Annotated in this window: 234 protein-coding genes, 1 tRNA gene, 1 pseudogene and 1 riboswitch; of the genes and pseudogenes, 105 read left to right on the top strand and 131 right to left on the bottom strand. The window is 68.8% G+C overall.

All coding sequences use genetic code 11. The features are described 5' to 3' along the window. The coding region (locus tag ACK4JY_RS02430; RefSeq protein WP_409602619.1) for a hypothetical protein at window positions 1–185 on the top strand (185 nt) is incomplete at its 5' end. 87 nt (window positions 186–272) lie between these two features. Here ACK4JY_RS02430 and ACK4JY_RS02435 read toward each other — a convergent pair. Both ACK4JY_RS02435 and cysE read right to left on the bottom strand, forming a co-directional pair. Then, complete coding sequence (locus ACK4JY_RS02435) at window positions 273–485, bottom strand: DUF3126 family protein (protein WP_055832479.1); 213 nt, start codon at window positions 483–485, stop codon at window positions 273–275. Window positions 486–688: 203 nt separating this feature from the next. Next, complete coding sequence (gene cysE, locus ACK4JY_RS02440; RefSeq protein WP_409602620.1) at window positions 689–1,510, bottom strand: serine O-acetyltransferase; 822 nt, start codon at window positions 1,508–1,510, stop codon at window positions 689–691. A 195-nt stretch (window positions 1,511–1,705) separates the two neighbouring features. On the opposite strand from cysE, the gene ACK4JY_RS02445 reads away from it, so the two are divergent. After that, on the top strand, window positions 1,706–2,308 hold the full coding sequence (locus tag ACK4JY_RS02445; RefSeq protein ID WP_409602621.1) for a nitroreductase: 603 nt from the start codon (window positions 1,706–1,708) through the stop codon (window positions 2,306–2,308). 142 nt (window positions 2,309–2,450) lie between these two features. Here the strand turns inward: ACK4JY_RS02445 and hutI are convergent, their stop codons facing one another. Beyond that, the gene (gene hutI / locus ACK4JY_RS02450) at window positions 2,451–3,665 is read right to left on the bottom strand and encodes an imidazolonepropionase (protein ID WP_409602887.1); all 1,215 of its coding nucleotides are present in this window, start codon (window positions 3,663–3,665) and stop codon (window positions 2,451–2,453) included. Then, complete coding sequence (locus tag ACK4JY_RS02455; RefSeq protein ID WP_409602622.1) at window positions 3,665–4,552, bottom strand: agmatinase family protein; 888 nt, start codon at window positions 4,550–4,552, stop codon at window positions 3,665–3,667. Before ACK4JY_RS02455 ends, hutI begins: the two co-directional genes overlap by 1 nt. A 174-nt stretch (window positions 4,553–4,726) precedes the next feature. Between ACK4JY_RS02455 and hutU the strand changes: the two genes are divergently transcribed. From hutU to hutH, 3 genes are read left to right on the top strand one after another with little or no spacing between them, the layout of a single operon-like run. After that, window positions 4,727–6,397, top strand: coding sequence for a urocanate hydratase (gene hutU, locus ACK4JY_RS02460; RefSeq protein WP_409602623.1), 1,671 nt, complete (start codon window positions 4,727–4,729; stop codon window positions 6,395–6,397). 50 nt (window positions 6,398–6,447) lie between these two features. Then, window positions 6,448–7,299 (top strand): bile acid:sodium symporter family protein, encoded by an 852-nt coding sequence (locus ACK4JY_RS02465; RefSeq protein ID WP_409602624.1) that lies wholly within the window; start codon window positions 6,448–6,450, stop codon window positions 7,297–7,299. 58 nt (window positions 7,300–7,357) lie between these two features. Then, window positions 7,358–8,890: a histidine ammonia-lyase gene (gene hutH, locus ACK4JY_RS02470; protein WP_409602625.1), complete on the top strand. Its 1,533-nt coding sequence runs from the start codon at window positions 7,358–7,360 to the stop codon at window positions 8,888–8,890. On the opposite strand, the gene fni is transcribed toward hutH, so the two are convergent. Continuing rightward, window positions 8,845–9,909 (bottom strand): type 2 isopentenyl-diphosphate Delta-isomerase, encoded by a 1,065-nt coding sequence (gene fni, locus ACK4JY_RS02475; protein ID WP_409602626.1) that lies wholly within the window; start codon window positions 9,907–9,909, stop codon window positions 8,845–8,847. The genes hutH and fni overlap by 46 nt on opposite strands. Window positions 9,910–9,940: 31 nt before the next feature. Beyond that, on the bottom strand, window positions 9,941–11,773 hold the full coding sequence (locus tag ACK4JY_RS02480) for a PPC domain-containing protein (RefSeq protein ID WP_409602627.1): 1,833 nt from the start codon (window positions 11,771–11,773) through the stop codon (window positions 9,941–9,943). Between the two features lie 97 nt (window positions 11,774–11,870). Here ACK4JY_RS02480 and folD point away from each other — a divergent pair, with 97 nt between their 5' ends. From folD to ACK4JY_RS02505, 5 genes are all read left to right on the top strand, one after another. After that, the gene (gene folD, locus ACK4JY_RS02485; protein ID WP_409602628.1) at window positions 11,871–12,794 is read left to right on the top strand and encodes a bifunctional methylenetetrahydrofolate dehydrogenase/methenyltetrahydrofolate cyclohydrolase FolD; all 924 of its coding nucleotides are present in this window, start codon (window positions 11,871–11,873) and stop codon (window positions 12,792–12,794) included. A 61-nt stretch (window positions 12,795–12,855) separates the two neighbouring features. Further along, on the top strand, window positions 12,856–13,527 hold the full coding sequence (locus ACK4JY_RS02490; RefSeq protein ID WP_409602629.1) for a LemA family protein: 672 nt from the start codon (window positions 12,856–12,858) through the stop codon (window positions 13,525–13,527). Then, window positions 13,524–14,339 (top strand): TPM domain-containing protein, encoded by an 816-nt coding sequence (locus ACK4JY_RS02495; RefSeq protein ID WP_409602630.1) that lies wholly within the window; start codon window positions 13,524–13,526, stop codon window positions 14,337–14,339. Before ACK4JY_RS02490 ends, ACK4JY_RS02495 begins: the two co-directional genes overlap by 4 nt. After that, window positions 14,339–15,025 carry a TPM domain-containing protein gene (locus tag ACK4JY_RS02500; protein ID WP_409602631.1) on the top strand — a complete coding sequence of 229 codons (687 nt, stop codon included), beginning with the start codon at window positions 14,339–14,341 and terminating at the stop codon, window positions 15,023–15,025. Before ACK4JY_RS02495 ends, ACK4JY_RS02500 begins: the two co-directional genes overlap by 1 nt. A gap of 94 nt (window positions 15,026–15,119) precedes the next feature. Then, window positions 15,120–15,854, top strand: coding sequence for an endonuclease/exonuclease/phosphatase family protein (locus ACK4JY_RS02505; RefSeq protein WP_409602632.1), 735 nt, complete (start codon window positions 15,120–15,122; stop codon window positions 15,852–15,854). Here the strand turns inward: ACK4JY_RS02505 and ACK4JY_RS02510 are convergent. Then, on the bottom strand, window positions 15,844–17,310 hold the full coding sequence (locus ACK4JY_RS02510) for a phospholipase D-like domain-containing protein (protein WP_409602633.1): 1,467 nt from the start codon (window positions 17,308–17,310) through the stop codon (window positions 15,844–15,846). The two genes, ACK4JY_RS02505 and ACK4JY_RS02510, sit on opposite strands and share 11 nt — an antisense overlap. Window positions 17,311–17,498: 188 nt before the next feature. Here ACK4JY_RS02510 and ACK4JY_RS02515 point away from each other — a divergent pair, with 188 nt between their 5' ends. Then, window positions 17,499–17,684, top strand: coding sequence for a hypothetical protein (locus ACK4JY_RS02515; RefSeq protein WP_409602634.1), 186 nt, complete (start codon window positions 17,499–17,501; stop codon window positions 17,682–17,684). Window positions 17,685–17,798: 114 nt separating this feature from the next. Then, window positions 17,799–20,408, top strand: a complete 2,610-nt coding sequence (locus ACK4JY_RS02520) for a tipN (RefSeq protein WP_409602635.1) — start codon at window positions 17,799–17,801, stop codon at window positions 20,406–20,408. Here the strand turns inward: ACK4JY_RS02520 and ACK4JY_RS02525 are convergent. Continuing rightward, a complete protein-coding gene (locus ACK4JY_RS02525; protein WP_409602636.1) occupies window positions 20,371–21,564 on the bottom strand; it encodes an MFS transporter in 1,194 nt (397 codons plus the stop codon). The two genes, ACK4JY_RS02520 and ACK4JY_RS02525, sit on opposite strands and share 38 nt — an antisense overlap. Window positions 21,565–21,612: 48 nt before the next feature. On the opposite strand from ACK4JY_RS02525, the gene ACK4JY_RS02530 reads away from it, so the two are divergent. Both ACK4JY_RS02530 and pip read left to right on the top strand, forming a co-directional pair. Next, window positions 21,613–21,984: a DUF423 domain-containing protein gene (locus ACK4JY_RS02530; RefSeq protein WP_409602637.1), complete on the top strand. Its 372-nt coding sequence runs from the start codon at window positions 21,613–21,615 to the stop codon at window positions 21,982–21,984. Window positions 21,985–22,005: 21 nt separating this feature from the next. Continuing rightward, window positions 22,006–22,980 carry a prolyl aminopeptidase gene (gene pip / locus ACK4JY_RS02535; RefSeq protein WP_409602638.1) on the top strand — a complete coding sequence of 325 codons (975 nt, stop codon included), beginning with the start codon at window positions 22,006–22,008 and terminating at the stop codon, window positions 22,978–22,980. A gap of 87 nt (window positions 22,981–23,067) precedes the next feature. Here pip and ACK4JY_RS02540 read toward each other — a convergent pair whose 3' ends face one another. The 7 genes from ACK4JY_RS02540 to ACK4JY_RS02570 form a co-directional block, all read right to left on the bottom strand. After that, complete coding sequence (locus ACK4JY_RS02540; RefSeq protein ID WP_409602639.1) at window positions 23,068–23,526, bottom strand: DUF6173 family protein; 459 nt, start codon at window positions 23,524–23,526, stop codon at window positions 23,068–23,070. Between the two features lie 29 nt (window positions 23,527–23,555). Beyond that, entirely contained in the window at window positions 23,556–24,713 is a 1,158-nt protein-coding gene (gene rodA / locus ACK4JY_RS02545; protein ID WP_409602640.1) for a rod shape-determining protein RodA, read from the bottom strand. Continuing rightward, window positions 24,710–26,740, bottom strand: coding sequence for a penicillin-binding protein 2 (mrdA, locus tag ACK4JY_RS02550; protein ID WP_409602641.1), 2,031 nt, complete (start codon window positions 26,738–26,740; stop codon window positions 24,710–24,712). Before mrdA ends, rodA begins: the two co-directional genes overlap by 4 nt. Next, window positions 26,737–27,255: a hypothetical protein gene (locus tag ACK4JY_RS02555; protein ID WP_409602642.1), complete on the bottom strand. Its 519-nt coding sequence runs from the start codon at window positions 27,253–27,255 to the stop codon at window positions 26,737–26,739. Before ACK4JY_RS02555 ends, mrdA begins: the two co-directional genes overlap by 4 nt. After that, window positions 27,252–28,241, bottom strand: a complete 990-nt coding sequence (gene mreC / locus ACK4JY_RS02560) for a rod shape-determining protein MreC (RefSeq protein WP_409602643.1) — start codon at window positions 28,239–28,241, stop codon at window positions 27,252–27,254. The genes ACK4JY_RS02555 and mreC overlap by 4 nt, the downstream gene beginning before the upstream one ends. A gap of 138 nt (window positions 28,242–28,379) precedes the next feature. Beyond that, the gene (locus tag ACK4JY_RS02565) at window positions 28,380–29,420 is read right to left on the bottom strand and encodes a rod shape-determining protein (RefSeq protein ID WP_168048822.1); all 1,041 of its coding nucleotides are present in this window, start codon (window positions 29,418–29,420) and stop codon (window positions 28,380–28,382) included. Between the two features lie 223 nt (window positions 29,421–29,643). Beyond that, window positions 29,644–30,375, bottom strand: coding sequence for a TVP38/TMEM64 family protein (locus tag ACK4JY_RS02570; protein ID WP_409602644.1), 732 nt, complete (start codon window positions 30,373–30,375; stop codon window positions 29,644–29,646). Window positions 30,376–30,489: 114 nt separating this feature from the next. Here ACK4JY_RS02570 and ACK4JY_RS02575 point away from each other — a divergent pair, with 114 nt between their 5' ends. Next, window positions 30,490–30,909: a DUF2177 family protein gene (locus ACK4JY_RS02575; protein ID WP_409602645.1), complete on the top strand. Its 420-nt coding sequence runs from the start codon at window positions 30,490–30,492 to the stop codon at window positions 30,907–30,909. Here the strand turns inward: ACK4JY_RS02575 and ACK4JY_RS02580 are convergent. The 3 genes from ACK4JY_RS02580 to ACK4JY_RS02590 are packed head-to-tail and all read right to left on the bottom strand — an operon-like array spanning window position 30,906 to window position 32,898. Then, window positions 30,906–31,709 (bottom strand): DUF1295 domain-containing protein, encoded by an 804-nt coding sequence (locus ACK4JY_RS02580; RefSeq protein WP_409602646.1) that lies wholly within the window; start codon window positions 31,707–31,709, stop codon window positions 30,906–30,908. The two genes, ACK4JY_RS02575 and ACK4JY_RS02580, sit on opposite strands and share 4 nt — an antisense overlap. Further along, window positions 31,706–32,341: a ChrR family anti-sigma-E factor gene (locus ACK4JY_RS02585; RefSeq protein ID WP_409602647.1), complete on the bottom strand. Its 636-nt coding sequence runs from the start codon at window positions 32,339–32,341 to the stop codon at window positions 31,706–31,708. The genes ACK4JY_RS02580 and ACK4JY_RS02585 overlap by 4 nt, the downstream gene beginning before the upstream one ends. Further along, window positions 32,338–32,898 (bottom strand): sigma-70 family RNA polymerase sigma factor, encoded by a 561-nt coding sequence (locus ACK4JY_RS02590; protein ID WP_409602648.1) that lies wholly within the window; start codon window positions 32,896–32,898, stop codon window positions 32,338–32,340. Before ACK4JY_RS02590 ends, ACK4JY_RS02585 begins: the two co-directional genes overlap by 4 nt. A 148-nt stretch (window positions 32,899–33,046) precedes the next feature. Between ACK4JY_RS02590 and ACK4JY_RS02595 the strand changes: the two genes are divergently transcribed. The 5 genes from ACK4JY_RS02595 to ACK4JY_RS02615 all read left to right on the top strand — a co-directional run bounded on the left by ACK4JY_RS02595 (window position 33,047) and on the right by ACK4JY_RS02615 (window position 38,379). After that, window positions 33,047–34,393: an NAD(P)/FAD-dependent oxidoreductase gene (locus ACK4JY_RS02595; protein ID WP_409602649.1), complete on the top strand. Its 1,347-nt coding sequence runs from the start codon at window positions 33,047–33,049 to the stop codon at window positions 34,391–34,393. Further along, window positions 34,390–35,160 (top strand): DUF1365 domain-containing protein, encoded by a 771-nt coding sequence (locus ACK4JY_RS02600; RefSeq protein WP_409602650.1) that lies wholly within the window; start codon window positions 34,390–34,392, stop codon window positions 35,158–35,160. Before ACK4JY_RS02595 ends, ACK4JY_RS02600 begins: the two co-directional genes overlap by 4 nt. Window positions 35,161–35,241: 81 nt before the next feature. Next, a complete protein-coding gene (locus tag ACK4JY_RS02605; protein WP_409602651.1) occupies window positions 35,242–35,934 on the top strand; it encodes a DUF305 domain-containing protein in 693 nt (230 codons plus the stop codon). Window positions 35,935–35,963: 29 nt separating this feature from the next. Further along, window positions 35,964–37,799, top strand: coding sequence for an LVIVD repeat-containing protein (locus ACK4JY_RS02610; RefSeq protein ID WP_409602652.1), 1,836 nt, complete (start codon window positions 35,964–35,966; stop codon window positions 37,797–37,799). A gap of 10 nt (window positions 37,800–37,809) precedes the next feature. Further along, window positions 37,810–38,379 carry a hypothetical protein gene (locus ACK4JY_RS02615; RefSeq protein WP_409602653.1) on the top strand — a complete coding sequence of 190 codons (570 nt, stop codon included), beginning with the start codon at window positions 37,810–37,812 and terminating at the stop codon, window positions 38,377–38,379. Here the strand turns inward: ACK4JY_RS02615 and ACK4JY_RS02620 are convergent. Beyond that, a complete protein-coding gene (locus ACK4JY_RS02620; protein WP_409602654.1) occupies window positions 38,358–39,452 on the bottom strand; it encodes a transcriptional regulator in 1,095 nt (364 codons plus the stop codon). The genes ACK4JY_RS02615 and ACK4JY_RS02620 overlap by 22 nt on opposite strands. A gap of 156 nt (window positions 39,453–39,608) precedes the next feature. On the opposite strand from ACK4JY_RS02620, the gene ACK4JY_RS02625 reads away from it, so the two are divergent. From ACK4JY_RS02625 to ACK4JY_RS02635, 3 genes are all read left to right on the top strand, one after another. Beyond that, window positions 39,609–40,814 carry a pyridoxal phosphate-dependent aminotransferase gene (locus tag ACK4JY_RS02625; RefSeq protein ID WP_409602655.1) on the top strand — a complete coding sequence of 402 codons (1,206 nt, stop codon included), beginning with the start codon at window positions 39,609–39,611 and terminating at the stop codon, window positions 40,812–40,814. Window positions 40,815–40,916: 102 nt separating this feature from the next. After that, window positions 40,917–41,312, top strand: a complete 396-nt coding sequence (locus ACK4JY_RS02630) for a hypothetical protein (protein WP_409602656.1) — start codon at window positions 40,917–40,919, stop codon at window positions 41,310–41,312. Continuing rightward, the gene (locus ACK4JY_RS02635) at window positions 41,309–41,722 is read left to right on the top strand and encodes a type II toxin-antitoxin system VapC family toxin (RefSeq protein WP_409602657.1); all 414 of its coding nucleotides are present in this window, start codon (window positions 41,309–41,311) and stop codon (window positions 41,720–41,722) included. The genes ACK4JY_RS02630 and ACK4JY_RS02635 overlap by 4 nt, the downstream gene beginning before the upstream one ends. A 4-nt stretch (window positions 41,723–41,726) precedes the next feature. Here ACK4JY_RS02635 and ACK4JY_RS02640 read toward each other — a convergent pair whose 3' ends face one another. Beyond that, window positions 41,727–42,743: a polyprenyl synthetase family protein gene (locus tag ACK4JY_RS02640; RefSeq protein WP_409602658.1), complete on the bottom strand. Its 1,017-nt coding sequence runs from the start codon at window positions 42,741–42,743 to the stop codon at window positions 41,727–41,729. Between the two features lie 115 nt (window positions 42,744–42,858). Between ACK4JY_RS02640 and ACK4JY_RS02645 the strand changes: the two genes are divergently transcribed. Beyond that, complete coding sequence (locus ACK4JY_RS02645) at window positions 42,859–43,617, top strand: tRNA1(Val) (adenine(37)-N6)-methyltransferase (protein WP_409602659.1); 759 nt, start codon at window positions 42,859–42,861, stop codon at window positions 43,615–43,617. Between the two features lie 12 nt (window positions 43,618–43,629). Here ACK4JY_RS02645 and ACK4JY_RS02650 read toward each other — a convergent pair whose 3' ends face one another. Next, on the bottom strand, window positions 43,630–44,691 hold the full coding sequence (locus ACK4JY_RS02650) for an SDR family oxidoreductase (RefSeq protein ID WP_409602660.1): 1,062 nt from the start codon (window positions 44,689–44,691) through the stop codon (window positions 43,630–43,632). A gap of 147 nt (window positions 44,692–44,838) precedes the next feature. Here ACK4JY_RS02650 and ACK4JY_RS02655 point away from each other — a divergent pair, with 147 nt between their 5' ends. Continuing rightward, complete coding sequence (locus ACK4JY_RS02655) at window positions 44,839–45,450, top strand: TIGR02466 family protein (protein WP_409602661.1); 612 nt, start codon at window positions 44,839–44,841, stop codon at window positions 45,448–45,450. On the opposite strand, the gene ACK4JY_RS02660 is transcribed toward ACK4JY_RS02655, so the two are convergent. Beyond that, window positions 45,437–46,042, bottom strand: coding sequence for a TetR/AcrR family transcriptional regulator (locus ACK4JY_RS02660; protein ID WP_409602662.1), 606 nt, complete (start codon window positions 46,040–46,042; stop codon window positions 45,437–45,439). The genes ACK4JY_RS02655 and ACK4JY_RS02660 overlap by 14 nt on opposite strands. A 109-nt stretch (window positions 46,043–46,151) precedes the next feature. On the opposite strand from ACK4JY_RS02660, the gene ACK4JY_RS02665 reads away from it, so the two are divergent. From ACK4JY_RS02665 to ACK4JY_RS02685, 5 genes are all read left to right on the top strand, one after another. After that, entirely contained in the window at window positions 46,152–46,901 is a 750-nt protein-coding gene (locus ACK4JY_RS02665; RefSeq protein ID WP_409602663.1) for an SDR family oxidoreductase, read from the top strand. A gap of 116 nt (window positions 46,902–47,017) precedes the next feature. After that, window positions 47,018–48,685 carry an energy-dependent translational throttle protein EttA gene (gene ettA / locus ACK4JY_RS02670; protein ID WP_409602664.1) on the top strand — a complete coding sequence of 556 codons (1,668 nt, stop codon included), beginning with the start codon at window positions 47,018–47,020 and terminating at the stop codon, window positions 48,683–48,685. 24 nt (window positions 48,686–48,709) lie between these two features. Continuing rightward, window positions 48,710–48,943: a DUF433 domain-containing protein gene (locus tag ACK4JY_RS02675; RefSeq protein ID WP_409602665.1), complete on the top strand. Its 234-nt coding sequence runs from the start codon at window positions 48,710–48,712 to the stop codon at window positions 48,941–48,943. After that, complete coding sequence (locus tag ACK4JY_RS02680; RefSeq protein WP_409602666.1) at window positions 48,940–49,272, top strand: DUF5615 family PIN-like protein; 333 nt, start codon at window positions 48,940–48,942, stop codon at window positions 49,270–49,272. The genes ACK4JY_RS02675 and ACK4JY_RS02680 overlap by 4 nt, the downstream gene beginning before the upstream one ends. Continuing rightward, the gene (locus tag ACK4JY_RS02685; protein WP_409602667.1) at window positions 49,269–50,195 is read left to right on the top strand and encodes a 2-hydroxyacid dehydrogenase; all 927 of its coding nucleotides are present in this window, start codon (window positions 49,269–49,271) and stop codon (window positions 50,193–50,195) included. Before ACK4JY_RS02680 ends, ACK4JY_RS02685 begins: the two co-directional genes overlap by 4 nt. A gap of 1 nt (window position 50,196) precedes the next feature. On the opposite strand, the gene ACK4JY_RS02690 is transcribed toward ACK4JY_RS02685, so the two are convergent. Then, window positions 50,197–50,676, bottom strand: coding sequence for an EF-hand domain-containing protein (locus ACK4JY_RS02690; RefSeq protein ID WP_409602668.1), 480 nt, complete (start codon window positions 50,674–50,676; stop codon window positions 50,197–50,199). A 107-nt stretch (window positions 50,677–50,783) separates the two neighbouring features. On the opposite strand from ACK4JY_RS02690, the gene ACK4JY_RS02695 reads away from it, so the two are divergent. The 4 genes from ACK4JY_RS02695 to metH all read left to right on the top strand — a co-directional run bounded on the left by ACK4JY_RS02695 (window position 50,784) and on the right by metH (window position 56,764). After that, complete coding sequence (locus tag ACK4JY_RS02695; RefSeq protein ID WP_409602669.1) at window positions 50,784–51,746, top strand: ArsR/SmtB family transcription factor; 963 nt, start codon at window positions 50,784–50,786, stop codon at window positions 51,744–51,746. Continuing rightward, on the top strand, window positions 51,743–52,699 hold the full coding sequence (gene metF / locus ACK4JY_RS02700) for a methylenetetrahydrofolate reductase [NAD(P)H] (protein WP_409602670.1): 957 nt from the start codon (window positions 51,743–51,745) through the stop codon (window positions 52,697–52,699). Before ACK4JY_RS02695 ends, metF begins: the two co-directional genes overlap by 4 nt. Then, the gene (locus ACK4JY_RS02705; protein ID WP_409602671.1) at window positions 52,696–53,775 is read left to right on the top strand and encodes a homocysteine S-methyltransferase family protein; all 1,080 of its coding nucleotides are present in this window, start codon (window positions 52,696–52,698) and stop codon (window positions 53,773–53,775) included. The genes metF and ACK4JY_RS02705 overlap by 4 nt, the downstream gene beginning before the upstream one ends. 322 nt (window positions 53,776–54,097) lie before the next feature. After that, entirely contained in the window at window positions 54,098–56,764 is a 2,667-nt protein-coding gene (metH, locus tag ACK4JY_RS02710; RefSeq protein ID WP_409602672.1) for a methionine synthase, read from the top strand. A gap of 129 nt (window positions 56,765–56,893) precedes the next feature. Here metH and ACK4JY_RS02715 read toward each other — a convergent pair whose 3' ends face one another. Further along, window positions 56,894–57,436, bottom strand: a complete 543-nt coding sequence (locus tag ACK4JY_RS02715; RefSeq protein WP_409602673.1) for a hypothetical protein — start codon at window positions 57,434–57,436, stop codon at window positions 56,894–56,896. 142 nt (window positions 57,437–57,578) lie between these two features. Next, on the bottom strand, window positions 57,579–60,707 hold the full coding sequence (locus ACK4JY_RS02720) for a carboxypeptidase regulatory-like domain-containing protein (RefSeq protein ID WP_409602674.1): 3,129 nt from the start codon (window positions 60,705–60,707) through the stop codon (window positions 57,579–57,581). Between the two features lie 540 nt (window positions 60,708–61,247). Here ACK4JY_RS02720 and ACK4JY_RS02725 point away from each other — a divergent pair. Further along, window positions 61,248–62,150 (top strand): MBL fold metallo-hydrolase, encoded by a 903-nt coding sequence (locus ACK4JY_RS02725; protein ID WP_409602675.1) that lies wholly within the window; start codon window positions 61,248–61,250, stop codon window positions 62,148–62,150. Window positions 62,151–62,153: 3 nt separating this feature from the next. Here the strand turns inward: ACK4JY_RS02725 and ACK4JY_RS02730 are convergent, their stop codons facing one another. Continuing rightward, the gene (locus ACK4JY_RS02730) at window positions 62,154–62,846 is read right to left on the bottom strand and encodes a DUF1499 domain-containing protein (RefSeq protein WP_409602676.1); all 693 of its coding nucleotides are present in this window, start codon (window positions 62,844–62,846) and stop codon (window positions 62,154–62,156) included. Between the two features lie 4 nt (window positions 62,847–62,850). Next, window positions 62,851–64,482, bottom strand: coding sequence for a long-chain-fatty-acid--CoA ligase (locus ACK4JY_RS02735; protein ID WP_409602677.1), 1,632 nt, complete (start codon window positions 64,480–64,482; stop codon window positions 62,851–62,853). A 130-nt stretch (window positions 64,483–64,612) separates the two neighbouring features. Between ACK4JY_RS02735 and ACK4JY_RS02740 the strand changes: the two genes are divergently transcribed. Together ACK4JY_RS02740 and udk are read left to right on the top strand one after the other, a co-directional pair. Then, a complete protein-coding gene (locus ACK4JY_RS02740; RefSeq protein WP_409602678.1) occupies window positions 64,613–65,020 on the top strand; it encodes a hypothetical protein in 408 nt (135 codons plus the stop codon). 32 nt (window positions 65,021–65,052) lie between these two features. Next, window positions 65,053–65,700 (top strand): uridine kinase, encoded by a 648-nt coding sequence (gene udk / locus ACK4JY_RS02745; RefSeq protein ID WP_409602679.1) that lies wholly within the window; start codon window positions 65,053–65,055, stop codon window positions 65,698–65,700. On the opposite strand, the gene pdxH is transcribed toward udk, so the two are convergent. Continuing rightward, entirely contained in the window at window positions 65,701–66,375 is a 675-nt protein-coding gene (gene pdxH / locus ACK4JY_RS02750; protein WP_409602680.1) for a pyridoxamine 5'-phosphate oxidase, read from the bottom strand. Between the two features lie 86 nt (window positions 66,376–66,461). Here pdxH and ACK4JY_RS02755 point away from each other — a divergent pair, with 86 nt between their 5' ends. From ACK4JY_RS02755 to ACK4JY_RS02780, 6 genes are all read left to right on the top strand, one after another. Continuing rightward, on the top strand, window positions 66,462–67,187 hold the full coding sequence (locus ACK4JY_RS02755; protein ID WP_409602681.1) for a DnaJ C-terminal domain-containing protein: 726 nt from the start codon (window positions 66,462–66,464) through the stop codon (window positions 67,185–67,187). A 9-nt stretch (window positions 67,188–67,196) separates the two neighbouring features. Further along, window positions 67,197–68,282, top strand: coding sequence for a chorismate synthase (gene aroC / locus ACK4JY_RS02760; RefSeq protein ID WP_409602682.1), 1,086 nt, complete (start codon window positions 67,197–67,199; stop codon window positions 68,280–68,282). An 85-nt stretch (window positions 68,283–68,367) separates the two neighbouring features. Beyond that, window positions 68,368–68,562: a BrnT family toxin gene (locus ACK4JY_RS02765; protein ID WP_409602889.1), complete on the top strand. Its 195-nt coding sequence runs from the start codon at window positions 68,368–68,370 to the stop codon at window positions 68,560–68,562. Further along, on the top strand, window positions 68,552–68,812 hold the full coding sequence (locus ACK4JY_RS02770; protein WP_409602683.1) for a BrnA antitoxin family protein: 261 nt from the start codon (window positions 68,552–68,554) through the stop codon (window positions 68,810–68,812). The genes ACK4JY_RS02765 and ACK4JY_RS02770 overlap by 11 nt, the downstream gene beginning before the upstream one ends. A gap of 83 nt (window positions 68,813–68,895) precedes the next feature. Then, a complete protein-coding gene (locus ACK4JY_RS02775; RefSeq protein WP_409602684.1) occupies window positions 68,896–69,591 on the top strand; it encodes a pirin family protein in 696 nt (231 codons plus the stop codon). A gap of 62 nt (window positions 69,592–69,653) precedes the next feature. Next, the gene (locus ACK4JY_RS02780; RefSeq protein ID WP_409602685.1) at window positions 69,654–70,028 is read left to right on the top strand and encodes a VOC family protein; all 375 of its coding nucleotides are present in this window, start codon (window positions 69,654–69,656) and stop codon (window positions 70,026–70,028) included. A 56-nt stretch (window positions 70,029–70,084) separates the two neighbouring features. Here ACK4JY_RS02780 and lon read toward each other — a convergent pair whose 3' ends face one another. Together lon and clpX are read right to left on the bottom strand one after the other, a co-directional pair. Continuing rightward, window positions 70,085–72,481 carry an endopeptidase La gene (gene lon, locus ACK4JY_RS02785; protein ID WP_409602686.1) on the bottom strand — a complete coding sequence of 799 codons (2,397 nt, stop codon included), beginning with the start codon at window positions 72,479–72,481 and terminating at the stop codon, window positions 70,085–70,087. 356 nt (window positions 72,482–72,837) lie between these two features. After that, the gene (gene clpX, locus ACK4JY_RS02790) at window positions 72,838–74,112 is read right to left on the bottom strand and encodes an ATP-dependent Clp protease ATP-binding subunit ClpX (protein WP_409602687.1); all 1,275 of its coding nucleotides are present in this window, start codon (window positions 74,110–74,112) and stop codon (window positions 72,838–72,840) included. A 189-nt stretch (window positions 74,113–74,301) separates the two neighbouring features. Here clpX and ACK4JY_RS02795 point away from each other — a divergent pair, with 189 nt between their 5' ends. Beyond that, complete coding sequence (locus ACK4JY_RS02795; protein ID WP_409602688.1) at window positions 74,302–74,949, top strand: HAD-IB family hydrolase; 648 nt, start codon at window positions 74,302–74,304, stop codon at window positions 74,947–74,949. Window positions 74,950–74,952: 3 nt separating this feature from the next. Here the strand turns inward: ACK4JY_RS02795 and ACK4JY_RS02800 are convergent, their stop codons facing one another. From ACK4JY_RS02800 to tig, 6 genes are all read right to left on the bottom strand, one after another. Next, a complete protein-coding gene (locus tag ACK4JY_RS02800; RefSeq protein WP_409602689.1) occupies window positions 74,953–75,273 on the bottom strand; it encodes a hypothetical protein in 321 nt (106 codons plus the stop codon). A 73-nt stretch (window positions 75,274–75,346) separates the two neighbouring features. Beyond that, the gene (locus tag ACK4JY_RS02805) at window positions 75,347–75,988 is read right to left on the bottom strand and encodes an ATP-dependent Clp protease proteolytic subunit (protein WP_409602690.1); all 642 of its coding nucleotides are present in this window, start codon (window positions 75,986–75,988) and stop codon (window positions 75,347–75,349) included. Between the two features lie 113 nt (window positions 75,989–76,101). Further along, window positions 76,102–76,398 (bottom strand): hypothetical protein, encoded by a 297-nt coding sequence (locus tag ACK4JY_RS02810; RefSeq protein ID WP_409602691.1) that lies wholly within the window; start codon window positions 76,396–76,398, stop codon window positions 76,102–76,104. Between the two features lie 179 nt (window positions 76,399–76,577). Next, entirely contained in the window at window positions 76,578–77,105 is a 528-nt protein-coding gene (locus ACK4JY_RS02815) for a hypothetical protein (protein WP_409602692.1), read from the bottom strand. Between the two features lie 82 nt (window positions 77,106–77,187). Then, the gene (locus ACK4JY_RS02820; RefSeq protein ID WP_409602693.1) at window positions 77,188–78,138 is read right to left on the bottom strand and encodes a hypothetical protein; all 951 of its coding nucleotides are present in this window, start codon (window positions 78,136–78,138) and stop codon (window positions 77,188–77,190) included. Between the two features lie 74 nt (window positions 78,139–78,212). Further along, window positions 78,213–79,556 carry a trigger factor gene (gene tig / locus ACK4JY_RS02825; RefSeq protein ID WP_409602694.1) on the bottom strand — a complete coding sequence of 448 codons (1,344 nt, stop codon included), beginning with the start codon at window positions 79,554–79,556 and terminating at the stop codon, window positions 78,213–78,215. Between the two features lie 190 nt (window positions 79,557–79,746). Between tig and ACK4JY_RS02830 the strand changes: the two genes are divergently transcribed. Further along, the gene (locus ACK4JY_RS02830; protein ID WP_409602695.1) at window positions 79,747–80,445 is read left to right on the top strand and encodes an MBL fold metallo-hydrolase; all 699 of its coding nucleotides are present in this window, start codon (window positions 79,747–79,749) and stop codon (window positions 80,443–80,445) included. 4 nt (window positions 80,446–80,449) lie between these two features. Here ACK4JY_RS02830 and ACK4JY_RS02835 read toward each other — a convergent pair whose 3' ends face one another. After that, complete coding sequence (locus tag ACK4JY_RS02835; protein ID WP_409602696.1) at window positions 80,450–80,767, bottom strand: hypothetical protein; 318 nt, start codon at window positions 80,765–80,767, stop codon at window positions 80,450–80,452. Between the two features lie 125 nt (window positions 80,768–80,892). On the opposite strand from ACK4JY_RS02835, the gene ACK4JY_RS02840 reads away from it, so the two are divergent. Together ACK4JY_RS02840 and ACK4JY_RS02845 are read left to right on the top strand one after the other, a co-directional pair. Continuing rightward, window positions 80,893–81,051 (top strand): hypothetical protein, encoded by a 159-nt coding sequence (locus ACK4JY_RS02840; RefSeq protein ID WP_409602697.1) that lies wholly within the window; start codon window positions 80,893–80,895, stop codon window positions 81,049–81,051. Between the two features lie 114 nt (window positions 81,052–81,165). Then, window positions 81,166–81,393, top strand: a complete 228-nt coding sequence (locus ACK4JY_RS02845) for a general stress protein (RefSeq protein WP_409602698.1) — start codon at window positions 81,166–81,168, stop codon at window positions 81,391–81,393. Window positions 81,394–81,450: 57 nt separating this feature from the next. On the opposite strand, the gene egtB is transcribed toward ACK4JY_RS02845, so the two are convergent. Next, a complete protein-coding gene (gene egtB, locus ACK4JY_RS02850; protein ID WP_409602699.1) occupies window positions 81,451–83,607 on the bottom strand; it encodes an ergothioneine biosynthesis protein EgtB in 2,157 nt (718 codons plus the stop codon). A gap of 167 nt (window positions 83,608–83,774) precedes the next feature. Here egtB and ACK4JY_RS02855 point away from each other — a divergent pair, with 167 nt between their 5' ends. Then, window positions 83,775–84,338 (top strand): sigma-70 family RNA polymerase sigma factor, encoded by a 564-nt coding sequence (locus tag ACK4JY_RS02855; RefSeq protein WP_409602700.1) that lies wholly within the window; start codon window positions 83,775–83,777, stop codon window positions 84,336–84,338. A 13-nt stretch (window positions 84,339–84,351) separates the two neighbouring features. Here ACK4JY_RS02855 and ACK4JY_RS02860 read toward each other — a convergent pair whose 3' ends face one another. The 3 genes from ACK4JY_RS02860 to ACK4JY_RS02870 form a co-directional block, all read right to left on the bottom strand. Beyond that, window positions 84,352–84,534 carry a hypothetical protein gene (locus ACK4JY_RS02860; RefSeq protein WP_409602701.1) on the bottom strand — a complete coding sequence of 61 codons (183 nt, stop codon included), beginning with the start codon at window positions 84,532–84,534 and terminating at the stop codon, window positions 84,352–84,354. Between the two features lie 71 nt (window positions 84,535–84,605). Further along, window positions 84,606–85,619, bottom strand: a complete 1,014-nt coding sequence (locus ACK4JY_RS02865) for a threonine aldolase family protein (RefSeq protein WP_409602702.1) — start codon at window positions 85,617–85,619, stop codon at window positions 84,606–84,608. 3 nt (window positions 85,620–85,622) lie between these two features. Further along, window positions 85,623–86,564: a mechanosensitive ion channel family protein gene (locus ACK4JY_RS02870; protein WP_409602703.1), complete on the bottom strand. Its 942-nt coding sequence runs from the start codon at window positions 86,562–86,564 to the stop codon at window positions 85,623–85,625. Window positions 86,565–86,699: 135 nt separating this feature from the next. Here ACK4JY_RS02870 and ACK4JY_RS02875 point away from each other — a divergent pair, with 135 nt between their 5' ends. After that, on the top strand, window positions 86,700–87,320 hold the full coding sequence (locus tag ACK4JY_RS02875) for a hypothetical protein (protein ID WP_409602704.1): 621 nt from the start codon (window positions 86,700–86,702) through the stop codon (window positions 87,318–87,320). On the opposite strand, the gene ACK4JY_RS02880 is transcribed toward ACK4JY_RS02875, so the two are convergent. From ACK4JY_RS02880 to ACK4JY_RS02895, 4 genes are all read right to left on the bottom strand, one after another. Next, the gene (locus ACK4JY_RS02880) at window positions 87,305–89,011 is read right to left on the bottom strand and encodes a cisplatin damage response ATP-dependent DNA ligase (RefSeq protein WP_409602705.1); all 1,707 of its coding nucleotides are present in this window, start codon (window positions 89,009–89,011) and stop codon (window positions 87,305–87,307) included. The genes ACK4JY_RS02875 and ACK4JY_RS02880 overlap by 16 nt on opposite strands. A gap of 114 nt (window positions 89,012–89,125) precedes the next feature. Beyond that, window positions 89,126–89,632, bottom strand: a complete 507-nt coding sequence (locus tag ACK4JY_RS02885; RefSeq protein WP_409602706.1) for an RcnB family protein — start codon at window positions 89,630–89,632, stop codon at window positions 89,126–89,128. A 134-nt stretch (window positions 89,633–89,766) separates the two neighbouring features. Next, the gene (locus ACK4JY_RS02890; RefSeq protein ID WP_409602707.1) at window positions 89,767–91,584 is read right to left on the bottom strand and encodes an ATP-binding protein; all 1,818 of its coding nucleotides are present in this window, start codon (window positions 91,582–91,584) and stop codon (window positions 89,767–89,769) included. A gap of 103 nt (window positions 91,585–91,687) precedes the next feature. Beyond that, window positions 91,688–91,990 (bottom strand): BolA family protein, encoded by a 303-nt coding sequence (locus ACK4JY_RS02895; protein WP_409602708.1) that lies wholly within the window; start codon window positions 91,988–91,990, stop codon window positions 91,688–91,690. Window positions 91,991–92,035: 45 nt separating this feature from the next. Between ACK4JY_RS02895 and ACK4JY_RS02900 the strand changes: the two genes are divergently transcribed. Together ACK4JY_RS02900 and ACK4JY_RS02905 are read left to right on the top strand one after the other, a co-directional pair. After that, entirely contained in the window at window positions 92,036–92,707 is a 672-nt protein-coding gene (locus ACK4JY_RS02900; protein ID WP_409602709.1) for a J domain-containing protein, read from the top strand. Between the two features lie 50 nt (window positions 92,708–92,757). Next, window positions 92,758–93,186, top strand: a complete 429-nt coding sequence (locus tag ACK4JY_RS02905) for an organic hydroperoxide resistance protein (RefSeq protein WP_409602710.1) — start codon at window positions 92,758–92,760, stop codon at window positions 93,184–93,186. Here ACK4JY_RS02905 and ACK4JY_RS02910 read toward each other — a convergent pair. The 4 genes from ACK4JY_RS02910 to ACK4JY_RS02925 are packed head-to-tail and all read right to left on the bottom strand — an operon-like array spanning window position 93,183 to window position 96,865. Next, on the bottom strand, window positions 93,183–94,310 hold the full coding sequence (locus ACK4JY_RS02910) for an ABC transporter permease (protein WP_409602711.1): 1,128 nt from the start codon (window positions 94,308–94,310) through the stop codon (window positions 93,183–93,185). The genes ACK4JY_RS02905 and ACK4JY_RS02910 overlap by 4 nt on opposite strands. Before the next feature lies 1 nt (window position 94,311). Continuing rightward, window positions 94,312–95,256 (bottom strand): ABC transporter ATP-binding protein, encoded by a 945-nt coding sequence (locus ACK4JY_RS02915; RefSeq protein ID WP_409602712.1) that lies wholly within the window; start codon window positions 95,254–95,256, stop codon window positions 94,312–94,314. Further along, window positions 95,253–96,242 (bottom strand): HlyD family secretion protein, encoded by a 990-nt coding sequence (locus ACK4JY_RS02920; protein ID WP_409602713.1) that lies wholly within the window; start codon window positions 96,240–96,242, stop codon window positions 95,253–95,255. The genes ACK4JY_RS02915 and ACK4JY_RS02920 overlap by 4 nt, the downstream gene beginning before the upstream one ends. Next, complete coding sequence (locus ACK4JY_RS02925; RefSeq protein ID WP_409602714.1) at window positions 96,239–96,865, bottom strand: TetR/AcrR family transcriptional regulator; 627 nt, start codon at window positions 96,863–96,865, stop codon at window positions 96,239–96,241. The genes ACK4JY_RS02920 and ACK4JY_RS02925 overlap by 4 nt, the downstream gene beginning before the upstream one ends. Before the next feature lie 124 nt (window positions 96,866–96,989). Here ACK4JY_RS02925 and cobS point away from each other — a divergent pair, with 124 nt between their 5' ends. Further along, a complete protein-coding gene (cobS, locus tag ACK4JY_RS02930; protein ID WP_409602715.1) occupies window positions 96,990–97,994 on the top strand; it encodes a cobaltochelatase subunit CobS in 1,005 nt (334 codons plus the stop codon). 30 nt (window positions 97,995–98,024) lie between these two features. Here cobS and ACK4JY_RS02935 read toward each other — a convergent pair whose 3' ends face one another. Continuing rightward, window positions 98,025–98,600, bottom strand: coding sequence for a DUF2239 family protein (locus ACK4JY_RS02935; protein WP_409602716.1), 576 nt, complete (start codon window positions 98,598–98,600; stop codon window positions 98,025–98,027). A gap of 366 nt (window positions 98,601–98,966) precedes the next feature. On the opposite strand from ACK4JY_RS02935, the gene ACK4JY_RS02940 reads away from it, so the two are divergent. After that, window positions 98,967–99,272, top strand: coding sequence for a CsbD family protein (locus tag ACK4JY_RS02940; RefSeq protein ID WP_409602717.1), 306 nt, complete (start codon window positions 98,967–98,969; stop codon window positions 99,270–99,272). Window positions 99,273–99,286: 14 nt separating this feature from the next. Here the strand turns inward: ACK4JY_RS02940 and ACK4JY_RS02945 are convergent, their stop codons facing one another. Then, a complete protein-coding gene (locus ACK4JY_RS02945) occupies window positions 99,287–99,967 on the bottom strand; it encodes a TorF family putative porin (protein ID WP_409602718.1) in 681 nt (226 codons plus the stop codon). Window positions 99,968–100,120: 153 nt separating this feature from the next. Here ACK4JY_RS02945 and ACK4JY_RS02950 point away from each other — a divergent pair, with 153 nt between their 5' ends. After that, window positions 100,121–101,725, top strand: a complete 1,605-nt coding sequence (locus tag ACK4JY_RS02950) for an ATP-binding protein (RefSeq protein ID WP_409602719.1) — start codon at window positions 100,121–100,123, stop codon at window positions 101,723–101,725. 68 nt (window positions 101,726–101,793) lie between these two features. On the opposite strand, the gene clpA is transcribed toward ACK4JY_RS02950, so the two are convergent. The 3 genes from clpA to ACK4JY_RS02965 all read right to left on the bottom strand — a co-directional run bounded on the left by clpA (window position 101,794) and on the right by ACK4JY_RS02965 (window position 105,103). Next, window positions 101,794–104,103 (bottom strand): ATP-dependent Clp protease ATP-binding subunit ClpA, encoded by a 2,310-nt coding sequence (clpA, locus tag ACK4JY_RS02955; protein ID WP_409602720.1) that lies wholly within the window; start codon window positions 104,101–104,103, stop codon window positions 101,794–101,796. Between the two features lie 13 nt (window positions 104,104–104,116). Beyond that, window positions 104,117–104,449, bottom strand: coding sequence for an ATP-dependent Clp protease adapter ClpS (clpS, locus tag ACK4JY_RS02960; protein WP_409602721.1), 333 nt, complete (start codon window positions 104,447–104,449; stop codon window positions 104,117–104,119). 156 nt (window positions 104,450–104,605) lie between these two features. Continuing rightward, window positions 104,606–105,103, bottom strand: coding sequence for a phasin family protein (locus ACK4JY_RS02965; protein ID WP_409602722.1), 498 nt, complete (start codon window positions 105,101–105,103; stop codon window positions 104,606–104,608). Window positions 105,104–105,390: 287 nt separating this feature from the next. Between ACK4JY_RS02965 and ACK4JY_RS02970 the strand changes: the two genes are divergently transcribed. From ACK4JY_RS02970 to ACK4JY_RS03000, 7 genes are all read left to right on the top strand, one after another. Further along, window positions 105,391–106,782, top strand: coding sequence for a serine hydrolase (locus ACK4JY_RS02970; RefSeq protein ID WP_409602723.1), 1,392 nt, complete (start codon window positions 105,391–105,393; stop codon window positions 106,780–106,782). 185 nt (window positions 106,783–106,967) lie between these two features. Then, on the top strand, window positions 106,968–107,357 hold the full coding sequence (gene rpsF / locus ACK4JY_RS02975) for a 30S ribosomal protein S6 (RefSeq protein WP_055828937.1): 390 nt from the start codon (window positions 106,968–106,970) through the stop codon (window positions 107,355–107,357). 12 nt (window positions 107,358–107,369) lie between these two features. Next, on the top strand, window positions 107,370–107,645 hold the full coding sequence (rpsR, locus tag ACK4JY_RS02980) for a 30S ribosomal protein S18 (protein ID WP_168048961.1): 276 nt from the start codon (window positions 107,370–107,372) through the stop codon (window positions 107,643–107,645). Between the two features lies 1 nt (window position 107,646). Then, on the top strand, window positions 107,647–108,231 hold the full coding sequence (rplI, locus tag ACK4JY_RS02985) for a 50S ribosomal protein L9 (protein ID WP_409602724.1): 585 nt from the start codon (window positions 107,647–107,649) through the stop codon (window positions 108,229–108,231). A gap of 109 nt (window positions 108,232–108,340) precedes the next feature. Next, window positions 108,341–108,451, top strand: a riboswitch (SAM riboswitch). Window positions 108,452–108,731: 280 nt separating this feature from the next. Then, window positions 108,732–111,191: a TonB-dependent receptor plug domain-containing protein gene (locus ACK4JY_RS02990; protein WP_409602725.1), complete on the top strand. Its 2,460-nt coding sequence runs from the start codon at window positions 108,732–108,734 to the stop codon at window positions 111,189–111,191. A gap of 95 nt (window positions 111,192–111,286) precedes the next feature. Then, the gene (locus ACK4JY_RS02995) at window positions 111,287–111,667 is read left to right on the top strand and encodes a hypothetical protein (protein ID WP_409602726.1); all 381 of its coding nucleotides are present in this window, start codon (window positions 111,287–111,289) and stop codon (window positions 111,665–111,667) included. 111 nt (window positions 111,668–111,778) lie between these two features. Next, the gene (locus tag ACK4JY_RS03000; protein ID WP_409602891.1) at window positions 111,779–113,269 is read left to right on the top strand and encodes a replicative DNA helicase; all 1,491 of its coding nucleotides are present in this window, start codon (window positions 111,779–111,781) and stop codon (window positions 113,267–113,269) included. Between the two features lie 4 nt (window positions 113,270–113,273). Here ACK4JY_RS03000 and ACK4JY_RS03005 read toward each other — a convergent pair whose 3' ends face one another. The 6 genes from ACK4JY_RS03005 to ACK4JY_RS03030 form a co-directional block, all read right to left on the bottom strand. After that, window positions 113,274–114,098, bottom strand: coding sequence for a carbohydrate ABC transporter permease (locus ACK4JY_RS03005; protein ID WP_409602727.1), 825 nt, complete (start codon window positions 114,096–114,098; stop codon window positions 113,274–113,276). Beyond that, a complete protein-coding gene (locus tag ACK4JY_RS03010; RefSeq protein ID WP_409602728.1) occupies window positions 114,095–115,054 on the bottom strand; it encodes a carbohydrate ABC transporter permease in 960 nt (319 codons plus the stop codon). The genes ACK4JY_RS03005 and ACK4JY_RS03010 overlap by 4 nt, the downstream gene beginning before the upstream one ends. Next, entirely contained in the window at window positions 115,051–116,322 is a 1,272-nt protein-coding gene (locus ACK4JY_RS03015) for a sugar ABC transporter substrate-binding protein (protein WP_409602729.1), read from the bottom strand. Before ACK4JY_RS03015 ends, ACK4JY_RS03010 begins: the two co-directional genes overlap by 4 nt. Beyond that, a complete protein-coding gene (locus tag ACK4JY_RS03020) occupies window positions 116,319–117,761 on the bottom strand; it encodes a glucoamylase family protein (protein ID WP_409602730.1) in 1,443 nt (480 codons plus the stop codon). Before ACK4JY_RS03020 ends, ACK4JY_RS03015 begins: the two co-directional genes overlap by 4 nt. Window positions 117,762–117,853: 92 nt before the next feature. Beyond that, the gene (locus ACK4JY_RS03025) at window positions 117,854–120,814 is read right to left on the bottom strand and encodes a TonB-dependent receptor domain-containing protein (protein ID WP_409602731.1); all 2,961 of its coding nucleotides are present in this window, start codon (window positions 120,812–120,814) and stop codon (window positions 117,854–117,856) included. Then, complete coding sequence (locus ACK4JY_RS03030) at window positions 120,811–121,887, bottom strand: LacI family DNA-binding transcriptional regulator (RefSeq protein ID WP_409602732.1); 1,077 nt, start codon at window positions 121,885–121,887, stop codon at window positions 120,811–120,813. The genes ACK4JY_RS03025 and ACK4JY_RS03030 overlap by 4 nt, the downstream gene beginning before the upstream one ends. 258 nt (window positions 121,888–122,145) lie before the next feature. Between ACK4JY_RS03030 and ACK4JY_RS03035 the strand changes: the two genes are divergently transcribed. Continuing rightward, on the top strand, window positions 122,146–123,516 hold the full coding sequence (locus ACK4JY_RS03035) for a GH1 family beta-glucosidase (protein WP_409602733.1): 1,371 nt from the start codon (window positions 122,146–122,148) through the stop codon (window positions 123,514–123,516). Window positions 123,517–123,520: 4 nt separating this feature from the next. Here ACK4JY_RS03035 and ACK4JY_RS03040 read toward each other — a convergent pair whose 3' ends face one another. Next, window positions 123,521–125,053 (bottom strand): carboxylesterase/lipase family protein, encoded by a 1,533-nt coding sequence (locus ACK4JY_RS03040; protein ID WP_409602734.1) that lies wholly within the window; start codon window positions 125,051–125,053, stop codon window positions 123,521–123,523. Between the two features lie 120 nt (window positions 125,054–125,173). Here ACK4JY_RS03040 and ACK4JY_RS03045 point away from each other — a divergent pair, with 120 nt between their 5' ends. Beyond that, complete coding sequence (locus ACK4JY_RS03045) at window positions 125,174–126,691, top strand: sensor histidine kinase (protein WP_409602735.1); 1,518 nt, start codon at window positions 125,174–125,176, stop codon at window positions 126,689–126,691. Next, on the top strand, window positions 126,688–127,065 hold the full coding sequence (locus tag ACK4JY_RS03050; protein ID WP_409602736.1) for a response regulator: 378 nt from the start codon (window positions 126,688–126,690) through the stop codon (window positions 127,063–127,065). The genes ACK4JY_RS03045 and ACK4JY_RS03050 overlap by 4 nt, the downstream gene beginning before the upstream one ends. A gap of 124 nt (window positions 127,066–127,189) precedes the next feature. Here the strand turns inward: ACK4JY_RS03050 and ACK4JY_RS03055 are convergent, their stop codons facing one another. Both ACK4JY_RS03055 and ACK4JY_RS03060 read right to left on the bottom strand, forming a co-directional pair. Continuing rightward, the gene (locus ACK4JY_RS03055) at window positions 127,190–128,773 is read right to left on the bottom strand and encodes a phytoene desaturase family protein (protein WP_409602737.1); all 1,584 of its coding nucleotides are present in this window, start codon (window positions 128,771–128,773) and stop codon (window positions 127,190–127,192) included. A gap of 161 nt (window positions 128,774–128,934) precedes the next feature. After that, on the bottom strand, window positions 128,935–129,789 hold the full coding sequence (locus tag ACK4JY_RS03060; RefSeq protein ID WP_409602738.1) for a DUF817 domain-containing protein: 855 nt from the start codon (window positions 129,787–129,789) through the stop codon (window positions 128,935–128,937). Window positions 129,790–129,957: 168 nt separating this feature from the next. On the opposite strand from ACK4JY_RS03060, the gene ACK4JY_RS03065 reads away from it, so the two are divergent. The 3 genes from ACK4JY_RS03065 to ACK4JY_RS03075 are packed head-to-tail and all read left to right on the top strand — an operon-like array spanning window position 129,958 to window position 133,396. Further along, window positions 129,958–132,108, top strand: a complete 2,151-nt coding sequence (locus tag ACK4JY_RS03065; protein ID WP_409602739.1) for a TonB-dependent receptor — start codon at window positions 129,958–129,960, stop codon at window positions 132,106–132,108. Then, window positions 132,018–133,202 carry a PepSY-associated TM helix domain-containing protein gene (locus tag ACK4JY_RS03070; protein WP_409602893.1) on the top strand — a complete coding sequence of 395 codons (1,185 nt, stop codon included), beginning with the start codon at window positions 132,018–132,020 and terminating at the stop codon, window positions 133,200–133,202. Before ACK4JY_RS03065 ends, ACK4JY_RS03070 begins: the two co-directional genes overlap by 91 nt. Next, complete coding sequence (locus ACK4JY_RS03075; RefSeq protein ID WP_409602740.1) at window positions 133,172–133,396, top strand: hypothetical protein; 225 nt, start codon at window positions 133,172–133,174, stop codon at window positions 133,394–133,396. The genes ACK4JY_RS03070 and ACK4JY_RS03075 overlap by 31 nt, the downstream gene beginning before the upstream one ends. Here the strand turns inward: ACK4JY_RS03075 and ACK4JY_RS03080 are convergent. Further along, complete coding sequence (locus ACK4JY_RS03080) at window positions 133,393–134,289, bottom strand: AraC family transcriptional regulator N-terminal domain-containing protein (RefSeq protein ID WP_409602741.1); 897 nt, start codon at window positions 134,287–134,289, stop codon at window positions 133,393–133,395. The genes ACK4JY_RS03075 and ACK4JY_RS03080 overlap by 4 nt on opposite strands. A gap of 153 nt (window positions 134,290–134,442) precedes the next feature. On the opposite strand from ACK4JY_RS03080, the gene ACK4JY_RS03085 reads away from it, so the two are divergent. Then, window positions 134,443–135,330, top strand: a complete 888-nt coding sequence (locus ACK4JY_RS03085) for an oxidoreductase (RefSeq protein ID WP_409602742.1) — start codon at window positions 134,443–134,445, stop codon at window positions 135,328–135,330. A gap of 6 nt (window positions 135,331–135,336) precedes the next feature. Here ACK4JY_RS03085 and ACK4JY_RS03090 read toward each other — a convergent pair whose 3' ends face one another. Genes ACK4JY_RS03090 through ACK4JY_RS03100 form a run of 3 tightly spaced genes read right to left on the bottom strand, consistent with a single transcriptional unit; the run spans window position 135,337 to window position 137,713 of the window. Further along, window positions 135,337–136,500, bottom strand: a complete 1,164-nt coding sequence (locus ACK4JY_RS03090) for a glutathionylspermidine synthase family protein (RefSeq protein WP_409602743.1) — start codon at window positions 136,498–136,500, stop codon at window positions 135,337–135,339. A 6-nt stretch (window positions 136,501–136,506) separates the two neighbouring features. Next, the gene (locus tag ACK4JY_RS03095) at window positions 136,507–137,250 is read right to left on the bottom strand and encodes a PspA/IM30 family protein (RefSeq protein ID WP_409602744.1); all 744 of its coding nucleotides are present in this window, start codon (window positions 137,248–137,250) and stop codon (window positions 136,507–136,509) included. Window positions 137,251–137,266: 16 nt separating this feature from the next. Next, a complete protein-coding gene (locus tag ACK4JY_RS03100; RefSeq protein WP_409602745.1) occupies window positions 137,267–137,713 on the bottom strand; it encodes a YjfI family protein in 447 nt (148 codons plus the stop codon). 312 nt (window positions 137,714–138,025) lie between these two features. Here ACK4JY_RS03100 and ACK4JY_RS03105 point away from each other — a divergent pair, with 312 nt between their 5' ends. Genes ACK4JY_RS03105 through ACK4JY_RS03120 form a run of 4 tightly spaced genes read left to right on the top strand, consistent with a single transcriptional unit; the run spans window position 138,026 to window position 140,792 of the window. Continuing rightward, the gene (locus tag ACK4JY_RS03105; protein ID WP_409602746.1) at window positions 138,026–139,069 is read left to right on the top strand and encodes a potassium channel family protein; all 1,044 of its coding nucleotides are present in this window, start codon (window positions 138,026–138,028) and stop codon (window positions 139,067–139,069) included. Between the two features lie 5 nt (window positions 139,070–139,074). Further along, the gene (locus ACK4JY_RS03110; protein ID WP_409602747.1) at window positions 139,075–139,722 is read left to right on the top strand and encodes a YjfK family protein; all 648 of its coding nucleotides are present in this window, start codon (window positions 139,075–139,077) and stop codon (window positions 139,720–139,722) included. Window positions 139,723–139,744: 22 nt separating this feature from the next. Further along, window positions 139,745–140,158, top strand: coding sequence for a DUF350 domain-containing protein (locus ACK4JY_RS03115; protein WP_409602748.1), 414 nt, complete (start codon window positions 139,745–139,747; stop codon window positions 140,156–140,158). Window positions 140,159–140,162: 4 nt separating this feature from the next. Next, entirely contained in the window at window positions 140,163–140,792 is a 630-nt protein-coding gene (locus ACK4JY_RS03120; RefSeq protein ID WP_409602749.1) for a DUF1190 domain-containing protein, read from the top strand. Between the two features lie 10 nt (window positions 140,793–140,802). Here the strand turns inward: ACK4JY_RS03120 and queF are convergent, their stop codons facing one another. Further along, window positions 140,803–141,264, bottom strand: a complete 462-nt coding sequence (queF, locus tag ACK4JY_RS03125; RefSeq protein ID WP_409602750.1) for a preQ(1) synthase — start codon at window positions 141,262–141,264, stop codon at window positions 140,803–140,805. Between the two features lie 217 nt (window positions 141,265–141,481). Here queF and ACK4JY_RS03130 point away from each other — a divergent pair, with 217 nt between their 5' ends. The 8 genes from ACK4JY_RS03130 (at window position 141,482) to ACK4JY_RS03165 (ending at window position 146,020) form a co-directional block, all read left to right on the top strand. Continuing rightward, window positions 141,482–142,408 carry an NAD(P)H-dependent flavin oxidoreductase gene (locus ACK4JY_RS03130; protein ID WP_409602751.1) on the top strand — a complete coding sequence of 309 codons (927 nt, stop codon included), beginning with the start codon at window positions 141,482–141,484 and terminating at the stop codon, window positions 142,406–142,408. 47 nt (window positions 142,409–142,455) lie between these two features. Beyond that, window positions 142,456–143,157, top strand: coding sequence for a TorF family putative porin (locus ACK4JY_RS03135; RefSeq protein ID WP_409602752.1), 702 nt, complete (start codon window positions 142,456–142,458; stop codon window positions 143,155–143,157). Between the two features lie 38 nt (window positions 143,158–143,195). Then, entirely contained in the window at window positions 143,196–143,426 is a 231-nt protein-coding gene (locus ACK4JY_RS03140) for a hypothetical protein (RefSeq protein WP_409602753.1), read from the top strand. Between the two features lie 171 nt (window positions 143,427–143,597). After that, window positions 143,598–143,810: a cold-shock protein gene (locus tag ACK4JY_RS03145; protein ID WP_168049003.1), complete on the top strand. Its 213-nt coding sequence runs from the start codon at window positions 143,598–143,600 to the stop codon at window positions 143,808–143,810. Window positions 143,811–144,016: 206 nt separating this feature from the next. Next, window positions 144,017–144,628, top strand: a complete 612-nt coding sequence (locus ACK4JY_RS03150; RefSeq protein WP_409602754.1) for a fasciclin domain-containing protein — start codon at window positions 144,017–144,019, stop codon at window positions 144,626–144,628. A 222-nt stretch (window positions 144,629–144,850) separates the two neighbouring features. Next, entirely contained in the window at window positions 144,851–145,063 is a 213-nt protein-coding gene (locus tag ACK4JY_RS03155; protein ID WP_168049007.1) for a cold-shock protein, read from the top strand. A gap of 100 nt (window positions 145,064–145,163) precedes the next feature. Further along, entirely contained in the window at window positions 145,164–145,424 is a 261-nt protein-coding gene (locus ACK4JY_RS03160; protein ID WP_409602755.1) for a hypothetical protein, read from the top strand. Window positions 145,425–145,498: 74 nt separating this feature from the next. Beyond that, window positions 145,499–146,020 (top strand): hypothetical protein, encoded by a 522-nt coding sequence (locus ACK4JY_RS03165; protein ID WP_409602756.1) that lies wholly within the window; start codon window positions 145,499–145,501, stop codon window positions 146,018–146,020. Here the strand turns inward: ACK4JY_RS03165 and ACK4JY_RS03170 are convergent, their stop codons facing one another. Genes ACK4JY_RS03170 through ACK4JY_RS03180 form a run of 3 tightly spaced genes read right to left on the bottom strand, consistent with a single transcriptional unit; the run spans window position 146,021 to window position 149,347 of the window. Then, the gene (locus ACK4JY_RS03170) at window positions 146,021–147,187 is read right to left on the bottom strand and encodes a cystathionine gamma-synthase (protein ID WP_409602757.1); all 1,167 of its coding nucleotides are present in this window, start codon (window positions 147,185–147,187) and stop codon (window positions 146,021–146,023) included. Window positions 147,188–147,189: 2 nt separating this feature from the next. Beyond that, the gene (locus ACK4JY_RS03175) at window positions 147,190–147,942 is read right to left on the bottom strand and encodes a dienelactone hydrolase family protein (RefSeq protein ID WP_409602758.1); all 753 of its coding nucleotides are present in this window, start codon (window positions 147,940–147,942) and stop codon (window positions 147,190–147,192) included. A gap of 1 nt (window position 147,943) precedes the next feature. After that, entirely contained in the window at window positions 147,944–149,347 is a 1,404-nt protein-coding gene (locus tag ACK4JY_RS03180; protein ID WP_409602759.1) for a pyridoxal-phosphate dependent enzyme, read from the bottom strand. A 123-nt stretch (window positions 149,348–149,470) separates the two neighbouring features. On the opposite strand from ACK4JY_RS03180, the gene ACK4JY_RS03185 reads away from it, so the two are divergent. The 5 genes from ACK4JY_RS03185 (at window position 149,471) to ACK4JY_RS03205 (ending at window position 153,537) form a co-directional block, all read left to right on the top strand. After that, complete coding sequence (locus ACK4JY_RS03185) at window positions 149,471–149,914, top strand: DUF1622 domain-containing protein (RefSeq protein ID WP_409602760.1); 444 nt, start codon at window positions 149,471–149,473, stop codon at window positions 149,912–149,914. A 71-nt stretch (window positions 149,915–149,985) separates the two neighbouring features. Beyond that, on the top strand, window positions 149,986–152,325 hold the full coding sequence (gene rnr / locus ACK4JY_RS03190) for a ribonuclease R (protein ID WP_409602761.1): 2,340 nt from the start codon (window positions 149,986–149,988) through the stop codon (window positions 152,323–152,325). Next, window positions 152,322–153,029, top strand: a complete 708-nt coding sequence (locus tag ACK4JY_RS03195; protein ID WP_409602762.1) for an NUDIX hydrolase — start codon at window positions 152,322–152,324, stop codon at window positions 153,027–153,029. The genes rnr and ACK4JY_RS03195 overlap by 4 nt, the downstream gene beginning before the upstream one ends. Before the next feature lie 90 nt (window positions 153,030–153,119). After that, the gene (gene rpmG, locus ACK4JY_RS03200) at window positions 153,120–153,287 is read left to right on the top strand and encodes a 50S ribosomal protein L33 (protein ID WP_003164451.1); all 168 of its coding nucleotides are present in this window, start codon (window positions 153,120–153,122) and stop codon (window positions 153,285–153,287) included. Window positions 153,288–153,366: 79 nt separating this feature from the next. Beyond that, complete coding sequence (locus ACK4JY_RS03205; RefSeq protein WP_409602763.1) at window positions 153,367–153,537, top strand: hypothetical protein; 171 nt, start codon at window positions 153,367–153,369, stop codon at window positions 153,535–153,537. A 4-nt stretch (window positions 153,538–153,541) separates the two neighbouring features. Here ACK4JY_RS03205 and ACK4JY_RS03210 read toward each other — a convergent pair whose 3' ends face one another. Both ACK4JY_RS03210 and ACK4JY_RS03215 read right to left on the bottom strand, forming a co-directional pair. Beyond that, window positions 153,542–154,906 (bottom strand): PleD family two-component system response regulator, encoded by a 1,365-nt coding sequence (locus tag ACK4JY_RS03210; RefSeq protein ID WP_409602764.1) that lies wholly within the window; start codon window positions 154,904–154,906, stop codon window positions 153,542–153,544. After that, window positions 154,903–155,289 carry a response regulator gene (locus ACK4JY_RS03215; protein ID WP_409602894.1) on the bottom strand — a complete coding sequence of 129 codons (387 nt, stop codon included), beginning with the start codon at window positions 155,287–155,289 and terminating at the stop codon, window positions 154,903–154,905. Before ACK4JY_RS03215 ends, ACK4JY_RS03210 begins: the two co-directional genes overlap by 4 nt. Window positions 155,290–155,619: 330 nt before the next feature. Here ACK4JY_RS03215 and ACK4JY_RS03220 point away from each other — a divergent pair, with 330 nt between their 5' ends. From ACK4JY_RS03220 to ACK4JY_RS03230, 3 genes are all read left to right on the top strand, one after another. After that, on the top strand, window positions 155,620–156,867 hold the full coding sequence (locus ACK4JY_RS03220) for a DNA polymerase IV (RefSeq protein WP_409602765.1): 1,248 nt from the start codon (window positions 155,620–155,622) through the stop codon (window positions 156,865–156,867). A gap of 756 nt (window positions 156,868–157,623) precedes the next feature. Then, on the top strand, window positions 157,624–158,082 hold the full coding sequence (locus tag ACK4JY_RS03225) for a RidA family protein (RefSeq protein ID WP_409602766.1): 459 nt from the start codon (window positions 157,624–157,626) through the stop codon (window positions 158,080–158,082). Between the two features lie 174 nt (window positions 158,083–158,256). Beyond that, a complete protein-coding gene (locus tag ACK4JY_RS03230) occupies window positions 158,257–159,414 on the top strand; it encodes a GNAT family N-acetyltransferase (protein WP_409602768.1) in 1,158 nt (385 codons plus the stop codon). Between the two features lies 1 nt (window position 159,415). Here the strand turns inward: ACK4JY_RS03230 and ACK4JY_RS03235 are convergent, their stop codons facing one another. Then, window positions 159,416–159,766: a phage holin family protein gene (locus ACK4JY_RS03235; protein ID WP_409602769.1), complete on the bottom strand. Its 351-nt coding sequence runs from the start codon at window positions 159,764–159,766 to the stop codon at window positions 159,416–159,418. A gap of 102 nt (window positions 159,767–159,868) precedes the next feature. On the opposite strand from ACK4JY_RS03235, the gene ACK4JY_RS03240 reads away from it, so the two are divergent. Both ACK4JY_RS03240 and ACK4JY_RS03245 read left to right on the top strand, forming a co-directional pair. Next, window positions 159,869–160,306 carry an HIT family protein gene (locus ACK4JY_RS03240; RefSeq protein WP_409602771.1) on the top strand — a complete coding sequence of 146 codons (438 nt, stop codon included), beginning with the start codon at window positions 159,869–159,871 and terminating at the stop codon, window positions 160,304–160,306. 44 nt (window positions 160,307–160,350) lie between these two features. Next, window positions 160,351–160,426 (top strand) — tRNA-Thr (locus ACK4JY_RS03245). An 8-nt stretch (window positions 160,427–160,434) separates the two neighbouring features. Here the strand turns inward: ACK4JY_RS03245 and ACK4JY_RS03250 are convergent. Together ACK4JY_RS03250 and ACK4JY_RS03255 are read right to left on the bottom strand one after the other, a co-directional pair. After that, window positions 160,435–162,306 carry a ferrous iron transporter B gene (locus ACK4JY_RS03250; RefSeq protein WP_409602773.1) on the bottom strand — a complete coding sequence of 624 codons (1,872 nt, stop codon included), beginning with the start codon at window positions 162,304–162,306 and terminating at the stop codon, window positions 160,435–160,437. Next, window positions 162,306–162,614: a ferrous iron transport protein A gene (locus ACK4JY_RS03255; protein WP_409602775.1), complete on the bottom strand. Its 309-nt coding sequence runs from the start codon at window positions 162,612–162,614 to the stop codon at window positions 162,306–162,308. The genes ACK4JY_RS03250 and ACK4JY_RS03255 overlap by 1 nt, the downstream gene beginning before the upstream one ends. 144 nt (window positions 162,615–162,758) lie before the next feature. Between ACK4JY_RS03255 and ACK4JY_RS03260 the strand changes: the two genes are divergently transcribed. Then, on the top strand, window positions 162,759–163,241 hold the full coding sequence (locus tag ACK4JY_RS03260; protein WP_409602777.1) for a c-type cytochrome: 483 nt from the start codon (window positions 162,759–162,761) through the stop codon (window positions 163,239–163,241). A 1-nt stretch (window position 163,242) separates the two neighbouring features. On the opposite strand, the gene ACK4JY_RS03265 is transcribed toward ACK4JY_RS03260, so the two are convergent. The 4 genes from ACK4JY_RS03265 to ACK4JY_RS03280 form a co-directional block, all read right to left on the bottom strand. After that, the gene (locus ACK4JY_RS03265) at window positions 163,243–166,431 is read right to left on the bottom strand and encodes an efflux RND transporter permease subunit (RefSeq protein WP_409602896.1); all 3,189 of its coding nucleotides are present in this window, start codon (window positions 166,429–166,431) and stop codon (window positions 163,243–163,245) included. Continuing rightward, window positions 166,431–167,546 (bottom strand): efflux RND transporter periplasmic adaptor subunit, encoded by a 1,116-nt coding sequence (locus ACK4JY_RS03270; protein ID WP_409602779.1) that lies wholly within the window; start codon window positions 167,544–167,546, stop codon window positions 166,431–166,433. The genes ACK4JY_RS03265 and ACK4JY_RS03270 overlap by 1 nt, the downstream gene beginning before the upstream one ends. Window positions 167,547–167,665: 119 nt before the next feature. Further along, the gene (locus ACK4JY_RS03275; protein WP_409602781.1) at window positions 167,666–168,442 is read right to left on the bottom strand and encodes a hypothetical protein; all 777 of its coding nucleotides are present in this window, start codon (window positions 168,440–168,442) and stop codon (window positions 167,666–167,668) included. Beyond that, entirely contained in the window at window positions 168,439–169,203 is a 765-nt protein-coding gene (locus tag ACK4JY_RS03280; protein WP_409602782.1) for a class II aldolase/adducin family protein, read from the bottom strand. Before ACK4JY_RS03280 ends, ACK4JY_RS03275 begins: the two co-directional genes overlap by 4 nt. Window positions 169,204–169,347: 144 nt before the next feature. Between ACK4JY_RS03280 and ACK4JY_RS03285 the strand changes: the two genes are divergently transcribed. The 3 genes from ACK4JY_RS03285 to ACK4JY_RS03295 all read left to right on the top strand — a co-directional run bounded on the left by ACK4JY_RS03285 (window position 169,348) and on the right by ACK4JY_RS03295 (window position 171,818). Then, on the top strand, window positions 169,348–170,457 hold the full coding sequence (locus ACK4JY_RS03285; protein ID WP_409602784.1) for a DUF2336 domain-containing protein: 1,110 nt from the start codon (window positions 169,348–169,350) through the stop codon (window positions 170,455–170,457). A gap of 46 nt (window positions 170,458–170,503) precedes the next feature. Beyond that, window positions 170,504–171,277: an NAD kinase gene (locus ACK4JY_RS03290; RefSeq protein ID WP_409602786.1), complete on the top strand. Its 774-nt coding sequence runs from the start codon at window positions 170,504–170,506 to the stop codon at window positions 171,275–171,277. A gap of 64 nt (window positions 171,278–171,341) precedes the next feature. Further along, window positions 171,342–171,818, top strand: coding sequence for an Hpt domain-containing protein (locus ACK4JY_RS03295; RefSeq protein ID WP_409602787.1), 477 nt, complete (start codon window positions 171,342–171,344; stop codon window positions 171,816–171,818). Between the two features lie 57 nt (window positions 171,819–171,875). Here the strand turns inward: ACK4JY_RS03295 and ACK4JY_RS03300 are convergent, their stop codons facing one another. Both ACK4JY_RS03300 and ACK4JY_RS03305 read right to left on the bottom strand, forming a co-directional pair. Continuing rightward, entirely contained in the window at window positions 171,876–173,018 is a 1,143-nt protein-coding gene (locus ACK4JY_RS03300) for a DUF2336 domain-containing protein (protein ID WP_409602789.1), read from the bottom strand. Between the two features lie 82 nt (window positions 173,019–173,100). Further along, window positions 173,101–173,898, bottom strand: coding sequence for a transglycosylase SLT domain-containing protein (locus tag ACK4JY_RS03305; RefSeq protein WP_409602898.1), 798 nt, complete (start codon window positions 173,896–173,898; stop codon window positions 173,101–173,103). Between the two features lie 191 nt (window positions 173,899–174,089). Here ACK4JY_RS03305 and ACK4JY_RS03310 point away from each other — a divergent pair, with 191 nt between their 5' ends. Next, on the top strand, window positions 174,090–174,818 hold the full coding sequence (locus tag ACK4JY_RS03310; RefSeq protein ID WP_409602791.1) for a TonB family protein: 729 nt from the start codon (window positions 174,090–174,092) through the stop codon (window positions 174,816–174,818). On the opposite strand, the gene ACK4JY_RS03315 is transcribed toward ACK4JY_RS03310, so the two are convergent. Both ACK4JY_RS03315 and ACK4JY_RS03320 read right to left on the bottom strand, forming a co-directional pair. Next, window positions 174,799–175,821 carry an NAD(P)/FAD-dependent oxidoreductase gene (locus ACK4JY_RS03315; protein WP_409602793.1) on the bottom strand — a complete coding sequence of 341 codons (1,023 nt, stop codon included), beginning with the start codon at window positions 175,819–175,821 and terminating at the stop codon, window positions 174,799–174,801. The two genes, ACK4JY_RS03310 and ACK4JY_RS03315, sit on opposite strands and share 20 nt — an antisense overlap. A 39-nt stretch (window positions 175,822–175,860) precedes the next feature. Further along, complete coding sequence (locus ACK4JY_RS03320; protein WP_409602794.1) at window positions 175,861–177,708, bottom strand: phosphoenolpyruvate carboxykinase (GTP); 1,848 nt, start codon at window positions 177,706–177,708, stop codon at window positions 175,861–175,863. Window positions 177,709–177,915: 207 nt separating this feature from the next. Here ACK4JY_RS03320 and ACK4JY_RS03325 point away from each other — a divergent pair, with 207 nt between their 5' ends. Both ACK4JY_RS03325 and ACK4JY_RS03330 read left to right on the top strand, forming a co-directional pair. Beyond that, entirely contained in the window at window positions 177,916–178,551 is a 636-nt protein-coding gene (locus ACK4JY_RS03325; protein WP_409602796.1) for a DUF938 domain-containing protein, read from the top strand. Beyond that, the gene (locus ACK4JY_RS03330) at window positions 178,548–179,321 is read left to right on the top strand and encodes a pseudouridine synthase (protein WP_409602798.1); all 774 of its coding nucleotides are present in this window, start codon (window positions 178,548–178,550) and stop codon (window positions 179,319–179,321) included. Before ACK4JY_RS03325 ends, ACK4JY_RS03330 begins: the two co-directional genes overlap by 4 nt. A gap of 162 nt (window positions 179,322–179,483) precedes the next feature. On the opposite strand, the gene ACK4JY_RS03335 is transcribed toward ACK4JY_RS03330, so the two are convergent. Continuing rightward, window positions 179,484–180,008: a dihydrofolate reductase family protein gene (locus ACK4JY_RS03335; protein WP_409602799.1), complete on the bottom strand. Its 525-nt coding sequence runs from the start codon at window positions 180,006–180,008 to the stop codon at window positions 179,484–179,486. 41 nt (window positions 180,009–180,049) lie between these two features. Next, window positions 180,050–180,700: a glutathione S-transferase family protein gene (locus tag ACK4JY_RS03340; RefSeq protein WP_409602801.1), complete on the bottom strand. Its 651-nt coding sequence runs from the start codon at window positions 180,698–180,700 to the stop codon at window positions 180,050–180,052. A gap of 50 nt (window positions 180,701–180,750) precedes the next feature. Here ACK4JY_RS03340 and ACK4JY_RS03345 point away from each other — a divergent pair, with 50 nt between their 5' ends. Beyond that, window positions 180,751–181,185, top strand: a complete 435-nt coding sequence (locus ACK4JY_RS03345) for a MarR family winged helix-turn-helix transcriptional regulator (protein ID WP_409602803.1) — start codon at window positions 180,751–180,753, stop codon at window positions 181,183–181,185. Between the two features lie 215 nt (window positions 181,186–181,400). Here ACK4JY_RS03345 and ACK4JY_RS03350 read toward each other — a convergent pair whose 3' ends face one another. Then, window positions 181,401–182,156 (bottom strand): MauE/DoxX family redox-associated membrane protein, encoded by a 756-nt coding sequence (locus tag ACK4JY_RS03350; protein ID WP_409602805.1) that lies wholly within the window; start codon window positions 182,154–182,156, stop codon window positions 181,401–181,403. A gap of 70 nt (window positions 182,157–182,226) precedes the next feature. Between ACK4JY_RS03350 and ACK4JY_RS03355 the strand changes: the two genes are divergently transcribed. After that, window positions 182,227–182,643: a MerR family transcriptional regulator gene (locus tag ACK4JY_RS03355; RefSeq protein WP_409602807.1), complete on the top strand. Its 417-nt coding sequence runs from the start codon at window positions 182,227–182,229 to the stop codon at window positions 182,641–182,643. A gap of 45 nt (window positions 182,644–182,688) precedes the next feature. Here the strand turns inward: ACK4JY_RS03355 and ACK4JY_RS03360 are convergent, their stop codons facing one another. The 8 genes from ACK4JY_RS03360 to ACK4JY_RS03395 form a co-directional block, all read right to left on the bottom strand. Continuing rightward, the gene (locus ACK4JY_RS03360) at window positions 182,689–183,201 is read right to left on the bottom strand and encodes a hypothetical protein (RefSeq protein ID WP_409602809.1); all 513 of its coding nucleotides are present in this window, start codon (window positions 183,199–183,201) and stop codon (window positions 182,689–182,691) included. A 180-nt stretch (window positions 183,202–183,381) separates the two neighbouring features. Continuing rightward, window positions 183,382–184,170 (bottom strand): hypothetical protein, encoded by a 789-nt coding sequence (locus ACK4JY_RS03365; RefSeq protein ID WP_409602811.1) that lies wholly within the window; start codon window positions 184,168–184,170, stop codon window positions 183,382–183,384. Between the two features lie 80 nt (window positions 184,171–184,250). Further along, complete coding sequence (locus ACK4JY_RS03370) at window positions 184,251–184,403, bottom strand: hypothetical protein (RefSeq protein ID WP_409602813.1); 153 nt, start codon at window positions 184,401–184,403, stop codon at window positions 184,251–184,253. A gap of 174 nt (window positions 184,404–184,577) precedes the next feature. Further along, window positions 184,578–185,390 (bottom strand): hypothetical protein, encoded by an 813-nt coding sequence (locus ACK4JY_RS03375; RefSeq protein ID WP_409602815.1) that lies wholly within the window; start codon window positions 185,388–185,390, stop codon window positions 184,578–184,580. 23 nt (window positions 185,391–185,413) lie between these two features. Next, window positions 185,414–186,946, bottom strand: coding sequence for an acyl-CoA carboxylase subunit beta (locus tag ACK4JY_RS03380; protein WP_409602817.1), 1,533 nt, complete (start codon window positions 186,944–186,946; stop codon window positions 185,414–185,416). Window positions 186,947–187,001: 55 nt separating this feature from the next. Beyond that, the gene (locus ACK4JY_RS03385; protein WP_409602819.1) at window positions 187,002–187,328 is read right to left on the bottom strand and encodes a winged helix-turn-helix domain-containing protein; all 327 of its coding nucleotides are present in this window, start codon (window positions 187,326–187,328) and stop codon (window positions 187,002–187,004) included. Next, the gene (locus tag ACK4JY_RS03390) at window positions 187,325–187,771 is read right to left on the bottom strand and encodes a hypothetical protein (protein ID WP_409602821.1); all 447 of its coding nucleotides are present in this window, start codon (window positions 187,769–187,771) and stop codon (window positions 187,325–187,327) included. The genes ACK4JY_RS03385 and ACK4JY_RS03390 overlap by 4 nt, the downstream gene beginning before the upstream one ends. Before the next feature lie 76 nt (window positions 187,772–187,847). Next, complete coding sequence (locus ACK4JY_RS03395; protein WP_409602823.1) at window positions 187,848–188,291, bottom strand: MarR family winged helix-turn-helix transcriptional regulator; 444 nt, start codon at window positions 188,289–188,291, stop codon at window positions 187,848–187,850. Window positions 188,292–188,343: 52 nt separating this feature from the next. Between ACK4JY_RS03395 and ACK4JY_RS03400 the strand changes: the two genes are divergently transcribed. After that, the gene (locus ACK4JY_RS03400) at window positions 188,344–188,919 is read left to right on the top strand and encodes a DUF998 domain-containing protein (RefSeq protein WP_409602825.1); all 576 of its coding nucleotides are present in this window, start codon (window positions 188,344–188,346) and stop codon (window positions 188,917–188,919) included. Here the strand turns inward: ACK4JY_RS03400 and ACK4JY_RS03405 are convergent. After that, window positions 188,903–189,664 (bottom strand): ATP12 family chaperone protein, encoded by a 762-nt coding sequence (locus ACK4JY_RS03405; protein WP_409602827.1) that lies wholly within the window; start codon window positions 189,662–189,664, stop codon window positions 188,903–188,905. The two genes, ACK4JY_RS03400 and ACK4JY_RS03405, sit on opposite strands and share 17 nt — an antisense overlap. A gap of 176 nt (window positions 189,665–189,840) precedes the next feature. Between ACK4JY_RS03405 and ACK4JY_RS03410 the strand changes: the two genes are divergently transcribed. Then, window positions 189,841–190,218, top strand: coding sequence for a YidH family protein (locus ACK4JY_RS03410; protein WP_409602829.1), 378 nt, complete (start codon window positions 189,841–189,843; stop codon window positions 190,216–190,218). A 17-nt stretch (window positions 190,219–190,235) separates the two neighbouring features. On the opposite strand, the gene ACK4JY_RS03415 is transcribed toward ACK4JY_RS03410, so the two are convergent. Genes ACK4JY_RS03415 through crcB form a run of 3 tightly spaced genes read right to left on the bottom strand, consistent with a single transcriptional unit; the run spans window position 190,236 to window position 192,333 of the window. Beyond that, complete coding sequence (locus ACK4JY_RS03415) at window positions 190,236–190,910, bottom strand: HAD-IA family hydrolase (protein ID WP_409602831.1); 675 nt, start codon at window positions 190,908–190,910, stop codon at window positions 190,236–190,238. Beyond that, the gene (locus ACK4JY_RS03420; protein WP_409602833.1) at window positions 190,907–191,941 is read right to left on the bottom strand and encodes an RluA family pseudouridine synthase; all 1,035 of its coding nucleotides are present in this window, start codon (window positions 191,939–191,941) and stop codon (window positions 190,907–190,909) included. The genes ACK4JY_RS03415 and ACK4JY_RS03420 overlap by 4 nt, the downstream gene beginning before the upstream one ends. Continuing rightward, complete coding sequence (crcB, locus tag ACK4JY_RS03425; RefSeq protein WP_409602835.1) at window positions 191,938–192,333, bottom strand: fluoride efflux transporter CrcB; 396 nt, start codon at window positions 192,331–192,333, stop codon at window positions 191,938–191,940. The genes ACK4JY_RS03420 and crcB overlap by 4 nt, the downstream gene beginning before the upstream one ends. Before the next feature lie 220 nt (window positions 192,334–192,553). Here crcB and ACK4JY_RS03430 point away from each other — a divergent pair, with 220 nt between their 5' ends. Further along, window positions 192,554–193,795 (top strand): hypothetical protein, encoded by a 1,242-nt coding sequence (locus ACK4JY_RS03430; RefSeq protein ID WP_409602837.1) that lies wholly within the window; start codon window positions 192,554–192,556, stop codon window positions 193,793–193,795. A 3-nt stretch (window positions 193,796–193,798) separates the two neighbouring features. On the opposite strand, the gene ACK4JY_RS03435 is transcribed toward ACK4JY_RS03430, so the two are convergent. From ACK4JY_RS03435 to ACK4JY_RS03455, 5 genes are all read right to left on the bottom strand, one after another. After that, window positions 193,799–194,308 carry a CC0125/CC1285 family lipoprotein gene (locus ACK4JY_RS03435; RefSeq protein WP_409602839.1) on the bottom strand — a complete coding sequence of 170 codons (510 nt, stop codon included), beginning with the start codon at window positions 194,306–194,308 and terminating at the stop codon, window positions 193,799–193,801. Window positions 194,309–194,345: 37 nt separating this feature from the next. Next, complete coding sequence (locus ACK4JY_RS03440; protein WP_409602841.1) at window positions 194,346–195,089, bottom strand: RluA family pseudouridine synthase; 744 nt, start codon at window positions 195,087–195,089, stop codon at window positions 194,346–194,348. Then, the gene (locus ACK4JY_RS03445; RefSeq protein WP_409602843.1) at window positions 195,089–195,829 is read right to left on the bottom strand and encodes a DUF72 domain-containing protein; all 741 of its coding nucleotides are present in this window, start codon (window positions 195,827–195,829) and stop codon (window positions 195,089–195,091) included. Before ACK4JY_RS03445 ends, ACK4JY_RS03440 begins: the two co-directional genes overlap by 1 nt. A 34-nt stretch (window positions 195,830–195,863) precedes the next feature. Further along, window positions 195,864–196,124 (bottom strand): hypothetical protein, encoded by a 261-nt coding sequence (locus ACK4JY_RS03450; RefSeq protein ID WP_409602845.1) that lies wholly within the window; start codon window positions 196,122–196,124, stop codon window positions 195,864–195,866. A 175-nt stretch (window positions 196,125–196,299) separates the two neighbouring features. Next, window positions 196,300–197,616, bottom strand: coding sequence for a replication-associated recombination protein A (locus tag ACK4JY_RS03455; RefSeq protein ID WP_409602847.1), 1,317 nt, complete (start codon window positions 197,614–197,616; stop codon window positions 196,300–196,302). 72 nt (window positions 197,617–197,688) lie between these two features. Between ACK4JY_RS03455 and ACK4JY_RS03460 the strand changes: the two genes are divergently transcribed. Beyond that, entirely contained in the window at window positions 197,689–198,111 is a 423-nt protein-coding gene (locus ACK4JY_RS03460) for a VOC family protein (RefSeq protein WP_409602849.1), read from the top strand. A gap of 12 nt (window positions 198,112–198,123) precedes the next feature. Here ACK4JY_RS03460 and ACK4JY_RS03465 read toward each other — a convergent pair whose 3' ends face one another. Beyond that, the gene (locus tag ACK4JY_RS03465; RefSeq protein WP_409602900.1) at window positions 198,124–199,497 is read right to left on the bottom strand and encodes a trypsin-like peptidase domain-containing protein; all 1,374 of its coding nucleotides are present in this window, start codon (window positions 199,495–199,497) and stop codon (window positions 198,124–198,126) included. A 186-nt stretch (window positions 199,498–199,683) separates the two neighbouring features. On the opposite strand from ACK4JY_RS03465, the gene ACK4JY_RS03470 reads away from it, so the two are divergent. Both ACK4JY_RS03470 and ACK4JY_RS03475 read left to right on the top strand, forming a co-directional pair. Then, window positions 199,684–200,610: an ABC transporter ATP-binding protein gene (locus ACK4JY_RS03470; protein ID WP_409602851.1), complete on the top strand. Its 927-nt coding sequence runs from the start codon at window positions 199,684–199,686 to the stop codon at window positions 200,608–200,610. Continuing rightward, entirely contained in the window at window positions 200,600–201,460 is an 861-nt protein-coding gene (locus ACK4JY_RS03475; RefSeq protein WP_409602853.1) for a hypothetical protein, read from the top strand. Before ACK4JY_RS03470 ends, ACK4JY_RS03475 begins: the two co-directional genes overlap by 11 nt. On the opposite strand, the gene ACK4JY_RS03480 is transcribed toward ACK4JY_RS03475, so the two are convergent. The 26 genes and pseudogenes from ACK4JY_RS03480 to rpsS all read right to left on the bottom strand — a co-directional run bounded on the left by ACK4JY_RS03480 (window position 201,432) and on the right by rpsS (window position 215,765). After that, on the bottom strand, window positions 201,432–202,349 hold the full coding sequence (locus ACK4JY_RS03480) for a LysR substrate-binding domain-containing protein (RefSeq protein ID WP_409602855.1): 918 nt from the start codon (window positions 202,347–202,349) through the stop codon (window positions 201,432–201,434). The two genes, ACK4JY_RS03475 and ACK4JY_RS03480, sit on opposite strands and share 29 nt — an antisense overlap. Before the next feature lie 185 nt (window positions 202,350–202,534). Further along, window positions 202,535–203,008: a GNAT family N-acetyltransferase gene (locus ACK4JY_RS03485; protein WP_409602857.1), complete on the bottom strand. Its 474-nt coding sequence runs from the start codon at window positions 203,006–203,008 to the stop codon at window positions 202,535–202,537. Window positions 203,009–203,022: 14 nt separating this feature from the next. Then, window positions 203,023–203,391: a DUF4180 domain-containing protein gene (locus ACK4JY_RS03490; RefSeq protein WP_409602859.1), complete on the bottom strand. Its 369-nt coding sequence runs from the start codon at window positions 203,389–203,391 to the stop codon at window positions 203,023–203,025. Between the two features lie 71 nt (window positions 203,392–203,462). Beyond that, the gene (gene rplQ, locus ACK4JY_RS03495; protein WP_300292383.1) at window positions 203,463–203,882 is read right to left on the bottom strand and encodes a 50S ribosomal protein L17; all 420 of its coding nucleotides are present in this window, start codon (window positions 203,880–203,882) and stop codon (window positions 203,463–203,465) included. A gap of 102 nt (window positions 203,883–203,984) precedes the next feature. After that, the gene (locus ACK4JY_RS03500) at window positions 203,985–205,004 is read right to left on the bottom strand and encodes a DNA-directed RNA polymerase subunit alpha (RefSeq protein ID WP_409602861.1); all 1,020 of its coding nucleotides are present in this window, start codon (window positions 205,002–205,004) and stop codon (window positions 203,985–203,987) included. An 86-nt stretch (window positions 205,005–205,090) separates the two neighbouring features. Beyond that, window positions 205,091–205,480, bottom strand: coding sequence for a 30S ribosomal protein S11 (rpsK, locus tag ACK4JY_RS03505; protein WP_122468702.1), 390 nt, complete (start codon window positions 205,478–205,480; stop codon window positions 205,091–205,093). Window positions 205,481–205,489: 9 nt separating this feature from the next. Then, entirely contained in the window at window positions 205,490–205,858 is a 369-nt protein-coding gene (gene rpsM / locus ACK4JY_RS03510) for a 30S ribosomal protein S13 (RefSeq protein ID WP_292096020.1), read from the bottom strand. Between the two features lie 138 nt (window positions 205,859–205,996). Continuing rightward, entirely contained in the window at window positions 205,997–206,725 is a 729-nt protein-coding gene (locus ACK4JY_RS03515; protein ID WP_409602864.1) for an energy transducer TonB, read from the bottom strand. 59 nt (window positions 206,726–206,784) lie between these two features. Next, a complete protein-coding gene (locus tag ACK4JY_RS03520) occupies window positions 206,785–207,348 on the bottom strand; it encodes an adenylate kinase (protein ID WP_409602866.1) in 564 nt (187 codons plus the stop codon). A gap of 61 nt (window positions 207,349–207,409) precedes the next feature. After that, window positions 207,410–208,801 carry a preprotein translocase subunit SecY gene (secY, locus tag ACK4JY_RS03525; RefSeq protein WP_409602868.1) on the bottom strand — a complete coding sequence of 464 codons (1,392 nt, stop codon included), beginning with the start codon at window positions 208,799–208,801 and terminating at the stop codon, window positions 207,410–207,412. A 263-nt stretch (window positions 208,802–209,064) separates the two neighbouring features. After that, window positions 209,065–209,505 (bottom strand): annotated as a pseudogene (rplO, locus tag ACK4JY_RS03530) (50S ribosomal protein L15); the annotation flags it as partial. A gap of 223 nt (window positions 209,506–209,728) precedes the next feature. Next, on the bottom strand, window positions 209,729–209,926 hold the full coding sequence (gene rpmD, locus ACK4JY_RS03535; RefSeq protein ID WP_056615260.1) for a 50S ribosomal protein L30: 198 nt from the start codon (window positions 209,924–209,926) through the stop codon (window positions 209,729–209,731). 2 nt (window positions 209,927–209,928) lie between these two features. After that, window positions 209,929–210,546 (bottom strand): 30S ribosomal protein S5, encoded by a 618-nt coding sequence (rpsE, locus tag ACK4JY_RS03540; protein ID WP_409602870.1) that lies wholly within the window; start codon window positions 210,544–210,546, stop codon window positions 209,929–209,931. 12 nt (window positions 210,547–210,558) lie between these two features. Beyond that, window positions 210,559–210,921, bottom strand: a complete 363-nt coding sequence (rplR, locus tag ACK4JY_RS03545) for a 50S ribosomal protein L18 (protein WP_409602872.1) — start codon at window positions 210,919–210,921, stop codon at window positions 210,559–210,561. Between the two features lie 3 nt (window positions 210,922–210,924). Beyond that, entirely contained in the window at window positions 210,925–211,458 is a 534-nt protein-coding gene (gene rplF / locus ACK4JY_RS03550; protein WP_409602874.1) for a 50S ribosomal protein L6, read from the bottom strand. Between the two features lies 1 nt (window position 211,459). Next, the gene (gene rpsH, locus ACK4JY_RS03555; protein WP_168049145.1) at window positions 211,460–211,858 is read right to left on the bottom strand and encodes a 30S ribosomal protein S8; all 399 of its coding nucleotides are present in this window, start codon (window positions 211,856–211,858) and stop codon (window positions 211,460–211,462) included. Between the two features lie 14 nt (window positions 211,859–211,872). Then, window positions 211,873–212,178: a 30S ribosomal protein S14 gene (gene rpsN / locus ACK4JY_RS03560; RefSeq protein ID WP_168049147.1), complete on the bottom strand. Its 306-nt coding sequence runs from the start codon at window positions 212,176–212,178 to the stop codon at window positions 211,873–211,875. Between the two features lie 20 nt (window positions 212,179–212,198). Next, entirely contained in the window at window positions 212,199–212,756 is a 558-nt protein-coding gene (rplE, locus tag ACK4JY_RS03565; protein WP_409602877.1) for a 50S ribosomal protein L5, read from the bottom strand. Next, window positions 212,756–213,064 carry a 50S ribosomal protein L24 gene (gene rplX / locus ACK4JY_RS03570; RefSeq protein ID WP_409602879.1) on the bottom strand — a complete coding sequence of 103 codons (309 nt, stop codon included), beginning with the start codon at window positions 213,062–213,064 and terminating at the stop codon, window positions 212,756–212,758. Before rplX ends, rplE begins: the two co-directional genes overlap by 1 nt. A gap of 2 nt (window positions 213,065–213,066) precedes the next feature. Next, on the bottom strand, window positions 213,067–213,435 hold the full coding sequence (gene rplN / locus ACK4JY_RS03575; protein WP_055832151.1) for a 50S ribosomal protein L14: 369 nt from the start codon (window positions 213,433–213,435) through the stop codon (window positions 213,067–213,069). Window positions 213,436–213,453: 18 nt separating this feature from the next. Then, the gene (rpsQ, locus tag ACK4JY_RS03580) at window positions 213,454–213,696 is read right to left on the bottom strand and encodes a 30S ribosomal protein S17 (RefSeq protein ID WP_409602881.1); all 243 of its coding nucleotides are present in this window, start codon (window positions 213,694–213,696) and stop codon (window positions 213,454–213,456) included. A 10-nt stretch (window positions 213,697–213,706) separates the two neighbouring features. Continuing rightward, window positions 213,707–213,904 carry a 50S ribosomal protein L29 gene (rpmC, locus tag ACK4JY_RS03585; RefSeq protein ID WP_055832148.1) on the bottom strand — a complete coding sequence of 66 codons (198 nt, stop codon included), beginning with the start codon at window positions 213,902–213,904 and terminating at the stop codon, window positions 213,707–213,709. Beyond that, window positions 213,901–214,344, bottom strand: a complete 444-nt coding sequence (gene rplP, locus ACK4JY_RS03590; protein WP_324811736.1) for a 50S ribosomal protein L16 — start codon at window positions 214,342–214,344, stop codon at window positions 213,901–213,903. Before rplP ends, rpmC begins: the two co-directional genes overlap by 4 nt. A gap of 3 nt (window positions 214,345–214,347) precedes the next feature. Then, entirely contained in the window at window positions 214,348–215,103 is a 756-nt protein-coding gene (gene rpsC / locus ACK4JY_RS03595; RefSeq protein WP_409602884.1) for a 30S ribosomal protein S3, read from the bottom strand. Beyond that, entirely contained in the window at window positions 215,103–215,483 is a 381-nt protein-coding gene (rplV, locus tag ACK4JY_RS03600) for a 50S ribosomal protein L22 (RefSeq protein ID WP_056450358.1), read from the bottom strand. The genes rpsC and rplV overlap by 1 nt, the downstream gene beginning before the upstream one ends. A 3-nt stretch (window positions 215,484–215,486) precedes the next feature. Next, window positions 215,487–215,765 carry a 30S ribosomal protein S19 gene (gene rpsS / locus ACK4JY_RS03605; RefSeq protein ID WP_183251169.1) on the bottom strand — a complete coding sequence of 93 codons (279 nt, stop codon included), beginning with the start codon at window positions 215,763–215,765 and terminating at the stop codon, window positions 215,487–215,489. Window positions 215,766–215,788 lie beyond the last annotated feature (23 nt).

Genomic DNA, 215,788 nt, shown 5'->3' on the forward strand with positions numbered 1-215,788 from the left:
CTGCGAAGGCCGCCCCGGCGCCCGCTCCGAAACCCGCCGCCGCGGCGCCGAAGCCCGCGGCCGCTGCTCCGGCGCCCGCCCCGGCTCCGGCTCCGGCCGCCGCCCCGAAGGCCGCCGCCAAGCCGGCCGAGAAGAAGGGCTTCCTGACCGGACTGCTCGACGCGATCTTCGGCAAGACCAACTGATCGCGGCCCCAATCAGGGCCTGAAACGACGAAGCGCCGGAGGATCGCTCCTCCGGCGCTTTTTCATGCGCGTCGTTCGCCCAGACGGTCAGTCCTGCGGCAGGTCTTCCGCGAGGATGGCCATTTCGAACATGAAGCTGCCGGCCTCGTCCTCGTCCTCGAAGACGACCCCGATGAATTCGTCGCCGACATAGACCTCGCAGGAGTCATTGGGCTTGCCGCGCGGCTTCAGGATGATGCCGCCCGTGTTGAAGGTGCGCTTCAGGTGCGTCTCGACGCGCTTCATGTCGGCGGTGTTCATGGTCGGCCTCGGGGTCTGGAAACAAGCGGCGGACCGTAGAGAAAGGGGCGCGACAGGGGAAGGCGTTTTCCTCCCCATGCAATGGGGAGAGGGACCGCGAAGCGGTGGAGGGGCTGGTGGGGCGTTCGACCGTGCGGCGGACGGAGCCCCTCCGTCTCGTCGGCTTCGCCGCCGATCCACCTCCCCACTGCGTGGGGAGGAGATCAGATGACGAAGTCGTAGACGATGTCGGCGAGGGTGTGGTCCATGGTCCGGGCCGGCGCCTCGCCGGCGGGGCAGTTGACCAGGCGCGCCGGGACGCCGGCGACGGTGCAGCCGGCGGGCACGGCCTTCAGCACCACCGAGCCCGAGGCGACCTTGGCGTAGTCGCCGACGGTGATGTTGCCCAACACCTTGGCTCCGGCGCCCAGCAGCACGCCCTTGCCGATCTTGGGGTGACGGTCGCCGCGCTCCGCCCCGGTGCCTCCGAGGGTCACGTTGTGCAGCATAGACACCTCGTCGCCGACCACCGCCGTCTCGCCGATGACGATGCCGGTGCCGTGGTCGAGGAACAGGCCGGCGCCGAGGCGCGCCGCCGGATGGATATCGACCTGGAACAGTTCGGACATGCGGCTCTGAAAATGGAAGGCCAGGGCGTCGCGACCCTGGGTCCACAGCCAGTGGGCGACGCGGTGGCCCTGCAGCGCCTGGAAGCCCTTGAAGTAGAGGAAGGGCTGCAGCAGCGTCTTGATCGCCGGGTCGCGCTCGGCCACGGCGCGCAGGTCGGCCTCGGCGGCGGCGACCATGGCCGGGTCGGCGGCGTAGGCCTCGAGGCAGACCTCGCGCACCGACATGGCCGGCAGTTCGGCGTCGGCCAGCTTGCGGGCGATCTGGTAGCTGAGGGCGGCGGCCATGTCGCCGTGCGACAGGACCACGGCGTTGATCTGCGACGCCAGCAGCGGCTCCGACCGGGCGGTCTCCTGGGCGGCAAGGCGCAGCTGACCCCAGGTGTCGGGGTGGGCGGCGACGACTTCGAGCTGGGGCATCCGGGACTCCTTCGGCGACACCATAGGCCCGCCGGCATGGCCTTCGCCAGTTCGGACGGCGGGTCGCCCTCCCGCGCCATATGGTGGGCCGGCCACGCGGTCGCCACCGCCCGGCGGTCGGGCATCCGGCCATGACGCCGACGATGACGGGGCCCGCATATGGCGCGGGGCGGCGCGGAGGCCTAGCTAGGGATCATGTCCGACGCCGATCTGGGCCAGGCCCTCCCCCTCCCCGTCCCTTCGATCGAGCAGCAGGCGCGTCTGGCGCGGCGGCGGTCGGCCCCGGCCCAGGCGCTGGGCGGGTCCGGGCCCTCGCCGGACGAGATCGAACAGATCCTGCGGCTGGGGGCGCGGACGCCGGACCACGGCAAGCTGTTTCCGTGGCGGTTCGTGGTCATGGGGCCGCAGAGCCGGGCGGCGCTGGCCGAGGCCCTGCTGCCGCTGGCCGAACGGCAGGCCGATGCCGGCAAGGCGCGCAAGGTGCTGTCCAAGCTGACCGCGCCGCCGCTGACCATCCTCGTCGTCTCGACGCCGGTCGAGGGGCACAAGGTGGCGGTGTGGGAGCAGGAGCTGTCGGCCGGGGCGGTGTGCATGAACCTCGAACACGCCGCCGACGCGCTGGGCTATTCGGCGAGCTGGATCACCGACTGGTACAGCTATGATCCGGAGGCGCTGGCGCTGCTGGGGGTCGGCGCGGGCGAGCGGGTGGCCGGGTTCATCCACATCGGGACGCTGGGGGAGGCGCCGCTGGAGCGGCCGCGGCCGGATCTGGCGGCCAAGACGGTCTGGCAACCCTAGGCGAAGGCGTCCTGGATCATCAGCACGGTGGCGACGGCGAGCAGCAGGGTCACCACCACCAGGGCAGCGAACATCAGGTCCTCGATGCGGTCGCGGGACGGGCGCATGCGGGGAGAGTGGAGGGATTCGCCTTACCGGACGATTACCCGCGCGCGACGCCGGCGACGTAGCGGCGATGCAGCAGCGGCTTGCCCAGCCAGTAGCAGAGCTCGGCCGGGCGTTCGATGTCCCAGACAGCGAGGTCGGCGGCCTTGCCGGGCTCGAGGGTTCCGGCCTCGGCGGACAGGTCGAGGGCTTTGGCCGCGACGCGGGTGGCCCCGGCCAGCGCCTCTTCGGGGGTCAGGCGGAACTGGACGCAGGCGAGGTTGAGCGCCGCCGTCATCGAGGCCAGCGGCGACGTGCCGGGGTTGCAGTCGGTGGCCACGGCAATAGCCACGCCGTGGCGGCGCAGCAGCTCGACCGGCGGCGGCGTGGTCTCGCGCAGCATCAGATAGGCCCCGGGCAGCAGGACGGCGACGACGCCGGCGGCGGCCATGGCGCGGACGCCGGCCTCGGTCGCATGCTCGATGTGGTCGGCGGACAGGGCGTTGTTGCGGGCGGCCAGTTCCGCGCCGCCGCCGTCGGACAGCTGGTCGGCGTGCAGCTTGACCGGCAGGCCGAGGGCGCGGGCCCGGTCGAACAGCCGGCCGACCTCTTCGGTGGAGAAGGCGATGGGCTCGCAATAGGCGTCGACGGCGTCGACCAGACCCTCGGCGTGGGCCGCGGGGAGGATGTCGTCCACAGCCTTGTCCACATAGCGGGCGCGGTCGGCGCGGTGCTCGGGCGGGACGGCGTGGAGGCCGAGGTAGCTGGTGCGGACGCGCACGCCGGCCTCGCGACCGATGCGGCGGGCGACGCGCAGCATCCTCAGCTCGCTGTCGCGGTCGAGGCCGTAGCCGGACTTGATCTCGAGCGTGGTCACGCCGGTGGCGGTGAGGCCGGCGAGGCGGGTCAGGGCGCTGGCGTAGAGCTGATCTTCGGAGGCGGCGCGGGTGGCGGCGACGCTGGAGACGATGCCGCCGCCGGCGCGAGCGATCTGCTCATAGGTGGCGCCCTGGAGCCGCTGTTCGAACTCGCCGGAGCGGTCGCCGCCGAAAACCAGATGGGTGTGGCAATCGATCAGGCCGGGGGTGACCCAGCGGCCGTCGAGGCGTTCGGTGGCCGCGGCCTCGTGCGGCGGCAGGTCGGCGCGCGGGCCGGCGAAGACGATGCGGCCGTCGGTGATCAGGAGGGCGCCGTCGTCGAGGGCGCCGTAGGGCTCGCCGCCCTCGACCATGGTCGCCAGGCGGCAGTCGGTGATCCGGTGGTCGGCGCGGATCATCGCGTCTCAAACCCGGCCAGCAGCTCGCAGAACCAGCGGCCGGCGGTCAGGGCGCCGAGGTCGCCGATTTCCAGCGAGGGGTCGTATTCGGTCAGGTCGACGGCCTCGACCTTGGGGTGGGCGCCGATGACGCGCGCGGCGTCGAAGAAGTCTTGCGCGGAGACGCCGCCGGGCCGGGCGCCGGGCGAGGCCGGCCACTGGCCGCGGTCGATGACGTCGATATCGAAGTCGACGTAGATGACGTCGACGAGGGCGGAGAGGCGCTCCAGCTCGGCGGCGACGACGGCGGCGAGGCCCTGTTCGCGGCAGTCGCGAGCGGTGCGGACGGAGATGCCCGCCGCCTTGGCCTTGTCGTGGGCGCGGCGGGTGTTGGCGAAGGGGGCGAGGCCGACCTGGCTGATGCGGCGGCCGTCGAGACCGTCTTCCAGCAGCGCCTGTATCGGATTGCCATTGGTCAGGCCCTGGTCGGTGTCGCGCAGGTCGAAATGGGCGTCGAGGGTCAGGACGCCGACGCGGTCGAGGCCGAGTCCGTGCACGCCGGGCCGGGTGATGGCGTTGTTGCCGCCGATCAGTACGGTCAGGGCGCTGGCGGTCTGGGCGGCCACGGCTTCCCGCAGCGGGACGAAGGCGTCGGCGGGGGAGACGGCCTTGAGCGGGACGTCCCCGGCGTCGTGGACCCGGGTGTGGAGTTCGCCTCCGGTCTCGACGTCATAGGTCGAGAAGCGCGGCAGCACGGCGCGGAAGGCCTTTGGCCCAAGGTCGCAGCGGCCGGGCGTCAGGGATCGTTCGTTGAGCCCGGCGCCGATCAGGGCGACCGGGGCATCGGGCTGGTCGCCGATCAGGTCGGCGACAGAGCGCCACGAGAGGGCTTCGGATTCGGTCATGACCCTCAATAGACCCTTCTCCACCCGGGGGAGAAGGTGGCCCGGAGGGCCGGATGAGGGGGCTCGTTCCGCGGCCAACCCGTCAGACAGCGAGCACAAGGCCTCCAGCCCCCTCATCCGGCTCGCTCCGCGAGCCACCTTCTCCCCCGAGGGGAGAAGGGCTTAGATGGCCTCATGTCGACTCAAACCACCCCGAACACCCGCGTCATCCGCAGCCCGCGCGGCCTGGAGATGACGGCGAAGACCTGGGCCGCCGAGGCGGCGCTGCGGATGCTGATGAACAACCTCGATCCCGAGGTCGCCGAGCGGCCCGAGGACCTCGTGGTCTATGGCGGCATCGGCAAGGCGGCGCGCGACTGGCCCTCGTTCGACCGCATCGTCGCCGAGCTGCGCAATCTGGAAGCCGACCAGACCCTGCTGGTGCAGTCGGGCAAGCCGGTCGGCCTGTTCCGCACCCACGAGGACGCCCCGCGCGTGCTGATCGCCAACTCCAACCTCGTGCCGAAATGGGCGACCTGGGAGCATTTCAACGAGCTCGATCGCAAGGGGCTGATGATGTACGGCCAGATGACGGCCGGCTCGTGGATCTACATCGGCACCCAGGGCATCGTTCAGGGCACCTATGAGACCTTCATGGAGGCCGGGCGCCAGCACTATGGCGGCGACTGGTCGGGCCGCTGGATCCTGACCGCCGGCCTCGGCGGCATGGGCGGGGCCCAGCCGCTGGCGGCGACCATGGCCGGAGCGTCCTGCCTGGCAGTGGAGTGCCAGCGCAGCCGGATCGAGATGCGGCTGAAGACCCGCTATCTTGATGTGATGGCCGAGACGCTGGACGAGGCGCTGGCCGTGCTTGAGCAGGCGAAGGCGGACGGAAAAGCCATATCGGTCGGGCTGTTGGGCAATGCGGCGGATGTTCTGCCTGAGCTAGTCAAACGCGGCGTGCGGCCCGATCTGGTCACCGACCAGACCAGCGCCCACGACCTGATCAACGGCTATCTGCCGCAGGGCTGGACCGTCGCGGAGTGGGAGGACGGGCGCGTCTCCGACCCGGCCGCGGTCGAGGCCGCGGCGCGCCAGTCGTGCGCCGTCCACGTCCAGGCCATGCTCGATTTCCAGTCGGCCGGCGTGCCGACGACCGACTATGGCAACAATATCCGGCAGGTCGCCTTCGACGCCGGCGTGGCCAACGCCTTCGACTTCCCCGGCTTCGTTCCGGCCTATATCCGCCCGCTGTTCTGCCGCGGCGTCGGGCCGTTCCGCTGGGCCGCGCTGACCGGCGACCCGGACGACATCCGCAAGACCGACGCGGCGATGAAGACCCTGTTCCCGGACAACGCCGGCCTGCATCGCTGGCTCGACATGGCCCGCGAGCGGATCGCCTTCCAGGGCCTGCCGGCGCGGATCTGCTGGATCGGTCTCGGCGACCGCCACCGGGCCGGGCTGATGTTCAACGACATGGTGGCCTCGGGCGAGCTGAGCGGTCCGATCGTCATCGGCCGCGACCACCTCGACTCCGGCTCGGTCGCCAGTCCGAACCGCGAGACGGAATCAATGATTGACGGGTCGGACGCGGTGTCGGACTGGCCGCTGCTGAACGCCCTGCTGAATACCGCCTCGGGGGCCAGCTGGGTGTCGCTCCATCACGGCGGCGGCGTCGGCATGGGCTATAGCCAGCACTCGGGCGTGGTCATCGTCGCCGACGGCACGCCGGAGGCGGCGAAGCGGCTGGAACGGGTGCTGTGGAACGACCCGGCGACGGGGGTGATGCGCCATGCCGATGCGGGGTATGAGATCGCCAAAGAGGCCGCCCGCGAACACGGCCTGACCTTGCCAAGCCTGACTTGATCCTCTCCCGCCGGGAGAGGGGTCTGAAAATTCCCACCTGAGGACCTCGCATGGAATTCGCCGCCGTCGCCCTGCCTCTGGCCCTCGGGATCATCATGTTCGGCCTCGGGCTGGACCTGACGCCGGCCGACTTTGTCCGCGTGGCGAAGCAGCCGAAGGCCGCCGCCGTCGCCCTCGCCTGCCAGCTGCTGTTGCTGCCGGCGATCTGTTTTGGGCTGGTGCTGTTGTTCCGGCTGCCGCCGATCCTCGCGGTCGGGATGATGCTGCTGGCGGCCTCGCCCGGCGGCACGACCGCCAACCTGTACAGCCACCTGTTCCGCGGCGATGTGGCGCTGAACATCTCGCTGACCGCCATCAACTCGGTCATCGCCGTGGTCACCCTGCCGGTGCTCACCAATCTGGCCATCGCCTGGTTCCAGCCGGGCGATCTCAGCGTCGGCCTGCAGTTCGCCAAGACGGTGGAGGTGTTCCTGATCGTCCTCGTCCCGGTGGCGCTGGGGATGACCGTGCGGGCGCTGAAGCCGGGCTTCGCCGCGGCCATGGACAAGCCCGTCCGGATCGCCTCGGTGGCCATTCTGGTGCTGGTTATCGTGGGGTCGGTGGCGAGCAGTTTCGACCTGTTCGCGGCCAACTTCCTGCTACTGGGCGGGATCGCCGTCGCCTTCTGCGTCCTGAGCCTGACGGTCGGCTATGTCGTGCCGCGCCTGCTGAAGATCGAGAAATCCCAGGCGGTGGCCAGCGCCTTCGAGGTCGGCATCCACAACGCCACCCTCGCCATCGTCATCGCCCAGGGCGTGCTGGAGCGGCCGGACATGTCGCTGCCGGCCGCTATCTATGGCGTGCTGATGTTCCCGATCGCGGCCCTGTTCGGCCTGTGGGTGACGCGGCGACAGGCCGGCTGAGCCGGCGGAATCCGCCAACGGGTTTTCCTGACCCGGCGCATGGGGATAAGGGGAGCGGATGACCCTCACCCTCGGCCAGTCTCCCCTCACCCTCAGCCAGCTTCGCGCGGTGGTTGACGCCCCCACGGCCGTCGCGCTCGCCCCCGAGGCCTGGACCGCCGTCGAGCGCGGCGCGGCCGTGGTCGCCGCCATCGTCGCCGAGGGCCGCACCGTCTATGGCGTCAACACCGGCTTCGGCCTGCTGGCCAACACCTCCATCGCGACGGAGGACCTCGAGACGCTGCAGAAGAATCTGGTGCTCAGCCACGCCTGCGGCGTCGGCGCCCTGCTGCCCGACGAGGTCGTGCGCCTGTTGATGGTGCTGAAGATCGCCTCGCTGTCGAAAGGGGCGTCCGGCATCCGGCGCGGGACGCTCGAGGCGCTGATCGCGCTGGTCAACGCCGACGTCCTGCCGTGCATCCCATCCAAGGGGTCGGTTGGCGCGTCTGGCGACCTCGCCCCGCTGGCGCATATGAGCTGCGTGCTGATCGGCGTCGGCGAGGCGCGCCATAACGGCGAGACCCTGTCGGCCGAGGCCGCCCTCGCCCGCGTCGGCCTGAAGCCGCTGGTGCTCGGCCCCAAGGAAGGCCTCGCCCTGCTCAACGGCACCCAGTGCTCGACCGCCCTCGCCCTCGCCGGCCTGTTCGCCGCGGAGGCCGCCTTCGCCGCCGGCGTCGCCGCCGGGGCCCTGTCGGTCGATGCGCTGAAGGGCTCCGACGCGCCGTTCGACGCCCGCATCCACGCCCTGCGCGGCCAGCCGGGCCAGATCGCGGTCGCTGCCCGGCTGCGCGATCTGATGGCCGGCTCGGCGATCCGCGACAGCCACCGCGAGGACTGTTCCAAGGTGCAGGACCCCTACTCCCTGCGCTGCCAGCCGCAGGTGATGGGAGCGGTGCTGGACGTGCTGCGCAACGCCGCCGCGACGCTGGAGCGCGAGGCCAATGCCGTGACCGACAATCCGCTGGTCTTCATCGAGGATGGCGACGTGATTTCCGGCGGCAACTTCCACGCCGAACCCGTTGCTTTCGCGGCGGATATGATCGCCATGGCCCTGGGCGAGATCGGCAATATCTCCGAGCGCCGGACCTCTATCCTGGTCGATCCGAAGATGAGCGACCTGCCCGCCTTCCTCGTCAAGGAGAGCGGTCTGAACTCAGGCTTCATGATCGCCCAGGTCACGGCGGCGGCCCTCGTCGCCGAGAACCGGATGGTCGCCCACCCGTGCAGCATCGACACCGTGCCGACCTCGGCCAATCAGGAGGACCACGTGTCGATGGCGACCCATGGAGCGCGGCGGCTGCTGGACATGGCGGAGAATACGGCGACGGTCGTGGCCATCGAACTGCTGGCGGCGGCGCAGGGGATCGAGTTCCACCGGCCGCTGCGGACCTCGGCCGATCTGGAGCAGGTCTTCGCCATCGTGCGCGAGGCGGCGGCCGCCTATGGCTCGGACCACTATTTCGCGCCGGATATCGCGCGGGCGACGGACGGGGTGCGGGCGGGCCGTTACCGGGTGTTCGCTGGCGACCTGCTGCCGTCCGCCCAGGTCTGAAGCGGCGCCTTGCGCAGGGCGGTCAGGTTGGGCGAGCCGGTGCAGAAACAGACGGTGCGCATCTGACGGATCATCGTCTGGAAATGGGCGACGACGGCCTCGGTCGAGACGGCGGCGGCGGTCAGGACGCCGGCCGCCTGACCGACCATGTCGGCGCCGAGGCGGATCGCCTTGGCGGCGTCGACGCCGTCGCGGACGCCGCCGGAGCCGATGATGGTCGCCCTGGGACAGCCGGCGCGGGCCTCGGCGATGACCCGGGCGGTGGGGATGCCCCAGTCGGAGAAGGCGGCGGCGTGGGCCTTGTCGTCGAGGTCGACGGCCCGTTCACGCTCGACCGAGGCCCAGTTCGAGCCGCCGGCCCCGGCGACGTCGATCGCGGCGACGCCCATGTCGACCAGCCGCCGGGCCGTGGCGGCCGAAAGACCGGCGCCGGTCTCCTTCACCACCACCGGGGCGTCCAGCGCCTTGACCAGCGACTGCAGCGCCGCGCCGACCCCCCACCAGTCGCGGTCGCCGCCGGGCTGGCAGGCCTCCTGCAGCGGGTTCAGATGCACGATCAGGGCGTCGGCGGCGATCATGTCGAGCACGCGCCGGGCCTCGTCGAGGCCGAAGCCGCGGGTCAGCTGGGCGGCGCCGATATTGGCGAGGATCGGGGTGTCCGGGGCCTTGAGACGCAGGGCCATGTCGAGCCCCGGCGTCGGGCCGTCGGCGGCCAGGGCCGTCCGCTGCGAGCCGACGGCGAGGGCGATGCCGAGATGCTGCGCCGCCTCGGCCAGCCGGGCATTGATGGCCTCGGCCCGATCCGGGCCGCCGGTCATGGCGCTGATCAGCAGCGGGGCCTTGAGCCGGCGGCCGAGGAAATCGGCCCCGAGGTCGATCTTGCCGTGGTCGAGATCGGGCAGGGCCTCGTGCACGAAATGGATGTCGGCGAAGCCGCTGGCGCGCCCGTGCCGCGCCTTGCCGGCGAGGATGACGTCGAGGTGCTGGTCCTTGCGGTCGGGGCTGTCGGTCAGGGCCATACGCCTCCCAACGCCGCAGCGAGCGGAAGGCTCAGGGTTGTTTCTCGACGGTCAGGGCGTAGGCCCCGGTCTGGCCCTGCTGATAGGCGCCGGCGCGGATTTCGTAGGTTCCGTCCCCGGGCGCGGTCCATTCCAGCTTGGCGTGGGTGTCGGTCAGGCCGTCGTCGTCGGAGCCCAGCACCTCGAACTCGCCGTCGTCCTTCTCGCGCCCGATGACGACGAAGCTGTCGACGTCGTTCGAGACCATGGTGATCAGCAGCTTCTCGTCCTGGCGCAGGTCGACCCGCCAGGCGTCGTAGTGGGTGTTGCTGTCGGTGGTCGCGTCGGTCGTCGTCAGGGTTCCCCACGCGGTGGAGCCGACGAGGATGCTGCCGGGCCGGGGCTGGGGACCGCGGTCGATCAGCTCGAGCGAATACAGGCCCTTGGCGTCCGACCCGAGGGGTGAGACGCGCAGGACATAGTCACCGTCCTCCGGGAGGGTGAAGTTGAGGCGCGAGTCGGTGCCCTCCATCAGGCCGTCGTCGTCGGAGGCCAGGGCGCTGAACTCGCCGTCCGCCTTGCCGATCTGCACATAGGTGTCGAAATCGCCCGAGCGCATGATGGCCTGGATCCGCTGCCCCTCGACGCCGGAGACGATGAAGGCGTCATAGCCGCGGTCATCGTCGTCGCGCGGATCGTCCTCGCTGATCTCGCCCTTGAGGCTGGCGCCGAAGGCGAGGCTGTCAGGGGCCCGTTCCGGCTCGACCTCGGTGATCGACAGGCTGTAGTCGCCGACGCCCTCGGAGAAGGCCCTCGCCTCGACGATGTAGGCGCCGGTTCTCGGCAGGGTCAGGGTCAGACGCGAGTCCGTGCCCTCGGGACCGCCGTCGTCGTCCTCGTCGAGGCTGACGCGGTTGTCGTCAAACAGCTCCAGATAGGTGTCGAAGTCGCCGGAGGTCATGTCGACGCGAATGCGCTGGCCCTCGCGGCCCTCGAACCGGTAGGCGTCGGCCGGCGTGTCGCTTTCGCTCTTGCCGTCGCTGGCGGTGAGTTCCCCGTCGACCGTGTCGCCAATGGCGATGGGCTGGGCGGCGATCGGGGGCGGCCCCTCCTGCAGGCGCAGGGTGTAGGCCCCCTCGCCGCCGGCGCCGACCGGCGTCACGCGGATCAGATAGTCACCGGTCTCCGGGGCGGTGAAGATCAGGCGCGAATTGAGGCCCTGGCCCGGGCCGTCGTCGTTCTCGGCCAGCTGGACGAAGGCGCCGCTTTCCGGCCGGCCGATCCGGACAACCGGATCGAAGGCCTCGCTGTCCAGCGAGACAGAGAGCCGGTCGCCCTGGCGGGCGCGGAAGGTGAAGGCGTCATAGGGGAGGCCGTCGTCGGTCTCGGGATCGCGGCTGGACAGGTCGCCCTCGATCGTCTGGCCGAGGCGGATGCCGGTGGGCCGCGGCGCGCGCGGAGCCGGCGGGCGCTCGGTCAGGCCGAGGGAGTAGGCGCCGCCCTCCAGCTCGGACAGCGGCCGGGCACGCAGGATGTAGGTCCCGTCGGTCGGGATGGTGAAGCGCAGGCGGGAATCCGTCCCCTCGCCGAGGCCGTCGTCGTCCGTGGCCACGGCGTCGCCGAGGGCGTCCTCGGGCAGCAGCTCCAGATACGCGTCGAACGCGGCCGAGCGCAGCACCGCCTCCAGCCGCTGACCGGCCCGGGCGGTGATCGCATAGTCGTCGTACCGGTAAGCGTCCTCGGACGCGGTCGCGTCGCCCTCCTCGATGACGCCCTCGACCGTGGCGCCCGGGGCGAGCGGCGCGGCGACCTGGGCCAGGGCGGAGCCGGCGGCGAGGACGAGCGCGAGGCCGCTGACGGCGGCGAGAATGATCTGACGGCGCATGCGAGTTCCCCTGGGTGCGACCTCGATCATAGACGACGAACCGCCCGGTCTGTAAATCGCGCTCACCGCACGATTCCTGATCACCGGAGCCGAAACCATGACGGCCGAACCCGCCCGCGCGACCCTGATCGACGGCAAGGCCTTCGCGGCCGGGCTGTTGGAGCGCGTCGCCGCCGCCGCCGCCCGGCTGGAGGCGGCGCACCGGATCAAGCCCGGCCTCGCCGTGGTCATCGTCGGCGAGGATCCGGCCAGCCAGATCTATGTGCGCAACAAGGGCGAGACCACGCTGCGGGCGGGGCTGCGCTCGGACACCCACAAGCTGCCGCAAGAGACCGATCAGGAGACGCTGCTGAACCTGATCGCGGCGCTGAACGCCGACAGCGGCATCCACGGCATCCTCGTACAACTGCCCCTGCCCGGCCATATCGACGCCGCGGCGGTGCTGGGAGCGATCGATCCGGACAAGGACGTCGACGGCTTCCACGTCGTCAACGCCGGGCGGCTGGCGGTGGGCCTGCCGGGGCTGGTTCCGTGCACCCCGCTGGGCTGTCTGATGCTGCTGAAGGCCGAGCTGGGCGACCTGTCGGGGCTGAACGCGGTGATCGTCGGGCGCTCGAACATCGTCGGCAAGCCGATGGCGCAGTTGCTGCTGGGTGAGAGCTGCACGGTGACCATCGCCCATTCGCGAACCCGCGACCTGCCGGCCCTGTGCCGCACGGCTGACATTCTGGTCGCGGCGGTCGGGCGGGCGGAGATGATCCGCGGCGACTGGATCCGACCGGGCGCGACGGTGATCGACGTCGGCATCAACCGGGTCCCGTCGCGCGATCCGGAGAAGGCGGCGCAGGGCAAGACCCGGGTCGTCGGCGACGTGGCCTTTGACGAGGCGACGGCGGTGGCGGGGCGGATCACCCCGGTGCCGGGCGGGGTCGGGCCGATGACCATCGCCTGCCTGCTGGCCAACACCTATACGGCGGCCTGCCGCGCGGCCGGCGTGGACCCCGAGCCGCTGGACGCTTGAACGGCGAAGCCTAACCTCCGATAGTCATCCTCGCAGGTCTGCAGCCTGACAGGAGACGTCGATGATTCGCTTGAACTCCCGGATGGCCGCGACCGCCGCCGTCGTGGTCCTGGCCCCGGCCGTCACCGGCTGCGGCATCAACGCCATTCCGACCAAGGAGGAGAACGCCCAGGCCAAGTGGGGCGATGTGCAGTCGGCCTATCAGCGCCGGGCCGATCTGGTGCCGCAGCTTGTCGCGACGGTGCAGGGCGCGGCGATTTCCGAACGCGCCATTCTGACCGAAGTCATCCAGGCCCGGGCCCAGGCGACCGGCGTGACGGTGACGCCGGAGACCCTGAACGACCCCGCGGCCATGCAGCGCTATCAAGCCGCGCAAGGGCAGCTGAGCGAGGCCCTGTCGCGGCTGATGCTGGTGGTCGAGCGCTATCCCGACGTGAAGTCAAACCAGAATTTCCTCGTCCTCCAGACCCAGCTCGAGGGTACGGAGAACCGAATCAACATCACCCGCATGGACTACAACGAGGCGGTCCGGGACTATAATACGTCGCTGCGGACCTTCCCGACGGTGATCTGGGCCAAGACGATCCACGGTGGGTCCGAGCCGATGCAGCTGTTCACCGCGACAGAGGCGGCGCAGAGCGCGCCAACCGTCAATTTCGACGCGCTGAACCCCGCCACGCCCGGCGGGACCGCGGCCCCGACCCAGCCCGGCGCGACACCGCCCGCTCCGTGATCGATGTCCTGACCCGAGGCCCGACGCGGCAGGTGGCGCGGCTGGTCGCCCTGACCCTCGCCGGCTGGCTGTGCCTCGCCGGCGCGGTCGCGGCCCAGACGAGCGGCTTTCCCGCCCTGACCGGCCGGGTGGTCGATGAGGCGCGGTTGTTGTCGCCGGAGACCGAGACCGCCCTGACGGCGAAGCTGGAAGCGCTGGAACGGGACACGTCCGACCAGCTGGTGGTGGTCACCGTCGAGAGCCTGCAGGGCCGGGAGATCGAGGAATATGGCTATCAGCTGGGTCGGGCGTGGGGCATCGGCCAGGCCGAGGACGACAACGGCGTCCTGCTGATCGTCGCGCCCGAGGAACGCAAGGTGCGGATCGAGGTCGGCTACGGCCTTGAACCGGTGCTGACCGACGCCCTGTCGGCCCTGATCATCCACAACGAGATACTGCCGGCGTTCCGCGATGGGGAATTTGAGCGCGGCATCGAGCAGGGCGTCGAGGCCATCGACGCCCAGTTGCGGCTGGATCCGGCGGAGGCCCAGGCGCGGGCCGCCGAGGCGGCGGCGCCGAAGGTCGGGATTCCGGTCGGGCCGTTGCTCATGATCGGCGTCATCCTGTTCCTGATGTTCGCGGGGATGATCGGCGGCCTGTCGCGGGGCGGGCGCCGACGGCGCGGGTCCGGCGTGGCGCCGATCCTGATCTGGGCGGCGAGCGAGGCCCTGCGCAGCAGCAGCCGCGGCGGCGGTGGGGGCTTCGGCGGCGGCGGCGGGTTCGGCGGGGGCGGCGGCAGTTTTGGCGGCGGGGGCGCGTCCGGCGGATGGTGATGAAATTGACGACCGGGGCGCACGACCGGATCGCCGCCGCCATCGCCGCGGCGGAGGCGCGCACGTCGGGGGAGATCTTCTGCGTCCTGGCCCGTCGCGTGTCGTCCTACCACGACGTGTCGCTGGCCTGGGCCGCCGCGGCGGCGCTGGTCCTGCCGCTGGGCCTGATCCCGCTCGGCTTCGAGCCGGGGTGGATTCCGGGCATGGCCGACAGCTGGGAGGCGGCTCACCTCGCGGCGCGCGACCTGTCGACGGGCCAGGCCCTGGGCGCCTACGCCATCGTCCAGGCGGTGGTGTTCGTGATCGTCTATCTGCTCACCCGCCTGCCCGGGGTGACGCGCTGGGTCACGCCACGGGCCGTGCGCCGCTCGCGCGTCCGCGACGCCGCGCTGCAGCAGTTCCTCGCCCACGGCCTGCACGTCACCGAGGCGCGGACCGGGGTGCTGATCTTCGCCGCCCTGTCCGACCATCAGGTCGAGGTCGTCGCCGACCAGGGCATCCACGGCAAGGTCGAGCCGTCGGTCTGGGGCGACGCCGCCGAGGCGTTGTCACAGGGCCTGAAGCGCGACGATCCGGCGGCCGGGTTCGAGGCCGCCATCGGCCTGTGCGGCGGGGTCCTGGCGCAGCATTTCCCGCCCCGGCCCGGCAATCCGAACGAGGTCGCCGACCGGCTGGTGGTCATCTGACAGCCCGCCGGAGGCGCCCCACGGGGGTCGCATTCCTGATCGAAATGGCCTAGCCCGGCCGCCTCAGAGCGTTTCGGCCCCTGCCCAGGACCTCATGCCCCGCCTGCTGACCTACAATGTCCACCGCTGCGTCGGCGTCGACCGTCGGCTCGACGTCGACCGGATCGCCGGCGTGATCGCCGAGTACGAACCCGATATCGTCTGTCTGCAGGAACTGGACGTCGGCCGGGCGCGAACCGGGATGGTCGATCAGGCCAGCGCCATCGCGCAGCGGCTGGCCATGACTTTCCACTTCAACGCCGCCATGACGGTGGAGGCGGAGGAGTATGGCGACGCGATCCTGACGCTGCGTCCGGAGCGGCTGGTCAAGTCGGGGCCGCTGCCGACGCTGCGCGGCATACCGGGCCTCGAGCCGCGCGGGGCCCTGTGGGCTGCGATCGATATCGACGGCGTCGAGCTGAATGTGATCACCACCCATCTGGGGCTGGTGCCGCGCGAGCAACGGCTGCAGGTCGCGGCCCTGCTGGGCGAGGGCTGGCTGGGGAACCCGGCCTGCATCGGCCCGACCCTGCTGACCGGCGACTTCAACGCGACTTCGATCACCCGGCCGTATCAGGCGCTGGCGCGGCGGCTGTCCGACTGTCAGCGGGCGCTGGGGCTCAGGCCGTCGGTCAAGACCTTCCCGTCCAGCTTCCCGGCCATCCGCATCGACCACTGCTTCACCAGCCCCGAGATCGAGGTGAAGGCGGTGACGGCGCCCTTCTCTCCCCTCGCCCGCATGGCCTCGGACCACCTGCCGCTTGTGGTGGATTTCGACATCAGGGCCTGATCAGCGGCTGCGGAGCCCGCTGCGAGCGGCTGCGGCGTTTCCATGGCTGGAAGGCGTCGGAGGTCGAGGTCGGATCGCCCAGCTGGAACTCGGCGATGAATTGCTCGATGGCCGATGGCCGCTTGGCGCCGAGGATCTGCATACGGCCGGTGTCAAAGCGCTGGATGGCCTCGCCAACGGAGCCAAACAGGGCCTCGGCCGCCGCGAACTCGTCGGCGCTGCCGCCGATCCAGTGGCCGATGGTGCGGTGTCGGAACCGGCGGATCGCCGCCCGCCCCGCCTCCGTCGTCGGCGCCGCCGCGACGTCGCACTCGCTGTCGAAGCCGAACGACCGGTTGTTGAGATTGGTCGAGCCGATGCGCAGCACCTCGTCGTCGAAGATCGACATCTTGGCGTGGACGATGATCCGGTCACCGCCCGGGGTGTGGGGGGCGAAGGCGTAGAAGCGGTTGTTCCGGTCGGCCTGCTCCAGCCGGAACAGGACCTCCGACCGCGCCGTGTCCATGGTCATCTGGTCGAACCAGCTGGGGCTCGTGGCCGTCGACACCAGCACCACCTCGGGGCTGTCGGGCTCGGCCAGACGCTCGGCCAGGGCGGCGGCGATCTTCGGCGAGGTGAAATACTGGTTCTCGAGGTAGATCAGCCGGCGCGCGCGACGGATGCAATCCAGGTGGAGGGCCTCGTTCTCGCGCACTTCGCGGCGCCCGGCCCAGGCCGGCTCGGTGCGGGCGATGCCAACGGGGGTGTCCAGCAGATCCGGCTCGACGCCGTCGGGCCATGGATCGCCGTCGACGTCCTGGGCCACCACCCGCTCGGACGATGAGCGATACCAGCGCTCGCGCGCCAGATCGCCGAGCGCCCGGGCCGCCGGGCCGTCCATCACGCACATGACCTCGTGCCGCGGCGGCGACAGCCGGCCTGACGGCTGGCAGCGGCGGGGATCGTCGTCGAGATGCTCGTCGGAATCCCAGCGGTCGGTCGCGACGTCGCCGCCGCCGCAGAAGGCGACGGCGTCATCGATAATGACCACTTTCTGGTGATGGCAGGCCCCGGGCGGGCTGAGGTTGTCGAGCCGGAGCTCGACCATCCGCTTGCGGAACCAGCTTTGCGCCCGGTGGGGGAAGAAGCCCTGCGACGCGGCGATGACCAGCGGCGAGCGCCAGATCAGCAGCCGCACGTCGAGGTTCGGCCGCGCCTTGACCATCATGCGCAGCTGGTGGCCGATCTGGGCTTGGGGGTCCTCCGGCCGGGATTGCGGGTCAAGCCGGGTGCGCGGATCGAATTGCCAGCCCAGCATGACAACCGACCGCTTCGCCTTGCCGAGGGCCGACTGGAGGGCCTCGAAATAGGCGGCGTTTTCCATCAGCACGGCGAACCGCCCGGCGGTCTCGACCCGCCAGCAGTTGTCTCCCGGCGCCAGCCAGGGCTCGCTCTGTTCGTTCGCCGAAAGGCTCATGAAGGCAGCCTGACCGATTCGCGTGACGGCGGCATGCGCCCAAGCTTTACAGGACGCTTGGCGGCGGCTTCCGTTCCATCCCGGGCGCGCCGTAAACCCTTCCGCCCGATACGCCACGCCGGCCCGATTGCCCGACCGGTGTTTTGGGCGCATAAGGACGGTGTTCAACCGGACAGGGGAGGTCGGCGATGCAGGCGCTGATCGAGATGATCATCGGCTTTATCGCCCTGCTGGCCGCCGCGGCGCTGTCGCAGTTCGGCCTGCAGCTTGACGCCCCCGAAAAGTCCCGGCGCGAAATCCACCGGGTGCGCGACTGCGGCGAGCCGCCGTCCGGCGCGGTCCTCGCCATCGCCGAACGCAAGCAGGACTGCTGAGCCGGCCGGGATTCGTCCGGGCTCGCCTTTGCGCGCCGCGAATGAGCCGCTAGGGTCTGGACGGGTCGCGCGCCCCGGCTGCGCGACGTCGCATCCAGTCGAGATCGCCGCCTCATGAAGTCCCGCCACCGGCCGCCGCTGAACCTGACCGACCCCGAACCGGAGGTCGACGCCATGGCCGAGATCAGGGCCGCGCTGGAAGCGCCCGACGCCCCGGAGGCGGATCTGCACGCGGAGTTGGAGCCGGACATGGAGCCGGACATGGAGCCGGAACCCGAGCCGAGAGCCGAGCGCCCGATGTCCGAACGTCGTCGCCGACGCCTCGCCGAGGAACGGCGCCAGGCCGAGCAGCGGGCCGCCGAGGCCGCGCGCCGGGACGCCGCGGCCCTCGCCCTCCCGCCGCAAGCCGAATTGTCCGTGTCGGCCGATGCGCCGCCGGCGGCCTATGATCCGCCCCCGCCGCCGGCGCCGCTGCGGCGAGCGGTGGACGCCGACCCGTCGGGCCGACATGCCTATCTGCTGGCCGGCGTCGCGGCGGCGCTGTGGATCGGCGGCATCGCGGCCTGGCTGGCGTTCGAGATCGGCTCCGGGGCGGTCGAGCTCGAGCCGCTGCGGCTGGCGGTCTACGCCATGATCGCCCTCGCCCCGGCGGGGCTGGCCATCCTGCTGGCCCATGCCATGCGTCAGGGGGCCGGCCTCGCCGCCGAGACCCGCCGCGCGCGCGGCCTGTCGGAGGCGCTGGTCGCGCCGACGGCGCTGGCGGCGCAGCAGACTGGCGAGGTGCTGCAGTCGTTGCGCAACGACATCGACCAGGCCTCGCTCGCCGCCGAGCGCGCGCGCCACGACATGACCCTGCTGCGCGAGGCGCTGGCGCACGAGACGGCGCGGCTCAACGAGGCGGCCGAGACCGCCGGCAGAACCGCCCGGCGGCTGGCCGAACAGCTCGGTCAGGAGCGCGACCAGATGCAGACGCTGGGGGTCCAGCTCGACAGCCAGGCGACCGGGGTGATCGACGCCGTCGAACGCCAGTCGCGCATGGTCGTCGACGCCTCGGACCTGGCCCAGACGCAGTTGCGCGAAGCCGAGGCCGCCCTCGCCGCCCGCGCCGCGGACCTTGCCGCCGCCGCCGGCGAGGCCCAGGACGCCGCCCGCGTCGCCGCCGACGATCTGGCCCGCCAGACGCTGCGGCTGGAGAACGCCGGCTCGGGCGTGGCCGAACAGATCCAGTCCGTCGAGGAAGGCCTCGGCCAGCAGCGCGCCGCCCTCGTCACCGCCGCCTACGCCCTGCGCACCGACCAGGAGGACTTCTCCGCCCAGGTCGAGAGCCAGCGGGCCCAGCTGACCGAACAGCTGTCAGCCACCCGGGCGGTCACCGACGAACTGGGCCAGACCTCGGCGCGGACGACGGACAGCATCAAGGATCTGGTCGAGGCGGCGACGGACCAGTTCCGCGCCCTCGTCGACATGTCGCAACGCGAGGCCGACGGCTTCGACAGCGCCACCAAACTGGCGCTCGACAAGTTCGAGTCGCTGGCCGCCGAGGCGCGTGACGCCCTGGTCGAGGAGACCCGCCGCGCCCTCGCCGCGCTTCAGGCCACGGCCGAGGACTCCCGCGCCGCCGCCGCCGATGCCGCCGAACAGGCCCAGGTCCGGGCCGACCGGCTGGGCGAGGCCCTGTTCGAGGCGGCGCAGAAGGCCGATCAGGCCGCCGACGCCCGCGTCGACAGCGCCCGGCGCATCGTCGTCGAGACCAGCAGCCTGGTCGACGAGGCCGGCCAGCACGCGCTCGAGCGGCTGGAGACCACGGTCGAGCGGATGAACGCCGCCTTCGCCCGCATCGACCAGGCGATGGAGGACCTCGACGAGCGGGCCTCGCGCCTGCCGGAAGAGGCGCAGAAGCGGGTCGAGGCGGTGCGCGCCTCGGTCGAGGACGGCCTCGCCGCCCTGTCGGCCGCCTCGCAGAAGGCCGCCGCCGACACCGAGGCGCTGGACGCCGGCTTCCAGGAGCGGGTGCGGCGCAACTACGACATGCTGACCGAGGCGGTCCGGCTGATGGGGGTGGTGTCCGGCGAGAGCCCGACCACCAGCCGCCGCCGCGAGGCCCTGGCCGCCAGCGCGACGCCCGAGGAGGCGCCGCCGCGACCCCGGCCGGAACGGGCGCCCGAGCGCCCGCCGGAGCGGACCGCCGAGCGATCGGACGAGCCGCGCGGCTTCGGTCTGCGCGGGCGGCTGAAACTGGAGCCGATGCCCGGCGCGGCGCCGGCCAACCAGGCCGAGCAGGACCGGCTGGGCTGGAGCGATCTGGTCGACGAGGGGCCCGGCGAGGCGCCGCTGGACCTCGACACGCCGCTCATGCCGGCGGTCGACAGCGAGGCGCTGGGCGAGCGGATCACGGCGGCGATCCGGCGCATGGGCGTCGATCCCAACGCCCTGCTGCCGCGGTCGCGCGTCGAGGAGGCCGCCCAGGCGGTCGCCGCCGGCGATCCCGACCGGGCCCGGCAGATCGTGCGCCGCGTCGCCCCGGCGGCGGTGCGCAGCGTTTCGCGGCGGGTGCTGACCGACACCGAGCTGAGGGCCGACGCCGAAGCCTTTGTGCGGGCCTATGGGCGCGAACTGTCGGGTCTGGCGGCGGCGCAGGACGGGCCGGGCGTGCTGGGCCGGCTGACCACCGACGGCGGCCGCGCCTTCATGCTGCTGGACGCGGCGATCGGGGATCTGGCCTGACCTCGACCAGCCGTCGTTTGAGCGGGATGGCGGCGATCAGGCCGGCGGCGGCCATGGCCGCCATGGCCCAGTAGCCCCCTGCCCCGAACCGGTCGTACAGCGGCCCCGAGGCCGCCGTCGCCAGCCCGATCAGCAGGCCGGCGGACAGCACCGAGCTCAGCGTCTGGGCGGCGGTGTGGCTGTCGGGGCGGGTTAGCCGCTCGACGATCTGCAGCCCCGCGAGGAAGGTGGCGGCGAAGGTCAGGGCGTGCAGCGCCTGCAACGGCCACAGCAGCCACAGCGGCGGGGCCAGGGCCATGGCGCTCCAGCGCACCACGGCGGCGGCCGAGCCGACCATCAACAGGCTCCACGGGCCGATGCCGACGCGCCGGCGCCACGGCTCGAACAGCCACATCAGGGCGATCTCGGCGACCACGCCGAAGGCCCACAGCTGACCGGTGACCGCCTCGCTTATCCCCTGGGTTTTCCACATGATGGCCGAGAAGCCGTACTGGAAGGCATGGGCGGCCTGGACCGCGCCGACGGCGAAGATGGCGGTCATGAACAGCGGATCCACGAGCAGGCGGCCGAGGCCGCGGAAGCGCTCCAGCCCGGCCACGGCCGCGCCGTCGGCGACCGTCTCGGCCGGCAGGACGAAGGCGGCGACGGCGGCCAGACCGAGGGACGAGACCACCAGCCAGACGATCACCCCGTCCACGGGTCCGTGCAGCAGCAGGGCGCCCATGGCGATGTTGGCGGCGACAAAGGCGGCCGAGCCGGCGCCGCGCGGCAGGGAGAAGCTGAATCCCAGACGCGCCGCCAGCCTCAGCGTCATGACATCGGTCAGGGGCACCAGCACCCCCATGGCCGTGGCCCCGACGAACCAGCCGATGGCGCGCACCGGATAGAGGTCGGAGAGGCCGGCCAGGGCATACCCGGCGGCCGTGACCAGTCCCATCAGGGCGATCGGCGTGCGGCGATAGCGAAAGCCGTCCGCCCACACCGCCAGCAGCGGGCCGGTGACGACCCGGGCCAGCATCGGCGCCGCCAGCAGGGTGCCGATCTCCGCGCCGCTCAGGCCCTGGGCGCGCATCCACAGGCCCGCGAACGGGAGCGAGACGCCGGTGGCGCCGAAGAGCAACACATACTGCAAAGCCATACGCTGGGCGGCGGTCATGGCGGGCGAATAGCAGACGCGCGGGATTCTGTCGGCTAGCCTCCGTTCATGACAGTGACTCGCAATCTGGTGGTGTTCGCCGCGCTCAACGGAGCCCTCGCCGTGGCGCTGGGCGCCTTCGCGGCGCACGGAGCCGGGCCGCAGGTCAAACAGCTGCTGACCACCGGGGCCCACTATCAGCTGCCGCACGCCGTGGTCGCCCTCGTCTGCGGCATGTGGCCCGCGCGAAGCCGGATCATCGTCATCGCCGGCTGGCTGGCCGCCGCGGGCGGACTGGTATTCGCCCTCGCCCTGTCCGCTATCGCCCTGCTGAGCCTGCCGGCCATGGGCGCGGTCGCGCCAGTCGGAGGCCTGCTTATGATCGCAGCTTGGCTTTTGATCGGCTTTGCCGCATTGCCAACACAAGCCGCTTCAGCCTGACACGAAAGAGACCGAGTACGTATGGCCTTCCCCGTGCCCGAAACGCCCCGCCGCGACCTGTTCCCCGAGATCGAACCCTATGCCACCGGCTTTCTGCCGACCGGCGGCGTGCACGAGATCTACTACGAGGAATGCGGCAATCCGCAGGGCCTGCCGGTGCTGGTGCTGCACGGCGGTCCGGGCGGGGCGGTCAATCCGGGCATGCGGCGCTATTTCGACCCGTCGAAATACCGCATCGTCCTGTTCGACCAGCGCGGTTGCGGCAAGAGCCGACCCAACGCCTCGCTGGAGGACAACACCACCTGGACCCTGATCGAGGACATCGAGCGCCTGCGCGAGCTGCTGGGCATCGACAAATGGGTGGTGTTCGGCGGCAGCTGGGGGTCGACCCTGTCGCTGGCCTACGCCATCACCCATCCGGAACGGGCGACGGCGCTGGTGCTGCGCGGCATCTTCCTGCTGACCCGGGCCGAGCTGCACTGGTTCTATCAGGATGGGGCCTCGAACATCTTCCCGGACGCCTGGGAGCGGTTCATCGCCCCCATCCCCGAGGACGAACGCCACGATCTGATGCGGGCCTATTACAAGCGGCTGATCGGCGACGACCAGGGCGAGCGGGAACGCTGCGCCGTCGCCTGGTCGAGCTGGGAAGGAGAGACCGTCAGCGTCCAGGGGCCGGACGCCAAGCCCGACAAATTCGCCGAACCCGAATTCGCCGTGGCCTTCGCGCGGATCGAGAACTGGTATTTCACCAACGGCGGCTTCTTCCCGGAAGAGGGCTGGCTGCTGAAGAACATCGGCCGCATCCGCCACATCCCGTGCTGGATCGCCCAGGGGCGGTTCGATGTGGTGACCCCGATCTCGGGCGCATGGGCGCTGCACCGGGCCTGGCCCGAGGCGCAGCTGGACATCGTCCCCGACGCCGGCCACGCCTCGACCGAACCCGGCATCATCGACAGCCTGGTGCGGGCGACGGATTGGGCCGCTTCGCTTTAGGGAGCAGGCAGCAGGCAGCATGAGATCGCGGACCTGGTGGCTATTGGCCCCGGGCGACCTGCTGCCTGCTGCCTGAGTCCTGCTGCCTCACTTCTTGTCCGTCTTCCGCACCATTTCCGAAAGCTGGAAGCCGATGCGGCGGGCTTCGCGCTCCTCGGGCTTCTTGCGGACATCGAGCAGGACGTTGATCTGTCCGTAGTGCTGGATCAGGCGCACCGGCTTGCCGTCGGCGTTCTTGCCCAGGAACATGATGAAGTCCGGCCCCCAGAAGCCGACGTCCTCGATCGACATGGTCCCGTCGCCGGGCAAGCCGACGATGCGGGCCCCGACCTCCTCGTCCTTGTCGAGACCCTTCTCGAAATCCTCGATCAACTTGGACAGGCGGACGAAGGCCCATTCGGCCGGGTTCTCGCGCATGCGCACGCCGTCCATCATGGCGGCGGTCTGTTCCGGCGAGGCGGTCGGGACCACCGGCTTTGGACAGGGCGTATCACCCCAGTCGGGGACGAAGACGGGCGGCGTGGTCTCGGCGGGTGATTCAGACATGGCGCGAGCCTAACGCCTGAACCCGGCGATCAGAACAGGCCGTGGCCCTTGGGCAGTTCGGCGTAGCGGTGGACGCGGGTGGAGAGCACCAGGCCGAAGCCGATCATCACCGTCATCATCGACGATCCGCCGTAGGACAGCAGCGGCATGGGCACGCCGACCACGGGGGCCAGACCCATGACCATGGCCCCGTTGATCAGGACGAACAGGGCGAAGAAGCCGGTCATGCCGGCCGCGGCGATACGGCCGAAATGGCTGTGGGCGAGGGAGGCGATGCGCAGGGATATCAGGATGACGGCGACATAGCAGGCCAGCACGGTGAAGGAGCCGACAAAGCCGAACTCCTCGGCGAGGGTCGAGAAGATGAAGTCGGTGTGCCGTTCCGGCAGGAATTCCAGCTGGCTCTGGCTGCCGAGGCCATAGCCCTTGCCGAGGAAGCCGCCGGAACCGAGGGCGATCTTGGACTGGATGATGTTGTAGCCGGTGCCGGACGGGTCGGACTCGGGGCTGAGGAAGGTCAGCACCCGGTTGCGCTGATACTCATGCATGCCGAACATGACGAACGGCGGGATGACGGCGACCGCGGCGCCCGCTCCGGCGGCGATGACCCGCCAGCTCAGGCCGGCCACGAACATGACGGCGGCGCCCGTCAGGCCGATGACCATGGCCGAGCCAAGGTCCGGCTGTTTGGCCACCAGCAGGAAGGGCACGCCGATCATCCCGGCCGGGATCAGCAGCTTCCACGACCATTTGGCGTCTTGGGCGGAGTGGTTGTGGTACCAGCGGGCCAGCGCCAGGACGAGGCCGATCTTGACGAACTCGGCCGGCTGGATGCGCATGAAACCGAGGTTCAGCCAGTTCTTCGCGCCGCCGGCGGTGTAGCCCAGCGGGGTGAATTCGATCATCAGGACGAGCACGAGCAGCAGGCCGTACAGCGGATAGGCCGCCCGGAACCACCATTTCGGATGGATCATGGCTAACCCCAGCAGCGCCACCAGCAACGCCCCGAAGCGCAGCAGGTGTTTGGCGGCCCACGGCTGCCACTGGCCGCCGGCGATCGAATAGAGCATGGCCGCGCCGACACAGGCGATGACGCCCAGCAGGCCGATCAGGCGCCAGTCCAGCTCGGTGATCTTGGTCGAGAGCCGGTCACGCTCGCCGGGACGGGTCAGGGCCGAGGCGGTCATTGACGGGGTTCCGACAGATAGGGGCGCGGGCCGGCGGCGGCAGGCGCCGGGCCTTGGGCGGTCGGCTCCGCGGGCGTCGCCTCGGAGCCGGCGGCACCGAGGGCGTTGGCTTCGTGAGCGCCCGGATCCTCGGTGTCCGCGAAACCCTCCTGCTCGATGCGCTGGCGAATCTCGGGATCCTTGAGCAGGGCGACCTTCATCACTTCGCGCGCGCGCGGCGCGCCGGCAGTGCCGCCGCCCATTCCGCCGTGCTGGACGATGACCGCCACGGCGTAGCGGGGATTGTCGATCGGCGCATAGGCGATGAACAGGTTATGGTCCTTCTGCGACCACGGCAGGCCGGCGCCCTTGCGTGAGCCGGCGCCGTAGTTGCGGGTCTGGGCCGTGCCGGTCTTGCCGGCCATCCGGACCGCGCCGAGGCCAAGTTGACTGTTGCGGAAGCCCGTGCCGCCGACATCGGTCACCCGGTTCATGCCCTCGCGCAGGATGGCGAGCATTTCCGGCGGATAGGGCAGGTCGCGAACCTCGCCCGACGGCGGCTGCTCGACGCCGCCGACGGACTTGATCAGGCGGGGCATCACCGCCTTGCGGCCATTGGCCAGGCGTGAGGTATAGACCGCCAGCTGGAGCGCGTTGACGGTCAGGGCTCCCTGCCCGATGCCGTAGCTCGGCGTCTCGCCCGGATACCATTTGCCGTCGCCGCGCACCGGATTGCGCCGACGCCACGCCCGGTCAGGCACCAGGCCTTCCTTCTGGCCGCCGATGCCGACGTCGAAGGTCTGGCCGAATCCCATGGAACGGGCCGCCTCCGCGATGGCGTCGGGCCCGATCTCGACCGCCAGGGTCATGAAGTAGACGTTGCAGGAATTCTTGATGGCGTCGCGCATGTCCTGCGAGCCATGGGTGGCGTGGCAGGCGAACCGGCGGCCGAGGTAGAAGCCGCCGGTGCAGGTGATGCGGCGGTCGGGATCGGCCCCCTTGAGCAGGGCGGCCAGTCCGGTGACGGGCTTGAAGGTCGAGCCGGGCGCGAACACGCCGGTGACGGATTTGTCGAGCAGTGGACGGCGCTCGTAGTCGGCCCAGGCGCGATAGATCGGGCTGGGGACGCCGCTGACGAACAGGTTGGGATCGAACGACGGGGCCGAGACCATGCACAGGATGTCGCCATTGCGCACGTCCATGACCACGCAGCCGCCGGCCTCCTCGCCAAACACCTCAAGCGCGCGGTTCTGGATATCGGCGTCGAGGGTGAGGACGATGTCCTTGCCGGGCACGGCGGGGCGCGATCCGCCGACGTCTTCGGCCACGACCCGGCCGCGGGCGTCGACCTCGACCCGGTTGCCGCCGGCCTCGCCGCGCAGGTCGGTGTCGAAGGTCTTCTCCACCCCCTGGCGGCCGATGCGAAAACCGGGGTTGTAGAGGACTTCGGGCACCTTCTCGCCGCGGTCCTCGATCGCCTTGATGTCGCGATCATTGGGCTTGGCGACATAGCCGATGACGTGGGCGAAGGATCCGCCGAACGGGTAGTAGCGAGCCTCGTTCATGTCGGCCATGACGCCCGGCAGCTCGTTGGCGTACAGATTGACCTTGGCGAACTCCTCCCAGGTCAGGTCGCTCTTGACCGGAACCGGCGAGAAGCGCGGGGCGGCGTTGACGTCGCGGATGATCGACCGGCGACGTTCGACCGTGTCGGGCAGCAGACGGCCCAGCAGATCAAGGGTCTGGTCAAGGTCCTTGGTTTCGTCGCGCACGACGAGGACGCGGAAGCTGGGTCGGTTGCCGGCGATGACCACGCCATTGCGGTCGAGGATGCGGCCGCGCGGCGGCGGCACGAGGCGGAAGTTGAACTGGTTGTTCGTCGCGAGGGTGGCGTATTCGCCGGCCTGGACGACTTGCAGCTGGGCCAGGCGGGCGGTCAGGGCGATACCACCAATCGTGGTCAGTCCGCCCAGCACGAAGGTGCGGCGCAGGAAGGAGCCCTGCCGCTCATTGGTGTCGGCGAAGAAGATCGAGGGTTCCGAGCTCATCGGAACCTCACGTCGCCGTCCTCGAACCGCTCGATCAGCTGATGGGCGAACGGGAACAGCAGAAGGGTCGGCAGGAGCTGGAGGAAGACCGAGATCAGACTGGCCGGCGTCGGGGCGATGAAGGCCATGATCACATAGGCGAGGGCGAAGGCCAGGGCGCAGCAGGCGGCGTACCAGACGAACAGCACCGCCGTGTCCTGACCCGCGAGGAAGCTGCGCGAGGCGAGGACGACGCTGTAGATGGCGAGGAAGGTCAGCCCCCACAGGCCGAGCGGACCCCAGGTCAGCAGGTCGAGCACCAGGCCGAGACCGGCCAGCATGATCGGCGCCGCCACCGACGGGCGGATCAGCGGCCAGGCGAAGGCCAGCACCATGGGGATGACCGGCTCGGGCAGGTGCAGGCCGAACAGCTCGACCGGGGTCTGCAGGACGATTGTCGCCGCGACGGCGATCAGAGCCGGATAGACGATCCACTGCATCGGCCCGACGACACGAACCGCGACGGCGCGTCTCATTCCGTCCCCCCCGCGGGCGCGGTCGCCTCGCGCGCGCCGGTGCGGCGGGCGGCGGAATCGGTGATGGCGGCGCCCTGGTCGGCGGTCGCCTCGGACAGGGTGTCGAGCCCGGCCAGCGGCGGGGCGTTGAGGTCGTCGGCGCCGATCAGCTGGCCGAAGTCCTCGAACAGCATGACGCGGACATAGTCGATGGCGCCGCGGTCGCTGAACAGCTTGACCCGCCACGAGCCGTCGATGCCCTTGGCGGCGACGCCGATCGGCACGCCGCGCGGGAAGCCGCCGCCATCGCCCGACGAAAGGATGCGATCTCCGGCCTGGACCGCGCCGACCCCGCGCACGAACTCCAGGCGGGGATTGCCCGAGCCGTCTCCGGTCAGCAGGGCGCGGGCGTCGGTGCGATCGATCAGCACCGGGGTGCGGCTGGCCACGTCGGTCAGCAGTAGCATGCGACTGATGCCCGGCGAAGTCCCGACCACGCGGCCGACGAGACCGTGCTCGTTGATCACCGGATTGCCGACCTTGACCCCCCTGGCGGCGCCGACATCGAGCAGGCGCGCCTTGGAGAAGGGACCGCGGGTGTCGGTGATGGAGCGGGCGGTGCGCATGTCCACCGGCGGCTCGGGCCGGATGCCGAGCATGGCCTCATAGCGGGCGTTGACGTTCTTGAGGGCGATGGCCTGGTCGCGCCACGGCTGCAACTCGGCCAGTTCGCGCTTGAGCCGCCGGTTTTCGGAGACGGCGAAGAAATAGCCGCCGACATAGTCGGACGCGTGGCCGAACCAGCGCACCGGGGCGGCGAAGACGCCGCCGACCGGACCGGCCACGGTCTCGACGCCGGCTCGCACCGGCTGATACGGGGAATTCTCGGCGCGGGCGTCGCTGATCAGCAGCAACACGCAGCCGATGATCGCGATCACGACTGTGACGGCCGCTGACAGGACCAGCGGCACCTTGATGTTTTCGAACGGTCCGTCGCGAAACGCCACGGCGCGCCTTCCTGGGAAAGAGGGAATCAGCGGGAGCCCCCCGCCGACGTCTGCAGCCTATCGCAAAATCCGGGCCAGTTGGAAACCGGCGCGGCCCCCGAAATGACAGCGATTCAAGGCGATGTTTCGACCGCGGTCCTAGAGGGCCGAGTCGAGCACGCCCTTCATCCAGCGCGGATGCTCGAGCACCCGGCCGCAGCCGATGGCGACGCAGGACAGCGGGTCGTCGGCGACCGAGACCGGCAGGCCGGTGTGGTCGCGGATCTCGGCGTCCAGGCCGCGCAGCAGGGCGCCGCCGCCGGTCAGCATGATGCCCTTGTCGGCGATGTCGGCGGCCAGTTCGGGCGGGGTGGCTTCCAGCGCCACCTTCACGGCCTCGACGATCTGGGTGACTGGCTCGGCGAGGGCTTCGGCGGCCTGGCGTTCGGAGATGCGGACCTCGCGCGGCACGCCCTGCATCAGGTCGCGGCCCTTGACGTCGATCGACAGGCCTTCGCCGTCGGCCGGGATGCGGGCGGTGCCGATGTCCTTCTTGATGCGCTCGGCGGTGGTCTCGCCGATCAGAAGGTTATGGTTGCGGCGCATGTAGGAGATGATCGCCTCGTCCATCTTGTCGCCGCCGACGCGGACCGAGCGCGAATAGACGATGCCCGAGAGCGACAGCACGGCCACCTCGGTGGTGCCGCCGCCGATGTCGACGACCATCGAGCCGGTCGGCTCATGGATCGGCAGGCCGGCGCCGATCGCGGCGGCCATCGGCTCGTCGATGAGGCCGACGCGACGGGCCGAGGCGTTGAGGCAGGAGTCGTTGATCGCGCGGCGCTCGACGGCGGTTGCGCCCGACGGCACGCAGACGATGACCTTGGGGTTCACGAAGCCCTTGCGGTTATGCACCTTGCGGATGAAGTGCTTGATCATCTCTTCGGCGACTTCGAAGTCGGCGATGACCCCGTCGCGCATCGGGCGGATGGCTTCCATGTGACCGGGGGTGCGGCCCAGCATCTGCTTGGCCTCTATGCCGACGGCGTGGACGATCTTCCGACCACCGACGTTTCGCAGGGCGACCACGGACGGTTCGTTCAGAACGATGCCCTTGCCCTTCATATAGATCAGGGTGTTGGCGGTGCCGAGGTCGATGGCGATGTCGTTGGAAATCGCGCCGAAGATGCTGTTGAACATGGAACCGGGATACCGTTCGTTCGGGCCTTGAAGGGCGTTCGTGTCTCGATCCGCTTCGGCGACGCCCCGGCCGCGCCCATCCCCATGAGCGCCGCCTCCTGATCGTTATCGCCTGACCGACCTTCCGGCCCGTTTGCCCTTGTGCGGGGGGGAATACAAGCCCCATGCGCCGGCGCCGGAACGGCGCGCGCCACTATCCGCAGCTTGACCGTTCACGATACCGTCAGTGACGCTTCACGTCGGGGGCTTCGGCCGCCCGCTCGCGCCGTTTGACCAGTTCGCGGACCGCCAGCATCAGGGCTAGCCAGACCACCGCGACCCCGGCGAGAATCAGCGAGGTCCAGACGCCGTCGCCAGACGCCGCCGCAACCACCGCCCCGCCGAAGAAGGCCACCAGGGCGGTCTTGGGCAGGACGCCGAGGGCGCAGCCCAGCAGATAGGCGGGGAAGGCCGCGCGAGCCGCGCCGAACGCCATGTTGACGACGATGAACGGGGCCGACGGCACGTTGCGGATCATGAAGCTGGCGTAGAAGGCGTTTTTGCCGACAAAGCCCTTGAGCCGCCCGAGGGTGCGGCCGCCGTAGCGATCCACCAGCCGCGCCGTCGGGCCGCGCCCGAGCCAGTAGGTCACCGCCGCCGAGGCCACGGTCGCGGCCCAGCTGTAGACGAAGCCCAGCGACGGGCCGAAGGCGACGACGCAGGCGGCGATCAGGATGAATTGCGGCGCGCCGATGAAGGCGGCGACGATGAACAGCACGACCGTCGCGGCGAAGGCCCACGGGCTGCCGGCGTAGCCCTGCAGCCAGGCCTCGAGATTCTCCTCGGCGGCCAGCCCCAGCTGGCTCTTGCCGAGCATCAGCAGGCCGACCGTGGCCCCCAGCAGCAGGGCCGTCGCCAGCAGGGTGCGCCAGCGGCGGCCTTCCATGTTCAGAATGAAATCGAGCAGGCGACGCATGCTCCGGCGATTAGCATTCCGCGTCACCGGCGGCGAGAGCACCCTCCCCTCAGCCGCCGCATGATCCAGGCGAGCCGGCCGGGCGTATGGGGTGGGACTCAATCGGAGACGACCATGACCCAGGCCCTCGCCTTCGTGACGATCCTCGTCATCTTCAGCATCATCGACACCCTGTGGCTGGGCTACATGGGCGACCGCGTCTATCGCCCGTTGATCGGCGAGGTTCTGGCCGACAAATTCCGCCTCGTCCCGGCCATGGCCTTCTACACCCTGTATGCGGTCGGGCTGACGATCTTCGCCGTCCTGCCGGGGCTGAAGACCGGCGACTGGAAGACGGCCTTGATGTGGGGCGGCCTGTTCGGCCTGTTCGCCTACGGCACCTACGACCTGACCAATTACGCCACGCTGAAGAGCTGGGGCCTCAAGATCACCCTGATGGACATGACCTGGGGCGTGGTCGTCAGCGGCGTGTCGTCGGCGGCGGCCTGCGCCGTGGCGCTGCGGCTGATGCGGGTGCTGAACCTGAGCCTCTAGGCGCGGGGCGGCCGCGGGAAGAAGACGGGGACGCGGGCGGCGTAGCGGGCGAAGGCCTCGGGCCGGCTGCGGCGCATATGCTCTTCCAGCGGCGGGATGCCCGACACCCGGGTCAGCAGCCAGAACATATAGGCCGGCCCGACCAGGGCCAGCCAGCCCCACGGCCGGTCGAAGCCGAAGTCGATGGCCAGCACCGGCCAGGCGCACCAGCCCAGCCATTCGAAGAAATAGTTGGGGTGCCGCGACCACGCCCACAGGCCGCGGTCCATGACCTGGTCGCGGGTGGTCGCCGGGTCCGCGCGGAAGGTGGCCAGCTGACGGTCGGCGATCCCGGCCCCGACCACGGCGGCGACCAGCAGGCCGGCGCCGAGGGCGTCCTGCAGGCCGAGAGGCCCGACCCGATTGTGGGCCGCCAGCAGCACCGGCAGCACGAGGACCGCGGCCGCCCCGGCCTGCAGCTGGAGGAAGGCGAACAGGCGGCGCTGGAAGGCCGGGCCCCAGTCTTCGCGCAGGCGGGCGTAGCGGGCGTCCTCGGGACCCGACAGCGACCTCCCCGCGATGTGGGAGCCCAGCCGCACGCCCCACAGGACGGCGAGGCTGGCGGCCAGCCACTGGCGCGCGTCCGGGGCGCCGTCCACTGGATACAGGGCCGCGCCCGCCCCGGCCGCGCACAGGCCGAAGGACCAGAAGACGTCAGCCCAGCCGCCCTGCCCGGTCGCCCGCTGCACGCCCCAGGCCGCCGCCATCACCGCGCACAGGCACAGGGCGGCGAGACCCCAGGGCGCGAGCAGGGCGATCACAGGCGGACGAAGGGCTGCAGCACCCGGCCGATCCAGCCGTCGAGGCGGATCTGGCCGTCGAGGGCGACGACGCACAGGCAGGGCTCGGCCGAGACCGTGCGCGGCCGGTGATGCACCTCGCCATCGGCCTCCTCGAAATCGCCCGGACCAAAGCGGCCCTCGTCGGTCTCATAGGCGCCCGAGATGACGCAGGTCAGTTCGACCCCGTCGTGACTGTGAACCGGGGTGGTCCGGCCCGAACCGATCCGCAGCAGGATGACGCGGCATCCGCCGTCGCGCGGGGCATGGACGTCGCGCATATGCATGTTCGGGCCGATCCAGCGCCACGGGCCGAGCGCATAGCGGCGCAGCGGCTCGGGCAGCTCTGTCATGTCATTGGCCGGCTCGGGCGGAACGGAGTCGTCGGGCGCCGAGAGGCGGGCCAGGGTGCGGGCCAGCAGATCGTCGGCGACCGGCGCCGGTTCGAGGGTTTCGAGCACCTCGCCGCCGACCGCCTGCAAGTCCTCGACCCAGCGCGCGGTTTCCGGACGCAGGGCGAGATGGGTGGCGACGACGACGGACTCCGGCGGACTCAGCGTCCCGGCCGCATAGGCCAGCAGCCGTTCCTCGGAAGGTTGAAGGCGGGCGGTCATGATTGTTCCCCGACAGGCTGATCGAGCAGGTCCCTGAGCTTGATCATCGCGTTGCGTATCCTCGACTTTACGGTTCCAAGAGGCAGGTCCAGCGACTGGGCCACCTCGGCGTGGGTGAGTTCCTGAAAGAAGGCCATCTGGATGACCTCGATCTGGTCCGGCTTCAGGCTGCGCAGGGCGGCGCGGACGCGGCCCTCATCCTGACGCGCCTCCAGCAGATCGTCCGGCCGCTCCGGTTCGGGCGCGGCGAGGCTTATCTCCGGGACCGGCAGGGGCCGGCTGTCGCGGCGCAGGGCGTCGATCCGCCGGTTGCGGGCTATGGTGAAAATCCAGGTCGCGGCGCGCGCCCGCGACGGGTCGAACATCTCGGCCTTGCGCCAGACCGTCAGCATGGCCTCCTGGGCGAAGTCGTCAGCCGCCGCGGGCGCCGCCCCCGACCGCATCAGATAGGCCTTCAGCCGGGGCGCGAAATGATCGAACAGGGCCGCGAAGGCCTCGCGGTCACGGTCGCGCGCCACCGCCTGGATCAGGCGATCGTACTCGGCTTCGCCGCTCATGACGCGTGCGCGCGCAGGACCGATGTCCGAAACCATTCCATGCATCAGCCCTCATACGCGGGGAATCCCCGGCCGGATCATACCTCATCCAAAGTCCGATGCTCGACGTAACAGCGGGCCGCCCGTCCGTGGGCTGAGCGGAGTTCGCATGAGTCTCACACACGTTTCGTCCGACGGCGCGTCGGCCACCCCGCTGCGGATCGCCGTCATTGGGTCGGGAATTTCCGGCCTGTCATGCGCCTGGCTGTTGAACCAGCGCCACGATGTGGTCCTGTACGAGCGCGCCGACCGTCTGGGCGGCCACACCAACACCGTGACAGCCAATGCCGCCACCGGGCCGGTGGCGGTGGACACCGGCTTCATCGTCTTCAACGAGGCGACCTATCCCAATCTGATCGCCCTGTTCGAGCACCTGGGCGTGGCCAGCCGGGCGACGGAGATGTCATTCTCCGTCTCGGTCGAGGATGGCGGCTTCGAATACGCCGCCCCGGCCCTGTTCGCCCAGCGCCGCAACATGCTGCGGCCGCGGTTCTGGTCGATGCTGTCGGAGGTGCTGCGCTTCTATCGCGAGGCCCCGGCGGCGATCGCGACGCTGGAGGATCCGGACCAGACGCTGGGCGCCTTTCTGCAGGAGAGGCGGTTCAGCGCGGCCTTCCGCGACGACCACCTGCTGCCGATGGCGGCGGCGATCTGGTCGTCGCCGACCGCGGCTCTGATGGACTATCCGGCCGCGTCCTTCCTGCGCTTCTGCGACAACCATGGCCTGCTCAAGCTGGCCGGCCGGCCGGCGTGGCGCACGGTGATCGACGGCAGCCGCACCTATGTCGAACGGATCGCGGCGACGCTGGGCGCCGGCGTCCGGCTCGGGCGCGACGTGGTCGAGGTTCGACGGGGCGCGGACGGCGTGACGGTGGTCGAACGGAACGGCCGCCACGAGCATTTCGATCAGGTGGTGATCGCCACCCATGCCGATCAGGCCCTGGCCATGCTGAGCGCTCCGACCGAAGCCGAGCGCCGGACCCTGGGCGCCTTCCGCTACAGCCGCAACCTGGCGGTGCTGCACACCGATCCGGCCCTGATGCCGAAGCGACGGCGCGCCTGGGCCAGCTGGAACTACATCGGCTCCGACGGCGGCCTGTGTGTCAGCTACTGGATGAACCGGCTGCAGGGTCTGCCGGGACAAAACCTGTTCGTGACACTGAACCCGCCGCAGCCGCCGCGGCCGGACGCCCTGTTGCGCAGCGAACTGTACGAGCATCCGATCTTCGACGCCGCAGCCTTGCGCGCCCAGGGCGCCCTGTGGGATCTGCAGGGCGAGGGCGGCGTCTGGTTCTGCGGGGCCCATTTCGGCGCCGGTTTCCATGAGGACGGCCTCCAGTCCGGCCTCGCAGTGGCGGAGCAGCTGGGCGGCGTGCGTCGGCCGTGGACCGTCGCTGAGGAGAGCGGCCGCATCCAGATCGGCGGCCGCGACCAGCGGCTGGAAACGGCGGCGTGAGCCAGGCCTCCGCCCTGTATGCCGGAGGGGTGGTGCACCAGCGGCTGCGGCCGGGTCGCCACCGGCTGGAGCAGCGGGTGTTCTGGTTGTTGCTGGACCTGTCCGAACCGAAGGCGCTGGACCGGCGGCTGCGGTGGTTCTCGCACAATCGCTGGAACCTGTTTTCCTTCTTCGACCGCGATCACGGGGACGGGTCGGCGCGCCCGCTACGGGCCCAGGTCGAGGCGCGGCTGGCGACGATCGGCGTCGACCTGCAGGGCGGCGCCGTTCGGCTGCTGACCATGCCGAGGCTGCTGGGCTTCGTCTTCAACCCGATCAGCGTCTACTACTGCCACGCGGCGGACGGGCGACTGGCCGCCGTCAGCTATGAGGTCTCCAGCACCTTCGGCGAGCGCCACTGGTACGATCTCGCGATACCGCAGACGGCAAGCGGCGACGGCGTGTTCCGCCAGAGCTGCGCCAAGGCGCTGTATGTGTCGCCGTTCCTCGGGATGGAGATGCAGTACCGGTTCCGGGGCCGGGCGCCGGACGAGCGGGTCGGGCTGACCATTGGCTGCGACGACGCGACCGGCGCCATCCTGACGGCCAGCCTGTGGGGCGAACGACGGCCGCTGGAAGACGGGGCGCTGATCCGGGCCGCCCTCGCCTTTCCGCTGATGACGCTCAAGGTGGTGGCCGCGATCCATTGGGAGGCGTTGCGCCTGTGGCTGAAGCGCGTGCCGGTGACGCTGGCGCGGCGTCCGGCGGCGCGTCCGCGGAACGCCTGACCCGAGAAGTCGTCTTGCCCGAAACTGACTCCCGCCCCTACAGTCCCTCCAGCGGCCGGGGGGCCGCCGGGAGCCGAGTGAGTGAGTCTGACGCCCGCAGTAGTTCTGGCGCTCCTGATCGGAACGCCCGTCGGCGGCCAGACGCCGCCGATCTTCAATCCGGGCGCGCCCGGTCAGGCGTCGCGCGTGATCAGCGCGAACGAGGCGGTCGCGCTGAGCCGGACCACCTTCAACGCCGCCGATGTCGCCTTCATGCAGCATATGATCGTCCACCATGCCCAGGCGGTGGAGATGGTCGAACTGCTGCGCGCGCAGGGCGCCGACGCCACGGTCAAGCTGCTGGGCGAACGCATCGCCCTGTCGCAGGCGGCCGAGATGGCGATCATGCGCGAATGGCTGACGGTGCGTGGCCAGTCGGTCGACATGCCGGCCATGGACCACGCCGCCCATACGGCGCCGGCGCGGGCCGGCGCGCACGACCATCATTCCATGACCCCGCCCGCGCAGGCTTCCACGGATGACAGGTCGGTGATGTCGGGCATGTTGTCGCCGCGGCAGATGCGGACCCTGGCGGCAAGCCGGGGGACCGCCTTCGACCGTCTGTTTCTGCAGGGAATGATCCAGCACCACCAGGGCGCGATCGACATGGTCGACGACCTGCTGGCCACGCCGGATGCGGCAGAGGATCCGACCCTGTCCGATTTCGCCAGCGCGGTCGTCGCCGAACAGTCGGCTGAAATCCTGCGCATGCAAAATCTTCTTTCCGACCTCTGACTCCCTGACCTCGCCTGAAGGACCGGCCCATGATCGCTCGCAAATGCCTGCTCACCTCCGTCGCCGCGCTTGGCCTGTTGATGGGCGCGAACGCCGCCGTCGCCCAGACCGCCTCACCGCCCCAGGTCGCCGCGGACGCGCGCAGCACGCTCGCACCGGGGCTGCACGACGCCGGCCAGGCGGCTTCGGGTCTGACGCTGGAGCATTCGCTGCAGCCGCCGCCCGGCTTCTTCGACCCGGAAGCCCTGTTCGCCCCCCCGCAGTCGCGCGAGGAGGCCGAGGCTATGCAGGCCCGTAATCGCCAGAACCCGCCGCGCTTCACCCCGCTGGCCCTGGCAAACAGCGACATGGCGATGTCGAACGGCAAGCTGTTCGTCGGCAATTTCAACGGCTTCAACGCCTATGACGTGTCGCAGGGCGAGCCCCGGCTGGTGATGTCCGTGGTCTGCCCCGGCGGACAAGGCGACCTGTCGATCCATGGCGACCTGCTGTTCATGTCGGTCGAGGAGAACCGGGGCCGGCTGGATTGCGGCGCCAAGGGCGTCGACGGCGAGGTCAGCGCCGAGCGCTTCCGCGGGGTCCGCATCTTCGACATCTCGGACCTGAACGCGCCACGCCAGATCGCCGCCGTCCAGACCTGCCGGGGGTCGCACACCCATACCCAGGTGCCGGATCCGGACGACGCCAACGTCCTGTACATCTACAACTCGGGCACCTCGGGCGTGCGCAAGACCGACGAGCTGGGCATCTGCAGCGACGGCGAGCCGGGCGAGAACGCCGAGACGGCCCTGTATTCGATCGACGTCATCAAGGTGCCGCTGGATCACCCCGAGCAGGCCGCCATCGTCAACCGGCCGCGCATCTTCGCCGACAGCCGAACCGGCGAGATCGCCGGCCTGTGGCGCGGCGGGGCCGCCGGCCTGGCCAGTCAGGACACGGCCCAGACCAACCAGTGCCACGACATCACCGTCTTCCCGGAAATCGGACTGGCGGGCGGGGCCTGCAGCGGCAACGGCATCCTGCTGGACATCTCGGACCCCGAGAACCCGGCGCGGGTGTCCGAGATGTTCGACCCGGACATGGCCTACTGGCACTCGGCGACGTTCAACAACGCCGGCGACAAGGTGCTGTTCACCGACGAATGGGGCGGCGGCACCAATGCGCGCTGCCGCGCCGAGGACCCGGCGACCTGGGGCGCCAACCTGATCGCCACCATCGAGGACCGGACCCTGAAGGGGCAGAGCTTCTTCAAACTGCCGTCGGCCCAGGGCAAGACCGAGAACTGCGTCGCCCACAACGGCAACATCATCCCCGTGCCCGGGCGCGACCTGATGGTCCAGGCCTGGTACCAGGGCGGGGTCTCGATCGTCGACTTCACCGACCCGAAACAGCCCTTCGAGATCGCCTGGTTCGACCGCGGGCCGATCGACCCCGAGCATCTCAAGGTCGGCGGCGCCTGGTCGGCCTACTGGCTCAACGGGCGGATCTACGCCAGCGAGATCGCCCGCGGCCTCGATGTGCTGAAGCTGACGCCGGGCGAGCACCTGTCGGCGGCCGAGATCGCGGCGGCGGAAAGCGTCATGGTCGCCGAAATCAATCCGCAGACCCAGACCCGCGCGGTCTGGGCCGACACCCCCGACGTGGCCGCGGCCTATCTGGACCAGCTGACCCGGTCGCAGGGCATCGAGGCCGGCCTGGCCGGACGGGTGCGGACGGCGATCGACGGATGGCGGGGCGGGCGCAGCAACGCCGCCGCGGCGGCCGCCCTGTCGCGTGATCTCGCCGCCGTTCCGGAAACCACCGCCAAGGCCGACGCCGCCCGGCTGAAGGCCTTGTCGGCGCTGTTCGGCCGTCTCGGCGCCTGAGGAGGACAGAATGCGCCCCACCATCATCGCCGCCGCCCTCGTTCTGGGCCTTGCCGTCCCCGCCGCGGCCCAGACGCCCCCTGCCCCGGCCCCGACCCCGGCCCCCGCCGCGGTCCCCGCGGCCAACGCCGCTGACGTGGCCTCGCCCGAGGCGATCGTCACCGCCCTGTATGACGTCATTTCGGGCGACGCCGGGGCGGCGCGGGACTGGGATCGCTTCCGGTCCCTGTTCCACCCGACGGCGCGGCTAATTCCGTCGGGCGTCAACCCCCAAGGGGTGGGCGTGGCCCGCGCCCTGACGCCGGAGGACTACATCACCCGCAGCGGGCCGGTGCTGGTGCGCGACGGCTTCCACGAGCGCGAGATCGCCCGGCGGGAGGAGCGCTTCGGCCACATCGCCCACGTCTGGTCGACCTATGACAGCGTGCGCAGCCTGTCGGATGCGACGCCCTTCATGCGCGGCATCAACAGCATCCAGCTGTTCAACGACGGCAGCCGCTGGTGGGTGATCAGCGTCTATTGGCAGGCCGAGACGCCGGAGGCGCCGATTCCGGCGGACTATCTACCCGCGGCGGACTGATCCAGGGCGGTCTGACCGCGCCGCGCGAGGATCATGGCGCCGACGACGCAGGCGCTGAACAGGGCGCCCTCGAGGCCGCTGGTGACGATCTGGCTGACGGGCCCGAAGCCGGTCTCGCCGGACAGGGCGCCGATCTGGTCCAGCCGCAGGCGGGAGTCGGGGAAGCGGCCGGCGACCTCGGCGAGGCTGCCGGCCATCAACCGCCCGCCGGTCAGCGGAATGATCACGCCGACCGCGCCGCCGGCCAGGGCCGCCGCCGCCATGCCGCGCCGCAGCGAGACCCGGCCCGGCGCGCGGCTGCCCAGCCAGGCCCCCAGACCGACCGCCGCCCCGAGCAGGGCGCCCTCGGGCGCGCCGGTGATGTCGCCCGGCGAACGGCCGAACAGCAGGTTGAAGGCGTCAAGACCAATCAGTCTGACGACGCCGCCGACGATCAGACCGCCCAAGGCGCCGCCGACGATGTTGCCCAGCGCCGGCCGGCCGGGCGCGAGCCCGCCCGCCGCGATGCCGAGCCCGACGCCGGCGCCGCCGACCAGACCGACCGCGACGGTCAGGCAGACCAGCACGAGGATGATTGAGACCCCGCCCATGCCGTCCTGGGACGCCCCGGCGAGGCCATAGAACAGACCGCCCAGAACCCCGGCCACGCCACCGCCGGCCATGCCGGCCCCGCCGAGGGCGAGGTTACGGGGCCACGCCCCGGACGTCGCGCCGTTCGCGGCGAGGGCCGACGGCGCCGCTGCATCCTCCGCCCCCACCCGCTCCACGGAGGCGATGAAGCGATAGCCGTGCTTGGGCACGGTCTCGATGAACCGCGGACGGGCGGCGTCGTCGCCCAGTCGTTGGCGCAGGGTCCGGATGCACTGGGTCAGGGCTTCATCGGTGACCGGGACCCCGCGCCAGACTTCGCCGAGGAATCGGTCCTTCGACACCAGCGTGCCGGGCTCGGACACCAGCAGGGCGAGGGCGTCGAGATAGCGGGCGTTCAGCTCAAGGGGCGTTCCGTCAAGCGACAGCTGACGATTGTGCGGTTCGAGCAGGAAGCGACCGAATCGAAAGCTGCCGTGCGACATGGTTCAGCGGGTTCCCAGGAAGCGACCGTGCCGCGAGTCGCCGCGAAAGCCGGCGGGAAACCTCCCCCATGGCGGAAGCCAAGGCAATGGCGGGCCGCGCCAATTGATCGCCGTTTCGCAACTGCGTAAGGATGCCCTCCTTCCCCGGGAGTCGCCATGTCCAGCCTGCAGTCCGCCGCCCTCGCCCGCGTCAAGCCGTCCGCCACCCTCGCGGTGACGGCCCGGGCGCGCGAGCTCAAGCGCGAGGGCCGTGACGTGATCGGCCTCGGCGCCGGCGAACCGGACTTCGACACCCCCGACAACATCAAGGAGGCCGCCATCGCGGCCATCCGGCGCGGCGAGACCAAATACACCGACGTCGACGGCATCCCCGAGCTGAAGGCCGCGGTGGCGGCCAAGTTCGCGCGCGAGAACGGCCTGACCTACGACACCAGCCAGATCCACGTCGCCCCGGGCGGCAAGACGGTGATCTACAACGCCCTGCTGGCCACCCTGTCGCCCGGCGACGAGGTGATCGTGCCGGCGCCCTACTGGGTGTCTTATCCGGACATGGTGCTGCTGGCCAGCGGGGAGCCGGTCAGCGTCATCGGCCACGAGGCGGACGGCTTCAAGCTCAAGCCCGCGGCGCTGGAAGCGGCGATCACGCCGCGCACGAAGTGGCTGATCCTCAACTCTCCGTCCAACCCGACCGGCGCCGCCTACACCGGCGATGAGCTGGAGGCTCTGGCTGCCGTGCTGCGCCGCCACCCGCAGGTGTGGGTGATGACCGACGACATGTACGAGCACCTGATCTACGGCGATTTCGAGTATCGGACGATCGCCCAGGTGGCCCCCGATCTCTACGAGCGGACACTGACGATCAACGGCGTCTCCAAGGCCTACGCCATGACCGGCTGGCGCATCGGCTACGCCGGCGGGCCCACGCCGCTGATCGATCTGATGCGCAAGGTGGCCAGCCAGACCACCTCCAACCCCTCGTCGATCAGCCAGTGGGCGGCGGTCGAGGCGCTGAACGGGCCGCAGGACTTCATCGCCGAGCGGGCGAAGCATTTCGAGGCGCGCCGCGACCTCGTCGTGTCCATGCTCAATCAGGCGACCGGCATCCGCTGCGCCACGCCGGAGGGCGCCTTCTACGTCTATCCGTCGATCGAGTGCCTGGTCGGCAAGCGCACCGAGGGCGGCGCGGTGATCGACGGTGACGACGCCTTCGCGGCCGAACTGCTGGACGCCGAAGGGGTGGCCGTGGTGCAGGGCTCAGCCTTCGGCCTGAGCCCCTATTTCCGCATCAGCTATGCGACCTCGGAAAGCGTGCTGGAGGAAGCCTGCCGCCGCATTCAGCGGTTCTGCGCCTCGCTGCGCTAGACTCACCCTCGGCAAGGAAGTGCATTCACCGCGCTTCCACATTTGACTCAAGAAACACAGTGTGTTTTGTGTGTTTACTACTTACACACAAGGCCTGTCCTCATGTCGAAGTACGACCCCCTTGAACACTTTCTGAAGTCGCGGCAGACCGAAGAGGTCCCCATGACCTTCGCTGAGATCGAGAAGATCATCGGCCGCGCCCTACCCCAGAAGGCGAGCGGGCATCGGGCGTGGTGGAGCAACAACCCCTCCAACAATGTGATGACCAAGGCGTGGTTGGCGGCGGGCTATCAGACCGAACGAGTGGACATGGCATCCCGACGGCTCGTGTTCCGCCGCACAATCCGAGTGCCCGATCGCAGCGTTCCAACACCACCTTCCCGGGGCGATGGCATTATCGACCGCATTCGGGCGACGTTGGGCGGGACCGTGACCATTCCGGCGGGAGTAGACCTCACAGCCCCGACCGGAGAGGAATGGGATGCGGGACGCCAATGACCCGGCCAATCCTCCTGGACACCTGCGCCCTCATCTGGCTGGCTGAGGGTTCCCCTTTGGCCGCAGGCGCCGAGGCCGCGCTTCAGGACGCACAATCGGCCGGCGCCGCTCTGCTGGTGTCTCCAATCACTGCTTGGGAAATTGGCATGCTGGTGGCCAAGGGGCGGCTAGCGCTCACGATGCCTCCCCTGGTCTGGTTCCAGTGCGTCCTCGACACCGGTATCGAGTTGGGCGAGTTGGGGCCGGATATCCTGATCGGCTCATCGAGCCTGCCAGGTCCAGAGCTTCGCGATCCAGCCGATCGGATCATCGCGGCCACCGCTCGAGCGTTCAACTACCGGCTAATGACGCGTGACCGGCCACTGCTTGCTTTCGCCGAGAGTGGCCAGGTGGCCGCCATTCCCTGCTGAACGTTCAGGACGCCCGGCTGACCGCGAAATCGGCCAGTTGCTCCAGCGCCGAGCGCCATTCGCCCGCCGGCAGGGGCTTCAGCGCCTCCTGGGCGGCGGCAGCGTAGTCCCAGGCGGTGTCGAGGGTGGCGCTGACGGCGCCGGTGCCGACGATCAGCTCGCGGGCGCGACGGAAATCGTCCGGCGTCCGCTCGCCGCGGGTGATGGTGCGGTCCCAGAAGGCGTCCTCGCGGCCGCGCGTGCGCGCCACAGCCAGCAGCAACGGCAGGGTCGCCTTGCCCTCATTGAAGTCATCGCCCGCGTTCTTGCCGAGGGTCGCCGAGGCGCCGCCATAGTCGAGCGCGTCGTCGGCCAGCTGGAAGGCGATCCCGAGGTTCAGGCCATAGGCCCGCAGGGCCTGCACCGCATCCTCGTCGGCGCCGGCCCCGACCGCCCCGGCCTCGGCCGCGGCGGCGAACAGTTCGGCGGTCTTGGCCGAAATGATGCGCAGATAGGTGTCCTGGTCGAGGTTCAGGTCGTGGGCGCGCGTCAGCTGCAGCACTTCGCCCTCGGAGATGACGCTGGAGGCCGTGGCGAGGATCCCGAGGGCGCGCATCTGGCCGGTCTCGACCATCAGCTCAAAAGCGCGGGCGAACAGGAAGTCGCCGACCAGCACGCTGGACGGCGCGCCCCAGATCAGGTGGGCGGCGGTCTTGCCGCGGCGCAGGTTGGAGCCGTCGACGACGTCGTCGTGCAGCAGGGTGGCGGTGTGGATGAACTCGACCGCCGCCGCCAGCTTGCGCGAGGCCTCGATATCGCCGTCCGCTCCCGACGCCCGGGCGGCGGCCACCGTCAGCATCGGGCGCAGGCGCTTGCCCCCGGCCGAAACGAGATGCTCGGCCAGTAGGGGAATCACCGGCACTTGGGACTGCATCCGCTCGACGATCAGGGCGTCGACTCCCGCCATGTCGGGCTGCGCCAGCCGCACCAGCGGCTCAACGTCTCCCTTGGGGCGGGACTCGGCGACGGTGACAGCGTCCAAGGGAGAACTCATGGGCACGGCGCGGGGGGAAGGATCACGCCTGAAAATCCAGCCGCCGCTTGCAGGGCGACGATGCGGCGCACAATGGTGATCGGGCCATGAAGGGTCAAGCCGCGTGACCGTCGCACCGTTCGTTCCGCAAGGCGGAGACATCGTCGAGAACGCCCTGCTGGGCGGCCGCGTACGGCTGCGCCAGCCGGCCAGGGGCTATCGCGCCGGCATGGACGCGGCCCTGCTGGCCGCCGCGGCGGGGGCGGAGCCGGGCGAACGCGTCATCGAGGCCGGCTGCGGCGCCGGGGCGGTGCTGATGCAGATGGCGGCGCGGGCCCCGGGCGTCCGGCTGACCGGGATCGAGCGCGACCCGACCATGGCGGCGCTGGCGCGGGACAATGCGGCGCTGAACGGGGCCGACGCGACCATTCTGGAGGGCGACGTGGCGGCCGGCTTCCGGGCGCTGGATCTGGAGCCGTTCGACCGCGCCGTCAGCAATCCGCCCTTCTTCGACGACCCGGGCGCCCTGCGCGCCCCCGCCCCCGGCAAACACGGCGCGTGGATGGCCGACGACGGGCTGGCGGCTTGGACGCGGTTCCTGCTCAAGGCGGTGCGCGAGGGCGGACGGATCGTGGTGATCCACCGCGCCGACCGGCTTGCCGATCTGTTCGCCCTGCTGGGCGAGACGGCGGGATCGTTCGCCGTCCGGCCGGTGCATCCCCATGCCGACGAACCGGCCAAACGGGTGCTGGTGCAGGCGATCAAGACCGGCAAGGCGCCGCTCAGGCTGCTGCCGCCGCTGGTGCTGCACAACCGGGACGGGGCGAAACACACGGCCGAGGCCGAGGCTATCCTCAGGGGCGAGACCGGGCTGGGCTGGTGACGGGCCGGCCCCTCAGGGGATCAGCCGCTCGGCCCGGAGCTGTTCGAACAGGGCGAAGAAGGCGTCGTCGGTCGGCTGATAAGCGGTGAAGCCGAGGCGGCGGCTCTTGCCCATGTCGGTCATCACCTCGATCGGCCGGCCCAGATCGGCGTCGGTGTGCCACGGCGACGCCAGCCGGGCGAGGTCCGGTTCGGCCACCCGCTCGCGTTCGGCCAGCGCGCGCCAGACCGGGCCATCGTCGGCCATCTGCACCTCCAGCGGCCGCACCGTCCCGTCGAAATCAGCCGACTCGACGCCGAACCAGTCGGCGATCCGGCCCCACATCCATTTCCAGCGGAAGACGTCGCCGTTGACGACGTTGAAGGCCTCATTGGCCGCGGCCGGGGTGGTCGCCGCCCAGACGAGGTGACGGGCCAACTGGCTGGCGCTGGTCATGTCGGTCAGGCCGTTCCACTGCGCCTCCGAGCCCGGGAAGCGGAACGGTCGGCCGGTCTCACGGCACAGGGTCGCATAGGCGGCGAGGGTCGAGCCCATGTTCATGGCGTTGCCGACGGCCTTGCCGATGATGGTGTGCGGGCGATGCACACTCCAGCTGAAGCCGTCGCGGGCGGCGGCGGCGAAGACCTCGTCTTCCTGGGCGTAGTAGAAATTCTCGATGTCGAGTCGGCCCTGCTCCTCGCGGAACGGGGTCTGGGGCAAAACGCCTTTGCCATAGGCCTCGAACGGGCCGAGGTAGTGTTTCAGGCCGGTGACGAGGGCGACGTGGGTCACCGACCCGGCGGGTTTGACGCCCTCCAGCACGCTGCGGACCATGGCGGCGTTGACGCGGATGTTGTCCGCCTCGGTCGCCTGCCGCGACCAGGTGGTGAGGAACACGGCGTCGGGGCGGGCGTCCTTCAGGGCCGCGGCGGTCGCAGCCGGGTCCTGCAGGTCGGCGGCGACCGGGGTGACGCCGGTCTGGGCGACCGGATTGCGGGCCAGACCCAGCACCCGCCAGCCCTGATCGACCAGTTCCGCCGCCACGGCGCTGCCCGCGATCCCGCTTGATCCAACCACCAGCGCCGTTCTCGTCATCACCGTCTCCTGCATCCTGAGGGGATGAATTGGGCGCCCGCGCCGCCGCCCGCCAGTGGGGCGACGGGTCGCGGGGCGGATGACGGTCCGGCGCTGACGGCCACGGCCCGGCTTCTCCCCTCGCGGGAGACGGTCTAAAGCGGGCGCATGTCCCTGCGCCCCCTCTTCGTCACCCATGTCTATGAAGCGTCGCTGGCCGCCGGACCCGGCTTCCCCGCCTTCAACGCCGCGCTGGCTGACGCCTGCCGCATGCTGGCCGCCGAGGACGGCGCCGGGCGGGCCTGGTGCCGCGAGCACGGATATCGGGGCTACACCTCCTACGGCTCGCTGACCGACCTGCCTCACCGACTGCCCGAGTTCGCCGACCTGAAGCGACTGCTGGACAAGCACGCCCTCGCCTACGCCCGGGCGCTGAATTTCGATCTGGCGCGCAAGCCGCGTCTGGACAATCTGTGGGTCAACATCCTCAAGCCAGCCGGCGGCCACAGCGGCCACATCCATCCGCACGCCTTCCTCAGCGGCACCGTCTATGTCGAGGTCCCGGACGGCGCCTCGGCGCTTAAGCTTGAAGACCCGCGCCTGCCGCTGATGATGGCCCGCCCCGGCGTCCACGCCAACGTCCCCGAGGCGGAGAAGCCGTTCGTCTATCTGGCCCCGCGGGCCGGCACGATCCTGATGTGGGAAAGCTGGCTGCGCCACGAGGTGCCGCCGAACGCGGCGAAGGCCGAACGCATTTCGGTCAGTTTCAACTACGCCTGAGGCCGGCCAGGCCGTCCCACGCCAGCATGGCCGCGCGCGCCGTGCCGCGCAGTTCGTCGGCCGTGGCCCCGTCGCGGGCGCGGAACACCATCCCCTGCTGCACCGTGTTGTAGAAGGCCGCCATGGCGGCCAGATCCGCGTCCGGCGCCATCTCGCCAGCGTCGCGCCCCTTGTGCAGGCGGTCCTCCAGCGTGGCCAGGGTCCCCGCGCGCACCGCACTCAGGTCGTTGCAGGCCGCCTTGGGCAGGGCGTCGGGATGGGCTGCGGCCATCAGGACGAGGCAGCCGTTCGGCCGGTCCGGACACTCCACGGCGGCGGCGGTCGACATCAGGCCCGCTTCGATGGCCTCGCGCGCCGTGGCCGAGGCCATGGCGTCGCGGAAGGCCCCACTCTCCGAGCTCTGGTAGAGTTCCACCGCCTCGCGGAACAGCTGCTCCTTGCTGCCGAACGCCGCGTACAGGCTGGGCGGATTGATCCCCATGGCTGCCGTCAGGTCGGCCATCGACGCATCGGCATAGCCCTTGGCCCAGAACACCCGCATGGCGCTGGACAGGGCTTCATCGCGATCGAAACTGCGTGGACGACCCGCCATGGCGGCTTCCGGACCTCTTTTTCTAACGGACGATACATAATCCCTTGACGGCGGCAGGCAAGGCTTCCATCTGCATTCTGTATCGCCTGATACAGAATGGAAACCGATCATGACCTCCTCCCTTCCCCTTTCCGGAAAACGCGCCCTCGTCACCGGCGGCGCCCGCGGCATCGGCGCCGCCATCGTCCGCCGGCTGGCCGCCGACGGCGCCGATGTCGTCCTCACCTATGAGAAGTCCGCCGACGTCGCCGAAGCCCTCGCCGACGAGATCCGCGCGACCGGCCGCACGGCCGCGGCGATTCAGGCCGACGCGGGCGCGCCCGCCGGCGCCCATGCCGCGGTCGACGGCGCCGTGGCCGCGCTGGGCGGCCTCGACATTCTCGTCAACAACGCCGGCATCGCCCGCATGGGCGCCTTCGTCGACCAGCCGCTGGAGGAGATCGACGACCAGCTGGACGTCAATGTGCGCGGCGTCATGCTGACCACCCAGGCGGCGCTGCGGCATATTCCCGATGGCGGCCGCATCATCACCATCGGCAGCAATGTCGGCGAGAAGGTCCCGTTCGGCGGCATCACCGTCTATGCGGCGACCAAGTCGGCGCTGGAATCCTTCAACAAGGGCCTGGCCCGTGAACTGGGGTCGCGCAACATCACGGTGAACCTCGTGCGGCCGGGCCCGACCGACACCGACATGAACCCGGCCGACGGCCCCCTCGCCGGCAGTGTCATTCCGGGTCTGGCGCTGGCCCGCTATGGCCAGCCGTCGGAAATCGCGGCGGCCGTCGCCTTCCTCGCCAGCCCCGACGCCAGCTATGTCACAGGGACGGGCATCCTCGTCGATGGCGGCGCCAACGCCTGATCGATCCGCCTTCAAACCGCCGTGTCGTCGGGCTAGTCATTTGCCCTTCGGCGCGGCGGTCGCTACACCCGCGCCAACCTCCCCCGCACTCCAGACGACAGGGCGCGACGCAGCTTATGGCGCAGCAGTATATTTTCCAGATGCAGGGTCTCACCAAGACCTTCCCCGGCGGCAAGAAGATCTTCGAGAACATCTGGCTGAGCTTCTACAACGACGCCAAGATCGGCGTGGTCGGGGTCAACGGCTCGGGTAAATCCACCCTGCTGAAGATCATGGCCGGGCTGGACAGCGAGTTCACCGGCGAGGCGCGCGCCGCCGACGGCGTCAAGCGCGGCTATCTGGAGCAGGAGCCGCAGCTCGACGACAGCCTGAACGTCCGCGAAAACGTCGAGGCCTGGTGCGAGGAGAAGCAGTGGGTCAACCGCTTCAACGCCATCGCCATGGAGATGGCCGAAAACTATTCCGACGAGTTGATGGAGGAGATGACCGCCCTCCAGGAGAAGATCGACGCCGGCGACGTCTGGGATATCGACAGCCGCATCGAAATGGCCATGGACGCCCTGCGCTGCCCGCCCGACGACTGGGAGACGACCAACCTCTCGGGCGGTGAAAAGCGCCGCGTCGCCCTCGCCCGCCTGCTGCTCAGCAAGCCCGACATGCTGCTGCTCGACGAACCGACCAACCACCTGGACGCCGAGTCGGTGGCCTGGCTGCAGCACCACCTCGAGGCCTTCCCCGGCTGCGTCATCCTGGTGACCCACGATCGCTACTTCCTGGATCTGGTGACCAAGTGGACGCTGGAGCTCGATCGCGGCAAGGGCCACCCGCACGAGGGCAACTACTCCAGCTGGCTGGAAGCCAAGACCAAGCGGGTGGTGCAGGAGCAGTCGGAATCCGAAGCCCGCCAGCGCGCCCTGACCCGCGAACTGGAATGGGTCCGCTCGGGCGCCAAGGCCCGTCAGGCCAAGTCCAAGGCCCGTCTGGCCGCCTATGAGCGGATGGTCGACGAGCAGGAGAGCCTGCGCGGGGCCCAGACCCACGCCGTGATCCAGATCCCGCCCGGCCCGCGCCTCGGCAATGTCGTGCTGGAAGCCGAGGGCCTGGAGAAATCCTACGGCGACAAGCTGCTGTTCAAGGACCTGTCGTTCAAGCTGCCGCCCAACGGCATCGTCGGCGTCATCGGCCCCAACGGCGCCGGCAAGTCGACCCTGTTCCGCCTGATCACCGGCCAGGAACAGCCCGACGGCGGCACCATCCGCCTCGGCGAGACGGTCAAACTGGCCTATGTCGACCAGAGTCGGGACGATCTGGAGCCCAACAAGACCATCTGGGAGGTCATCTCCGGCGGCACCGACGTGATGATGGTCGGCAAGCGCGAGATCAACACCCGCGCCTATGTCGGCAGCTTCAACTTCAAGGGCGGCGACCAGCAGAAGAAGGTCGGCCAGCTGTCCGGCGGTGAACGCAACCGCGTCCACCTGGCCAAGACCCTGGCGACCGGCGGCAATCTGCTGCTGCTCGACGAACCGACCAACGACCTCGACATCGAGACGCTGCAGAACCTCGAGGAGGCCCTGGAAGGCTTCGCCGGCTGCGCCGTGGTCATCTCCCACGATCGCTGGTTCCTCGACCGTCTGGCGACCCACATTCTCGCCTTTGAAGGCGACAGCCATGTGGAATGGTTCGAAGGGAACTTCGAGGCCTATGAGGAAGACAAGAAGCGTCGCCTCGGCGTCGAGAGCCTGATCCCGCACCGGATCAAATTCCAAAAGTTTGGGCGCTGATCGTCCTGTGATATGATGCGGGGCATGAGCGACCTCATGTCCCGCATCACGATCGAACCGGGGAAGCGCAGCGGCCGGCCCTGCATTCGCGGGCTTCGGATCGCAGTCCATGACATTCTCGGCTGGCTGGCTGCGGGAATGACCGAGGCGGACATCCTGTCTGACTACGACGAGCTCGAGGCGGACGACATCCGGGCCGCCTTGACCTATGCCGCCAACGCGCTTGATCACTCCATCGTCACGGTCGCCGCCGCTTGAGGTTTCTGCTCGACGAGCATTTGCCGACCGGGCTGGCGACGCTGATTTCCGAACTCGGGTCCGACGCCCTCCATGTGAAGACCGAGGGCCTGCTCTCCGCCAGCGATGGCGACCTCTGGACTCTCGCCGCCAAGCTCGACGCCACGGTCGTGAGCAAGGACAGCGATTTCCTGGCTATGGCGCAGCGGGACGGTCGGCGAGCGGGGCTTGTTCATTTGAACCTCGGCAACATCTCCAACCGGGAACTCTATATGGCCGTTCGAGCCAGCTGGCCGCAGGTGATGGAGAAACTGCTGTCCGGCGAACCTGTAGTAGAGTTGCGCCCATGACCGACCGCCCCGCCCTCCTGATCATGCAGCGGCATCTGGCGCCGCTGACGCCCTTCCTCGAGAGCCGGTGGACGGTCTACCGGTTCTGGGAGGGGCCGCCGGTGGAGGCGCAGGCGGAGATACGGGCGCTGGTGGTGGCGGGCGAGTTTCCGCTGGACAAGGCGTTGATCGAACAGCTGCCGAGACTTCAGCTGATCGCCTGTTTCACCTCGGGCTACGACCGCATCGACGTCGACTGGTGCCGGGCGCGGGGCTTGCCGATCACCCATGCCCCGGGCGTGAACCATGAAGACGTGGCCGACCACGCCTTGGGTCTCATCATCGCCGCGCGGCGGCAGATCGTCGCCGGAGATCGCGCCCTGCGGGCCGGAGACTGGACCGCGGACTCCAAGATGATCACCCCGTCGCTGCACGGGCAAAAGGTCGGAGTCATCGGCCTGGGGGCGATCGGCGACGCCGTGGCGCGGCGGGCCGCGGCGCTGCGCATGACGGTTCACTGGTGGGGCCCGCGCGACAAGCCAGCCGCCTGGCCGCGCGCCGCCTCCCTGGTCGAACTGGCGAAGGACAGCGACATCCTGGTGGTCGCCTGCAAGGCCGACGACGGCAATATCGGCCTGATCTCGCGCGAGGTCATCGAGGCGTTGGGGCCGCAGGGGCTGCTGGTAAATGTGGCGCGCGGCCAACTGGTCGACGAGGACGCCCTGATCGCCGCGCTCAAGGACGGGCGACTCGGCCAGGCGGCGCTGGACGTGTTCGAGGACGAGCCAGCGGATGTCGCGCGGTGGACGGACGTGCCCAATACGGTCCTCACCCCGCATACGGCCGGGGCCACGACCGAGGCGGTTCAGGGCATGCTGATGTTGCTGCTGCAGAACATCGAGGCGGCCTTCGCCGGCGAGCCGCTGAAGACGCCGGTGCCCTAGATCAGACTCCGCCGGCCATGTCGGGGAAGGGCATGGTTTCCGGCTCCGCCGCCGGCATCGGCATGGCCGGCGACGCCGGCGGCGCCGCCGGGCGCGGGCGCTCGGTTTCGGACAGCAGGCCGTCGCCGTTCGCGTCCATGCGGTTGAACATCCGCTGCGCGCCTGCGGTCATCTCCTCGCGCGAGATGCGACCGTCATTGCTGGCGTCGGACTGGCCGATCATGCGGCGCAGCCGGCTGCCGCCCATGGCCCCTGCCGGGCCGCGACTGAGGACCGCCAGCTCGTCGCCGGTTACGGCGCCGTCCTGATTGGCGTCGAGCCGGTCGAACAGGCGATCCGCCCAGGCCGGAACGTGAGCGAGGGCGCGCGGCGGGCCCATGCCGCCGCCGGGGACGCCGGGGCCGGTCTGGGCCGCGGCCGGAGCGGCCAGCAGGAGGACGCCGAGGGCCGCCGCCGTGCCGAGGTTCGCCTGATAGGTCATGAGCCGGTCCGTCCTGTTGCGTCAGTCAGCGAGATTGTGCCTGAACCGGAGCCGTGGCCAGCGGTTTCCGCTTGCATAATCATATAAGGATATCTTTATATGATCTGATGACCCTGAGCGCTGACCAGACCGTGGAGGCCCTGCGCGCCGCCGGCGAACCCACCCGCCTGCGGGTGTTGTCGCTGCTCGCTGGCGAGGAGCTGTCGGTGATGGAGCTGTCGCGTGTTCTCGACCAGAGCCAACCGCGCGTCTCGCGCCATCTGAAGCTGATGACCGAGGCCGGGCTGATCGAGCGGTTTCCCGACGGCGCGCGGGTGTTCTACCGCCTGACCTCGGACGCCCCGGCGCGGCGGCTGATCGACACCGTGCTGGACGTGCTGGACGGCGACGACGGGGCGGCAGACGATCGTCGGCTGGAGGAGGTGCGGCGCGATCGCGAGGTCGCCGCCGGCGCCTATTTCGAACGCATCGCGCCCCAGTGGGACCGCATCCGCTCGCTGTATGTCTGCGAGACGGCGGTCGAGGCGGCCATTCTCAAGGCCGCCGGAGACGGGCCGTTCGAGCGGGTCGTCGACCTGGGCACCGGTTCGGGGCGGATGCTGACCCTGCTGGGCGAAAAGGCGACCGTGTCGCTGGGCCTCGACCTGAGCCAGAACATGCTCAATATCGCCCGGGCCAATGTCACCCGCGCCGGGCTGGACGGGGTCGAGCTGCGGCACGGCGACATCTTCTCGACCCGCCTGCCGGGGCAGAGCGCCGATCTGGTGCTGGTGCATCAGGTGCTGCATTACCTCGCCGATCCGGCCGCGGCCGTGGCCGAGGCGGCGCGGCTGGTCATGCCCGGCGGGCGGCTGTTGATCGTCGACTTCGCCCCGCACGCGCTGGAGCATCTGCGCGAGGAGCACCAGCATCGCCGGCTCGGCTTCGCCGACGCGGAGATGCGCCGCTGGCTGACGGAGGCGGGGCTGACGCCCTCGGCCGCCGTCGCCCTGCCGCCCGACACGGACGGCCTCACCGTGGTCATCTGGACCGCCGAACGCATCGCCGCATCGAAATCGAAAGTCGCATGACCACCTCCGCCCTCAGTCTCGCCCAGGCCCGCGCCCTGCTGCTGTCGCCGCTGGGCCCCGTGGCCCGCGCCGGGCAGGACGCCTCGCGTCCGCGCGTGTCGTTCGAGTTCTTCCCGCCCAAGTCCGACGAGGCCGAAGCCAGTCTGTGGAAGGCGGTGACCCGTCTCGCCCCGCTGGCGCCCGAGTTCGTTTCGGTGACCTATGGGGCCGGCGGCTCGACCCGCGAGCGCACCCACCGGACGGTCGAGCGCATCCTGGCGGAGACTCGCCTGACGCCGGCCGCCCACCTGACCTGCGTCGAGGCCAGCCGCGAGGATGTCGACGCCGTCATCGACAGCTATCGCGACATCGGCGTGCGCCACATCGTGGCCCTGCGTGGCGATCCTCCGGGCACGACCGGCATCGGCGGGGCCTATGTTCCGCGTACGGACGGTTACGCCAACGCCACTGAACTGACCGCCGCCATCACCGCCAAGGGCGGCTTCGACGTCATCGTCGGCTGCTACCCCGAAGGCCATCCCGAGAGCCCGTCGGCGGATCACGACCTCGACGTGCTGAAGGCCAAGGTCGACGCCGGCGCGACGCGCGCAATCAGCCAGTTCTTCTTCGACATCGACGCCTTCCTGCGTTTCCGCGACCGGGTGTGGGCGGCGGGCGTGACCACGCCGATCATCCCGGGGATCATGCCGGTGAGCAATTTCACGGGGCTGAAGCGGATGTCGGCGGCGTGCGGCGCGGCTGTGCCGGACTGGCTGGCGGCGCATTTCGACGGGCTGGACGACGATCCGGAGACACGCAAGCTGATCGCCGCCTCGGTGGCCGCCGAGACCTGCGCCCGCCTGCAGGAAGAGGGTTTCGCCGACTTCCATTTCTACACATTGAACCGCGCCGACCTGGTCTATGCGATCTGCCGGGTGCTGGGTGTGCGTGAGACGAAGGCCGCCACAGTATGAGTTCCCCCCTCCCCCGCAGCGAACGCATCGCCGCCCTCCATGCCGCCGCGAAGGAGCGTATCCTCGTGCTCGACGGGGCCTGGGGCGTGATGATCCAGCGCAGCGACCTGTCGGAAGAGGATTTCCGGGGAGACCGCTTCGCCGGCCACAACGGCCAGATGAAGGGTAATAACGACATCCTGTGCCTGACCCGGCCCGACATCATCGCCGGCCTGCACGACCAGTATTTCGCCGCCGGGGCCGACATTTCCGAGACCAACACCTTCTCGGCCACGGTGATCGCCCAGGACGACTACAAGCTCGAAGCCGACGCGGTCTGGGACATCAATCTGGAAGGCGCGAAACTGGCCCGCGCCGCCGCCGACCGGTGGACGGAAAAAGAACCGCACAAGCCGCGCTTCGCCGCCGGTTCGATCGGGCCGCTGAACAAGATGCTGTCGATGTCGTCGGACGTGAACGACCCCGGCGCGCGGCTGGTGACCTTCGACCAGGTCTATGACGCCTATCGCCATCAGGTGAAGGCGCTGAACGAGGGCGGGGTCGACCTGTATCTGATCGAAACCATCACGGACACGCTGAACTGCAAGGCGGCGATCAAAGCCATCAAGGACCTTGAGGACGAGGGCATGGAGGCCCTGCCGATCTGGATTTCGGGCACCATCACCGACCGCTCGGGCCGCACCCTGTCGGGCCAGACGGCGGAAGCCTTCTGGAACAGCGTGCGCCACGCCAAACCCTTCGCCGTGGGCTTCAACTGCGCCCTCGGGGCCGATCTGATGCGGCCCTTCATCGCCGAGCTGAGCCGCGTGGCGGATACGCTGGTGGCCGCCTATCCCAACGCCGGCCTGCCCAACGCCATGGGCCAGTATGACGAGGAACCGCACCAGACGGCCCATTTCATCGAGGAATGGGCCGCGTCGGGTCTGGTCAACATCGTCGGCGGCTGCTGCGGCACCACGCCGGATCACATCCGCCATACGGCGCAGGCGGTGTCGAAACTGCCGACGCGCGAGATCCCTGAACGGCCGGTGGCCATGCGGCTGTCGGGGCTGGAACCGTTCGAGCTGGTGGCGTGATGTCACCTGCGGAATATTTCTGGGAGCAGGCCGAGGCCTTGGCCTCCGGCCTCGCCACAACACGGCCGGACCCGGACGGGAACGCCGAACTCTTCATTCCGACAGCGGGCGGCACGCTTGAGATTACGAGGGACAGACGGTTCGTATCCGTAGCTTGGCGTGGGCTGTTCATTGAGGATCGATTGATCGAAACGCAGCAGGAGGCCGATTTCCTGCTGGCTGTCTGCGATGCCGTTCTGGCTGGGCACGCAGCGGATAGGGGCTCTGTGGCGACGGCCACTCTGAGTACGCGCGGCTACAATACGATTTGGAAGTCTGCCTGATGCGTCCCACCTTCATCAACGTCGGCGAGCGGACCAACGTCACCGGCTCGGCCAAATTCAAGAAGCTGATCATCGACGGCGACTATGCCGCCGCCCTGTCGGTGGCGCGTCAGCAAGTCGAAGCCGGGGCCTCGGTGATCGACATCAACATGGACGAGGGCCTGCTGGATTCGCAGCAGGCCATGATCACCTTCCTCAACCTGATCGCGGCCGAGCCCGACATCGCCCGCGTGCCGGTGATGATCGACAGCTCCAAATGGGAGGTCATCGAGGCGGGCCTGAAATGCGTCCAGGGCAAGCCGATCGTCAATTCGATCTCGATGAAGGCCGGCGAGGCCGAGTTCCGCGAGCAGGCCGTAAAATGCCTGCGCTACGGCGCCGCCGTGGTGGTCATGGCCTTCGACGAGGTCGGCCAGGCCGACACCGCCGCGCGCAAGATCGAGATCTGCACCCGCGCCTACCGCATCCTCGTGGACGAGGTCGGCTTCCCGCCCGAGGACATCATCTTCGACCCCAACATCTTCGCCGTGGCGACGGGGATCGAGGAGCACGACAACTACGCCGTCGACTTCATCGAGGCGACCAAGGTCATCAAGGCGACCCTGCCGTACGCCCGCGTCTCGGGCGGGGTGTCGAACGTCTCGTTCAGCTTCCGCGGCAATGAGCCGGTGCGCCGGGCGATCCACAGCGTCTTCCTGTACCACGCCATCCAGGCGGGCATGGACATGGGCATCGTCAACGCCGGGGACCTGCCCGTCTATGACACGCTTGACCCGACCCTGCGCGAGGCGGTCGAGGATGTGATCCTGAACCGGCCGCAGCGGACCAATATCTCGAACACCGAGCGGCTGGTCGACATCGCCCCCAACTACAAGGGCGACAAGGGCGTGGCCCGGGTCGTCGATCTGAAATGGCGCGACCAGCCGGTCGGCAAGCGGATCGAACACGCCTTGGTCAACGGCATCACCGACTATATCGACGCCGACACCGAGGAGGCGCGGCTGTCGTTCGAGCGGCCGCTGCACGTCATCGAAGGTCCGCTGATGGACGGGATGAACGTGGTCGGCGACCTGTTCGGTTCGGGCAAGATGTTCCTGCCGCAGGTGGTCAAGTCGGCGCGGGTGATGAAACAGGCCGTGGCCTGGCTGGAGCCCTATATGGAGGCCGAAAAGGCCGGCAAGCCGCGCGAACAGGCCGGACGCATCCTGATGGCCACGGTCAAGGGCGACGTCCACGACATCGGCAAGAACATCGTCGGCGTCGTGCTGCAGTGTAACAACTATGAGGTCATCGACCTGGGCGTCATGGTCCCGGCGGACCGAATCCTGGACGCGGCGATCGAGCACAAGGTCGACATCGTCGGCCTGTCCGGCCTGATCACGCCGTCGCTGGACGAGATGGTGTTCGTGGCGCGCGAGATGGAGCGGCGCGGATTCGACATCCCCCTGCTGATCGGCGGGGCGACGACCAGCCGCACCCATACGGCGGTCAAGATCGAGCCGGGCTATTGCAGCGGCTCGACCACCTATGTCATCGACGCCAGTCGCGCCGTCGGCGTGGTCTCGGGCCTGCTGTCAAAGACCGAGCGGGCGAAGAACGAGGCCGCCACGCGCGACGAATACGTACGCATCCGCGAGCAATATGCGCGCGGTCAGGAGGTCAAGGCGCGGGCGTCCCTGGCCGCCGCGCGCCAGAACCGCTTCCAGCCCGATCCGGCGACGCCCCTGCCCTGCGCCCCGTCCTTCCTCGGCGTGCGCGCCTTCGACAGCTGGGATCTGGGCGACTTGGCCGATCACATCGACTGGACGCCCTTCTTCGCCAGCTGGGAGCTGATCGGCCGCTATCCCCTGATCCTCGAGGACGAGATCGTCGGCAAGGCCGCGCGCGATCTGTTCAAGGACGCCCAGGCGATGCTGAAGCGGATCGTCGAGGAGAAATGGTTCACGGCCAAGGGCGTGGTCGGCTTCTGGCCCGCCAACGCCGTCGGCGACGACATCGCCGTCTGGGCCGACGAGAGCCGCACCGAAGAGATCGCCCGCTTCCACACCCTGCGGCAGCAGATCAGGAAGTCGAACGGCAAGCCCAATCTGGCCCTGTCGGACTTCGTCGCCGAAACGGGGCGGGACTATATCGGCGCCTTCGCCGTGACCGCGGGGCATGGCGAGCTGGAGATCGCCAAACGGTTCAAGGACGCCGGCGACGACTATTCCGCCATCATGGCCACGGCCTTGGCCGACCGTCTGGCCGAGGCCTTCGCCGAGGCGCTGCACAAGCGGGTGCGGACCGAGCTGTGGGGCCATGCGGCGGACGAGCAGACAACCATCGAGGACCTGATCGCCGAACAATACCAAGGCATTCGCCCCGCGCCCGGCTATCCGGCCCAGCCGGACCATACCGAGAAGGCGACCTTTTTCCGCCTGCTGCAGGCGGAAGACAATGCGGGCATGGCCCTGACCGAGAGCTTCGCCATGACGCCCCCGGCCTCGGTGTCGGGCCTGTATTTCGGCCATGCCGAAAGCCACTATTTCGGCGTCGGCAAGATCGATCCGGACCAGGTCGAGGACTACGCCCGCCGCAAGGGCTGGGACGTGGCCACGGCCGAACGCTGGCTGGCGCCGATCCTCAACTATGATCCCGGCGCCCCCGCGCGCAGCGACGCGGCCTGACGCTCTCCACGGCCGTCATTCAGGGGCCTGAGACGCGGATGACGGCCGTGGAGGCCGGAGTCTCCCCTGTCCGCCAATTCCTCGCGGGCCGTCTCCGAGCTCGCCGGAAATCCGTCGCCGGATTCCCCCCTATTCCAGCCCCACCTCCTCCGGCGTCGCCGGCGGGGTGGTGATGTTCCCGCGAATGCGACGCGCGGCGTGTTCGCAGCGGCCCGGCAGGCCGAAGAACAGGCCGAACGCCTGGTTGCGCCCCGCCTCGTCCTGATCGGCCAGCGGGGCCCAAAGGGCCGTCGCCGCGGCGGCCGCGGATTCAGCGGTGGCGCGGTCCGCGGCGGACTGGCGCGGAGCCGCGGCGTCGAGCGCCGAGCGGAAGTCGGCCGCCTCAAGCCGGCCCAACCGGATGATGTCGCGATCGAGATCGTCGGCCGTGGTCAGGGTCTCGCCGAGGGCGACATGGCCGTTCACCAGCGCCTCGCACCAGGCGACGAGCGGATAGTCGCCCTCCGGCGCGCCGCGCGGCAGCGGGGGCGCATAGGCCAGGGCCTCGCGATACCGCACGGCTTCGGCGGTCTCGCCGGCCGCCGGGGCGGCGGTGGCGATGGGGCCGTCCTGAGCGGCGGCGGCGGCGGACAGAGAAAGGAAAGCGGCGAAGGCGGCGGCGGTCTTGAACATGGTCATCCTGAACGTGGCGAGGGCGGGCGGAACCGGTCTCGGCGTGAAGCCAACGCTCCGGCCAGCCGGGACGTTGCGCGCGAACGAAAAAGGGCGGCGGACCGAAGTCCGCCGCCCTCATTCTCAACCGATCTTGTGGTCCTTAGAAGACCAGATCGAAGCCGAAGCGGATCTGGCGCGGCGACTGATAGCCCTGAACGGTGCCGTAGTCCGGGTTGGCACCGACGCCGTTGCCGGACGTACCCTGTTCCTCGTAGTCGATACCCGCCTGTTCATTGAACACGTTGAACACGTCGGCCCGCAGGGTCAGACCCTGACGCATGAAGCCGAAGGTCGGCAGTGTGTAGCGGAAGGCGAGGTCGAGGGTGGACACCCAGTCGCTCGTGAAGACCGAGCCGCGCGGGGTCGTAACCGCATAGTCGGCGTAGTTGGAGCCGTCGATGCCGGCTGCGGGAACGTACGGATCGGTGTTGCCGGCGAGGGCCAGAACGTCAGGGCGGCAGACGCCGGCCGAAGCTCCGTAGCCGAACGACAGTTCGTCGGTTGTCGCGCGGCTGAGGCAGCCGAAGTGACGCGGCGAGATCAGCGAGTAGTTGGCGCCGATCGTGAGGCCTTCCATGATCTGGTACGAGCCGAACAGCTTGAACTGGTGAGCGCGGTGGTTCGGCAGGAGGCCGTACTTGCCCTCGTTCAGTCCCAGGTGGTCGTACAGGATCGTCGAGCCGGCGTCGGCCTGATCGTTGTCGGACAGAACGGTGCCCTCGTAATTCCCTTCCGATTTGGACAGGGTGTACGAACCGTCGAGGCTCCACTTGCCGTCGAAGGCGCGCTCGAAACTCAGCTCGAGGCCGAAGTAGTCGCGACGGGCCGGCGGGATCATGGTCTCGGCGGCGGTGAAGGAGATGGTCGGACGCGAACCGTCCGGCAGGGCCTCGCGCACCAGGAAGGTCAGGTCCTGGCCCGGGTTGGCGATGACGTACTGGTGGTCGCCGCTGAACTGGAGGTAGCACTGGCCCAGCTGAGTGGTGGCGTCGCCGGCGTCGCCCGGAAGGTTCTCGTCGCAGTACTGGCGAACCAGATAGTCGACGGCAATGTCTTCCGAGACGTTGTTCAGCTTGCGGTAGTGCACCGCAGCGCCAACCGACCACAGATCGTCGATGCGGCGCTCATAGCCGACGATGAACTCGTCTTCGTTCGTGGCCTTGGTGCCTTCGGCGTATTTGGCGTCGGCCGGTTCAGCCGAGCCGTCACCGTTGACGAGGCAGGCGCGCAGGCCGGCCGCGCCGCCCGGAGCGCCGGCGGGGCAGATCTGGAAGTCACTCGACACAACCGGTGTTCCCAGGCCGCCGACCGGCGTACCGTCGGGGTTGGTGTCATAGGTGCCGCCGTTGGCGAAGTAGGCGCTGTAGAACAGGTCGGCGCCGCGGAAGCTCAGGTTCGAGGCGATCGGGATGAAGTAGCGACCGTATGAACCGTAGAACTTGTCGGTGTTGTTGCCGAACGGGTCGAGATTGAAGGCGAAACGCGGACCCCAGTTGTCGTTCAGCTCGATCACGTTCTGGCCGGCGAGGTTGTCGAGCGAGAAGGTGTCGTGACGCAGGCCAAGCTGGATGTTCAGGTCTTCGGTGATGTCCCAGGAGTCCTGAATGTAGAACGCCCGGTTATTGCCTTCGATGGGCGCGCCGCCGCCGCCGAGGGTCGCGACATAGGCCTCGAGGAAGTCGTCGCCGACCGGAGCGATCGAGCCTTCACCGGCGTAGTAGTAGATGTTGTAACCGCCGGTGCGCGTCACGGAGCGACGCAGGGTGGTGTCCTCGTTGTCCATGCCGAAGCGGACGTGGTGGTCGCCCATGGCGTTGAACATCACGTCGGCGTCGATCCGATAGAACTCACGCTCGGTCGAAAGGAAGTTGGTCGCGCTCGAGACGTTCGAGCCGGGAATGCGAATGGCCGGGCCCGTGCCACGGTCGCGCGGGCGGATATCCGCCGCGTAGAACGCATCGGGATCGAGCGGCGTGCTGTAGTTCTGGTCCTCATTGACACCATAGGCCGCCGACAGGGTGAACCAGTCGCTGAAGTTCCCGGTGTAGCGGGCGACCCAGTTCTCACCACCAACGTAGACGTTCGAGCCGCCGACGAAACCGCCGTCGGAAACGCGCGTCTGCTCGGGGCTATAGCTGCCCTCGGTGTTGAAATAGGTGAACTCGAGATGCTGGGTGTCGGTGATGTAGGCGTCGACCTTGGCGGCCCAGAACGGAATCTCATTGATCGTCGTGGTGCGAACGCCGGTCGTGGTCTCCGTACGGGTTTCCGACTCTTGCCACTGGTACAGGCCGTAGGCGTACAGGCGATCCCGAATGATCGGGCCGCCGGCCTCAGCAATGAGCGACCAGCTCTCGGAGTACGTGCGATCATTCAGAGTCGCGTCGTTTCCCGCCCGGGTCAGGATGTTCGGCGTATCTTCACGCAGGCTGTCCGGCGCATAGTTGCCGTGCAGCTCGAACGTGAATTCGTTGGTGCCCGACTTGGTGGTGGCGTTGATGATGCCGCCGGTGGCGCGGCCGAACTCGGCCGGATAGCCGCCCGTCTGGACGTCGATGGTGCGGTAGAAGTCGAACGGCGGGGTGGCGCCACCGACGTAGTTGTTGAAGTTGGTGATGTTCAGGCCGTTCACGTAGAACGCGTTTTCAGCAACCGACGAACCGCCCAGCGAAGGCTGGTTGCCGAAGCCCGAGTCGCCCTGGATGACCCGCGGGGCCAGCAGGGCCACGTCGGTCGCCGAGCGGCCGAGCGGAACGCGCTCGACCAGTTCGTCGACGTTGACCGTCAGGCCCGAGGTCGACTGGGTGAAGTCGAGTTCCGGGCGGCTGGCGATGACGACGACGTCGCCCAGGTTGGTGCCGCCGTCCGACGAGGTCAGGGTGAAGCCGTAGGTGGCGGTGCCGCCCACGCGAACCGCGACGTTGGGGTCGCGCGTGGAGGTCAGGCCCGGAGCGCTGACCTCGACGGTGTAGGAGCCCTGCGGCACCTGCGAGATACGGAAGCCGCCCGTGGCGTCCGTGGTCACGGTGCGGCCGTAGCCCTGCTCGTTGGAGGTGATCCGGACAGTCGCGCCGGCAACCGGCGAACCGCTGTCGTCAACCACGTTACCGGCGAGACCGCCAGTGGTGTAGTCCTGGGCCGAGGCCGAGGTCGGCGCCAGAACAACGGCCGCGACCGGCAGAGCGATCGCAGCCGCAAGAGCCACGCCGCCGATCATCGTACCGGCCAACAGGCGCTCACGAATGGTTTGGATCTTCAAAATGCATTCCTCCTGAAAAGCGACGGTGGTCGTGATGACCTGCCGCTACATGTCGCTCCACGCTCCGACTGCGCGTAGATTAAGCCGACCATAGCGGTGGGGCGTGTGACGTCTACCGCTATTACAATGTCGTAATTGGTTCGTCGCCGAGCTGTCGCAATCGCGCCACACTCCAGTCGCCCGGCCCCATCTCTCTGGCAAATTTCCTATTATTCAACGAGTTCTGAGTTTGGAAATCGTGTCCAAAGGCGCCACCTTGGCCGTATTTCGCCCGGTTTGGGTCGGCGTCCGGCTCGGTCAGCGGACAATCCCGACCCGGGCCGCATAGGGCGCGGGATCGGGGGTGCAAGACGCCGCGGCCAGTTGCGTCGCCATGAGACACAGAAGGGCCGCCGCGATGAGCTGGAGCCGTTTTGAGACAAACAGGGTAAGGGAAACGGCCATGTCGGACACTCAGGAGAGGGATTTCCGGTTCGCGACGCAAACCCGGCGCCGGGTGGGGCCGGCGACGTGATCCCCTTCGTGCGCGATCTGCAGGTGGACTACGGCCGGGTCGATGCGGTGTCGCCGCTGATCCGCCGGGTCATCGCCGCCAACCCCGGCCCCTTCACCTATACCGGGACAGGCACCTATATCGTCGGCCCCGCCGGCCCCGGCGCGGGCGTGGCGGTGATCGACCCCGGCCCGCCGGACGAGGCCCATTTGGCCGCCCTGCTGGCGGCGGTCGAGGGCCAGACCGTCAGCCATGTGCTGGTGACGCACACCCACCGCGACCACTCTCCCCTCGCCCGCCCGTTCGCCGACGCCGTCGGCGCGCCGGTGCTGGCCGCCCGGCCGCCGGCGCGAATCGTTCACGCCTCGGGCGCGCTGGACGAGGACGACGACGAGGCCTTCGTCCCGGATGCGATCCTGACCGGGGGCGAGGTCGTGTCCGGCGACGGCTGGACGCTCGAGGCGATGGCGACGCCGGGGCACGCCTCGAATCACATGGCCTTCGTGCTGCGCGAGGAGAATGCCCTGTTCAGCGGCGATCATGTGATGGGCTGGTCGACCACCGTGGTGGCCCCGCCGGACGGCGACATGGCGGCCTATATGGCCAGTCTGGAGGCGGTGATCGCGCGCCGCTTTTCCACCATCTGGCCGACCCATGGCGCGCCGGTCACCGAACCCGAACCGTTCCTTGCGGCCTATCGCGCGCACCGGCTGGAGCGGGAGGCGCAGGTCCTCGCCCACCTGGCGGACGGGCCGCAAACGATCATGGAGATGACGCCGGCGCTCTACGCCGCCGTGGACTCGCGCCTGTGGCCGGCGGCGGGCCTGACGCTGTGGGCCCATCTGATCGCCCTGCAGCGGGCCGGGCGGGTGCGGGCCGAGCCGGGTCCGGAGGTGGACGCCGTCTGGCGCCTGGTTTGACGCCTATTCGACGACACGCAGCCGCTCGCTGAGTCGCGTGGCCAGGCGGCAGGCCTCGCCGCCGTGCGACCGGCTGTCGCGGGCGGCGACGCGGACATCGGTGCGGCCGGGGCGGATACGGATCACCGCGTCATGCGCCGAGCCGAACCAGAAGCCGCGATGCGTGCCCGCCGCCCGGCCGACGTTGACGCGGCCTTGCACCGAAAAGCCGGATTCCTGCAGCGCCCAGACGGCCGCGGCCGGGGCGACCTGCGTCATGACCGGCGCGGCGCCGGGGCAGGCTTCCGGACCGCCGGTGACGGCGGGCCCGGGGCCGCCGCGTCGCGCGGCCAGATCGCCGAAGCCCGGGACCTCGGCCAGGTCGGTGCTGATGTCGTCCGGGGGGGCGTCTGCCAGGCGCGAAGCCTGCCAGGCGTAGCCGCTCACGGTGAGGGCGGACACGGCGATGGTCGCCGCCGCCAGCCACGCCGAGGCCCGGCGGCGCAGGGCGAAGACCAGCAGCATCAGGGCGGCGACGGCGGCGATCGCCGCCAGCCCCACCCCGACCCGCATGGCCAGCAGGTCGTGGCCGATGGCGTAGGTCCACAGGCCCGTCCGCGTCCCGAGGGCGGCGATCAGGACGAACACCGGCGCCAGGATGACGAGCGCCGCGAGCCGCGAGCCGCCCCCGGTCGATGCCCGCTTCAGCTCAGCCATGGTTTCAGCCTCCGGTCGGCAGGCGGTAGTCCTTCATCTGCTCGCGGACCAGCTTCTTGTCGATCTTGCCGGTCGCGCCCAGCGGGATGTCGTCAACGAAGACCACGTCGTCCGGCATCCACCATTTGGCGATCTTGCCCTGCAGGAAGTCGAGGTGTTCCTGCTTGTCCTGGTCGTGGCCCGGCTTGAGCTTGATCACCAGCACCGGACGCTCGTCCCATTTCGGGTGGGCGGCGCCGATCACGGCGGCCAGCTCGACCTTGGGGTGGCCCATGGCGAGGTTCTCGATCTCGATCGAGCTGATCCACTCGCCGCCGGACTTGATCACGTCCTTCGCGCGGTCGGTGATCTGCATGAAGCCCTGCGGATCGATGGTCGCCACGTCGCCGGTGTCGAAGAAGCCCTCGTGGTCGAGGATGTCGCCGCCCTCGTCCTTGAAATAGGCGCCGGCGATGGTCGGCCCCTTGATCATCAGCCGGCCGTAGGTGTGCCCGTCGTGCGGCATCTCCTGGCCGGCGACGTTCTTGAGCTTGAGCTCCACGCCCAGCGGCGGCGTGCCCTGTTTGACCCGCCACTTCATCTGCTCGTCGTACGGCAGGGCCTTCAGTTCCGGCGGCAGGTTGGACAGGGTGCCGATCGGCGAGGTCTCGGTCATGCCCCAGCCCTGCAGCACCTCGATGTCGAACTCTTCCTGGAAGGCGCGGATCAGGCTTTCCGGCACGGCCGAGCCGCCGATCAGCACGCGCTTGACCGTCGGGATCTTGAGATTGTGTTCGCGCAGGTGAGCCAGCAGCCCCTGCCAGACGGTCGGCACCGCGGCCGAGAAGGTGACGCCCTCGCTCTCGATCAGCTCATAGATCGCCGCCCCGTCCATGCGCGCGCCCGGCATGACCAGCTTGGAGCCGGCCGCCGGGCCGCCGAAAGCGATGCCCCAGGCGTTGGCGTGGAACATCGGCACCACCGGCAGGATCACCTCGCTGGGCGTCGCCCCCAGCACCGTGGTCTGCAGTCCCAGCAGGGTATGGATGAAGTTCGAACGGTGCGAATACAGCACCCCCTTGGGATTGCCGGTCGTGCCCGAGGTGTAGCAGAGGCCGCAGGCGGTCTGTTCGTCGAAGCCGCCCCAGACCGCGTCGTCCGAAGCCGAGGCCAGCAGCGCCTCATAGCATTCGGCGCCCGGCAGCTTCGTCGCCGGCATATGCAGTTCGTCGGTCATGACCACGACCCGCTGAACCGAGGGGCAGTGCGGCAGGATAGCTTCCAGCAGGGGAATGAAGGTCAGGTCGACGAAGATGATCTTATCTTCGGCGTGGTTGATGATGTAGATCAGTTGCTCGGGGAACAGGCGCGGGTTCAGGGTGTGGCAGACCGCGCCGATGCCCATGACGCCGTACCAGGCCTCGATGTGGCGGCCGCTGTTCCAGGCCAGGGTGGCGATGCGGTCGCCGACCTGAACGTCCCAGGCCTTCAGCACGCCCGACACCCGTCTGGCCCGGGCGTGGATCTCGGCATAGGTGGTGCGCACGATCGGCCCCTCGACCGAGCGGGTCACGACCTCGCGGTGACCGTGCCAGTTTCTGGCGTGGTCGATGATCTTGTCGACCGTCAGCGGCCAGTCCTGCATCATTCCGAGCATCGGTGTCCCTCATACTGCATCCGCTGGTCGGGACGCTTGGCCGTCAAGCTATCGGCGGCCCGGCGGATACGCAACGTGACGCGGGGTCAACGAACGGTTCGGAAACCCTGCCTGCGCTAAGCAAGCGCGCATGGATCAGACCCCCGGGCATGCGAGCGAAGCTCGAGCAAATCCGTCCATCGGCTGGCCGATGCCGTGGTGGAGCCTGCTCGCGGGTTGCGGCTTCGTGGCCTTAATGACGACCCCGGCCGGACTGGCGTTCGGGTTCGTGATGATCTGGGCGATCATAATGCTCGCCATGCCGTTCATGATGATCAGCGCCGCTATCGGAGGGCCGGCCGGCAACCATATCGCCTTTGGTCTGGCCCTTGCGACCTATATCCTCGTGCCGGTGCTGGTCGCGGTCCGGGGCATCCTGAAGGCGCCAGACCGGTCGGCCCGTGCGCTGCAGATCAACGGGCTGGTTCTCTGGCTGGCTTTGCTCGTGGGGGTCGCCGTGTCCCTGCGGGCACTCGTTGAGGCCTGGCCTAGCCACTAGCCCGGATGTTAGCCGGGCCGTAGAAGCGGCCCATGCCCATTCTGATCGCCATCACCGGAGGCTCCGGCTCCGGCAAGAGCACCCTGGCGGAGACCCTGCTGGACGCCCTGCCCGCGGGCGCCGCCGTGCTGGTGCGCGAGGACTCCTATTACCGCGACGCGGCCAGCCTGCCCGGCTTCGACGCCGCCACCTTCGATTTCGACGACGTGGCGGCGCGCGATCACGAACTGATGATCACCGATCTGGCCGCCCTGAAGGCCGGGCGCGAGGTCGTCGCCCCGGTCTATTCCTTCATCCACCACGGGCGCGAGCCGGGCGGCGAGCCGGTGCGCGCCGCCGATGTGGTGATCGTCGAAGGCACCCATGTGCTGTGCACCCCGGGTCTGGTCGAGCTGTTCGACATCCGCGTGTTCGTCGACACCCCGGCCGACATCCGCTTCATCCGCCGGCTCCTGCGCGATCAGGCCGAGCGCGGCCGGACCGCCGATTCGGTGATCCAGCAGTATCTGGCCACCGTCCGGCCGGGGCATGAGCGGCTGACCGAGCCGTCGCGGCTCAACGCCGACTTCATCATCGCCGACGCTACGGCCGCCGTGCGGCTGGACGACCCGCAGGCGGTGGTCCGGCTGGCCGCGCCGGTGCTGGCCCACCCCCTGCTGGCGGACCTGCTGGCCGGTTGATCAGGGCCAGAGCCGCGTCTTGCTCCAGCCTGTCCCGGCCCGCTCGAAGCGCAGCCGGTCGTGCAGGCGGAACGGCCGGTCGCGCCAGAATTCGACGCTGTCGGGAATGACCCGCCAGCCGGTCCAGCGCTCGGGGCGCGGCACGTCGGTCCCGGCGAAGCGGGCCGTCTCGCGCGCCACGGCCTGCTCCAGCGCCTCGCGGCTGTCCAGCGGCCGCGACTGGTCCGAGGCCCAGGCCCCGATGCGGCTCTCGCGCGCCCGACTGGCGAAATAGGCGTCGGCCTCGGCGGCGCTGACCGGCTCGACCGAACCGCGCACCCGCACCTGGCGCCGCAGCGACTTCCAGTGAAACAACAGGGCCGCCGACGGATGCACCGCCAGCGCCTCGCCCTTTGCGCTCTCGCGGTTGGAGTAGAAGGTGAAGCCGCGATCGTCGACGTCCTTGAGCAGAACGATCCGCGCGTCGGGGATGCCGGCGGCGTCGACGGTGGCCAGGGTCATGGCGTTGGCGTCGTTCGGCTCCGTCGCCTTCGCATCGGCCAGCCAGTCGACGAACAGGCCGATCGGCTCGGGCCGCTCGAAGGCGCTCTCGTCGCCATTGGAGGCGAGGGCGGCGGCGTAGTGCTCCGCATACTCTTCGCGGGTCGGGCTGGGCGGGATCACGGGCGCGGTCATGGCCTGCAGATAGACCCTCCGGTCCCGCTTGGGGAGAGGCGTCACGGTTAACCGGACCTTGACCATGTCGGGCGCCTAAGTGGGCCATGCGCGCCCGTTCCCGATCCGAGGTCGCCTCCCTCAGCGAGGCCCACGCCCTGCTCGGCCTGAGCGGTCCGACGGCGGAGCCCGTCCTGACCGCGGCCTTCCGCGCGGCGGTCAAGGCGGCCCACCCCTCGGCCCCGGGCGGCGACGCCGATCGCTTCCGCAAGGTTATCGCCGCCTGGCGGCTGATCCAGAGCCGCGACCGTCCGCTGGCGCTGGCCGGGCCGACGATCCGACCGCCCTCCCCGCCCGTGGTGGCGATCGGCCCGATGGACGCGCTGAACGGCGGCCGCGTCGCGGTGCGGCTGGCCGGGCGCACCCTCGATGTCCGCCTGCCCCGCGGAATGCGCAGCGGCGAGCACCTGCGTCTGCGCGGCGCGGGCCTCGGCGGGGCCGATGTCTATCTGCCGGTGCTGGTGCGGGCCGCCAACGGCATCAGCGTGCTCGGCGACGACCTGTTCATGGACTGCCCGGTGCCGACCCGGCTGCTGGAAGACGGCGGGCGGCTGGAGATCGACACCCACGCCGGGCCCCGCTCGGCCTGGATCGTCGCGGGACAGGCCCCCCTGCGCCTGCGCCTCAAGGGGCTGGGCCTGCCGGCGCGCGGCGGCCGCGCCCAGGGCCATCTTTTCGTCGCCCTGCAGCCGTCGGAGGACATCCCCTCGGCGGCCGAGGATCTGCTGGTCCGCTTCACCCGCGTCTGGACGCCGGACCGGCTGGCGGCTTAGGTCGCTTCCATGTCGCACAACACCTTCGGCCATCTGTTTCGCGTGACCACCTGGGGCGAGAGCCACGGTCCGGCCATCGGCTGCGTCATCGACGGCTGTCCGCCGTTGATACCCCTGACCGAGGCCGATCTGCAGCCATGGCTGGACCGGCGCAAGCCCGGGGGCAGCCGCTTCGTGACCCAGCGGCAGGAAAGCGACACCGCCCGCATCCTGTCCGGCGTGTTCGACGATGGAGACGGTCCGGTCACCACCGGCACGCCGATCGCCGTCCAGATCGAAAACGAGGACGCCCGTTCGAAGGACTATGGCGAGATCGCCCGCGCCTTCCGTCCCGGCCACGCCGACGTCACCTATCAGGCCAAATACGGTGTCCGCGACCATCGCGGCGGCGGTCGGTCGTCGGCGCGCGAGACTGCCGTGCGCGTCGCCGCCGGGGCCGTGGCGCGCAAGGTGCTGGGCGAAGGCGTCCGCATTCGCGCCGGCGTGGTCCAGCTGGGCCCGCACCGGATCGCGCCCGAGGCGGTGGATTTCGACGCCGTCTACGACAACGCCCTGTTCGCCGCCTCGGCCGGGGTCGTGCCGGCGTGGGAGGACTACCTCGACGGCGTGCGCAAGGCCGGCTCGTCGATCGGGGCCGTGGTGGCGCTGGAAGTCACCGGCGTGCCCGCCGGCTGGGGCGCGCCGGTCTATGGCAAGCTGGACGCCGAACTGGCCGCGGGCCTGATGTCGATCAATGCGGTCAAGGGCGTCGAGATCGGCGCCGGCTTCGGCTCGGCCGAACTGTCGGGCGAGGACAATGCCGACCAGATGCGCCTCGGCGACGACGGCCGGCCGGTCTTCCTGTCGAACCACGCCGGCGGCGTGTTGGGCGGCATATCGACGGGCCAGCCGGTCACCGCCCGCATCGCCTTCAAGCCGACCTCCTCGATCCTGACGCCGCGCCAGACCATCACCCGCGACGGCGCCGAGACCGATCTGCGCACCAGGGGCCGCCACGACCCCTGCGTCGCCCTGCGCGGCGTGCCGGTGGTCGAGGCCATGGCCGCCTGCGTGCTGGCCGATGCGCTGCTGCGGCACCGGGCGCAGACGGGTTGAATTCCCGCAGCAAATCGTATATACAATGAAGGTCCTCTTCGATCCGGCCAAGGATGCGGCGAACATCGAATAGCACGGGATATCCCTGTCCCGCGCCAGTGATTTCGAGCTGATCGCCGTCTTCGATGATGACCGCCGAGACTATGGAGAACGTCGGCGTCGCGCCTATGGCCTGATCGACGGGCTGACTTACTATCTCGCCTATACGATCCGCGGTCGCATCCGGGCCATCAGTCTTCGCCGCGCCCACGCCAAGGAGTTCAGACGCCATGTCCGATGATGTCCAACTCGACGACAATCCTGACTGGACCGACGCCGATTTCGCCAAGGCCAAGGGACCGGAAACGCTATCGGCGGCCGAGTTGGCCGCCTTTCCCCGCACGCGTGTCCGCAGTGTTCAGAAATCCCCGACCAAACGCCCGATCTCGCTGCGCGTCGACGCCGACATTCTGGAGTCGTACCGCGCGACCGGCCCCGGGTGGCAGGGCCGGATGAACGATGCGCTGCGCAAGGCCATGCCGCGCACCTGACCCCTTTCCGCCACCGACACTGTTACCTATATGGCGTTCGAACGGTGCGCCACAGGTCGCGCGCCCCTCTCGGGAGACCCCTCATGATCGACGTCCGCCCCTTCAACACCCTCGGCGGCGCCAACCACGGCTGGCTGAACGCCAAACACCATTTCTCCTTCGCCAACTACTACGACCCCGCGCGCATGAGCTGGGGCCGGCTGCGCGTCTGGAACGACGACGAGATCGCGGCGAAGTCGGGCTTTCCGCCTCACCCCCACGCCGACATGGAGATCATCACCTATGTCCGCACCGGGGCCATCACCCATGAGGACTCGCTGGGCAACAAGGGCCGGACCGGCGCCGGCGACGTCCAGGTGATGAGCGCGGGGACGGGCGTGCGTCACTCCGAGTTCAACCTCGAGGACGAGCTGACGACCATCTTCCAGATCTGGATCGAGGCCGATGTCCGCGGCGCCAAACCGGCCTGGGGCGCCAAGGCGTTTCCGAAGAGCGACCGCACCGGGAAATTCTCGGTCCTCGCGTCCGGCGACGCCGCCGACGAAGCCCTGACCATCAACGCCGACGCCCGCGTGCTGGGCGCGACGCTGAACGCCGGCGAAAGCCTGACCTACAGCCTCGCCGCAGGTCGTCACGCCTATCTGGTCCCCGCCGTCGGCGCGATCGAGGTCAATGGCGTGGCCCTGAACGCCCGCGACGGCGCGGCCATTAAGGATGAGGCCCAGATCACCATCACAGCCACGGCCGACGCCGAACTGGTGATGGTCGACAGCCTCTGACCCCTGTTCTCCACGACGGCGCCGGGTGTAGCCTCCCGGCGCCGTCGCCCCGGAGAGCCGTCATGACCGCCCGCTTCACCCAGACCTGCCACGTCCTCGCCGTCCCCGACGTCGAGGCGTCGGCGCGTCACTACATCGAGGCGCTCGGTTTCGATCCGCTGGATATCCCGGCCCCGGGCTGGCGCTTCGTACAGCGGGGCCCGGTGCGGTTCGATCTGGGCGAGTGCATCGACGCCACCCCGGCCCGCGAGTTGGGCGATCATTCCTGGGTGGCGCGCATCTTCGTCGAGGGCATCGACGCCTATCACGACGAGATCGCGCCGCGCGGCGCACAGATCACCTCGCGCCCGACCACCAAACCGTGGGGCCTGCGCGAGATGGGCGTGACCACGTTGGACGGTCACCGTCTGGTCTTCTGCGAAATCGTCCAGCGATAAGAAAAACCCCGCCCGGGTTGCTGCGGGCGGGGTTTCCTTTTGTCGGTTTCGGACCGTCAGTGGGTCGCGACCACCGTACCGGAGTCCTGCACCGGCGGCGGGGCGGGCAGCGGGTCGGTCGCCTCGTCCCATTCCACGGCGGTCAGCTCGCCGGTGAGGGCCCATTTCAGGGCTTCGTCGGCGGTCTTGATCGGGATGATCTCCAGCGCGCCCTTCACATTGTCGGGCACGTCGGCGAGGTCCTTCTCGTTCTCTTCCGGGATCAGCACCGTCTTGATGCCCGAACGCAGGGCCGCCAGCAGCTTCTCCTTCAGGCCGCCGATGGCTGTGACCCGGCCGCGCAAGGTGATCTCGCCGGTCATGGCGATGTCCTTGCGGATCGGGATGCCGGTCAGGACCGAGACCATGGCCACCGTCATGGCCACGCCGGCCGAGGGACCGTCCTTGGGCGTCGCGCCGTCCGGCACGTGCACGTGGATGTCGGTCTTCTCGAACGCCGGTGGTTTGACGCCGATGCTGAGCGAGCGGGCCCGGACATAGGAGGCGGCGGCGGAGATCGACTCCTTCATCACCTCCTTCAGGTTGCCCGTCACGGTCATGCGGCCGCGGCCCGGCATCTTGATCGCCTCGATGGTCAGGATCTCCCCGCCGAACTCGGTCCAGGCCAGGCCGGTGACGATCCCGACCTGATCCTCCTCGTCGGTCTCGCCGTAGCGGAACTTACGAACCCCGGCGAACTCGGCCAGCTTGGCCTCGTCGATGGTGATCGACAGCGCCTTGGTCTTGGTCATCTCCCGCACCGACTTGCGCGCCAGACCGCCCAGGGCCCGCTCCAGCGACCGCACCCCCGCTTCCCGCGTGTAGTAGCGGATCAGATTGCGGATCTGCTCGTCGGGGACGATGAATTCGGCCGGCTTGAGGCCGTTCTCTTCGGTCACCTTGGGCAGGACGTGGCGCTTGGCGATCTCGACCTTCTCGTCCTCGGTGTAGCCCGACACCCGGATGATCTCCATCCGGTCCATCAGCGGCTGGGGCATGTTCAGGCTGTTGGCCGTGGTCACGAACATGACGTTGGACAGGTCGTAGTCGACCTCCAGATAGTGGTCGCCGAACGCATTGTTCTGCGCCGGATCCAGCACCTCCAGCAGGGCCGAGGACGGGTCCCCGCGCCAGTCGGCGCCCAGCTTGTCGATCTCGTCCAGCAGGATGAAGGCGTTGGTGGTCTTCACCTTCTTCATCGACTGGATGATCTTGCCCGGCATCGAGCCGATATAGGTGCGGCGGTGGCCGCGTATCTCGGCCTCGTCACGCACACCGCCCAGCGACATGCGGATGTATTCCCGGCCGGTGGCCTTGGCGATCGACTTGGCCAGCGAGGTCTTGCCGACGCCCGGAGGGCCGACGAGGCACAGGATCGGGCCCTTGAGGCTGTTGGTGCGCGACTGCACCGCCAGATACTCGATGATCCGTTCCTTGACCTTCTCGAGGCCGTAGTGGTCCTCCTCGAGGATGGCCTCGGCCTTGTCGAGATCGATCGGCTTCGACTTGGCCTTGCCCCACGGGATCGACAGCAGCCAGTCGAGGTAGTTCCGCACCACCGTCGACTCGGCCGACATCGGGCTCATGTTGCGCAGCTTCTTGACCTCGGCCTCGGCCTTGGTCCGGGCCTCCTTGGACAGGCGCGTCTTACGGATGCGCTTCTCCAGCTCCATGATCTCGTCACGGCTGTCGTCGGTCTCGCCCAGCTCGCGCTGGATCGCCTTCATCTGCTCGTTCAGGTAATATTCGCGCTGGGTCTTCTCCATCTGGCGCTTCACGCGCGAGCGGATCTTCTTCTCGACCTGCAGGACGCTGATCTCGCCCTCCATCAGGCCATAGACCTTCTCCAGCCGAGACGGCACCGAGATGGTCTCCAGCAGGCCCTGCTTGTCGGCGATCTTGACCGACAGATGGGCGGCCACCGAGTCCGACAGCTTGGACGGATCGGTGATCTGGGGGATGGAGCTGAGCGCCTCGGGCGGCACCTTCTTGTTCAGCTTCACATAGTTTTCGAACTGCTCGATCACCGCGCGCAGCAGGGCTTCGGACTGGGCCGGCTCGCCCGGATCGTCGGCGATCTCGACCGCCTCGGCCTCGAAATATTCGGTGCGGTCGGTGAACCGGGTCAGGCGCGCGCGGCTCTTGCCCTCGACCAGCACCTTGACGGTGCCGTCGGGCAGTTTGAGCAGCTGCAGCACGGTGGCCAGGACGCCGGTCGGATAGATGGCGTCGGCCTGCGGGTCGTCGTCGACGCTGTTCTTCTGGGTGGCGAGCAGGATCTGCTTCTCGCCCTTCATGATCTCGTCGAGCGCCCTGACGGACTTCTCGCGCCCCACGAACAGCGGCACGACCATGTGCGGAAAGACGACGATGTCCCTCAGCGGCAGGACGGGCAGGGTTTTGGTCTCGGACATGATGCGTACTTTCACTGGGCTCTCGTTGATCTCGAGCCCGCCGGGCCGGCGTTCGGAGCGCCTGTGCCCCGCCGTATCGACTCGGCCCGCCGATCGGCGGCCTTCGGATGAGTATGTGGTTCGGATCGCGCGCGGTTCAAGCGTGACCGACCGGGGACCGCCGCTTGCGTCCACAGGCTTGCCGCCAGGCGGATCGTGGCAAGGGCCGGGCCTATGCCGGCGCCATCATGCCGGGACGACCCTTCAGCCGGAACAGACCTGCCCCGGGCCGCTGTGACACCCCGGCATCACCCCGGCCCATGAAAAAAGGGCGGGTCCGTGGCCGGACCCGCCCGTCTTCCGCCCATGCAGCCTTGTCAGGCCGCGCTGTCGGGCGAGGCCTTCTTGGACTTGGTCTCGGAATAGATCAGCAGCGGCTGGGCCTTGCCCTCGATCACCTCGGCGTTGACGACGACTTCCTCGACGCCCTCGAAGGTGGGCAGTTCGAACATCGTCTCCAGCAGGATGCCTTCCAGGATGGAACGCAGGCCGCGGGCGCCGGTCTTGCGGGTGATGGCCTTCTTGGCCACCGCGATCAGGGCGTCGTCGGTGAACGTCAGGTCGACGTTCTCCATCTCGAACAGGCGCTTGTACTGTTTGACCAGGGCGTTCTTGGGCTCGGTCAGGATGGTGACCAGGGCCGGCTCGTCCAGATCCTCCAGCGTCGCCAGAACGGGCAGACGGCCGATGAACTCGGGGATCAGACCGAACCGCATCAGATCGTCCGGCTCGACGCCCTTGAGGATGTCGCCGGTGCGGCGCTCGTCGATCTCCTTGACCCGGGCGCCGAAACCGATCGAGGCCCCGTCGCCGCGCGCCGCGATCACCTTCTCGAGGCCGGCGAAGGCGCCGCCGACGATGAACAGTATGTTGGCGGTGTCGACCTGCAGGAACTCCTGCTGCGGATGCTTGCGGCCGCCTTGCGGGGGCACGGAAGCGACGGTGCCTTCCATGATCTTCAGGAGGGCCTGCTGCACGCCCTCGCCCGAGACGTCACGGGTGATCGAGGGATTGTCCGACTTGCGCGAAATCTTGTCGATCTCGTCGATGTAGACGATGCCGCGCTGGGCCCGCTCAACGTTGTAGTCCGAGGCCTGGAGCAGCTTCAGGATGATGTTCTCGACGTCCTCGCCGACATAGCCGGCTTCGGTCAGGGTCGTGGCGTCGGCCATGGTGAAGGGCACGTCGATGATGCGCGCCAGCGTCTGGGCCAGCAGCGTCTTGCCCGAGCCCGTGGGCCCGATCAGCATGATGTTCGACTTGGCCAGCTCGACGTCGTTGTTCTTCGTCGCGTGGTTCAGACGCTTGTAGTGGTTGTGGACGGCGACGCTCAGCACCTTCTTGGCGTGGCTCTGGCCGATCACATAGTCGTCGAGGACCTCGCGGATCTCCTTGGGCGACGGCACGCCGTCCTTGGCCTTGGAGAACGAGATTTTGTGCTCTTCGCGGATGATATCCATGCAGAGCTCGACGCATTCATCGCAGATGAACACGGTCGGCCCGGCGATGAGCTTGCGCACCTCATGCTGGCTCTTCCCGCAGAATGAGCAGTAGAGCGTGCTTTTGGCGTCTGTGCCGGCGGCTTTGGTCATAGACCCTTCTCACTCCCGTGATGGCCCCGATATGAGGCCATACACGCTTCCCTCGCGTTTGATTCCCGGACAGTGGGCGCAAAGGTCTTCAAAAAATGACAATCACCCATCACAGCGCCCGCCACAACCCCGCGAAAGCGGAGCAGGCGGCGGAAGCGGACGGTTCACTGTTGATGGCGATCACGGCGAATGTCTGACATGGGAAGCGATGCCCCGTTTCGCCAGCCGCCTCGCAAGGGTCAGGCCATCGTCGCCTTCGACTTCGACGGCACCCTGACGATCCGCGACAGCTTCACCCAGTTCCTGCGCTGGCGGGCCGGGCGGGGGGCCTGGGCACTCGGCCTGGTGCGTCTGGCGCCCGCCGTGGCGAGCTACGCCCGGGACCGCGACCGCGGCCGGATCAAGGCCGCCTCGGTGCGGGAATTCCTCGCGGGGGTGGATCGCGCGACACTGCAGGCGGACGCCCAACGCTTCGCTGACCGGATCTGGGACAGTTTCATCCGCCCGGACGCCCTCGCCTGCTGGAATGACTGGGGGGCGAAAGGCGCCCATCGCGTGATTGTGACCGCCAGCCCCGAAACCACCGTCGCCCCGTTCGCCCGCCGTCTGGGGGCCGAGGCCCTGCTGGGCACGCCGCTGGTGTTCGATGACGAGGACCGCGTGACCGGAGCCTTCGCCGGCCCCAACTGCCGCGGCGAGGAGAAGGTCCGCCGGCTCCGCGCCGTCTTTGGCGACGACCTGCGACTGGCGGCCGCCTATGGCGACACCTCGGGCGATACGGAAATGCTGCAGATCGCCGATGAACAGGGCTTCCGGGTCTTCACCGGCCGGCCCTGAGCCTCAGTGGCCGTCGGCGTCGACGTCGAAGACCACGGCCTTGCCGCGCGAGGTCGGGTCCCAGCCCGCCTCCATGACGGAGACGACGGCGTTGCGCACGGCGTCGACATTGACCTTCTGCTTTTCCACGTCCGGTCGGCCGTTCGGGCGCAGCGGCGCCGGAAACTGTACGATGGCCTCGCGCTTGAAATCCCTGAGCCGGAGCGACACGGCCATGCCTTCCCACTTGCCTCCGGCCTTAGGCTGGGGCTGGCGCCGGATTTCCCATTCGTAGGTGTCGCCGTCGATCTCGACGGTTCCGCTGGATTCGCGCGTCTGCTGCATCGGGGGCTGATAGCACAAAACAAAAGGGCGCGCCGTCTCCGGCGCGCCCATTCATCTGTGACGAACAACAGGCTCAGACGGTTTTGACGCCGTCGCCCTCGGCCTGTTCGCGCTTGTCATAGACGTGGTCGACGATGCCCCAGGCCTTCGACTCCTCGGCGCTCATGAAATGGTCGCGGTCGAGCGTCTTCTCGACCTCCTCATAGGTCCGTCCCGTGTGGTGGACGTAGATCTCGTTCAGCCGGCGCTTGGTGTAGCGGATGTCCTCGGCGTGGCGCTCGATATCCGAGGCCTGGCCGCGGAAGCCGCCCGACGGCTGGTGCACCATGATGCGGGCGTTCGGCAGGGCCACGCGCTGGCCGGCGGCGCCGGCGGTCAGGATCAGCGAGCCGGCCGAGGCGGCCATGCCCATGCACACCGTCGAGACCGGCGAGCGGATGTATTGCATGGTGTCGTAGATCGCCAGCGCCGAGGACACCTGGCCGCCGGGGCTGTTGATGTACATGCTGATTTCCTTCTTCGGGTTCTCCGACTCCAGGAACAGCAGCTGGGCGCAGATCAGCGAGGCCATGCCGTCCTCGAAGGGTCCGGTCAGGAAGATGATCCGCTCGCGCAGCAGGCGGGAGAAAATGTCGAAAGCCCGCTCGCCCCGGCTGGACTGCTCCACCACCATGGGGACGAGATTCATGTTCATCAGTTCGATCGGATCGCGCATTCAGGCCTTCTTGAGCAGGGGATGGGACGACTCCGAGAGCCGCGCCCCTCCCATATCTACACTGGCGGGATAGGGCGCAAGGGAGGCGCCGTGAACATCGCCAGTCGGCGCCGTCACTCCCGGGTGCGTTCCGCCCCGATCTGGACCATCCGCCGGGCGATGTCCTGCTTCTGGAAGCGGATGTTCGTCCAGGCCACCGGGGCGTCGTACAGCGCGGTCAGATAGTCCAGATCCCAGCGGGTCATCTCGGTCGCCGCCGGGGTCGGCGAAAACAGGTCGAGGACGGTGGGCTGGCCGGCGAAACTGGCCTCGGGGTCAATCTGTGCCAAGGCGATCATCGCCGCATAGTCGCCGAGCGAGGCGAACGAGACGCCGGTGGCGCGGGTGACGTCTACGATGATCGTGGTCATCTGCAGGGATTCGCGGATGTTATTTCCGCGGGGCTGCATGCCCGGTTGGACTTTCCGCCACGGCGGCCCCCCGGTGCTGCCTGTTTGAACCCTGCCGCGATCATGGTACTCGTCCACAACCCAGCCGCCCTCGAGATCCGGAAGGGCCATTGATGCCACCGAGGTCGATGGGTAGTGTGTCACCGGAATGTTTTCGCCCGCGACCGCCACCACGCGCTGGCCGGTGTCGACATCGACTGGCATGTTGGTGCTCCACCAGCGGACCGCTCGGCTGGCCGTGGTGAACCGCCGCGGCTGGCGGGATCGAGTTGCGTCGGACCGGTAGTCGGCCGGAAGGCCGCGCCGTTGGCCTCCACGAGAGCGGAGGCGGTGCGGGCTCCGTCGGCGGTGAATATAACAACGACGTTCGGGGCGCACTCGCCCTGCGCGACTCCCGCGCCGACGTACTCCGCCCGGCCGAGAATGCGGTGGCGCAGGGCCTCCGTCGCCTCCGGCGGGAGGTTTTCGACCGACAGGCACAGCGGCGTCGTCCAGACCGCCAGGGTTCGCGACCCGAACGGCGGCGCCGACACGGTCTCGATGAACCGGAACGCGGTCTGTTCGGTGCGGCGAACGCCCTCCACCACGACCTCGTCGAGAACCGTCGGCGGCGGATCCTGAACGGGCGTCAGCGAAAGGAGGGCTGAACTCAGCATTTCGGGGATCATTGAACCGCTCCGCTGTACATCGGCCTCATGCAGGTTGCATTGGTCAGCCAGGAAATACAATCTTGGATCGCGGGACGGACCCTCACTCCCGGGCCCGTTCGACGCCGGTGTCAACCATCCGCCGGGCGATGTCTTCCTTCTGGAAGCGGATGTTCGTCCACGCCACCGGTGCGTCGTACAGCGCGGTCAGATAGTCGAGGTCCCAGCGGGTCAGTTCGGTCGCGCCCGGGGTCGGCGAAAACAGGTCTAGGACGGTCGGCTGGCCGGCGAAACTGGCCTCGGGGTCGACCTGCGCGAGGGCGATCATCGCCACATAGTCGCCGAGCGAGGCGAACGAGGTCCCTGACGCGAGGGTGGCGTCGACAACGACCATCGTCATCTGCAGGGACTCGCGGATGTTGTTTCCGGGGGGCTGCATCCCAGGCTTCAGTTTTCGCCATGGCGGTCCGCCTGTCTGGCCCTCCGGAGCGCTGCCTTCCGACACGGACGTCGTCTGGTAATGGGTCACGGGGATGTTCTCCCCGGCGAGGGCTACAACCCGCTGACCGGTTTCGACATCGACCGGCAGGTTGACAGTCCACCAACGGACGGGGCGGCTCGCATCGGTGAAGCGGCGCAGGCTGGCTCGCTCGAGCTGGGTCGGGCCGGTGGTGGGCCGGAACGCCGCGCTGTTGGCGCGCACAAGGGCCGAAGAGGTGCGGGCGCCGTCGGATGTGAATATGACCATGACGTTCGGAGCGCACCCGCCCTCGGCGATCTCGGCCCCGACGAATTCCGCCCGGCCGAGAATCCGGTCGCGCAACGCCGCCGTCTGGTCCGGCGGCAGGTTCTCGACCGACAGGCAGAGCGGTGTGGTCCAGACCGCCAAGGTTCGGGAGCCGAACGGTGGGGCCGACACCGCCTCGATGAACTCAAAGGCCGTCTCTTCGGTGCGACGCACGCCCTCGACCACCACCTCGTCGAGTACGGTCGGCGGCGGATCCTGCACCGCCATCAGCGACAAAAGGGCCGTACCCAGCAACTCGAGGATCATCACGCGCTCCGCCGTCAACCGACCCCGTGGAGGTTGCAGTCGTCGGCCGGCGAAATCAACCAGGCAGTCCGGAGCTAGAGCTCCTCATCTTCCTTGAGCAGCTCTTCCTTGGTGATCGAGGTGTCAGTCACCTTTGCCTGGTCGAAGATCAGGTCGCAGACCTTCTCCTCATAGATCGGGGCGCGCATCTGGGCCGCGGCGTTGGGGTTCTGGCGGTAGAAGTCCAGCACCTGACGTTCCTGGCCCGGATAGTTGCGGGCCTCGTTCATGATGGCGTTGTTCAGCTCCTGGTCGGTGACCTGGACGTTGTTGGCGCGACCGATCTCGGCCAGCACCAGACCCAAGCGCACGCGGCGCTCGGCGATCTTGCGATACTCGTCCTTGAGCTTCTTCTCGGTCTTCTTGGCGTCCTCTTCCGGCAGGCGGCCGGCGTCCTTGTCGGCCTGGACCTGCTGCCAGATGCCCTCGAACTCGGCGTCGACCATCTTGGGCGGCAGCGGGAAGTCGTGGCCCTTGTCCAGCTCGTCCAGCAGGGCGCGCTTCAGCTTGAAGCGGGCGGCGCCCTTGTACTGCTGGTTCAGATTGTCGCGCAGCAGCTCCTTGAGCTTGTCCAGCGACTCGAGGCCGATGCGCTTGGCGAAATCCTCGTCGACCACGGCCGGGGCCTCGGCCTTGATGGCCTTGACCTTGACGTCGAAGGTCACGGCCTTGCCGGCCAGATGGGCGGCCTGGTAGTCCTCGGGGAAGGTGATGTTCAGCACCTTCTCTTCACCGACCTTGGCGCCCTTCAGCTGCTCTTCGAAACCGGGGATGAAGCGGTTGGAGCCGATCACCAGCTGGGTGTCCTCGGCGGCGCCGCCTTCGAAGGGCTCGCCGTCCAACTTGCCGAGGAAGTCGATGGTGACCTCGTCGCCTTCGGCGGCCTTGACGGTCTTGCCCGTCTTGTCCTCGTAGGACTTGGCCTGGCCGGCCAGTTCGGTCAGCGCCTCGTCGAGGTCGGCGTCGGTCGCCTCATAGGTCGGGCGCTTCAGCTCCAGCGTCTTGACGTCGACCGGGGTGAAGTCGGGCATCACCTCAAGCGCCATTTCATAGGCAAGGTCTTCCTGACCGGCGATGACCTTGTCCATGTCCGAGGTCAGCTTCATCTCGGCCGGCGCGGCCGGGCGCACCTTGGCGTCGTCGAGGGCCTTCTGGCTGGAGCTGTTCAGGGCGTCGTTGATGATCTCGCCCATCAGGTCGCGCCCGAAGGTCTTCTTGACGTGCGAGGTCGGGACCTTGCCGGGACGGAAGCCCTTGAGCTTCACCTGCGGGGCGACTTCCTTCAGCTTGGCGTCCAGCTTCTGGTTCAGCTCCGCGACGGGAATGGTCACCGCGATGACGCGGCTGAGGCCTTCGGAGGACTTTTCGACGACTTGCATGGTCGGGATTCTGACGCTCTGGGGCGGCGCCCTTGAGAATGGCGCTGCACGGTGTGGGTAAAGCAATAAGGGCCGCCCTTGCGAGGCGGCGCCTTGAAGCCCGCCCTTATGTCGATGACGGCTCGAAAGGTCAATGTGAACCCGCAGGGGTCGGGTTTCGGCGGCGGGCGTAAGCGTCTATCTGCAGACCATGGATCAATCCCCTCCCCCGATCGGCGTGGCCATCTTCCCCGTCACGCCATTGCAGCAGAACTGCACCCTTGTCTGGTGCCGCAAGACGCTGAAGGCGGCGATCATTGATCCCGGCGGCTCGGTCGACGCCCTGCTGGCGGCGGTGGCGAAACAGGGTCTGGCGCTGGACGCGATCTGGATCACCCACGGCCACCTTGATCACGCCGGCGGCGCCGCCGAGATGCAGGAGACGGGGCTCGACATCATTGGCCCGCATCCGGACGACCAGTTCTGGATCGACGGCATTCCGGCTCAGGGCCAGATGTACGGCTTGCCGGAGGCGCGCAGCTTCACCCCGACCCGCTGGCTGGCCGAGGGGGACGTGCTGACGCTGGGGGAAACGATCTGGGAGGTCTACCACTGCCCGGGACACACGCCCGGCCATGTGATCTTCTTCAACCGGGAGGCCCGATTCGCCCAGGTCGGCGACGTCCTGTTCCAGGGCTCGGTCGGTCGCACCGACTTCCCGCGCAGCGACCACGGGGCCCTCCTCAACTCTGTCACGACGAAGTTGTGGCCCTTGGGCGACGATGTCGCCTTCGTGCCCGGGCATGGCCCCGCCTCGACCTTCGGCGCCGAGCGCCGGACCAATCCGTTCGTCTCGGACCAGGCTCTCGGCCGGGCGCCGATCGCGCGCCCGGCCTCCGGTCCGTCTTGAGGGTCTATCGCGAAATCAGCATGCCGATGACGACGCCAAGGCCGAGCGCGTAAAGCGTCGCCTTGACCGGCTCGTCCTCGACCGCGCGGCGCAGCCGCTCGGCCCGTTCGAGGCTCCAGTCGCGCGCAGCCTGCGCGTCCTCGCGCACCGCCTCGTGGATCGGCTGCGGTCCGGTCGGACCGGCATCGCCTTCAGCCAGAAGGGCGTCCGCCTCGCGCTCCAGTCGGGCCGACTCGAGATCGACGTTGTCATAAAGGTCGTCGGACGGGGTCGGGCCGGTCGACGGACCCGTGGTGGATGGGCCGGTATAGGGATCGGTCATGGCAGGCTCCTGACAGGGCGGGGTTCGGCTGTTCAATCCGCCGGCGCGGCCCCGGTTCCAGCCCGGCGGGATCGTGATTGAACGGCGCCCGCGCGGTCGCGTTCAGTCCCCTGAAGGAGACCGCCGTGACCTATATCGAACCCACCCCGCCCGGAACGCCCCAACCCGACATTCCCCAACCGGACACGCCGGGTCCGGACATTGATCCGGGCTCGCTGCCCGACGAGGTGCCGCCGCTCGACCCGGGCGGCGGCGGCGAAGGCGACTCGCGCCCGTACGGCTGACATTCGACAAACCCCGTGATTCGCTCGCGTTTCCGTGACGGCGCGACCGGAACCGGACGACCTCGCGGGGGTTCAGTCAGCAACCTCGACAGTCGGCGTGAAAGGACATTTCAAATGGCTACTGGTCAGCCCACCCGAGCCTCTGGCGTCTCCAAGCGGGGCTTCGCCTCGATGGACCCCGAACGACAGCGCGAGATCGCGCGCAAGGGCGGCGCCAGCGTGCCCAGCGAGAAGCGGAGCTTCTCCCAAGATCGCAGCCTGGCCGCCCAGGCCGGCCGCAAGGGCGGCGAGGCTTCGCACGGGTCGCGCAAGGACGGCAAGGAGACGCGTCCGACCGAATAAGACGACGGCGCGCTAACGATTGAAGGGGCGGCGCTGAACGGCGCCGCCCCTTTGCGTTCAGGCTTCCAGCAGCACCAGGGCGACGGCCGGATCAGGGCCCGCTTCAAATGCCGCCACTGTCCAGCCTGCGGCCACCGCCAGGTCGCGGACCGACGCTTCGGTGAATTTCCGCGAATTTTCAGTGTGGATCGTCTCGCCCTCATCGAAGGCGATGATACGATCGTCGATCCGGACCTCCATCGACCGCGTCGCCGCGAGATGCATCTCCATGCGCGACTCGGCCGCATTCCAGACGGCGCGATGAACGAAGCTGTCGACATCGAAACCGGCCTGGAGTTCCCGATTGGCGCGCACCAGCAGGTTGCGGTTAAACGCCGCGGTCACCCCCGCGGCGTCGTCATAGGCGGCGACCAGCACGTCCGGCGTCTTGACCAGATCGACGCCAAGAATGAACAGGGCGTTCTCGCCCAGTTGGCGCCGCGCGGCGCTGAGGAAGGCGGCCGCCTCGCGCGGCTCCAGATTGCCGATCGTCGAGCCGGGGAAGAAGCCGACCCTCCGCCCGCGGCCGATACCCTCGGGCAGGGCCGCCAGATGCAGAAAGTCGCCGACCAGCGGCGCGACCTTGAGTCCCGGATAGCTCTCGTCGATCCGCCGCGCCGCCGCATTCAGGGCGTCGGCGCTGATGTCGATCGGGACATAGGCGGCGAGCCCCGGCGCGGCGTCCAGTACGATCCGGGTCTTCTCGCTGGCGCCCGAGCCGAACTCGACCAGCGAGGCGTCCGGGCCGAAGCGGGCGGCCCAGGCCGGCGCGACCCGCCGCAGCAGAGCGGCCTCCTGGCGCGTCGGGTAATATTCCGGCAGTCGCGTGATCTCCTCGAACAGCCGCGACCCCTCCGCGTCGTAGAGCCATTTCGGCGAAGCGGTCTTGGGCGAGCGGCCCAGGCCGGCCAGCAGGTCGCGGCGGAACCGGGCGGTCTCGCCGTCAGAACTGGCCCGCGTCGGCGGCGCGGGGAGATCGTCGGCCAGTCGAAGTCCCATGAACGCCCACCTTTGATGCGGATAGAAGAAATTCCGGTAGCTGACCCGTCCATGCCCCTCTGGCGTCGCCCAGGATGATCCCCGCAACACCATCTGATTGGCCATGAACTTGCCGTTGTACTCAGACGCGGTCCCTTCGGTCGGTCTGAAGCCCCGATATGGGGCGTAGCTGCTCGAGGTCCACTGCCAGACCTCGCCAAAGGCGTTGGAGAAGGCCTCGGGGCGACAACGCGCCGCATGCTCCCACTCCGCCTCGGTCGGCAGGCGCCGGCCGGCCCAGCGGGCATAGGCGTCGGCCTCGTAGAAGCTGACGTGCCGCACCGGCGCGGCGGGATCGACCTCCCGTCGGCCGGTCAGGGTCATGGTCGACCAGTCCGCCTCGTCCCGGCTCCAGTACAGCGGCGCCGTCCAGCCCTCCGCCTTGACCACGGCCCAACCGTCCGCCAGCCACAACTCCGGCCGGGCGTAGCCGCCGTCCTCGATGAAGGCGATCCAGCCGGCATTGCTGACCAGATCGTGGTCGAGGCCATAGGGCTCCAGCCACTGACGGTGGGCCGGCCCCTCGTTGTCGAAGGCGAAGCCGTCGCCGCCGTGACCGATCTCGACCAGCCCGCCCTCGAACCGGGCATGCCCGCCGCGCGGCGGTTCCACCGGCGCACGGCGGGGCTCCCGGTCGTAGGCGACCGGGTCCAGCGGCGAGCGTGACATCAGGTTCAGAAGGTCCATCAGGAACAGCTCCTGATGCTGCTGGTCGTGGTGCAGGCCGAGGGTGAACAGATAGGCCTGCCGGGAGTCGGGCGCCGTGCGCTCCAGCCAGGTCTCCATGCGGTGGTCGATCTCGCGCCGATAGTCGAGAACCTCGTCCACCGAGGGCCGGGTCATCAGACCGCGCTCGCTGCGGTCAACCCGCTGGCCGAGGGCTTCGTAGTAGCTGTTGAACAGGGTCTGGAATCGCGGATCGACCGGTTCGTAGCCCGGCTCCTCCCCCAGGATCATGGCCTCGAAGAACCAGCTGGTATGGGCCAGGTGCCATTTGCCGGGACTGCAGTCGCTCATCGACTGGGCCGCCAGATCCTCCGCGCCCAGCCCGTGCGCGAGGGCCGGCATGGCCGACCGGACGCGGCGGTATTCGGTCAGAAGCGCGCCGGGCCCCGAAGCTCTCATCGGTGCAGTCATGCCTCAGCCCCTTCCGTCCCAACGCCGCGGTTGAGGACAACCGTCACGGTCCCCTTTTGTTCCACAACCGTTGCGACGCTGTCCAGCGGAACGGTCCCGACGAGCGGGCGTTCAGAGGCACGTCCCTGATTTCACGGTGACATTCGTCGATTTGAAAGCTTGTCCGCATGTCGCTGTCCAGCGCGCCATTGGAAGGCGGCCCCGAAGCCGTCTCCGACGCCCCCGACGGCATCGTCGACAGCACCGACTGGCGCGAGGCCGTGACCGCCCGGGTGCCATCACTGCGGGCCTTCGCCTGGTCGCTGTCGCGCAATGGGGCCGACGCCGACGATCTGGTCCAGGAAACTCTGACCAAGGCCTGGATCTACCGTCACCGCTTTCAGCCTGGCACCAACCTGAGAGCCTGGCTGTTCACCATCCTGCGGAACTCCTGGTATTCGTCGGTGCAGAAGCGCCGTCGCGAGGTCGAGGACGGCGACGGCCATCACGCCGCCCGCCTGACCGCAGAGGGCAACCAGGAATGGTCGGTCGAGCTCAACGCCCTCAAACTGGCTCTTGAGGACCTGCCGCCCGAGCACCGCGAGGCCATCGTCATGGTCGGGGCCGCCGGCCTGTCCTATGAGGAGGCGGCCGAGATCGCCGGCTGCGCGCTCGGCACGATCAAGAGCCGGGTCAACCGCGCCCGCAACCGGCTGGCGGAAGCGCTCGACATGCCGCGCGGCGCCAACTGACGCCGACGCGGCCCTAGGATCGCCGGTCCGGCCTCGAGCCGGGCGATGACAGCTGGACGATGTGGTCGGCGAGCCGGGCCGGGACGGCTTCCGCCTCGACAGCCGTGAAGGTCGCGCGCAGCGCCGCGTCGACGGATTCGCCCGCGACCGGTTCGTCCACCTTCTCCAGAACTGTAGTCTCCGGCGCTTTCGCCATGGGCCGTTCCCGTGTGCGGCGCGGCGGGTCCGGCGACGACAGCGCCGACTAGCCGACCTTGTGCCCGGCTGTCAAAGCGCGCGCACCGCCGCCAGCAGCTCATCGACGGCCGCCTGGCTGGTCGCCCACGAGCAAACGAACCGGACCGAGCCGTCGTCGAACCGGTAGCAGGCCCAGCCCAGGTCGGCGAGCCGTTGATGCGCCTCGGGCGGCATCCGTACGAACACGGCGTTGGCCTCGACCGGATGGGCCAGGACGAAGCGGGAGCCGCCCGCGAATCCTTCGGCCAGACGCTGCGCCATCAGATTGGCGTGGGCCGCCCCGTCCTCCCAGGCGTGGCTTTCCAGCAGTCCGAGGAAGGGCGCCGACAGATAGCGGGCCTTGGACGCGGTCTGCCCCGCCTGCTTCAGCCGGTTGTCGATGCGTCGCGCCAGCGACCGATCGAACATCACGATCGCCTCGGTGCAGTTGGCCCCCGCCTTGGCCCCGCCGAACACCAGCACATCGACGCCCAGCCGGGCGATCTGCGTCAGGTCGAAGCCGGCCGCCGCGGCATTGGCCAATCGCGCCCCGTCCATATGCACGCCGCAACCCTTCAGCTTCGCCGGCTCGATCAGATGGCGCAGCTCCTCTTCGGTGTAGACCGTGCCGTATTCCGTCGACTGGGTCAGGCTCAGCGCCGCCGGCGGCTGGCGATGGCCGACCTCGGGCTCGTCCAGCGCCGCCTGCACGGCGACCGGATCGATCTTGCCCGACAGCCCCGGAAGGCCGATCAGCCCGACGCCGGAGCCGAAAAAGCCGGGCGCCCCGGTCTCGTCGGTGCAGACATGGGCCGCATGATGCGCCAGCACCGCCTCATGCGGCCAGGCCAGCATCGACAGGGCGATGGCGTTGGCCGCCGTCCCGGAAAAAACAAAGCGGATCTCGGCGTCGGCGTCGAGCCGACGGCGGATCTCGTCCGCGGCGCGCGCGGTGACGTCGTCCGCGCCATAGGCCCGGGCGTAGCCCTCGTTGGCCGCGACCAGCCCCTGCAGGGCGGCCGGGGCCATGCCGGCGGTGTTGTCCGATCCGAAGTCGTAACGCACCGGTCAGTCTCCCTCTGGCTGTGACTCTGGCTCGGCCGCCGTCGTGGCGACCACCCGGGTGAAGACGGCGCCTTTGGCCGGCACCTCGACCTGGTGCGGGAACGGAATTTCGATGCCGGCCGCATCGATGGCCTCCTTGCCGCCCTGCATCAGGTCGGCCTGGGTCTGCCACCAGTCCTCGGAGTTCACCCACGCCTGCAGCGTGATCTGCACCGCGCTGTCCAGCAGGCCGGTGACGCCGGTCCACGGGGCGAGGTCGTCCAGAACCTTCTCATGCGCCTCGGCGACACCGACCAGCACCGCCCGCGCCGCATTCAGGTCCTCGCCGTAGCCAACGGTGAAATTGATCTCGACCCGCCGCGTCTTCTGCCCCGACAGGTTCAGGATCACATCGCCCAGCACCTTGGAATTGGGCACCACGATCTTGTGGTTGTTGGCGTTCGACATCTGGGTCGTGAACAGATCCAGCCGCTGCACCGAGCCGGCCACCCCGCCAATATCGATGATGTCGCCGACCTTGTAAGGCCGCAGCACCAGCAGCAGCACGCCCGCCGCGACGTTGGACAGCGTTCCCTGCAGCGCCAGGCCGACGGCCAGCGACGCGGCGCCCAGCACCGCGATGATCGAGGTGGTCTGCACCCCCAGCCGCTGCAGCACGGCGATGAAGCCGATGATATAGACCACCACCCGCACCACCTGCACAGCGAAGCTGAGCACGGTCTGATCGTGTCGGAAGCCGCGCACGCGCAACAGCCCGCGCCGGGTCAGCCGGGCGGCCCATCTGGCGGCGACCACCGTGCCAAACAGGATGATCGCGGCGATGCTCAGATTGATCGCCAGATCGCCGGCCATGTCCGTCAGCTTGACCAGTACGGCGGCGTCGATCGAAACCGCCCTCTGACCGGCGGTCACGACGTCATTGAGCGAGGTGGGGAGCGAAGTCATGGCCCGGGTCTAGCGTCCCCGAAGAGATTTGGAACCCCGTCGGAGCGGGAATCGTCGTCCCGCATTGACCCCAGGCCTCGCGCGGTTCGTTATGCCGGCAGGATGGGAGGCGCCGGCACGGGGGCGCAGGGGTTGATGCAGAAATCGCGTCTCGTCGTCGGCGTCGACGTCCCCTGGGTGACCAGCTGGACGGAGGAGCCGATCATCGGCGTCCGGCCCTGCCCGACCGTGGGCGGCCGCCTCGCCTTGGTCCAGACCGACGCCGCCGGTTACGGCCGCCCGCAGTATTCGCAGAACCACCTCGTCCGCCAGCGCCGGACCGTGCTCGGCATGCTCTGCCCGATGTGCGGTTCGCCGACCGTCGCCGGCGACCGCTGGACCCAGGTCGCGAAGCGAACCTCGGCGGGCCGCCTGCGGCGATCGGGCAAGGCCGTCGACCTGCCGCGCGAGATCGAGGACCGGAGAGTGTTGGTGGATGCGGGCTCCATCGCCCCGCTGCACAGGGCCTGCGTCGAGCGGTCGCTGGGCGAGTGTCCGCACCTCAAGGCCGATCCGGATGTCGATGTGAAGCCCTTTCCCGCCCGCTGGACCCTCCTGCCCCTGCTCATCGAGGCGGTTCCGGCGCCCGGGCCCGGCGCCGCGGCCGGGGCCGCGGTGGCGGTGATCACCTTCCTGCAGTTGATCGGCGTCACCGACAGCGTCGATCGCGACTGGCGCTTCCGCAAGCCGCCGTCCCGCCTTCACCTGCCGGGCTGAGCCACCCGCCCCCCGCCGCTTTCGAGCGCGTCCAGCAGGTCCATCACATCTTCCAGCGTATTGGCCTCGCGCGCCGGCTTGTCCCAGCGGATGCGGCTGACGCGCGGAAACCGCATGGCCACGCCCGACTTGTGCCGCGTCGACCGGTTCAGCCCCTCGAAGGCGATCTCGAGCACCAGGCCGAAGTCGCGCCCGGCCCGCACCGACCGCACCGGCCCGAACCGCTCCACCGTGTGGTCGCGGACGAATTTGTCGAGCTGTTTCAGCTCCTCGTCGGTGAAGCCGAAATAGGCCTTGCCCACAGGGGTCAGCGCCGCCGTCCCGGCCTCGTCCCGGGTCCAGACGCCGAAGGTGTAGTCGGAGTAGAAGCTGGACCGCTTGCCGTGTCCGCGCTGGGCGTACATCAGCACGGCGTCGATGACGTGCGGATCGCGCTTCCATTTGAACCACGGCCCCTTGGGCCGGCCGGCGACATAGGGACTGTCCCAGCGTTTCAGCATCAACCCCTCGGCCGCCGCCCCGACCGGCGGATCGGCCCGCAGCGCGCCCAGCTCGCTCCAGTCGGCATAGGGCACGATCGGCGACAGATGCAGCCGGTCGCCCTCGTGGCCGGCTGCCAGCGTCTCCAGCCGCGCCCGCCGTTCCCGCAACGTCAGCGCCCGCAGGTCCTCTCCGGCCTCGGCCAGGAGGTCATAGGCGAGGATGGCCGCCGGAAACGCCGCCATCATCTTCGCATCGACGGTCTTGCGGTTAAGCCGCTGCTGCAGCTCGCCAAACGGCGCCACCGCCCCGTCTCGCCAGACCACCAGCTCGCCGTCCACCGCCCCCTCGAACGACAGCCCCGCCATGACGTCGGCGAAGGCGCCCGAAATCTCGTCGCCGGTGCGCGAATACAGCCGCGCCACCCCACCCTCGCGCACGGCCTGGACCCGGATGCCGTCCCATTTCCACTCGGCGGCGTGGTCGGCGGGATCGAGACGGGGAAAGTCCGCCACCTCGTCGATCGCCACGGCCAGCATCACCGGCCGGAACCGCCCCGGCGCATCGGCGTCGGGCCGTTCGCCATGGCCCTCCAGCCAGGTGAACAGGTCGCCATAGGGCGGCGTCAGGGCATGCCAGACCTCCTCGATGTCCGAGGCCTCGACGGGATCGAGGGGGATCGTCGCCTCGCCGCCCTCCGGGTCGGGCGGTTCGCTGACCGCGTCCGGCCGCATCATCGCGACGGCGGTCCTGGCCAGACGGGCCGACAGGCCGACCCTCAGCCCCCCGGTCATCAGTTTCAGCAGCGCCCAGCGCGCCTTGGGCTCCAGCGCGTCCAGCCAGTCCTCCAGCAGCCCGGCCACCTCCCCTCGCCCGGCGGTCCGCAGCGCCTCCACCACCTCGCCCAGCTCCGGTTCGCGGTTGGCCCGGTGATCGGGATCGCCGGGCCAGATCAGCGCCACGGTCTCGGCCAGGTCGCCGACATAGTCGTAGGACCAGCCGAACAGCACGGGATCGACCCGCGCCTCGACGGCCTTGCGGATCATCGCCGGCTTGGCCGCGGCGAACGTCAGGTCGCCGGTCAGCGAAGCCAGGGCCCACCCCCGGTCGGGATCCGGCGTGGTCCTCAAATAGTCGCGCAGCAGGACCAGCTTCGCATTGCGCGAGCCGGTCAGCGACAGTCGGTCCAGCAGTTCGGCGAAGGCGCGCATCGGAGCTTAAAACGCGAAAACGCCCCGGAAGTCTCCCTCCGGGGCGAGTCTCGTTTCAAGCGCCGCGCCAGGCCGCGTCAGGCCTCAAGTCGCGAGAAGCGTGGCAGACCGGACCTAGTTGAACAGCCCGGCGATGACAGCCGTGATCAGGCCGGTCGCGACCGCGGTCATGACCACGTCATTGCCGCTGCGCACATACTGGTATCCGCGGGGCGGAGCGCGCAGGCCGTACTGGCCGTAGTTGCTGACTACATACTGGTTGGAGCGGTAGTAGGACGGCATGCGCTGACCATACGACCACGAGCGGGTCTGATAGCCGCGCGGCGCGTAGTAACGGCCGGCGCTGTAGCGACGCTGCGCCTGCACCCAGCGGGCGTGGGCGCGTTGGTCTTGACGAGCGTCGCGACGGTCGGCTCGGTTGTCCTGACGCCATTCGCGACGATCGTTGCGAGCGTCGCGACGGTCATCCCGACGATCTTCTCGGCGGTCCCCCCGGTCGTCGCGACGATCCTGACGTTGTTCAGCGCGGTCGCCGCGCGATTGCGCCTCGGCGGCGGAAGCCATGCCCAGCGAGGTCACGGCGAACGTGGCGGCGAGGGCGGCGGTGAGAGCCTTCTTCATGGGATGTCTCCAGATGAGGCCGAAGAGTTTCGACTTGACCCGATCCTGCACCCCGGCCCTTGAGCCCGACCTGAACGGCGCTGGTCACCTCCCGTTCACCATGCCGGCGCCTTTCGAACGCGACTGGCGTCGGCTCAGGCCGCCTCGGCCTTGCGCTCGTCGCCGATCAGCGACCGCAGCGCCGCCCGGCCGCCGCCGACCTGGTTCATCACCTCGGCCAGGGCCGAGAAGTCGATCGGCTTGTTCAGATAGGCGTCGGCCCCCGCCTCCAGACCCGCCTCATGGTCCTCGATCCGGGCCGAGGCCGACAGCACCACGACCGGCGTCTCGGCGTTCAGGCCGCCGCCGGCGCGGATGCCACGCGTGGCGGTCAGGCCGTCCATGACCGGCATGTTGACGTCCATGATGATCAGGTCGAACCGATCGTCCGCCGCCATGTCGAGCGCGATCTGGCCGTTCTCGGCGGTCGCCGAGGTGTGACCGGCCGAGCTCATCCAGGCTTCCAGGATCATCCGGTTGACCGGGTGATCCTCGACCACCAGCACGTTCAACGACCGCCCGCCCTCGACCTCGGCGGCGATCGGCGTCGCCGCTTCCTGACGCATCCATTCGACGACCTCCGCCTCGACGCTGAAGGTGAAGGTCGAGCCCTGGCCGACCGTCGACACCACCGAGATGTCGCCGCCCATGATGTTGGCCATGCGCCGCGAGATCGTCAGGCCGAGCCCTGTGCCGCCGAATCGGCGCGTCGAGGAGGCGTCGACCTGGGTGAACGGCTGGAACAGGCGCGCCAGATCGTCCGGCGAAATGCCGGCCCCGGAATCCCTGACCGCGAATTCGAACCGCACCCGCGCGTCGCCGATCCGCTCTGACCGAACCGTATAGGTGACCTCGCCGATGTCGGTGAATTTGACGGCGTTCGACAGCAGGTTGTGAATGACCTGGCAGACGCGCAGCGGATCGCCGCGGACCACGGCTGGCGCCTCGCCCTCGAAACGGGTCGAGAAATTGAGTCCCTTGGCCTCGGCCTGAGCCTGGAACGGGCCGGTGACGCGCTTGTGCAGGTCCTCGATCGAGACGTCGACGACCTCGAACGTCATCTTGCCGGCCTCGATCTTGGTCATGTCGAGGATGTCGTTGAGCAGGCTCAGCAGGTTGTCGCCCGAATTGCGGATGATCGACAGATACTCCCGCTGGGTCGGCTCCAGCCGGGTCGCGCCCAGCAGCTGGGCGGCGCCGAGGACGCCGTTCATCGGCGTGCGCAGCTCGTGCGAGATGACGCCGAGGAAGCTGGACTTGGCCTCGCTGGCGGCGTTGGCGCGGTCGCGGGCGGACTCCAGCTCCTCGATCAGATGCGCCTGATGCTCCTGGAAGGCGCGGATCCGCTCCTCGCGCAGCATGGTCATCAACACCAGCACGACCAGACCGGCGGCGGTGAACGGGACCACCCCCATGAAGGCCCAGAACAGCTCGGTGCCCCACAGGGAGGCGGCGATGATGGCGGCCGAGACGCTGTAGGGCGAGGAGATCACCACCGCCTGTTTCGGCGAGCTGCGCAGCTGGGCGAACACCAGAACATAGCCGGAAACCAGCAGGGTCATGGCCAGCGGCTGGCCGAACGGGTGGCCCGAGAACCAGGCCATCAGCGGCGCGGTCGCCCAGGCGGCGGTGGTGGCGGTGGCGACGGCCGGGAAGATCAGCCCCCATCCGGCGCCGACGCGGTCGCTGATCCGCTTCTCGACGGCGCCGCGCAGGGCACCCGCGAAGATCGTGCCGAAGAACCACAGGGCCGCCGTCAGCGGCCCGACCACGGCCAGCAGGCCGACGGCCCAGCTGGAGATGATCAGATAGCGCAGATACTGGGTCTGCAGAATGGCGCGCAGGGCCTGGGCCGCTTCGCCGGAACCCGGTTCGCCTTTTGCGGGCTTGCTGATTCCGTCGGATTCGACCATGGCGCGCCCCGGCTCCCAAACATTCCGGGGCGAAGGCTATGGGCAAGTTTCTAAGACGAGATGAACACTGGTGTCCGAATGACAACCGTTCGCTGAACGACGATCAGGCGCGCTCCGCCTCCGCGGGCGTCAGCGCCCGGATCGACAGGGCGTGCACCGGGCCGGCCAGCTCGGTCCGCAGCAGGTCGTTCACTGCTCGCTGACGTTGCACACGGCCCTGCCCCTCGAACCGCGCCGACACCACCGTCACGTTGAAATGGCTCTCGCCGCCGGCCCGGCCGTCCATGCCCCCCTCGTGATGGTGTCCGGCATGCCGACCGCTGTCGTCCTCGATCTCCAGCCGGACCGGATTGAGCCCGGATGTCAGCTTTTCCCGGATAATCGTCGCGATCGGGCCTTCCGGCATGGCTGTGTCCTTGTTGGTGACCAATTCAGCCCTACACTTGCACCGATGTCAGCCGAGTTTGAATACAAGCCCCGTTTCAAGGATATGCGGATCAAGCCGCCCCGCCCCGAAGAGGAGGCGGCGAAGGCCGATGTCCTGCATCTCAAGCCCGGCGAGAAGCCGTGCAACTGGCCGGACTGCCGTCAGGCCGCGACGGCGCGCGCGCCCAAGTCGCGCGAGCGGCTCAACGACTTCTACGATTTCTGCCAGCGCCACGCCGGCGAGTACAACAAGGGCTGGAACTTCTACGCCGGCATGAGCGAAGGCCAGGTCCGCGCCGCCCAGGAGAATGAGGCCATGACCGGCGGCCGCCCGACGTGGGAGATGAAGGCCGGGGCCAACAGCCGCGAGGCCGCGGCCTTCGCCGCCAAGATGGGCACCGCCAACACCACCGGCGCCGGCAGCTGGCGCGACAGCTTCGGTCTGTTCGGCCGGCGCATGAAGGAACAGGCCGGGCCCGGCGGCGAGGACGATCTGCGCATCGGCAAGCTGGAGCGCGCCGCCCTGTCCGATCTCGGCCTCGACGCCCGCACCGACAAGAAGGCGATCAAGGCCCGCTATCACGAGATGCTGAAACGCTTCCACCCGGACCTGAACAAGGGCGACCGCGGGGCCGAGGCCAAGCTGCAGAACGTCATCAAGGCCTACAAGACGTTGAAGAAGGCCGGACTGGCCTAGCGTCCCGCCCGGCGGCGCCCATCTGTGGGCTCCACACAAGGAGCCCTGTCATGGAAGTCCTCTACCGCGCCCACGCTGTTGCCTCGGGCGGCGGCCGCGAAGACGGCCGTTCGGCCACCGACGACGGCAAGATCGACGTCAAGCTGTCCACCCCAACCGAAATGGGCGGCAAGGGCGGCGACGGGACCAATCCCGAACAGCTGTTCGCCACCGGCTACGCCGCCTGCTACCTCGGCGCCCTGCGGCTGGTCAGCGGCAAGGCCGGCACGCCCGTCGGTCCGGATACAAAGGTCGCCGCCGGCATCGGCTTCGGCAAGAACACCCGCGGCGAGGGCTTCAACCTCGACGTCGAGCTGACCATCAGCGACCACGGCCTCGACCAGGCTGTCATCGACGACCTGATCCAGAAGGCTCATCAGGTCTGCCCCTATTCCAACGCCACGCGCGGCAATGTCGACGTCAAACTGACCGCCGCCTAGTCCAGCGTCGTGCGGTAGCGCAGCATCGCCACCGCCCCGACCACGACCACGAACAGGCCGAGGGCGAACAGGCTCGGCCCGGCGTTCTCCAGCCCGACGCCCTTCAGCAGCGATCCCCGCACCACCCGCAGCAGATGGGTGACGGGGATCGCCAGGCCGATCGCCTGGGCCCAGTCCGGCATGCCCCGAAATGGAAACATGAAGCCCGACAGCAGGATCGACGGCAGCATGTAGAAGAAGCTCATCTGCATCGCCTGCAGCTGCGTCTTGGCCACCGTCGAGATTAGGAAGCCCAGCGCCAGCGAGCCGATGATGAACAGCGCCAGGCCGAGGATCAGCGCCAGCCAGCCGCCGCTCATCGGCACGTCGAACAGCACCCGCGCCATCACCAGAATGACCGCCGCCTGCAGCGCCCCGACCAGCACATAGGGGGTCAGCTTGCCGACCATCACCTCCAGCGGCCGCACCGGCGTCGACAGCAAACTCTCCATCGTGCCGCGCTCGCGCTCCCGCGCCATGCCCAGAGAGGTCATCATCACCAGCGTCATCGACAGGATCACCCCCAGCAGGCCGGGCACGATATTGTAGGCGGTGATCGCTTCTGGATTGTAGCGCCGGTGCACGACCACCTCGAACGGCGCGGTCCCCGGCGCCCGCGCCGCCAACGGCCCGGTCAGGTCCCGCGTCAGCGCCTGCGCCGGCAGGCTGGCCAGGGCCGCCACCGCGCCCGAGGTGGCCGACGGATCGGTCGCGTCGGCCTCGACCAGGATCTGCGCCGCGTCGCCGCGCACCACCCGCCGGGTGAAGTCGGCCGGGATGATCACCGCGAACTGCACCTCGCCCCGCTCCAGCGCCCGGTCCAGCTCGTGCTGGCTCCGCGCCTGCAGGGTGATGTTGAAATAGCCGCTGTTGTGCATCGCCGTCAGGATCGAGCGCGAAAAGGCGCCGTTGTCCTGCACCAGCACCGCCGTCGGCAGATTGCGCGGATCGTCGTTGATGGCGTAGCCGAACAGCAGCAGTTGCACGATCGGCAGGGCCAGGATCATCGCATAGGTCAGCCGGTCGCGCGTCAGCTGGATGAACTCCTTGGCCATCACGGCCCAGGTGCGGGTCAGGGACAGCATCTCAGGCGGCCCTGCCCTTGTCCGCTTCGACGTCGTGGATCAGCTGGATGAACACATCCTCCAGCGTCGGCCGCGTCTCGCTCCAGACCAGCGGCGGCGTGCGGAACGGCTGGATCGCCGCCTCGAGCGCCGCCCGGTCGCGCCCGGACACATGCAGCACCGTGCCGAACGGCGCCGCCATTTCGACCCCCGGCCGGTCGCGCAGCTCGCGCGCCAGCCGGTCCGCGCCCGGCCCCTCGGCATGGAAGGTCACCAGCCCCGAGGCGGGGATGACCTCGTCCGCCGTCCCCCGCGCCAGGGTCCGGCCGCCGGCGATATAGGCGATCTCGTGACAGCGCTCGGCCTCGTCCATGTAGTGGGTCGAGACCAGCACCGTCATGCCGCCCGCCGCCAGCGCATGGATCTCGTCCCAGAAGGTCCGCCGCGCCTCCGGGTCGACCCCCGCCGTCGGCTCGTCCAGCAGCAGCAGGTCCGGCCCGTGCAGGGTCGCCGCCGCCAGCGCCAGCCGCTGCTTCCAGCCGCCCGACAGGGTCCCCGCCAACTGCGCCCGGCGCGCCGTCAGTCCCAGCCGGTCCAGCGCCGCCTGGACCCGCTCGCGTCGCCGGTCCAGCTCGTGCACCCGCGCCGTGAAGACCAGATTCTGCTCGATCGACAGGTCTTCGTAGAGCGAGAACTTCTGCGTCATGTATCCGACGCGACGCTTGATCGCCTGCGACTGGCGCATGACATCGTAGCCCAGCACCGTGCCTTCCCCACTGTCCGGCGTCAGCAGGCCGCACAGCATCCTCAGCGTCGTCGTCTTCCCCGCCCCATTGGGCCCGAGGAAGCCGCAGATGCGCCCGCGCTCGACCGTGATGCCGAAAGCCTTCACCGCCTGCAGCGCCCCGAACGCCTTGCTCAGCCCGCGCACGTCGATGACCGGCCCGTCGGGCGCGCCCTCGCTCACTCGCCCGCCTCCAGCGGAACCACATCCACCGGCAGCCCCGGGTTCAGCGTCGCCGCCTTCGCCGGCCGCGCCTCGATCCGGTAGACCAGCCGGTCGCGGCTGCCGCGGCTGTACAGGATCGGCGGGGTGAACTCCGGCCGCGGGCTGACCCAGCTGATCCGGGCGGTCCCCGCCGCCGCACAGCCGTCGCAGCTGAACCGCACGGTCCCGCCCGGCCGATAGCGCGCCATCTCCGCCTCCGGCACGAAGAACACCAGCTTGACCTCGCTGTCCGGCAACAGGGCCAGCACCGGCGTATTGGCCGCCGCCCATTCGCCCGGCCGGTAGAATATCTCCTCGACCCGCGCCGCCGCCGGGGCCGTCGGCGACAGCTGGCCCAGCCGCGCCTGCGCCTCGCTCAGCCCGCCGCCGGCCTGCAAGGCCTGCTGTTCCGCCTGGGAGATGGCGTCCTGCCGCGCCCCCAGCGCCGCCACGTCGCGCCGCCGCCGCACCGCCGCCGTCTGCGCCCGGGCCGCGTCGCGCGCCGCCCGCACCTGATCCAGCCGCGCCGGGGCGTAGATGCCCTGCCGCACCAGCGGCTCGATCCGCCCATAGTCCGCCTCGGCGGCCCGCTCGCTGGCCTGGGCCGCCGCCAGTTCGGCGTCGAACACCGACAGCTCCTCGGCCCGCTGGCCCTTCCTCAGATCGTCAGCCCGCGCCTCGGCCGCGCCGACCGCCGCAGCGGCGCTGTCGGCCTGGGCCCGCTGCACGCGCGGATCGATCAGGAAGGTGCGGCCGCCCGCCGCCACCCGCTCGCCCTCCCGCACATACAGGGCCGAGACCGCCCCCGAGACCGGCGCGGCCAGATAGACCCGCTCGCCCTCGATATAGCCGGTCAGGGTCCGCGCCTCGTCGCCGCGCAGGAACACCCACCACACCAGCCCCGCGATCAGGGCGATGACGCCCAGCACCAGCGCCGGTCGCGGGATCCGTTTCAGCCGGCTCATGGCCGCATCCCCTGCAGCATGGTGTCGAGGTGCTGGTCGGCCAGGGCGACCGGATCGATCGCCCCCGCCCCGATCGGCTCGAACGTCTCGCGCCAGATCATCGCCAGCAGCATCGGCCCCATCAGCCCATAGGCGAACAGCCGCGGATCGCCGGCCCGCACCTCGCCGCGCCCCTGCGCCGCGGCGATCAGCCCGCCCATCAGCTGCAGCCCCGGCTCGACCACCGTCTCGTGCCAGATGGTCGCCAGCTCTGGGTGGTTGCGGCTCTCGGCGATGACCAGTTTGACCACACCGCTGATGCGCCGGTCGGTGACCACCGTCCGCGCCAGCATGCCGATGCCCAGCCGCGCCGCCTGCTCGAACGGAACCTCGGCCGAGGCGATCGCCTTGACCCGCTCGATATTGGGCGAGATGGCGTCGGTGACCACGGCGCGGAACAGGTCGGCCTTGGTCTCGAAATACAGATACAGCGCCCCCTTCGACACGCCCGCCCGCTTCGCCACCTCCTCCAGCCGCGCCGCCTGGAAGCCGCGCTCGGCGAACACTTCCAGGGCGGCGGCGAGGATTTCGGCCGGGCGATCAGCCGGTCGACGTCGGAACTTCGGTTCGCCGGCGGGCAACATCGCGTCTCTTTCTAACTGACCGGTCAGTTATTACGCTCGTCCGCCACGACTGTAAAGCAGGGTTCTCCCACGGCCGCCCACGCCTCCGCTGGACCCCGCCGCGCTGGGATTCTAAGGGAGGCGCATGACCTCCCTGCTCGACGCCTCGCCCGATCCGCTGCTGACGCTGGAACCGCACCGCCACGCCACCGTGCGCGAGGTGTTCGGCATCGACTCGGACATGACCGTGCCGCTGTTCACCGAGCGCGACAGCCATGTCCCCGAGGTCGACGAGGCCTATCGCTTCGACCCGCAGACGACCCTCGCCATCTGCGCGGGCTTCGCCTTCGACCGCCGCGTCATGGTCCAGGGCTATCACGGCACCGGCAAGTCGACCCACATCGAACAGGTCGCCGCCCGCCTCAACTGGCCCATGGTCCGCGTCAACCTCGACGCCCACGTCAGCCGCATCGATCTGATCGGCAAGGACGCCATCGTCCTCAAGGACGGCAAGCAGATCACCGAATTTCGCGAGGGCATGCTGCCCTGGGCCATCCAGCGCCCGGTCGCCCTGGTGTTCGACGAATACGACGCCGGCCGCCCGGACGTGATGTTCGTGATCCAGCGCGTGCTCGAGGCCCAGGGCCGCCTGACCCTGCTGGACCAGAACCGCGTCATCCGCCCGAACCGCTTCTTCCGCCTGTTCGCCACCACCAACACCATCGGCCTGGGTGACACCTCGGGCCTTTATCACGGCACCCAGCAGATCAATCAGGGCCAGATGGACCGCTGGAACATCGTCACCACGCTCAACTACCTCGACCACGACGTCGAGGCCGACATCGTCGCCGCCAAGGTGCCCGAGTGGTCGGACGCCGAGGGCCGCCGCAAGATCGCCGCCATGGTCCGCGTCGCCGACATGACCCGCAACGCCTTCATGAACGGCGACATCTCGACGGTGATGAGCCCGCGCACGGTGATCACCTGGGCGCAGAACGCGATCATCTTCGCCGGAGACGTGGGGCTGGCCTTCCGCCTGACCTTCCTCAACAAATGCGACGAGCTGGAGCGGCCGACGATCGCGGAGTTCTACCAGCGGGCGTTCGGCGAGGATCTGCCGGAGGCGGCGACGCGGGTGAAGGTGGGGTGACCCGTTCCCTTCTCCCTTGCGGGAGAAGGATCAGCTCATTCCGTTCCGCCAGGCCCCCGCCGCCATCTCCCGCGCCACGTCCCTGACCCCCTCCGGCCACGCCTCGACCGCCGCGTCGAACGCCGTCCAGTCGCCGGCGAACAGCATCCGTGTCGCCTCTTCATAGTTCGGCAGATCACCCGCCATCGCCGTCATGAAGCGGTAGGCGGCCTCCTTCGACCGGCGCGCCCTGTCCGGCCCCTCGGCCGCCTTCATCTGGGCCTCGACCAGCTTGCGCAGCGCCACCGACGCCCCGCCCGGCTGGGCCGCCAGCCAGTCCCAGTGGCGCGGCAGCAGGGTGACCTCGCGCGGCGTGACGCCCAGCTTCGGCCGCCCCGGCCCGCGCCTCGCCTCCACCAGCGCCGGCCCCAGCCGGGCCCGGGCCGCGGCCACATCCCCGCGCAGGTCGAGGTCGACCACCCGGCCGTCGACCCGATCGAACACCAGCGGCCCCTCCCCGGCCGCCGCGGCGGCGTGGATGGCCGGCAAGGCCCGGTCGAGGCGGTCGCGGGCGATCCGCCGGGCGCCGACGAAAGCGACGACGGGCAGGTCGGACGGAATGGACATGAAAAGTCTCCGGGACAAGGGGCCTACGACCACGTTTGACGCAGGCCCCCGCTACACTCCCCGCGGCGCGGAGAGACGGAGATGCGGGGGCCAATGGACGTTGTGGACGGTGCGGACGGTGCGGACGGTGCGGACGATCTGGACGGTGTTTTCGGATTTTACCCGGATGAAACTCGCCCGTCAATATTCCCCGGGTATAATCCGAGGCGCCGAGCTGCAGTCGGGGGTACGCCTCCGCCGCGCGGTCGGGTCAGTCTGAATTGGTTGCGAAAGATTGGCCGCGGGACGCCTTGCCGCCGGAACCGCCAGCCCCGACATGCGCTTCCTGACCAGGCCTCCCCGCCCTTTCCAGACAAGGATTCAGACATGACCGACCAACGCATCGAAGGCGCCGCCACCAAGTTCGAAGGCGACGTCCAGAACGGCCTCGGCCAGCTCACCGGCGACAGCAAGCTGCAGGCCGACGGCCGCCTCAACCAGGTGAAGGGCAAGGCGCTCGACGCCTATGGCCGCGTCATCGACGGCCTCGACGGCCTCGTCGAGAAAGCCCCCGCCCAGTATCAGGACAAGGCCCGCCAGGGTCTCGACTTCGCCCGCCGCAAGCCGCTGATGACCACCGGCATCGTCGCCGGCCTGGCCGTGCTGCTGGGCGGTCTGGGCCGCCGCCGCTAGGGCTGCGCCGGGCCTTAGAAGCTCCGGAAAACGCTGCCGACGAGGGCGCTGTCCTCGCTGTCGCTGTCGACCCAGTCGAGGCCGACCGTAAAGGCCCCGACCGGGGCGGCAAGGCCGACACGCCAGTCGGTCTTGCCGTCCGGCGCGAAACCGCCGTCCTCGCGGCCGATCATGGCATGCAGGCTGACCGGCCACGCCTGCGGCGCATAATCCGCCCGGGTCCAGACCCAGGTGTTGGCCGCGTCGCCCGTGCCGGTCTGCGCCGGGGCCCAGACCAGCCCCGTGCTCAGCGTCGTGTCGCCGAAGGCGCGCCCGACCTGCAGCGGAAACTCGACATAGTTGACGTCCTCCCCGTCGGGATAGACCGTCTGCCAGACCCCGGCGTCGACGTCGAAGCCGGCCATCGTCCCGGCCCAGCCGGCGTAGACGGTGACCTCGACCTCCGCCCCGTCGCCATCGGCGCCGACGCCGTACTCGTCGATGCTGGACGCCCAGACGCCGCCGTAGAGTCCCGAGGCGTGACCCAGGCTGACCTCCCCCTGAAGGGCCGGTTCCCCGTCAGACAGGGTGTAGCCGCGGTCGCGATAGTCCGACACGACGCCGACCTGCCCCTCGACCGTCAAGTCGGGGTCCTGCGCCCGGGCGCTCGCGGGCAAGACCAGCATCGCCGCCACTGTGACCAGCATCATTTTCATCAGCGCCTCTCCCCTTTTGGGAACCATGGGCGGCACTGCTTAAACTAGTGTCATCGATCCGTTACGCTTCGTTCACCACGCGAGATAACGGCGGCTTAGGAATCGGCGTGAGACGCAGATCGCATGGGGGAATTGGCCGCTCATCGCCGGGACTTGAGGCGGATCGTCGTGGCCGCCCTGCTGGTCGTCGCCCTCGTCGCCGGCGGCGCGGCGGGCCTGATCGGCTGGGCCACGGCCGCTGTCGACCGCATCGAAGTCGACAAGGAACAGGCTCTCGTCGAGCGACGCCTGGACCGCGCCCTTGAGCGCCTGGTCGAGGACGTGAACTCCGCCACCATCTGGAACGACACCGTGGTCGCCCTGTCGGGCGAGCCGGATCTTCCGTGGCTGCAGGAGAACCTCGGCGACTATTTCGCCGACTACATGGCCCACGCCGTGACCCTGACCTACGATCCGGCCGGCCGGGTCATCCTCGCCTCCCGGAACAGCGAACCGGTGCCCGCGGCGGAGGAAGCCGCCTTCAGCGCCGCCGTCGCGCCGCTGGTGGGCGAGGTCCGGACCGCCGCGACCGCGCCGGACAAACGCGCCGGGCTCGGCTTCGAGGCGGTCGTCAACCGGCAGGCTGTCGTCCGCGTCGGGTCTGGAACCTGGCTCGTCGCGGCGTCCACCGTGGTGCCCGAAGACCGGGCCGTTTCACGCCCCCGGCTCGACCCCGTCGTTGTATCGGCCCAGCCGATCAGCGTCCTCGTCGCCTCGCTGGAGCCCGATCTCGCCATCGCCTCGCCCCGCTTCGTCACGACCCCGGCGGAGGGTCGCGCCCGGGTGACCGTGAGGGGCGGCGACGGCGAGCCTATCGGCGCGCTCGTCTGGACACCCGCCGAGCCCGGACACGGCCTGCTGCGCGACGCCGCGCCGATCATGGCCGCGGTGCTTCTGGCGCTGATCGGCGCCTCGGTTCTGCTGCTCGTCTGGGTCGACAGGGTGGCGCGTCGTCTCAGCGAGAACGAGGTGGCGCTGACCGAGGCCCGCGACCGCGCCGAAGCCGCCAACGTCGCCAAGTCCTGCTTCCTGTCGAACGTCAGCCACGAGCTGCGCACGCCGCTGAACGGGGTCATCGGCATGGCCGAGCTGATGGCCACGAGCGACCTGAGCCCGATCCAGCGCAGCCGCCTCGACCTGCTGCGCGAGTCCAGCAGCAGCTTGCTTCGGCTGATCGAGCGACTGCTTCAGGTCACCCGCCTTGAGCGCAAGGAAGTGCTGATCAACCGCGCCGCTTTCGATCCCGCCGTCAGCGCCCGGACCACGGTGGAACAGCATGAGGCCGCCGCCCGCGCCAAGGGCCTGGAATTGACAATCGACTGCGTCCCCACCGGCCAGCGTCTCGGTGACGAAATGCACCTGCAGCAGGTCCTCGACTTCCTCGTCGACAACGCCATCACCTATACGGAGCGCGGCGGCGTCAGCGTCGGCGTCCGCCCCCGCGACGGGGCGGTCCGCTTCACCATCGCCGACACCGGCATGGGCATCGCGCCGGAGCTGTTGCCGCGCCTGTTCGACGTCTTCGTCCAGGGTGACGAGTCCATCACCCGCCGTTTCGAGGGCGCCGGCCTTGGCCTGTCGATCTGCCGTAACCTCGTCGAAGCCATGGGCGGCCGGATTACCGTCGACAGCGCCCCGGATCGCGGCTCGACCTTCACTGTCGACCTGCCGCTCCCCGTCCCCGCCCCGGAAGCCGTCCACGAACCGCTGGCGGCCTGAGGCTCCGCTTCAGCGGCCAAAGAAAAAGGCCCGGCGTCTCCGCCGGGCCTTGATCGCTGGTGGCGGGATCAGCCCGCCGATTCCTCGACCGTCTCCTTGGCCGGTGTCCCGGAAGGCCCGGCGACGTCGAAGACGATCTTGCCGTCCTTCAGCTCGACCTTCACATGCCCGCCACGCGTCAGACGCCCGAACAGGATGTCGTCGGCCAGCGGCTTCTTGATGTGCTCCTGGATGACCCGGGCCAGCGGCCGCGCGCCATACAGTTCGTCGAAGCCGTTCTTGGCCAGCCAGTCATTGGCCTCGTCGGTCAGTTCGATGGTGATGTTGCGATCCGCCAGCTGGGCTTCCAGCTGCAGGATGAACTTCGTCACCACCGACTTGATCGTGCCGGCGTCCAGCGCCTTGAACGCCACGATGGCGTCCAGACGGTTGCGGAACTCCGGCGCGAACAGCCGCTGGATCGCCTTGTCGTCCTCGCCCTCGACCTTGCCGCGGCCGAAGCCGATCGAGGCGCGGGCGTTGTCGGCCGCCCCCGCATTGGTGGTCATGATCAGGATGACGTTCCTGAAATCGACCTTCTTGCCGACCGCGTCGGTCAGCATACCGTTGTCCATCACCTGGAGCAGGATGTTGTAGACGTCCGGGTGAGCCTTCTCGATCTCGTCCAGCAGGACCACGGCGTGCGGATGCTGGTCGACGGCGTCGGTCAGCAGCCCGCCCTGGTCATGGCCGACATAGCCCGGAGGCGCGCCGATCAAACGGCTGACCGTGTGCCGCTCCATATATTCCGACATGTCGAAGCGCAGCATCTCGATGCCGAGGGTCGACGCCAGTTGTTTGGCCACCTCGGTCTTGCCCACGCCCGTCGGGCCGCTGAACAGGAAGGCGCCGATCGGCTTCTGCGGATCACGCAGGCCGGCGCGGGCCAGCTTCATCGCCGCCGACACCTGCTCGATCGCCCCCGACTGGCCGAACACGACCCGGTTCAGGTCGCGGTCCAGCTCGCGCAGGCCCTCGGTGTCGGACTTGCTAACCGACTTGGCCGGGACGCGGGCTATGCGGGCGATGACGGCCTCGACCTCCTTCTGGCCGATGACCTTCTTGCGCTTGGATTCGGGCAGCAGCATCTGCGACGCCCCCGCCTCGTCGATCACGTCGATCGCCTTGTCCGGCAGTTTGCGGTCGGTCATGTAGCGGGCCGACAGCTCGACGGCCGTACGGATGGCGGCGTCGGTGTAGCGCAGCTTGTGGTGGCCTTCGTAGGAGGTCTTCAGCCCCTTCAGAATCTTGATCGTGTCGTCGACCGTCGGCTCGTTGACGTCGATCTTCTGGAAGCGGCGGGCCAGGGCCCGGTCCTTCTCGAAATGCTGGCGGTATTCCTTATAGGTGGTCGAACCCATGCAGCGCAGGCTGCCCGAGGCCAGCGCCGGCTTCAGCAGGTTGGAGGCGTCCATGGCCCCGCCCGAGGTCGCGCCGGCGCCGATCACCGTATGGATTTCGTCGATGAACAGGATGGCGTTGTCGTGCGTCTCCAGTTCCTTGACGACCTGTTTCAACCGCTCCTCGAAGTCGCCGCGATAGCGGGTGCCGGCCAGCAGCGCCCCCATGTCGAGGCTGTAGATGGTCGCGCCTTCCAGCACGTCCGGGACCTCGTGGTTGACGATCTTGCGGGCCAGCCCTTCCGCGATCGCGGTCTTGCCGACGCCCGGATCGCCGACGAGCAGCGGATTGTTCTTGGTCCGCCGGCACAGGATCTGGATGGCGCGGTCGACCTCGGCCTGGCGGCCGATCAGCGGGTCGATCTTGCCGTTGCGCGACTTCTCGTTGAGGTCGACGCAATAGGCCTCCAGCGCCTCGCCGCCGGTCTTGGCGGCGGCCGCGTCCTCGGCGTCCTCGGGGCTGCCGCCGGCGCGGGCCGGGCGGGTCTCGCCGACCCCGGCCTTCTTGGCGATGCCGTGGGCGATGTAGTTGACCGCGTCATACCGCGTCATGTCCTGCTCCTGCAGGAAATAGGCGGCGTGGCTCTCGCGCTCGCTGAAGATGGCGACCAGCACATTGGCGCCCGAGACCTCCTCGCGGCCCGAGCTCTGGACATGGATCACGGCGCGCTGGATCACGCGCTGGAAGCCGGCGGTCGGTTTGGCGTCCTCGCCATCGCTGGTGGCCAGGGCGGCCAGGTCGGTGTCGACATACAGGGTCAGCGCCGTCTTCAGGCTGACCAGCTCGACGTTGCAGGCGGTCATCACATTGGCCGCGTCCGGGTCGTCGACCAGGGCGAGCAACAGGTGTTCGAGGGTGGCGTACTCGTGCCGGCGCTCGTTCGCATAGTGGACGGCGCGGTGCAGGGTCTCTTCGAGAGGACGCGAAAATGAGGGCATTGGAGGGTTCCTCTCAGTCCTTTTCCATCGTGCATTGCAGCGGATGCTGGTGACGCCGCGCCGTCTCGACCACCTGGGCGACCTTGGTTTCGGCCACTTCGTAGGTGAAGACGCCGCAGACACCGACGCCATGCTGGTGCACGTGCAGCATGATGCGGGTCGCGTCCTCGCGGCTCTTCTGGAAGAACCGCTCCAGCACATAGATGACGAATTCCATCGGCGTGTAGTCGTCGTTCAGGATCAGCACCCGATACAGCGAGGGCTTCTGAAGCTTCGGCTTTGTCTCGGTGACGGTGGCGGCCCCGAGGCCTCCATCCTGGTCACCGACCTTACGTGACGGCGGCATTCGTTGTCCGTGTTTGGGGAGTCGTTTGGACAGATAGGGAATGATGGCGTGATTTGAAGGCGCGTCCAGTCACACGTTTCGTGACGAGGCCCGGAATCGAAAAGGGCCCCCGGATTGCTCCGGGGGCCCTGTCGTACGCTTACAGTCGCTTCAGGCTTAGCGGGCGGCCTGGAACTTTTCGACCGAGGCGGTGACGCGCTCGTTGATCGGCTTGAAGCTGTCCTTGACCGAGGCGGTGAACACGTCGGTCATGCGGGTGACTTCGGCCAGATAGGTTTCTGCGGCCGACTTGGCCCAGTTGGTCTGCAGCTCGAGGGCTTCCTGGACCGAACGGGCCTGGGCCAGCGACTGGGCGGCGGCGACGCCGTCTTCCCAGCTCTTCTTGCTGTAGGCGACGGTCTGGGCCGAGAGGGTCTCGACGCCCTTCTGGGCGGCGGTGGCCGAGGCGACGACGGCGTCGAGGTTCTTCTTGCCCTCGGCGTTCAGCTCCTGGATGCCGGCGACCGACTTGTCGGCGGCTTCGCGGAACGCCTGGGCGCCGGCGGCCTGCATTTTTTCAGCCTGGGCCTGGGCCTTCTCGGCGGAAGCCTTGACCTGGGCGGTGGCGGTTTCGACGGTCTTCTTGACGTTCACGGTTTCGGCGCTGTCGGCCATGGTGTTTCTCCTGAACCTGTCGCGGCCCTGCCGCTGTAATTTTCCCGCGGCAGACGAATCCATCGCGACAGCGGTCATATGGTGCAGATGCGAAGGAGGGTCAAGGGTTTTTGTGCGGTGCACAATAAGTTCATAAATCGACGTTCGGCGCCGCCTGTCAGGCGAGATCGCTTCACAAAACCGTTGACGGCTTGTTTACCCTCACGAAACTCCGATGACGCATGGTAGCCTTTCGTCAGCGTCGCGTGGTGGGGCCGCCGTCGCGCTAATTGTAAAGAGGCCTGCGCTTGCCGATCCTTTATCTGATCCGCCGTGGATTTCTGTCGCTGCTGCTGATCGCCGCCCTGGCGATCGTGCCGACGACGCCGCCGCTTGTCGCCCAGTCGTCCGACAACGCCCGCTACGCCGCCATCGTTGTCGACGCCGTGTCCGGCGAGGTCCTGTTCGCGCGGCACGCCGACAGCCGACGCTACCCCGCCTCCATCACCAAGGTCATGACGCTGTACATGGCGTTCGAGGCGCTCAGCGAAGGCCGGGTCAAACTCGACGACGTGATCACCGTCTCGCCCCGCGCCGCCAGCCAGCCGCCGTCCAAGCTGGGCCTCGCCGCCGGGCAGACCATCACCCTCGACGACGCCATGAAGGCGACCGCGGTGCGCAGCGCCAACGACATGGCCGTCGCCATCGCCGAGCACGTCGGCGGCTCGCAGGAGCGGTTCGCCGCCCAGGCGACGCTGAAGGCCCGCGAACTGGGCATGACCCAGACCCGCTACGTCAATCCGAACGGCCTGCCCGACGCCCGCCAGGTCAGTTCGGCCCGCGACCTCGCCATCCTCGCCCGGGCGGTGATGCGGGATTATCCGCAGTACTACCGGTATTTCGGCCTGCATGACTGGGCCTATCAGGGGCGCGAGTATCGCAACACCAACGGCCTGCTGCGTCAGGGTCTCGGCTATGACGGGTTGAAGACCGGCTACACCAACGCCTCGGGCTACAATCTGGCGGCGACGGCGGTGCGCGACGGACGACGGCTGATCACCGTGGTTCTCGGCGGCCGTTCGACCGCCAGCCGCAACAGCCACGTCGCCGCCCTGATGGATACCGGTTTCGAGGTCGAGCGGCTGCGCCGAAACGGCCAGCCGATCCAGGTGGCCCAGGCCTTCTTCGAACAGAAGGGCTTCGGCATCGGCCCCGACAACTCGGCCCCCGTGCAGTACGCCCAGGTCGCCGACGAGGAAGAAGACGGCATCGGCTCCAACGCCGTCAGCTATGTCTCCCTGCCCGCCGCGCCGCCGCAGCCGGCGCGGGTCACGCCGGCGCCGTCCGAAGGCCGCACCCTCGCCTCGTTGATGCGGGCCGAGGGCCCCGCCGACGTCACCGCCTCGCTCAACGGTGCCCCGGCCGCCCGGCCGACGCCGGCGCGGGAGACCGTTCGCGAGGCCGCCGGCCGCTGGGCCGTTCAGGTCGGCGCCTTCCGCGACGAGACGGTGGCGCGCGACTGGCTGACCGAGGTCAACCGCCGCTTCCGCAGCCAGTTCACCGCCGCCGAACGCACGGTTCAGAACGCCGAGGGCTGGTACCGGTCGCGCTTCACCGGCATGAGCGAACAGGCCGCCCAGGCCGCCTGCGCTACCCTGGCAGAGCGCAACGTTACCTGCATGGTGGTGCGGCCGCAGTAGCGGGGCGGCTTCCGCCTTGCCGGGCGACCGCTTTTCCCCTATACGCGCCGCCTTTCCAGGGCTTCGGTCCTGACGCGGAGTTCCAAAGGGTTCGGGAAGTCATCCCGGCCGCCGCTTCAGGATCCATCGTGGGAGAGGACTTACCCGGTCCCCTCGCGCCGACGCCCTACAAGGGAGACCACCGCATGGCTCTTTACGAGCACACGGTCATGTCGCGCCAGGATATCAGCGCGCAACAGGCCGAAGCGCTGAACGACACCATCAAGGACCTGATCACCCAAGGCGGCGGCTCCGTCGCCAAGATCGAGTACTGGGGTCTGCGCAACCTGACCTATCGGGTCAAAAAGAACCGCAAGGCGCACTATTCGCTGCTCGCCGTCGACTGCCCGCCCGCCGCCATGGCCGAAGTGGAGCGTCAGCTGTCGATCAACGAAGACGTCCTTCGCTGGCTGACCGTCCGCGTCGAGGAACTCGACCTCGAGCTGTCGCCGCTGCTGGCCCGTCGCGAGCGCGAGCGTGAACGTGAGCGCGAGCGCACGCCGCGTGAAGACGCCGCCGCCGAAGCCGTTGAATAGGGAACCCGGAACATGACCGATACGACTGCCCCGTCGCCGGGCGCGCCGGCCGGCTCCGGCCCCGCCCGCCGCCCCTTCTACCGTCGCCGCAAGGTGTGCCCGTTCTCCGGCGCCAACGCTCCGAAGATCGACTACAAGGACGTGAAACTGCTGCAACGCTACATCAGCGAGCGCGGCAAGATCGTCCCGTCGCGCATCACGGCCGTCTCCCAGAAGAAGCAGCGCGAACTGGCCAAGGCCATCAAGCGCGCCCGCTATCTGGCCCTCCTGCCCTATGTGGTGAAGTGATATGAAGGTCGTTCTGCTTGAACGCGTCGATAACCTCGGCGCCATCGGCGACGTCGTGTCCGTCAAGGACGGCTTCGCCCGCAACTTCCTTCTGCCGCGCGACAAGGCCCGTCGGGCCACGTCGGCGAACCTGAAGGCGTTCGAACTCGACCGCGCCGCCATCGAGGCCCGCAACGAGAAGAACAAGTCCGAAGCGCAGAAGGTCGCCGACAAGATCGACGGCCAGACCTACGTCATGATCCGGCAAGCCGGTGAGACGGGTCAGCTGTACGGATCGGTCGCCGGCCGCGACGTCTCCGAGGCCATCCAGGCCGAAGGCGGCAAGGTCGAGCGCTCGCAGGTCGTGCTCAACACCGCGATCAAGACCCTGGGCGTCCACGAGGTGCTGGTTCGCCTGCACGCCGAGGTCTCCGCCACGGTCAAGATCAACATCGCACGTTCGGCCGACGAAGCCGAGCGTCAGGCCAAGGGCGAGGACGTCATCAAGTCGGCCTACGACCAGGACCGCGCCGAAGCCCTTGAACAGGCCAAGGACATGGTCGCCGGCGGCGCCGGCCAGCAGGACGGTCTCGGTTCGGAAGCCTGAACCTCGACCTGATGTGCGAAAGTCACGGCGGCGTGGGGGAGACCCCGCGCCGCCGAACTTTTTTCTGTCACGGACTTGATCCGTTTATGACGCACCGCAATATTCAATCTGCTCATAGAGACCGGCTGAGGGATAGGCCCTTTGACGTCGGGGCAACCTGCGGACCTCCGTAAGGTGCCAACTCCTTCGGGACCCCTCCCCGGGTCGCGGCAGATGAGAGGCCGGGTGAAGCCCGGACTCCCTCCATCTGTCACCGCAAGAGTTTCCGATCGAGCGGGAGACGACCATGCGGGACTACACGCCCTTCCCCCGGATCGCCCTCGCCGCCCGCCTGCGCGCGCGTTGCAGCGGGCTCATGCGATGTCGACGTTCGCTGTAACCGGCTGACCGACCCCCGGCCCTCGCGCCGGACCTGAACTCAACACAATCGCAAGATCCGGAACCGGCGATCGCTGCGCGCGACGCCGTGCGGAAACCTGCGTCGCATCGGGAATATCGCAATGACCACGACCACCCTCCGCCTCGCCCTGTCCGCAGCCGTGTCCGCCTCCGCCCTGCTGGCCGGCGCCGCCTCGGCCCAGACGGCGCCCCAGACCCCGCCCCGCGACGATGTCTCGGTCGTCGACGAGATCGTCGTCACCGGCACCCGGGTCACCGGCCGCTCGCGGCTGGACACGGTCGCCCCGGTCGACGTCGTCACCGCCGAAACCCTGCAGCAGCGTGGCGCGACCGACCTGGCCACCCAACTGGCCGCCAGTGTTCCGGCGCTGAACTTCCCGCGTCCTTCGGCGACGGACGGCACGGACTCGGTCCGGCCCGCCACCCTGCGGGGTCAGGGCCCGGACCAGACCCTGGTTCTGGTCAACGGCGTGCGGCGGCATTCGACCGCCCTGGTCAACACCAACGGCTCGGTTGGCCGGGGCTCGGCCGCCGTCGACCTGAACGCCATCCCCAGCTCCGCCCTGGAGCGTATCGAAGTTCTGCGCGACGGCGCGGCGGCGCAGTACGGATCCGACGCCATCGCCGGGGTCCTCAATCTTCGTCTGCGCGAGGCCTCCAGCGGCGGCGGCGCGACCGTGACCTATGGCGGCTACGTGACCGACTACATCGGCGCCTACGGCGGCGGCGATGACCTCTCGGACGGCGAGAGCCTGACCGTCTCGGGCTGGCAGGGCTTCGGCCTGGGGTCCGACGGCTTCCTCACCGCATCGGTGGAGTACCGTGATCGCGAGTCCACCAACCGCAGCGACATCGACCCGCGCTTCGCTCCGGCCCGCGTTCGCGGCGGCCAGGGCGACCCCGAGTCCGAAGACCTGGCCATCTATCTGAACGCCGGCAAGCCTCTGGCCGGCGGTTGGGACGCCTACGGATGGGCGGGCTACCAGACGCGGGAGGCCGCCGCCGCCGCCTTCTACCGCACGCCGACCGACAACGCCCAGAACCCGGCCTATCCGGTCAGCGGCCGGGTCTATCCGGACGGCTACCTGCCGCGCATCCTGACGGACAGCACCGACTGGACCGCCGTCGGCGGCGTGCGGGGGCCGGCCGGGGGCTTCGATGTCGACGTCAATCTCGGCTACGGCCGGAACGAGATCGAGTTCGGGGTCGAGAACACCCTGAACCCGTCGCTGGGCCCGACCTCGCCGACCAGCTTCTACGCCGGCTCGCTGACCTACGATCAGCTGGTGTTCGGGATCGACGCCGCGCGTGCGTACGAGGTCGGCTTCTACGGCCCGCTCAACGTCGCCTTCGGTCTGGAAGCGCGTCGGGAAAGCTATCAGATCGGCGCGGGCGAGCCCGGCTCGTACGAGCGCGGGACCTTCCTCAACATCGGCGGCACGGACCTGAGCTGGGGTTCGCGCGGCTTCACCGGCTTCACCCCCGCCAATGAGGTGGACGAGGACCGCAGCAACGCCGGCGTCTATGTCGACCTCGAAGGCGAGGTGTTCGAGAATTTCACCGTCTCGGCCGCCGCGCGTTATGAGAACTATTCGGACTTCGGCGACAACGTCTCCGGGAAGCTGGCGGCGCGGTACGACTTCACCCCCAGCTTCGCCGTCCGGGGCGCTGTCTCGACCGGTTTCAGGGCGCCGAGCCTGCAACAGCAGTATTTCACCCAGACCGCCATCCTCTACATCTCCAACGTTCCCTACGAGACTGGCACCTTCCCGTCGGTGAGCCCGGTCGGCCTGGCGCTGGGCGGGACGCCGCTGGAACCCGAGACGTCGACCAACTATTCGCTCGGGGTGGTCTGGCGGAAGGGGGCGTTCGAACTGACCGCCGACGCCTACAGCATCGACATTGATGACCGCATCGTTCTGTCCGAGACCCTGACCGGCAGCGCCACGGCGGCGCCGGGCACGAACGCGCGAACCATCTTCGATCTGTTGCAGCGCTACGGCGCCTCGGCCGCGAGGTTCTTCATCAACGGGGTGAACACCGAGACGACCGGTCTCGACGTGGTGGCGCGCTACCGGATCGACGAGGGCTTCGGCCGGCTGGACCTCACCCTGGCCGGCAACGTCAATGACTTCGCGGTGACGAAGACCCCGACCACGAATACGGGCGTCCTGCCGACCCCGGTTTCCCTGTTCGCCCGTCAGGCCACCCTGCGGTTCGAGGAAGGCACGCCGCCGTGGAAGGTCGTGTCCCAGGCCGACTGGACCCGCGACCGCCTCGGCGGGACGCTGCGCGTGACCGCATTCGGCGACGTCCTGTCGCCCGGCGCGACCGCGGCCACCGACCTGCAGCTGGGCGACGCCCTGGTGGTTGATCTGGAGGCTCGTTACGACCTCAGCGACCGGGTCACCCTGGCCGTTGGCGCCGACAACGCCTTCGACGAGTACACGGCCCAGAGTCTGCCGGCGAACAATGCGTCGGGCGCCTTCCCCTTCTCCAACTTCTCGCCGTTCGGCTTCAACGGGCGGTTCGTCTACGCCCGCCTCGCCCTGAACTGGTGAGCGGGACCGGCGCGGGCGGCGACATCCGCTCGCGCCGGGCTGCCGTTGATCGGCCACAAATTTCCCGGCAAACTCCGGTATCCGGAGGGGAAACCATGCGCACCATTCTGATCGCCGCTGTCGCCGCCTGTCTCATCGCCGGCCCGGCCGCCGCCCAGTCGGGGACGACGCTGGAGTCCTTCGTCACCCGGGCCAACCGCATTCCCCTGAACGCCACCGCCATGCTGCGCCCCGACGCGCACCGGCTCAAGGGCGAGGTGGAGCGCGCGTTCGGGGCCGTACGCGTCGAGATCCGCACGGCCCGCGCCGCCGGCCAGACCCCGCCAGCCTGCCCGCCGGAGAGCATCGAACTCAACCCCCGGCAACTGCTGGCCTATCTGAACGGCATCCCGTCTGCGCGCCGGCAGCGCATGACCGTCACCGACGGCATCCGCGCCTGGATGGCCTCCAGCTACCCCTGCCCCGGTCAGGCGTGAACTGATCCGGTTACGGATTTCGGGACTGCCCACAACCGCCCGGACTTATCCCTAGACACCGGTACGACCGCGACTGACGCAGGGCGCTGTCATGGCTAAGACATGGCCCCGATGAACGCCTTCGCCCCCGCCGCCTTCCCGTCCCCGATGGACTCCGCGTCCGTTCCGTCGCTGCCCCACAATCTGGAGGCCGAACAGGCGCTGCTGGGCGGGCTGATGTTCGACAACGCCGTGTTCGAGCGCCTGTCCGACCGGCTGCGCGGCAGCCATTTCTACGAGCCCTTCCACCAGCGGCTCTATGAGGCGATCGAGGACCACGTCCGTCAGGGCCTGCTGGCCGAGCCGACCATCCTGATGGAGCGGTTCAAGCTGGACCCCGCCTTCCAGGAGTTCGGCGGGCTGCGCTATCTCGCCGACCTCGTCGACCGCGCCCCGCCGGGAGCCAACGCTCCCGACTACGCCCGCGTCGTCTACGACCTGGCCCTGCGCCGCGACCTGATCCGCATCGGCGGCGAGATCATCAAGGAGGCGCCCCAGCCGGAGACCGCCGCCATCGACCAGATCGAGAGCGCCGAACAGCGGCTCTACACCCTGGCCGAGACCGGCAAGCCGTCTTCCGGTTTCGTCAGCTTCTCCACCGCCCTGTCGGGGGCCGTGCAGATGGCCGCCGAGGCCTACCAGCGCGACGGCAAGCTGGCCGGCCTCGCCACCCAGCTGGACGACCTCGACCAGAAGCTGGGCGGCCTGCACCCGTCCGACCTGCTGATCCTCGCCGGCCGTCCGTCGATGGGCAAGACGGCGCTGGCCACCAACATCGCCTTCAACGTCGCCCGCAGCTACCGCTGGGAGCCGACCCCCGAGGGCCGCAAGACGGTCAACGGCGGCGTCGTCGCCTTCTACTCGCTGGAAATGTCGGCCGAACAGCTGGCCATGCGGATTCTCGCCGACGCCTCCGGCGTGTCCTCGGACAAGCTGCGCAAGGGCGAGATCGACGCCGCCGACTTCGGCAAGATCCGCGACGCCGCGGTCGAGATCGGCGAGAGCCCGCTGTACATCGACGCCACCGGCGGCCTGTCGATGTCCAAGCTGGCCGCCCGCGCCCGCCGCCTGAAGCGGATGGAGCACGGCCTCGACCTGATCGTCGTCGACTATCTGCAGCTGATCACCACCGGCGAGAGCAACAGCCAGAAGAACCGGGTGCAGGAGGTGTCCGAGATCACCGGCGCCCTCAAGGCCCTGGCCAAGGAGCTGAGCGTGCCGATCCTCGCCCTGTCGCAGCTGTCGCGTCAGGTCGAGCAGCGCGAGGACAAGCGGCCGCAGCTGTCCGACCTGCGCGAATCCGGCTCGATCGAGCAGGACGCCGACTGCGTCATGTTCGTCTACCGCGAGAGCTACTACCTCGGCCGCGCCGAACCGCGCGAGGGCTCGGAAGAGCACCTCAAATGGCAGGAGGACATGGACCGGCTGAAACACCAGGCCGAGGTCGTCATCGGCAAGCAGCGCCACGGTCCGATCGGCATCGTCAAGCTGTCGTTCGACGCTGACACCACCAAATTCGGCAACCTCGCCCAAGGCCAGAGGTACGACAACTACGGCGATTGAGGCTCTACCCCTTCACGCTCCCGGCCAGCATGCCGCGGATGTAGTAGCGCTGCAGGGCGAGGAACAGGATCAGCACCGGCCCGACGGTGATCACCGCCCCGGCCATCATCAGCTCGACGTCCTGCAGATGCTCGCGCGACAGCGCCGCCAGCGCCACCGGCAGGGTGTAGTTCGACTGGTCCGTCAGAATGATCAGCGGCCACAGGAAGTCGTTCCAGCTGCCGAGGAAGACGAACAGGGCCAGCGTCACGATGATCGGCTGCAGCGTCGGCAGCACCACGCGGCGAAAGATCTGCCCCTCGCTGGCCCCGTCGATGCGCGCCGCCTCCAGCATCTCGTCGGGGATGGACAGCGAATACTGCCGCACCAGGAACAGGCCGAAGATCGACGCCAGCCACGGCACCAGCGCCCCGGCGTAGGTGTTCACCAGCCCCATCCCCTTGAGCATCAGGAACAGCGGCAGGGTGCCGATCTGGGCCGGCACCACCAGCGCCGCGACCAGCAGCTGGAACAGCCGTTCGCGGCCCCTGAAGCGCAGCTTGGCGAAGGCGTAGCCGGCCGGGACGGTGAACAGCAGGGCCAGCCCCGTGGCCATGGTCGCCAGGGCGAAGCTGTTCCACAGATAGCGGCCCATGCCCTGGCGCACGAACAGGTCGCGATAGTGTTCCAGCGTCCAGGTCTTGGGCCACAGCGGCGGCGGGAAGCTGGCCGCCTCGCCGGTGGCCATGAAGCTGACCGACAGCATCCACAGCAGCGGGAACATCACCAGCAGCGCGACCAGGGCGACGGCGAGGTTGAGCAACAGGGCGTGCAGACGGCGGCCGGTCATTCATAGGCCCCCATCCGCTTCGCCACCGCCAGCTGCACCAGCGTCACCGCCAGGATGCAGAGGAACAGCACGAAGGCCACGGCGCTGGCGGAGCCGAGGTTCCACCATTTGAAGCCCTCCTCGTACATGAAGTAGAGCACCGTCACGGTCGACTGGGCCGGCCCGCCCTGGGTCATCACATAGGGCTCGGCGAACAGCTGGAAGAAGCTGGCCACCGAGATGATCGACACCAGCAGCAGGGTCGGGGCGATGGCCGGCAGGGTCACATGGGTGAACCGCTTCCACACCCCCGCCCCGTCGATCCGCGCCGCCTCATACAGGTCGTCCGGCACGGTCTGAAGAACCGCGAGGAAGATCAGCATGTTGTAGCCGAAGATCTTCCACACCACGAACATCAGTATGGCCGGGATCGAGGTCGAGGGCTGACCCAGCCAGTCGACCGGCGACAGGCCGAGGCTGGAGATGGCCCAGTTGATCACGCCGTAGCGGGTGTGCAGCAGGTAGTTCCACAGCACCGCGGTGGCCACCAGAGTCGTCACGAAGGGGGCGAAGAAGATCACCCGCCACACCGGCCGCCACTTCACTACGCGGGCGTTGAGGACCGTCGCCGCCGCCAGCGACGCCGCGATCGACAGCGGCACGCCGAACAGGGCGAACAGGCCGGTGTTCCGCATCGCACCCCAGAACAGCGGATTGGCGAACAGCCGCTCATAGTTCTGCAGGCCGATGAAGCGGACGTTGTTCAGATCGGCGAGGGCGTAGATGTCGAAATCGGTCAGGCTCAGCAGCAGGGCCGCGAACACGGGGATGGCGAAGAACACCCCGATGGCGATCAGGGCCGGCGCGACGAAGCCCCAGGCGGCCCGCTCGCGCGAGCGCGGATCGCCCGGTCGGCGGCGCGGACGGGCCGCGGCCTCGGCCTCCACCTTGGCCAGGTTCAGGCGCACGTCCGTCATGCCCGACCCCGCTCCAGCATCCAGCGGCGCTTCTCCAGCAGCCGGTCGGCCCGCCGGTCGATCTCGGCCGCCGCCGTCTCCGGCGTATAGTCCCCGCGCACCATCCGCTCGGCGACGATCTGCATCTCGGTGACGATCCGCTCCCACTCCGGCACCTTGGGCACGGCCTCGGCGCGCGCCAGCTGGCCCTGGAAGGCGGCGATATAGTGATCGTTCGCCACGGCGGGCGCGGACCAGGCGCTGGGCCGCGCGGGCAGGTCGCCGGTGAGAACGTTGAAGCGCGCCTGCACCGCCGGGTCGGACAGGTGGCGCACCAGCTTCCACGCCGCCTCCTGGCGCGGCGACGAGCGATAGACCACCAGTGACGATCCCCCCGGGGCCGACGCGCCCAGCCCGTCCGGCCCGGGCACACCGGAGGTCATCCAGCGCGTCTCCGGCCTCAGCCGGTTTCTGAAGTCGCCGATTGTCCACGGCCCGGAGAAGTAAAAGCTGAACCAGCCCCGCTCGAACTCGGTCCAGACGTTGGCGACTTGCGCCGCTGACGCCACCGGGGCCAGGCCTTCGTCGAACAGGCTCCTGTAGAAGGCCAGCGCCGCCACGAACGACGGGCTGGAGAAGTTGCCGCGCGTGTCCTGATCCCGCAGCAGGGGCGCATCGCCCTGCAGCCCGAAGGTCAGCAACTGCTCGAACTCGTTGAGCGGCAGCAGGACGGCGTAGCGGTCCTCGCCCACCCGTCGCTTGATCGCATGCAGGGCCTGTTTCCAGCCCGCCCAGGTCGGCGGCACGCTCTGATAGCCCGCCTGCGCCAGGAGGTCGGAACGGTAGAACAGCAGCCGCGTGTCGACGTACCACGGCACGCCGACGACCCGCCCGTCGATGCGGTTGGTCTCCAGCACGGCGGGGAACTGGTCGGTCAGCAGGTCGGAGGCGAAGGCCGGCAAGGCCGAGATCGCGCCGATCGCCGCCATCTCCGCCACCCAGGTGTTCCCCACCTGGCTGAGGTCCGGCAGGGAGTCCCCGGCATAGGCGGTCAGCAGCTTCTGATGCGCCGCCGTCCACGGCAGGGCCTGGACATCGACCCGGATCCCCGGATTGAGCCGCTCGAACTCCGGCAGTAGCTGCGGCACGCCGGCCGCCTCATTGCCCATGGCCCAGAAGGTCAGCCGGGTGACCCCGTCCTCGCGCCTTCCGCACCCGGCCAGACCCGTCGTCACGGCCCCGGCCAGAAGGCCGAGCGCCGCGCGTCGATCCGGCCGCGAAAACGTCATGCCTTATCCAGCCATCCGCCGGTGAAGCCCGCCGCCTTCAGGCCGCGGATGAGGTTGGGCTCGGCGCGCATCAGCTTCCACACGGCGTCGGAGCGATGATTCTCGATCTGAACGACGATGGCCCCCTGGTCGATGCCCAGATAGTCGTCGTCGACCCAGCCGATGCCCGGCACGATGCGGCCATGCTGCAGCGTCCGGTCCGTCTGCGTCAGCGTCGGGTTGAACGAGTCGAGGAAGCCGTACTCGGTATAGAGGGCCGCGCCATAGCGCGCCTTCATCGCCTTCATGCAGGCGGTGACCTCGGCCGGCGCGAAGGGCATGGAGCCGAGGGCGGCGGTCGGGGCGATCGTGCCGTCGTCGCGATCGCCGGGGCCTCGCGCCGAATAGCTGAAGAACTGCCGCTCCCGGCCGTCGATGACCTGTTTGAAGTCGCCCGGACCGTCGCAGGCGGTCAGGCCCCAGACATCGGCCGAATAGCCGGCCCAGCCCATCGGATTGTCGATGGCGTATTTCCGCTGCGCCTGCACCGCGCGGACGCTGTTCTGGAAATAGTCGAAGCCCGGAATCTGCGCCTGCCTATTGCGCATGAAGGCGTCGCGGATGCCGCGGAAGTCGACGAACATATGGCTGTACTGGTGGCCGAACAGCGGCGGGAAATGAAGGTGGGCCGGTCCCCATTCGTCGGTCCAGCTCTCGTCATAGACGCTGCACCACTCCTCCCAGACGGCCGCCTCAACCGGGTGGGTAGGGCTGCCCATGGCCAGCAGCAGGACCAGCATGCCCTCGTTGTAGACGTTCCAATCGGCCTCGATGAAACCGCTCTCCGGCTTCCAGCCCATCGTGATCCGGTTCGGGCGGACGACGGCCCAGTCCCATTCGACCCGCTCATAGATCGCCTGCGCCAGCCGGCGGATCTCCGCCTCCTGCGGATGATCGCCGTCGAACCATCGGGCCGCGTAGAGCAGGCCGCCAAGCAGCAGGGTCGTATCGACGGTCGACAGCTCGGTCGTCCCGTACCGGTGGCCCGTTTCCATATCGAGGAAGTGGTAGAAGAAGCCCTTGTGGCCGCTCATCCCCCGGGCCTCCGGCCCCTGCGGCGCATCATGGAAGAAGCGGGCCGTGGTCAGGGTGCGCTCGCGCGCCTCCGCCCGCGTCATCCATCCGCGCTCGACCGCGATTGGCCAGCAGGTCAGGGCGAAGCCGACGGCGGCGATCGAGGCGAAGGATTTCGTCGGCCAGCGGTCGGGCGTCAGGCCGTTGGCGCGATTGGTGGTGTCGACAAACCACTGAAAGGTCCGCCGCTGCAGATCGTCGATTTCGGGGTCGAGCGGCGGCAGGGGGCCGCTCCGGGCGAACCCCTGCCTAACGGCGCAGCCGGACAGGCCCAGGCCGGTCGTCGCGGCGATCGTGGAGCCCAACAGAAACCGGCGCCGATCCATGGGCTCCATCCTCATACGCTTGGGGGGTCAGGTCAAAAAAATTGGCCGCCCCGGCGTTGTGCGCCGGGGCGGCCGAGAGGCTCGCGCGATGTTTAGAAGCGGTACCGCGCTCCGATCTGGAAGGTTCGCGGATTGCCCACGATGCTCCCGGGCCTGCCGAAGTTGGCGTTCGTGCCCGTCTCCGGAACGAAACCGTCGAAGCCGCCGAAGTTGTCGAAGTTGAACACGTTGAACACCTCGCCGATCAGCTGCAGCTCGCCGACGCCCACATCGATCGTCTTGGTCAGACGCAGGTCCAGCGACCGGTAGGCGAAGGCGTCGGGGATGATGAAGCTGGACCGCTCCGGCTGGCCGAAGCAACCCTGACGGAAGTTCTGGAAGAACTCGGGGCCTTCATCGATCCGGCTGAAATCATCGACGTTGAAGCAGTTTCCACTGGTCAGGGTCAGCAGGCCCGACAGCTGGAATTGCATCGGCAGGTCGAGGATGCCGGTGGCGACGATCTGATGCTCGATGTCGCCGCCGTTGGGCACGAAGCGCCCATCGCCGGTGCGGGGGAAGTCGAAGTTGAACTCGTTCCGGTTGCTCTCGGAATCAGCGCCCGTGTAGGCGAAGGTCACGCCCCAGCCGCTGTCGCGCGTATAGGGCTTGTCGGCCGTGACATAGATGCCGGTGAAGCGCGTCTCGCGATTGTTCTCGGCGGCCACGATGACGGCGAAGCCGGGAACCGCGAAGGACTCCAGCCGCCCGGTCGGGCTGAGAGCCACGTTCCGGTTGATCGGATAGTAGGCGATCTCCTTCTTGCCGAGCTGACGCACGATCGAAACCGAGGTGTTCCAGTCGCCCAGACGCTGACGCAGGCCGATGGAGAACTGGTCGGTGTGCGGCGGCTCCAGATCGTTCGGAATGACTCTCAGCTGGCCCTCGGGCGCGAGGCCCGAAGCGATCAGCCCGTCCAGTCCGGCCTTGCTTCGGTACGACTCGTTCCAGACGATCGTCGGATTTCCCGCCGTGTCCGGCAACCCATCCTGCGAGAAGCGGAACTGGCGGTTCACGAACTGGCGGAAGAGACTTTCCTCAGCCGCGTTGCGGAACAGAGTCCGGTCATAGAACCGGCCGGCGCCGCCGAAGACCACCGTGCGCTGATCGGCGAAGACATCGTACGAGAAGCCGAAGCGCGGCGCGATGGCGCCCTTGAATGCGTCGCGGTTATCGCCGGTCGAGATGTAGTTGTCCGCGTCGAACGTACCTCCCTGCCCCACAATAGTCGCCTCGGCGGCCCGAAGCGCGGTGACGGCCGCGGCCGGCGTGACGAAGTCCTTGTTGTTGGCGTTGGTCTCATAGTCCCAGCGGACGCCGAGGTTGAACGTCAGATGCTCGTTGACCTCCCAGTCGTCCTGAAGGAACAGGCCGATCTGTGTGTTCTCGGCGGTCACGGTCGGCGCACCGATGCCGTAGAAGGCTTCGAACGGCGTGCTGTAGTCGTCCCCTTCCGAGGGGCTGAGACGATAGTTGAAGATCGGATTGGTGTTCTGTCCGTTGAACACGGTGAAGTCGGCAAACGCCACCTTGCCCCCGAACTTGACCAGGTGCGAGCCGCGCATTTCGAACGGATCGAGCGTGACATTGTTGCGGACCGTCAGGATCGTCTCCTCGACCTCCTGCGCGGTCGGGCGGCCGCCGATTTCAATGATCCCAAAGAAATTCTCCCCGATCAGGTCGGGGTTCAGCTGTTCGGGGCGGAACGAGGAGTCGCGATAGTCGACGGACAGTTCGTTGAAGAAGCCGGGGCCCTGGAAATCCCACTGGCCCTTGACGCTGAGAACCTCGTTGATCACCTGCTCTGCGCGTTCGAACGAGGTCTGGCCGCCGAAGCTGCGAACGTCGTCCTCCTCGCGATAGCTGGCCTGAAGGTCGAAGGTCGAGTTGTCGTTGGCCCGGAAGGTCAGCTTGCCGAAGTAGATATCCTGACGGAACGGGCTGGCGAAGCTGCCTTCGTAGCTGGCGAGATCGACCCGCGCCGGCAGGGTGGCGCGCTGGGTCGCATCGCCGCCGGCCGTGACCTGGTTGCTGCGGACCTGATCGTTGACCTCATAGGCCGCGAAGAAGTGCAGGCGATCCTTGATGATCGGGCCGCCGATGGAGGCGCCGTACTGACGCCGCTCAAGGTCCGCGACCTCCTGGTCATCGCGTTCCTGGAAGAAGTTCCGGGTTGTGAAGCTGTCGTCCTGGTAGAAGCCGAAGATCTCGCCGGCAAACTCGTTGGTCCCGGAGCGGGTCACGGCGGTGACGATCGCCGTTCCGGCGTTTTCGTACTCGGCCTTGAAGTTCGACGTCGAAACGCGGAATTCCTGCAGGGCCAGCTGGCTGAACGGGTTGCCGCGGCTGGAGTCCTGGCCAACCAGGCCGCCCTGGTTGACGTTCGACTTCAGGCTGACGCCATCGATGAAGACGTTGACCTGGCTGGACCCCAGGCTGCCGCCGGTGTTGCCGCCCGCCGCGAAGTCGCGGCGGAATTCGTCGGGGTTCAGACGGATGCCGGGGGCCAGAGCCGCGAAGTTGAGGAAGTTCCGGTTGCCCTGCGGCAGGGTTTCGATCTGCTGCGTCGTGACCTGGGTGGCGATCTCGGACGTGCGAACCTCGACGGCGTTGCGCGACCCCGTGACCACCACCTCGTCCAGCTCGACGGCGGAGCCGTCGGCGCCGGCGTCGGCGACCTCGAAGGGCAGGTAGGCCTGCTGGCCGACCTGCAAGGTCACGATCTGGCTCGACGTCTGCCCGTCGGCGGTCTGCGCGGTGATCTCGTATGTGCCCGGGCGCAGGTTCGGCAGCGCATAGGCGCCGCTCGAGGTCGCGGTCGTGCGGCTGACGAACCCCGTACTGGTTTCGCGCGCGGTGATCTGGGCGGCGCCTTCCGCGGCTCCGCTGTCAGTCACCACGCCGCGCAGCGTCGCCGTGGACGTCTGCGCCGCTGCGCCGCCGGCGGCGGCCAGCGAAACGGCGACCGCGAGGGCGGATACAGCCCCCAGATAGTGCTTGGACTTACGGGTCATTGCGGGTTCTCCCCCTTCAGGGTTGGCAGGTCGGCGGTGGCGCGAGGGCGGCCGCCGGATGTGGATTGGACGTGGGTCGGCGGGTGGCTTGAGGGGCGTACAACCAGTTCAGGCCGGACGACCTCGCAGGCGGTGTCGGCGACGGCCTCGCCCGCCGCGTTGATGAGACGGACGAGGCGCTCAAGCGCGCGCCGTCCGGTTTCCGCGATCTGGATGCGAAGCGTGGTCAGGCCCGGCCGCATCAGGCCGGCGATCGGCACATCGTCGAAGCCGACCACGGCCACGTCCTCCGGGACGCCGATGCCGGCGTCCTGCAGGGCCAGCATGGCGCCGACGGCCATCATGTCGTTGCCGGCGAAGATGGCGTCCGGACGTTCGCCCCCGGCGACCAGCTCGGCCCCGGCGCGATGGCCCGAGGCCTGATCGAAGGCGCCCTCGACCACCGTGGTCGGCAGTCCGGCCCGCGCCATGGCCTCCAGATAGCCGGTCAGGCGGGTCTCGGCCTCGAGGTTGCCGGTCGGGCCCGAGATATGGGCGATGCGGCGGCGGCCGGTGGCGACCAGATGCTCGACGGCCTGGACCGCGCCGCCGTGGTTGTCGACGACGATCGAGGGACGTCCGTCCCCGTCCCCGCCGTTCATCAGCAGGATGGGCAGGCGTCCGGCCAGGCCCGCAGCCAGGTTGGCGGCGTCGAGGTGCGGCGACAGCACGATCAGCCCGTCCACCCGGCCGCGCATCGAACGGATGGCGGCCGACGCCTCCGCCGCGTCGTCATGCGAGCTGGACACGATCAGGTGATAGCCCAGCGCCCGCGCCGCCACATCCATGCCGCGGATCAGTTCGGAGAAGAACTCGCCATACAGGTCCGGCAGGATGACGCCGATCGTCTGGGTCTTGCTGGTCGACAGGCTGCGGGCGCCGGAGTGGGGCACATATTGCAGCGCCTCTACCGCCTCCATCACCCTGGCGCGGGTGACCTCGGCGACCGGGCCGGCGCCGGTCAGGACACGGGACACCGAGGCGACGGACACATCGGCCCGTTCCGCCACATCACGGATGGTCGCGGCCTTCATGACCGGGATTCCGCGCGCGTTTTCGGGGTCGCACCAGGCGCCAAAACCGTCCTCCCTGACCAGTCCGCGATACCGGCCCGCTTCGCGCGGGTCCGTTCGATGAATTCCGTGTAACCGATTACATGACACACTAGCCATGGCCGCCGCAAGTGCCCTAGTCTGGACACAGTACGGTTGTGTTCACGCGGTTCCACGCGGAGCCGCCGTTGCTGGGCCCGCCGTTCACCGCCTCCCCACCGCGTTTCAAGAGCCTTACCCATGACTTTGGACAACACCGGCGACTATCTGTTTCCAGAGGGTTTCCTATGGGGCGCCGCGACCGCCGCCTATCAGATTGAAGGCTCGTCCATGGCCGATGGCGCGGGAGCCTCGATCTGGGATCGCTTCAGCCACACGCCCGGAAACATGAAGGACGGCGACACCGGCGACGTGGCCTGCGACCACTACAATCGCTGGCGCGAGGACATCGCGGTGATGAAGCGGCTCAACCTCAAGGCCTACCGATTCTCGGTCAGCTGGAGCCGGGTCATGCCCGACGGGACGGGCCGCCTGAACGAGGCCGGGCTGAAGTTCTACGATGACCTGATCGACGGCCTGATCGAGGCCGGGATCGAGCCGCTGTGCACCCTGTATCACTGGGACCTGCCGGCGGCGCTGGACGATCGCGGCGGCTGGCTCAACCCCGACATCGCCGACTGGTTCGCCGACTACGGCCAGGTCCTGTTCGAGCGGTTTAGGGGCCGGGTGAAGACCTGGGGCACGATCAACGAGCCCTGGGTCATCGTCGACGGCGGCTATCTGCATGGCGCCCTCGCCCCCGGCCACCGCTCGGCCTTTGAGGCGATGATCGCCGGCCACAACGTCCTGCGCGCCCACGGCGCGGCGGTGAAGCGGTTCCGCGAGATCGGCCCAAGGGACGAGATGGGCCAGATCGGCATCGTCCTCAATATCGAGCCCAAATACCCCGCCTCGGACAGGCCCGAGGACGAGGCCGCCCGCAGGCGCGCCGACGCCCAGATGAATCGCTGGTTCCTTGATCCGCTGATGGGCCGCGGCTATCCGGAAGAGCTGAAGGATGTCTATGGCGAGGCCTACCGCGAGTTCCCGCAGGAAGACTTCGACCTGATCGCCCAGCCGACCGACTGGATGGGCCTGAACTGGTACACCCGCTCCGTGCCCGAGAATGCGCCCGACGCCTGGCCGACCCGCTCACGCCCGGTCAAACAGATCCAGCACGCCCACACCGAGACCGGCTGGGAGGTCTATCCCCCGGCCCTGACCGATACGCTCGTCTGGCTGCACGAACAGACCAACGGCCTGCCGCTGATGGTCACCGAGAACGGCTCGGCTTGGTACGACCCGCCCCACGCCATCGACGGCCGCATCCACGACCCGATGCGTGTCGACTATCTGAAGAACCACCTCAAGGCGCTGCACGACGCCATCGGCAAGGGCGTCGATGTCCGCGGCTATATGGCCTGGTCGCTGCTCGACAACCTCGAATGGTCGCTCGGCTATTCCAAGCGGTTCGGCATCACCCATGTGAATTTCCTGACCCAGGAGCGGACCATCAAGGATTCGGGGCTGCTCTACGCCGACGTGATCAAGTCCAACGGCGCCGTACTCTGAGGCGTCAGCGCACCCGCGAATAATAGGCCTCGATCAGATCCAGCCGTTCGGCGAACGGAATCGCCTTCGCCACCGGTCCCTCATTTGTGAACTCCAGCAGCCGGTCGGGCTCGGCTCCGAACTCGGGCCACGCCTGACGCAGGCCGCCGTTCGGATCGCCGGCCCGGGCGAACCGGGTCCAGTAGCCGGCCATGGCGTCGGCCTGCCGCTGGTCCATCTCCGCCGTCGGCCATGGCGAGGCCGTCAGGGTGTCGAAGACGTACTGACGCTCCGACGCATGGGTCGCCCCGGCGTGGGGCTCGGGCATCGCGGCCGAGACCACGTCGAACCGGTACAGATACGTCGGATGGCCGTTGCGTGCATGCAGCCGCGCCAGATGCCGCGCCGGCTCGTTGAACACCAGATCGCTGACCACGAACTGGTCATCGCCGTCCTGCCCGCCATAGGCCGCCTCGAAAGCCGCGCGTTCCGCCGCCGTCATGGCGTCGTCCAGCGCGCCGTAGGGGCTCAGGTCCGACGGCTTCATCCACCAGAATTCGGCGCTGTTCGTGCCGATGATCAGCGGCACGGGCGCTTCCAGCCCGGCCGCGAAGGCGGGCTCGACATCCTGCCCCACATAGCGACCGTCCGCGATCAACAGGTCGCCGCCATAGAAGTTCGGGGCCGGCTTCAACAGGGCTTCGGCCGGTATATTGCGCAGCTGTTCGGCGGTCGCCGTTGCCAGCCCCAGGCCTTGCGCGAACGCGACGCCCCTCGCCTGCATCGAAGCGCCGCCGTCGCGTCTCGGCCGGTCCAGCGGCGTCCCCTCGTCACGGCCGAGGCCCGATTGCACCACGGCCCGGTGGAACAGGCCCTCCGCCGGCTCGGAGATCATCAACCGCGTCACCAGCGCCCCGCCGGCCGACTCGCCGAAGATCGTCACCTTGCCGGGATCGCCCCCCAGCGCCGCTGCATTGTCGCGCACCCACCGCAGCGCCGCGATCACATCCATCAGCCCGTAGTTGGCCGCCGGCTCGCCCCCTGCCCGCTCCGCCGCCAGCGCCGGATGGTCGAAGAACCCCAGCCGGCCCAGCCGGTAGTTGATCGTCACCACCATCACGCCGCGCTTCGCCAGGTTGGTCCCATCGTACAGCGCCGCCGTGCCCGAGCCGTTGTTCAGCCCGCCGCCATGGATCCAGACCATCACCGGCAGCGGTCCTTCACGCTCCGCCGGCGCCCAGACGTTCAGCGTCAGACAGTCCTCGCTCATCGGCAGGGGCCCGACGCCGTTGTCGCCATTGGCCGGCGGCTGGATGCAGATCGCTCCCACCTGTCCCGCGTCCCGCTCTCCGGTCCATGGCTCCGCCGGCCGCGGGGCCCGCCAGCGCAGTTCGCCCACCGGCGGCCGGGCATAGGGCACGCCCTTGAAGCTGCGCACGCCGACCGCCTCGCGCCCGACCAGTACGCCTTGCTCCACCGTGGCCCGGGGTCCGGGATCCGCGGGGCTCGCCGTTGAGGTCATCAGAAGCGCCGCCGTCAGAAAGGAAACCATGGACATGGCCCCAGCCTAGCGGAGCCCGCCCCCTTGGCTCAAACAGCAAAATGCCTGAGACACGCCCGACGCGTGAACCGATAAGCGATCACGGCGTTGGTTCGATGCGCACGGGCGGGGACGGGTTTGAAGGAACTGGCGAAATCAGGCGGCCTGGCGGTCGAACTGGCGAGTGCGTTCGACGCCTCGCCGAATCCTTATGTGCTGCTCACGCCGGAGCTCCGCATCGCCGGGGTCAACCAGGCCTACCTGGACGTCACCAACAGTACTCGCGCCGCCATTATCGGCGAACCGCTGTTTTCGGCGTTCGACTCGGGGCCCGGCGACGAGGCGCCCGAGAACGTACGCCAAGTCCGGGCGTCGCTGGAGCGCGCCCGCGACAGCCGCCAGCGCGACCACCTGCCGCTCGTCAAATTCCGTATCCCCCGGCCCCTCGAGGACGGAAGCAAGGTATTCGAGGACCGCTACTGGAGCGCCACCCACACGCCGATACTCGATGACGCCGGCAAGGTGAGGTTCATCCTTCAGCACACCACCGACATCAGCGAACTGCAGCGGCTGCGCGAGCGCAGCCGCGCGCCGGAGAGCGCCAGCGCCATCGACGTCATGCTGGGCGGCGCCGTCCTCGGTCGCGCCGAACAGGTGCAGGAGGCCAATCGCCGCCTTGAGACCGAGCGTAATCGCCTGATGGACATGTTCATGCAGGCCCCCGGTTTCGTCGCCGTCCTGTCGGGGCCCGACCACGTCTTCCAGATGCACAACGCCGCCTATGCCCAGCTGATCGGGCACCGGGACATCTCCGGCAAGCCCGTGCGCGAGGCGCTGCCCGAGGTCGTCAGCCAGGGTTATTGGGAGTTTCTGGACAGCGTCTACGCCACCGGCGAGCCGCACCAGGGCCGCGCCAGCGAGCTGCAGCTGCAGCGCAAGCCGGGCTCGTCGCTGGAAACCGTATATCTGAACTTCATCTATCAGCCGATCCGCGACGCGACCGGCGCCGTGGCCGGCATCTTCGTTCAGGGCTACGACGTGACCGAAACGGTCCGCTCGACCGATCGACAGAAGCTGATGATCGACGAGCTGAACCACCGGGTGAAGAACACCCTCGCCACGGTCCAGTCGATCGCCATGCAAACCGCCCGTTCGCATGGCGATCCCCACACCTTCGCCGCGGGCTTCCAGGCCCGCCTGCTGGCCCTGTCCCACACCCACGACCTGCTGACCCGCAGCCACTGGGAAGGGGCCGACCTCGACGCCATCCTGCAGCACGAGACCGAGGCGCACGGCAGCACCCGGGTCTCGGTCAACGGCCCGCACGTCGCCCTGCCGCCCGCCGCGGCGCTGTCGCTGGGCATGATCTTCCACGAACTGGCCACCAACGCCGCCAAATATGGGGCGCTGTCCGCGCCGGACGGACGCGTCCTCGTCGACTGGGCGCTGGCCGACCAGACCCGCCCCCGGCTCCAGCTCGTCTGGCGCGAGGTCGGCGGCCCCTCGGTCACGCCGCCCGGCCGGAAGGGTTTCGGCAGTCGACTGATCGAACGCAATGTTCGCCATGATCTGGCCGGCGAGGTCGAACTCGACTACGCAGACAGCGGATTCACAGCGACATTTTCAATTCCACTGGACAGGGAGCAGGGCCAATGAGCCAGGCGTTTGCAGGCCGTCGCGTTCTCATCGTCGAGGACGAATCCCTTGTCGCCATGTTGCTGGAGACCATTCTCGAGGACATGGGCTGCGAACCGGTCGGTCCGGCGGCGACCGTGGACGAGGGTCTCGAGCTGGTCGCCGATCCCGCAGCGATCGACGCGGCCCTGCTCGACGTCAACGTCGCCGGCCGCCAGGTCTTCCCGGTCGCCGAGGCGCTGAAGGCGCGTGGCGTGCCGTTCGTCTTCTCGACCGGCTATGGCGAAGGCGGCCTGCCCGACGAGTGGCGCGGCCAGCCGACCCTGCAGAAGCCCTTCACCGAAGCCGCCGTGCGCGACGCGCTGATGACGGCGATGGGTCTGGCGGACGTCTGAAACGAGGCGGCAGGCAGCAGGCAGCAGGCAACAAGTGCGGCGAATCTCGCGGTAGCGGCGCATGTTGGGGGCAGACCTCTACCTGCTGCCTGCTGCCTTCTGCCTGCTGCCTGCTGCCTGAGCCCTACCGTCCCAGATCCTTCACCACCGCCCGCGCCGCGTTATGACCCGGCGCCCCGGTGACCCCGCCGCCCGGATGGGCCCCCGAGCCGCACAGGTACAGTCCCGGAACCGGCATCCGATGATCGGCGTGGCCCAGCACCGGCCGGGCGCTGAACAGCTGGTCCAGCGACAGCCGGCCGTGGAAAATGTCGCCGCCCACAAGTCCGAAGCGCCGCTCCAGATCGCGCGGCCCCAGCGCCAGCCGCCCCACCACCGAGGCCTTGAAGCCTGGCGCATGGGCGTCGACCGTGTCGATCATCAGATCGGCCACCGTGTCGCGGTCTGTATCCGCCAGATTGGGCGAGACGTGTTGGCAGAACAGGCTGGCGACATGCTGTCCCGGCGGCACCAGGCTGTCGTCGAGGGTCGAGGGGATCAGCATCTCGACGATCGGCTTTGACGACCATCCGTTCAGCCGCGCCTCGGCATGGGCCCGGTCCATGTATCCCAGCGACGGGGCGATGATGATGCCAGCCGTCAGATGGTCGCCGCTCCCCGGCAGGGCCGTGAAGTCCGGCAGTTCCGACAGCGCCACATTCATGCGGAAGGTGCCCGACCCCGACTGGTAGTTTCCGATCCGCTCGCGGAAGTCGGCCGGCACCACGGCGTCATCGACGAACCGATCGAACAACAGCCGGGGATGCAGGTTCGAGACCACGGCCCGGGCCTGCACCACGTCGCCGGCTTCGGTCACTGCCCCGACCGCCCGGCCCTTCTCCGTCAGCACTTCGGCGACCGGCGCCTCCAGCCGCACCTCGACCCCGACCGCGGCGCAGGCGGCGGCCATGGCCTGGGTGATCGCCCCCATGCCGCCGATGGCGTGGCCCCAGACGCCCTTCTTCCCGTTCACCTCGCCGAACACGTGGTGCAGCAGCACATAGGCCGAGCCCGGCGTGTAGGGGCTGGCGTAGTTGCCGACGACGCTGTCGAAGCCGAACAGGGCCTTGACCGGATCGCTCTCGAACCAGCCGTCCAGCCAGTCGCCGGCCGATTTGGCGAACAGGTCCAGCAGGTCGCGCCGACCCTGCGTGTCCAGCCCCGCCGCCTGCCGCCCCAGCGACGCGCCCTTCAGCAGCTCCGGCAGCATGGCCATCCAGCCGCCCTCGACCACATTGGGCGGCGCCCTCAGGATCCAGTCGCGCAGCACCCCGGCCACGACCTCCAGCCGCCGCTCGTACTCCGGCAACCGCGCCGCATCCCGCGGCGAGAATTTCGCCACCTCCGCCTGCGTCCGCCCCTCGCCGGCCAGCAGATAGCGCCCGTCGTCGAACGGCAGAAAGTTGGACGCCTTGCGCTCGACCACCGTCAGCCCGTGCCGGGCGAGCGCCATGTCGGCGATGACCTTTGGATTGAGCAGGCTGACGGTGTAGCTGGCCGTGGAGTTGCGGAACCCCGGATGAAACTCCTCGGTCACCGCCGCCCCGCCGACGACGCGCCGCCGCTCCAGCACCGTCACCTTCAGCCCGGCCTTCGCCAGGTAGAAGGCGCAGACGAGGCCGTTGTGGCCCCCGCCGAGGATGACGACGTCGGTTGTGGTGGTGGTCATCGACATTTCTTCTTTCGTCATCCCGGCGAAAGCCGGGACCGGGCGGCGCCGAAGCGTAGCGGAGGCGAAATGCCGGATACAGCCGTGCGCTCGACAGCTTCGCGCTCTCGCGCGCCGCCGGGTCCCGCGGTCTCGCTAGGCTCGCCACGGGATGACGAACGCTAGGGCTCCGCCTCCGGCCGATGCACCAGCGACACCAGCACCACGCTGATCATCATCAGCAGGAACCAGCTCCCCAGCTTGGCCAGCGACACCGGCTCCCAGCCGTCCTCCTGCCCCGGATAGACCCAGGCCTGGGCCCAGGTGCCGAGGTTCTCGGCGAACCAGATGAACAGGGCCACGAGGAAGAACCCCAGCAGGAACGGCATCGACCGCCGCCTCCGGTCCGGAGTGAAATAGAACCAGCCGCGCCCGAACAGCACCGCCGTCAGGGCGAACAATCCCAGCCGGACGTCCGGTAGCCAGTGATGGGCGAAGAAGTTAACGTAAATGGCCGCCGCCAGCCCCCACGTCGTCCACAGCGGCGGATAGTGGCGAAAGCGGATGTCGAAGATGCGCCAGATGCGCGCGATATAGCTGCCCACCGCCGCATACATGAAGCCCGAGAACAGCGGCACATCGCCGATCCGCAACAGCGACGGCTCGGGATAGAGCCATGACCCGGCGGCGGTCTTGAACAACTCCATGATCGTGCCGACGACGTGGAAGACGAGGATCACCCTCGCCTCCTCCCAGCTCTCCAGCTTCAACGCCAGCATCGCCGCCTGGATCGCCACCGCCCCCAGCACGAGGAAGTCGTAGCGCGCGATCGGCGCCTGTTCCGGCCACCACAGCCGGGTTCCGATCAGCAGCGCCAGCATCGACGCGCCGAACAGGCAGGCCCAGCCTTGCTTGATTCCGAACATCAGGAACTCGAAGCCATACCGGCTCCAGGCTCGCTGGTCGGCCCGGATCTGCAGCCGCCCCAGCCAGTGACGGCCCCAGGTTTCAAGCGGAAGACGGCGCGGTTCGGTCATGGGGCGAGCCTAGCCGCAAAACGCGGCCGGCGCGTATCGGAACGGTCGGGGAAAAGTTCCGGCCGCGGCATTTTCACAACCCGGCGCGACTTCGGTCGCACCCGGCTTGAAGGCGTGGCCGTCGTCGTATATTGCGACGCGTTCTCATTCTCTGAAAGCGCCTCCCCCATGTTCCGGTCCCTCCTGCTCGCCTCCTGGTGCGCCGCCCTTCTGACCGCCCCCGCCATGGCCCAGGACGCCGACACGACCGATCTGGACGAGGTCATCGTCACCGGTTCGCAGGTCGCCCTGACCTCGCCCTATGCCGGCGGCCAGGTCGCGCGCGGCGGCCGGGTCGGCCTGTTCGGCGCGATGAACACCATGGACACGCCCTTCGCCTCGACCAGCTACACCGAGGAACTGGTCCGCAACCAGCAGGCCCGCAGCGTCGGCGACGTGCTGCAGAACGATCCGGCCGTGCGGGTGTCCAAGGGCTTCGGCAATTTCCAGGAGCTGTACGTCATCCGCGGCTTCCCGGTGTACTCCGACGACATGACCTACAACGGCCTGTACGGCATCCTGCCGCGCCAGTTCGTGGCGGCGGAATTCCTCGAGCGGGTCGAGGTCTTCCACGGCGCCACCGCCTTCCTGAACGGCGCGGCCCCGGGCGGCAGCGGCGTCGGCGGGGCCTTCAATCTGACACCCAAGCGCGCGCCCGACCGCGACCTGAACCGGCTGACGGCCGGCCTCGACGGCGAGAGCGAACTGTATCTGGCCGCCGATCTGGCCCGGCGGTTCGGCGCCGACAACGCCTGGGGCGGCCGTCTCAACATCGCCCGCCGTGACGGCGAGGCCGGCGTCGAGGGCGAGGACCGCCAGCTGACCGCCATCGGCCTCGGCCTGGACCGCCGCGGCGACCGCGCCCGCTTCTCCGCCGACATCGGGTATCAGGACCACCACATCGACGCCCCGCGTCCGACCGTGACGCCGGCGGGCGCCGTCCCCGCCGCCCCCTCGGCCGAAACCAATTTCGCCCAGCCGTGGACCTATACGGATGAGCAACAGCTGTTCGGCGTCGCCCGCGGCGAGTTCGACCTGAGCGACACCGTGTCCGCCTGGGCGGCCGTCGGCGGACGCCAGGGCGAGGAAGCCAATGTGCTGGCCAATCCGACGGCCCAGCCGGACGGAACCCTCAGCGCCTACCGCTTCGACAACACCCGTGAGGACACTGTGTGGTCGGGCGACGTGGGCGTCCGCGCCGAGCTGACCATCGGCTCCATCGACCACCGGATCGTCGCCTCGGCCTCGCAGGTCCAGTCGAAGTCTCGCAACGCCTACGCCTTCTCCGACTTCGTCGGCTTCGCCAGCGACCTGTACGCCCCGGTCATGGTCGCGCCGCCGACGCCTGACTTCTTCATCGGCGGCGATCTCTCGGCTCCGAACGTGACCGAGCGCGTCGACAACGCCAGCCTCGCCCTCGCCGACATGATGTCCTTCATGGACGGCCAGCTGCTGGTCACCGCCGGCGTCCGCTATCAGGAGATCGAGACCCGGACCTACGACTACAACACCGGCGCACCGCTCTCGGCCTACGAGGGCGATGCGGTCACGCCGGTCTTCGCCGTCGTTTACAAGCCAGTCGAGCAGATTTCGTTCTACGCCAACTACGCCGAGGCCCTGATCCCCGGCCAGATCGCCCCGGCCCTGAGCGGCGGCGCGCCCGTCTCCAACGCCGGCGAGGCGCTGGACCCATTCCAGGGCGAGCAGGTCGAGGTCGGCATGAAGTATGACACCGGCCGCTTCGGCGGCAGCGTCAGCCTGTTCCGCTCCACCCTGGCCAGCGCCTATGTCGAGAACGGCGTCTTCGCCGCCAATGGCGAGCAGGAGAACACCGGCCTGGAGATCGCCTTCTTCGGCGAGCCGCGCGACGGCCTGCGCGTGCTCGGCGGCTGGACCTGGCTGGATGCCGAACTGACCCGCACGGCGGGCGGAACCTTGGACGGAAACCGCCCCATCGGCACGCCTGAACTGCAGGGCAACGTCAATGTCGAATGGGACGTGCCGCAGCTGGCCGGCCTGACCCTCGAGGGCCGGGCGGTCCATACCGGCGAACAGCCGGTCGACGCCGCCAATGCGGCCGAGCTGGACAGCTGGACCCGGTTCGACGCGGGCGTCCGCTACGCCGCCGACATCGGCGGCCGCCCGGTCACCCTGCGCGCCCGCGTCGAGAACCTTGCCGACGAGGATCACTGGGTCGCGGTCGGCGGCTATCCGGGAGCCAACTATCTGACGCTGGGCGCGCCGCGCACCTTCCGCCTGTCGGTCTCGACGGACTTCTGAACCGGATGAAGACCCGCACCCTCCGCGTCTGGTCGTGGGTCCATAAATGGTCGAGCCTCGTCTCGACCATCTTCCTGCTGATGCTGTGCCTCACCGGCCTGCCGCTGGTGTTCACCCATGAGCTGGAACACGTCCTGCTCGACGAAGCCTGGGCCCCGGCCAATCCCGACGGCGAGACCCTGAACCTCGATCAGGTCCTCGCCACGGCCCTGTCGCGCCATCCCGGCGATGTCCCCGCCTTCATGTCATTCGACGAGGACCGGCCGGTGGTGAACGTCACCACCCGCGCCCCCGACGCCCCGGCCGGCCAGTACAATTTCCAGCCGATCGACCGGACCAGCGGCGATCCGGCCCCGCCGGTCGCCGGGCACCCGGTGCTGGAGTTCCTGCTGCAGCTTCACACCGACCTGTTCCTCGGCCTCGGCGGCATGCTGTTCCTCGGCGCCATGGGGCTGCTGCTGATCGTGGCGGTGGTGTCAGGCGTCGTGCTCTACGCCCCCTTCATGCGGCGGCTGCCGTTCGGCACGCTGCGGCTCGAGAAGGCGGCCCGCACCCGCTGGCTGGACTGGCATAATCTGCTGGGGATCGTCACCGTGGCCTGGGTGCTGGTCGTCGGCGCGACCGGGGTGGTCAACACCTTGGCCACGCCGATCCTCGCCTACTGGAAGGACACGGCCCTCGCCGATCTGACCGCCGCCCATGCGGCGCCCGCCGCCCCCGGCGAATGGGCCTCGCTGGACGCCGCCGTCGAGCGGGCCAAGGCCGCCCTGCCCGGCCGCACCCTGCAGTTCGTCGCCTTCCCCGGCACCCAGTTCTCGACCGACCACCACTACGCCGTCTTCTTCCACGGCGACACGCCGCTGACGACCCACCTGACCACCCCGGCCCTGATCGACGTGCGCACCGGCGAACTGGCGGCGGTGGCCGAGTCGCCCTGGTATGTGAAGGCCCTGTCGCTGTCGCAACCGCTGCACTTCGGCGACTACGGCGGCCTGCCGCTCAAGATCGTCTGGGCCCTGCTGGACCTCGCGACCATCCTCATCCTCGGTTCGGGCCTCTATCTGTGGCTGACCAAGAAGCGGCGCGCGGCCTGATGCGCGGCAGCTTCTCCCTCGCCGCCATCTTCGGCGCGCCCTTGGCGCTGGCGGCGCTCAGCCTGATCGGCCTCGTCGGAGCCCTGCTGGCTGACGGCCTTTGGGACGGTCTCGGCGCCGGCCTGCTGGGCGCGAGCCTCGCCACGATCGTCTGGGCGCGCCTGCGTCGCCGCCCGGTCGGCCACCGCCGCTAGATCGCCACCGCCAGCGACGGATCGGCCCGCAGCCGCTCAAGATCCCGGCCCGGCGGCTGGCCGAACAGACGGCTGTATTCGCGGCTGAACTGGGACGGACTGTCATACCCGACGGCGAAGCCGATCGCCGCCATGTCCCGGCGCCGGCTGAGCAGCAGGTTGCGCGCCTCCTGCAGCCGCACCTGCTTCTGGTACTGCAGCGGGCTCATCGCCGTGACCGCCTTGAAATGGCGATGCAGCGACGTCTCGCTCATCCCCGCCACCTCGGCCAGCCGTTCGACCCGCATCGGCTCGGCATAGTGCCGGCGCAGCCAGCGGATGGCCCGGCGCACCTGCTCCAGCCGCCCGCCCGCCGATCCGATCTGCCGCATCATGTCGGCCCGCTCGCCGGTCAACAGCCGCCACATCAGCTCGCGCCGGATCATCGGCGCCAGCACCGCCGCCTCGTTCGGCCGGTCCGCCAGCCGCACCAGCCGCGTCACCGTATCGATCAGGTCCGCGTCCATGTCGCTGACCGCCAGCGCCCGCACCGGCGCCGTCTCGGGCGCGGCGCCCCCGGTCTCCGCCAGCAGCTCGGCGATCATCGCCGGGTCCAGCGGTATGCCGACCGCCAGATAGGGCGCTTCGATCACCTGGCCACTGACCGGCAGATCGGCCGACACCACCAGATACTGGCCCGCGCGATAGGCATGGGTCTCGGCCCCCAGGGTGGTGTTCTTGGCGCCCTCCAGAATGATGCAGAGCATCGGCTCATAGACCAGCTGCTGCGCCTCGGTGACGGTCGTGCTGCCGATCAGCTGCAGGCCGGGCAGGAGCACGGGCCCGACACCTTCCGGCCAGGGCTCCCCGAGATGCCGCCGCACCAGGGCGGCGAGTTCGTGCAATCCGTTCATGGCCCCACCCAAGCCCTGACCGCGCTCAAACGCAAGCGACCGGTCCGCTGCGCCGATCACCTTGGTGGGATCGTGCAAGAGTCTGGCGCGATCGATCTACGGCCAATCGGGCGCGGCGGCGCATAACGGGGCTCCCGATCCAAGGAGCCTGCCATGACCGCCCCCACCCCCAAAACCTGGTTCGTCACCGGCGCCTCGCGCGGCCTCGGCGCCGCCATCGTCCGCGCCGCCCTCGACGCCGGCGACCGCGTCGTCGCCACCGCCCGCCGCCGCGAAGCCCTGACGGAGACCTTCGGCCCCGACAGCGACACCCTGCTGTCCGTGGCCCTCGACGTCACCCGCCCGGACGCGGTGCAGGACGCCGTCGAGGCCGCCCTGGCCCGCTTCGGCCGCATCGACGTGCTGGTCAACAACGCCGGCTACGGCCATCTGTCGATGTTCGAGGAGTCGACGGCCGCGGACGTCCAGGCCCAGTTCGACACCAATGTCTTCGGCCTGATGCACGTCACCCGCGCCGTCCTGCCGGCCATGCGGGCGCAGCGCTCGGGCCGCATCTTCAACGTCTCCTCGGTCGGCGGCATCGTCGGCGGCGAGAGCGGGACGCTGTACTGCACCTCGAAATTCGCCGTCGAGGGCTTCACCGAATCCCTCGCCGCCGAGGTCCGCCGCTTCGGCATCCACGCCACCGTGGTCGAGCCCGGCTTCTTCCGCACCGACTTCCTCGAGCCGAGCTCGGTCCGCCACGGCTCGCAGGCCATCCCCGACTACGCCGAGGCCGCCGCCGCCCTGAAGGCCTTCTACGACGGCCGCAGCCACAATCAGGCCGGCGATCCGGCGAAGCTGGGCCAGGCGTTGGTCGCCCTCGCCGAAACGCCGGAACCGCCGACCCGCTGGGCCGCCGGCACGGACGCCATCGGCATGGTGCAGGGCAAGATCGACAGCCTGCAGGCCGAGCTGAACGCCTGGCGCGACCTGTCCGCCTCGACCGACGGCGACTTCGAATTCGCCCCGGAGCCGGTCAACACGACGCAGTGGGGCTAACGGTCGTCAGTCCCGGATGAAGTGCGGCACGAAACGAGACGTGTTGCGGGTGATGCGGCCGGGGTCCTCGCGCAGGGCGATCCCGGCCGGCTCGTCGCCGACCAGCCACGAGCCGATGATGACATGCTGGCCGTCGAACAGCGGCGGGGCGTGCAGGGCCTGACGGATGTGCGAGCCCTCGCCATAGCCGGCGTCCAGCCCCTCCTCCCGCGCCGCGCCCTCGACGATCGAGATATTGGCCCCCTCGCGCGAAAACAGCGGCTTGCGCACATAGGCGTCGCCCAGCGTCGCATGCGCCGGACCGCTCTCGAAGAAGGAGGCCAGCAGGTTCGGATGCCCGGCGTGCCGCTCCCACAGCAACGGCAACAGCCCCTTGTTCGACAGCAGGGCCTTCCACGCCGGCTCCAGCACCGTCACCTCCGCCTTCGGCAGGGGTTCGGCGTAATCGTCGCGCAGCATCTGCTCCCACGGATACAGCTTGAACATCGCCCCGATCAGCCAGTTCTCGTCGTCCACGAAGCGGCCGTCGGCGTTCAGCCCGATCTGGTCGATGGCGACGAATTTGGGGTCCAGCCCCGCCTGCCGGGCCAGGTCCTCAAGGAAGCGCACCGTCTGCCGGTCCTCGACGAACTCCGGGTCCGACGAGAGATGCACGAAGCCGCCGTCGGGGAAGATGGCGCGGAAGCGGGCGATCAGCTTCTCGTACAGGCTGTTGAACTGGTCGGCGTCGGCCGGCAGTACGCCGCTGGCGATGCCGTCCTCCAGCCACAGCCACTGGAACACCGCCGTTTCGAACACGCTGGTCGGGGTGTCGGCGTTGTATTCGTACAGCTTGGCCGGCCCCGTGCCGTCATAGGCGAAGTCGAACCGGCCGTAGAGCGACGGCTCGCCCCGCTTCCAGCTGTCGGCGACATAGTCGCGCGACGCCTCGGGGATCTCGAGCAGAGTCATCAGCCGCTCGGACCCTGACGCCTCGTCGACGAGGTCGAGGCACATCTGGTGCAGCTCGGCCGTCGGCGCCTCCAGCCCCTCCTCGACCTCAGTCAGGGACAGGGCGTAGGCGGCGCTTTCGTCCCAGTACCGTTCGCCGGAATCATGGTGCCAGGTGAAGCCGACGGCCTCGGCGCGGGCCTGCCAGTCAGGCCGCGGAACCAGCGACAGACGTTCCATATCGCCTCAGGCCGGGTCTTTGGAGGCCGGAACCGACGTTCCGATCTGCGGCGTCACCACCTTGATCTCCTGCGCCGTCAGCCGGGCCAGGACGTCGTCGGCCGAGGCGTGGCCGGGCAGGATGCCGGCGTCGCGCAGCTTGGCGTCGAGGTCGGCTCCGGTGCGCTTGTCCTCGAACTCCTGGCCGACGCGCAGCCGCTCTTCCTGGATGGCCTGGCGCTGCTTGATCCGTTGCAGGCTGTCGGCCGCCGAACCGATCCGCGAATGGGCCCCGGCGGACTGCAGCGCGACCGAGGTCTGGGCCTTCTGCACCGAGTCATTGACCTTCACGATGTCGATCTCGCGCCGGAGCGTCTCGATCTTCTGGTCGGTGGTCGAGATGGCGGTGCGCAGGCGGGCTTCCGCCTCCTTCATGCCCTCGATGAGTGGCCCGCGCGTGCCGATCTCGGTCTCCAGCTCGGCGATCCGGCCGGCGACCTCGCGAGCCAGGTCTTCCTTGCCTTGCGACAGGGCGGCGCGAACCGAGCTTTCGTATTTGGCGATCTGGTCGCCGAAGCTCTTCAGTTCGTTCTCGGCCATGCGGCGGCGCGCCACGAGGCCGGCGAGGTCGTCCCGGGCCTTGCCCTGGGCGGTATCGGCGTCGCGGATTTCCTGATCGAGGATCTTCAGCGCATTGGCGTCGACCACCGACTGGCCGGCCTCGTGGGCGGTGCCGCGGAACAGGGCGGAGAGTTTGGCGAGCATGGACATGAGTTTCTCTCCCGGATCAGGCGGCGTCGGCGCCGAAGGTTTCGCGCAGGTCGGTCGCGTCGATGGCGTTCTCGGCGAGGGTGCGCAGTTCGATCAATATGGTCTGAAGCGTCGTCTTGCACGACAGTTCACCCATCAGCTCGTAGACCTCTTCGTTGTTCACCGCGGTGATGGCGAAATTCGACAGCGGCACGATGCGCTGGGCCTTGAGCAGGAATTCGTTGAAGGCGTGACGGTCGGCCTGTTCGGCCACCGGCCACAGCAGCACCGAACAGACGATCTGCGCCCCGCCGACGCTGAGGTAGATCGGCAGGTCGCCATACTCATGCATGGTCGCCAGCAGCACGGGCTCGGCGCCTTCCAGCACCCGGGTGGTCAGTTCGCCCTCGCGGACCAGTTCGGACGCGTCCAGCGCGGCCTTGATGGCTGGTACGGTCCAGGCGGTTTCGATCACGGCGTCCATGGGGGGGCTTGCTCCAGAAGGATCGGTTGAAAGGCTTCGACGCGGGCGCCGGACGATATCGGGACCGCGCGTGGACTCGGTGACGATGGCGTGGACCGCCGCCCTCACATCGTCACGGGCGGCGTCCGGAACCCAGAACTCCAGCTTGACCATGCCCGCCTCGCGACGGGCCTTGCGCCACGCACGTATGCGCTCATTCGCCGGCGACAAGGAGGGGGAAGTCGGATTACGCATGTTTCATGTAACGCGTAACAGGTACGCTTGACTTTGCCTAGCCGTCTGCGATGTCTGGCGTCCAGCCAAGGGGATGGCATGCTGCTGCCGCGAATGAAACTGGCCGTGATCTTCGACCGGGCGTTCCACGCCATGGCCGATATGCAGTGGCGGATGCTGGGCGGCCTCATTGTCTTCCACGCCCTTTCGTCCTGGCTGTTTGTGGCCATGGCGGGCGAGACTGAACTGCGCGCGCCGACGACATTCTTCTACTGGTATGCGACAACCGCCTACACCGTCGGCTACGGCGACCTCTCGCCGCAAAGCGAGGCCGGGCGGCTCGTCACCGCCCTCTGGATCTTTCCGGGCGCGATCGCCGCCTTCACCACCATCGTGGCCAAGATTCTCGCGGCCATCGGCGAAATCTGGCGGGTCAGACGATCCGGCAAGGGAGACTATTCGAGGATGACCGATACGATCCTGCTGATCGGCTATCACCTGACGCGCACGCCCAAGATGATCAACGAGCTGTGCGCCGAACTGAACGCCGACCAGACCCTGGTCCTGCTGACGCGACAGGCCGTGGCCGACCTCGATCCGCGCATTCGCTATGTCCAGGGCGAAAGCCTGACCTCGATGGACGCCCTCGCCCGCGCCGGCGCGGCCAGCGCCAGCCGGGTGCTGGTCTACGCCAGCACCGACGCCGACACCCTGACCGCGACCCTGGCCGCCTCAGCCGCAACGCCGGAGTCCGCCCACATCGTCTGCTATCTCGACGACGCCGACAGCGCCCGCCTGCTGGCCCAGCACTGTCCACAAGTGGAGATCATCCTCTCCTCCGGACCGGAGATGCTGGCCCGCGCCGCCCGCGACCCCGGCGCCAGCCACGTGATCAGCGCCCTCACCAGTCATCTGGACGACGCCGCCACCCTGTTCAGCCTGACGTGGCAGGGAGCCGGACAGCCGTTCGGCGCCCTGGCGAAGCGGCTGCTGGATCAGCGCGCCACCCTGCTGGCCCACCAGCCACAGAGCGTGAAATCGCCGCGTTTCAATCCTCCGCTCGAAACGACCGTGGAAGCCGGCGACCGCTTGTTCTATGTATCGGCCACGCGCCTCGACCTACCCGGTCTGGCCGGACTTTAGGCCCGATGTTCAAGAAGCTTTTTGGATCTCCGGACAAGGCGGCCCCCGCGCCGGGCCTAGCCGTCGTGCGCAACATCACTGTCGGTCGCACCGTGGCCCTCGATCCGCTGGCCTGGCGCCGGCTGGGCGATGAGACGCATTTCAGCCTCGACCGCGACGCGCTTGAGATCACCGCCCAGGGCGTGGTCCAGCTGGACGACGGCCCGTTCGTGCATCGCTTCTACACCGACGACCACGTCATGCTGCAGGCCATGAGCGACGACGCCGAGGGCGCCGCGGCCTATGACTTCACCCTGTTCACGCCGTGGTCCTCGGCCTACCCGCCCAACGACGGCGCGCGCCGGGCGTGGGCGGACCGGCTGTCCGAACCGGTGTTCAAGGGCGCGCCCGAGGGTCTGCCGGAATATCCCCGATTCTGGTTCTCCGAGACCGACGCCCGCCAGCCGCCGGTCAAGCTGTGGGAGACGATCTATGACGACCGCGCCGCGACCGAGCCCTATGCCAAAATCTACCAGACCTGCATGCTGTACGCGCGGGAGCTGGCCGGGGGCCGAGAGCTGATGATCGCCATCGAGCAGGAGCCCGAGGGCGGCGAGGCGACACACGAGATCATGATCGGCATCCCGCTGGACATGGCCGAATTCCGCGCCTGACGGCGCCCGAGGGGACAGAACGATGCTCGACTGGTTCGCATTTCAGACGGGGGCGATGGCCTTCCTGATCGCCTTCGCGGCGGCGATCGTCTTCTTCTCGGCGTTCAAATTCGTCTACCAGCTGATCACGCCGTATCACGAGCGCGAGCTGATCCGGCAGGGCAACACCGCCGCCGCCGTCGCCCTCGGCGGGGCCCTGATCGGCTATGTCCTGCCGCTCGCCTCGGCCCTGTCGCAGACCGTCAGCCTCGCCGAGTTCGCCGCCTGGGCCCTGCTGGCCGGGGTCATCCAGATCCTCGCCTTCATCGTCGTCAGCCGGGTGCTGTACAAGGCGCTGGCCTCGCGCATCGAGGCCGGCGAGCTGGCCGCGGGCGTCTATCTGGCCTCCATCTCCATCGGCGTTGGCCTGCTCAACGCCGCCTGCATGACGGCCTGATCCGATGAGCGAACCCGTCCTCCCCGAAACCCTCCCCGAATCGACCACCATGCGCCGGCTGAAGCGGTCGCGGACGCTCCAGGTCACCAGCCTGATGGCCACCGTCAGCTTCTCCATGGCCGCCTGCGGCTCGCCGCAACGCAGCGTCCCCGCCGCCGAACCCGATCCGGCCCTGGCCTATACGTCGACCGCCGAGTGCAAGGCGGCGAACGACGTCACCGACGCCGAATGCGACACGGCCTATGCCGAGGCCCAGCGCCAGGCGGCCGAGAGCGCGCCGCGCTATGCGACCCAGGCCGAATGCGAAGGCGAATGGGGCCCGGAACAGTGCCGGCCGCTGAACAACACCAGCGGCGGCGGGTCCTTCTTCGGCCCGCTGGCGACCGGCTTCATCATCGGCCAGCTGCTGAACGGCGGCTATCGCGGCGGCGGGCCGCTGTATCGCGACCGCAACGGCCAGTTCTCCAACGGCTACGGCGGCGGCTATCTCTCGCGCGACTACCGGACGGGCCGCACCGTCGCCAACCGCAACGACGTCGACGTGGCGCGCAAGGCCCCGGTCCGGGCCCAGAGCCGCACGGCCGTGGTGTCGCGCGGCGGCTTCGGCGGCGGCGGCCGCGGCTACGGCGGCTAGGGCCCCTGCCCTAACCCCGTCCGCGATAGGTCGGCACGCCCTGGTCGGGCAGCCACAGCCCCTCGGGCGGGGCGCCCGTCTGCCAGAAGACGTCGATCGGAATGCCGCCGCGCGGATACCAGTAGCCGCCGATCCTGAGCCATTTCGGCTGCAGCAGGTCGGCGATCTTCCGGCCGATGGCCACGGTGCAGTCCTCGTGGAAGGCGCCGTGGTTGCGGAAGCTGGTCAGGTACAGCTTCAGCGACTTGCTCTCGACCAGCCAGTCGCCCGGCGCATAGTCGATGACGATATGGGCGAAGTCCGGCTGGCCCGTCACCGGGCACAGGCTGGTGAACTCCGGCGCGGTGAAGCGGGTCAGATACAGCGTATCCGCATGCGGATTGGGCACCCGCTCCAGCTCGGCGGTGTCCGGCGACGCGGGTTGCGGGGTGTGCTGGCCGAGCTGATGCAGGCCTGAGGTGTCAGTGGTCATGCGCGCGATGTAGCCGGTTCGCCCGTCGGCGTCATCCAGTGGCTAGTGGCTAGTGGCTAGTGATTGCTGTCCAACCGTCGGCGGAAGGGCGGCGCGGACCCTGCGGTCGCACCGGCGGTGGCCAGCCACTAGCCACTAGCCACTAACCACTCCCTTCCGGTTGCCTTCCCCCGCGACACCCCGCTATCCGTAGCGAAAGACAACCCGGGGAAACGTCATGGCCATTCCGGCTTCGCTGCAAAACGGACTCACGCTGCCGGTCATCGCCGCGCCGATGTTCCTCGTCTCCGGCCCCGACCTCGTCGTCGAATGCTGCAACGCCGGCGTCATCGGCACCTTCCCGTCGCTGAACCAGCGCACGACCGAGGGCTATCGGGAGTGGCTGCAGGAGATCAAGTCGCGGCTCAAGCCTGACGCCGCCGCCTTCGGCGTCAACCACATCGTCCACCCGACCAACCCCCGGCTGATGGCCGACATGATGGTCTCGGTCGACGAGAAGGTGCCTCTCATCATCACCTCACTCGGCGCCGTGCGCGACGTGGTCGAGGCGGTGCACGGCTATGGCGGCGTTGTCTTCCACGACATCGCCAACGTCCGCCACGCCCGCAAGGCGGCCGAGGCCGGCGTCGACGGCCTGATCCTCGTCGCCAATGGCGCCGGCGGCCACGCCGGGGTGGTCAATCCCTTCGCCCTGGTCGAGGAGGTGCGCGCCTTCTTCGACGGGACCATCATCCTGTCCGGCTGCCTGTCGACCGGCCGCGACGTCGCCGCCGCGACCATGCTGGGCGCCGACTTCGCCTATATGGGCACCCGTTTCATCTCGACGACGGAGTCGATGGCCCAGGGCGAGTACAAGCAGATGATCGTCGACGCCGGGGCCAGCGACATCACCTACACCCCCGCCGTGTCGGGCATTCCGGCCAATTTCCTGACGCCCTCGCTGGTCGCCAACGGCATCGATCCGAAGAGCCTGCCCGAGCACAAGCTCGACATGGGCGACGAGGCGCGGGCGTGGAAGACGGTCTGGTCCGCTGGCCAGGGCGCGGGCGGCGTGCATGATATTCTGCCTACGGAGCAACTTGTCGGCCGCCTTCGCGACGAATATGCAGAGGCCTGCGCCGTTTTCGACAAGAAGCGGTACTAGAGCGGCCCGCTTCCGGGCCCTCCGGGCCTGACAAGAAGCGACGATTGATGATCCGCACCCTGACGACGACCGCCGCCGCCACCGCCCTGCTGGCCCTCGCCTCGCCCGCCACCGCCCAGGATCCCGCGCCGCCCGCCGGCTCCTGGTCCTTCGTCGTCGGCGCCGCGACCGACAACCGCTCCAAGGGCGCCTCCAAATCGGATGGCGACCCCTTCGTCTGGGGCGCGGCAGAATGGGAGAGCGCCTCGGGCCTCGTCTACGCCGGGCCATCGTTCGAAACGATCAAGTCGTCGGGGTCGGAGCTCGAGGTCGCGCTCTCCGCCGGCGTCCGCCCGTACGTCGCCGGCTTCGACTTCGACCTGAACGTCAAGCACAAGTGGCAGGTCGACGCCGATCCCGCGGCCGACGACGACGCTTGGGAATTCACCGCCGACATGAAGCGGTCGATCGGCCCGGCCAGCGGCCGTCTGCGCGTCCAGTACTCGCCCGACAGCACCGGAGCCACCGAGGCCTGGACCTGGGTCGAGGCCCAGGCCAGCTGGGACTTCACCGACAAGCTCTACGCCTCCGCCGCCATCGGCCGGCGCGAGCAGGACAACAGCCTCAACTACACCGGCTACAACATCGGCGTCGCCTGGGCCCTGACCCGCAATCTCGAGGCTGACCTGCGCTGGCACGGCACTAACGCGGACATTCCCGGCGAACAATATGCCGATACGCTGGTCGCCGGCCTCAGTCTTGCCTTCTGACGCTCGCAATCGCGCCTTGCCGTACCTATCTTCACTGTATGACTCATAGACCCACCACCCTCGAACGCGCCTACGAACTCGCCCGCGAAGGTCGATGCCGCACCGTCAGCGACATCAAGCAGGCCCTTTCGTCCGAAGGGTTCGAACGCGTCCAGGATTCCCTGTACGGCCCGACCCTGAGCGCCGCCCTGCGCAAGCTTTGCCAGGAAAACTACATCGCCCCTGACGAGCCGGTCGCTGAACAGCCGACCGAAGACGCCGCCACCTGAGCCGCGCCCGGGGCCTTGATTTCGCCGCCGGAACCGTCCACAACTTCGTCGTCGATCTCTTTCTGCGAAACGCCACCCTCTGCTTTCGCACTGAGGTCTAGCCGCTCCTTTTAGACCCGACAGGCCTCCAGGGGCTGTTCCCTGAGGCCAACGCCAAACGGAGGTCTAATCATGGCTACCGGCACTGTGAAATGGTTCAACGGCACCAAGGGCTACGGCTTCATTCAGCCTGACGACGGCGGCAAGGACGTTTTCGTCCACATCTCGGCCGTCGAACAGGCGGGCCTGCGCGGCCTCGATGAAAACCAGAAGGTTTCCTACGAAATCGAGCGCGACAAGCGTTCGGGCAAGGAATCCGCTGGCCAGCTGAAGACCGAGGGCTGACTTCAGGCGCCGGTCTCCGGCGCATGATTTCGAACGGCGGCGGGGCCCAGGCTCCGCCGCCGTTTTGCTGGCCGGCAGGCCGCCCTTACGAAGCAGGCGCCGCCGTGGATGTCGGGTGTGGCCAGTGGCCGCAACCATGATCCATCGGCCACCCGCCCTCGTCTTTGTCCCTGAGCCGTATTGACGGCCGCTCAGGAGAGACACCCATGACCCTCACCCCCCAACGCACCCTTCTCGCCGCCGGCGTCGCCGCCTGCGCCATCCTCGCCGCCGCCTGCTCCGCCGCCGAAACCCCGGCCGCCGAAACCACCGAGGCGGCCCCCGCCCCGGCCCAGGAAGCCGTCATGGTCGGCGGCGCCGAGATGCTGCCCGATCGCACCATCGTCCAGAACGCCGCGGACTCGGCCGACCACACCACCCTGGTCGCCGCCGTGACCGCCGCCCGCCTCGTCGAGACCCTGTCCGGCCCGGGCCCGTTCACCGTCTTCGCCCCGACCAACGCCGCCTTCGCCAAACTGCCGGCCGGCACGGTCGAAGGCCTGGTCGAGCCCGCCAGCAAGGACGCCTTGACGAAAATCCTGACCTATCATGTGGTCGCCGGCCGGGTCACCGCCGCCCAGCTGATCGAGCAGATCAACGCCGGCGGCGGCAGCGCCGCCCTGACCACCGTCGAGGGCGGAACCCTGACCGCCTCCCTGCGCGGCGATTCCGTCATCCTGACCGACGAGACCGGCGGCGTCGCCACCGTCACCCAGGCCGATGTGCTGCAGTCGAATGGCGTGGTCCATGTGACCGACACCGTCTCGATGCCCAACTAGGGACGACAGGCCGGGCCGCTTCCTCGCGAGGCGGCCCGGCGCTTTCCTGCCGCTTGCCCCTTGCTATTGCCCGGGAAAGGGCCCAGTTAAGGTCTCGTCGATCTCTTGCGAAACGCTGCTGCCCTTTGCATCGCGCACCGAGGTCCAAAGCCGATCCATTCAGACCCGACAGGCCGATCCGGAACCTCTTCCGGCGGTCAACTGCTAGCGGAGGTCCTGAAAATGGCTACCGGCACTGTGAAATGGTACAACTCCACCAAGGGCTATGGTTTCATCGCCCCCGATGATGGCGGCAAGGACGTTTTCGTCCACGCTTCGGCCGTCGAAGTTTCGGACCTGGGTTCGCTCAACGAGAACCAGAAGGTCTCCTACGAGATCGAGCGCGACTCGCGTTCGGGCAAGGAATCGGCCGGTCGCCTGAAGGCCGCCGAATAGTTTCCGACACGCGACCCTGCTGGACCTGAGTCCAGCTGACGGAAGGGCCGGCCGCCGAACGGGCGCCGGCCCGACTGTTTTTCATCTCCAGGAGAACGCGATGACCCCGCTGGCCGAAAAGCTCCCGACCATGAGCGACGCCGACCTCAAGGCCCTGCGCGCCAACGCCGCCCGCCTGTCGGACTCCGGCTCCGCGGTCCAGATGAACAGCGCCGCCGAAATCCTGCCGCTGATCGACGCCGAATTCGAACGCCGCGCCGCCGCGCCCTCGACCACGGTCAAGAAGCCCCGCGCGCCGGCCAAGAAGAAGGTCGTGCCCGCCTCCGGCCACCAGACCGCCCTGCCCTCCAAGGCGGCCTGACCCCTTCCGTCGTCCGCTCCTCCCTGCGATGATCGCGATTGCCGCGACGCCTCGCGGACTCGGAGGCGGCAAACATGATCCTGACGACGACATTGGCCGCTCTGGCCACGCTCGTGTTGACCGACCCTGACCCGCTCGCACCGGGTCGCAAGGGAGAGGTGCAGTGCCACGAGCCCGACGTTGAACTGAAGACGTGCGAATCCATCGGCTCCTATCGGTTCGAACCGGACGGTCGGATCGTGAGCAAGGCCGAGCTCGTCATCAACGATGGTGTGCGGATATCGGTTATCGCCGAGAGCGAGGTCTATGTTCGGAATGGCGCCGAATGCTCGTCAGACCCGCTGGCTCCCGATCAGGTTCTTTCCATCGAGATCGACGGCCAGGCCTTGTCAGGCGAAGAACTGGGCACGGTTAGCGAGGAACTGGTGACCGCGCTGAACGAGGCGCTCGGCGATGGCGAGTTCTGCTCGACCTACCATCCGAAGCCCGACGGGTCGATGGTGGTGCTCTCGACCGTGGCGGGCCAGCCGCGTCCGGACCTCACCTCGACCGCGCGTTGGGTTAGCCGTGAAGACGGTTGGCGGCTTCGGCCCTGATCACCCCAGGGCCTGATCCAGATCCGCGATCAGATCCTCGACCTCTTCCACCCCCACCGACAGCCGGATCAGGCTGTCCGTCACCCCGCCCGCCTCGCGCAGCTCTTTCGGCACCGAGGCGTGGGTCATGATCGCCGGGTGGTTGACCAGGCTCTCCACCCCGCCCAGCGACTCCGCCAGGGTGAAGACCTGAACCCGCTCCAGCACCTGTTTGGTCCGCGCCAGATCGCCGTCGATGATGGCCGTGACCATGCCGCCGAAACGGCCGTTCATCTGCCGCGCCGCCAGATCGTGCTGCGGATGGCTGATCAGCCCCGGATAGATCACCTGCGCGATCCCCGCCCGCTCCTCCAGCCAGCGCGCCACGGCCAGGGCGTTCTCATTGTGCGCCTTCATCCGAAGCCCCAGCGTCTTCAGCCCGCGGTTGGCGAGGAAGGCGTCGAACGGGCCCATCACCCCGCCGACCGAGTTCTGCAGAAACTTGATCTCCTTCGCCAGCTCCGGGTCCGCCGTCACCAGCGCGCCGCCGATGATGTCGGAGTGGCCGTTCAGATATTTGGTCGCCGAATGCATCACCACATCCGCCCCGAGGGCCAGCGGCTGCTGGCTCCACGGCGTGGCGAAGGTGTTGTCGACCACCAGCAGCAGACCATGCGCCCTGGCGATCTTCGACAGCGCCGCGATGTCCGCCAGCTTCATCAGCGGATTGGTCGGCGTCTCGACCCACAGCATCTTCGTCTTCGGCGTGATCGCCGCCTCGACCGCCGGGGGATCGCTCAGATCGACATAGGCGAAATCCAGCCCCATCGACCGCCGCCGGACCCGCTCGAACAGCCGCCAGCTGCCCCCATACAGGTCGTCGCCGGTGACGATGTGCGAGCCCGCATCCAGCAGCTCCAGCGCTGTCGAGGTCGCCGCCATGCCGCTGGCGAAGCCGAAGCCATGCGCGCCGCCCTCCAGGTCGGCCAGACAGGCCTCGAACGCCTCGCGCGTCGGGTTCTTGCCCCGGGCATACTCATAGCCCTTGTTCACGCCCGGGCTCTCCTGGGCGTAGGTCGAGGTGGCGTAGATCGGCGTCATCACCGCGCCGGTAGTCGGGTCAGGACGCTGTCCCGCATGGATGGCGCGGGTCGAGAACCCCTGGGCGTTCCTGATCGGGGGGGCCATGGTCAGGAGGTAGGCGCCAGCCGAAGGTCAAAATAGGCGCGGGTTTTCTCGAACACGGCATCCCAGGTCGCCGGCTCGAACTCGGGCAGGGTCGCCGGCACCGATTCGACGGTCACGTCGATATCGCGTTCCCGCAACGTGACCGCCAATTGTTCGGCCGCGTGAAGCGGGGCGGCCGGGTTGCGATCGCCAGCGATCAGCAGCAGCGGCGGGCTTCCACGGCCACGCTCGGCGCGCGCGCCGGCGCTCACGACCACGACGGCCCGGGCCGCGATGCCGTTCATGGCGTTGGCCAGGGCCAGACTGCCGCCGCGCCCATGCCCCCAGACGCCGATCCGGTTGGCGTCCACGCCTTCGATGCCGGCCAGCTTGACGATGGACTCGTCGATGGCCTGCAGCCACTTGTCCCGCATCATCGGGTCGTTGACAGCCCGCGGATTGACCGCGTCGTAATAGCTGGGCGCGATCACCGTATACCCACAGGTCACCAGCCGGCGGATTTGCGTCGAATAGCGTTCGATGTCGCGCTGGATGCCTTCGCGGTCATGCAGGATGACGATGCCGGCGCCGTTGGGGCGCGCGGGCCGGTAGAGCAGCCCCTGAAGCTCGCGTCCGCGAGAGGTGACCGTGGTCCGCTCGACGGTGCCCGTCGGGGTCGCCGTGGGCGACATGCAGTCCGCGGCGTCCTGCGCCATTGCGGTCATCGGGGCGGCCGTAAGCGCGGCGGCGATCAGGAGACTCCGGGCGAGGCGCATTTTATCGATTCAGACTCAGATGATTGATGAGATCGGAGCGCGTTATAAGCCCCACGAATTGCTCGCCGTCCAGCACGATGGCGACACGATCGCGGTCGAAAAGCGGGATCAGCGCCTCAAGCGGCTCCGCTACCTGCACCGTATCCAGATCGCGCGTCATGACCGACCTGACCAGGGCGCGGAATCGCGCCTCACGGGTGATGTCGTCGGTGTGCATCGCCTGCACGATGTCGCTTTCGTCCACGATTCCGACCAAGCGGCCGTCATCGATAACCGGAAGTTGGGACACGTCCGCGCCCTTCATCCGCTTGAAGGCAGTATCGAGGGTGTCTTCGGGGCCGATGACTACGATGTCCCCCGCGTCATATTTGCGGCTGATCAGATCGGACAGGTCACCGTGCAACTCCCGCTCGCCCAGTCCCTGATCGGCCAGCCAGGCGTCGTTGTAGACCTTGGACAGGTATTTGGCCCCGGTGTCGCAGACGAAGGTCACGACCCGCTTGGGCTCCGTCTGTTCGCGGCACCAGCGCAGGGCGGCGGCGATCAACGTGCCGGAGGACGACCCGGCCAGCACGCCCTCCTTCAGCAGCAGATTGCGCACTGTGGCGATCGCCTCGGCGTCGGGGATGGAGTAGGCGACGTCGATCAGGCTCATATCAGCCGTGTCCGGCACGAAATTCTGCCCGATGCCCTCTACGGTATAGCTGCCCTCTGGCCCCGGGACACCGTCGTTGACGATGCCGGCCAGGGTCGAGCCAACCGGATCGGCGAGGATGATTTTGGCGTCCGAGCCGACGCTCTTCAGAAACCGGCCGATGCCGGTGATGGTCCCACCCGAGCCGATGCCGGCGACGAATGCGTCGAGCTTGTGGTCCATCTGCTCCCAGATCTCGGGACCGGTGGTCTCGAAATGGGCGAGGGAGTTGGCGTCGTTGGCGAACTGGTTGACGTAGAAGCCGCCCGGGATCTGCTGCGCCAGCCGCTCGGCCATGTCGGTGTAGTACTCGGGATGGCCGTGCGGCACGTCCGAGCGGGTCAGGCGGACATCCGCGCCCATGGCCCTGAGGTGCTGGATCTTTTCCTTGGACATCTTGTCCGGGATGACCAGCAGCACCTTGTACCCCTTGGCCTGACCCACCAGCGTCAGCGCCAGACCGGTGTTGCCGGCCGTCGCTTCGACGATGGTCCCGCCCGGCTTCAGAAACCCCTCCTGCTCCGCCGCCGCGATCATCGACAGGGCGATGCGGTCCTTGATCGAGCCGCCGGGGTTCTGCGATTCCAGCTTCAGAAACAGGCGGCATGGGCCGGCGTCGATCTTCGTCACCTCGACCATCGGGCTCCGGCCGATCAATTCCAGCAGCGAGGCGGTCGGAGCGGACAGCACCGGCGTGGGGGCGAGGGACATTCAGAAAACTCCGTGGGCATCGCAGGCCCGGAAGCTGGTCGTCCCGACGTCCAAGGTCAAGGCGAGGTCGGCGTCCGGAACCAATCGATCGCCCTCGCGATGCTCCTGTGAGGAGGATTGCGCATGAGCGGCGCCGGCCTGTCCGAAAACGGATTCCTGATCGAATGGGCCCGGCACGCGGCCACGGTTCTTGAGATCTTCGGGGTCGTCGTCATCCTGCTGGCGGTGGCGATCTCGGCGGTCGCCTACGTCCGGACGGGCGTCAGCGCGGGCGACTGGTCTAAAGCCTATGGCGGCGCGCGCGCCAATCTCGGTCGCGGCATCCTGCTCGGCCTCGAGCTGCTGGTCGGCGCCGACATCATCGCCACCGTCACCGCGCCCCTGACGTTCGAAAGCGTGGCGATGCTGGGCGGGGTCGTGCTGATCCGCACCTTCCTCAGTTTCGCGCTGGAAACCGAGATCGAGGGCCGCTGGCCCTGGCGACGTTACACCCCCGAACGCAGCGCGCCCGACCGACCGCCGCCCCGCCGCGAAGAGGACAGGGCGGGCGACCAGCCCGCCGCCTGAACCTGACAACCTTCACCGCTTCTCCCGCGCGCCGTGTCCTTTGAAGCCGACGCGCGTTATCTAGGACCTTGATGACAAAATCCCCCAAACGCCCGCCCGCCGGCCTCCCCGACAAGGACACCCTTCTCGCCTTCCTGCGCGAGGCCGGATCGGCAGAGAAGACCGACATCGCCCGCCATTTCGGCCTCAAGGGCGGCGACCGCCGCGCCCTGCGCGAAATGATCCGCGAGCTCGAGGCCGAAGGAAAACTCGGCAAGCGCGGCCGAAAGGGCTTTTCCGAAGCCGGCGCCCTGCCCCCGGTCGGCGTCGCCGACGTCATCGAGCGCGACGTCGACGGCGAATTCTACGTCCGCCTCGTCGAGGCTTCGGGCGATGCGCCGCGCGCCATCCTCGTCCCCGACAACTCCGGCAAGACCGGCGCCGCGCCCGGCCTCGGCGCTCGCGTCCTGGCCAAATTCTCGCACGGTGAGAACGGCTGGGAAGCCCGCGTCATCAAGGTGCTCGACACCGATACGAACCGTGTCCTCGGCGTCATCCGCAAGTCTAACAAGGAAGTCCGGGTCGAGCCCGTCGACCGCCGCTCGAAAGACGTCTTGCTGGTCCCGCACGCCCAGGCCGAAGGCCTGCGCGACGGCGACCTCGTGCTCGCCGCCATCGAAAAGGGCGAGCAGCGCTACGGCCCCAAACGTGGCAAGATCCTCGAGACCATCGGCCGCGAGGACGATCCCCGCGCCGCCTCCCTGATCGCCATCGCCGCCCACAATGTGCCGATGGGCTTCTCCGATGCCGTCCTCAAGGAAGCCGAGGACCAGGCCCTGCCGACGCTCAAGGGCCGCGAGGACCTGCGCGAACTGCCGCTGATCACCATCGACCCCGCCGACGCCCGCGACCACGACGACGCCGTCTTCGCCCAGCGTGACGAGGATCCGAAGAACGAGGGCGGCTGGATCGTCTGGGTCGCCATCGCCGACGTCGCCGCCTACGTCCGCCCCGGCACGACCCTCGACCGCGAGGCGCGCGAGAAGGGCAATTCGACCTACTTCCCCGACCGCGTCGAGCCGATGCTGCCCGAGGTTCTGTCCAACGGCCTGTGCAGCCTCAAGCACGGCGAGAACCGCGCCTGCCTCGCCGTCCGCATGGTGTTCGACAAGGACGGACGGAAAACGGGACATAAGTTCCTGCGCGGCCTGATGCGCTCCCACGCCAGCCTCAGCTACGAACAGGCCCAGGCGGCCATCGACGGCGTCGAGAACGGCGGCGGGACCGACGACGTCACCGGTCCGATCATGGAGCTGATCCTCTATCCGCTGTGGAACGCCTACCGCGCCATGCTGAAGGGCCGCACCAAGCGCAGCCCGCTGGCCATCGAGAGCCCCGAGCGCAAGGTGCTGATGGACCCCGGCGGCGGCATCGGCTCGATCGTCCCGCGCAAGTCGCTGGAGGCGCACCGCCTGATCGAGGAGATGATGATCCAGGCCAATGTCTGCGCCGCCGAGACGCTGGAGCAGAAGAAGACGCCCCTGCTGTACCGCGTCCACGACGCCCCCAGCCAGGAGAAGCTGTTCAACCTCGGCGACTTCCTCGGCACCATCGGCAAGCCGTGGAACAAGGGCGAACCGGCGACCACCAAACGGTTCAACAAGCTGCTAGACGAGACCCGCGACGGCGAATACGCCGAGGTCGTCAACGAGGTCGTCCTGCGCACCCAGATGCAGGCCATCTACAGCCCCGAGAACGTCGGCCATTTCGGCCTCAACCTCGACCGCTACGCCCACTTCACCTCGCCGATCCGGCGCTATTCCGACCTGATCGTCCACCGCGGCCTGATCCGGGGACTGGGTCTCGGCAAGGACGGCCTGACCGACCGCGAGATCGCCGAACTGCCGGCCATAGCCGAACAGGTCACCATGACCGAGCGCCGCTCCATGGCCGCCGAGCGCGCCGCCATGGACCGCTACATGGCCTCCTTCCTCGCCGAGCGGGTCGGCGCGACCTTCACCGGCCGCATCACCGGCGTCACCCGCTTCGGCCTGTTCATCCGGCTGGATGAGACCGGCGCCGACGGCCTCGTGCCCGTCTCCACCCTCGGCGGCGAATATTTCCAGCACGACGACCGCACCCACGCCCTCGTCGGCGAGCGCAGCGGCCAGCGCTGGACCCTCGGCCGCACGGTCGAGGTCAAGCTGGTCGAGGCCACCCCGATCACTGGCGGCCTCGTGTTCGAGATGCTGTCCGATCCCGCCCCGCGCGACCCCAACGCCCCCGCCCCTCGCCTCGGCTCCCGCGGCCGCGGTCCCGGCGGCGGCGACTTCCCCAAGCGCGGCGCCAACCGCCCCGGCGGCCCCAAGCCCCCGCGCGGCGGCAAACCCTCCGGCGGCCTCAAGGGGGTCCGCAAGGGCAAGCGGCGGTGACCCACCCGTTCGACGCGGCGCAGGACCTCGCCGACGCGCCCCACACCGGCGGCCGGCAGCGGCCGAAGGACGCCGCCACCCTGATCCTCACGCGGGTCCGCAACGGCGCCCCCGAGGTGCTGATGGGTCGCCGCGCCCCCGGCCACGTCTTCATGGCCGCCAAATGGGTCTTCCCCGGCGGCCGGGTCGAGCGCGCCGACCATGCCGCCGCCTGCGCCACCGACCTGCCGCCGGCCGACGCCGGCCGCCTCGCCCGCGAGATGACGCCGCGCCGCGCCCGCGCCCTCGCCCTCGCCGCCGTGCGCGAAACCTATGAGGAGACCGGCCTGCTGCTGGCCGAGCCGGCCCCGCCCGCCTCCGTCGCCGGTCCGTGGCGCGAGTTCCGCGCCGCCGGCGCCCTGCCCGATCTGGCGGCCCTGCGCTACATCGCCCGCGCCGTCACCCCGCCCGGCCGCAGCCGCCGCTTTGACGCCCGCTTCTTCATGGCCGACGCCTCGGCCCTGCTGCACCCCGAGCCAACCGCCGGCTCCGGCGAGCTGGACGAGATCGCCTGGCTGCCGCTCAAGGACGCCCCCGCCCTCGACCTGCCCGCCATCACCCGCTTCGTTCTGGGCGAGGCGGCGCACCGGCTGAGCGACCCCGACCGCCCCCTGCCCTTCGTCCGCATGGTGCGCGGCGCCCATGTGATCGCCCACACCGACTGAGCGCATCGTCCCGGTTGACTTCCCGACGCGCCTGAGTATGTTCCGCGCCTCTTGTTTTCAGCGGCTTTCGCCGTCGCAAAGGTAATTCCGATGGCCAAGCCGGCTTCCATCAAGATCCGCCTGAACTCCACCGCCGACACGGGTTTCTTCTACGTCACCAAGAAGAACGCCCGCACCATGACCGAGAAGATGGTCGTCAAGAAATACGACCCGGTCGTGCGCAAGCACGTCGAGTTCAAGGAAGGCAAGATCAAGTAAGGGTTCACCCCTGCCGGAATTTCGAACGCCCGGTCGCAAGGCCGGGCGTTTTTCGTTGTCCGGCGTGCTAGTCTGCGGAATGACCGCTCCCGACGACGACGCCCCGCAGGAAACCCCGATCCAGCGGGCCCTCCGCCTCAAGCAGGCGATCATCGACGCCCGCCCCAAGCCGCCGCGCGGCGGCCGCTTCCAGCGCGAACAGGCCGCCAGCATCGCCACCGGCAAGTCCAGGCCCTGGATGAGTCGCTAGAGCCCTAGGCGGCCGCCCGGGCGATGACCTGGTTTCGGCCATGCGCCTTGGCCTCATAGACCCCTTCGTCGGCCCGCTTCAGCAAGGCCTCCGGCGTGTCTCCGGCGACGCTGGCGGCGACGCCGATCGAGACGGTGATGGTCAGCCCCTCGGCCCCGCCCATGATCGGGAAGGGCTGGTTCTCGATATCGCGCCGGATGCGGTCGGCGACCCGCGCCGCGTCGTCCAGGCTCGCCCCCGGCATCACCACCACGAACTCCTCGCCGCCCAGCCGGCACGGCAGGTCGATGGCCCGCACATTGGTCGCCAGCCGCACCGCGAACTCGCGCAGCACCTCGTCGCCGGCGTCGTGGCCGAAGCTGTCGTTGACCACCTTGAAGTGGTCGATGTCCATGACCAGCACCGCGACCGGATCGCCGCCCTGGCCGGAGCGGCTCACCATGCCCTGCAGCTGACCGGCCATGTAGCGCCGGTTGTGCAGCCCGGTGAGCGCGTCGGTGACCGCCATTTCGAGGCTGTAATCCAGCTTCTCCTTGAGGAAGTCGGCGTAGCGCTTGCGCTTGATCTGGGTCCGCGCCCGCGCCATCAGCTCCTCGGGATCGACCGGGCGCGGCAGGATGTCGTTGACGCCCAGCTCCAGCGCCTTGAGCAGGCGCGGCCGATCGGCGGGGTCCACCACGGCCAGGATCGGCGTCCGCCGCGAGGCCTCGCTGGACCGCACCTGGGCGACGAAACGCAGGCCGTCGAAGCCGGCGCTGGCGACATTGACGATCATCAGATCGACCGGCCCGCGCGCCGCGATCAGCGCCGCCGCCGGATCGGCCTCGACCACCGGCCGGTGTTCGGCGGCCAGATGGGTCATCATCTTGCCGGTCTGCAATTCGTTGTCGTCGACGATCAGCACCCGGCCGCCCGAGCCGCGCAGCCGTCCGGCCCCGTCCGTGTCGACACCCAGCTTGCGCCCGCTCTCCTCGCGCTCGCGCAGCTCGTCCATCACCGCCTTCAGCCGCACCAGCGACTTGACCCGGGCGAACAGGATGACGTCGTCGATCGGCTTGGTGACGAAGTCGTCGGCGCCGACGCCCAGTCCCTTGATCTTGTCCTCGCGGCCGTCCAGCGCGGTGACCAGCACCACCGGAATATGCCGCGTGACCGGATCGGCCTTCAGCCGGCGGCAGGTCTCGAACCCGTCCATCCCGGGCATCATCACGTCCAGCAGGATGATGTCGGGCCGTTCGGCCGCGGCGATCTCCAGCGCGCTGGCGCCGTCCATCGCCGTCAGCACCTCGTAATATTCGATCGTCAGCTTGGCCTCGAGCAGCCGCACATTGGCTTCGAGGTCGTCGACGACAAGGATGCGCGCGGTCATGGGACGAGCGCCTCCGCCGGCGCCAGATGCTTGCGCACCACCTCGAGGAAATGCATCACCGAGATCGGCTTGGAGATATAGGCCTCGCAGCCGCCCTGGCGGATCCGCTCCTCATCGCCCTTCATGGCGAAGGCGGTCACCGCGATCACGGGAATGTGGCTCAGCTCCTCGTCGTCCTTCAGCCACTTGGTCACTTCCAGGCCGCTGATCTCGGGCAGCTGGATGTCCATCAGGATCAGGTCGGGCCGGTGCTGGCGCGCCAGGGCGAGCGCCTGCAACCCTTCGCGGGTCTGCAGGGTGTGATACCCTTGGGAATCGAGCAGATCATGAAAAAGCTTCATGTTCAGCTCGTTATCCTCGACGATGAGGACCGTCTTCGACATCATCACCCGGCCTGTTCCGCTTCCTGTGAAGCGCCGTTGCGCAGAGGCCTGTTCGCCTTCTTGAGCGCACTCTGCGCACCGTCTCTTAAGTTGGCGTGAAGCGGCTCCCCCGACCCTTCTCCCCTTGGGGGAGAAGGTGCCCCGGAGGGGCGGATGAGGGGTAGGCCCGCTCCGGGCTCGCCGCGGGCTAGTTTCTCGTCACACATCCCCCTCATCCGGCCCTCCGGGCCACCTTCTCCCCCGGAGGAGAGAAGGACCGCGCGTCGCCAACCTCCCTCGGCGCCGCGCCCGAAATGACGGATAATCCCCCGTCATGACCCCGGCCCGACCGTGAAATCCATCTGCCGCGACTGCCTGCACACCGCCGACACCCCGGTCGAGCGCTGCCCGGCCTGCGACTCGCGCCGCATCGTCCGCCACGACGAGCTGGCTGCGCTCGCCATCGCCCACCTCGACTGCGACGCCTTCTACGCCTCCGTCGAAAAGCGCGACCGCCCCGAGCTGCGCGACAAGCCCGTCATCGTCGGCGGCGGCAAGCGTGGCGTCGTCTCGACCTGCTGCTACATCGCGCGCCAGTACGGCGTTCATTCGGCCATGCCGATGTTCAAGGCGCTCAAGGCCTGCCCCGAGGCCGTCGTCATCAAGCCCGACTTCAGCAAATACGTCGCCGCCAGCGAGGCCATCTTCAGCGCCGTGCGCGAGCTGACTCCGCTGGTCCAGACCCTGTCGCTGGACGAGGCCTGGATCGACCTGTCGGGCACCGAACGGCTCAACGGCGGCCCGCCGGCCTTCCAGCTGGTCCGGCTGCAGAAACGGATCGAGGACGAGACCGGCCTGACCGTTTCCATCGGCCTGGCGCCCAACCGCTTCCTCGCCAAGGTCGCGTCCGAACTCGACAAGCCGCGCGGCTTCTCCGTCCTCGGCTCGGACGCGCAGGCGCTGCTCGCGCCGAAACCGGTCGCCATCCTGCCCGGCGTCGGCCCCGTCTTCCGCAAGACGCTGCAAAGCGACGGCTACGCCACCGTCGGCGACCTCGCCGCCGCCGACGTCCGCGATCTGGTCAGACGCTATGGCGAGACCGGCCTGCGCCTGCACGACCTCGCCCACGGCCGCGACGCCCGCGCCGTCCGGCCCGAGCACGAGCGCAAGGGCATGAGCGCCGAGACCACCTTCAACGAGGATCTGACCGCCGCCGCCGACCTCGAGGCCGAGCTCTGGCCGCTGTGCGAAAAACTGGCCGCCAAGGCCCGCCGCGACGGCGTCGCCAGCCGCGTCATCGTGCTGAAACTGCGCCGGACCGACTTCAGGATCGTCACCCGCCGCGTCAGCCTCGCCGAGCCGGTCCAGACCGCCCGCGCCCTGTTCGCCGCCGGCCGCGCCCTGATGGCCCCCGAACTGGGCCGCCCCTACCGCCTGATCGGCATCGGCATGGGCGAGGTCCACGACGCCGTCGAATTCCCTTCGGCCCTGTTCGACTCCCCCGAGGCCCGCGTCCTCAAGACCGAAACCGCGATCGACCGGCTGCGCGCCAAATTCGGCGCCGGGGCCGTGGTGGCGGGGCGGGCGTTGAAGGGGTGATGACGTTCACCTCCCCATCGGCGAAGGCCGATGGGGAGGACAGATCGCGAAGCGATCAGGAGGGGGCGGCTCCGTCAGATGGGGGTTCGCGCCAGACTCCCTGACCGCCGGCGCCGCCCCCACCTGATCGTCGCTGACGCGCCGATCTGTCCTCCCCATTCGCCTTCGCGAATGGGGAGGTGAGGCCATGACGCTGTGCTTACAATCCGCGAAATTATAGTCGGGTTATCAAAATATTAGACAGCCTATTCAACGCACTAGCCTTTTCTCAAACCGTTTTGTCTGTACTAGGGCCGGCCTCCCTTACAATGCCTCCCATCCCGTCGAACGGGGAGGGCGTCGGATCCACGTTCCTCGATGGCGGCGGGCTGTGGTCGAGCGATGAAGCCCGGGCGACGGAGAGTCCGGGGGTCCTCGAGGGCAGGGATGGATCCTGCCCGCTTGCTCGCCGCGCGGCTTGAGGATCGGGCCGATGCCGCTACATGCGGTCACGTCCGACCCATGACGGTGTCAGCAATGGCCTGTCATGTTCCGGTAAGGCCTCAATCGGGCCGCCAGCCGGAGGGTCGTGTGGAAAACGACTGCGCGGGGCGCCCAGCTTCGTCGAAACGGTAAAACCACATGCACCGGGCGAGGCCCGGCCGCCCCGCTCTCTCCCCAACCGCTTAACCCGGAGCGGCGAAGACTCATGCCCGAACCCCATGACGCGGCGGCGCGAGCGCGCTAAACCGCCGCGAACCTTTCAGGAGTCCCCCCATGACCGTCGCCGCCCGCCTCGCCGAACTCGGCATCCAGCTGCCCGAACCGGCCAGGGCCGTGGCCAACTATGTGCCGTACGTCCAGACTGGCGCCCTGCTCCACATCTCCGGCCAGTTGTCGAACGACGCCTCGGGCGGGATCAAGGGCACGGTCGGCGCCGACGTCTCGCCGGAACAGGCGAAGGACGCCGCCCGGCTGTGCGGGATCAATCTGCTGGCCCAGATCTCGGCCGCCCTCGACGGCGATCTGGAGCGCGTCGTCCGCGTCGTCAAACTGGGCGGCTTCGTCCAGGCCGCCGGCGATTTCGAAGCCATCCCCGCCGTCATCAACGGCTGCTCCGACCTGATGGTCGAGGTCTTCGCCGAGAAGGGCCGCCACGCCCGCTCCGCCGTCGGCGTCTACCGCCTGCCCCTCGGCTTCGCCGTCGAGGTGGACGCCATCGTCGAGGTGCGGTGAAGGCCGAGTTTGAGTTCCTTCCCCCCTCGCGGGGGAAGGTGGCTCGCGGAGCGAGACAGACAGGGGGGCTGGCCGCCTCACCCTCATCGTCTGCCGGTTTGCGAGCGGAACAAGCCCCCCCATCCGTGCGGCTTCGCCGCCCACCTTCCCCCGCGAGGGGGGAAGGACACAGTCATGCCAACTGACTTCACCCTCCACGTTCACGATCGGGTCGCCGACATCGGCCGCGAGGCCTGGGACGCCTGCGCGTCTCCCGCCGGCGATCCGTTCGTCTCGTTCGACTTCCTCGACGCCTGCGAAGCCTCCGGCAGCGCCGTCCCGGCCCAGGGCTGGGCAGGCCGCCACCTGTCGCTTCGGGACGAGGCCGGCCGCGTCCTCGGCGTCATGCCCCTCTGGCTCAAGGGCCACAGCCAGGGCGAATACGTCTTCGACCACAGCTGGGCCGACGCCTATGAGCGCGCCGGCGGCCGCTACTATCCCAAGCTTCTGGCCGCCGTACCCTTCACCCCGGTCACCGGCCCGCGCTTCCTCGCCCACCCCGACGCCGACGCGGCCATCGTCCGCCAAGCCCTGCTGCAGGGCGCCCTCGCCCTGACCGAGCGGCTCGGCGTCTCCTCCCTGCACGTCAACTTCCCGACCCGTCCCGAATGGGCCGCCATGGGCGAGAGCGGCCTGCTGCAGCGGCAGGACATGCAGTACGTCTGGCGCAACGCCGGCTATCAAACCTTCGACGACTTCCTCGCCGCCCTGTCCTCGAACCGGCGCAAGAGCATCCGCCGCGAACGCCGCGAAGCCTGCGCCGGCCTCGACATCCGCATCCTCACCGGCGCCGACATCACCGAGGCTCACTGGGACGCCTTCTTCGCCTTCTACATGGACACCGGCGAACGGAAGTGGGGCCGGCCCTATCTGACGCGCGACTTCTTCAGCCGCCTCGGCGCGACCATGGCCGACCGCATCGCCCTCGTCATGGCCTTCCGCGACGAAACGCCCATCGCCGGCGCCCTGAACCTGATCGGCCGCGACGCCCTCTACGGTCGCCAGTGGGGCGCGCTGGAGGAGGTCCCCTTCCTCCATTTCGAGCTCTGCTACTACCGGGCCATCGACTTCGCCATCGCCCACGGCCTCGCCCGCGTCGAGGCCGGGGCCCAGGGCGAGCACAAGATCGCCCGCGGCTACCTCCCCTCGCCGGTCTATTCCGCCCACTTCATCGCCGACCCGGCCCTGCGCGCGCCGGTCGCCGACTATCTGGCGCGCGAACGCCCCGCCGTCGACGCCGAGATCGGCGCCCTCGCCGAAGAGCTGTCGCCCTTCCGCAAGGATATCCGGTGACTCAGGCCCGCTTGTCGCCGATGAACCAGCCGGCGATCCAGCTGACCACGCCGGTGACGATGGCCGCGCCGATGCCGGCCCACAGGCCGTCGACCACGAAACCGTCCAGCAGCACCGCCACCAGACCGATGACCGCCGCGTTCACCACCAGCAGGAACAGGCCGAAGGTGATCACCGTCAGCGGGAAGGTCAGGATCGTCAGGATGGGCCGCACGATGATGTTGGCGATCCCCAGCAGGATCGCCGCCAGCAGCAGGGTCGTTGTATCGTTGAACCCGACCCCGGGCACGACCTGCGCCGCCAGCCACAGGGCCAGGCAGGTGACGAGAAACTGGACGATGAAACGCAGCATGGGCGACTCCCTTTGGACCTTGACCATAACACCGCAAATCCGCCGGGGCTCCCCCGTCCTGCGCGGCCTTGCCAGCCTGTCCCGTCAGCCCCGGAGCGCCACATGACCCTTCACGCCCCCTACGACCCCGACAACATCTTCGGCAAGGTCCTGCGCGGCGAGATCCCGGCGGTGAAGGTGTGGGAGGACGACAATGTCCTCGCCTTCATGGACGTCTTCCCCCAGTCCGAGGGTCATGTGCTGGTCATCTCGAAGACCTCGACCGCCCGCACCCTGCTGGAGATGGAGCCCAAGGCCCTCGGGCGGCTGATCGGCGCGACCCAGCGCACGGCCCGCGCCGTGGTCAAGGCGCTGGAACCCGAGGGCTTCCAGATCATGCAGTTCAACGGCGAGGCCGGCGGCCAGACCGTCTTCCACCTGCATTTCCATATCATCCCGCGTTGGGCCGACCGTTCGTTGAAGGGCCACGGCCACGCCCCTATGGCGGATACGGAGACGCTGCGCGCCCTCGCGGACCGCATCGCCGCCGCGCTCGATTGACCGCGGCCCGCCCCACCAGCATAAGGACCGCCGTCACCACGGAGGCCGGCTTAGCTCAGTTGGTAGAGCGCCAGTTTTGTAAACTGGATGTCGCGGGTTCGATTCCTGCAGCCGGCACCAGTCTCGCCTCAGCCGCCGCCCAGCGCGACCGCGATCCGGTAGGTCAGGAAGGCCGCCAGATAGGCCAGGCTGAACATGTAGACGATCATGATCCACATCCACTTCCACGAGTTGGTCTCGCGCTTGACCACCCCGAGCGTCGGAAGGCACTGCGGCGCGAAGACGTACCAGGCGAGGAAGGCGAGGCCGGTGGCCAGCGACCACTGCCCCGCCAGCGTCGTCGCCAGCACGGCCGTGGCGGTCTCGGGGTCGGCCACGGCGTAGACGGTGCCGAGCGCGGCCACCGCCACCTCCCGCGCCGCCATGCCGGGGATCAGGGCGATGACCATCTGCCAGTTGAATCCAATGGGCGCGAAGATCGGCGCCAGCGCCTTGCCCATCATGCCGGCGAACGAATAGTCGATCGCGGGCAGGGTCGCGCCCTCGGGTGGATAGGGGAAGGTCGACAGCGCCCAGATCAGCACCATCAACGGCAGGATGATCCGCCCCGCCCGCATCAGGAATATCCGCGCCCGAAGCCACAGATTGTACAGCACGCTGCGCAGATCGGGCGTCTTGTAGGCCGGCAACTCCATCATGAAGGGCTCGACCGCCCCGCGCCAGAAGATGCGGCGGATCACGAACGACACCACCAGGGCGCTGACGATGCCCGCGCCATACAGGCCGAACATCACCAGCCCCTGCAGATTGGCGAAGCCCCACACGGTCTCGTTCGGAATGAAGGCGGCGATGATCAGGGTATAGACCGGGATCCGCGCCGAGCAGGTCATCAGCGGCGCCACCATGATGGTGGTCAGTCGGTCGCGCTTGGAATCGATCACCCGGGCGGCCATGACCCCCGGAATGGCGCAGGCGAAACTGGACAGCAGGGGAATGAAGGCGCGGCCATGCAGCCCCGCCCCGCCCATGATCCGGTCCATCAGGAAGGCCGCCCGGGCCATGTAGCCGAAGTCCTCGAGCAGGATGATGAACAGGAACAGGATCAGGATCTGCGGCAGGAACACCAGCACGCTGCCGACGCCGGAGATCAGACCGTCGACGATCAGGCTCTGCCAGATGCCGTCGGGCACGAAGGCCGCCACCCAGCCGCCCAGCACGCCCAGACCGGCCTCGATGCCGTCCATCAGCGGCGTCGCCCAGGTGAACACCGCTTGGAACATCACGAACAGCAGGGCCAGCAGGATGACCAGGCCGCCGACAGGATGCAGCAGAACAGTGTCGATCCGTCCGGTCAGGGTGTCCGGCCGCTCCGGCGGCTGGACGCAGGCCCTCATGATCCGCTCGGCCTCCCGCGCCGCGCCGCGCAGGGCCGTTGCATCGGGCGCGGTCCAGCCCATTTGCGCGGTCGGGGACAGCGTCCCCGCCACCGCATCGATCGCCGCGACCAGTTCCTCGATGCCGCGGCGGCGGGTGGCGGTGGTGGTGACCACGGGAACGCCCAGCTCGACCTCAAGCCGCTGCAGATCAATCCGCAGGCCCTGCCGCTGGGCGATGTCGTACATGTTGAGGGCCAGCACCATCGGCCGGCCGACCGCCTTGAGCTCCAGCGCCAGCCGCAGCACCAGCCGCAGATTGGTGGCGTCGGCGACGCAGACGATCACGTCCGGCGGCGCCTCGCCCGCCAGCTGTCCCAGCACCGCGTCGCGGGTCACTTCCTCGTCCGGGCTGCGGGCGCGCAGCGAATAGGTGCCCGGCAGGTCGAGCACGGACCGGGTGCGTCCGTCGGCGCTGCGGATGAAGCCTTCCTTGCGCTCGACCGTGACGCCGGCGTAGTTCGCCACCTTCTGGTGGGCGCCTGTGAGGGCGTTGAACAGCGCCGTCTTGCCGCTGTTGGGATTGCCGACGAGCGCGACCCGCGCGCTCCGAACCGCCATATCCATCAGGCCGCGACCCGTCCGTCGAGGGCGACCGCGACGGGCTCCCCGACCGGCTCGACGCGGATGGTCAGACTGGCCGCCTCGTGTCGGCGCAGGGCCACGCGCATGTCATCGACCTTCATCGCGATCGGGTCCGCACCCAGCAGCCCTTCGTGCAGCAACTCGATGTGCGCGCCCTCGACGAAGCCCAGTTCCAGCAGGCGACGCTCAAGCTCCAGCGCATGATCCCCGGGCTGACCGAGGCCGCCGACCTGGACGATGACGCCCCGCGCTCCGCGGCGGGCCTGGCTCAGTGGGATGGTCTCGGACATGACGCTCACGCAGTGGCGCGACCCCCGCGCCTATCTGACAGTGATTATCAGGTGCGATAGCGCCGCGTCCACCCCGGCGAAGCGTCGCAGCGCGGAACGGCGGCGCCCGTTGCGCAATCGACGGAACCTCGTACGACTACGGACATGATCCGTCTCGTCCTGACCACCGCCCTCACCCTAGGCCTCGCCGCTTGCAGCGCCGAGAATGGCGACGCTCCCTCCGCCCCGGCCGCGCCTGCGCCCACGACTGCGGAGAGGACTGCCCTGCTCGCCGCCCTGCCCTCGCCGTACAACGCAGCGGATCTGGACAACGGTCGCCGGGTCTTCGCCCGCTGCCGCGCCTGCCACACGATCACCGAGGGTGGGTCCAACATGACCGGCCCCAATCTGTATGGCGTCTTCGGCCGGCAGGCGGGCGGCCTGGACGGCTACAACTATTCCCGCGCGCTGCAGCAGGCGGACTTCATCTGGGACGGCGAACGTCTCGACCACTGGCTGGAGAATCCCCGCACCTTCCTGAAGGGCACGAAGATGAGCTTCGCCGGGATTCCGGACGCCACCGACCGCCGCGATGTCATCGCCTTCCTCAAGGTCGAGACCGGCTACCAGCCGCCCGCCGCGCCGTAGGCTATTCGGCGGCCGCCGGCACAGGGTCGTTGGCGGCCGCCTCCTTCGCCTCCCACTCCTCGATCTTGCGGGCGGTGTACTCGGGCGACCTGGTGAAGCGCGCCAGGACGGCATAGATCACCGGCACCACGAACAGGGTCAGCACGGTCGCGAACATCGCGCCGGAGAAGATCACCACGCCGATGGTCTGGCGGCTGCCGGCCCCCGCGCCCTGCCACAGGGCCAGCGGCAGGGCCCCGAAGGCGGTGGCGATCGAGGTCATGATGATCGGTCGCAGACGCAGGGTCGAGGCCTCGATGATGGCCTCCTGGATCGACCGCCCCTGATCGCGCAGCTGGTTGGCGAACTCGACGATCAGGATGCCGTTCTTTGCCGCCACCCCGATCAGGATGATCAGACCGATCTGGCTGTAGATGTTCAGGCTGGACCCCGCCATCACAAGACCGAACAGCCCGCCCGCCGCCGCGAGCGGCACGGTCAGCATGATCACCGCCGGAGTGATCCAGCTCTCGAACTGGGCCGCGAGCGCGAGGAAGACCAGCAGCAGGGCGAGGCCGAAGGCCCAGCCGACGGCGCTGCCCGCCTCCTGCTGGTCCCGCGCGGCGCCGCCCCACTGGACCGTGGCCACGCCTGAGGGCTGGCCGGCGGCCTCCTCGCCGAGGAAGGCCATGGCGTCGGCGAGGGTCGTGCCGGGGTTCAGATCGGCGCTCAATGAAATGCTGCGCTGGCGGTCCAGCCGTCGGCGATCAGGCGTGTCCCCGGAGGTTTCGGTCGTGACCACCGAGGCGAGCGGCACCAGTTGGCCGTCGCCGGTCGAAACATATAGCGCCTCGAGATCGCCGACCGAGCGGCGGTTGTCGATCTCGGTCTGCAGGATGACGTCATACTCCTGACCGCCGCGGATATAGGTCGTGGCCCGCCGGGAGCCGAACATGGTCTGCAGCGTGCGGCCGATCTCCTGAGACGAGACGCCGAGCGCGGCCGCCCGCTGCGGATCGACGTCGACCAGCAGCCGGGGCGCGTTGGGCTCATAGTCGAGGCGCGGCCGCGAGAAGCCGGGATTGTCCTGGGCGGCAGCGAGGATCGGCTGGACCCACTCGAACATGTCTTCGTACTCGGCCCCGGTCAGGACCATTTCGATCGAGTTGGAGTTGCCGCCGCCGCGCTGGAAGGCGCCTGGAACGCTGACATTGACCTGGGCGTCGGTCTGGCCGCGCAGCTTCTGGTTGAGCTCCTGGGCGATGTCGTCGGCGGAGCGACTGCGCTCCGACCAATCGCTCAGGGTCAGCACCGCATTACCGGAGTTGAAGCTACCGCCGCCAAAGCCCGGGGCCGAGATCAGATAGCTCTCGACCTCGCCGGTTTCGCGGTATTCCGCGAGAATGGGCTCAAGACCCAGCATGATGCGCCGGGTATAGTCGTACCCCGCGCCCTCGGGGCCCTGAACCCGGCCAACGATGCGGCCCCGATCCTCGGGCGGCACCAGTTCGCTGGGCAGGGACAGGAACATCAGCCCCGCGCCCGCAGCGACCAGAACGACGAGCCCTGCGACGCCCGCGACGGCCACCTTCCGACCCAGCAGCATCGCCAGCGAGTTGCGGTACGAGTTCTTCAGCGAGTCCATGCCGCGGTCGACGCGCTGCGCCACCCAGCCCGAGCCCGACGCCGGGCGCAGGATCTTCGACGCCAGCATCGGCGACAGCGTCAGGGCGAGGAAGGCCGAGAAGGCCACCGCCGCCGCGATGGTGGCGGCCAGTTCGACGAACAGTCGCCCGACGTAGCCGGGCAGGAACAGCAGCGGCGCGAACACCGCCAGCAATACGATGGTCGTCGCCACGACGGCGAAGAACACCTGTCGCGCCCCGCGCTCGGCCGCGACCAGCGGCGGCTCGCCGTGATCGATGCGGCGCTGGATGTTCTCGGTCACCACGATGGCGTCGTCGACCACCAGACCAATGGCCAGCACCAGCGCCAGCAGGGTCAGCAGGTTCAGCGAAAAACCCAGCGGGGCCAGGATGATGAAAGTCGACAGCAGGCAGATCGGGGCCACGATCGACGGAATGAAGGCCGCCCGTAGGGTGCCGAGGAAGACAAAATTGACCAGAGCCACCAGCACGAGGGCGATGCCGATGGTGATCCACACCTCGTCGATGGCGTGGGCGGTGAAGACCGAATTGTCCGACCCGACGACCAGTTCCGTGCCTTCCGGAAGGCTGGACTGGACCCGCTCCAGCATCTCCCGCACGCCTTCGGAAATGGCGAGGTCATTGGATTGCGCCTGGCGGGTGATGGCGAGACCGATCTGGTCCAGACCGTTGCCGCGGAACAGGCGGCGCTCCTCTTCCGGCGCCTCCTCGATCCGCGCGATGTCGCCCAGGCGGGTGACATAGGCGGTCTGCCCCTGCAACGCGCTGCTCGTCGCGCCGCCGGCGGCAGCCGCCCCGGCTCCCCCGGTGCTGATGGGCAACTGCCGGAAATCCTCGGGCAGGGCGTAGTTGCGCGCCACGCGCACGGTGTAGTTCTTCTCGCCGGAATCGAGCGCCCCGGCCGGCAGCTCGACATTCTGACTGGTCAGGGCGGATTCGACGTCGGTGACCGTCAGGCCACGCGCGGCGAGGGCGGCGGGCTCCAGCCAGATCCGCATCGAATAGCGCTGCTCACCGTAGATCTGGACCTGGGCCACGCCGGGCACCGTGGCCAGTTGGTCGATCAGATAGCGATCTGCGTAGTCCGTCAGCGCCAGGCGATCCATCTGCGTCGAGCGCAGGAACAGGATCATGATCGGCTGGCTGTCGGTGTCGGCCTTGGCGACCTCGGGCGGATCGGCCTGGTCCGGCAGATTGCCCAGCACGCGGGAGATGCGGTCGCGCACGTCGTTGGCGGCGCTGTCGATGTCGCGGTCGAGGGAGAATTCGATACGGACACTGGAACGACCGTCGCGGCTGGTCGAGTTGATGCGCTCGACGCCCTGGATGCCGGCGATGCCCTGCTCGATGGGCTCGGTGATCCGGCTCTCGATCACCTCGGCCGAAGCGCCGGCGTAGGTGGTGTTGATCGAGACGATCGGGGGATCGACGTCCGGCAACTCCCGCACGGGCAAGAAGAAGAAGGCCGCGGCCCCGATCACGCACAGCACGATCGCCGCCACCGCCGCGAAGACGGGGCGGCGGACGGCGAGATCGGAGAGCATCATTTGGCGGCGCCCGTCGTGCGCGCCGGCGCGCCGGCCACGGTGACCGGCGAACCCGGCTGGATGCGGTTCAGGCCGGTGGCGACCACCCGGTCCCCGGCGTTGAGGCCGGACAGGATTTCGACGAAGCCGTCCTCGACCGAGCCCGCCTCGACGGTGATGCGCTGGGCAGTCAGGCCGCGCTCGCCCGGCGCGATGCGGAAGACGAAGGCGCTGTCGCCCTCATACTGGACGGCCGCCTCGGGGACGGCGAGTCCTTGCCGGACCCCCTGCCTCACCGCCACGCGCATCGACATGCCGGGGCGAATGCGGCCGCCGGGATTGGCGATCTCGGCCCGGGCCGTAGCGGAACGGGTCTGCTCGTTGACCCGTGTGTCGATCAGGGCGATGCGGCCGTTGAAGGTCTCCTCGCCGAGGGCGTCGGCCGTGGCGACGATCGGCACGCCCGACCGCAGCACCGACAGATATCGTTCGGGCAGCGGGAAATCGACGCGCACCACGCTGATGTCGTCGAGGGTGGTGATCACCGCCCCCGGGCTGATCAGGGTGCCGGCGGTGACGCTGGTCAGGCCCAGAACGCCGGCGAACGGCGCCCGGATGAGGCGGTCGCCGCGCCGCGCCTGGGCGGCCGACAAGCCCGCCCGAGCGGCTTCGAGAGCCGACTCGGCATTCTCGGCCGTGACCCTCGGAGCCACGCCGCGTTCCGCCAGTTCACGGTAGCGGTCGTATTCGCGCTGGGCCTGGCCGACGCGCGATCGCGCCTCGATGATGTCGGCGTCCTCTTCGCGCGCCTGCAACTCGACCAGGGGGGTTCCCGCGGCGACGCGCTGGCCGTCGGTGAACATCACGCGGGTGATCAGTTCGCTGGTGGACGAGGTGATGTTGACCGAGCGTCGACCGCGCGCGACGCCCAGAACCCGGATCTCGTCGGAGAATTCGCGCGACGCGACGACGGCCTGGGACACGGCCTGGCCTCGACCGGCCCCCGGCCCGCCCGGTCCACCCCCTCCGCCGCCGCCTTCTTCGCCGGCAAAGGCGATACGAAGGATCACGGCCACGACCATCAGGGCGAGCAGGACGGCGGCGGCAGCGAGAAAGAAGTGGCGCTTGATCACGCGGGACTGGCTCCGGAACGGGACGAGCCGACTTAGCGGCTCCCGCCGTCGACGCAACTAGAGTCTCTGCAACGCACGGTGTTTCAGAATCCGTCGTCCAAAAACGCTTCTTCTACGCATCAGAAGCGGCGCCAGATGCCTATCACCGGTCCGCTCGCCTGCGGCGTTTCCCGACCGGCCGCCGTCTGCCGCCAGCCGGCCTGCAAACTCCAGTCGCCGACATCGCGCACCACCGTCGTCTCGACGGACAACCAGCGCGGCCCGCCATCGTCGGCCTGGCCGCCGAAAGCCTGGGCAAGAACCATCCAGTCATCGCCCACGCGGGCGCCGGCGGTCAGGTCAATACGCGCCTCGTCGGGCAGCCCCTGCCGCATCCGGCGTGCCGCCTGGATCTCGAAGAAGGTGCGGTCCGGGAGCGGGCCCCAGCCGGTCTGGAACGATCGGCCGACGGACGCCCGCACTTCCCAATCCTGCTCGCCCCGTCCGGGCGAAGCATAGCCGGCATTGCGGCCTTCGCCGCCCCGGGCGTATCCGGCGTAGAGGCTGACCGCCGCCTGATCGTCGCGCCACGCCTGCCAGGTGAGGCCGATCTCGACCGGTCCGCGTCCGTCGAAATCCACGAAAGCGTCTTTTCCGGACTGCCAGTCGCCCTTCAGTTGCAGGGTCAGCCGGTCGGTCACGCCGTACTCGGCGAAAACGCCGATCGAGGTGTCCCGCCGTTCCGCGGCGAGGTCGACCAGGGCGCCGTCCGGATCAAAGGCCCGCGCGGCTCGCAAGGAGTCGTATTTGGCGATGACCTGGCTCTTGCCCTTGGCCCGGGTCCAGGCCCCGGCATGGGCCGGCGGCCCGAGGGCCGCGACCGCCAGCGCGATCAACAGCCCCCCGGCCCGGTTCACACGTCGTAGCCCGGAGATTTTCGATCCAGCATTCGCAGGGCGCCCGGCCAGGCCAGGGCCGAGACAAAGCCGATCCCCTTGCCCTGCTCGCGCGTCTCGGCCTGCGCCGCATCGGGCGCCATCAGCACGTGATCGCGACCGACGGACAGGGCGGCCACCTGCTGGGCGCAGGCGCGCTCGAGGAAGAACATGCCGATCCAAGCCTGGGCCGCCGTCTGTCCGACCGCCAAAGTTCCGTGATTGCGCAACAGCATAAGCGGCTTGTCGCCCAGGTCAGCCACCAGCCGCTCGCGCTCGTCGTGGTTCAGGGCCAGCCCTTCATAGCCGTGATAGGCGACCTGATGCTGCAGCAGGCAGGCGTTCTGGCCGATCGGCAGCAGGCCTTCCTGCTGCGCGGCCACGCCCACGCCGGCGACGGTGTGTAGATGGATGACGAAATGGGCGTCCTCGCGCGCCGCATGGATGGCGGAATGGATGGTGAAGCCGGCCGGATTGATGAAGCTGGTCGTTTCCTGGACGATGTTCCCATCCAGATCGACCTTGACCAGGCAGGAGGCGGTCATCTCCTCGAAATACCAGCCGTACGGGTTGATCAGGAAATGATGCTCCGGTCCCGGCACCCGAGCCGAGATATGGGTGAAGATCATGTCGTCCCAGCCGTGCAACGCCACCAGACGGTACAGGGCGGCCAGTTCGACGCGGGCGGTCCATTCCGCCTCCGAGACCCGGGATTTCAGCGAAACGACAGTTCCATCGGCCATGATCCGGCTCCTCAAGGTTGCGCGCGGCGGTGCACGCTCGCGCCGCACGGGGGCGACGTCAAGATTCAGCTTCCGTTAACCCTGCCTTAGCGCGCCCGCGGCTAAGCTGGAATGAGCCGAATCGTCGGCGCGCCGGAGACGCCCTTGACCGTCGCTCAGTTCCGCTCCCCCGCCATGGCCTCGCCGCCGGCCTATCCGGAGCTGCTCGCCCTCGCCCGCAACCCCAGCCCGGACTCACGCGAGCGTCTGCTGCTCGGGGTGGTGGCGCTCTGCGATGCGCGGCCGCCGACCGGCGAGCTGTCGCCAGTGCTGGGCGAGATTTTCCTGACCCTGGCGCGACAGGCGGAGCGCGATGTCCGCAAGATCCTGGCCGAGCGTCTGGCGCAGGCCGACTGGGCCCCGCCTGCCCTGATCAATGTCCTCGCGCTCGACGAAATCGAAATCGCCCGTCCCGTGCTGGCCGCCAGCCCGATCCTTCAGGACGACGACCTTCTGAGGGTCCTCGTCGAGGCGACCCTGGAGCACCAGATCGAAGTCGCCCGACGTCCCCACATCGGCGGCCGGGTCGCCGACGCCATTATCGAGCGCGGGGAGCCCGCGACCCTGACAGCGCTGGCGTTCAACCGCACGGCCGAAATCAGCGTGGACGGCGTTCGAAGGCTGGTCGAGCAATCACGCCGGGTCGCGGCGCTGCGGGGGCCGCTGATCCGTCATCCCCGGCTGACCGCGCAACTGGCGGAGCAGATGTACGAATGGGTCGGCGAAGCCTTGCGCCAGTCGATCTGCGCCCGCTTTCCGGTCGATGGACGCAGGCTGGCTGCGGTGGTCCACCGGGCGGTCAATGACGCCCGCCAGGCCGCCATGTCTCCCCCGCCTCCGCCCGATGACCCGGACCGGGACGAGATGGAGCGACGCCTCGTCGCCAAGCTTCAGGCCGCGGGCCAGCTGCGCGCCGGCTATCTGATCCGGGCTGTCAGGGAGCGTCGCCTGGGACTGTTCGTCCACGCCCTTGCGACACTCGGCGGATTCAGTGTCGCCGGCGTTCGCGAGGCCATGTCGGCCGCCAGCCCGGAGCCCCTCTTTTACGCCTGTGCTTCGGTCGGCGTCGACCGCGCGGTCTTTCCCGCCCTTCTGGTCGAGATTCGCCTGCTCAATAACGGCTCGCCGGGCGACGCGGGAGAGAGGGTCTGGTTGAGAGGTACGATCTCCACAGCCTCCGCGGCCCGCTCGTTCCGGGCCTTGATCAAGAGCTGACCACGGGTCGTTTGACTTAACCGGCCCGCTCGGCTTTGCGTAGGGCGTGACACAGCCTGACCTTCGCATCGCGTTCGCCGCTTCAGATCGCCCGGAAGCGATGGTTGCGCGTGATCGCCTGATGCACCTGTACGGATCGGCGGAGCCGGAGACGGCGGACGTCATCGTCGCCCTGGGCGGCGACGGCTTCATGCTGGAGACCCTGCATGCCAACCTGCAGCGGCGCACGCCCGTGTTTGGCATGAACCGCGGCTCCGTTGGCTTCCTGATGAACGATTACAGCGAGGACGGGCTGCGCGAGCGGCTCGTCACGGCGGGCCGGACCGTCATCCACCCGCTGCAGATGGACGCCCTGACGGCCGGGGGGGAGGCGCGAAGCGGGCTGGCGATCAATGAAGTGTCGCTGCTGCGACAGACCCGCCAGAGCGCCAAGCTGCGCATCACCGTGGATGACCGGGTCCGGATGGAAGAGCTGTCCTGCGATGGGTGCCTGGTGGCCACGGCGGCGGGGTCGACGGCCTATAATCTGTCGGCGCACGGGCCGATCATTCCGCTGGATGCGCGGGTTCTGGCGCTCACGCCCATAAGCGCCTTCCGCCCGCGGCGCTGGCGCGGCGCCCTGCTGCCGCACACGGCGCGGGTCCGTTTCGAGGTGCTCGAGCCCGACAAGCGGCCGGTCAGCGCAACCGCCGACAGCTTCGAGGTGCGCGAGGTCGCCCGCGTCGAGGTCCGCGAGCGCCGCGATCTGGCCCTTACCATGCTGTTCGACGCAGGCCGTTCGTTCGAGGAGCGCGTGCTGGCGGAACAGTTCACCTCCTGAGAGCGTGCACCGGTTCTTAAGCCATGTCACCGATGATGGAGCCGTTCGTCTACAGGAGCTTGCCGTGAGCAATTCCGCCCAGGTCATCCGCCCGCCCAATACGCTGCGTCTCAAGGTCGGCGGCGGCTTCGGCGGTATCGACGCCAGTGCGATCGCCAAGGCTGAAGAAGCCCTGAAGGCGATGTCGTCACAGTTCGGCCAGTGGCTGCAGGATGAAATCGTCAAGCTGGACAAGGCCCAGAGCGATATCCGCGCCCAGGGCTATAACGCCCAGACGGCCGAGGCCCTGTATTTCCGAGCTCATGATCTGAAGGGGCTGGGCGCCACCTATCAATATCCTCTGGTGACCCGGGTGGCCGGATCCCTGTGCCGGATGATGGACGACCCGGCCAAACGCATGGCGGCTCCGGTAGCCCTCATCGACGCCCATATCGACGCCATCAAGGCCGTGGTCCGCGACCAGATCCAGACCGACGAGCACCCGGTCGGGCGGGCCCTGGCCGAAAGCCTGGAAGCCGGGGTCGCCGACCACCTGAAATAGGGAAACGGCCCGAAGCCATCTGACGCCCGCCTGGTCGGCGGGCGTTGGCAATTCGGATCAGGCGGCCGCGACGATCGACGGCCGCGCGGGCGCGGGCTCCTGATCCAGCCGCTCCACCAGATAGGCAAGGTCTTCGCGCGGGGCGTTCGGCCGGTGCGTCAGGAACCGCTGCAGCATCTGATGGCGGAAGTCGTCGCCCGAGGTGTCCGCCCCCTCGGCCTGCAGCGAGCGCCAGGTGTCGACCCCGGCGCGGAAGGCCTGAAACAGGCGCGGCGGCAGGCCGGCCCGATCATAGATGGCCTTGAGCCCCAGCGGCCCGGCGTCGTGGATCATCAGCCAGGCGCGCGGATGCGGCGTGCCGGCCAACTCGGCCAGCCCGTATTCGAACAGCGCCATCTGTCCCCGCGCCAGGGCGCGCAGCAACAGGGAGCCGTTCAGCGCCCGGCGGGCGTTGAGGCCGGCGACGAAGGCGGCCAGATCGGCGTGGTTCGAGGCCTGATCGACCAGATCGACGGTCGCCCGCTCACGGGCGAAAGCGGACAGGCGGATGGCCGTCTCCGGAGCCACGGCGTGTCGTGTGACCAGATGCTCGCGCACGGCGTCCGACGCCAGTTCGACCAGCCGCTGGCTCACTGACAGCGGCAGCACCTGCCGGTAGGCGATGGCCGCCACGATCTCGGGCGAGGTCCCGAAGCGGTCGACGCAGCGGCCGAGGGCGGCCTCGGCGATGTCGGCGTTGTCGTTCGCGGCCAACGTCCTGACCGCCAGCTCGCAGCCGGTTTCGGCGAGGGCCGCGGCCACGTCACGGCCGACGACCGGCCGGCCGGCGACGGCGACCTGACGCAGGGCCGAACCCGCCCGAACGATCTCGATCAGATCCTCGTCGGAGAAGGCCGGAGAGAAGTTGATCAGCGGCAGGGCCACGCTGTCCACGTCCGCCGCCAGCAGGCGGGCCACATCGCGGGGAATCAGGTCGGAGGACTTCAGCGTCACCGCCATGGCGCGACGGACCAGTTCGGCCGCGTCGTTGGCCAGCAGCCGGAGGATCTTCTGCGCCGCCTCGCGATCCTCGCCTGAGAGCTCCGCCTTTTCCATGTTGCGGCACAGCTTATGGGCGGCGGCGGCGCGCTCATCGTCGTCCGAGGCCTTCACGAGGCGCCGGATATCGGTTTCGGTCAGTCGGGCGCGGTAGGCGGTCATGGTCAGGCGCTCTGTTCAGGCTTCACCGCGCAGCATTGAACGGTCATCCCTAACGGGTCGTTTACCATGACCGGATTCGCCGTCAGGTGCGCGAGCCGCCTTCAGGCGAAAAGGCCCCGCCGAAGCCGCCGCCCTTGCCCTCGCCGTCCTGACCCAGCAGCAGGGCAAGCAGGCTTTGATCCTGCTTGAGTCTATCCAGCCGGGCGGCCAGCATCTGGTCGCGCTCGGACAGCGGCGGCGCCGCGGGGGCGGATCCCGCCGAGGCGGCCGGAGCGCCCTCGCCCGCCGACCGCTGCAGATTGGCGTGCACCTCCGCCACCGTCGCCGGACGTCCGCTGCGGAAGAAGATCGAGCGGTTGGCCGAGGCGGCTTCCGGGAAGATCGCGGCCGCGCTGGAGCCGGGGCGACGCTCCATCGCCTCCATCAGCTTGGCGGCGCCCGCCGGACCGAGGAAGTGGGCGGCGTAAAGATCGCCGGCGCCGGGCTCGCGTCCCGTGCGGCCTCTCAGATAGGCGGCGTTGGAAGCCGTCAGCTCGGCCGCCATGGTCGAGGCGGCCTGGGCGTCGAACCGCAGGTCCAGCACGACGTTTCGCGCCGAGCCGTCGACCCGCCAGCGCCCGTCTGAGCCGCGATGGATCAGGTCGGCGTACTGGCCGTAGCCATGCTTGGCCCCATGGGTCTTCACCGTGCCCAGCCACGTCTGTTCGATGAACTGGAACAGGCCGGCCGCCGAGGAGGTGCGGGCGCGGGCCGACGGGTCCATGGCGCTTTCGCGCCGGGCCGTCTTGATCAGAAATTCGGCGTCCACGCCGGTCGCGTTTGAGGCGCGCCGGATGGCCGCCTCAACTCCGCCCGCCGAAGGAATCGCTCCGATGCTCATACCGATCACGCTGCGGCCTCGTGGTTAACCAAACCCTAATATCCGGCAGGCCGTCCACAGAGCCTTAACCTTTGCCGCCCGCCCCCCCGGTGACCGTTTCATGGCGAAGCTCGCCGCAAACTTGCCCCAAGGGAAGCGCTCAACTTGGCCGTGGGACGCTGCGGGGGCGGTGAACGACAGGGATGACGGCCATGATGATCACGACCGCGGGCGGCCCCGGACTGGTGAGCCCCTTCGACTACAACGAGCGCAGGACACCGCGCTTTTCCCGCACCACCTGGATCGCGGTGGCGATCGTCAGCGCCGGCCACATCGGCCTCGGGGCGGCGCTCTATTACCAGCGGTTCGAGCTGGCGCCGCCGGTCGAGGTGGAGGCGCCGCCGCCCACCATCGTCGAACTGGTCAGGAAACCGAAGCCGCCCGAGCCGCTGCCGACGCCGGAGCGGCCGCAGCCGCCGAACACCAGGGTCAACGAACTGCCAGCGGCCCCGGCGACGCCGGACGTCGTGGCCGTGGTCCAGGGCGAGACGGTCGCGATCGGCGCGACCATCACCGTGGCCGAAAAGTCTCCGGCTCCGGTCGTGGACGCCGCGCCGGCCCCGACGCCGCCCTCGCCGCCGGCCGTGATCACCCATCCGAGCTGGCTGCGCCAGCCGTCGGGGGCGCAGCTGATGCGCGCCTATCCCGATCGCGCCCTGAATGCCGACATCGGCGGCCGCGCGACGCTGAACTGCCTCGTCCAGCCGAACGGCCGGGTCGCCGACTGCAATCTGACCGGAGAGACACCCGGCGGCTACGGCTTCGGGAGCGCGGCCCAGAGCCTGAGCCGACATTTCCAGATCAACCCGCGCACCGTCGACGGCGCCGCCGTCGGTTCGCGGGTCAACATCGGCATCCGCTTCACGCCGCCGGCGAACTGAAGCGGAGCGGATCGAGGGCGGCGGCGTCCGGACCGGGCGCCCTGCCCTCGATCCCGTCGGCCACGATCCCGGCGACCATCGGCCCCAGCAGCCAGCCATTGCGGAGGGGGGCGAGGGCCAGATGCAGGCCCGGCTCGCCGGAGACGCCGGCCAGCGGCAGCCCGTCGGCGGTTCCGCCCCGAATGCCGACCCGCGGTTCGCCCGGCGTGCCGACGAGGCCGGACAGCGCCTCGGCGGCCGCGACCTGACGGTAGGAAACCTCGATGTCGGGCTCAAGGTCGCGCCGTCCACCCTCCATGGTCGCGCCGGCGACCCAGCCGGTCGGCGTGGGGACGACATAGAGGCCGGGCGCGCGCACGGTGTGAGCCGGGCCCCTGCCGGCGACCGGCGTCAGCTGGCCGCGGAACGGTTCGATAGCGGCGACCGGGCCGGCGATCCGGTCTGGCAGGCCGGGCACCGGCGGCGCCGCGCCGGTGGCGAGCACGATGGTGGACGGGAACCAGGCCCGGCCATCGGCGGCTTCGACCCGCCAGCGGCCGGCGGTCGCCGCGACGCGGGCCACCGTCGCACGGGCCGCGGTCACGCCGGCGACGCGCGACAGCGCCAGCAGGGCCGGACCGACCTCGACCCGCCAGTCATCCGGGGTGAAAAGGCCGCCCGGAACCGGGCGGGCCGAGAATCCGGAGGCCGTCAGCCGGGCGATGGCGGCGCCGGCGTCCGGGTCGCGCCATTCGGCGCCGTCCTGGTGCAGGGTCAGGCCGTGGCGCGTGGCGAACTCAGGCCACAGATCGCGCGCCCGCGTCAGCAGCGCCACACGCTCCGGTCCGGCCTTGTCCGAAAGACACTCCAGCGCCGGGGCCAGCATGCCGGCGGCGACGGAGGAGGCATTGGCGCCGCCGGGATCGATCACGGTGACGGCGTGCCCCCGGCTGGCCAGCTCGGCGGCGGTGCACAGGCCGAGCACGCCGGCGCCGATCACGATCACATCGGGGGAAGAAGTCACACCCGATCAGATCGACCGCCCCGGCCCGGAATGCAAGCTCTACTCGGCGGCGAGGGCGGCGGCGCGGCTCGCTGCAACGCGGCGGATCAGGGCGGCGTGCTGGTCCCACAGGGCCGTCGGGAGGCGGTCGCCGAAGGTCCGGTAGAAGTCGGGGATCAGGGCCGCCTCCTCGGCCCAGACGGCGGCGTCGACATCGAGCAGGGTCGAGAGGTCGGCCGCGGACAGGTCGAGCCCGGAGAGGTCGAGGGCCTCGCGGGTCGGGACGCGGCCGACCGGCGTTTCGACGGCGTCGGCCTCGCCCTCGAGGCGTTCGGCGATCCACTTCAGCACGCGGACATTGTCGCCGAAGCCGGGCCAGACGAACTTTCCGTCGTCGTTCTTGCGGAACCAGTTGACGAAGTAGAGGCGCGGCAGCTTCGACGCGTCCGTCCGGTCCTTCATCGACAGCCAGTGGGCGAAATAGTCGCCCATGTTGTAGCCGCAGAAGGGCAGCATGGCGAAGGGATCGCGGCGCAGCTCGCCGACCTTGTTCTCGGCCGCGGCGGTGCCTTCGGAAGCGACCGACGAGCCCATGAAGACGCCGTGCTCCCAATCGAAGGCCTCGGTCACCAGCGGCACGGCGGAGGCGCGACGGCCGCCGAACAGGATGGCGTCGATCGGCACGCCCCTGGGGTCCTCCCACTCGGGGGCGATGGTCGGGCACTGGTGGGCGGGGGCGGCGAAGCGCGCGTTCGGATGGGCGGCGGGTTCGCCCGAGGCCGGATCGTGCGGCTGGCCCTTCCAGTTGGTCAGATCCTCGGGGGCTTCCTTCGTCAGGCCTTCCCACCAGACGTCGCCATCGGCGGTCAGGGCGGTGTTGGTGAAGACGGTGTTCGTCGCCATCGTGGCGAGGGCGTTCTGGTTGGTGTTGCGGCTGGTCCCCGGGGCGACGCCGAAGAAGCCGGCTTCCGGATTGACGGCGTACAGGCGGCCGTCCTCACCGATGCGCATCCAGGCGATGTCGTCGCCGATGGTCTCGGCCTTCCAGCCCGGCAGCGTCGGCTGCAGCATGGCGAGGTTGGTCTTGCCGCAGGCCGAGGGGAAGGCGGCGGCGATGTATTTGGCTCGGCCCTCCGGATCGGTCAGCTTGAGGATCAGCATGTGCTCGGCCAGCCAGCCTTCATCGCGGGCCATGATCGAGGCGATGCGCAGGGCGTAACATTTCTTGCCCAGCAGGGCGTTGCCGCCATAGCCCGAGCCGTAGGACCAGATCTCGCGCGTCTCGGGGAAGTGGACGATCCATTTCTCGGCGTTGCACGGCCACGGCACATCGGCCTCGCCCTCGGCCAAGGGAGCGCCGAGGGTGTGGATGGCGGGGACGAAGACGCCGTCCTCGCCCATCAGGTCCAGCACCGGCTGGCCCATGCGGGTCATGATGCCCATCGAGACGGCGACATAGCCGCTGTCGGTGATCTCGACGCCGAGGGCGCTGAGCTCCGAGCCCAGCGGGCCCATGGAGAAGGGCACGACGTACATGGTGCGGCCGGCCATGCAGCCGTCGAACAGGCCGTTCAGGCGTTGGCGCATCTCGACCGGATCGGCCCAGTTGTTGGTCGGGCCGGCGTCGGCCTTGTCAGCCGGGCAGAGGAAGGTGCGGCTCTCGACGCGGGCGACGTCCTTCGGGTCCGAGGCGGCATGGTAGCAGCCGGGACGCTTGGTCTGATCCAGTTCGCGCAGCGTGCCCTTGCCGATCAGGTCGGCGACGATGGCGGCCTTCTCGGCTTCCGAGCCGTCGCACCAGTGGACGCGGGCGGGCTTCGTCAGCGCGGCGATCTGTTCGACCCAGGCGACCAGGCCGGCGTGTCGGGTCGGGGCCGGGCTGAGGCCCGGGATGGCGGATACGGTCACGCGAACTCTCCTGAACGTCTGCCCGGCGATCTGACGCCGCCGTGGCGCTCCCTTTGCGTGAGATCACGCAATGTTTCAGCCGGAATGACATCGAAGCGAGCGCGAGGTCAACCGGCGCACGTTTCAACCTCCCGCGAGCGGCGGCGCATGGTCCGCCGTGCATAATTCCGGTCGCGGCGCGGGGCGGAGCGGGGTATCGGGACCGCCATGCAGACGATGGATCCGATGACGGCGACTCCCGAAGGCGCCCTCGCCTCGCCCGCCGTGGCGCGGAACCGGGAGCCGATCCTGAGCGTGCTGCGGGCGCATCTGCCGGCGCGGGGACGGGTGCTGGAGATCGCGGCCGGGTCGGGCGAACACGCCGTGGGCTTCGCCGGGGCCCTGCCGTCGCTGGAGTGGACGCCGAGCGATCCCTCGCCGGGAGCGCGGGCCAGCATCGCGGCCTGGGCCGGGGTGGCGGGCCTGGCCAATCTGAAGCCGGCGCTGGCGCTGGACGTTCTGGACGAGGCGAGCTGGCCGGACGGGCCCTTCGCGGCGGTGGTCTGCATCAACATGATCCATATCAGTCCGTGGGCGGCGACGGAGGGGCTGATGCGGCTGGCCGGGCGGGTGTTGCCGGCCGGCGGGCTGCTGGCGACCTATGGGCCGTATCGGGAGGCGGAGGCGGCGCTGGCGCCGTCCAATGCGGCCTTCGACGAGAGCCTGAGAGGGCGTGACCCGGCCTGGGGGCTGCGCGACCGCGACGAAGTGGCGGCGGCGGCCAAGGCCGAAGGGCTGGCGTTGACCCGGCGGGTCGAGATGCCGGCGAACAATCTGATGCTTCTGTTCCGGCGGACCCGATGAGCCTTTCCAAGACCTATGACGGCGACGAGTCGGTGCGGCTGAACAAATTCATGGGCCAGTCGGGCATCTGCTCGCGGCGGGAGGCCGATGCGCTGATCGCCGAGGGGCTGGTCTCGGTCGATGGCGAGGTGGTCACGGACGCGGGGCGTAAGCTGGCGCCGGGACAGACGCTGACGCTGAACGAGCGGGCCACGGCGGCGCTGGCGGAGGGCGTGACCATCGTCCTGCACAAGCCGCTGGGCTTCGTCTCGGGCCAGCCGGAGCCGGACAAGATCCCGGCGGTGCGGCTGCTGACCGAGGCCAACCGGATCGGCGAGGGCCCGGTTCCGGCGGCCGACGCCTCCCTGCCGCCGATCGGGCGGCTGGACGAGGATTCGCGGGGCCTGCTGCTGCTGTCGTCGGACGGGGTGGTGGCCAAGGCGGTGATCGGGCCGGAGTCGGATCTGGACAAGGAGTATCTGGTCCGGGTGGCCGGCGACGTGACCGAGAAGAAGCTGAAGATCCTGCGTCACGGCCTGATGCTGGACGGGCGGCAGCTGCGGCCGGCCTATGTCAGCCGGATGGAGTCCTTCCGGCTGAAATTCATCCTGCGCGAGGGGCGCAACCGGCAGATCCGGCGGATGTGCGAGATGGTCGATCTGGAGGTCATCGACCTGATCCGGGTGCGGATCGGACCGCTGAAGCTGGACAATCTGCCCGAGGGCCGGTGGCGGATGCTGACGGCCGAGGAACGGGCGGCCCTGGTCGGCATTCCGGTTTTACCCGGGTAAAACACTGGAAACACCGTCCAGATAGTCCACACCGTCCGGTTCGTCCTGCGGGGCGCGCCAGCACAGCCCGCTCCCCATCTCCGCCTCTGTTCAGTTTTCAAAGACCCGAGGGCGGATCGTAGCAGGTCGGTGCGTCAAAAGCGGTCGTGTCGCCGCGTGCCCTCATACCGGCACATAGGTCAGTTCTATCGCCTCGCCGCCGATACGGCGGTGGGAGACAAGGCGAAGCGGCGGCCGGGGGCCGGCGAAGAAGGGATCGCCGCCGCCCAGCACGACGGGGTGCAGGCACAGGCGGTATTCGTCGATCAGGCCGGTCAGGGCGTGCGCCAGCATCGGCCCGCCGACGTAGAGATCGCCCTCGAGCTCCTGCTTAAGACGGCGCACCACCGCCTCAACGTCATCAGAAACGAGGGTGGCGTTGGGACCGACCGAGGTCAGGGTGCGCGACACGACCCATTTGGGTTCGGCGCGCCAGGCCGCGGCGAACTCGCGCAGGTCCGGGGTCCAGGCCGGGTCGTCCTGCTCCCAGTAGCGCATGATCTCGTACAGGCGGCGGCCGTAGATGCTGCCGGCCGAACCGCGCACCTGGTCGATGAAGTGGCGGAAGAGGACGGGGTCGGGTGCGAATTTCTCGTGATCGACGTAGCCGTCGAGGGAGACGTTCATGCCAAAGACAAGTCGCGCCATGCCGCGATCTCCGTTCCGGGGTTGCTGTGTCGGCGGCCGGTTCAGGCCGGGGCGTGTTCGCGGAACGGCTTCAGCTGGTCCGCGAGAGCCCGTTTGAAGGCCGGCCGGGCTTCGGCGCGGGCGACATAGTCGGCGAGGGCGGGGAAGTCGGGGACGATGTCGGTATGGCGCAGGTCGCGCAGCACATGGGTCATCAGGATGTCGGCGGCGCTGAAACGGTCGTTGGCGAACCACCGGTTCTCCCCCAGCGCCGTCTGCAGCTCGGCGAGCCGCTTGCGCAGGAAGGCTTCGACCTCGGGCCGGCGCGCCTTGGCCCAGGCCTTGTCGGCGTTGAACAGGTCGATGCCGGCCAGTTCGGCGACGAAGGGCTCGACGCTGTTCATGGCGGCGAACAGCCAGGTCGTGACCATGGCGCGACCGGCGTCGTCGGCGGGCATCAGGGCGTCGGAGTTCTGGGCGATCCACAGGACGATGGCGCCGCTTTCGAACATTTCGACCTTGCCGTCGCGATAGGCCGGGACCTGGCCGAACGGCTGCAGGGCGCGATAGGCCGGCGTCGCCTGGTCCTCGAACCCGATCAGATGGTCGTCATAGCCAAGACCCGCCTCTTCCAGCGCCCAGCGCACGCGGATGTCGCGGACCGAGCCCTGGGCGAAGGGCGGCACCCATTTGAAGGCGGTGACCTGGATCATGGCGACGCTCCGGCGTTGACGATCAGGTTGATATCAACATATATTGAGCCATGTCAAACGCCGGCTTCGCGACCACCCTGCACATCCGCGATCAATGTCTGTGCCTGCACGCCCAGCGGGCGGCGCGGGCCCTGTCGCGGCGCTTTGACCTGGCCTTCCGGCCGCTGGGGATCACCAGCGGGCAGTTCTCGCTGCTCAACGCCATGAACCGGCCGGCGCCGCCCACGATCGGCGCCATCGCCCAGGTGCTGGCCATGGACCGTTCGACGGTGACGGCCAATCTGAAACCGCTGGAGCGGATCGGGGCGGTGACGGTGACGGTCGATCCGGACGACCGCCGCGGGCGGCGGGCGGCGTTGACCGACGCGGGGCGCGATTTGCTGGCGAGGGCGACGCCGGTGTGGGTGGCGGAGCATGCGGCGGTCGAGGCCGAGCTGCCGGGCGAGGCGGAGGCGCTGCGGGCGGGGTTGCGGGGGGTGGCGTAGGCCCCGCCGCTATCGTCATCCCGGGCGAACCCTCGCGAAAGCGAGGGGGAGACCCGGGACCCAGCGGCGCGCGCGAGCGCGAAACTGTCAGGAGCGCGGACGCGTGGAGCCTTCCACATCCGGTGTTTCGCCGCCGTCGCGGCGCCGCTGGGTCCCGGATCGCGCCGCTGCGCGGCTTGTCCGGGATGACGACAGCAGTGGAGGCAGGACGACGATCAGTGGGCGAACGTCAGCATCCACACCGCCATGCCGACCATCATCAGATTCTCGGTCAGGGAGACGAAGCCGAGCGGCACATTGGATGAGCCGCCGACGCAGGCGCATTTCAGCTCGCGCCTGTCGACATAGACGGCCTTGAACACCGAGACCGCGCCGATGCCGCCGATGAACAGGGCGACAGGCGCGGACAGCCAGGTCAGGGCCCCGGCCAGCATCAGCACGCCGGCGCCCAGCTCGGCGAAGGGATAGATGTAGCCGTAGGGCACCCAGCGCCGGGCCAGCAGGTCGTAGTTGAGGAACATGGTCGAGAATTTCTCGACGTCCTGCAGCTTGAGCATGGCCAGCAGACACATGGCCACCGCGATGAAATTGGGCAGAACCATCGCGGTGACGGACCGCATCGACAGCCAGTCGACGGCCAAGGCGATCAGGGCGGCGACGGCGAAGACGGCCAACACCGGGACGTAGCTGGTCGCGCCAGGCTCGGCGACCTTCTGGCCGAAGAAGCGGCGCAGGTCGTCGTAACCGCCGATGCGGACGCCGTCGATGAAGGTCTGGGGCGTGGTCGGAACGTCGTGCAGCGCCTTGAAGGCGTCGGTCTCGGCCCGCGTCGTCAGGTGATGATCCTCGATCCGATAGCCCTTGCGGCGCAGCAGCCAGCGGGCCTTCTGGCCCGAGGGACAGAGGTGGTCGGGCATGACCATGCGGTGGAGGACGGCGGTCTTTTGCGGCGCGGCGGTCTGGGCGGACATGGGGGATCTCCTGTTGCCGATAACGGTCCGCCCCCTATGTGGGGTCCGTACCATGGTCCGGAGTCAAGCGATGTCCCCTGCCCTTTCGAACATGACCATCGCCCGGCTGGCCGAGGCCGGCGGGGTGGGGGTGGAGACGGTGCGCTATTACCAGCGGCGCGGCCTGTTGCCGACGCCGCCGCGGCCGGACGGATCGGGCTCGGGCGGCGGGGTCCGGCGCTATGGGGCGGAGGATGCGCGGCGGCTGCGCTTCATCCGCTCGGCCCAGGCGGCGGGGTTCACCCTGGAGCAGATCAGCGAGCTGCTGGCGCTGGACGCGGGCGAGGATCGCGGGCGGGCCCTGGCCCTGGCCCAGGCGCGGCTGGGCGAGCTGGACGCGCGGATCGCCGAGCTGGAGGCGGCGCGGGCGGCGTTGCGGCGGCTAGCCGGGGCGTGCGCGGGCGGCGGCAAGGGGCCGTGCCCGATCATCGCGGCCTTCGAGGCCTGAAACCGCCGGGCGCGAGGGTTCGCCCCCGCGCCCGGCGTCGGAGGCCTATTGCACCTGGGCGGCGGCGGCGGCGAGGGCGGCGGAGTCCGCCAGCGGTTCGACCGCGTCGGCGGTGATCAGCACGGCGGGCGCCTCGGCGAAATCGTTGGCCGGGCGGCCCAGCGCGCGCAGGGCGACGGCGACCCCGTCTCCGAAGGCGAACATCGCAATGCCCTTGGCGCCGGCGCGCACGATGACGGCGTCCAGCGCCTCGGCGGCGGCTTCGGTGTCGGCCGTGCCGGCCGGGACGACGAGGGCCTTCAGGGCGCCGCTGTCGATGTCGGAAGCCTCGGCGGTGGGCAGGACGCTGGTCCCGCCGACATTGAGGCCGCCGTCGCCGACGGACATCGGGGCCAGCGACAGGCCGCGGCCGCGCAGGATGGTCTCGGCGTCAGGCAGGTCGGCGAAATTCATGCCGCGACGCATGGCCAGGCCGATGCGGGCGCGGACGGGCGCGGGGCGGTAGCCGTAACCGGCGTTGGTGCGGGGGGCGAACGGGGCTTTGCGTTGTGCGTACAAGACGTCTCCTTCAGGGTTGTCGAACCTCCGGGACATCCACGCCGCCGAAACGGAAACGCCGCCTGCGCGGGGCGCGGGCGGGGCTGCGGGGTGGGTGTCAGGATGGGCGGAAGATGGGGGCTCGGGGGGTGGAGTTCAAGCGAGGCGGTAAGCCGTTACATCCCCGCAAGCATGGTTCCGTCAGCGCCCGGGCCGGAACCGCTTCAGCACCATCTCGGTCATCTTCTTGAATTCCGTCACGCTGTGGCGCGCCACTTCGGAGTCGGCGTGAAGGTCGGGCAGGACGGCGTTCGTCACCCGGAAATAGGTCGACACAGCCACCGCAGCGCTTTCCCAGACGATGTCGCCGGCTTCGAGGACTTTCGACAGTTTCGGCCAGCGCAGGACGTCGCGGATCGTGCGGCGAAAGCCGTCCTCCGTGCTGTCGTCAGAAACCGACCGTAGCCGCTCGCCAGCGGCCCGCTCGTAGTCACGGACCTCGCCTCTGAAGGCGAGAGCCTTGAAGCGGAGGGGGGCGCCGGTCAGCCCGGCCTCGGCGAGGTGCGGACGCATCTCGCTCCACCTGTTGTCGATCAGATCGATCGTGCGCTGCATGATCGGAGCGACGTCGTCACGCCACGAGGTCCGGGCCAGTTCGGCGAGAGGGGCGCTGCCGAACGCCTGTGGAGCCTCTTCCACCACGATCTCGATGTGGTCCTTCAGGCTGCGGAGCACATCCAGCAGCAGCGCCTTGTCCCCTTCATCTCCGGGCGCCGGCAGCTCCGCCGCATCCGCGCGAAGGTCGCCGTCCCGGAGACGTTCGGCCGCGGCGGCGTCGGCCGACTGCATGCTCAACCGCAGGGCCGCCTCGATGTCACGCGATTGGCGGGACCGGCCGAGCTCAAGGGCCTGAAAAGCCAGTCCGATAATCGCGACAACGAGCGCGCCGATGAGGCCGGCGAAGACGGTCGGCGATTCGATGACATCCATGAGCGGCCTCCCTCGCGGTCAGCCTAGCAAGATATCAGCGTTCTGCGAAGAGTGGAGCCTCCGCAGGCGGAGAACCCGGATCACAGGTGCGCGCCCACCCTCTTCTCCAGCAGAACCACCAGCTCCGGCTGCATGAAGGCGTAGTCGTCGGGGATGTCGAGGCAGATGACGCGCTTGCCCTTCAGATGCGGTTTGAAGCGGCGCTGGAGTTTGGCGCGGTGGGCGCGCTCCATGACGAAGATCAGGTCGGCCCAGTCGAGGTGGTCGGGCGTGACCGGCTCCTCCGCATCGGGCGCCAGGCCGGCGGAGGCGGTCTCGACGCCGGGGCGCGAGGCGAAGACGCGCTCGGCCGTGGGGGAGCGGAGGCGGTTGCGGGCGCAGAGGAAGAGGAGGTTGGTCAGGTAAATCTACTCAAAATCCTTGCTGCCTTCCTCACGCAGTTTGGCATCATGAGTATCGAAGAAGAATTCTGCCCCCAGCCGTGTCACCACGGCGAGGTGCATGGTGAAATTTCCGCCTTCGTACGGCCTCTTGATCTGAACTGGATAAGTGATCAGTCCCAAAGATGCGAGCGTATGAAGCCTGATGTCATCTTCCTCAAAAGCCGGATGAAGGACCCACTCATCATACTGACCCCCATCATGATCGTAGGAATGGAATCCCACATACGTTACAATCTGGCCTCGATCCTCCAACTCGGAAATGATTCTCTGGAGCGAGCTGGCTTCATCGCCAACCCGTATCAGAGGCGCGATTTCGTTCTCGATATCGATCATGCCCAGCATGTATTGCCGCTCAACAATCAGCCGAACGTGAGAAGCGCCGTGCCTAGGCCCGCGCATTAAAGCGTCGAACGCCTCTGCGTCTGCCGAAGAAAGCCGCCCTAGTATATCGATGAAATTCCGGGGCACTTGCTTGCCATCCGTTGAGGCGTTGGCAAGCAAGTTTGCCCATCGATCCATAAGCGAGTCGTCCGTCTCATCGGCGAGGGACGCTTCCTCAAGATACGGAATGAGGAAGTTGAGGGGCGGAGCCTTCAATCGAAGGTTATTCTGTTCGGCAATTTTGGCCGTGTCACCAATCGCGCGGAGCGCGGCCCTCGTCCGATAGACCCGGATTTGATCTCCGACAGCGCCCAGCGCTTCTGTTAGCGGCGACAAGGTATCTCTAAGGGCGTCAACGATAGTACGTGACGCATCAGCATCTACATCGATGTCCAAGTTCGCTTTGATCGGGGAATCTATCATAGCGGAATATTATCGTGCTTCTTCCACGGGTTGCTCTGCTGCTTGTTCTTCAGCGTCCGTAGCGCCCGGATGAGTCTCCGCCGCGTGCCATGCGGCATGATCACGTCGTCGATATAGCCGAGTCCCGCGGCCACGAACGGATTGGCGAAGCGTTCCTTGTACTCGGCCTCGCGCGCCGCCAGCGCTTCCGGGTCGCCGGCTTCCTTGCGGAAGATGATCTCGACCGCGCCCTTGGCCCCCATGACGGCGATCTCGGCCGAGGGCCAGGCGTAGTTGACGTCGCCGCGCAGGTGTTTGGAGCTCATCACGTCATAGGCGCCGCCATAGGCCTTGCGGGTGATGACGGTCAGCTTGGGCACCGTCGCCTCGGCATAGGCGAACAGCAGCTTGGCGCCGTGTTTGATCAGGCCGCCGTACTCCTGGCGCGTGCCGGGCATGAAGCCGGGCACGTCGACGAAGGTCACCAGCGGGATGTCGAAGGCGTCGCAGAAGCGGACGAAACGGGCGGCCTTGCGGCTGGAGTCGATGTCGAGGACGCCGGCCAGGACCTGGGGCTGGTTGGCGACGACGCCGACGGTCTGGCCGTCGAGGCGGCCGAAGCCGGTGACGATGTTCTTCGCGAAGTCGGGGGCGATCTCGAAGAATTCGGCCTCGTCGACCGTCTTCAGGATCAGCTCCTTGATGTCATAGGGCTGGTTCGGATTGGCCGGGACCAGGGTGTCGAGGCTGGCCTCGTCGCGCTCGGGGTCGTCGTAGGAGTCGCGGATCGGGGGCTTTTCGCGGTTGGACAGCGGCAGGAAACCGATCAGGCGGCGGACCTCGCTGAGGGCCTCCAGATCGTTCTCGAAGGCGCCGTCGGCGACGCCGGACTTGCCGGCGTGGACGCGGGCGCCGCCGAGGTCCTCATGTGTGACGACCTCGTTGGTGACCGTCTTCACCACATCGGGGCCGGTGACGTACATGTAGGAGGTGTCCTTCACCATGAAGATGAAGTCGGTGATGGCGGGGGAATAGACGTCGCCACCGGCGCAGGGGCCCATGATGACGCTGATCTGGGGGATGACGCCCGAGGCCAGGGTGTTCTGGAGGAAGATGTCGGCATAGCCGGCGAGGGATTCCACGCCTTCCTGGATGCGGGCGCCGCCGGCGTCGAACAGGCCGATGATCGGCGCGCCATTGGTCAGGGCCATGGTCTGGATCTTGACGATCTTGGCCGCGTGCGCGCCCGACAGAGAGCCGCCGAAGACGGTGAAATCCTTGGAGAAGACATAGACCAGACGGCCGCCGATCGTGCCGCGACCGGTGACGACGCCGTCGCCGGGGATGCGCTGGCTCTCCATGCCGAAGTCGTGCGAGCGGTGCTCCACGAACATGTCGGTCTCCTCGAACGAGCCCTCGTCCAGCAGCACGTCGATGCGTTCGCGGGCGGTCAGCTTGCCCTTGGCGTGCTGGCTGGCGATGCGGGTCTCGCCGCCGCCGAGTTTGGCGGCGGCGCGGCGGGCGTCAAGCTGGTCGAGGATGGTCTTCATGCGGCGTCTCCTTGAGCGCGAGGCTTAAGGAGACGCGCATGCGGTGGCAAGGCGGTCAGCCCGAGAAGCCCGGCCCCATCGGTTCGGGCGCGGTCATCGCCGCCAGCCGCTGCAGTTCGGCGACGTGGGCGGCGAAGGCCTTGCGGCCCGCGGCGGTGAGGCTGAGCCAGGTCCGCTGGCGGCCGTCGAAGGGGGCCTTGGTCAGGGCGACGTAGCCCGCCTCCTCCAGCTGTTTGATGTGTTTTGACAGGACCGAGTCCGACACGCCGATGCGGTCGCGGATCATGGCGAACTCGGCGTCGTCGACGCTCGAAAGGATGGCGCAGATCTGCAGCCGGCCGGGGGCGTGGATGACGGGGTCGAAGACGGGTACGGCGCTCATTGCGGCCCCTCGGCCAGCTCGCGCCGCCACACGACGTGCCACAGACGGCTGCCGGCGATGGCGGCCACGAAGCCGAGCGCGCCGGAGACGAGGAACAGCCAGTCGGGACCCGCGCCCTGGCCGCGCACCGACAGGAAGGCCAGGGCGAGGAACACCGCGCCAAGCCCGTAGGCGACCCAGCGCGCCTTTTTCGGCGAATAGCCGTTGACCCACCAGCCGAATTTCTTGCGCCACGCCGTCATCATCCAGACCAGACCGGCCATGGCGACGGGGATGACGGCGACCGGCCAGCGACCCGGCAGGCCCGGCCCCGCGACCAGAAGGGCGCAGACGGCGCCGTACAGGATGTCATAGCCGATCGGGTAGTCGGCGACCGAAGCCACGCCAGTGCGGGCCTCCTGAATGGCGGCCAGCGCTTCATGCGGGTTGGGGTCTTGCGTCATGGGAACCTCACTTTCTGATATGGAAAGTGACGGTGACTTTCCATGTTGTCAAGTGGCAAGTTTCCAGATTGGAAAGTTAATCAGCGCGCGTGGGGATGGCTTCGGCGAGCAGGCGTTCCAGCACGGCCAGCCCTTCCGCCAGCGCGGCCCGCTGATCGCCCGGAAGGGCCGACACGGCCGCCGCCAGCGGCGCGACGCGGCGGGCCTGCCCTTCCGCCAGAAGGGCTCGCCCCGCGTCCGTGGCCGTGAGCCAGGACACGCGGCGGTCAGCCGGGTCGGCCTCCCGGACGATCAGACCCAGTCCCTGCAGGTCGGCGGCCAGACGGGTGATGGTCGGGCGGCTGACCTCCTCGAAGGCGGCGAGGTCCGACATGCGCAGGCGCCCGGCGTGGACCACCACCGCGAGGGCGGACGCCTGCGGCCCGCTGAGCCGCGGCGACGGGTCGGCGGCGCGGAGCCACCGGGTCAGCCGGACGGCGGCGAGCGTCAGGCGGTCGGCGGTGCGCTCGGGTGCTGACATTGACGCCTTCCATTCGTTAGTTTACAAAACTAACTATCGGGGAGCCGCCGAGATGACAACCACTCTCACCGGACGACTGGGCCTGCTGACCGCCTTTGTGTTCACGGCTGCCCTGTTGGTGTTTGCGGCGCTCGACCCGGCCTATTCGCACGCGACCAAGGCGGTCAGCGAACTGGGGGCCGTGGGCGCCCCGAACCAGCTGGCATGGAACCTGATCGGCTTCATCGGCGTGGGCCTCGCGCTGGCCATGTTCGGCCGGGGGCTGGGCAAGGCGATCGGCGACCCGTGGACGGGCGGGCTGGTGGCCCTGTTCGGACTCGCCTTCGCGGCCACGGCGATCCCGGCTGACATGAACGACCTCGGCAGTCCGGGATCGGTCGCCCATATCGTCGCCTCGCAGGCGGTGCTGCTGTTCTGGGCCCTCACCCTGATCCGGCTACTGTTCGTCAGGCGGGCCGGAGCGGCGCTGCGCTGGATTGCGGCGGCGGGGCTGGCGCTGGCCGTGGGGGCGGTCGTGGTGCGCGGGCTCGAGGTCCTGCCGCCCGGATTCAGTCAGCGGCTGTCGTTCGCTGTTGTGTTCGGATGGGTCGCTGCGACGTCCCTGGCCCTGCTCAGGCGAGCGCCCTGAACCACCGGTCCAGCAGCACGGCCTCGGCGCGGCGGGCGGCGGTTCGCTCCGCGGCCTCGGCGTCGACGCCCCACTGGCGTTCCTGGAAGGCCTCGTCGAGACGGCTGAGTTCGAAGGCGGCCTCGCCCCCGAGCCGGCCGCGTTGCAGGGCGAAGGCGAGGACGGCCGAGCCCAGCAGGGGCGTGGCCATGGCGAGGCCGGTCAGGGCGAAGTCGTCGAGCCGCAAGGCCAGCTCGCGCACCCGGGCGATGGCGGCCGGGTCCTGGGCCCGGTGGCAAATGCCCTCGGCCGGCTCGAGCACCACGCCCAACTCCAGCGCCGCCCAGTCGCGCCACGGCGTCCAGTCGCGCGCCTGTTCGACCGCGAGCGAGGTCGGGTGGTCGGCGAGGTAGCAGAGCAGGTCTGAGCCGGAGAAGGCGGCGATCTCGTCAGCAACGGGCTCGCGGGCCTGGCTGACGCGGTCGATGGCGGTCGAAGCCAGGCGGGTGGCCGGCATGGTCGCCGGGTCGATGAACTCGCCCTGGGCGGCCCATTCGTCGGCGACGAGGCGGGCGGCGGCCTCGGTCGGCAGGGCCAGCGGGGCATGGGCGGGGGTCTTGGGCGTTCGGCCGTCGAGGGTGACCGACCAGCCGCCGTCGCCTTGCCGGACGTCGACGGCCTTCCAGAAGCGTTTCAGCCGCTCCTCGGACTCGCGGAAGCCCTTGCGGGCGGCGACATTGGGATCGAGGGGCGGGATGTGGCTCATGGCGGGGGCTATAGCGCGACGGGGCCTCGCCCTCCACTACCCTTGGGGTGGTCCGGTCGTCCGATCGTCTCCGACGATCGTTCCTCCACCCCCTGTGGGGGAGGAATGCGGAACGCGCGGCGGCGCGCGGGGGTTAGTCGGCCGAACGGCAACCTCACAGGACGACGACCACGCGCATGGAAGACCGGGGCGACAACCGCAGGGAGCTGGCCGAGAACCGCACCGATCTGGCCGAGGATCGCACGGTCATGGCCAATGAGCGGACCTTCGCCGGCTGGGCGCGTACGGCGATGGCGGCGATCGGCATCGGCCTGGCGTTCAACGCCCTGTTCAACGCCATGGAGCCGGCCTGGGCGCCCAAGGCCATCGCCACGGTGTTCATCCTGCTGGCCATCTTTCTGGTGGTCATGGCCGAGCGGCGGGCCTGCGCCGTCTCGGCGCGGCTGGACACCCATGCGGGCAAGGATCTGTCGAAGATGAATCTCCGCGTCATCGCCATCGCCATCGGCTTCGGCGCGGTCTGCCTGATCGCGGGGATCTGGCTGCTGGTCTGACGTTCAGGCTGCGCGGGTCAGGCGGGGCGGGTCAGGTCGGCGAAGCCGTCCAGCACCACCCCCAGTTCGGAGAAGGTTTCGGCGACGTGGCGGGCCCCGGCGGCGCGCTGTTCCTCGACCGTATGGAATCCCCAGGCGACGCCGAGCGGCAGGACGCCGGCGTTGCGGGCCATCAGGATGTCGTGGGCGGTGTCGCCGATCATCACCGTGCGGGCGGGGTCGCTGTCGCAGGCGGCCATGGCGGCGTGCAGCATGGCCGGGTCCGGCTTGCCCGGGCCATCCTCGGCGCAGTGCGACGACAGGAACATGTCGGCCCAGCCCTCGCGAGCGAGGTTGCGGGCGACGCCGCGGCGGTTCTGGCCGGTGGCCAGGGCCAGACGCCAGCCGTCGCGATGCAGGCGGCGCAGGGTGGCGGTCGCCTCGGGATAGAGGGGCTCCTCGTGGCCGTCGTCGTACATCCGCTGGAAGCTGGCGCGGAAGCCGGCGATGAAGCGGGCCAACGTCGGCGCGTCCAGCCCGGGCTCCAGCACCGCCATGGCGTGCTCCAGCGACAGACCGACGATCTGGCGGACGCGGTCGTATTCGGGCTCGGGCAGGCCGATGTCGCGCGCGGCCTCGCAGGCGGCGCGATGGATCGAGGCGCGGCTGTCGACGAGGGTGCCGTCGATGTCGAAGATTGCGAGGGGTCTCATCGGATCCGCTTGACCCCTTCGAACGGGTCGCTCTCGTTCCCTTCCGCCTCCTCGAAGCCGAAATGGGCGAAGCCGGCGCGCATCTCGGGGCTCAGCGGGGCCTCGACGATCAGGACGCCGCCGCGCGGGTGGTCCAGCTCGATGCGGCGGGCGTGGAGCTGCAGCTTCAGGCCGGTGGACAGCTCTTTCGATTTCTCGTCGCCGTATTTGCCGTCGCCGAGGATCGGATGACCGATGGCGGCCATGTGTGCGCGCAACTGGTGCGTCCGGCCGGTGAAGGGCCGCAGGGCCATCCACGACGCACGGTGGGCGGCGCGGCTGAGGGTGGCGAAGGCGGTCTCGGCCGGCTCGCCGCGCGGGTCCTTGCGGTCGGCGGGGCGCATCATCTCGAAGTCGTTGATGCCCGTCTTCTTCAGCGGCATGTCGATCTGGCCGGCGGCGGGCTTGGGGTTGCCGATGACGATGGCCCAGTAGGTCTTCTTCGCCTGGCGCCGGGCGAAGGCGCCGGCCAGCCGTTTGGCCGCCTCGGGGCCCTTGCCGAGCAGCAGGACGCCCGAGGTGTCGCGGTCGAGCCGGTGGACCAGACGCGGGCGATCCATCCCCTCCCCCCAGGCCGACAGCAGGCGGTCGACGTGGCGGCTGGTCTTGGTGCCGCCCTGGACGGCGAGGCCGTGCGGTTTGTTGATGGCGATGACCATGTCGTCCTCATAGAGGACCAGAGACTTGGCGAATTTGATGTCCTGGGGGCTCAGCGTGTGGACGTCGCCGGCCTGACGCGAGGTGTCGTCGGGGATCGGCGGGACGCGCACGGCGGCGCCGGCGGTCAGGCGGCCTTCGGGCTTGATGCGGGCGCCGTCGACGCGGATCTGGCCGCTGCGGGCCATCTTCTGCACCTGGATGTTGGATAGATGCGGCCAGCGCCGGCGGAACCAGCGATCCAGCCGGATGCCGTCCTCCGCCTCGGCCACATAGATCGTCAGGACCTCGCGTTTGGGGGCGGGTTCCGATTCCTGGATGGGTTCGTCAGTCAAAGGGCGGCTCCGAAGGCGCGGCGGGCGACCATCAGGCCGATAAACAGGGCGGCGATCGACAGGACCACCGAGGCGGCGACGTAACCGCCGGCCATGGCCAATTGACGGCGCTCGATCATCAGGGCGGTCTCCAGCGAAAAGGCGCTGAAGGTGGTGAAGCCGCCCAGCACGCCGACGGCCGCGAACAGGCGCAGCGACTCGGCCTGCACCCCGCCACGGAAGGCCAGCCAGCCGGCCAGCAGCCCCATCAGCAGGCCGCCGACGACATTGACCGCGAGCGTGGCCCAAGGCCAGGTCGCGGCCGGGAAAAGGCGGAAGGCCCAGAGGCCGACGCCGTAGCGCGCCATGGCGCCGAGGGCCCCGCCGGCCGCGACGATCAGAAGTCGTGTCATGATGCGGCGCTTATACTGCACCCAGCGGCAAAACGAAGGAGGCCGCGCGCGCCCGCCGCTTCATCGCCAGCCTGACCGAAACTTCACTTGCCGGGCGATACGGTTAACGGCGATACCTGAACGGCACGGCTCAGCTTCGCGTAACGAGGGAAGGCCGTCGGTCCGGGGGCGACGATCCGCCATAGTGCCGGACCATCGATGGAAGGACCGCCGAAGCGCCATGTCGCACGACGATCACAGCCACGCCCCGCACGACCACGATCCGCACGGTGCCGACCCGCATGCGGCGCCCGCCGACGGCGGTCACGGCGGCCAGGGTCATGACGCCCGGTCGAGCGGCATCGACGTCGCCGCCAATCCCCCGCCCCGCGGCGCCGCCGACGTGCAGGACCGCGCCGTGCCCTCGGCCACGCCGCCGCGCCGCACCGGGCCGCTGCGCAATCCGGAAGGCATCCTGCACCCGATCCAGGACAGCGAGTATTTCTCTGAGGACCCGGAAGCGACCGACCGGGTCTCTGCCCATATCGACGAATATTTCAACCAGCCGCTCGACATCTTTCCGTTCTGGGAGACCGAGGGAAAGCCGGACCGTTTCCACGTGCTGTTCGCCCGCCAGATCGAGGAGCGGTTCCCGGTCGACAACGATCTGAGGGCGCACATCTACACCTACGGCCGCAGGGTGTTCGACGCCCTGCGGGTGCATGTGCTGTCGAAGCGGCTGACCCAGGCGCTGGCCATGGCGGCCTTCGGCGTGCTGGCGGTGCTGGGCCCGACCTGGTTCAGCCGCTGGACCGGCACGGACGCCGCGGGCGCGGCCATCGCCGGCGGCGCCATGCTTGTGGCCCTGGGCCTCTACTGGGGCATCCAGCAGATCCTGTTCATCCAGTACCGGTTCCGGCTGGAGAACGACTCCTACCAGCTGTCACGCGAGATCGTGCAGCGGACGCGCGAGCTGCAGAACCTGTTCACCACGGGCCGGGCCATGGCCGACCAGGCCGAGACCCGCTACCAGCAGGACGGCAAGGCCTGGGGCCTGCGCGCCATGTATCTGACCCGCCTGACCATGTGGCTGGGCGCGCGCATGGAGTACCTCGAGAAATACGTCCAGATGGAGCTGTGGCGGGTGCGGCGCGAGCGCTACTGGATGCGCTGGCTGGCGCGGCTGCTGACGCCCGCGGTCTTCCTGATCGGCGTCGCCGTGATCGCCGTCCAGTCGGCGCCGGTCGGGCACGAGATCGCCTTCCGCGGGCTTCAGGCGCTGGCCATCGGCCTGTCGGCCGTGGTCGGGCTGCTGTCCTACTTCCTCTGGCAGACCCCGACCTCGGCGGTGCAGGACAAGCTCGGCATCGAGAACTGGGTCCGCTACGCCTCACTGGACGTCGACAACGCCGTCGCCGACCAGGTGCGGCGCGACAAGGAGCGGCTGGTCGAATACCGGGCCCTGACGCGCGGGGGCCGCTAGGGGCTAGAGACCCCGGCCGCGCAGGCTGTCCTGGACGCCGCGGGCGTCATAGGCGTTGGGGCGGGCGGGCGTTTCGCCACGGCCCATCACCACTTCCAGCGCCGTCGAGGTCGGCGACGGGCCGCTGAAATTCAGGCCGACGCCGACGCCGACGCCCGAGCTGCGATAGTTGCCGTATCGACCGCCGTAGCTGCTGGAGCCCGCGCCGACCGAGACGCTGGGACGCAGCCCACCGGCGCTGTCGAGGCGGCCGTCGGTCCAGCGCTGGGTCACCTCGAACCAGTCATAGCCCTCGGCGGTGGTCAGCTCGGCGGCGCGCAGCAGGGCCATGTCGGCCACCGGACCCGGCGCGCCGACGCCGTTGTAGGTGACGCGGAAACGGTTGGATTCTATGCGCTGCTCGACATAGCCCTGACCGCCCGGCCCGGTCTGGGGGCCGTAGGGGGCGAGGCTGGCGCAGGCCGACAGGGCGAGGCCGGCGGCGGCGATCATGGGCAGGGTCAGGCGGTTCATGGCGGCAGCTCCGGGGTTCACCTGAAATAGCGCCGGGCTAGCGGGATTGTTCCTGGAGACCCGCCGCCGTCTTCAGCGCCGCGAAATCGGCGGGGAGCGGCGCCTCGACGGTGAGCTCTCCGCCGCCCTCCGGATGCGGGAAGGTCAGTTTCGCCGCATGCAGCATCAGCCGCGGGGCGGCGCGGCCGGCGAAGGTCAGGGCGCCGCCGTAGCGCGGATCGCCCACCAGCGGCCGGCCGATATGGGCCATGTGCACGCGCAGCTGGTGCATCCGGCCGGTCAGCGGCTCCAGCTCGACGAGGGCGCCGTCCTCCGAGGCCGAAAGCGTGCGGTAGTGGCTCTGGGACCCTTGGGCGCCAGGGGCGTCGAAGGCGCAGACCCGCATATAGCTCTCGCGGCCGATCTCCTGCCGCACCAGCGGGGCGTCGATCTTGCCGGCGGGCCGCTCGGGCGCGGCGGAGACGAGAGCCAGATAGGTCTTCTTAAACCGGCGCATTTGCAACGCCTTGCCGAGGAAGCCGGCGGCCGGCTTGGTCTTGGCCGTGAGGATGACGCCGGAGGTGTCGCGGTCGAGCCGGTGGACCAGCTCGGGCCGCTTGCCGTTGGAACGCATGAAGGCCCACAGCAGGTCGTCGAGGGTGTGCGCCTTGATCCGCCCGCCCTGGCTGGACAGGCCGGCGGGCTTGTTGAGGACGAGGATGTGGGCGTCCTCGTGCAGCACCCACGAACGGATGGCGGCGATCTCGTCTTCTGACAGGGTGATCGGGGGGGCGGCGGACATCAGACCCGCTCTTGGCCCACGGCCGTCATCACGGTCAAGGCGTCGGGCAGGGCCTGGGACCCGGCGGTGTTGTCGAGGATGCACCAGGTCGGGCGGGCGTCGGCGTCCCGACGGAGGCGAAGAGCGAGATCCGCCAGCACTTCGGGCGGGTAGGCCGAATAGTACATCCGCGGCGAACCGTGCAGACGGAAATAGCTCAGCCCGCGCCAGCCGCCCGGGTCGGCGGCTCCCGCCGGTTTGGCCGGGTCGGCGGCGACGCGGGCGATGCGGCGGTCGGCGAGCCATGCGTCGACCGCGGGCGTGAACCAGTCGGCATGGCGGGGCTCACAGACTACCGGGACGTCGATGCGCGCCCGGACGGCGGCGAAGAAGGCGTCGGCGGTCGCCGCGTCGTATTTCAGACTCGGCGGCAACTGGACGAGGAGGACGGCCAGCTTCGGCCCCAAGCCCCCGACCTCGCCGCAGAAGCGGTCGAGGATGACGTCGGGGTCCGCCAGCCGTTGACCGTGCGTCAGCAGGCGGGGAAGCTTGACCGAAAAACGGAACGCGTCGGGCGTCGATTCAGCCCACCGCTCGTACGTCGTACGGCGGTGCGGACGGTGAAAGCTGCTGTTGATCTCCGCCGCGTTCATCACCCGGGCATAGCGCTCCAGATGCGCGCCCGCGCCGGGGAGGCGGTCGGCCACGGCGGCCGGAAGGCTCCAGCCGGCCGTGCCGATCCTCAGATCGAAAGACGCCATACGGGGCGAAGCCGCGAGGCCCCGCCCCGGTTCCTCAGCGTAGAACGCCCTTCTTCGCCATGGTCCAGGCGTACCAGGCGAGGAAGGCGGCGATCAGAGCGATGACCCAAGGCATGTAGCGCATCATCGCCATGTTCGCGGGCAGCGGCGGCGGATCGATCACCTGACCCAGGGCGCCCCAGACCCCGAGAGTCCACGGCACATACATCCACGCCGGCATGCCGAGGAAGTAGTCGATCGTCGCCTGGTCCAAGCCGCTGGCGCGCAGGTAGGGCTCACGCTCCGTCGTCGTCATGATGAAGTCGTACGCGCCAAAGCCATTCCACAGCGGGCTTACGCCGCCCACGGCCCATAGGCGCCAGGGCGTCGAGGTGTCATCTTCATGGTGTCGGTCATTGTCCCCTCCCAGTCCCCTCCCAAGGAATTTCCGAGGGGCGGAAGATGAGCCGAAACCGACGTTACGGCAACGGTTACCCTGACGCGCCGTCGTCGGACATCCGCGCCCTGAGCGCCGCCCAGCGGTCGAGCCGCTCCTTGACCTTGGCCTCGTGCCCCTCGCCCTTCGGGGCGTAGAAGACGCGGCGCTCCATCTCGTCGGGGAAGAAGTTCGCGCCGGAGAAGCCCTCCGGCGTGTCGGGGTCGTACTGGTAGCCCTTGCCGTAGCCGAGCGACTTCATCAGTTTGGTCGGGGCGTTGCGGATGTGGGCGGGCGGCATCAGCGAGCCGGTCTCGGCCGCCGCCCGCTTCGCCGCCTTGAAGGCTTCGTAGACGCCGACCGACTTGGGCGCGGTGGCGAGGTGGACCACGGCCTGGGCGAGGGCAAGCTCGCCCTCCGGGGAGCCGAGGAAGTCGTAGGTATCCTTGGCCGCATTGGCGACCAGCAGCGACAGGGGGTCGGCCTCGCCGATGTCCTCGACCGCCATGCGGACGATGCGGCGGGCCAGATACAGGGGATCCTCGCCGCCGTTCAGCATCCTCGCCAGCCAGTACAGGGCCGCATCCGGGTCCGATCCGCGAACCGCTTTATGCAGCGCGGATATGAGGTTATAGTGCTCTTCTCGACTCTTGTCGTAAGCCGGCGCGCGCTTCTGCAGGATGCCGGCGAGGGCCTGGACGTCGAGCGGTTCGGTCGAGGTCAGGTCGAACAGCACCTCGGACATGGTCAGCAGGTAGCGGCCGTCGCCGTCGGCCAGGGCCGTGAGCGCGTGACGCGCCTCGGGCGTCAGGGGCAGGGTCTTGCCCTCTTGGGTCTCGGCCCGAATCAACAGTTGATCGAGGGCGGCGTCGTCGAGGCGCTTGAGGACATAGACCTGCGAGCGGGACAGCAGGGCGCCGTTCAGTTCGAACGAGGGGTTTTCGGTCGTGGCCCCGACGAGTGTGATCACCCCCTCCTCCACGAACGGCAGGAAGCCGTCCTGCTGGGCGCGGTTGAAGCGGTGAATCTCGTCGACGAACAGCAGGGTCGACTGGCCCGCGGCGCGGCGCATGCGGGCGGCCTCGAACGCCTTCTTCAGGTCGGCGACGCCCGAGAAGACCGCACTTATCTGCTGGAACTGATAGCCGGCGGCCTGGGCCAGCAGGCGGGCGATGGTGGTCTTGCCGGTGCCCGGCGGGCCCCACAGGATCATCGAACCAAGCCGCCCGGCCTCGACCATGCGGCGGATCGGACCGCCCTCCCCGAGCAGGTGATCCTGCCCCACGACCTCCTCCAGCGTGCGCGGGCGCAGGCGGTCAGCGAGCGGTGCGTCGGGAGGATGGATGCCGGAGGCTTCGAACAGATCGGTCATGTGCGCTCAGAGATAGGCGTTACCGGCGGCGGTTTCACGCGTTAGTATCGGCCTGCCGCAAAGGAGACGCCGATGGCCGAAGATCAAAACGTCCAGGGCCCGACTTCGGGCGTCACGCCGCATCTGGTGATCCCGTCACGCGGCGGCCAGGCGGCGCTGGAATTCTACACCCGCGCCTTCGGCGCGCGCGTGCTCGACCAGAAGCCGGCCGAGGACGGCGAGCGACTGATCCACGCCCATCTGCGGATCAATGGCGCCAGCGTCATGCTGCACGACGAATTTCCCGAGTATGGCGGAGACCAGGATATCGTGCCCACGGGCGTCACCCTGCACCTGCAGGTCGACGACGCCGACGAATGGTGGACGCGAGCCCTGCTGGCCGGGGCCATCCCGACCATGCCGATGGCCGACCAGTTCTGGGGCGACCGCTATGGCCAGCTGAAGGACCCCTTCGGCCACAGCTGGTCGATCGGCGCGCCGATCAAGGCGCCTTAGCGAACCCCAGGGTCAACGGATCACGCCGCTGATGCGCCGGCCGCGACGCTCAAGGACGACCTCGGACCCGCGCGCAACGTCGGCCAGCTGCGACACGGCGGTCACGGGGCGGCCGTTGACGGTCAGAAGGACGTCGCCCCCCTGCACCCCGGCCCGATGGGCGTAGCTGCCGCGTTGCACGCGCCCGACGATCACGCCGGTGGCGAACGGATCGCCGCCGAGACTGTCGGCCAGGGCCGGATTGAGGGCCAGCACCTGGGCGCCCGACAGGACCCCGGACTGGATGACCGCGGCCTTGTCGACATCGGCATCGCCCGGCAGGCGCTGCACCCGGGCGGTGAGGGTCTGGGTTCGGCCATCGCGGAGGACGGCGACGGCCACGTCGGCGTTCGGCTCGCGCGTTCCAACGCGGAAATTCAGCCCGCCCTGGTCGTTGACCTCGGCGCCGTCGATGGCGGTGATCACGTCGCCCTCGCGCAGGCCGGCGCGGGCCGCCGGGCCGCCGGCGTAGACTTCCGTAACCACCAGACCTTGCGGCCGCTCGAGGCCGAGGCTGCGGGCGATGTCGGCGCTGACCGTCTCGCCCTTAACGCCCAGCCACGGCCGGACCACGGCGGTGGCGCCGCCGACGGCTGAGTCCACCACCCGCTTCACCAGCGTCGCCGGCACGGCGAACCCGACTCCGGACGACGAGCCCGAGCGCGAGAAGATCGCGGTATTGATGCCGATCAGATCGCCGTCCATGTCCACCAGCGCCCCGCCCGAATTGCCCGGGTTGATGGCCGCGTCCGTCTGGATGAAGGAGCCGCTGTCGCTGATGCCCGTCTCGGTCCGGTTCAGGGCCGAGATGATGCCGTTGGTGACCGTCTGGCCGACGCCGAACGGATTGCCGATGGCCAGCACCAGATCGCCGATCTGCTGTTCCTCGCGGTCGTCGATGTTCAGCGTCGGCAGGCTCTCCCCGACATTTTCCAGCTGCAGCACGGCGATGTCGGAGCGGGCGTCGGCCAGCACCACACGGGCCGAGAACTCGCGGCGGTCGTTCAGGGTGACGCGGATTTCCTGCATGCCCTCGATGACGTGGTTGTTGGTCACCACCACCCCGTCCGGGCGGACGATGACGCCGGAGCCGACCGAGCCGGTCTGACGCTGGCCCGGGATGCCCCAGAAGGGATCGCGGACCTGCTGCACGCCGCGGGCGGAGATGTTGACCACGGCCGGCGCGGCCTCGCGCACCACGGGGGCGAAGCTGGCCTTCATCGACAGGGCGTCGCCCGGCACGGTCCGGTTGTCGGCGAAGACGCCGTCCTGGGCCCTGGTGTCGCTGGGCTGGCCGCAGGCGGCGAGCGACAGGGCGAGAGTGATCGCGAGGCTGCTGGTCTTCATTATCATCCGGGGGGTCATGAAGGCGTTGTACACCGAGTTCGCTCCGATTTTTGGACACGATCAAGGCGCGGGCTGGTTCAAACGGTTACGATTTGCTCACGTTCCGGACCCCCGACTTCTCATGTTGCAAAAGGGTAATGCCATGCCGTCTTGCGCCGGGGCGCGACGCACGCTCAACCTGAGGCCATGACCGCTGTTATCGATACGCCCGTTATCCAGGTCGTGGGGCTGACCAAGACCTACGGGGCCGTGCGCGCCCTCGACGGGCTGGACCTGTCCATCCCGCGCGGCGGGGTTTATGGCGTGCTGGGGCCCAACGGGGCCGGCAAATCGACTTTATTCCGCATCCTGCTGGGCCTGATCCGCGCCTCGAACGGCACCGCCAGCGTGATGGGCGGCGGCGTCGGCGACGTGGCGGCCATGCGCCGCATGGGCTCGATGATCGAAACGCCGCGCTATCCGCCCTATCTGACCGCGCGACAGGTGCTGCGCTGGCTGGCGCTGGCGCATGGCGTCGGCGGCGAGAGCGACATCCCCTACTGGCTGGAGCGGGTCGGATTGACCGAGGCGGCGGACCGCCGGGTGCGCGGCTTCTCGGTCGGCATGATGCAGCGCCTCGGCGTCGCCGCCGCCCTGCTCAGCAAGCCGGAGCTGATCATCCTCGACGAACCGACCAGCGGCATGGACCCGCCCGGCATCCAGGACATGCGGGCCCTGGTCCGCAGCCTGGCCGACGACGACGGCGTCACCGTCGTGCTGGCCAGCCACCAGTTGCTGGAGGTGCAGCGCATCTGCGACCGCGTCGCCATCCTCAACAAGGGTCGTCTGGTCCGCGAGGGCTCGGTCAACGAGCTGACCGCGGTCGGCGAGCGGCTGCGTCTGTCGGTCGTCTCGACCGCCCCGGCGCTGGCGGTTCTCGGGGCCCGGGGCGCGCTGGAGGGCGACGCCGTTCTGGCCGACGTCAAACGCCCCGAAGGACCGGCCCTGATCCGCGCCCTGGTCGAGGCCGGGGTCGAGATCAACGAGGCCCGCTGGGTCGGCGCCGATCTGGAAAGCATCTTCTTCACCGAGACGGGCGCCGTGCAGACGCCGGAGACGATCCATGCTGGTTGACGCCGTTCGCGCCGAAGGCTTCCGCCTGTCGAAGAACCGGACGCTGGTGTTTCTCAGCGTGCTGCTGACGCCCCTGCTGTTCGCCGTCGGCGGGACCGGCTTCCACCTGATCAGCAAGGCCAAGGGCGAGGAGGCCGCGGCGACCGCCGGCCTGACCGTCCCCGTCGAGTCCGCCGCCGTCAATCTGGGCGACGCCCTGAGCATGGGCGCGGGCGCCGGCGCCAATGGGCTGATCCTCGTCTTCATGCTGATCGCCGCGGCCACGCTGTACGCCGGCGACTACCGCTGGGAGACCTGGCGTCTCATCACACCGCGCAACGGCCGCGTCGCCCTGCTCCTGGGCAAGGTCGGGGTGTTCAAACTGCTGGCGCTGGCGGCCATGGTCGCCTTCCTGGTGGCGACCTTCGTCTTCTTCATCGCCCAGGCCGTGGTCTATGAGCGGCCGCTGACCTTCAGCTACACATTGGCCCAACTCGGCGGCTTCGCCGTGGTCTGGCTGCTGTCGTGGATCCGCATCATCCAGTTCGCCATGGTCGGCCTCCTGACGGCGGTGATGACCCGCTCCTTGCTGGCGGCCCTGTTCGTCCCCTGGGCCCTCGGGTTCGGCCAGCAGATGCTGGGGCAGTTCATGCCGCTGATCGGCTGGGAGCCGCAGATGTGGGCGCCGCAGTTGGTGCTGCCCGGCCTCGCCTATGACACGCTGAAGGCGGCGGTCGCGCCGGGGCCGCTGGAGGCGCCGCTGACCGACGCCACGGTCTGGCGTTCGCTGATCGGCTTCACCCTGTGGACACTGGTTCCGCTGGCCCTGTCGATCTTCTGGTTCAAACGCCAGGATCTGTCGAAGGAATAGGCGGCGGGCTGACAGCTCCCTCGGCCACCAGCCAGTCGCGGAAGGCGTCGATCGCGGCGTCCTTGCGCCCGGCCGGGCGCAGGAAGGCGAACTGCGAGGGCCGCAGCGCGAAACCGAACGGCGCCACCAGCCGGCCCGCGGCGATATCCGGCGCCACGAAGGCCCACGGCGCGATGGCCACGCCCATGCCGGCCGCCGCGGCCTCGATCATCGAGTGATTGTGCGCGAACTCGCGCTCGACCCGCGCCGGCGGCAGGGCGACGTCGGTCAGGTCGCTCCACACCCGCCAGCTCTCAGGGAAGGTGGCGGCGTGCAGCCTGGGCAGGGCGGCGAAGGCGTCCAGCGACTGCCCCGGCGGCGTCACATGCGGCGCGGCCACCGCGCCCTGATACTGCGGCAGGAAGGGCGTCACCTCGGCGCCGGGCGTCTCTGTTCCCGGATTGAGGATGCGGATGGCGCCGCTGAACCGATCGCGGGCGAAGTCGACCGGCGCGTACGATTCCGACAGCCGGACGCGGACCTCGGGATGGGCGGCGAGGAAGGTCCCCAGCCGCGGGATCAGCCATTTCAGCGCCAGGGTGCCGAGGCAGGAGATCTCGATCTCGCGATGATCGCCGGGCCGCGCCGCCGCGACCGCGTCGTTGATCACGGCGAACCCCGTCGACAGCCGGGCCGCCAGCTCTGCTCCGGCAGGCGTCAGAGCCAGTCGGTGCCGCGGACCGGTCACCAGCGGCGTGCCCAGCGCCTCCTGCAGGGCGCGGACCTGACGGCTGACGGCTCCGTGGGTGACGCACAGTTCGGCGGCGGCGGCGGTCATGCCGCCAAGGCGGGCGAAAGCCTCGAAGGCGCGCAGGGCGTTCAGCGGCGGCGACGGCGGCGGGCGCGACATGTGACCTCAGCTCACAACGTCAGACGGTTTAATCGATTTCGGCCAGGCTTCAAATCGGCTTCAAACTGGCCGATGCCGCTGTTCGACAAACCCCCGCCCCCGCCGCGCCGCACCCTGTGGGACCGGCTCGCCTATGGCCTGTGCGCCATCCTGATCTGGTTGGCCGTGCTGTACGAGGCCTTCGGCTAGAGTCGTTTCTCCATCCACACGTCGGCCCGGGCGTAGGGGCTGGGCCGGGGCGGCAGGTCAACGAAGCCGAAGCGGCGGTAGAGGGCGCCGGCCGGCTTCAAGGTGCTGCTGGTCTCCAGATACAGGCGCGGGGCTCCGGCCGACCGGGCCGCGGCCTCGCAGGCCTCGAGCAACCGGCGGCCGAGTCCGAGGCCGCGCGCGGCCGGCGACACGGTCATCTTGGCCACCTCATAGCCGCCGTCGTCCATCGCCATCAGGGCGCAGCAGCCAATGGCCTCCCCTGCCCGTTCCGCCATGAAGATGCGTCCGCCCGGATCCAGTATGGCGCCCTGCGGATCGTCAATGACCTTGCGGTCCTTCTCCTCGACCACGAAGCCGCCCTCGGCCAGCCAGGCCTCGTTCAGCCTCGCCCAAGCCGACCCATGGCGCGGCTGGTAGTCGACGATCTGGACAGGGGCGATTTGCGACATGCCGTCTCTCGGGCTCAGCGGGCCTGGAGCCGGGCTTCGAGGGTCGGCAGATCAGGCACGAACCAGACCCGGTCGCCGGCGTTGGACTCGCGGACGAAATCCCGCAGGGCCTCGCTGGACGCAACCGCCGCCGAGATGTCGCCGACGATCGCCAACCGGACCCGATAGGTGACGAATTTCTGGATGACCGCCCCGGCCAGGCCGGTCCGCAGGCGCAGGAAGCCTTCACCCAGCCGGGCCGTCGGCAGGACCAGCCAGTCGACCTCCTTGCCCCACAGCCCGCCGATCAGATTTACGGCGTCCACCTCGGCGGCGATCGGAGGCCCCTCTGCAGGACAGAGGAAAACGGCCCGTCCGCCCAGCACCGTCGTTTCCCCGTCCATCCGCATCTCCGAAACGAAAAAGGGCGGCCGGATCGCTCCAGCCGCCCCTTCGAAGCCCCAACGAAGAAGGCTTACGCCTCTTCGTCGCCCTCGATTTCATAGACCGGACCCGAGTCCTGGCCCTTGGCGTCGACGTCGCGGTCGACGAACTCGATCACGGCCATGGCGGCGTTGTCGCCGTGGCGGTAGCCGGCCTTCATGATGCGGATGTAGCCGCCGTTACGGTCGGCGTAGCGCGGGCCGATCGTCTCGAACAGCTTGCCCACCTGCGGCACGTCACGGACGTGGCTGATGGCCTGACGACGCGCGTGCAGGTCGCCCTTCTTGGCGAGCGTGACCAGCTTCTCGACGAAGGGACGCAGTTCCTTCGCCTTGGGGAGGGTGGTCGTGATCTGCTCGTGCTTGATCAACGAGGCCGCCATATTGGCGAACATCGCGGTCCGGTGGCTGGCCGTACGGCCGAGCTTGCGATAGGCGGCGCCGTGGCGCATCGGGGTCTCTCCTACTCACCCTGGTTTCCACGACAGCGGACCTGGGGTTCTCTCATTCTAACCGCTCCGTCAGCCGTGACGGCCTGGGGCGGAGGGTTGAAACTAGATCTGGTCGTCGAACTTCTTGGCCAGGTCTTCGATGTTTTCCGGCGGCCAGTTGGGCACATCCATGCCGAGGCTGAGCCCCATGGTCGCCAGCACTTCCTTGATCTCGTTCAGCGACTTGCGGCCGAAGTTCGGGGTGCGAAGCATCTCGCCCTCGGTCTTCTGGATCAGGTCGCCGATGTAGACGATGTTGTCGTTCTTCAGGCAGTTGGCCGAACGGACCGACAGCTCGAGTTCGTCGACCTTCTTCAGCAGGGCCGGGTTGAACGGCAGGTCGGGCTTGCCGTCCGCCTGTTCCACGGCCTTCTTCGGCTCGTCGAAGGTGATGAAGATCTGCAGCTGGTCCTGCAGGATGCGCGAGGCGTAGGCCACCGCGTCAACCGGCGAGACGGCGCCGTTGGTCTCGACCTCGAGGATCAGCTTGTCATAATCCAGCGACTGGCCCTGACGGGTCGGCTCGACACGGTAGGCGACGCGCTTGACCGGCGAATACAGGGCGTCGACGGCGATCAGGCCGATCGGCGCGTCTTCCGGACGGTTCAGCTCGGAGGCGACATAGCCCTTGCCGTTCTGGACGGTCAGTTCCATCCGCACCGAAGCGCCGTCGTCGAGCGTGCAGATCACATGGTCGGGGTTCAGCACCTCGATGTCCGAGGGGACGTCGATCTGGCCGGCGGTCACCGGGCCGGGGCCCGTGGCGCGCAGGGTCATGCGCTTGGGGCCCTCGGCGTGCATGCGCAGCGCCAGCTGCTTGATGTTCAGCACGATGTCGACGACGTCTTCGCGCACGCCTTCCAGCGACGAGAATTCGTGGACGACGCCGTCGATCTGGATCGCGGTCACGGCGGCGCCTTGCAGCGACGACAGGAGAACGCGGCGCAGGGCGTTGCCGAGCGTCACGCCGAAACCGCGTTCGAGGGGCTCGGCGACCAGGCGCGCCTTGCGCAGCGGGTCGGAGCCGGCCTCGATCTGCGGCTTCTCGGGACGGATCAGCTCTTGCCAGTTACGTTCGATCATGGATGTCCCTCGGGAAACGGAGTTCGCCGGTCCCTCGCTCCTCGTCAGGGGCGGCAGGACCGGCGGAGAATAGTCAGTCGGCTCGCTTAGACGCGGCGGCGCTTGGGCGGACGGCAACCGTTGTGCGGCATCGGCGTGACGTCGCGGATGGTGGTGATGGTCATGCCGGCGGCCTGCAGGGCGCGCAGGGCCGACTCACGGCCGGAGCCGGGACCCGAGACGTTGACTTCCAGCGTCTTGACGCCGTGTTCGCCGGCCTTCTTGGCCGCGTCCTCGGCGGCCATCTGGGCGGCGTACGGGGTCGATTTGCGCGAACCCTTGAAGCCCATGTGCCCGGCCGAGGACCAGGAGATGGCGTTCCCCTGGGCGTCGGTGATGGTCACCATGGTGTTGTTGAAGGACGCATTCACGTGGGCGACGCCCGAGGTGATGTTCTTGCGCTCGCGCTTCTTTACGCGACCCGGTTCCTTGGCCATGTGTCTGTCTTACTTCTTCTTGCCGGCGATCGGCTTGGCGGGACCCTTGCGGGTGCGGGCGTTGGTGTGCGTGCGCTGGCCGCGGACCGGCAGGCCCTTGCGGTGACGCAGGCCGCGGTAGCAGGCCAGGTCCATCAGACGCTTGATGTTCATCGACGTCTCACGACGCAGATCGCCCTCGACGGTGTGATCGCGGTCGATCGTCTCGCGAATCTGCAACACTTCCGCGTCAGTCAGCTGGTTGACGCGGCGTGCGGGCTCAATCCCGACCTTGGCCGTGATGTCCTTCGCCGCATGCGCGCCGATGCCATGAATGTACTGAAGCGCGATTTCGACGCGCTTGTTGGTCGGGATGTTGACGCCAGCGATACGGGCCACGAAGCTCTCCAGATACGCGTGTGCGGACGCAACAAACGCTCCGGTCAACAGACCAGGAGCGCCGACGCCCTTCGCGGAAGCGCGCCTTATACAGGGGATTCTGTTCCCGTCAACGGCCGGGGCGCGGTTTGGCCCGGGTCAGGACCGGCCGAACTCCAGCACGACCGTAACGGTGACCGAGTCGTCATAGGCGCCATTCAGGGTGGCCGGCCGGAACCGGTACAGGTCGCGGGCGGCCGCCAGACCGGCCTCGGCGAAGCCCTGACCGCCGGGGGTCGCCCTCAGGACGGTGCATTGCTCCAGACGACTGTCGCGGGCGATCCGGCAGCGCAACTCGACCACGCCGGTGACGCCCCGAGCGAGCGCTTCCCGGGGATGGTAGCGCCGCAGATCCTGCATGGCGGGACGGCGCAGGTTCTGTGGGCCCGTACGCGTCCCGCGACCGGGGCCGTCTCCAGCGCCGATGCCCGAGCCCGCTCCGGTCCCCTGCCCGCCCTGACCCATGCCGGGCGTCGGCGAGGCGATGGGCGCGACGCCGACGACAAGCGTGGGCTCCGGGGCCTGCTCGCGGGGCGCGGGCACTTCGGGCGGGATAGGCTCGCGCGGCGGCGGCGGGACATGGATGCGCGACGGGGCGGCCGGGGCCCCGCCCCCGGGATCCTCGGAGGGTTCCTCGGGAGGCGGCGGGGGGGGCGGTGGCGGCGAAGGGCGGAACAGCTCGACCTCGATCACCGGCGGGAGCACCAACGGCGGGCCGGGCTCGGTGCGCGCAATCAGGGCGAACACCCCGGCGTGGGCGATCAGCACCACGGCGAAGGCGCCGGCCTTGCGCAGCCGGTCAGGCGTAAACAGCGTTCTGATTTCCACCGGTCGGATATGCCTCATACGGCATGAACGCGCCGGGACGGAAAGCGCTCAGCTTTCGTTCAGGCGTCGAGGGCGGCGTCGATGGCGGCCGAGACGGTCTCGATATCGCCCATGCCGTCGATTTCGGTCAGCAGTCCCTTGTCGGCGTAATAGGGCAGCAGGGGCGCGGTCTGGCGGTTGTAGACCGCCAGCCGGTCCTTGAAGGTCTCGGGGTTGTCATCGGGCCGGGCCTGTTCGGCGAACCGCTTGGCGATGCGGTCCGTCAGGGCGGCGTCGTCGACCTTGAGGCGGATGACGCTGTCGATCTTGGCGCCGCGCCGGGCCAGCATGGCGTCCAGCGCCTCGGCCTGGGCCACGGTGCGGGGGAAGCCGTCGAAGATGGCGCCGCCGGCGGCCTCGGACTCAGCCAGCCGGTCCTCGATCAGGGCGATGACGATCTCGTCGGTGACCAGGTCGCCGCGGGCCAGCACGTCCTTGACCTTGAGGCCGAGCTCCGAGCCGGAGGCGATGGCGGCACGCAGCATGTCGCCGGTCGACAGCTGGACCATGCCGCGGGTTTCCACCAGCCGCTTGGCCTGGGTCCCCTTGCCCGCCGCGGGCGGGCCGAACAGGATCAGGTTCATCGACGCCCCTCCCCGGGCCTTGGGCTCAAGTAGCGCGAAGCGCGATAGCCCACCAACAACTTCAGCGCCGCGCAGGGGCGGTGACGCCCTTGCCGCGGGTCTGGCCGCCCCGGCCGCGCAGCTTGGCCTTTTTGATCAGGCCTTCGTACTGGTGCGCCAGAAGTTGCGACTGGATCTGGGCCACCGTGTCCATGGTGACCGAGACGACGATCAGGATCGAGGTGCCGCCGAACAGCAGGCCCCCGCCCAGCTGGGCGCCGATGAACTCGGGCACAAGACAGACGGCGGTGATGTAGATGGCGCCGATGGTGGTCAGGCGGGTCAGGACATAGTCGAGATACTCGGCCGTGCGCTTGCCCGGACGGATGCCCGGCAGGAAGCCGCCGTATTTGCGCAGGTTCTCGGCCGTGTCCTCGGGATTGAAGGTGATCGAGGTGTAGAAGAAGGTGAAGAAGATGATCAGCGCGCCGTAGAACACCATGAAGATGGGCTGGCCGTGCTGCATCTGGGCGGTGAAGGCCGGCAGCCAGTCCAGCCAGGCCGGCAGGTCGGCGCTCGCGGTCATCTGCGCCACCGTCGTCGGCAGCATCAGCAGGGACGAGGCGAAGATCGGCGGAATGACGCCGGCGGTGTTGACCTTCAGCGGCAGGAACGAGCGCTCGCCCCCCGCCATCCGGTTGCCTTCCTGGCGTTTCGGATACTGGATCAGCAGCCGGCGCTGGGCCCGCTCCATGAAGACGATGAACACGACCACGCCGATGGCGAGGGCCGAGATCATCAGCAGGACGAAGGGCGACATCAGGCCCTGCTGGGCCATGCCGAACATGCGGGCCAGGGTGCCCGGCAGGACAGCGACGATGCCGGCGAAGATGATCAGCGAGATGCCGTTGCCGACGCCGCGCGCCGTGACCTGCTCGCCCAGCCACATCAGGAACATGGTGCCGCCGGTCAGGACGGTGACGGTCGAGACGATGAAGAACAGGCCCGGCTGGTCGATCAGCCCGGGCTGGGCGTTCAGCCCGATCGCGATGCCGGTCGACTGGAACAGGGCAAGGACGACGGTCAGATAGCGGGTGTACTGGTTCAGCTGCTTGCGGCCGCTTTCGCCGCCCTCTTTCCGCAGCTTCTCCCACGGCGGATAGACCGCGCCCATCAGCTGGACGATGATCGAGGCCGAGATGTAGGGCATGACGTTCAGGGCGAAGACGGCCATCCGCTCGACGGCCCCGCCCGAGAACATGTTGAACATGTCGAGGATGCCGCGCTGGCCGTCCGGATCCTGGAAGAACTGCAGGAAGGCGTCGGAATTGATCCCCGGGATCGGCACATAGGTGCCGACGCGGTAAACCAGCAGAGCCAGCAAAGTGAACAGCAGACGCTTGTGCAGCTCGGTCGCTTTCGCGAACGAGCCCATGTTCATGTTTGCTGCGAGTTGTTCGGCGGCCGAAGCCATGTGTCGTCACCCCGACTGATCAGAAGGCGGCGTATCGGACGTGAATCCGGCGCCAGCGTCCAGATAGGCGAAGGGCACCCTCTTAGCGAGAGCGCCCCTCAAGCTTATTTTGCAGTGCGAGCCGCGGTGCGGGTCGTACGGGCCGAGATCTTGTTGGCGTCGCCACGCGGGGCCTTGGCCGGCGGAGCCTTGCCCTTGGCGGCGTTGCGCTTCTCGATGCGCGCGGCGGCCTTGGCTTCAGCGGCGATGCGCTCCTGGACGATCGTGCCGCCAGCGGCCTCGACGGCCTTGACGGCGCCGGCCGAGGCCGACCAGACGACCAGGTTCAGCTTGCCCTTGATCTCGCCGGTGCCCAGCAGACGGACGCCGTCCTTGACGCGACGGATCACGCCGGCGGTCACCAGGGCGTCGCCCTTGATCTCGTTCTTGATGTCGATCTTGCCGGCGTCGATGGCGTCCTGCAGGCGCCACAGGTTCACTTCAGCCAGCTTCAGCGCGTTCGGATTGTTGAAGCCGCGCTTGGGCATCCGCATGTACAGCGGCATCTGGCCGCCTTCGAAGCCGCCGATGGCGACGCCCGAACGCGACTTCTGACCCTTGACGCCGCGACCGGCGGTCTTGCCCTTGCCCGAGCCCGGGCCGCGGCCGACGCGCATGCGCTTCTTGTGGGCGCCTTCGTTGTCGCGAATTTCGTTCAGTTTCATGTGCCTGATCCTTTCGGGTGCTAGCGCCCGCTCAGGGAGCGGACTCGGCTGTAATGGTCTCCCTCCCCGTTCGGGGAGGGTGGCGGCGTAGCCGCCGGGTGGGGGCGCTTATAAGCAAACCGCCTCCGAAATAGCAAATGAGGGCCGCTCGCCGAGCCGCCCCCACCCTGTCGTCGTAAACGACGACATCCCTCCCCCGAGGGGGAGGGAGATCTGTGTACGCTTACTTTTCGACGATCTCGGTCAGGTGCGCGACCTTGGCGATCATGCCGCGAACCGAGGGGGTGTCTTCCAGCGTGGACTCGCGGCCCATGCGGTTGAGACCCAGGCCCATCAGGGTGGCGCGCTGGTCCGACTTGCGACGGATCGGGCTGCCGGTCTGGCGGACCGTGACGGTGGCTTTGGATTCGGTCTTGGCCATGGTCAGGCTTCCTGCGCTTCAGGCGCCGCTTCCGGAGCCGAGGCGCCGTCATTGCGACGGCCCATCAGATCGGCGACCTTCTTGCCGCGCTTGGACGCGACCTGACGGGGCGACGACTGGACCTTGAGGGCCTCGAACGTGGCGCGGATCATGTTGTAGGGGTTCGACGAACCGGTCGACTTGCCGACGACGTCCTGGACGCCGAGGGTTTCGAGCACGGCGCGCATCGGACCGCCCGCGATGACGCCGGTCCCGGGAGGGGCGGCGCGCATCATGATCTTGCCGGCGCCCCAACGGCCCGAGCCGTCGTGGTGCAGGGTGCGGTTCTCGCGCAGCGGAACCTTGATCATCGTCTTCTTGGCTTCTTCGGTCGCCTTGCGGATGGCTTCCGGCACTTCGCGCGCCTTGCCGTGACCGAAGCCGACGCGGCCCTTGCCGTCGCCGACGACCATCAGGGCCGCGAACGAGAACCGGCGGCCGCCTTTGACGGTCGCGGCGACGCGGTTGATGTGCACCAGCTTCTCGACGATGTCCGAATCCGGACCGTCGACGGGAGCGTTGCGGTTGTCACGACGGTTGCGATCATTGCCGCCGCCGCCGCGTTGGGGTGTTTGCGCCATCTGTCGCGTCCCTTAGAAATTCAGGCCGGCTTCACGCGCGGCTTCCGCCAGCGCCTTCACCCGTCCGTGATAGATGTAGCCGCCGCGGTCGAAGACGACGTCCTTGACGCCCTTCTCGATGGCGCGTTCGGCGATCAGCTTGCCGATCGCGGCCGCGGCCGCGGTGTCCGAACCCTTGGCCTTCTTGCCCTTTTCGCCTTCCAGCGAAGAGGCGGAGGCCACCGTGACGCCCTGGACGTCGTCGATGATCTGGGCCGAGATGTTCTTGTCCGAACGGTGGACCGAGAGGCGCAGGCGGCCGTTGGCCACAGCCTTCAGGCGGCGGCGAGTGCGTTCCGAGCGGCGCTTGGCGTTCTGTTTGAGCGTGGTTGCCATGACCTACTTCTTCTTGCCTTCCTTGCGCCGGACCTTTTCGCCCGTGTAGCGCACGCCCTTGCCCTTGTAGGGCTCCGGCGGACGCAGCTTGCGAATGACGGCGGCGATCTGACCGACGGCCTGCTTGTCGGCGCCGGAGATCTTGATTTCCGTCTGCTTGGGCACCGTGAAGGTGACCCCGGCCGGCGGCTGGATGTCGACGTCGTGCGAGAAGCCGAGCTGCAGCGACAGGGCGTTGCCCTTCATCGCGGCGCGGTAACCGACGCCGACCAGGTCCAGGCTCTTTTCAAAGCCGGTGGTGACGCCGACGACCATGTTGTCGACGAGGGTGCGCGAGAGGCCCCACATGGCTCGCGAACGCTGGTTGTCCTCACGGATCGCCAGGTTCAGGCCGTCGTCACCCTGGGTGACTTCGATCTCTTCCGCGACGGTCCACGAGCGTTCGCCCTTGGGACCCTTCACCGAGACGGTCTGGCCGTCGAGCGTGACAGTCACGCCTTTCGGAATCTCGATGGTGCGTTTTCCGATACGGGACATCTTAGTAGACCCTGCAGAGGACTTCGCCGCCCACCTTGGCTTCGCGAGCCGCGGTGTCCGACATGACGCCCTTGGACGTGGAGAGGATCGAGATGCCGAGGCCGTTCTTGATCGGCTTCAGATCGGAGATCGCGGAGTAGACGCGGCGGCCCGGCTTGGACACGCGGGCGATCTCGGCGATGACCGGCTGGCCGTCGAAGTATTTGAGCTCGATCTCGAACTGCGGGAATTCACCGGGGTTCTGAACCAGCGAATAGCCGCGGATGTAGCCTTCGTCCTGCAGCACGTCGAGGACGCGCTGGCGCAGGCGGGAAGCCGGGGTGAGCACCTTGGAACGCTTGCGCATGGCGGCGTTCCGGATGCGGGCGATCATGTCGCTCAGGGGATCGTTGATCATCATGTCTGTCGCTCCCCTTACCAGCTGGACTTGGTCAGGCCCGGGATCTGACCCAGGTTGCCGAGTTCACGCAGGGCGATCCGGCTCATCTTGAGCTTGCGGTAATAGGCGCGCGGACGGCCCGTAACCTCGCAGCGGTTGCGAATCCGGTTGGCGGCCGAGTTACGCGGCAGCTCCGCCAGCTTCAGGCGCGCTTCGAAGCGTTCCTCAAGCGGCAGGGATTCGTTGTTGGCGGTCGCCTTCAGGGCGGCCCGCTTGTCGGCGTATTTCGCGACGAGGGCTTTCACCATCTCGTTGCGGTTCACGGCGCTCTTCTTAGCCATTGTGCTCTATCCCTTCCCGCTCAGTTCACGAACGGGAACTTGAACTCGGTGAGGAGAGCCTTGGCCTCCTCATCGGTCTTGGCCGTGGTGCAGACGATGATGTCCATGCCCCACATCTGATCGATCTGGTCGTAGTTGATCTCGGGGAACACGATGTGTTCCTTCAGACCGGTGGCGTAGTTGCCGCGACCATCGAAGCTGGTGCCCTTGAGGCCCCGGAAGTCCTTCACCCGCGGCAGCGCGATGGTGATGAACCGGTCGAGGAACTCATACATCTGGTCGCCGCGCAGCGTGACCTTGCCGCCGATGACCATGCCCTCGCGCAGCTTGAAGCCGGCGATGGAGTTGCGGGCCTTGGTGGCGACCGGCTTCTGACCGGCGATCGCGGCCAGATCCTTGAGGGCCGCGGTGGCCTTCTTGGTGTCAGCCACGGCTTCGCCGATGCCCATGTTGAGGACGATCTTGTCCAGCTTGGGCACCTGCATCGGGTTGGTGTAACCGAATTTCTCGGTCATCACGGCGCGGATGCGGGCCTGGTACTCGTCCTTCAGACGAGGCGTGTATTTGGTGTCGGCCATCAGATGACGTCTCCCGTCGTCTTGGCGAAGCGGACCTTCTTGTCCCCGTCGATCTTGAAGCCGACGCGGGTCGCCTTGCCGTTGGCGTCGGCGATCGCGACGTTCGACAGGTGAAGCGACGCTTCCTTGTTCTTGATGCCGCCCTGGGGGTCGGCCTGGGTCGGGCGGGTGTGGCGCTGGACCATGTTGATGCCCTGCACCAGCACGCGGTTCGCGGACGGGAGCACTTTCGTGACCTTGCCCGTACGACCCTTGTCCTTGCCGGTCAGGATGACGACGTTGTCGCCAGTTTTGATCTTGGCGGCCATGACTACAGGACCTCCGGAGCCAGCGAGATGATCTTCATGTGGTTCTTGGCGCGCAGTTCGCGGGGAACCGGGCCGAAGATCCGCGTGCCGACGGGCTCGTTCTGCTTGTTGACGATGACGGCGGCCGACTTGTCGAAGCGAATGACAGAGCCGTCCTTGCGCATGATGTCCTTGGCGGTGCGCACGACGATGGCGCGCACGACGTCGCCCTTCTTCACGCGGCCGCGGGGAATGGCTTCCTTGACGGAAGCGACGATCGTGTCGCCCACCGAGGCGTAGCGGCGCTTGGAGCCGCCCAACACCTTGATGCACATGACCCGGCGAGCACCCGAATTATCGGCTACCTCCAGGTTAGTTTGCATCTGGATCATGGGATCCGATCCTTCTGGTTACGAGGCCGAGGCGGTGGAAAGAACTTCCCAACGCTTCAGCTTGGACTTCGGGGCGCACTCGACGATGCGGGCCAGATCGCCGACCTTGTGGGCGTTGGCTTCGTCGTGAGCGTGATACTTCTTGGACAGGCGGACGGTCTTTTTCAGGACGGGGTGAAGCAGGGTGCGCTCCACCTTGACCACGATGGTCTTGTCGCCCTTGTCGGAGACGACCACGCCTTCGAGAATACGTTTCGGCATCGGTGTCTCCTTAACCCGCCGCGCGGTTCGCACGCAGAAGCGTGGAAATACGGGCGATGTCCTTGCGCACTTCCGAGACCCGATGGGTCTTTTCCATCTGGCCGGTGGCGGCCTGGAAGCGCAGGTTGAACTGTTCCTTCTTGAGCTTCAGCAGCTCGTCGGACAGCTGGTCGGGCGTCTGGGCCCGGAGATCGGCGATCTTGGTCATGCGCCAACGTGCTCCACATGCGAGACGCCGGCGTCGAGGCGGGTGACCACCTTGGTGCGAACCGGCAGCTTGGCGGCGCCAAGACGCAGGGCCTCACGGGCGATGTCGTCCGGCACGCCGTCGATTTCAAACAGGATCCGGCCCGGGTGGCAGCGCGCCGCCCAGTGGTCCACGGCGCCCTTGCCCTTGCCCATCCGGACTTCGGCCGGCTTGCCCGTGACGGGCAGGTCGGGGAAGACGCGGATCCAGACGCGGCCCTGACGCTTCATCTGGCGGGTGATCGCGCGGCGGGCCGCCTCGATCTGACGCGCGGTGATGCGTTCCGGCTCGACCGTCTTCAGCCCGTAGGAGCCGAAGTTCAGCGAGAAGCCGCCCTTGGCGGAGCCATGGATCCGGCCCTTGAAGGCCTTGCGGTATTTGGTCTTTTTCGGTTGCAGCATGATTTAGCTCTCACGTCCCCGGTCGCGACGCGGACCGCGATCGCCGCGGGGGCCGCCGCGTTCACGGCCTTCGTTGGACGACGGGCCGGCAGCTTCCTGGGCCCAGCGCTTGTCCTGCGCCATCGGATCGTGCTCGAGCACCTCGCCCTTGAAGACCCACACTTTGACACCGATGATGCCGTAGGTCGTCTTGGCCTGGATGAAGCCGTAGTCGATGTCGGCGCGCAGGGTGTGCAGCGGCACACGGCCTTCGCGATACCATTCCATCCGCGCGATTTCCGCGCCGCCGAGGCGTCCCGAAACATTGATGCGGACGCCCTTGGCGCCGAGGCGCATGGCGGACTGCATCGCGCGCTTCATGGCGCGGCGGAAGGCGATACGGCGTTCCAGCTGCTGGGCGATGTTCTCGGCGATCAACTGGGCGTCGGTCTCGGGCTTGCGGACCTCGACGATGTTCAGGTGAACCTCGCCTTCGGTCTGGGCCGCGATGTCCTTGCGCAGCTTTTCGATGTCGGCGCCCTTCTTGCCGATCACGACGCCCGGACGGGCGGCGTAGATCGTCACGCGGCACTTCTTGTGCGGACGCTCGATGATGATGCGCGACACGCCGGCGGCGTTCAGGCGCTCTTTCAGCCACGTGCGCAGCTTGAGGTCCTGGTGCAGCAGCTTGGCGTAGTCCGCGCCGCCGGCGAACCAGCGGCTGTCCCACGTACGGTTGACGCCGAGGCGCAGACCGATCGGATTGACTTTCTGACCCATCAGGCGGCCTCACCGGCTTCGCGGACCACGATGGTGATCTCCGCGAAAGGTTTCAGGATACGCGACGAGCGGCCACGAGCGCGGCTCGCGAAACGCTTCATCACCAGGTTCTTGCCCACGAAGGCCTCAGCAACGACCAGATTGTCGATGTCGAGGTTGTGGTTGTTCTCGGCGTTGGAAACGGCCGAATACAGGACCTTGCGAACGTCGGTGGCGATGCGCTTGCGGCTGAATTCCAGCTCGTTCAGCGCTTTTTGCACCGGCAGGCCGCGGATCGACTGGGCGACCAGGTTCAGCTTTTGCGGGCTGATCCGGACATTCACCAGCTTGGCGCGGGCTTCGGTCGGGGCGACCCGACGGGGGTTTTTGGTCTGGGCCATCAGTTATTTCCTTTTGGCCTTCTTGTCCGCCGCGTGCCCGGGGAACGACCGGGTCGGGGCGAACTCGCCGAGCTTCATGCCGACCATTTCTTCGGAGACCGACACCGGCACATGCTTCTGGCCGTTGTGGACGCCGAACGTCAGACCGACGAACTGCGGCAGGATGGTGGAGCGGCGCGACCACGTCTTGATCACGTCCTTGCGGCCCGACGTCGAGACGGCGTCGGCCTTCTTGAGCAGATACCCGTCGACAAACGGGCCTTTCCAGGAGGAGCGGGCCATCTTTAGCGAGCCTTCTTAACGTG

This window comes from Brevundimonas sp. (assembly GCF_046295595.1).
Lineage (GTDB): Bacteria > Pseudomonadota > Alphaproteobacteria > Caulobacterales > Caulobacteraceae > Brevundimonas.

What these genes read in the sequence shown, in the direction of transcription:
- ACK4JY_RS03030 (WP_409602732.1), bottom strand. Translation starts at nt 121,887, where the DNA reads ATGAAGGCCGCGACCATCCGTGATGTGGCGGAACGGGCCGATGTGTCC.
- ACK4JY_RS03160 (WP_409602755.1), top strand. Translation starts at nt 145,164, where the DNA reads ATGACCCCGCTGGCCGAAAAGCTCCCGACCATGAGCGACGCCGACCTC.
- ACK4JY_RS03470 (WP_409602851.1), top strand. Translation starts at nt 199,684, where the DNA reads ATGACCGCTGTTATCGATACGCCCGTTATCCAGGTCGTGGGGCTGACC.
- ACK4JY_RS03480 (WP_409602855.1), bottom strand. Translation starts at nt 202,349, where the DNA reads ATGTCGCGCCCGCCGCCGTCGCCGCCGCTGAACGCCCTGCGCGCCTTC.
- hutU (WP_409602623.1), top strand. Translation starts at nt 4,727, where the DNA reads ATGTCGACTCAAACCACCCCGAACACCCGCGTCATCCGCAGCCCGCGC.
- ACK4JY_RS02805 (WP_409602690.1), bottom strand. Translation starts at nt 75,988, where the DNA reads ATGCGCGATCCGATCGAACTGATGAACATGAATCTCGTCCCCATGGTG.
- ACK4JY_RS02435 (WP_055832479.1), bottom strand. Translation starts at nt 485, where the DNA reads ATGAACACCGCCGACATGAAGCGCGTCGAGACGCACCTGAAGCGCACC.
- ACK4JY_RS03330 (WP_409602798.1), top strand. Translation starts at nt 178,548, where the DNA reads ATGAGCCTTTCCAAGACCTATGACGGCGACGAGTCGGTGCGGCTGAAC.
- ACK4JY_RS03065 (WP_409602739.1), top strand. Translation starts at nt 129,958, where the DNA reads ATGTTCCGGTCCCTCCTGCTCGCCTCCTGGTGCGCCGCCCTTCTGACC.
- rpsS (WP_183251169.1), bottom strand. Translation starts at nt 215,765, where the DNA reads ATGGCCCGCTCCTCCTGGAAAGGCCCGTTTGTCGACGGGTATCTGCTC.
- ACK4JY_RS03280 (WP_409602782.1), bottom strand. Translation starts at nt 169,203, where the DNA reads ATGGCCGATGGAACTGTCGTTTCGCTGAAATCCCGGGTCTCGGAGGCG.
- ACK4JY_RS02715 (WP_409602673.1), bottom strand. Translation starts at nt 57,436, where the DNA reads ATGTTCAAGACCGCCGCCGCCTTCGCCGCTTTCCTTTCTCTGTCCGCC.
- rplQ (WP_300292383.1), bottom strand. Translation starts at nt 203,882, where the DNA reads ATGCGCCACGGCGCCGCCTATCGCAAGCTCGGCCGTACGGCCAGCCAC.
- rpmC (WP_055832148.1), bottom strand. Translation starts at nt 213,904, where the DNA reads ATGACCAAGATCGCCGATCTCCGGGCCCAGACGCCCGACCAGCTGTCC.
- aroC (WP_409602682.1), top strand. Translation starts at nt 67,197, where the DNA reads ATGTCGCACAACACCTTCGGCCATCTGTTTCGCGTGACCACCTGGGGC.
- ACK4JY_RS02965 (WP_409602722.1), bottom strand. Translation starts at nt 105,103, where the DNA reads ATGGCCGACAGCGCCGAAACCGTGAACGTCAAGAAGACCGTCGAAACC.
- ACK4JY_RS03475 (WP_409602853.1), top strand. Translation starts at nt 200,600, where the DNA reads ATGCTGGTTGACGCCGTTCGCGCCGAAGGCTTCCGCCTGTCGAAGAAC.
- rpsH (WP_168049145.1), bottom strand. Translation starts at nt 211,858, where the DNA reads ATGATGATCAACGATCCCCTGAGCGACATGATCGCCCGCATCCGGAAC.
- ACK4JY_RS03025 (WP_409602731.1), bottom strand. Translation starts at nt 120,814, where the DNA reads ATGACCCGTAAGTCCAAGCACTATCTGGGGGCTGTATCCGCCCTCGCG.
- rplN (WP_055832151.1), bottom strand. Translation starts at nt 213,435, where the DNA reads ATGATCCAGATGCAAACTAACCTGGAGGTAGCCGATAATTCGGGTGCT.
- ACK4JY_RS03440 (WP_409602841.1), bottom strand. Translation starts at nt 195,089, where the DNA reads ATGTCCGCCGCCCCCCCGATCACCCTGTCAGAAGACGAGATCGCCGCC.
- rpsQ (WP_409602881.1), bottom strand. Translation starts at nt 213,696, where the DNA reads ATGCCGAAACGTATTCTCGAAGGCGTGGTCGTCTCCGACAAGGGCGAC.
- ACK4JY_RS03400 (WP_409602825.1), top strand. Translation starts at nt 188,344, where the DNA reads ATGACAACCACTCTCACCGGACGACTGGGCCTGCTGACCGCCTTTGTG.
- ettA (WP_409602664.1), top strand. Translation starts at nt 47,018, where the DNA reads ATGGCGCAGCAGTATATTTTCCAGATGCAGGGTCTCACCAAGACCTTC.
- ACK4JY_RS02835 (WP_409602696.1), bottom strand. Translation starts at nt 80,767, where the DNA reads ATGACCGATCCCTATACCGGCCCATCCACCACGGGTCCGTCGACCGGC.
- ACK4JY_RS03455 (WP_409602847.1), bottom strand. Translation starts at nt 197,616, where the DNA reads ATGACCGATCTGTTCGAAGCCTCCGGCATCCATCCTCCCGACGCACCG.
- ACK4JY_RS03155 (WP_168049007.1), top strand. Translation starts at nt 144,851, where the DNA reads ATGGCTACCGGCACTGTGAAATGGTACAACTCCACCAAGGGCTATGGT.
- ACK4JY_RS03110 (WP_409602747.1), top strand. Translation starts at nt 139,075, where the DNA reads ATGTTCAAGAAGCTTTTTGGATCTCCGGACAAGGCGGCCCCCGCGCCG.
- ACK4JY_RS02845 (WP_409602698.1), top strand. Translation starts at nt 81,166, where the DNA reads ATGGCTACTGGTCAGCCCACCCGAGCCTCTGGCGTCTCCAAGCGGGGC.
- ACK4JY_RS03490 (WP_409602859.1), bottom strand. Translation starts at nt 203,391, where the DNA reads ATGGACGGGGAAACGACGGTGCTGGGCGGACGGGCCGTTTTCCTCTGT.
- clpA (WP_409602720.1), bottom strand. Translation starts at nt 104,103, where the DNA reads ATGCCCTCATTTTCGCGTCCTCTCGAAGAGACCCTGCACCGCGCCGTC.
- ACK4JY_RS03260 (WP_409602777.1), top strand. Translation starts at nt 162,759, where the DNA reads ATGATCCGTCTCGTCCTGACCACCGCCCTCACCCTAGGCCTCGCCGCT.
- ACK4JY_RS03060 (WP_409602738.1), bottom strand. Translation starts at nt 129,789, where the DNA reads ATGACCGAACCGCGCCGTCTTCCGCTTGAAACCTGGGGCCGTCACTGG.
- ACK4JY_RS02875 (WP_409602704.1), top strand. Translation starts at nt 86,700, where the DNA reads ATGCAGAAATCGCGTCTCGTCGTCGGCGTCGACGTCCCCTGGGTGACC.
- ACK4JY_RS03340 (WP_409602801.1), bottom strand. Translation starts at nt 180,700, where the DNA reads ATGATCCAGGTCACCGCCTTCAAATGGGTGCCGCCCTTCGCCCAGGGC.
- ACK4JY_RS03130 (WP_409602751.1), top strand. Translation starts at nt 141,482, where the DNA reads ATGGCCATTCCGGCTTCGCTGCAAAACGGACTCACGCTGCCGGTCATC.
- ACK4JY_RS03520 (WP_409602866.1), bottom strand. Translation starts at nt 207,348, where the DNA reads ATGAACCTGATCCTGTTCGGCCCGCCCGCGGCGGGCAAGGGGACCCAG.
- ACK4JY_RS02590 (WP_409602648.1), bottom strand. Translation starts at nt 32,898, where the DNA reads ATGAGCGGCGAAGCCGAGTACGATCGCCTGATCCAGGCGGTGGCGCGC.
- ACK4JY_RS02730 (WP_409602676.1), bottom strand. Translation starts at nt 62,846, where the DNA reads ATGGCTGAGCTGAAGCGGGCATCGACCGGGGGCGGCTCGCGGCTCGCG.
- clpS (WP_409602721.1), bottom strand. Translation starts at nt 104,449, where the DNA reads ATGCCGCCGTCACGTAAGGTCGGTGACCAGGATGGAGGCCTCGGGGCC.
- ACK4JY_RS02810 (WP_409602691.1), bottom strand. Translation starts at nt 76,398, where the DNA reads ATGACCACGATCATCGTAGACGTCACCCGCGCCACCGGCGTCTCGTTC.
- ACK4JY_RS02480 (WP_409602627.1), bottom strand. Translation starts at nt 11,773, where the DNA reads ATGCGCCGTCAGATCATTCTCGCCGCCGTCAGCGGCCTCGCGCTCGTC.
- ACK4JY_RS03385 (WP_409602819.1), bottom strand. Translation starts at nt 187,328, where the DNA reads ATGAGCGCCGTACCCGTCTTCGACCCCGTCATCCACGCCCCCGGCCGG.
- lon (WP_409602686.1), bottom strand. Translation starts at nt 72,481, where the DNA reads ATGTCCGAGACCAAAACCCTGCCCGTCCTGCCGCTGAGGGACATCGTC.
- ACK4JY_RS03430 (WP_409602837.1), top strand. Translation starts at nt 192,554, where the DNA reads ATGTCGCACGACGATCACAGCCACGCCCCGCACGACCACGATCCGCAC.
- ACK4JY_RS02870 (WP_409602703.1), bottom strand. Translation starts at nt 86,564, where the DNA reads ATGACTTCGCTCCCCACCTCGCTCAATGACGTCGTGACCGCCGGTCAG.
- ACK4JY_RS03140 (WP_409602753.1), top strand. Translation starts at nt 143,196, where the DNA reads ATGACTCATAGACCCACCACCCTCGAACGCGCCTACGAACTCGCCCGC.
- ACK4JY_RS02755 (WP_409602681.1), top strand. Translation starts at nt 66,462, where the DNA reads ATGCGCGCCCGTTCCCGATCCGAGGTCGCCTCCCTCAGCGAGGCCCAC.
- ACK4JY_RS03015 (WP_409602729.1), bottom strand. Translation starts at nt 116,322, where the DNA reads ATGACGTTTTCGCGGCCGGATCGACGCGCGGCGCTCGGCCTTCTGGCC.
- clpX (WP_409602687.1), bottom strand. Translation starts at nt 74,112, where the DNA reads ATGACCAAAGCCGCCGGCACAGACGCCAAAAGCACGCTCTACTGCTCA.
- ACK4JY_RS02575 (WP_409602645.1), top strand. Translation starts at nt 30,490, where the DNA reads ATGACCCAGGCCCTCGCCTTCGTGACGATCCTCGTCATCTTCAGCATC.
- ACK4JY_RS02990 (WP_409602725.1), top strand. Translation starts at nt 108,732, where the DNA reads ATGACCACGACCACCCTCCGCCTCGCCCTGTCCGCAGCCGTGTCCGCC.
- ACK4JY_RS03100 (WP_409602745.1), bottom strand. Translation starts at nt 137,713, where the DNA reads ATGGACGCCGTGATCGAAACCGCCTGGACCGTACCAGCCATCAAGGCC.
- ACK4JY_RS02595 (WP_409602649.1), top strand. Translation starts at nt 33,047, where the DNA reads ATGAGTCTCACACACGTTTCGTCCGACGGCGCGTCGGCCACCCCGCTG.
- ACK4JY_RS02815 (WP_409602692.1), bottom strand. Translation starts at nt 77,105, where the DNA reads ATGATCCCCGAAATGCTGAGTTCAGCCCTCCTTTCGCTGACGCCCGTT.
- ACK4JY_RS02895 (WP_409602708.1), bottom strand. Translation starts at nt 91,990, where the DNA reads ATGCCGGAAGGCCCGATCGCGACGATTATCCGGGAAAAGCTGACATCC.
- ACK4JY_RS02500 (WP_409602631.1), top strand. Translation starts at nt 14,339, where the DNA reads ATGAAATTGACGACCGGGGCGCACGACCGGATCGCCGCCGCCATCGCC.
- ACK4JY_RS03035 (WP_409602733.1), top strand. Translation starts at nt 122,146, where the DNA reads ATGACTTTGGACAACACCGGCGACTATCTGTTTCCAGAGGGTTTCCTA.
- rpsC (WP_409602884.1), bottom strand. Translation starts at nt 215,103, where the DNA reads ATGGGTCAGAAAGTCAATCCGATCGGTCTGCGCCTCGGCGTCAACCGT.
- ACK4JY_RS03105 (WP_409602746.1), top strand. Translation starts at nt 138,026, where the DNA reads ATGCTGCTGCCGCGAATGAAACTGGCCGTGATCTTCGACCGGGCGTTC.
- ACK4JY_RS03080 (WP_409602741.1), bottom strand. Translation starts at nt 134,289, where the DNA reads ATGAACGGATTGCACGAACTCGCCGCCCTGGTGCGGCGGCATCTCGGG.
- ACK4JY_RS03000 (WP_409602891.1), top strand. Translation starts at nt 111,779, where the DNA reads ATGAACGCCTTCGCCCCCGCCGCCTTCCCGTCCCCGATGGACTCCGCG.
- rpsR (WP_168048961.1), top strand. Translation starts at nt 107,370, where the DNA reads ATGACCGATACGACTGCCCCGTCGCCGGGCGCGCCGGCCGGCTCCGGC.
- rplP (WP_324811736.1), bottom strand. Translation starts at nt 214,344, where the DNA reads ATGCTGCAACCGAAAAAGACCAAATACCGCAAGGCCTTCAAGGGCCGG.
- ACK4JY_RS03095 (WP_409602744.1), bottom strand. Translation starts at nt 137,250, where the DNA reads ATGTCCATGCTCGCCAAACTCTCCGCCCTGTTCCGCGGCACCGCCCAC.
- crcB (WP_409602835.1), bottom strand. Translation starts at nt 192,333, where the DNA reads ATGACACGACTTCTGATCGTCGCGGCCGGCGGGGCCCTCGGCGCCATG.
- mrdA (WP_409602641.1), bottom strand. Translation starts at nt 26,740, where the DNA reads ATGAGCTCGGAACCCTCGATCTTCTTCGCCGACACCAATGAGCGGCAG.
- ACK4JY_RS03115 (WP_409602748.1), top strand. Translation starts at nt 139,745, where the DNA reads ATGCTCGACTGGTTCGCATTTCAGACGGGGGCGATGGCCTTCCTGATC.
- rplV (WP_056450358.1), bottom strand. Translation starts at nt 215,483, where the DNA reads ATGGCCCAGACCAAAAACCCCCGTCGGGTCGCCCCGACCGAAGCCCGC.
- ACK4JY_RS02740 (WP_409602678.1), top strand. Translation starts at nt 64,613, where the DNA reads ATGGATCAGACCCCCGGGCATGCGAGCGAAGCTCGAGCAAATCCGTCC.
- ACK4JY_RS02675 (WP_409602665.1), top strand. Translation starts at nt 48,710, where the DNA reads ATGAGCGACCTCATGTCCCGCATCACGATCGAACCGGGGAAGCGCAGC.
- udk (WP_409602679.1), top strand. Translation starts at nt 65,053, where the DNA reads ATGCCCATTCTGATCGCCATCACCGGAGGCTCCGGCTCCGGCAAGAGC.
- pip (WP_409602638.1), top strand. Translation starts at nt 22,006, where the DNA reads ATGGCCTTCCCCGTGCCCGAAACGCCCCGCCGCGACCTGTTCCCCGAG.
- ACK4JY_RS03485 (WP_409602857.1), bottom strand. Translation starts at nt 203,008, where the DNA reads ATGTCGCAAATCGCCCCTGTCCAGATCGTCGACTACCAGCCGCGCCAT.
- ACK4JY_RS03255 (WP_409602775.1), bottom strand. Translation starts at nt 162,614, where the DNA reads ATGTCCGAGACCATCCCACTGAGCCAGGCCCGCCGCGGAGCGCGGGGC.
- ACK4JY_RS02945 (WP_409602718.1), bottom strand. Translation starts at nt 99,967, where the DNA reads ATGAAAATGATGCTGGTCACAGTGGCGGCGATGCTGGTCTTGCCCGCG.
- ACK4JY_RS02685 (WP_409602667.1), top strand. Translation starts at nt 49,269, where the DNA reads ATGACCGACCGCCCCGCCCTCCTGATCATGCAGCGGCATCTGGCGCCG.
- ACK4JY_RS03460 (WP_409602849.1), top strand. Translation starts at nt 197,689, where the DNA reads ATGGCCGAAGATCAAAACGTCCAGGGCCCGACTTCGGGCGTCACGCCG.
- ACK4JY_RS02860 (WP_409602701.1), bottom strand. Translation starts at nt 84,534, where the DNA reads ATGGCGAAAGCGCCGGAGACTACAGTTCTGGAGAAGGTGGACGAACCG.
- ACK4JY_RS02705 (WP_409602671.1), top strand. Translation starts at nt 52,696, where the DNA reads ATGAGTTCCCCCCTCCCCCGCAGCGAACGCATCGCCGCCCTCCATGCC.
- ACK4JY_RS03050 (WP_409602736.1), top strand. Translation starts at nt 126,688, where the DNA reads ATGAGCCAGGCGTTTGCAGGCCGTCGCGTTCTCATCGTCGAGGACGAA.
- ACK4JY_RS03250 (WP_409602773.1), bottom strand. Translation starts at nt 162,306, where the DNA reads ATGGATATGGCGGTTCGGAGCGCGCGGGTCGCGCTCGTCGGCAATCCC.
- hutH (WP_409602625.1), top strand. Translation starts at nt 7,358, where the DNA reads ATGACCCTCACCCTCGGCCAGTCTCCCCTCACCCTCAGCCAGCTTCGC.
- ACK4JY_RS03390 (WP_409602821.1), bottom strand. Translation starts at nt 187,771, where the DNA reads ATGACGCAAGACCCCAACCCGCATGAAGCGCTGGCCGCCATTCAGGAG.
- rplR (WP_409602872.1), bottom strand. Translation starts at nt 210,921, where the DNA reads ATGGCAACCACGCTCAAACAGAACGCCAAGCGCCGCTCGGAACGCACT.
- ACK4JY_RS02780 (WP_409602685.1), top strand. Translation starts at nt 69,654, where the DNA reads ATGACCGCCCGCTTCACCCAGACCTGCCACGTCCTCGCCGTCCCCGAC.
- ACK4JY_RS03040 (WP_409602734.1), bottom strand. Translation starts at nt 125,053, where the DNA reads ATGTCCATGGTTTCCTTTCTGACGGCGGCGCTTCTGATGACCTCAACG.
- ACK4JY_RS03175 (WP_409602758.1), bottom strand. Translation starts at nt 147,942, where the DNA reads ATGCGCCTCGCCCGGAGTCTCCTGATCGCCGCCGCGCTTACGGCCGCC.
- rpsK (WP_122468702.1), bottom strand. Translation starts at nt 205,480, where the DNA reads ATGGCCAAGGAACCGGGTCGCGTAAAGAAGCGCGAGCGCAAGAACATC.
- rodA (WP_409602640.1), bottom strand. Translation starts at nt 24,713, where the DNA reads ATGACCGCCTCGGCCCTGACCCGTCCCGGCGAGCGTGACCGGCTCTCG.
- ACK4JY_RS03180 (WP_409602759.1), bottom strand. Translation starts at nt 149,347, where the DNA reads ATGTCCCTCGCCCCCACGCCGGTGCTGTCCGCTCCGACCGCCTCGCTG.
- ACK4JY_RS02770 (WP_409602683.1), top strand. Translation starts at nt 68,552, where the DNA reads ATGTCCGATGATGTCCAACTCGACGACAATCCTGACTGGACCGACGCC.
- ACK4JY_RS03445 (WP_409602843.1), bottom strand. Translation starts at nt 195,829, where the DNA reads ATGGCGTCTTTCGATCTGAGGATCGGCACGGCCGGCTGGAGCCTTCCG.
- ACK4JY_RS03170 (WP_409602757.1), bottom strand. Translation starts at nt 147,187, where the DNA reads ATGGCCCCCCCGATCAGGAACGCCCAGGGGTTCTCGACCCGCGCCATC.
- ACK4JY_RS02925 (WP_409602714.1), bottom strand. Translation starts at nt 96,865, where the DNA reads ATGTTGCCCGCCGGCGAACCGAAGTTCCGACGTCGACCGGCTGATCGC.
- ACK4JY_RS03415 (WP_409602831.1), bottom strand. Translation starts at nt 190,910, where the DNA reads ATGAGACCCCTCGCAATCTTCGACATCGACGGCACCCTCGTCGACAGC.
- ACK4JY_RS02940 (WP_409602717.1), top strand. Translation starts at nt 98,967, where the DNA reads ATGACCGACCAACGCATCGAAGGCGCCGCCACCAAGTTCGAAGGCGAC.
- ACK4JY_RS03410 (WP_409602829.1), top strand. Translation starts at nt 189,841, where the DNA reads ATGGAAGACCGGGGCGACAACCGCAGGGAGCTGGCCGAGAACCGCACC.
- ACK4JY_RS03345 (WP_409602803.1), top strand. Translation starts at nt 180,751, where the DNA reads ATGTCAAACGCCGGCTTCGCGACCACCCTGCACATCCGCGATCAATGT.
- ACK4JY_RS02570 (WP_409602644.1), bottom strand. Translation starts at nt 30,375, where the DNA reads ATGCGTCGCCTGCTCGATTTCATTCTGAACATGGAAGGCCGCCGCTGG.
- ACK4JY_RS02885 (WP_409602706.1), bottom strand. Translation starts at nt 89,632, where the DNA reads ATGAAGAAGGCTCTCACCGCCGCCCTCGCCGCCACGTTCGCCGTGACC.
- ACK4JY_RS02910 (WP_409602711.1), bottom strand. Translation starts at nt 94,310, where the DNA reads ATGCTGTCCCTGACCCGCACCTGGGCCGTGATGGCCAAGGAGTTCATC.
- secY (WP_409602868.1), bottom strand. Translation starts at nt 208,801, where the DNA reads ATGGCTTCGGCCGCCGAACAACTCGCAGCAAACATGAACATGGGCTCG.
- ACK4JY_RS03450 (WP_409602845.1), bottom strand. Translation starts at nt 196,124, where the DNA reads ATGACGACGACGGAGCGTGAGCCCTACCTGCGCGCCAGCGGCTTGGAC.
- ACK4JY_RS02690 (WP_409602668.1), bottom strand. Translation starts at nt 50,676, where the DNA reads ATGACCTATCAGGCGAACCTCGGCACGGCGGCGGCCCTCGGCGTCCTC.
- ACK4JY_RS02660 (WP_409602662.1), bottom strand. Translation starts at nt 46,042, where the DNA reads ATGGCGGGTCGTCCACGCAGTTTCGATCGCGATGAAGCCCTGTCCAGC.
- cobS (WP_409602715.1), top strand. Translation starts at nt 96,990, where the DNA reads ATGACCTCCCTGCTCGACGCCTCGCCCGATCCGCTGCTGACGCTGGAA.
- ACK4JY_RS02665 (WP_409602663.1), top strand. Translation starts at nt 46,152, where the DNA reads ATGACCTCCTCCCTTCCCCTTTCCGGAAAACGCGCCCTCGTCACCGGC.
- ACK4JY_RS02585 (WP_409602647.1), bottom strand. Translation starts at nt 32,341, where the DNA reads ATGACCGCCCGCCTTCAACCTTCCGAGGAACGGCTGCTGGCCTATGCG.
- ACK4JY_RS02830 (WP_409602695.1), top strand. Translation starts at nt 79,747, where the DNA reads ATGGATCAATCCCCTCCCCCGATCGGCGTGGCCATCTTCCCCGTCACG.
- rnr (WP_409602761.1), top strand. Translation starts at nt 149,986, where the DNA reads ATGACAAAATCCCCCAAACGCCCGCCCGCCGGCCTCCCCGACAAGGAC.
- ACK4JY_RS03435 (WP_409602839.1), bottom strand. Translation starts at nt 194,308, where the DNA reads ATGAACCGCCTGACCCTGCCCATGATCGCCGCCGCCGGCCTCGCCCTG.
- ACK4JY_RS02490 (WP_409602629.1), top strand. Translation starts at nt 12,856, where the DNA reads ATGATTCGCTTGAACTCCCGGATGGCCGCGACCGCCGCCGTCGTGGTC.
- rplF (WP_409602874.1), bottom strand. Translation starts at nt 211,458, where the DNA reads ATGTCCCGTATCGGAAAACGCACCATCGAGATTCCGAAAGGCGTGACT.
- ACK4JY_RS02610 (WP_409602652.1), top strand. Translation starts at nt 35,964, where the DNA reads ATGATCGCTCGCAAATGCCTGCTCACCTCCGTCGCCGCGCTTGGCCTG.
- ACK4JY_RS03145 (WP_168049003.1), top strand. Translation starts at nt 143,598, where the DNA reads ATGGCTACCGGCACTGTGAAATGGTTCAACGGCACCAAGGGCTACGGC.
- ACK4JY_RS03380 (WP_409602817.1), bottom strand. Translation starts at nt 186,946, where the DNA reads ATGAAGACCATCCTCGACCAGCTTGACGCCCGCCGCGCCGCCGCCAAA.
- ACK4JY_RS02515 (WP_409602634.1), top strand. Translation starts at nt 17,499, where the DNA reads ATGCAGGCGCTGATCGAGATGATCATCGGCTTTATCGCCCTGCTGGCC.
- ACK4JY_RS03055 (WP_409602737.1), bottom strand. Translation starts at nt 128,773, where the DNA reads ATGACCACCACCACAACCGACGTCGTCATCCTCGGCGGGGGCCACAAC.
- ACK4JY_RS03150 (WP_409602754.1), top strand. Translation starts at nt 144,017, where the DNA reads ATGACCCTCACCCCCCAACGCACCCTTCTCGCCGCCGGCGTCGCCGCC.
- ACK4JY_RS03120 (WP_409602749.1), top strand. Translation starts at nt 140,163, where the DNA reads ATGAGCGAACCCGTCCTCCCCGAAACCCTCCCCGAATCGACCACCATG.
- rpsE (WP_409602870.1), bottom strand. Translation starts at nt 210,546, where the DNA reads ATGGCGCAAACACCCCAACGCGGCGGCGGCGGCAATGATCGCAACCGT.
- ACK4JY_RS02565 (WP_168048822.1), bottom strand. Translation starts at nt 29,420, where the DNA reads ATGTTCAACAGCATCTTCGGCGCGATTTCCAACGACATCGCCATCGAC.
- ACK4JY_RS03225 (WP_409602766.1), top strand. Translation starts at nt 157,624, where the DNA reads ATGACCGTCGCCGCCCGCCTCGCCGAACTCGGCATCCAGCTGCCCGAA.
- ACK4JY_RS02650 (WP_409602660.1), bottom strand. Translation starts at nt 44,691, where the DNA reads ATGACGAGAACGGCGCTGGTGGTTGGATCAAGCGGGATCGCGGGCAGC.
- ACK4JY_RS03310 (WP_409602791.1), top strand. Translation starts at nt 174,090, where the DNA reads ATGATGATCACGACCGCGGGCGGCCCCGGACTGGTGAGCCCCTTCGAC.
- ACK4JY_RS02820 (WP_409602693.1), bottom strand. Translation starts at nt 78,138, where the DNA reads ATGATCCTCGAGTTGCTGGGTACGGCCCTTTTGTCGCTGATGGCGGTG.
- ACK4JY_RS02890 (WP_409602707.1), bottom strand. Translation starts at nt 91,584, where the DNA reads ATGGTCGAATCCGACGGAATCAGCAAGCCCGCAAAAGGCGAACCGGGT.
- ACK4JY_RS03085 (WP_409602742.1), top strand. Translation starts at nt 134,443, where the DNA reads ATGACCGCCCCCACCCCCAAAACCTGGTTCGTCACCGGCGCCTCGCGC.
- folD (WP_409602628.1), top strand. Translation starts at nt 11,871, where the DNA reads ATGACGGCCGAACCCGCCCGCGCGACCCTGATCGACGGCAAGGCCTTC.
- ACK4JY_RS02630 (WP_409602656.1), top strand. Translation starts at nt 40,917, where the DNA reads ATGTCGAAGTACGACCCCCTTGAACACTTTCTGAAGTCGCGGCAGACC.
- rpsN (WP_168049147.1), bottom strand. Translation starts at nt 212,178, where the DNA reads ATGGCTAAGAAGAGCGCCGTGAACCGCAACGAGATGGTGAAAGCCCTC.
- metF (WP_409602670.1), top strand. Translation starts at nt 51,743, where the DNA reads ATGACCACCTCCGCCCTCAGTCTCGCCCAGGCCCGCGCCCTGCTGCTG.
- rpmG (WP_003164451.1), top strand. Translation starts at nt 153,120, where the DNA reads ATGGCCAAGCCGGCTTCCATCAAGATCCGCCTGAACTCCACCGCCGAC.
- ACK4JY_RS03215 (WP_409602894.1), bottom strand. Translation starts at nt 155,289, where the DNA reads ATGTCGAAGACGGTCCTCATCGTCGAGGATAACGAGCTGAACATGAAG.
- ACK4JY_RS02625 (WP_409602655.1), top strand. Translation starts at nt 39,609, where the DNA reads ATGTCCAGCCTGCAGTCCGCCGCCCTCGCCCGCGTCAAGCCGTCCGCC.
- ACK4JY_RS03350 (WP_409602805.1), bottom strand. Translation starts at nt 182,156, where the DNA reads ATGTCCGCCCAGACCGCCGCGCCGCAAAAGACCGCCGTCCTCCACCGC.
- ACK4JY_RS02800 (WP_409602689.1), bottom strand. Translation starts at nt 75,273, where the DNA reads ATGCAGCAGACGCGCGAATCCAGCGGAACCGTCGAGATCGACGGCGAC.
- ACK4JY_RS02905 (WP_409602710.1), top strand. Translation starts at nt 92,758, where the DNA reads ATGGAAGTCCTCTACCGCGCCCACGCTGTTGCCTCGGGCGGCGGCCGC.
- tig (WP_409602694.1), bottom strand. Translation starts at nt 79,556, where the DNA reads ATGCAAGTCGTCGAAAAGTCCTCCGAAGGCCTCAGCCGCGTCATCGCG.
- ACK4JY_RS03395 (WP_409602823.1), bottom strand. Translation starts at nt 188,291, where the DNA reads ATGTCAGCACCCGAGCGCACCGCCGACCGCCTGACGCTCGCCGCCGTC.
- ACK4JY_RS03210 (WP_409602764.1), bottom strand. Translation starts at nt 154,906, where the DNA reads ATGACCGCGCGCATCCTTGTCGTCGACGACCTCGAAGCCAATGTGCGG.
- ACK4JY_RS03500 (WP_409602861.1), bottom strand. Translation starts at nt 205,004, where the DNA reads ATGATCGAACGTAACTGGCAAGAGCTGATCCGTCCCGAGAAGCCGCAG.
- ACK4JY_RS02935 (WP_409602716.1), bottom strand. Translation starts at nt 98,600, where the DNA reads ATGTCCATTCCGTCCGACCTGCCCGTCGTCGCTTTCGTCGGCGCCCGG.
- ACK4JY_RS03010 (WP_409602728.1), bottom strand. Translation starts at nt 115,054, where the DNA reads ATGACGGACGTGCGCCTGAACCTGGCCAAGGTGGAGGCCGAGGCCGCG.
- ACK4JY_RS02505 (WP_409602632.1), top strand. Translation starts at nt 15,120, where the DNA reads ATGCCCCGCCTGCTGACCTACAATGTCCACCGCTGCGTCGGCGTCGAC.
- ACK4JY_RS03355 (WP_409602807.1), top strand. Translation starts at nt 182,227, where the DNA reads ATGTCCCCTGCCCTTTCGAACATGACCATCGCCCGGCTGGCCGAGGCC.
- ACK4JY_RS03365 (WP_409602811.1), bottom strand. Translation starts at nt 184,170, where the DNA reads ATGGATGTCATCGAATCGCCGACCGTCTTCGCCGGCCTCATCGGCGCG.
- ACK4JY_RS02995 (WP_409602726.1), top strand. Translation starts at nt 111,287, where the DNA reads ATGCGCACCATTCTGATCGCCGCTGTCGCCGCCTGTCTCATCGCCGGC.
- ACK4JY_RS02520 (WP_409602635.1), top strand. Translation starts at nt 17,799, where the DNA reads ATGAAGTCCCGCCACCGGCCGCCGCTGAACCTGACCGACCCCGAACCG.
- ACK4JY_RS03235 (WP_409602769.1), bottom strand. Translation starts at nt 159,766, where the DNA reads ATGCTGCGTTTCATCGTCCAGTTTCTCGTCACCTGCCTGGCCCTGTGG.
- ACK4JY_RS02620 (WP_409602654.1), bottom strand. Translation starts at nt 39,452, where the DNA reads ATGTCGCACGGCAGCTTTCGATTCGGTCGCTTCCTGCTCGAACCGCAC.
- rpmD (WP_056615260.1), bottom strand. Translation starts at nt 209,926, where the DNA reads ATGGCCAAGACCGAATCCAAAGCCACCGTCACGGTCCGCCAGACCGGC.
- ACK4JY_RS03135 (WP_409602752.1), top strand. Translation starts at nt 142,456, where the DNA reads ATGATCCGCACCCTGACGACGACCGCCGCCGCCACCGCCCTGCTGGCC.
- pdxH (WP_409602680.1), bottom strand. Translation starts at nt 66,375, where the DNA reads ATGACCGCGCCCGTGATCCCGCCCAGCCCGACCCGCGAAGAGTATGCG.
- queF (WP_409602750.1), bottom strand. Translation starts at nt 141,264, where the DNA reads ATGACCACTGACACCTCAGGCCTGCATCAGCTCGGCCAGCACACCCCG.
- rplI (WP_409602724.1), top strand. Translation starts at nt 107,647, where the DNA reads ATGAAGGTCGTTCTGCTTGAACGCGTCGATAACCTCGGCGCCATCGGC.
- ACK4JY_RS02540 (WP_409602639.1), bottom strand. Translation starts at nt 23,526, where the DNA reads ATGTCTGAATCACCCGCCGAGACCACGCCGCCCGTCTTCGTCCCCGAC.
- ACK4JY_RS02635 (WP_409602657.1), top strand. Translation starts at nt 41,309, where the DNA reads ATGACCCGGCCAATCCTCCTGGACACCTGCGCCCTCATCTGGCTGGCT.
- ACK4JY_RS02445 (WP_409602621.1), top strand. Translation starts at nt 1,706, where the DNA reads ATGTCCGACGCCGATCTGGGCCAGGCCCTCCCCCTCCCCGTCCCTTCG.
- ACK4JY_RS02880 (WP_409602705.1), bottom strand. Translation starts at nt 89,011, where the DNA reads ATGCGCGCCTTCGCCGAACTGCTGGACCGACTGTCGCTGACCGGCTCG.
- ACK4JY_RS02530 (WP_409602637.1), top strand. Translation starts at nt 21,613, where the DNA reads ATGACAGTGACTCGCAATCTGGTGGTGTTCGCCGCGCTCAACGGAGCC.
- rpsF (WP_055828937.1), top strand. Translation starts at nt 106,968, where the DNA reads ATGGCTCTTTACGAGCACACGGTCATGTCGCGCCAGGATATCAGCGCG.
- ACK4JY_RS02775 (WP_409602684.1), top strand. Translation starts at nt 68,896, where the DNA reads ATGATCGACGTCCGCCCCTTCAACACCCTCGGCGGCGCCAACCACGGC.
- fni (WP_409602626.1), bottom strand. Translation starts at nt 9,909, where the DNA reads ATGGCCCTGACCGACAGCCCCGACCGCAAGGACCAGCACCTCGACGTC.
- ACK4JY_RS02615 (WP_409602653.1), top strand. Translation starts at nt 37,810, where the DNA reads ATGCGCCCCACCATCATCGCCGCCGCCCTCGTTCTGGGCCTTGCCGTC.
- metH (WP_409602672.1), top strand. Translation starts at nt 54,098, where the DNA reads ATGCGTCCCACCTTCATCAACGTCGGCGAGCGGACCAACGTCACCGGC.
- ACK4JY_RS03240 (WP_409602771.1), top strand. Translation starts at nt 159,869, where the DNA reads ATGACCCTTCACGCCCCCTACGACCCCGACAACATCTTCGGCAAGGTC.
- ACK4JY_RS03325 (WP_409602796.1), top strand. Translation starts at nt 177,916, where the DNA reads ATGCAGACGATGGATCCGATGACGGCGACTCCCGAAGGCGCCCTCGCC.
- ACK4JY_RS03335 (WP_409602799.1), bottom strand. Translation starts at nt 180,008, where the DNA reads ATGGCGCGACTTGTCTTTGGCATGAACGTCTCCCTCGACGGCTACGTC.
- ACK4JY_RS03405 (WP_409602827.1), bottom strand. Translation starts at nt 189,664, where the DNA reads ATGAGCCACATCCCGCCCCTCGATCCCAATGTCGCCGCCCGCAAGGGC.
- cysE (WP_409602620.1), bottom strand. Translation starts at nt 1,510, where the DNA reads ATGCCCCAGCTCGAAGTCGTCGCCGCCCACCCCGACACCTGGGGTCAG.
- ACK4JY_RS03265 (WP_409602896.1), bottom strand. Translation starts at nt 166,431, where the DNA reads ATGCTCTCCGATCTCGCCGTCCGCCGCCCCGTCTTCGCGGCGGTGGCG.
- ACK4JY_RS02555 (WP_409602642.1), bottom strand. Translation starts at nt 27,255, where the DNA reads ATGAGACGCGCCGTCGCGGTTCGTGTCGTCGGGCCGATGCAGTGGATC.
- ACK4JY_RS02795 (WP_409602688.1), top strand. Translation starts at nt 74,302, where the DNA reads ATGTCTGACATGGGAAGCGATGCCCCGTTTCGCCAGCCGCCTCGCAAG.
- ACK4JY_RS03230 (WP_409602768.1), top strand. Translation starts at nt 158,257, where the DNA reads ATGCCAACTGACTTCACCCTCCACGTTCACGATCGGGTCGCCGACATC.
- ACK4JY_RS03205 (WP_409602763.1), top strand. Translation starts at nt 153,367, where the DNA reads ATGACCGCTCCCGACGACGACGCCCCGCAGGAAACCCCGATCCAGCGG.
- ACK4JY_RS03005 (WP_409602727.1), bottom strand. Translation starts at nt 114,098, where the DNA reads ATGACCGGCCGCCGTCTGCACGCCCTGTTGCTCAACCTCGCCGTCGCC.
- ACK4JY_RS02455 (WP_409602622.1), bottom strand. Translation starts at nt 4,552, where the DNA reads ATGACCGAATCCGAAGCCCTCTCGTGGCGCTCTGTCGCCGACCTGATC.
- ACK4JY_RS03090 (WP_409602743.1), bottom strand. Translation starts at nt 136,500, where the DNA reads ATGGAACGTCTGTCGCTGGTTCCGCGGCCTGACTGGCAGGCCCGCGCC.
- rplE (WP_409602877.1), bottom strand. Translation starts at nt 212,756, where the DNA reads ATGGCCGACACCAAATACACGCCTCGTCTGAAGGACGAGTACCAGGCC.
- ACK4JY_RS02510 (WP_409602633.1), bottom strand. Translation starts at nt 17,310, where the DNA reads ATGAGCCTTTCGGCGAACGAACAGAGCGAGCCCTGGCTGGCGCCGGGA.
- ACK4JY_RS02855 (WP_409602700.1), top strand. Translation starts at nt 83,775, where the DNA reads ATGTCGCTGTCCAGCGCGCCATTGGAAGGCGGCCCCGAAGCCGTCTCC.
- ACK4JY_RS02920 (WP_409602713.1), bottom strand. Translation starts at nt 96,242, where the DNA reads ATGAGCCGGCTGAAACGGATCCCGCGACCGGCGCTGGTGCTGGGCGTC.
- ACK4JY_RS03165 (WP_409602756.1), top strand. Translation starts at nt 145,499, where the DNA reads ATGATCCTGACGACGACATTGGCCGCTCTGGCCACGCTCGTGTTGACC.
- ACK4JY_RS03185 (WP_409602760.1), top strand. Translation starts at nt 149,471, where the DNA reads ATGAGCGGCGCCGGCCTGTCCGAAAACGGATTCCTGATCGAATGGGCC.
- ACK4JY_RS03020 (WP_409602730.1), bottom strand. Translation starts at nt 117,761, where the DNA reads ATGGATCGGCGCCGGTTTCTGTTGGGCTCCACGATCGCCGCGACGACC.
- rplX (WP_409602879.1), bottom strand. Translation starts at nt 213,064, where the DNA reads ATGGCCGCCAAGATCAAAACTGGCGACAACGTCGTCATCCTGACCGGC.
- ACK4JY_RS03465 (WP_409602900.1), bottom strand. Translation starts at nt 199,497, where the DNA reads ATGAAGACCAGCAGCCTCGCGATCACTCTCGCCCTGTCGCTCGCCGCC.
- ACK4JY_RS02900 (WP_409602709.1), top strand. Translation starts at nt 92,036, where the DNA reads ATGTCAGCCGAGTTTGAATACAAGCCCCGTTTCAAGGATATGCGGATC.
- egtB (WP_409602699.1), bottom strand. Translation starts at nt 83,607, where the DNA reads ATGACTGCACCGATGAGAGCTTCGGGGCCCGGCGCGCTTCTGACCGAA.
- ACK4JY_RS02465 (WP_409602624.1), top strand. Translation starts at nt 6,448, where the DNA reads ATGGAATTCGCCGCCGTCGCCCTGCCTCTGGCCCTCGGGATCATCATG.
- ACK4JY_RS02695 (WP_409602669.1), top strand. Translation starts at nt 50,784, where the DNA reads ATGACCCTGAGCGCTGACCAGACCGTGGAGGCCCTGCGCGCCGCCGGC.
- ACK4JY_RS02735 (WP_409602677.1), bottom strand. Translation starts at nt 64,482, where the DNA reads ATGCTCGGAATGATGCAGGACTGGCCGCTGACGGTCGACAAGATCATC.
- ACK4JY_RS03300 (WP_409602789.1), bottom strand. Translation starts at nt 173,018, where the DNA reads ATGACCGCCTACCGCGCCCGACTGACCGAAACCGATATCCGGCGCCTC.
- ACK4JY_RS02525 (WP_409602636.1), bottom strand. Translation starts at nt 21,564, where the DNA reads ATGACCGCCGCCCAGCGTATGGCTTTGCAGTATGTGTTGCTCTTCGGC.
- ACK4JY_RS03370 (WP_409602813.1), bottom strand. Translation starts at nt 184,403, where the DNA reads ATGGAGCGCGCCCACCGCGCCAAACTCCAGCGCCGCTTCAAACCGCAT.
- ACK4JY_RS03305 (WP_409602898.1), bottom strand. Translation starts at nt 173,898, where the DNA reads ATGAGCATCGGAGCGATTCCTTCGGCGGGCGGAGTTGAGGCGGCCATC.
- ACK4JY_RS02655 (WP_409602661.1), top strand. Translation starts at nt 44,839, where the DNA reads ATGTCCCTGCGCCCCCTCTTCGTCACCCATGTCTATGAAGCGTCGCTG.